The 230,686-nt window shown below is 62.0% G+C and carries 203 protein-coding genes, 3 tRNA genes, 2 other RNA genes and 1 riboswitch (2 of these 209 only partly in view); of the genes, 81 read left to right on the forward strand and 127 right to left on the reverse strand.

Going from position 1 to position 230,686, the window contains the following annotated elements; all coding sequences use genetic code 11:
- On the forward strand, positions 1-1,721 hold the 3' portion of the coding sequence (gene katG, locus KW825_RS09445; protein WP_218329041.1) for a catalase/peroxidase HPI. It extends 451 nt beyond the left edge of the window; 1,721 of the gene's 2,172 nt are visible here — the last part of the coding sequence; its start codon lies off the left edge, out of view; it ends in the stop codon at positions 1,719-1,721.
- Between the two features lie 306 nt (positions 1,722-2,027).
- Here katG and KW825_RS09450 read toward each other — a convergent pair.
- The 3 genes from KW825_RS09450 to KW825_RS09460 form a co-directional block, all read right to left on the reverse strand.
- A non-coding RNA gene (locus tag KW825_RS09450) (RtT sRNA) lies at positions 2,028-2,157 on the reverse strand.
- A gap of 54 nt (positions 2,158-2,211) precedes the next feature.
- A tRNA-Ser gene (locus KW825_RS09455) sits at positions 2,212-2,299 on the reverse strand.
- Between the two features lie 145 nt (positions 2,300-2,444).
- On the reverse strand, positions 2,445-2,900 hold the full coding sequence (locus KW825_RS09460) for a YbjN domain-containing protein (RefSeq protein WP_084228281.1): 456 nt from the start codon (positions 2,898-2,900) through the stop codon (positions 2,445-2,447).
- Positions 2,901-3,058: 158 nt separating this feature from the next.
- Here KW825_RS09460 and KW825_RS09465 point away from each other — a divergent pair, with 158 nt between their 5' ends.
- Positions 3,059-4,396 (forward strand): flavohemoglobin expression-modulating QEGLA motif protein, encoded by a 1,338-nt coding sequence (locus KW825_RS09465; RefSeq protein WP_218329042.1) that lies wholly within the window; start codon positions 3,059-3,061, stop codon positions 4,394-4,396.
- Positions 4,397-4,454: 58 nt separating this feature from the next.
- Here KW825_RS09465 and KW825_RS09470 read toward each other — a convergent pair whose 3' ends face one another.
- Both KW825_RS09470 and KW825_RS09475 read right to left on the reverse strand, forming a co-directional pair.
- Positions 4,455-5,036: a thymidine kinase gene (locus KW825_RS09470; RefSeq protein WP_042652339.1), complete on the reverse strand. Its 582-nt coding sequence runs from the start codon at positions 5,034-5,036 to the stop codon at positions 4,455-4,457.
- 87 nt (positions 5,037-5,123) lie between these two features.
- Positions 5,124-6,704 carry a Na+/H+ antiporter NhaC family protein gene (locus KW825_RS09475; protein WP_218329043.1) on the reverse strand — a complete coding sequence of 527 codons (1,581 nt, stop codon included), beginning with the start codon at positions 6,702-6,704 and terminating at the stop codon, positions 5,124-5,126.
- An 86-nt stretch (positions 6,705-6,790) separates the two neighbouring features.
- Positions 6,791-6,962: riboswitch (Lysine riboswitch) on the reverse strand.
- A gap of 321 nt (positions 6,963-7,283) precedes the next feature.
- On the opposite strand from KW825_RS09475, the gene KW825_RS09480 reads away from it, so the two are divergent.
- Complete coding sequence (locus KW825_RS09480; RefSeq protein WP_218329044.1) at positions 7,284-7,688, forward strand: H-NS family nucleoid-associated regulatory protein; 405 nt, start codon at positions 7,284-7,286, stop codon at positions 7,686-7,688.
- Positions 7,689-7,759: 71 nt separating this feature from the next.
- Here the strand turns inward: KW825_RS09480 and KW825_RS09485 are convergent, their stop codons facing one another.
- From KW825_RS09485 to KW825_RS09505, 5 genes are all read right to left on the reverse strand, one after another.
- Positions 7,760-8,323, reverse strand: coding sequence for a cob(I)yrinic acid a,c-diamide adenosyltransferase (locus tag KW825_RS09485; protein WP_218290960.1), 564 nt, complete (start codon positions 8,321-8,323; stop codon positions 7,760-7,762).
- Positions 8,320-8,550 carry a DUF3820 family protein gene (locus KW825_RS09490; RefSeq protein ID WP_042652343.1) on the reverse strand — a complete coding sequence of 77 codons (231 nt, stop codon included), beginning with the start codon at positions 8,548-8,550 and terminating at the stop codon, positions 8,320-8,322. Before KW825_RS09490 ends, KW825_RS09485 begins: the two co-directional genes overlap by 4 nt.
- A 1-nt stretch (position 8,551) precedes the next feature.
- Positions 8,552-9,223, reverse strand: coding sequence for a 7-carboxy-7-deazaguanine synthase QueE (queE, locus tag KW825_RS09495; protein ID WP_218290959.1), 672 nt, complete (start codon positions 9,221-9,223; stop codon positions 8,552-8,554).
- 61 nt (positions 9,224-9,284) lie between these two features.
- On the reverse strand, positions 9,285-9,992 hold the full coding sequence (gene queC / locus KW825_RS09500) for a 7-cyano-7-deazaguanine synthase QueC (protein ID WP_042652522.1): 708 nt from the start codon (positions 9,990-9,992) through the stop codon (positions 9,285-9,287).
- A gap of 28 nt (positions 9,993-10,020) precedes the next feature.
- Positions 10,021-10,632: a tRNA-uridine aminocarboxypropyltransferase gene (locus KW825_RS09505; RefSeq protein ID WP_371315797.1), complete on the reverse strand. Its 612-nt coding sequence runs from the start codon at positions 10,630-10,632 to the stop codon at positions 10,021-10,023.
- Here KW825_RS09505 and rrtA point away from each other — a divergent pair.
- The gene (gene rrtA, locus KW825_RS09510; RefSeq protein ID WP_256353814.1) at positions 10,631-11,209 is read left to right on the forward strand and encodes a rhombosortase; all 579 of its coding nucleotides are present in this window, start codon (positions 10,631-10,633) and stop codon (positions 11,207-11,209) included. The two genes, KW825_RS09505 and rrtA, sit on opposite strands and share 2 nt — an antisense overlap.
- Before the next feature lie 127 nt (positions 11,210-11,336).
- Here the strand turns inward: rrtA and pyrF are convergent, their stop codons facing one another.
- From pyrF to cmk, 6 genes are all read right to left on the reverse strand, one after another.
- Positions 11,337-12,035: an orotidine-5'-phosphate decarboxylase gene (gene pyrF / locus KW825_RS09515; protein WP_218329047.1), complete on the reverse strand. Its 699-nt coding sequence runs from the start codon at positions 12,033-12,035 to the stop codon at positions 11,337-11,339.
- A gap of 157 nt (positions 12,036-12,192) precedes the next feature.
- On the reverse strand, positions 12,193-13,359 hold the full coding sequence (lapB, locus tag KW825_RS09520) for a lipopolysaccharide assembly protein LapB (protein WP_218329048.1): 1,167 nt from the start codon (positions 13,357-13,359) through the stop codon (positions 12,193-12,195).
- A 9-nt stretch (positions 13,360-13,368) separates the two neighbouring features.
- Entirely contained in the window at positions 13,369-13,653 is a 285-nt protein-coding gene (locus KW825_RS09525) for a LapA family protein (RefSeq protein WP_042652349.1), read from the reverse strand.
- A 156-nt stretch (positions 13,654-13,809) separates the two neighbouring features.
- Complete coding sequence (gene ihfB, locus KW825_RS09530; protein WP_005299934.1) at positions 13,810-14,094, reverse strand: integration host factor subunit beta; 285 nt, start codon at positions 14,092-14,094, stop codon at positions 13,810-13,812.
- 92 nt (positions 14,095-14,186) lie between these two features.
- A complete protein-coding gene (gene rpsA / locus KW825_RS09535) occupies positions 14,187-15,857 on the reverse strand; it encodes a 30S ribosomal protein S1 (RefSeq protein WP_005327816.1) in 1,671 nt (556 codons plus the stop codon).
- A 93-nt stretch (positions 15,858-15,950) separates the two neighbouring features.
- A complete protein-coding gene (cmk, locus tag KW825_RS09540; RefSeq protein ID WP_218329049.1) occupies positions 15,951-16,643 on the reverse strand; it encodes a (d)CMP kinase in 693 nt (230 codons plus the stop codon).
- Between the two features lie 248 nt (positions 16,644-16,891).
- Here cmk and ribA point away from each other — a divergent pair, with 248 nt between their 5' ends.
- The gene (gene ribA, locus KW825_RS09545; RefSeq protein WP_042652352.1) at positions 16,892-17,485 is read left to right on the forward strand and encodes a GTP cyclohydrolase II; all 594 of its coding nucleotides are present in this window, start codon (positions 16,892-16,894) and stop codon (positions 17,483-17,485) included.
- An 88-nt stretch (positions 17,486-17,573) separates the two neighbouring features.
- On the opposite strand, the gene KW825_RS09550 is transcribed toward ribA, so the two are convergent.
- On the reverse strand, positions 17,574-18,449 hold the full coding sequence (locus KW825_RS09550; RefSeq protein WP_042652353.1) for a LysR family transcriptional regulator: 876 nt from the start codon (positions 18,447-18,449) through the stop codon (positions 17,574-17,576).
- Between the two features lie 92 nt (positions 18,450-18,541).
- On the opposite strand from KW825_RS09550, the gene KW825_RS09555 reads away from it, so the two are divergent.
- Entirely contained in the window at positions 18,542-19,753 is a 1,212-nt protein-coding gene (locus tag KW825_RS09555) for an MFS transporter (RefSeq protein WP_218329050.1), read from the forward strand.
- A gap of 64 nt (positions 19,754-19,817) precedes the next feature.
- Here the strand turns inward: KW825_RS09555 and KW825_RS09560 are convergent, their stop codons facing one another.
- The 5 genes from KW825_RS09560 to KW825_RS09580 all read right to left on the reverse strand — a co-directional run bounded on the left by KW825_RS09560 (position 19,818) and on the right by KW825_RS09580 (position 25,743).
- A complete protein-coding gene (locus KW825_RS09560; protein WP_218329051.1) occupies positions 19,818-20,372 on the reverse strand; it encodes a VOC family protein in 555 nt (184 codons plus the stop codon).
- Positions 20,366-21,130, reverse strand: coding sequence for a DNA repair protein (locus KW825_RS09565; RefSeq protein WP_218329052.1), 765 nt, complete (start codon positions 21,128-21,130; stop codon positions 20,366-20,368). Before KW825_RS09565 ends, KW825_RS09560 begins: the two co-directional genes overlap by 7 nt.
- Before the next feature lie 159 nt (positions 21,131-21,289).
- Positions 21,290-22,015 carry an oxygen-insensitive NADPH nitroreductase gene (nfsA, locus tag KW825_RS09570; RefSeq protein WP_218329053.1) on the reverse strand — a complete coding sequence of 242 codons (726 nt, stop codon included), beginning with the start codon at positions 22,013-22,015 and terminating at the stop codon, positions 21,290-21,292.
- Positions 22,016-22,082: 67 nt separating this feature from the next.
- A complete protein-coding gene (locus KW825_RS09575) occupies positions 22,083-23,648 on the reverse strand; it encodes an AbgT family transporter (RefSeq protein ID WP_218290949.1) in 1,566 nt (521 codons plus the stop codon).
- A 154-nt stretch (positions 23,649-23,802) separates the two neighbouring features.
- Positions 23,803-25,743 carry an EAL domain-containing protein gene (locus tag KW825_RS09580; RefSeq protein WP_218329166.1) on the reverse strand — a complete coding sequence of 647 codons (1,941 nt, stop codon included), beginning with the start codon at positions 25,741-25,743 and terminating at the stop codon, positions 23,803-23,805.
- Positions 25,744-25,912: 169 nt separating this feature from the next.
- On the opposite strand from KW825_RS09580, the gene KW825_RS09585 reads away from it, so the two are divergent.
- The 4 genes from KW825_RS09585 (at position 25,913) to KW825_RS09600 (ending at position 29,251) form a co-directional block, all read left to right on the forward strand.
- A complete protein-coding gene (locus KW825_RS09585) occupies positions 25,913-26,614 on the forward strand; it encodes a DUF2982 domain-containing protein (protein ID WP_218329167.1) in 702 nt (233 codons plus the stop codon).
- An 83-nt stretch (positions 26,615-26,697) separates the two neighbouring features.
- Positions 26,698-27,636: a LysR family transcriptional regulator gene (locus tag KW825_RS09590; RefSeq protein ID WP_218329054.1), complete on the forward strand. Its 939-nt coding sequence runs from the start codon at positions 26,698-26,700 to the stop codon at positions 27,634-27,636.
- Between the two features lie 53 nt (positions 27,637-27,689).
- Positions 27,690-28,709, forward strand: a complete 1,020-nt coding sequence (locus tag KW825_RS09595; protein WP_218329055.1) for a response regulator — start codon at positions 27,690-27,692, stop codon at positions 28,707-28,709.
- A 110-nt stretch (positions 28,710-28,819) separates the two neighbouring features.
- A complete protein-coding gene (locus tag KW825_RS09600; RefSeq protein WP_042652362.1) occupies positions 28,820-29,251 on the forward strand; it encodes a PAS domain-containing protein in 432 nt (143 codons plus the stop codon).
- 72 nt (positions 29,252-29,323) lie between these two features.
- On the opposite strand, the gene ltaE is transcribed toward KW825_RS09600, so the two are convergent.
- From ltaE to KW825_RS09615, 3 genes are all read right to left on the reverse strand, one after another.
- Positions 29,324-30,340 (reverse strand): low-specificity L-threonine aldolase, encoded by a 1,017-nt coding sequence (ltaE, locus tag KW825_RS09605; RefSeq protein ID WP_218329056.1) that lies wholly within the window; start codon positions 30,338-30,340, stop codon positions 29,324-29,326.
- An 89-nt stretch (positions 30,341-30,429) separates the two neighbouring features.
- Positions 30,430-31,146: a short-chain dehydrogenase gene (locus KW825_RS09610; protein ID WP_218329057.1), complete on the reverse strand. Its 717-nt coding sequence runs from the start codon at positions 31,144-31,146 to the stop codon at positions 30,430-30,432.
- 80 nt (positions 31,147-31,226) lie between these two features.
- The gene (locus tag KW825_RS09615) at positions 31,227-31,634 is read right to left on the reverse strand and encodes an XRE family transcriptional regulator (protein WP_218329058.1); all 408 of its coding nucleotides are present in this window, start codon (positions 31,632-31,634) and stop codon (positions 31,227-31,229) included.
- 122 nt (positions 31,635-31,756) lie between these two features.
- Here KW825_RS09615 and KW825_RS09620 point away from each other — a divergent pair, with 122 nt between their 5' ends.
- The gene (locus KW825_RS09620) at positions 31,757-32,656 is read left to right on the forward strand and encodes an aldo/keto reductase family oxidoreductase (protein ID WP_218329059.1); all 900 of its coding nucleotides are present in this window, start codon (positions 31,757-31,759) and stop codon (positions 32,654-32,656) included.
- Positions 32,657-32,727: 71 nt separating this feature from the next.
- Here the strand turns inward: KW825_RS09620 and KW825_RS09625 are convergent, their stop codons facing one another.
- Together KW825_RS09625 and KW825_RS09630 are read right to left on the reverse strand one after the other, a co-directional pair.
- A complete protein-coding gene (locus tag KW825_RS09625) occupies positions 32,728-33,006 on the reverse strand; it encodes an RNA-binding protein (protein ID WP_081965963.1) in 279 nt (92 codons plus the stop codon).
- Positions 33,007-33,223: 217 nt separating this feature from the next.
- Positions 33,224-33,766, reverse strand: coding sequence for a hypothetical protein (locus KW825_RS09630; protein ID WP_218290943.1), 543 nt, complete (start codon positions 33,764-33,766; stop codon positions 33,224-33,226).
- 178 nt (positions 33,767-33,944) lie between these two features.
- On the opposite strand from KW825_RS09630, the gene mepA reads away from it, so the two are divergent.
- The 20 genes from mepA (at position 33,945) to nuoN (ending at position 54,537) form a co-directional block, all read left to right on the forward strand.
- Positions 33,945-34,688, forward strand: coding sequence for a penicillin-insensitive murein endopeptidase (gene mepA, locus KW825_RS09635; protein WP_042652524.1), 744 nt, complete (start codon positions 33,945-33,947; stop codon positions 34,686-34,688).
- 56 nt (positions 34,689-34,744) lie between these two features.
- Positions 34,745-35,335: a LemA family protein gene (locus KW825_RS09640; RefSeq protein WP_042652368.1), complete on the forward strand. Its 591-nt coding sequence runs from the start codon at positions 34,745-34,747 to the stop codon at positions 35,333-35,335.
- Positions 35,332-36,060, forward strand: a complete 729-nt coding sequence (locus tag KW825_RS09645; RefSeq protein WP_218329060.1) for a YgcG family protein — start codon at positions 35,332-35,334, stop codon at positions 36,058-36,060. The genes KW825_RS09640 and KW825_RS09645 overlap by 4 nt, the downstream gene beginning before the upstream one ends.
- Positions 36,061-36,082: 22 nt before the next feature.
- Positions 36,083-36,700, forward strand: a complete 618-nt coding sequence (locus KW825_RS09650) for a TPM domain-containing protein (protein ID WP_042652370.1) — start codon at positions 36,083-36,085, stop codon at positions 36,698-36,700.
- 176 nt (positions 36,701-36,876) lie between these two features.
- A tRNA-Ser gene (locus KW825_RS09655) sits at positions 36,877-36,964 on the forward strand.
- A gap of 609 nt (positions 36,965-37,573) precedes the next feature.
- On the forward strand, positions 37,574-38,332 hold the full coding sequence (locus KW825_RS09660) for a flagellar motor protein (RefSeq protein ID WP_042652371.1): 759 nt from the start codon (positions 37,574-37,576) through the stop codon (positions 38,330-38,332).
- Positions 38,307-39,185 carry a flagellar motor protein MotB gene (locus tag KW825_RS09665; RefSeq protein ID WP_218290939.1) on the forward strand — a complete coding sequence of 293 codons (879 nt, stop codon included), beginning with the start codon at positions 38,307-38,309 and terminating at the stop codon, positions 39,183-39,185. Before KW825_RS09660 ends, KW825_RS09665 begins: the two co-directional genes overlap by 26 nt.
- Before the next feature lie 258 nt (positions 39,186-39,443).
- On the forward strand, positions 39,444-39,848 hold the full coding sequence (locus KW825_RS09670; RefSeq protein WP_042652373.1) for an NADH-quinone oxidoreductase subunit A: 405 nt from the start codon (positions 39,444-39,446) through the stop codon (positions 39,846-39,848).
- 29 nt (positions 39,849-39,877) lie between these two features.
- On the forward strand, positions 39,878-40,552 hold the full coding sequence (locus KW825_RS09675; RefSeq protein WP_042652374.1) for an NADH-quinone oxidoreductase subunit B family protein: 675 nt from the start codon (positions 39,878-39,880) through the stop codon (positions 40,550-40,552).
- 2 nt (positions 40,553-40,554) lie between these two features.
- The gene (nuoC, locus tag KW825_RS09680; RefSeq protein WP_218290938.1) at positions 40,555-42,360 is read left to right on the forward strand and encodes an NADH-quinone oxidoreductase subunit C/D; all 1,806 of its coding nucleotides are present in this window, start codon (positions 40,555-40,557) and stop codon (positions 42,358-42,360) included.
- 48 nt (positions 42,361-42,408) lie between these two features.
- Positions 42,409-42,951 (forward strand): NADH-quinone oxidoreductase subunit NuoE, encoded by a 543-nt coding sequence (gene nuoE, locus KW825_RS09685; RefSeq protein WP_042043686.1) that lies wholly within the window; start codon positions 42,409-42,411, stop codon positions 42,949-42,951.
- Positions 42,948-44,315 (forward strand): NADH-quinone oxidoreductase subunit NuoF, encoded by a 1,368-nt coding sequence (gene nuoF, locus KW825_RS09690; RefSeq protein ID WP_218290937.1) that lies wholly within the window; start codon positions 42,948-42,950, stop codon positions 44,313-44,315. Before nuoE ends, nuoF begins: the two co-directional genes overlap by 4 nt.
- 62 nt (positions 44,316-44,377) lie before the next feature.
- Entirely contained in the window at positions 44,378-47,107 is a 2,730-nt protein-coding gene (gene nuoG / locus KW825_RS09695) for an NADH-quinone oxidoreductase subunit NuoG (RefSeq protein ID WP_218329061.1), read from the forward strand.
- A complete protein-coding gene (nuoH, locus tag KW825_RS09700; RefSeq protein ID WP_218290935.1) occupies positions 47,104-48,072 on the forward strand; it encodes an NADH-quinone oxidoreductase subunit NuoH in 969 nt (322 codons plus the stop codon). The genes nuoG and nuoH overlap by 4 nt, the downstream gene beginning before the upstream one ends.
- Positions 48,073-48,081: 9 nt before the next feature.
- Positions 48,082-48,624 carry an NADH-quinone oxidoreductase subunit NuoI gene (gene nuoI, locus KW825_RS09705; RefSeq protein WP_042652379.1) on the forward strand — a complete coding sequence of 181 codons (543 nt, stop codon included), beginning with the start codon at positions 48,082-48,084 and terminating at the stop codon, positions 48,622-48,624.
- Between the two features lie 9 nt (positions 48,625-48,633).
- Positions 48,634-49,185: an NADH-quinone oxidoreductase subunit J gene (gene nuoJ / locus KW825_RS09710; RefSeq protein WP_042652380.1), complete on the forward strand. Its 552-nt coding sequence runs from the start codon at positions 48,634-48,636 to the stop codon at positions 49,183-49,185.
- An 85-nt stretch (positions 49,186-49,270) separates the two neighbouring features.
- Positions 49,271-49,579, forward strand: coding sequence for an NADH-quinone oxidoreductase subunit NuoK (gene nuoK, locus KW825_RS09715; RefSeq protein WP_042652381.1), 309 nt, complete (start codon positions 49,271-49,273; stop codon positions 49,577-49,579).
- The gene (gene nuoL / locus KW825_RS09720; RefSeq protein WP_218290934.1) at positions 49,576-51,423 is read left to right on the forward strand and encodes an NADH-quinone oxidoreductase subunit L; all 1,848 of its coding nucleotides are present in this window, start codon (positions 49,576-49,578) and stop codon (positions 51,421-51,423) included. Before nuoK ends, nuoL begins: the two co-directional genes overlap by 4 nt.
- A gap of 89 nt (positions 51,424-51,512) precedes the next feature.
- A complete protein-coding gene (gene nuoM, locus KW825_RS09725; RefSeq protein WP_218329062.1) occupies positions 51,513-53,030 on the forward strand; it encodes an NADH-quinone oxidoreductase subunit M in 1,518 nt (505 codons plus the stop codon).
- 43 nt (positions 53,031-53,073) lie between these two features.
- Positions 53,074-54,537 carry an NADH-quinone oxidoreductase subunit NuoN gene (gene nuoN, locus KW825_RS09730; protein ID WP_218329063.1) on the forward strand — a complete coding sequence of 488 codons (1,464 nt, stop codon included), beginning with the start codon at positions 53,074-53,076 and terminating at the stop codon, positions 54,535-54,537.
- 236 nt (positions 54,538-54,773) lie between these two features.
- Here the strand turns inward: nuoN and purL are convergent, their stop codons facing one another.
- Positions 54,774-58,667, reverse strand: a complete 3,894-nt coding sequence (gene purL / locus KW825_RS09735) for a phosphoribosylformylglycinamidine synthase (protein ID WP_218329064.1) — start codon at positions 58,665-58,667, stop codon at positions 54,774-54,776.
- A gap of 149 nt (positions 58,668-58,816) precedes the next feature.
- On the opposite strand from purL, the gene mltF reads away from it, so the two are divergent.
- Positions 58,817-60,310, forward strand: a complete 1,494-nt coding sequence (gene mltF, locus KW825_RS09740; RefSeq protein WP_218329065.1) for a membrane-bound lytic murein transglycosylase MltF — start codon at positions 58,817-58,819, stop codon at positions 60,308-60,310.
- Positions 60,311-60,651: 341 nt separating this feature from the next.
- On the opposite strand, the gene KW825_RS09745 is transcribed toward mltF, so the two are convergent.
- The 20 genes from KW825_RS09745 to trmJ all read right to left on the reverse strand — a co-directional run bounded on the left by KW825_RS09745 (position 60,652) and on the right by trmJ (position 79,611).
- Positions 60,652-60,885 (reverse strand): zinc ribbon domain-containing protein, encoded by a 234-nt coding sequence (locus KW825_RS09745; protein WP_218329066.1) that lies wholly within the window; start codon positions 60,883-60,885, stop codon positions 60,652-60,654.
- Positions 60,886-60,989: 104 nt separating this feature from the next.
- A complete protein-coding gene (der, locus tag KW825_RS09750) occupies positions 60,990-62,501 on the reverse strand; it encodes a ribosome biogenesis GTPase Der (RefSeq protein WP_218329067.1) in 1,512 nt (503 codons plus the stop codon).
- A 74-nt stretch (positions 62,502-62,575) separates the two neighbouring features.
- On the reverse strand, positions 62,576-63,760 hold the full coding sequence (bamB, locus tag KW825_RS09755; RefSeq protein ID WP_218290928.1) for an outer membrane protein assembly factor BamB: 1,185 nt from the start codon (positions 63,758-63,760) through the stop codon (positions 62,576-62,578).
- Complete coding sequence (locus KW825_RS09760; protein ID WP_218329068.1) at positions 63,753-64,403, reverse strand: tetratricopeptide repeat protein; 651 nt, start codon at positions 64,401-64,403, stop codon at positions 63,753-63,755. Before KW825_RS09760 ends, bamB begins: the two co-directional genes overlap by 8 nt.
- A gap of 3 nt (positions 64,404-64,406) precedes the next feature.
- Positions 64,407-65,684 carry a histidine--tRNA ligase gene (hisS, locus tag KW825_RS09765; protein ID WP_042652391.1) on the reverse strand — a complete coding sequence of 426 codons (1,278 nt, stop codon included), beginning with the start codon at positions 65,682-65,684 and terminating at the stop codon, positions 64,407-64,409.
- 154 nt (positions 65,685-65,838) lie between these two features.
- Positions 65,839-66,954, reverse strand: a complete 1,116-nt coding sequence (gene ispG, locus KW825_RS09770; protein ID WP_042652392.1) for a flavodoxin-dependent (E)-4-hydroxy-3-methylbut-2-enyl-diphosphate synthase — start codon at positions 66,952-66,954, stop codon at positions 65,839-65,841.
- 10 nt (positions 66,955-66,964) lie between these two features.
- Positions 66,965-67,897 carry a RodZ domain-containing protein gene (locus KW825_RS09775; protein WP_218290926.1) on the reverse strand — a complete coding sequence of 311 codons (933 nt, stop codon included), beginning with the start codon at positions 67,895-67,897 and terminating at the stop codon, positions 66,965-66,967.
- Positions 67,887-68,678: a PilW family type IVa pilus biogenesis/stability lipoprotein TapF gene (tapF, locus tag KW825_RS09780; RefSeq protein WP_126623341.1), complete on the reverse strand. Its 792-nt coding sequence runs from the start codon at positions 68,676-68,678 to the stop codon at positions 67,887-67,889. The genes KW825_RS09775 and tapF overlap by 11 nt, the downstream gene beginning before the upstream one ends.
- 12 nt (positions 68,679-68,690) lie before the next feature.
- Positions 68,691-69,794 (reverse strand): bifunctional tRNA (adenosine(37)-C2)-methyltransferase TrmG/ribosomal RNA large subunit methyltransferase RlmN, encoded by a 1,104-nt coding sequence (locus KW825_RS09785; protein WP_042652395.1) that lies wholly within the window; start codon positions 69,792-69,794, stop codon positions 68,691-68,693.
- A gap of 167 nt (positions 69,795-69,961) precedes the next feature.
- Positions 69,962-70,390: a nucleoside-diphosphate kinase gene (gene ndk / locus KW825_RS09790; protein ID WP_042652396.1), complete on the reverse strand. Its 429-nt coding sequence runs from the start codon at positions 70,388-70,390 to the stop codon at positions 69,962-69,964.
- Positions 70,391-70,669: 279 nt separating this feature from the next.
- Positions 70,670-71,953 (reverse strand): aminopeptidase PepB, encoded by a 1,284-nt coding sequence (gene pepB / locus KW825_RS09795; RefSeq protein WP_042652397.1) that lies wholly within the window; start codon positions 71,951-71,953, stop codon positions 70,670-70,672.
- A complete protein-coding gene (pepB, locus tag KW825_RS09800) occupies positions 71,950-73,239 on the reverse strand; it encodes an aminopeptidase PepB (RefSeq protein ID WP_218290925.1) in 1,290 nt (429 codons plus the stop codon). The genes pepB (KW825_RS09795) and pepB (KW825_RS09800) overlap by 4 nt, the downstream gene beginning before the upstream one ends.
- Before the next feature lie 160 nt (positions 73,240-73,399).
- On the reverse strand, positions 73,400-73,738 hold the full coding sequence (fdx, locus tag KW825_RS09805; protein ID WP_005324284.1) for an ISC system 2Fe-2S type ferredoxin: 339 nt from the start codon (positions 73,736-73,738) through the stop codon (positions 73,400-73,402).
- Between the two features lies 1 nt (position 73,739).
- A complete protein-coding gene (gene hscA / locus KW825_RS09810) occupies positions 73,740-75,587 on the reverse strand; it encodes a Fe-S protein assembly chaperone HscA (protein WP_218329069.1) in 1,848 nt (615 codons plus the stop codon).
- Between the two features lie 28 nt (positions 75,588-75,615).
- Positions 75,616-76,134 (reverse strand): co-chaperone HscB, encoded by a 519-nt coding sequence (gene hscB, locus KW825_RS09815; RefSeq protein WP_042652400.1) that lies wholly within the window; start codon positions 76,132-76,134, stop codon positions 75,616-75,618.
- A gap of 109 nt (positions 76,135-76,243) precedes the next feature.
- Positions 76,244-76,567 carry an iron-sulfur cluster assembly protein IscA gene (gene iscA, locus KW825_RS09820; RefSeq protein ID WP_218329070.1) on the reverse strand — a complete coding sequence of 108 codons (324 nt, stop codon included), beginning with the start codon at positions 76,565-76,567 and terminating at the stop codon, positions 76,244-76,246.
- Positions 76,568-76,582: 15 nt separating this feature from the next.
- Positions 76,583-76,966 (reverse strand): Fe-S cluster assembly scaffold IscU, encoded by a 384-nt coding sequence (gene iscU / locus KW825_RS09825; RefSeq protein WP_218329071.1) that lies wholly within the window; start codon positions 76,964-76,966, stop codon positions 76,583-76,585.
- A gap of 55 nt (positions 76,967-77,021) precedes the next feature.
- Positions 77,022-78,236: an IscS subfamily cysteine desulfurase gene (locus tag KW825_RS09830; RefSeq protein ID WP_218329072.1), complete on the reverse strand. Its 1,215-nt coding sequence runs from the start codon at positions 78,234-78,236 to the stop codon at positions 77,022-77,024.
- A 52-nt stretch (positions 78,237-78,288) separates the two neighbouring features.
- The gene (gene iscR, locus KW825_RS09835) at positions 78,289-78,792 is read right to left on the reverse strand and encodes a Fe-S cluster assembly transcriptional regulator IscR (protein WP_042652403.1); all 504 of its coding nucleotides are present in this window, start codon (positions 78,790-78,792) and stop codon (positions 78,289-78,291) included.
- A gap of 93 nt (positions 78,793-78,885) precedes the next feature.
- Positions 78,886-79,611, reverse strand: coding sequence for a tRNA (cytosine(32)/uridine(32)-2'-O)-methyltransferase TrmJ (gene trmJ / locus KW825_RS09840; protein ID WP_218290921.1), 726 nt, complete (start codon positions 79,609-79,611; stop codon positions 78,886-78,888).
- Between the two features lie 186 nt (positions 79,612-79,797).
- Between trmJ and KW825_RS09845 the strand changes: the two genes are divergently transcribed.
- Positions 79,798-80,214 carry a hypothetical protein gene (locus KW825_RS09845; RefSeq protein WP_218329073.1) on the forward strand — a complete coding sequence of 139 codons (417 nt, stop codon included), beginning with the start codon at positions 79,798-79,800 and terminating at the stop codon, positions 80,212-80,214.
- Here KW825_RS09845 and KW825_RS09850 read toward each other — a convergent pair.
- The gene (locus KW825_RS09850) at positions 80,179-80,694 is read right to left on the reverse strand and encodes an SCP2 sterol-binding domain-containing protein (RefSeq protein ID WP_218329074.1); all 516 of its coding nucleotides are present in this window, start codon (positions 80,692-80,694) and stop codon (positions 80,179-80,181) included. The two genes, KW825_RS09845 and KW825_RS09850, sit on opposite strands and share 36 nt — an antisense overlap.
- Positions 80,695-80,884: 190 nt before the next feature.
- Here KW825_RS09850 and KW825_RS09855 point away from each other — a divergent pair, with 190 nt between their 5' ends.
- Together KW825_RS09855 and KW825_RS09860 are read left to right on the forward strand one after the other, a co-directional pair.
- Positions 80,885-81,880 (forward strand): peptidase U32 family protein, encoded by a 996-nt coding sequence (locus tag KW825_RS09855; RefSeq protein ID WP_218329075.1) that lies wholly within the window; start codon positions 80,885-80,887, stop codon positions 81,878-81,880.
- A 77-nt stretch (positions 81,881-81,957) separates the two neighbouring features.
- Positions 81,958-82,830, forward strand: coding sequence for a U32 family peptidase (locus KW825_RS09860; RefSeq protein ID WP_218329076.1), 873 nt, complete (start codon positions 81,958-81,960; stop codon positions 82,828-82,830).
- 156 nt (positions 82,831-82,986) lie between these two features.
- Here the strand turns inward: KW825_RS09860 and nlpI are convergent, their stop codons facing one another.
- The 7 genes from nlpI to queA form a co-directional block, all read right to left on the reverse strand.
- Entirely contained in the window at positions 82,987-83,931 is a 945-nt protein-coding gene (nlpI, locus tag KW825_RS09865) for a lipoprotein NlpI (RefSeq protein WP_331854090.1), read from the reverse strand.
- 90 nt (positions 83,932-84,021) lie between these two features.
- A complete protein-coding gene (locus KW825_RS09870) occupies positions 84,022-84,390 on the reverse strand; it encodes a rhodanese-like domain-containing protein (RefSeq protein ID WP_218329077.1) in 369 nt (122 codons plus the stop codon).
- 98 nt (positions 84,391-84,488) lie between these two features.
- Positions 84,489-85,436 carry a protein translocase subunit SecF gene (gene secF, locus KW825_RS09875; RefSeq protein WP_042652411.1) on the reverse strand — a complete coding sequence of 316 codons (948 nt, stop codon included), beginning with the start codon at positions 85,434-85,436 and terminating at the stop codon, positions 84,489-84,491.
- 9 nt (positions 85,437-85,445) lie between these two features.
- Positions 85,446-87,299: a protein translocase subunit SecD gene (gene secD / locus KW825_RS09880; RefSeq protein WP_042652412.1), complete on the reverse strand. Its 1,854-nt coding sequence runs from the start codon at positions 87,297-87,299 to the stop codon at positions 85,446-85,448.
- A gap of 18 nt (positions 87,300-87,317) precedes the next feature.
- Positions 87,318-87,653, reverse strand: coding sequence for a preprotein translocase subunit YajC (gene yajC, locus KW825_RS09885; RefSeq protein WP_033129086.1), 336 nt, complete (start codon positions 87,651-87,653; stop codon positions 87,318-87,320).
- A gap of 51 nt (positions 87,654-87,704) precedes the next feature.
- Positions 87,705-88,841, reverse strand: coding sequence for a tRNA guanosine(34) transglycosylase Tgt (tgt, locus tag KW825_RS09890; protein WP_218290915.1), 1,137 nt, complete (start codon positions 88,839-88,841; stop codon positions 87,705-87,707).
- Between the two features lie 72 nt (positions 88,842-88,913).
- Complete coding sequence (queA, locus tag KW825_RS09895) at positions 88,914-89,966, reverse strand: tRNA preQ1(34) S-adenosylmethionine ribosyltransferase-isomerase QueA (RefSeq protein ID WP_218329078.1); 1,053 nt, start codon at positions 89,964-89,966, stop codon at positions 88,914-88,916.
- Between the two features lie 211 nt (positions 89,967-90,177).
- Between queA and KW825_RS09900 the strand changes: the two genes are divergently transcribed.
- From KW825_RS09900 to KW825_RS09915, 4 genes are all read left to right on the forward strand, one after another.
- Complete coding sequence (locus KW825_RS09900) at positions 90,178-90,624, forward strand: CBS domain-containing protein (protein ID WP_218329079.1); 447 nt, start codon at positions 90,178-90,180, stop codon at positions 90,622-90,624.
- Positions 90,625-91,267: 643 nt separating this feature from the next.
- A complete protein-coding gene (gene ahpC / locus KW825_RS09905) occupies positions 91,268-91,834 on the forward strand; it encodes an alkyl hydroperoxide reductase subunit C (RefSeq protein WP_042652416.1) in 567 nt (188 codons plus the stop codon).
- A 141-nt stretch (positions 91,835-91,975) separates the two neighbouring features.
- Complete coding sequence (ahpF, locus tag KW825_RS09910; protein ID WP_218329080.1) at positions 91,976-93,562, forward strand: alkyl hydroperoxide reductase subunit F; 1,587 nt, start codon at positions 91,976-91,978, stop codon at positions 93,560-93,562.
- A gap of 189 nt (positions 93,563-93,751) precedes the next feature.
- On the forward strand, positions 93,752-93,997 hold the full coding sequence (locus tag KW825_RS09915; RefSeq protein ID WP_042652418.1) for a hypothetical protein: 246 nt from the start codon (positions 93,752-93,754) through the stop codon (positions 93,995-93,997).
- A 146-nt stretch (positions 93,998-94,143) separates the two neighbouring features.
- On the opposite strand, the gene KW825_RS09920 is transcribed toward KW825_RS09915, so the two are convergent.
- Together KW825_RS09920 and KW825_RS09925 are read right to left on the reverse strand one after the other, a co-directional pair.
- On the reverse strand, positions 94,144-95,703 hold the full coding sequence (locus KW825_RS09920) for a diguanylate cyclase (RefSeq protein WP_218329081.1): 1,560 nt from the start codon (positions 95,701-95,703) through the stop codon (positions 94,144-94,146).
- Positions 95,704-96,065: 362 nt separating this feature from the next.
- Positions 96,066-96,815 (reverse strand): class I SAM-dependent methyltransferase, encoded by a 750-nt coding sequence (locus tag KW825_RS09925; protein WP_218329082.1) that lies wholly within the window; start codon positions 96,813-96,815, stop codon positions 96,066-96,068.
- A 171-nt stretch (positions 96,816-96,986) separates the two neighbouring features.
- Between KW825_RS09925 and KW825_RS09930 the strand changes: the two genes are divergently transcribed.
- The 3 genes from KW825_RS09930 to KW825_RS09940 all read left to right on the forward strand — a co-directional run bounded on the left by KW825_RS09930 (position 96,987) and on the right by KW825_RS09940 (position 98,511).
- On the forward strand, positions 96,987-97,193 hold the full coding sequence (locus KW825_RS09930; protein WP_218329083.1) for a hypothetical protein: 207 nt from the start codon (positions 96,987-96,989) through the stop codon (positions 97,191-97,193).
- 66 nt (positions 97,194-97,259) lie between these two features.
- The gene (locus KW825_RS09935) at positions 97,260-97,964 is read left to right on the forward strand and encodes a dihydrofolate reductase family protein (protein ID WP_218329084.1); all 705 of its coding nucleotides are present in this window, start codon (positions 97,260-97,262) and stop codon (positions 97,962-97,964) included.
- A 61-nt stretch (positions 97,965-98,025) separates the two neighbouring features.
- A complete protein-coding gene (locus KW825_RS09940; protein WP_218329085.1) occupies positions 98,026-98,511 on the forward strand; it encodes a VOC family protein in 486 nt (161 codons plus the stop codon).
- A 179-nt stretch (positions 98,512-98,690) separates the two neighbouring features.
- Here the strand turns inward: KW825_RS09940 and KW825_RS09945 are convergent, their stop codons facing one another.
- On the reverse strand, positions 98,691-99,143 hold the full coding sequence (locus tag KW825_RS09945; RefSeq protein WP_218329086.1) for an Lrp/AsnC family transcriptional regulator: 453 nt from the start codon (positions 99,141-99,143) through the stop codon (positions 98,691-98,693).
- Between the two features lie 327 nt (positions 99,144-99,470).
- Between KW825_RS09945 and KW825_RS09950 the strand changes: the two genes are divergently transcribed.
- From KW825_RS09950 to KW825_RS09960, 3 genes are all read left to right on the forward strand, one after another.
- Positions 99,471-100,088 carry a LysE family translocator gene (locus tag KW825_RS09950; protein ID WP_218329087.1) on the forward strand — a complete coding sequence of 206 codons (618 nt, stop codon included), beginning with the start codon at positions 99,471-99,473 and terminating at the stop codon, positions 100,086-100,088.
- A 35-nt stretch (positions 100,089-100,123) separates the two neighbouring features.
- Positions 100,124-100,966, forward strand: a complete 843-nt coding sequence (gene panB / locus KW825_RS09955) for a 3-methyl-2-oxobutanoate hydroxymethyltransferase (protein WP_218329088.1) — start codon at positions 100,124-100,126, stop codon at positions 100,964-100,966.
- 84 nt (positions 100,967-101,050) lie between these two features.
- Positions 101,051-101,296, forward strand: a complete 246-nt coding sequence (locus KW825_RS09960) for a VOC family protein (RefSeq protein ID WP_256353819.1) — start codon at positions 101,051-101,053, stop codon at positions 101,294-101,296.
- A gap of 144 nt (positions 101,297-101,440) precedes the next feature.
- On the opposite strand, the gene KW825_RS09965 is transcribed toward KW825_RS09960, so the two are convergent.
- The 8 genes from KW825_RS09965 to KW825_RS10000 form a co-directional block, all read right to left on the reverse strand.
- Positions 101,441-101,896 carry a LysR substrate-binding domain-containing protein gene (locus KW825_RS09965; RefSeq protein ID WP_218329089.1) on the reverse strand — a complete coding sequence of 152 codons (456 nt, stop codon included), beginning with the start codon at positions 101,894-101,896 and terminating at the stop codon, positions 101,441-101,443.
- The gene (locus KW825_RS09970; protein ID WP_218329090.1) at positions 101,871-103,526 is read right to left on the reverse strand and encodes an SEL1-like repeat protein; all 1,656 of its coding nucleotides are present in this window, start codon (positions 103,524-103,526) and stop codon (positions 101,871-101,873) included. The genes KW825_RS09965 and KW825_RS09970 overlap by 26 nt, the downstream gene beginning before the upstream one ends.
- A gap of 325 nt (positions 103,527-103,851) precedes the next feature.
- Positions 103,852-106,728, reverse strand: a complete 2,877-nt coding sequence (gene gcvP, locus KW825_RS09975) for an aminomethyl-transferring glycine dehydrogenase (protein WP_218329091.1) — start codon at positions 106,726-106,728, stop codon at positions 103,852-103,854.
- A gap of 264 nt (positions 106,729-106,992) precedes the next feature.
- Positions 106,993-107,382 (reverse strand): glycine cleavage system protein GcvH, encoded by a 390-nt coding sequence (gcvH, locus tag KW825_RS09980; protein WP_042652427.1) that lies wholly within the window; start codon positions 107,380-107,382, stop codon positions 106,993-106,995.
- Between the two features lie 78 nt (positions 107,383-107,460).
- A complete protein-coding gene (gene gcvT / locus KW825_RS09985; RefSeq protein ID WP_218290904.1) occupies positions 107,461-108,558 on the reverse strand; it encodes a glycine cleavage system aminomethyltransferase GcvT in 1,098 nt (365 codons plus the stop codon).
- A 452-nt stretch (positions 108,559-109,010) separates the two neighbouring features.
- Positions 109,011-110,246 carry an FAD-dependent 2-octaprenylphenol hydroxylase gene (locus KW825_RS09990; protein WP_218329092.1) on the reverse strand — a complete coding sequence of 412 codons (1,236 nt, stop codon included), beginning with the start codon at positions 110,244-110,246 and terminating at the stop codon, positions 109,011-109,013.
- Positions 110,247-110,338: 92 nt separating this feature from the next.
- Positions 110,339-111,562, reverse strand: coding sequence for a 2-octaprenyl-6-methoxyphenyl hydroxylase (ubiH, locus tag KW825_RS09995; RefSeq protein WP_218329093.1), 1,224 nt, complete (start codon positions 111,560-111,562; stop codon positions 110,339-110,341).
- Positions 111,563-111,769: 207 nt separating this feature from the next.
- Positions 111,770-112,339, reverse strand: coding sequence for a UPF0149 family protein (locus KW825_RS10000; protein WP_218329094.1), 570 nt, complete (start codon positions 112,337-112,339; stop codon positions 111,770-111,772).
- 173 nt (positions 112,340-112,512) lie between these two features.
- Here KW825_RS10000 and zapA point away from each other — a divergent pair, with 173 nt between their 5' ends.
- The 8 genes from zapA (at position 112,513) to KW825_RS10040 (ending at position 120,164) form a co-directional block, all read left to right on the forward strand.
- Positions 112,513-112,845: a cell division protein ZapA gene (gene zapA, locus KW825_RS10005; RefSeq protein ID WP_042652432.1), complete on the forward strand. Its 333-nt coding sequence runs from the start codon at positions 112,513-112,515 to the stop codon at positions 112,843-112,845.
- 16 nt (positions 112,846-112,861) lie between these two features.
- Positions 112,862-113,044, forward strand: a non-coding RNA gene (gene ssrS / locus KW825_RS10010) — 6S RNA.
- A gap of 204 nt (positions 113,045-113,248) precedes the next feature.
- A complete protein-coding gene (locus KW825_RS10015; RefSeq protein ID WP_218329095.1) occupies positions 113,249-114,265 on the forward strand; it encodes a LacI family DNA-binding transcriptional regulator in 1,017 nt (338 codons plus the stop codon).
- A gap of 51 nt (positions 114,266-114,316) precedes the next feature.
- Positions 114,317-115,804 (forward strand): sugar ABC transporter ATP-binding protein, encoded by a 1,488-nt coding sequence (locus KW825_RS10020; RefSeq protein ID WP_218329096.1) that lies wholly within the window; start codon positions 114,317-114,319, stop codon positions 115,802-115,804.
- On the forward strand, positions 115,785-116,777 hold the full coding sequence (locus KW825_RS10025; protein WP_218329097.1) for an ABC transporter permease: 993 nt from the start codon (positions 115,785-115,787) through the stop codon (positions 116,775-116,777). Before KW825_RS10020 ends, KW825_RS10025 begins: the two co-directional genes overlap by 20 nt.
- Positions 116,778-116,892: 115 nt before the next feature.
- Complete coding sequence (locus tag KW825_RS10030) at positions 116,893-117,846, forward strand: substrate-binding domain-containing protein (protein WP_218329098.1); 954 nt, start codon at positions 116,893-116,895, stop codon at positions 117,844-117,846.
- 78 nt (positions 117,847-117,924) lie between these two features.
- Positions 117,925-119,022 carry a sugar phosphate isomerase/epimerase gene (locus KW825_RS10035; protein WP_218329099.1) on the forward strand — a complete coding sequence of 366 codons (1,098 nt, stop codon included), beginning with the start codon at positions 117,925-117,927 and terminating at the stop codon, positions 119,020-119,022.
- Complete coding sequence (locus KW825_RS10040) at positions 119,019-120,164, forward strand: Gfo/Idh/MocA family protein (protein ID WP_218329100.1); 1,146 nt, start codon at positions 119,019-119,021, stop codon at positions 120,162-120,164. Before KW825_RS10035 ends, KW825_RS10040 begins: the two co-directional genes overlap by 4 nt.
- A 129-nt stretch (positions 120,165-120,293) precedes the next feature.
- Here the strand turns inward: KW825_RS10040 and emrD are convergent, their stop codons facing one another.
- The 4 genes from emrD to KW825_RS10060 form a co-directional block, all read right to left on the reverse strand.
- Positions 120,294-121,493, reverse strand: coding sequence for a multidrug efflux MFS transporter EmrD (gene emrD / locus KW825_RS10045; RefSeq protein WP_218329101.1), 1,200 nt, complete (start codon positions 121,491-121,493; stop codon positions 120,294-120,296).
- A 449-nt stretch (positions 121,494-121,942) separates the two neighbouring features.
- A complete protein-coding gene (locus KW825_RS10050; protein ID WP_218290894.1) occupies positions 121,943-122,608 on the reverse strand; it encodes a glutathione S-transferase family protein in 666 nt (221 codons plus the stop codon).
- 17 nt (positions 122,609-122,625) lie between these two features.
- Positions 122,626-123,234 (reverse strand): glutathione S-transferase family protein, encoded by a 609-nt coding sequence (locus KW825_RS10055; protein WP_218329102.1) that lies wholly within the window; start codon positions 123,232-123,234, stop codon positions 122,626-122,628.
- Positions 123,235-123,363: 129 nt separating this feature from the next.
- A complete protein-coding gene (locus tag KW825_RS10060) occupies positions 123,364-123,822 on the reverse strand; it encodes a hypothetical protein (protein ID WP_218329103.1) in 459 nt (152 codons plus the stop codon).
- 200 nt (positions 123,823-124,022) lie between these two features.
- Here KW825_RS10060 and suhB point away from each other — a divergent pair, with 200 nt between their 5' ends.
- The gene (gene suhB, locus KW825_RS10065; RefSeq protein WP_042652443.1) at positions 124,023-124,826 is read left to right on the forward strand and encodes an inositol-1-monophosphatase; all 804 of its coding nucleotides are present in this window, start codon (positions 124,023-124,025) and stop codon (positions 124,824-124,826) included.
- 165 nt (positions 124,827-124,991) lie between these two features.
- On the opposite strand, the gene KW825_RS10070 is transcribed toward suhB, so the two are convergent.
- Positions 124,992-125,867 (reverse strand): OmpA family protein, encoded by an 876-nt coding sequence (locus tag KW825_RS10070; protein ID WP_218329104.1) that lies wholly within the window; start codon positions 125,865-125,867, stop codon positions 124,992-124,994.
- Positions 125,868-126,097: 230 nt separating this feature from the next.
- Here KW825_RS10070 and rnt point away from each other — a divergent pair, with 230 nt between their 5' ends.
- Together rnt and KW825_RS10080 are read left to right on the forward strand one after the other, a co-directional pair.
- On the forward strand, positions 126,098-126,760 hold the full coding sequence (gene rnt / locus KW825_RS10075; RefSeq protein ID WP_042652445.1) for a ribonuclease T: 663 nt from the start codon (positions 126,098-126,100) through the stop codon (positions 126,758-126,760).
- Between the two features lie 271 nt (positions 126,761-127,031).
- Positions 127,032-128,354 carry a Na+/H+ antiporter family protein gene (locus tag KW825_RS10080; RefSeq protein WP_218290891.1) on the forward strand — a complete coding sequence of 441 codons (1,323 nt, stop codon included), beginning with the start codon at positions 127,032-127,034 and terminating at the stop codon, positions 128,352-128,354.
- 516 nt (positions 128,355-128,870) lie between these two features.
- Here KW825_RS10080 and KW825_RS10085 read toward each other — a convergent pair.
- The 4 genes from KW825_RS10085 to KW825_RS10100 form a co-directional block, all read right to left on the reverse strand.
- Entirely contained in the window at positions 128,871-130,775 is a 1,905-nt protein-coding gene (locus KW825_RS10085) for a DEAD/DEAH box helicase (RefSeq protein ID WP_218329105.1), read from the reverse strand.
- Positions 130,776-130,956: 181 nt separating this feature from the next.
- Positions 130,957-131,418, reverse strand: coding sequence for a hotdog fold thioesterase (locus tag KW825_RS10090; protein WP_218329106.1), 462 nt, complete (start codon positions 131,416-131,418; stop codon positions 130,957-130,959).
- Between the two features lie 110 nt (positions 131,419-131,528).
- Positions 131,529-132,017 carry a hypothetical protein gene (locus KW825_RS10095; RefSeq protein WP_218329107.1) on the reverse strand — a complete coding sequence of 163 codons (489 nt, stop codon included), beginning with the start codon at positions 132,015-132,017 and terminating at the stop codon, positions 131,529-131,531.
- On the reverse strand, positions 132,017-135,088 hold the full coding sequence (locus tag KW825_RS10100; protein ID WP_218329108.1) for an FAD-binding and (Fe-S)-binding domain-containing protein: 3,072 nt from the start codon (positions 135,086-135,088) through the stop codon (positions 132,017-132,019). Before KW825_RS10100 ends, KW825_RS10095 begins: the two co-directional genes overlap by 1 nt.
- A 166-nt stretch (positions 135,089-135,254) precedes the next feature.
- On the opposite strand from KW825_RS10100, the gene KW825_RS10105 reads away from it, so the two are divergent.
- From KW825_RS10105 to KW825_RS10115, 3 genes are all read left to right on the forward strand, one after another.
- On the forward strand, positions 135,255-136,181 hold the full coding sequence (locus KW825_RS10105) for a cation diffusion facilitator family transporter (protein ID WP_218290887.1): 927 nt from the start codon (positions 135,255-135,257) through the stop codon (positions 136,179-136,181).
- Positions 136,182-136,457: 276 nt separating this feature from the next.
- The gene (locus tag KW825_RS10110) at positions 136,458-137,999 is read left to right on the forward strand and encodes a TerC family protein (RefSeq protein ID WP_218329109.1); all 1,542 of its coding nucleotides are present in this window, start codon (positions 136,458-136,460) and stop codon (positions 137,997-137,999) included.
- A 164-nt stretch (positions 138,000-138,163) separates the two neighbouring features.
- Positions 138,164-139,285, forward strand: a complete 1,122-nt coding sequence (locus KW825_RS10115) for an alkene reductase (protein ID WP_218329110.1) — start codon at positions 138,164-138,166, stop codon at positions 139,283-139,285.
- A 91-nt stretch (positions 139,286-139,376) separates the two neighbouring features.
- Here KW825_RS10115 and KW825_RS10120 read toward each other — a convergent pair whose 3' ends face one another.
- On the reverse strand, positions 139,377-140,396 hold the full coding sequence (locus tag KW825_RS10120; protein WP_218329111.1) for an adenosine deaminase: 1,020 nt from the start codon (positions 140,394-140,396) through the stop codon (positions 139,377-139,379).
- 204 nt (positions 140,397-140,600) lie between these two features.
- Here KW825_RS10120 and KW825_RS10125 point away from each other — a divergent pair, with 204 nt between their 5' ends.
- The 4 genes from KW825_RS10125 (at position 140,601) to KW825_RS10140 (ending at position 145,335) form a co-directional block, all read left to right on the forward strand.
- Complete coding sequence (locus KW825_RS10125; RefSeq protein ID WP_042652456.1) at positions 140,601-141,350, forward strand: HAD-IIA family hydrolase; 750 nt, start codon at positions 140,601-140,603, stop codon at positions 141,348-141,350.
- A gap of 153 nt (positions 141,351-141,503) precedes the next feature.
- Complete coding sequence (locus tag KW825_RS10130; RefSeq protein ID WP_218329112.1) at positions 141,504-141,872, forward strand: cupin domain-containing protein; 369 nt, start codon at positions 141,504-141,506, stop codon at positions 141,870-141,872.
- A gap of 193 nt (positions 141,873-142,065) precedes the next feature.
- Entirely contained in the window at positions 142,066-143,730 is a 1,665-nt protein-coding gene (gene asnB, locus KW825_RS10135; protein ID WP_218329113.1) for an asparagine synthase B, read from the forward strand.
- Between the two features lie 390 nt (positions 143,731-144,120).
- Positions 144,121-145,335 (forward strand): PIN domain-containing protein, encoded by a 1,215-nt coding sequence (locus tag KW825_RS10140; protein ID WP_218329114.1) that lies wholly within the window; start codon positions 144,121-144,123, stop codon positions 145,333-145,335.
- 198 nt (positions 145,336-145,533) lie between these two features.
- Here KW825_RS10140 and maiA read toward each other — a convergent pair whose 3' ends face one another.
- From maiA to KW825_RS10170, 6 genes are all read right to left on the reverse strand, one after another.
- Entirely contained in the window at positions 145,534-146,169 is a 636-nt protein-coding gene (gene maiA / locus KW825_RS10145) for a maleylacetoacetate isomerase (protein ID WP_218329115.1), read from the reverse strand.
- A 106-nt stretch (positions 146,170-146,275) separates the two neighbouring features.
- Entirely contained in the window at positions 146,276-147,274 is a 999-nt protein-coding gene (locus KW825_RS10150; protein ID WP_218329116.1) for a fumarylacetoacetate hydrolase family protein, read from the reverse strand.
- A gap of 8 nt (positions 147,275-147,282) precedes the next feature.
- A complete protein-coding gene (locus KW825_RS10155; RefSeq protein WP_218329117.1) occupies positions 147,283-148,443 on the reverse strand; it encodes a homogentisate 1,2-dioxygenase in 1,161 nt (386 codons plus the stop codon).
- A 50-nt stretch (positions 148,444-148,493) separates the two neighbouring features.
- Entirely contained in the window at positions 148,494-149,603 is a 1,110-nt protein-coding gene (hppD, locus tag KW825_RS10160; protein WP_218329118.1) for a 4-hydroxyphenylpyruvate dioxygenase, read from the reverse strand.
- 239 nt (positions 149,604-149,842) lie between these two features.
- Positions 149,843-150,493, reverse strand: coding sequence for an HAD family hydrolase (locus KW825_RS10165; RefSeq protein ID WP_218329119.1), 651 nt, complete (start codon positions 150,491-150,493; stop codon positions 149,843-149,845).
- Positions 150,490-151,134 (reverse strand): TIGR01621 family pseudouridine synthase, encoded by a 645-nt coding sequence (locus tag KW825_RS10170; protein ID WP_218329120.1) that lies wholly within the window; start codon positions 151,132-151,134, stop codon positions 150,490-150,492. Before KW825_RS10170 ends, KW825_RS10165 begins: the two co-directional genes overlap by 4 nt.
- Positions 151,135-151,222: 88 nt before the next feature.
- On the opposite strand from KW825_RS10170, the gene KW825_RS10175 reads away from it, so the two are divergent.
- Positions 151,223-152,806 carry a GGDEF domain-containing protein gene (locus tag KW825_RS10175; RefSeq protein ID WP_218329121.1) on the forward strand — a complete coding sequence of 528 codons (1,584 nt, stop codon included), beginning with the start codon at positions 151,223-151,225 and terminating at the stop codon, positions 152,804-152,806.
- 105 nt (positions 152,807-152,911) lie between these two features.
- On the opposite strand, the gene KW825_RS10180 is transcribed toward KW825_RS10175, so the two are convergent.
- The 3 genes from KW825_RS10180 to KW825_RS10190 all read right to left on the reverse strand — a co-directional run bounded on the left by KW825_RS10180 (position 152,912) and on the right by KW825_RS10190 (position 156,908).
- Entirely contained in the window at positions 152,912-154,468 is a 1,557-nt protein-coding gene (locus tag KW825_RS10180) for a PAS domain-containing methyl-accepting chemotaxis protein (protein WP_218329122.1), read from the reverse strand.
- Positions 154,469-154,587: 119 nt separating this feature from the next.
- Positions 154,588-156,246, reverse strand: a complete 1,659-nt coding sequence (locus KW825_RS10185; RefSeq protein WP_218329123.1) for a fatty acid--CoA ligase — start codon at positions 156,244-156,246, stop codon at positions 154,588-154,590.
- Between the two features lie 95 nt (positions 156,247-156,341).
- Entirely contained in the window at positions 156,342-156,908 is a 567-nt protein-coding gene (locus tag KW825_RS10190; protein WP_218290870.1) for an alpha/beta hydrolase, read from the reverse strand.
- Positions 156,909-157,200: 292 nt separating this feature from the next.
- Between KW825_RS10190 and KW825_RS10195 the strand changes: the two genes are divergently transcribed.
- Entirely contained in the window at positions 157,201-158,253 is a 1,053-nt protein-coding gene (locus tag KW825_RS10195) for an AraC family transcriptional regulator (RefSeq protein ID WP_042652472.1), read from the forward strand.
- A gap of 354 nt (positions 158,254-158,607) precedes the next feature.
- Here KW825_RS10195 and KW825_RS10200 read toward each other — a convergent pair whose 3' ends face one another.
- The 12 genes from KW825_RS10200 to KW825_RS10255 all read right to left on the reverse strand — a co-directional run bounded on the left by KW825_RS10200 (position 158,608) and on the right by KW825_RS10255 (position 174,429).
- A complete protein-coding gene (locus tag KW825_RS10200; RefSeq protein WP_256353820.1) occupies positions 158,608-161,133 on the reverse strand; it encodes an RND family transporter in 2,526 nt (841 codons plus the stop codon).
- Positions 161,134-161,161: 28 nt separating this feature from the next.
- The gene (locus KW825_RS10205; protein ID WP_218329124.1) at positions 161,162-162,229 is read right to left on the reverse strand and encodes a YCF48-related protein; all 1,068 of its coding nucleotides are present in this window, start codon (positions 162,227-162,229) and stop codon (positions 161,162-161,164) included.
- Between the two features lie 97 nt (positions 162,230-162,326).
- A complete protein-coding gene (locus KW825_RS10210) occupies positions 162,327-163,667 on the reverse strand; it encodes a DUF1329 domain-containing protein (protein ID WP_256353821.1) in 1,341 nt (446 codons plus the stop codon).
- 52 nt (positions 163,668-163,719) lie between these two features.
- Complete coding sequence (locus KW825_RS10215) at positions 163,720-165,624, reverse strand: DUF1302 domain-containing protein (RefSeq protein WP_042652475.1); 1,905 nt, start codon at positions 165,622-165,624, stop codon at positions 163,720-163,722.
- A 464-nt stretch (positions 165,625-166,088) separates the two neighbouring features.
- Positions 166,089-166,718: a CoA transferase subunit B gene (locus KW825_RS10220; protein WP_218329125.1), complete on the reverse strand. Its 630-nt coding sequence runs from the start codon at positions 166,716-166,718 to the stop codon at positions 166,089-166,091.
- A 104-nt stretch (positions 166,719-166,822) separates the two neighbouring features.
- Positions 166,823-167,518: a CoA transferase subunit A gene (locus KW825_RS10225; RefSeq protein WP_042652477.1), complete on the reverse strand. Its 696-nt coding sequence runs from the start codon at positions 167,516-167,518 to the stop codon at positions 166,823-166,825.
- 174 nt (positions 167,519-167,692) lie between these two features.
- Complete coding sequence (locus KW825_RS10230) at positions 167,693-168,712, reverse strand: YeiH family protein (RefSeq protein WP_256353822.1); 1,020 nt, start codon at positions 168,710-168,712, stop codon at positions 167,693-167,695.
- Positions 168,700-169,689 (reverse strand): DsbA family protein, encoded by a 990-nt coding sequence (locus KW825_RS10235; protein WP_218329126.1) that lies wholly within the window; start codon positions 169,687-169,689, stop codon positions 168,700-168,702. Before KW825_RS10235 ends, KW825_RS10230 begins: the two co-directional genes overlap by 13 nt.
- Positions 169,690-169,878: 189 nt before the next feature.
- Positions 169,879-171,213, reverse strand: coding sequence for an MFS transporter (locus KW825_RS10240; protein WP_218329127.1), 1,335 nt, complete (start codon positions 171,211-171,213; stop codon positions 169,879-169,881).
- 190 nt (positions 171,214-171,403) lie between these two features.
- Complete coding sequence (locus tag KW825_RS10245) at positions 171,404-172,456, reverse strand: 3-keto-5-aminohexanoate cleavage protein (protein ID WP_218290865.1); 1,053 nt, start codon at positions 172,454-172,456, stop codon at positions 171,404-171,406.
- Positions 172,457-172,514: 58 nt separating this feature from the next.
- Entirely contained in the window at positions 172,515-173,363 is an 849-nt protein-coding gene (locus tag KW825_RS10250; protein ID WP_218329128.1) for a TauD/TfdA family dioxygenase, read from the reverse strand.
- Positions 173,364-173,448: 85 nt separating this feature from the next.
- Complete coding sequence (locus KW825_RS10255; RefSeq protein ID WP_218329129.1) at positions 173,449-174,429, reverse strand: quinone oxidoreductase; 981 nt, start codon at positions 174,427-174,429, stop codon at positions 173,449-173,451.
- A gap of 356 nt (positions 174,430-174,785) precedes the next feature.
- Here KW825_RS10255 and prpB point away from each other — a divergent pair, with 356 nt between their 5' ends.
- The 5 genes from prpB (at position 174,786) to prpF (ending at position 180,955) form a co-directional block, all read left to right on the forward strand.
- Positions 174,786-175,670, forward strand: a complete 885-nt coding sequence (gene prpB / locus KW825_RS10260; RefSeq protein ID WP_218329130.1) for a methylisocitrate lyase — start codon at positions 174,786-174,788, stop codon at positions 175,668-175,670.
- A gap of 77 nt (positions 175,671-175,747) precedes the next feature.
- Positions 175,748-176,911: a 2-methylcitrate synthase gene (gene prpC / locus KW825_RS10265; RefSeq protein WP_218329131.1), complete on the forward strand. Its 1,164-nt coding sequence runs from the start codon at positions 175,748-175,750 to the stop codon at positions 176,909-176,911.
- Positions 176,911-177,060 (forward strand): hypothetical protein, encoded by a 150-nt coding sequence (locus KW825_RS10270; protein WP_218329132.1) that lies wholly within the window; start codon positions 176,911-176,913, stop codon positions 177,058-177,060. Before prpC ends, KW825_RS10270 begins: the two co-directional genes overlap by 1 nt.
- Positions 177,060-179,678, forward strand: coding sequence for a Fe/S-dependent 2-methylisocitrate dehydratase AcnD (gene acnD / locus KW825_RS10275; protein WP_218329133.1), 2,619 nt, complete (start codon positions 177,060-177,062; stop codon positions 179,676-179,678). Before KW825_RS10270 ends, acnD begins: the two co-directional genes overlap by 1 nt.
- 74 nt (positions 179,679-179,752) lie before the next feature.
- Positions 179,753-180,955, forward strand: coding sequence for a 2-methylaconitate cis-trans isomerase PrpF (prpF, locus tag KW825_RS10280; RefSeq protein ID WP_218329134.1), 1,203 nt, complete (start codon positions 179,753-179,755; stop codon positions 180,953-180,955).
- Positions 180,956-181,093: 138 nt separating this feature from the next.
- Here prpF and KW825_RS10285 read toward each other — a convergent pair whose 3' ends face one another.
- The 12 genes from KW825_RS10285 to KW825_RS10340 all read right to left on the reverse strand — a co-directional run bounded on the left by KW825_RS10285 (position 181,094) and on the right by KW825_RS10340 (position 196,501).
- A complete protein-coding gene (locus KW825_RS10285) occupies positions 181,094-181,324 on the reverse strand; it encodes a DUF6719 family protein (protein ID WP_218329135.1) in 231 nt (76 codons plus the stop codon).
- A gap of 397 nt (positions 181,325-181,721) precedes the next feature.
- A complete protein-coding gene (locus tag KW825_RS10290) occupies positions 181,722-185,030 on the reverse strand; it encodes an Ig-like domain-containing protein (protein WP_218329136.1) in 3,309 nt (1,102 codons plus the stop codon).
- A 443-nt stretch (positions 185,031-185,473) separates the two neighbouring features.
- A complete protein-coding gene (locus KW825_RS10295) occupies positions 185,474-185,995 on the reverse strand; it encodes a fimbrial protein (RefSeq protein ID WP_218329137.1) in 522 nt (173 codons plus the stop codon).
- A gap of 10 nt (positions 185,996-186,005) precedes the next feature.
- Entirely contained in the window at positions 186,006-187,121 is a 1,116-nt protein-coding gene (locus tag KW825_RS10300) for a fimbrial protein (RefSeq protein ID WP_218329138.1), read from the reverse strand.
- A 77-nt stretch (positions 187,122-187,198) separates the two neighbouring features.
- A complete protein-coding gene (locus KW825_RS10305) occupies positions 187,199-189,751 on the reverse strand; it encodes a fimbrial biogenesis usher protein (protein ID WP_218329139.1) in 2,553 nt (850 codons plus the stop codon).
- A 15-nt stretch (positions 189,752-189,766) separates the two neighbouring features.
- Positions 189,767-190,456: a fimbria/pilus periplasmic chaperone gene (locus KW825_RS10310; RefSeq protein WP_218329140.1), complete on the reverse strand. Its 690-nt coding sequence runs from the start codon at positions 190,454-190,456 to the stop codon at positions 189,767-189,769.
- A gap of 9 nt (positions 190,457-190,465) precedes the next feature.
- Positions 190,466-190,936, reverse strand: a complete 471-nt coding sequence (locus KW825_RS10315; protein WP_218329141.1) for a hypothetical protein — start codon at positions 190,934-190,936, stop codon at positions 190,466-190,468.
- A 444-nt stretch (positions 190,937-191,380) separates the two neighbouring features.
- The gene (locus tag KW825_RS10320) at positions 191,381-191,935 is read right to left on the reverse strand and encodes a fimbrial protein (RefSeq protein WP_218329142.1); all 555 of its coding nucleotides are present in this window, start codon (positions 191,933-191,935) and stop codon (positions 191,381-191,383) included.
- 385 nt (positions 191,936-192,320) lie between these two features.
- Positions 192,321-192,626, reverse strand: coding sequence for a FaeA/PapI family transcriptional regulator (locus KW825_RS10325; RefSeq protein WP_218329143.1), 306 nt, complete (start codon positions 192,624-192,626; stop codon positions 192,321-192,323).
- Between the two features lie 108 nt (positions 192,627-192,734).
- Complete coding sequence (locus tag KW825_RS10330) at positions 192,735-193,232, reverse strand: transcription termination/antitermination NusG family protein (protein ID WP_218329144.1); 498 nt, start codon at positions 193,230-193,232, stop codon at positions 192,735-192,737.
- Between the two features lie 1,148 nt (positions 193,233-194,380).
- Entirely contained in the window at positions 194,381-195,751 is a 1,371-nt protein-coding gene (gene dcuC / locus KW825_RS10335; RefSeq protein ID WP_218329145.1) for a C4-dicarboxylate transporter DcuC, read from the reverse strand.
- A gap of 662 nt (positions 195,752-196,413) precedes the next feature.
- Positions 196,414-196,501: transfer RNA gene (locus tag KW825_RS10340), tRNA-Ser, on the reverse strand.
- A gap of 184 nt (positions 196,502-196,685) precedes the next feature.
- On the opposite strand from KW825_RS10340, the gene KW825_RS10345 reads away from it, so the two are divergent.
- The 4 genes from KW825_RS10345 to KW825_RS10360 all read left to right on the forward strand — a co-directional run bounded on the left by KW825_RS10345 (position 196,686) and on the right by KW825_RS10360 (position 200,452).
- Positions 196,686-197,342, forward strand: a complete 657-nt coding sequence (locus KW825_RS10345; protein ID WP_042652487.1) for a Bax inhibitor-1/YccA family protein — start codon at positions 196,686-196,688, stop codon at positions 197,340-197,342.
- Between the two features lie 164 nt (positions 197,343-197,506).
- Complete coding sequence (locus tag KW825_RS10350) at positions 197,507-197,761, forward strand: hypothetical protein (RefSeq protein WP_218329146.1); 255 nt, start codon at positions 197,507-197,509, stop codon at positions 197,759-197,761.
- A gap of 1 nt (position 197,762) precedes the next feature.
- Entirely contained in the window at positions 197,763-199,895 is a 2,133-nt protein-coding gene (gene yccS / locus KW825_RS10355; RefSeq protein WP_218329147.1) for a YccS family putative transporter, read from the forward strand.
- Between the two features lie 200 nt (positions 199,896-200,095).
- Complete coding sequence (locus KW825_RS10360) at positions 200,096-200,452, forward strand: TusE/DsrC/DsvC family sulfur relay protein (protein ID WP_218329148.1); 357 nt, start codon at positions 200,096-200,098, stop codon at positions 200,450-200,452.
- Between the two features lie 99 nt (positions 200,453-200,551).
- On the opposite strand, the gene dedD is transcribed toward KW825_RS10360, so the two are convergent.
- The 7 genes from dedD to KW825_RS10395 form a co-directional block, all read right to left on the reverse strand.
- Complete coding sequence (gene dedD, locus KW825_RS10365; RefSeq protein WP_218329149.1) at positions 200,552-201,319, reverse strand: cell division protein DedD; 768 nt, start codon at positions 201,317-201,319, stop codon at positions 200,552-200,554.
- Between the two features lie 240 nt (positions 201,320-201,559).
- Entirely contained in the window at positions 201,560-202,834 is a 1,275-nt protein-coding gene (gene folC / locus KW825_RS10370; protein ID WP_218329150.1) for a bifunctional tetrahydrofolate synthase/dihydrofolate synthase, read from the reverse strand.
- Between the two features lie 2 nt (positions 202,835-202,836).
- Positions 202,837-203,700 carry an acetyl-CoA carboxylase, carboxyltransferase subunit beta gene (accD, locus tag KW825_RS10375; RefSeq protein WP_042652492.1) on the reverse strand — a complete coding sequence of 288 codons (864 nt, stop codon included), beginning with the start codon at positions 203,698-203,700 and terminating at the stop codon, positions 202,837-202,839.
- Between the two features lie 119 nt (positions 203,701-203,819).
- The gene (gene truA, locus KW825_RS10380) at positions 203,820-204,629 is read right to left on the reverse strand and encodes a tRNA pseudouridine(38-40) synthase TruA (RefSeq protein ID WP_042652493.1); all 810 of its coding nucleotides are present in this window, start codon (positions 204,627-204,629) and stop codon (positions 203,820-203,822) included.
- A 161-nt stretch (positions 204,630-204,790) separates the two neighbouring features.
- On the reverse strand, positions 204,791-206,890 hold the full coding sequence (locus tag KW825_RS10385; protein ID WP_218329151.1) for a FimV/HubP family polar landmark protein: 2,100 nt from the start codon (positions 206,888-206,890) through the stop codon (positions 204,791-204,793).
- Positions 206,891-207,173: 283 nt separating this feature from the next.
- Positions 207,174-208,190: an aspartate-semialdehyde dehydrogenase gene (locus tag KW825_RS10390; protein ID WP_218329152.1), complete on the reverse strand. Its 1,017-nt coding sequence runs from the start codon at positions 208,188-208,190 to the stop codon at positions 207,174-207,176.
- A gap of 142 nt (positions 208,191-208,332) precedes the next feature.
- On the reverse strand, positions 208,333-209,490 hold the full coding sequence (locus tag KW825_RS10395; protein WP_218329153.1) for a 4-phosphoerythronate dehydrogenase: 1,158 nt from the start codon (positions 209,488-209,490) through the stop codon (positions 208,333-208,335).
- Between the two features lie 329 nt (positions 209,491-209,819).
- Between KW825_RS10395 and KW825_RS10400 the strand changes: the two genes are divergently transcribed.
- The gene (locus KW825_RS10400) at positions 209,820-210,542 is read left to right on the forward strand and encodes a phosphatase PAP2 family protein (protein WP_218329154.1); all 723 of its coding nucleotides are present in this window, start codon (positions 209,820-209,822) and stop codon (positions 210,540-210,542) included.
- A gap of 302 nt (positions 210,543-210,844) precedes the next feature.
- Here KW825_RS10400 and KW825_RS10405 read toward each other — a convergent pair whose 3' ends face one another.
- Both KW825_RS10405 and KW825_RS10410 read right to left on the reverse strand, forming a co-directional pair.
- Positions 210,845-211,672 carry a MetQ/NlpA family ABC transporter substrate-binding protein gene (locus KW825_RS10405; RefSeq protein WP_042652498.1) on the reverse strand — a complete coding sequence of 276 codons (828 nt, stop codon included), beginning with the start codon at positions 211,670-211,672 and terminating at the stop codon, positions 210,845-210,847.
- Between the two features lie 429 nt (positions 211,673-212,101).
- Positions 212,102-212,299: a hypothetical protein gene (locus KW825_RS10410; RefSeq protein WP_218329155.1), complete on the reverse strand. Its 198-nt coding sequence runs from the start codon at positions 212,297-212,299 to the stop codon at positions 212,102-212,104.
- Between the two features lie 301 nt (positions 212,300-212,600).
- On the opposite strand from KW825_RS10410, the gene KW825_RS10415 reads away from it, so the two are divergent.
- Positions 212,601-213,140: an isochorismatase family protein gene (locus KW825_RS10415; RefSeq protein WP_218329156.1), complete on the forward strand. Its 540-nt coding sequence runs from the start codon at positions 212,601-212,603 to the stop codon at positions 213,138-213,140.
- A 231-nt stretch (positions 213,141-213,371) separates the two neighbouring features.
- Here the strand turns inward: KW825_RS10415 and modF are convergent, their stop codons facing one another.
- Positions 213,372-214,835, reverse strand: a complete 1,464-nt coding sequence (gene modF, locus KW825_RS10420) for a molybdate ABC transporter ATP-binding protein ModF (RefSeq protein ID WP_218329157.1) — start codon at positions 214,833-214,835, stop codon at positions 213,372-213,374.
- 317 nt (positions 214,836-215,152) lie between these two features.
- Between modF and KW825_RS10425 the strand changes: the two genes are divergently transcribed.
- A complete protein-coding gene (locus tag KW825_RS10425; protein ID WP_218329158.1) occupies positions 215,153-217,030 on the forward strand; it encodes a S8 family serine peptidase in 1,878 nt (625 codons plus the stop codon).
- Positions 217,031-217,048: 18 nt separating this feature from the next.
- Positions 217,049-217,510, forward strand: a complete 462-nt coding sequence (locus tag KW825_RS10430; RefSeq protein ID WP_218290837.1) for a hypothetical protein — start codon at positions 217,049-217,051, stop codon at positions 217,508-217,510.
- A gap of 173 nt (positions 217,511-217,683) precedes the next feature.
- Here the strand turns inward: KW825_RS10430 and KW825_RS10435 are convergent, their stop codons facing one another.
- Together KW825_RS10435 and KW825_RS10440 are read right to left on the reverse strand one after the other, a co-directional pair.
- The gene (locus KW825_RS10435) at positions 217,684-218,379 is read right to left on the reverse strand and encodes an EAL domain-containing protein (RefSeq protein WP_218290836.1); all 696 of its coding nucleotides are present in this window, start codon (positions 218,377-218,379) and stop codon (positions 217,684-217,686) included.
- Positions 218,360-218,770, reverse strand: a complete 411-nt coding sequence (locus tag KW825_RS10440) for a winged helix-turn-helix domain-containing protein (protein ID WP_218290835.1) — start codon at positions 218,768-218,770, stop codon at positions 218,360-218,362. The genes KW825_RS10435 and KW825_RS10440 overlap by 20 nt, the downstream gene beginning before the upstream one ends.
- A gap of 939 nt (positions 218,771-219,709) precedes the next feature.
- Between KW825_RS10440 and KW825_RS10445 the strand changes: the two genes are divergently transcribed.
- The gene (locus KW825_RS10445; RefSeq protein WP_218329159.1) at positions 219,710-222,097 is read left to right on the forward strand and encodes a glycoside hydrolase family 3 protein; all 2,388 of its coding nucleotides are present in this window, start codon (positions 219,710-219,712) and stop codon (positions 222,095-222,097) included.
- Between the two features lie 83 nt (positions 222,098-222,180).
- On the opposite strand, the gene KW825_RS10450 is transcribed toward KW825_RS10445, so the two are convergent.
- Entirely contained in the window at positions 222,181-223,158 is a 978-nt protein-coding gene (locus KW825_RS10450) for an AraC family transcriptional regulator (protein WP_218329160.1), read from the reverse strand.
- A gap of 373 nt (positions 223,159-223,531) precedes the next feature.
- The gene (gene ppsA / locus KW825_RS10455) at positions 223,532-225,907 is read right to left on the reverse strand and encodes a phosphoenolpyruvate synthase (RefSeq protein WP_218329161.1); all 2,376 of its coding nucleotides are present in this window, start codon (positions 225,905-225,907) and stop codon (positions 223,532-223,534) included.
- Between the two features lie 309 nt (positions 225,908-226,216).
- On the opposite strand from ppsA, the gene KW825_RS10460 reads away from it, so the two are divergent.
- On the forward strand, positions 226,217-227,029 hold the full coding sequence (locus KW825_RS10460; RefSeq protein WP_033130900.1) for a pyruvate, water dikinase regulatory protein: 813 nt from the start codon (positions 226,217-226,219) through the stop codon (positions 227,027-227,029).
- Between the two features lie 113 nt (positions 227,030-227,142).
- On the opposite strand, the gene KW825_RS10465 is transcribed toward KW825_RS10460, so the two are convergent.
- Complete coding sequence (locus tag KW825_RS10465) at positions 227,143-227,436, reverse strand: hypothetical protein (protein WP_242379630.1); 294 nt, start codon at positions 227,434-227,436, stop codon at positions 227,143-227,145.
- Between the two features lie 356 nt (positions 227,437-227,792).
- Here KW825_RS10465 and KW825_RS10470 point away from each other — a divergent pair, with 356 nt between their 5' ends.
- A complete protein-coding gene (locus tag KW825_RS10470; protein WP_042652508.1) occupies positions 227,793-229,169 on the forward strand; it encodes an amino acid permease in 1,377 nt (458 codons plus the stop codon).
- A gap of 262 nt (positions 229,170-229,431) precedes the next feature.
- Here the strand turns inward: KW825_RS10470 and KW825_RS10475 are convergent, their stop codons facing one another.
- Both KW825_RS10475 and KW825_RS10480 read right to left on the reverse strand, forming a co-directional pair.
- A complete protein-coding gene (locus KW825_RS10475) occupies positions 229,432-230,133 on the reverse strand; it encodes an SIMPL domain-containing protein (RefSeq protein ID WP_218329162.1) in 702 nt (233 codons plus the stop codon).
- Positions 230,134-230,188: 55 nt separating this feature from the next.
- On the reverse strand, positions 230,189-230,686 hold the 3' portion of the coding sequence (locus KW825_RS10480; RefSeq protein ID WP_218290830.1) for a hypothetical protein. Its footprint extends 60 nt past the window's final position; the window shows 498 of its 558 coding nt (coding positions 61-558); its start codon lies beyond the right edge, outside the window — the gene reads right to left on this strand; the stop codon is at positions 230,189-230,191.

Here is a 230,686-nt window from a genome sequence, read left to right on the forward strand (position 1 = left end):
TCGCCGGCAACGTCGCCCTGGAGTCGATGGGCTTCAGAACCTTCGGTTTTGGCGGCGGCCGCGCGGACGTGTGGGAGCCGGATCAGGACGTCAACTGGGGCGATGAGATCGCCTGGCTCGGGGTCGACAAGCGTTTCAGCGGTGACCGCGAGCTCGATGCCCCCTTCGGCGCAACTCACATGGGGCTGATCTACGTCAACCCCGAAGGCCCCAATGCCAGCGGCGACTACATGGCCGCCGCCAAGGACATTCGCACCACCTTCGGCCGCATGGCGATGGACGACGAGGAGACAGTCGCCCTCATTGCCGGTGGCCATACCTTCGGCAAGGCCCATGGCGCCGCGCCGGAATCCCACAAGGGACCCGAGCCGGAAGGCGCGCCACTGGAGGCGCAGGGCCTGGGCTGGATGAGCAATTACGGCAGCGGCCATGGCAAGGACACCATCTCCAGCGGCATCGAGGTCACCTGGACCAAGACCCCTGCCCTGTGGAGCAACAACTTCTTCGAGAACCTGTTCAAGTACGAATGGGAGCTGACCAAGTCACCTGCAGGCGCCAAGCAGTGGGTGGCCAAGGATGCACCGGAGATCATTCCCGATGCCCATATCCCGGGCAAGTTCCACAAGCCGACCATGCTGACCACCGACCTGACCCTGCGCTTTGACCCAGAATTTGGCAAGATCTCCCGCCACTTCTACGAGGATCCCCAGGCCTTCGCCGATGCCTTTGCCCGCGCCTGGTACAAGCTGACCCACAGGGACATGGGCCCCATCGCACGCTACCTGGGGCCGGAAGTGCCCAGCGAGGAGCTGATCTGGCAAGACCCCATCCCCGCCGTCAATCATCCCCTGGTCGATGACAAGGACCTGGCCGCCCTCAAGGAGAAGATCCTCGCCTCCGCCCTGACCGTCGCCGAGCTGGCATCGACCGCCTGGGCCTCTGCCGCCACCTTCCGCGGCTCAGACAAACGCGGCGGCGCCAACGGTGCGCGCATCCGGCTCGCCCCGCAAAACCAGTGGGAAGCCAACCAGCCGGCACAGTTGGCGAAGGTGCTGAAGGTGCTCGAGGGTATCCAGGCTGACTTTAACAAGGAGGCCAAGGGCGGCAAGCGGGTATCCCTGGCCGATCTGATCGTGATCGCGGGCGGTGCCGGCGTCGAACTGGCGGCGAAGAAAGCCGGTGTCGTGGTGACGGTGCCGTTCAGGCCAGGCCGCATGGATGCCTCCCAGGCACAGACCGACGTCGAGGCGTTCGCCGTGCTGGAACCCCTCGCCGACGGTTTCCGCAACTATCTAGGCGGCGACTACGCGGAGCTCTCGGAAGCCATGCTGGTCGACAAGGCACAGCTGCTGACGCTCACCGCGCCCGAGATGACGGTGCTGGTCGGTGGCCTGCGCATGCTGGGGGCCAACGCCGGCTCCAAACACGGGATCCTGACCTCGACCCCCGGGACGCTCTCCAACGACTTCTTCGTCAACCTGCTCGACATGGGCACGGAGTGGAAGCCGGCCGGCGTCAAAGGGATCTACGAAGGGGTAGAGCGCAAGACGGGCAAGGCCAAGTGGACGGGGACGCGTGTCGATCTCGTGTTCGGCTCGAACTCCCAGCTGCGGGCACTGGCCGAGGTCTACGCCAGCGCCGATGCGAAGGAGAAATTCGTGAAGGACTTCGTGGCGGCCTGGACCAAGGTGATGAACCTGGATCGCTTCGATCTCGCCTGAGTTTGAAAGAGTAGCGACTGACGCTCCGGTTTCCGCGGATGGCACCCCAGCCATCGCGGACATCGGAGCGTTGTTTTTGATGGACTAGACAGACCCCAAAGCAAAAAGCCCGACCATGAGATCGGGCTTTGCTATTTGGCGGCGGGTCGGGATTGACTCGCACCATCCCTGGCACTCGCCCTGCGGGCAGCCTTCAGCTGTCCAAGAGGGCTATCCTGCCCGCTTGTCGAACAGGGTTCGAACCGAGCCGCCCGTCACCGGAAAAAGTAAGAGGGCCTGTCTTGCGACAGGCCCTCTTACTTTATTTGGCGGTGAGGGAGGGATGATTCGCCACTGCGTGGCTCACCCCTTCGGGGCGGCCTACGGCCGTTCATCGCAGCAAGCTGCTCTGCTCGAACCCGGGCGAGGGTTCTCACCCTCCCTCTATTGGCATCAGGGAATGTGGTGCTCCATGATGCGAAAAACCGACCCTGAGGTCGGTTTTTCAATTTGGCGGTGAGGGAGGGATTCGAACCCTCGATACGTTGCCGTATACACACTTTCCAGGCGTGCTCCTTCAGCCACTCGGACACCTCACCAAATTTTGGTCTGTTGTTTAAGGTGTTCAGCCAACACCGGTTCGTTGCGCCATTGCGCCGGAACGGGGCGTAATTTAGGGGAAAGCCCCGCCTGCGTCAACGGCTTTTTGGCTGCCACGAACCGTTCGCACATTTAACGCACAGATCAATGTACCGATTCAGGTGCGACCTGGATTTCCGGCAGGTTCAGGAAGCCCAGCCGCTCACATTCGGCCACCACTTCGTGGGTCGCCGCCGTGGTGCTCTCGACGAACAGCAGGAACTGCTCCACGCTCAGCCCCGCCTTGGTGAAGACGGTATGGCCCACGATGAGGCGCGGCAGGTTGTCGTCGATGATGTCGAGGAACACCTTGAGCGAGGGATATTGCATGTTGAGGCGACCCAGCTCGGCCATCACTGGCAGCAGCGACGAGGGGCGCACCTCCAGTTCGGATGAGAACAGCAGCCCTTCCTCTTCGACAAAGATCCGGCTCTCCTGGATACCCTCGACGGACTGCAGGGACACCATGTGGATGCCATGACACTGATCGCACACATAGTGCTCGATCCTGGCCTGTTGCAACCACCGCATTATCATTTCAGAGCTGGGGATATTCATCATTTTCACGAACACAATAAGGATCAAGGGGCGCAGTCTAAACCAATTTTCCGACAACCAAAAGTACACAGGCCGGATAAGCCGGCGTCTCGCTTCTTTTTGGCAAGCGCTATGCATATACTCAGCCATTCTCGCCTCACACTCGCCCCACAGGGGGCCCGATGACCATCCAAGAAAAATATCGCCTGCATCTGAAGTCCCTCTCGGATGAATTGCTTGCCCTGCAAAAGCCCATCCGCATCCTGGATGCCATCAAGTGGCCCCGCCACCTGCAGACCGAGTTTCTGGCCAAGGGCGGACGAGAGTTGCCGGCCATCGATGCCAACTTCTATCAGGCCCTCCCCCTCGATTTCGATCCGCGCAACAAGTATCTGGAGCTCAAGGAGCTGAGGGACAGGATCCGCCGACGACTCGGCCCCCAGGACGATTTGGGCCGAATCCTGCAAGAGACGGTCGATCAGTACATGGTGGTGATCGAGATGCTGCGCCAGCGCGGGCAGCCGGACTTCCAGCGTTACAGCCAGCTGCTGTACGGCTCGGCCAGCGACCACCTGCGCGGGGATCGCAAGACCCTCAAGGAGCTGGGAGCCCGGCTGTGCGACATCTTCTCGCTGCCCGGCGCCCGCCACCTGGTGCGCCCCTACCCCAAGGAGTTTGAGGGGGAAGCGGCGGTGGCCAAGCTGCAGGGCAAGCTGTCGAACTACTTCAGCGACGGCACAGTGCAGGTCAAGCTGAGCGATGGCATCGTCTCGGACGCCGCCGCCGGGGGGGATTACATCAAGCTGAGCACCCACGCCCGCTTCTCCGAGCTGGACCTGCAGGTGCTGGAGGTGCACGAGGGCTGGGTGCACGTGGGCACCACCCTCAACGGTCGCCAGCAATCCTATGCCACCTGGCTAGGCGCCGGTTCGCCGCGCATCACCGCCTGCCAGGAGGGGTTGGCGGTGCTCATCGAGACGCTCACCTTCAGCTCCTTCCCGGACAGGGCCAAGCGCATCTCGGATCGGGTGATGGCCATCGACATGGCGGAGCGTGGCGCCGACTTCATCGAGGTATTCCGCCATTTCGTCGAGAAGGGGGCCAGCGAGCACGATGCCTACAAGATCACCCAGCGGGTGTTTCGCGGCGGCATGGTCGAGGGGGGCGCCTGCTTCACCAAGGATCTCTCCTACGTGAAGGGCTATGTGGAGACGGTCAACTTCATCCGCAGCGCCGTGCTGGAGGGGGTGCCCGAGATCCTGCCCATGCTGTTCGTGGGCAAGGTGACCCTGGACGACATCCCGGTGCTCTACCAACACTACCTGGAGGGGCTGATCGATGCGCCCCGCTACCTGCCCCCCATGTTCCGCGATCTCACCGGCCTCTATGTCTGGTTCGGCTTCGCCTCCGGCATGTCGCTGGTGGACATAGGCCGGGTGCAGCAGCATTTTCGTCAGCTGTTCCACCGCCTGCCGGTGGCCGATCCCATCATAGCGCCGGTGGACATCGAGATAGACTGAGCCACCAGCAGATGCAAGAAGGGCGCCCTGTCGGCGCCCTTTTGCTTTGCATGCTCGGTTACTTGAAGGCCTGACCATCCAGGTAGTGCTTGCGGCAGAGCGACACATAGCGATCGTTGCCGCCGATCTCCACCTGCTCGCCGTCACGCATCACCTGCCCCGCCTCGTTGACTCTGGAGTTCATGTGCGCCTTGTTGCCGCACCAGCAGATGCTTTTCAGCTCCTCGAACTTGTCGGCCAGGCAGAGCAGATGGTAGGAGCCGGGGAACAGCTCCCCCCGAAAATCGGTCTTGAGGCCATAGGCGATGACCGGGATCTTGAGCTCATCGACGATGCGGGCGAGCTGGTACACCTGCTCGCGGGTCAGGAACTGCGCCTCGTCGACGATGAACACATCGATCTTCTTCTCGCCGTGACGAGCCTTGACCATCTCGAGCAGATCGCAGCTGTCACTGAACACCTCCACCTTCAGCTCCAGCCCCACTCTGGCGCTGATCACCCCGGCCCCGAAGCGATCGTCGATGACGGGCGTCATGGCCAGCGGAACCATGCCGCGCTCCAGGTAGTTGAAGTGGGCCTGGATGAGCTGGGTGGACTTGCCTGAGTTCATGGTGGCAAATTTGTAGTGCAGTGAAGCCATGGTGCTGTTCCGAAACTGAATTTATGGGGCGCATGCTAACCAAAGGCCCCGCCAAAACCAAGGGGCCCGTGGGCCCCTTGTTCTTTTTTATGCGATGGCCAGGTCTCGCTGGAGCCGGGCCTTGCGCAGATGGTAGCCGGAGAAGATCACGAACCAGAGCGCGCTGACCGTGAAGCCCGCCAGCACCGAGTGCATCAGCCCCATGACCAGGTAACCGAGCGCGGCACCGAAGGCGATGGCCAGCGCATAGGGCAGCTGGGTCATTACGTGATCGATGTGATGGCAGCCGGCGCCGGTGGCCGACAGTATGCTGGTACTGGAGATGGGCGAGCTGTGATCACCGAACACCGAGCCCGCCAGCACCGCGGCCAGCATCGGCAGCATCAGGCTGATGTCGCTGGCGGCCGCCATGTCACCGGCCAGCGGCAGCATGATGCCGAAGGTGCCCCAGCTGGTGCCGGTGGCAAACGCCATGGCACAGGAGAGGATGAACACCACCGCCGGCAGCACTTCGATCGGCAGGTTGCCATTGGCCATGGAGGCCAGATATTTGCCGGTCTCCACGTCACGCACCACGGCGCCTATGGTCCAGGCGAACAGCAGTATGTTGATCGCCGGTAGCATGGCCATGATCCCTTGCGGTGCGGCCTTCATCCAGTTTCTGGCCCCCAGCTTGAGGCGCATGGCCAGACCGATGGAGACCACCAGGCTGCACAGGGCGCCGTAGACCAGGGAGGAGCCGACGTTGGTGTTCTCGAACGAGCCGAGCACGCTGAACGGCAGGCCTTTGCCCTCCAGCACGGCGGCGCCGGAATGGATCATGAAGTAGACGGTCGCCAGGGTCAGGGTCAGGATCGGCAGCACCATGTCGATCATGCCGCCATTGCTCTCCTCCGGAGATTCCATGTCCAGCCCGATGGGACGGCCCTTTGACTCGTCCCACAGCTTGCCCTCCAGCGCCCACTGCTCATGTTGACGCATGGAGCCGATGTCGAGCTGGAACGCGATCACCACCAGTACCATGATCAGGGTGAACACGGCATAGAGGTTCATCGGGATCATCTCGACGAAGGCGGAGATGGGACTCTGATCGGTCAGGCCATGGGCCGCCATGATGCCCCCCACCAGGGCGATGATGTAGGCCCCCCAGGAGGAGATGGGCATCAGCACGCAGACCGGTGCGGCGGTGGAGTCGAGCAGATAGGCCAGCTTGGCGCGGGAGATCTGGAAGCGATCGGTGACCGGACGGCAGATGGCCCCCACCGACAGGCTGTGGAAGAAGTCATCGATGAAGAAGGCAAACACCATCATGCCGGTGAGCGCCTTGGCCCCCTTGCGGGTCTTGGCACGGCGCTCGGCCCACTCGGCGAAGGCCCGGGTCGCACCGGAGACGCTCATCAAGCTGATGAGGCCGCCCAGCAGCAGCATGAACAGGATCATGTTGACGTTGTCACGGTTCAGCGCACCGTCGACCCAGACGATCTTGAGCACGGTGTTCAGCATGTAATGCAGGGAATCGAGCGGGGAAAACTGGTTGAGCAGCAGGCTGCCGGCCACGATACCGACCCCCAGCGACACCAGGACGCGACGGGTGATGATCGCCAGGGCGACGGCCAATAAGGGGGGAATGACTGACCAACCGGAGTCGGCGTAATGAACGATGTCCATGATCTCTTTGCACCTAAAGACAGCAGGTGGAGATCTACCGAGAGGATCTAAAGAAACAAAACCCGGGGCGGGCATACTCCTCAGCCCCTTCAGGTAGCGCTCCATAGTGGATGACTATGGCAGTCCTGCACCTATTAGATGCAGAACCAGCAACCCGGTATGATGGCCTGGTCACTTCGGCGCCGACTCCTTTCATCGAGCATCGCAGGCATCACCCTCCGCTCGGTTACTCATAGGCAGCGCGCCTCTACTTAAAGGTATTCGGGGCACATTTTATCGGGACACCGCGTGATAGCAAGTTTTTTGATTAAAATTCAATGTTAGTGCAGGGATCTTACGCAAAATGGTAGTCAAATGGTGCGAACAATCCAATATAGACAACATTTTCATCTACTTGAATCTCATTTGGAGATGACAGCTTCAATACCTGTGCTATATCTTCCCGCTAATTATCCATCCAGCTTAATTTACATACCGAATTAATTAATTCAGTTTGCTTGACTTGATCGCAAACCACCCTTTAAATTATCGAAAAGCACATCTCATTTCCTTAATATTCCTGCGCGCGTGGTAGCCTATATGAACGAATTTCTGAAAGTCCTGCTGAATATCCGTAGCCTGCGGGCGACTTGCCGTGAATTGACTCTGGAGCAACTGGAAGAGGGTCTGGAAAAACTCACCGCCATCGTCACCGAGCGCCAGCAGGATGAATCCGCCGAGCGTCAGGCCCGTGCAGAGCACCAGCAAAAAATTACCGAATATGCCGAGATGTTGAAGGCCGCAGGCATAGATCCAGCCGAATTAGTGGGTAGTGTTGCCATCGATGCTCCCAAGGCCGGCAAGGGCAAGCGAGCGCCCCGCCCCGCCAAATATCGTTATCTGGATAACGGGGTGGAAAAAACCTGGACCGGTCAGGGTCGCATGCCCTCCGCCATTGCCAAGGCCGTGGCCGAAGGGAAATCCGTGGAAGATTTTGCCATCTGATGCATCCCGTATTGTTCAAATAAAAAAACCTCGCCTGGTGAGGTTTTTTTATTTCCGTAGATGGTGGTCACTCAGCCCCGATCGGCCGCCTTGACCCACAACACCTCGGGGGTGCCGGTGCAGGCTAGCAGGTATCTGGCCACGGTGAAGAACCAGTCACTCAGCCTGTTCAGATAAGGCAGGATGGCCGGATTCACCTGCTCTGCACGGCTCAAGCCCAGCAGCAGGCGCTCGCAGCGCCGGGTCAGGGTACGCACCACATGAGCCTGCGCCGCCGCCCGTGAGCCACTCGGCAAAATGAAATTGCGCAATACCGGCAACTGGGCGCTATAGGCATCGATCTGTTGCTCGAGTCTGGCGGTCCAGCCCTCGTTGACTTGCCACAGGGCGGCATTCTGCGCCGCACTGGAAAAAGCCAGCTCCCCGCCCAGATCAAACAACTCCTGCTGCAACTGCACCAGCTGGGCCAATAACACCGCCTCTTGCGACGGTATTTCGGCAATAAGCAGACCTATCTGGGAATTCAATTCATCCACGGCGCCATAGGTCTCGACCCGCATATCATCTTTGGCAAGCTGGGCACCGTCCGCCAGACGGGTGAGGCCCTTGTCTCCTTGTCGGGTATATATTCTCATACTGACATCCTGTTAATAATGGGAATAATCATGGTCTCCAGCCCATTGAGCTTGATCTCGTACGCCAGCGCCAATGACTGGCCCAGGCTACCGGCTGGAAAACCTGTCCGTGCCATCCACACCAGATAGGGCTCGGGAATATCGATGATGCGTCGCCCCTGATATTTACCGTATGGCATCTTCTTCGCCAGGCTGAGCAATACCCGCTCGTCAGATAATCCATCCATATTAATCAATATTCAGATATTTGTGGGTCTGGATGGAGAGCCGCCAATTACGGGCGATACAGGTCGCCATGGCCAACTCGGTCGCCCTGGCCTTCTGGCTGATGGGCTGCAGCGCTATCATCACATCGGGACGCAGGCTGGCCGTCGCCAGCAAGGCATCGAGCTCCTCGATATGGCGCTCGGTGGCCACCGGGTGCTTGATCTCGTTGGCACGCTCGAGCGCCGACACCAGCACCGGCAAGCCCCCCTTCATGCCTATCTTGGGAGAGACGGTGACCCAAGTGTCGTCGTGGGTCTGGATCTCGCTGGTACCACTGGTTTCGATCTGCACCTGATACCCCGCCGCCAGCAAGGCCGCTGATAGCTCATGCAGGTCATACAGGCAGGGCTCACCACCGGTTAACACCACGTGGCGGGCCCGGTAACCCAGCGTCTCGAAGCTGGCCAGGATCTGCGCCGTGCTCATCTTGCTCCAGCCATCGGACTCGTTGGAACGATCAAGCACCTCGCTACTGCCCACCTCACGCGCCGGATCCACCACCCAGGTATGACGGGTGTCACACCAGGGACAGCCCACCGGGCAACCCTGCAGGCGAACGAAGATGGCGGGCAGGCCGGTGAAGACGCCCTCCCCCTGGATGGTCTGGAAGATCTCGTTGATTGGGTAGTGCATGCTGATCACGGCTTGTTGCAAAAGGCGCGGATTATACCCCAAACCGGGGCAAGACGCAGGCTCAGGATCCGCTTTTCTCACCCAGCCCGGTTTTCTCACGCAGGCGGGCCATGACCCCGACCCGATCGGCCAGATAATGGTTCAAGCCACGGCTGCGCAGCTCGCAGGCGGGACAGCTGCCACAGCCATCCCCCAGGATGCCGTTGTAACAGGTGAGCGTCTGCTGACGCACCCTGTCGAGCTGACCATAATGATCCGCCAGCGCCCAGGTTTCGGCCTTGTCGAGCCACATCAGCGGCGTCTCGAAGCGGATGCCGCGATCCAGCCCAAGGGAGACCGCCTGGTTGAGCGCCTTGACGAACTCGTCGCGGCAATCCGGGTAGCCGGAGAAGTCGGTCTCGCAGACCCCGGTGATCACCGTCTCGGCGCCGACCTGATAGGCGTAGATGGAGGCCAGGGTCAGAAACAGTATGTTGCGGCCCGGCACGAAGGTGTTGGGCAGGCCGTTGTCCTGCAGCTCGCCGCTGACCGGGATCTCGTCCCGGGTCAAGGCCGAAACCGCCAGCTCCCCCAGCATGGTCACATCCATCACCTTGTGAGCAGCGATGCCAAACTCGCTGGCCAGACGGCGAGCGGTGTCGATCTCCTCCCGGTGGCGCTGGCCATAGTCGAAGGTGATGGCGTGTACTTCATCATAGCGGGCCAGGGCCTGCACCAGGCAGGTGGTACTGTCCTGACCACCACTGAATACCACGACGGCTTTTTTCACGTTCATCACTCCTGTTTGCAATTCAGATTCAAGCGCGGCGACCTTGTGCAAAGTCATGCCACTGCTGGTTCAACTGGGAAAAGAGGTTCATCAGCGGGGCGAAGCGCTCGGGCTCCCCCTCCCACTGGGATAACAGATGGTAGCCCGCCTCCAGGGTCGACAGCGCCTCGGGGAACGGCTTCTTGCGAATGGAGTATTGACCCGCCATAGCGCCGAGCTTGATCCTCGGTAGCCGCAGCAGGGCCGGGTTGCTGTGCAGCATGCGATACGCCTTGCGCCAGGTGCCATCGAGCAGGATGAAATGCACCTCTTTGGCTTGCCCGCTGCCCTCGCGCACCTGCGCCAGGGTCAGGGCCTGATCGTCTGGCCACAGCAGATAACATTGCACCCCGGGGTCGCCGAGCAGGGCATTGAGCCAGTCGGCATCGGCGAAGCTCTCCCCCACATGAATGCGGGCCTGGCTGAGGGAGGCGGCCAGCAGGGCGGCCGTGCCCTTGGGGTGAGCCACCTCGGTCGGATGCTGCAGAATGTGGAGCGGGGCAAGATGGGGCACCTGCTGAATATAATCACACAGGCAGGCTTTGAGGGCTCGGGTGCAGCGTGTACAGTAACGGCTCTCTTTGTCGTTGGGCCGTTTCATGTTGTCAGAAAAATCGGGTTTGCTCTGGGTCATCACGCTTTCGCTCGTCACTGCCTTGCTCTTCCTCACAGTACCAAATCACCTGATCTCCTTCGATCGTACCCTGATAGCCCAGGGCGAAGGGTGGCGCATCATAACAGGCAATCTGGCCCACACCAACGGATGGCACCTGCTGCTCAATCTGAGCGGCCTGGGCGTGCTCTACAGCCTGTTTCGCGAATACCTGGTGGGCTGGCGCCTGCCCGTGCTGCTCTTGCTGCTGGGAACGGCCGTCGGCCTGGGGATCTGGTGGTGGTGCCCGCAGACCCAGTGGTACATGGGGCTGTCCGGCGCCTTGCATGGGCTCTTCGTGTGGGGCGCCTTGCAGGATATCCGCCATCGCCGCCATTCGGGCTGGCTGATGTTGCTGGGGATCCTCATCAAGCTCGGGCTGGACTTCTACAGCGCCGGTGAGAGCCCGGCCTCCCTGCTGATCGGCGCCCGGGTTCACATCGAATCACATCTGATTGGCTCAGCCGCAGGCCTGTTACTCGGCCTGCTGCCATTCGGTCTGGGTACCCAGACCGTCAAGCCCTGAGCCCAGCTGATGGACAGGTAGCCAGACCGCTCAGAACCGGATCACCGCATCTTCCCACATCGCTACCGTTCAATAGACAACAGGCCGGATTGAAAATCCGGCCTGTTGTCATTCAGGGCTCGGCGCCTTATCGGCTCAGCTCGGCGTTGATGCTGGCCAGCACCGCGGCCGGATCGGCGGCCTGGGTGATGGGACGCCCTATCACCAGGTAATCGGCCCCCGCCTCCATCGCCGCCAGCGGCGTCATGACGCGGCGCTGATCCCCCGCCGCCGAGCCGGTCGGGCGAATGCCCGGCGTGACCAGCTTGAAGTCGGCCCCGAGCAAGGTTTTCAACTCATGAGCCTCCTCGGCGGAGCAGACAACCCCATCCAAGCCAGACTCCTTGGTGAGCTTGGCCAGCCGGATCACCTGCTCGGCCGGGCCGACGCTGAGGCCGAGGGGCGCCATGTCGGACTGCTCCATGCTGGTCAGCACTGTCACGCCGATCAACAGGGGCGCCTTGTCGCCATAGGGCGCGAGCGCTTCTTTGGCGGCCCGCATCATGCGCTCGCCCCCGCTGGCGTGGACGTTCACCATCCAGACGCCCAGCTCGGCACTGGCCGCCACCGCCTTGGCGACTGTGTTCGGAATGTCGTGAAACTTCAGGTCCAGAAACACATCGAATCCCTTGGCGACCAGCTGACGTACGAATTGGGGGCCAAACAGGGTGAACATCTCCTTGCCTACCTTGAGGCGGCACTGGGCCGGGGAGATCTGTTCAATGAAGGCGAAGGCATCGGCCTCGTGCTGATAGTCCAGCGCAACCAGTACTTTGGGATCTAGCATTTCACTTCCTATGGGTTGTTGTTCACCGTCCAGACCACGGCTCAGCTTGAGGCCCTGGGATCTGGTATTTCATCATTTTTCTGAGCAGCGATTCATCGTCCAGGCCAAGGGCCCGCCTAGAGCACTTGGGCGCTGACATTTCGCCTCTTACCAGCGGCTATTCACCATCCAGGCCACGGATCGGTTTGATGGAGCCCCACTGCCGGCAGGAGGGGCACTGCCAGAACAGCGAGTGGGTGGCGAAGCCGCACTGACGGCACTTGTGGGTGGATTTGATCTTGATCTGCTCGCCGACCAGCTGCTGCAGCAGCTCCAGGCTCTCCTTGGCGGGCCCCTCCTCGGCGCTGGCCAGCTGGAAGCCGACCAGCTGATAGAAGCCCTTCATGGACGGGTGGCGGCGCAGCTGGCGCAGCACCAGCGCACGGGCCTGGTTCAGGCCGTCACGCGCCTCCACCAGATTGGCCAGGGCCAGGGTCACGCTGACACCGGCATGATCCTCCACCGCCTTCTCCAGCAGCGGGATCAGCTCCTGGCTGCGGCCCATCTGCTGATAGCAGCTCAGCAGCTTGGGCATGGCTTCTGAGGCAAAGTCCATGTCCTGCTCGAACACCCGCAGCAGCTCCTTGCTGGCCTCTTCATGCTTGCCTTCCTCCATGGCCAGCTCGGCCAGCCGCAGACTGGCGCGGGCACAGGCGGGATTGACGCCGAGCGCCCGCTTCAACTTGGCGCGCCCCGCCGCCTTGTCCCCTTCACGCAGGGCACTCTCTGCCTGCTCGCAATAGAAATGGGAGATGGGGTCGGCCAGCTTCTTGCCCTGGAACTTCTGCAGACGCACCGCGACCTCGATGGCCTTGTCCCAGTCACGCAGCTGTTGATGGATGACGAGCAGTTGCGCCAGCGCCGTCTCCTCGTAATCACCGTCCTCGCACAGCTCGTTCCAGAGCGCCTCGGCCCTGTCCAGCAAGCCGGCGGCGAGGAAGTCACGGGCCAGCTCCTGCAGCGCGAGTTGACGCTGCTCCCGGGTCAGCTGGCGGGTAACGAGGTTCTGGTGGATCTTGATGGCGCGATCGACTTCGCCACGCTGGCGAAACAGATTGCCGAGAGAAAGATGGGTTTCGATGGTTTCGCTGTCCACTTCCAGCAGCTGGATGAACAGATCCACTGCCTTGTCCGACTCGTCAGACAGCAAATAGTTGAGACCCGCCACATACTGGCGGGAGAATTGGTTACTCTGTTGCTGGGTGTCCTGGCGAACACTCCTGCGTCCCATGTACCAGCCATAACCAGCGGCAATCGGCAACAGCAGGAAAAGCAGTTCAAGCATCGAGGGACATTATTCCTTGGCTGTCGACCGGGCCAGCTCCAATTCGCGGGATTGACGACGCATGGTGCGATTGAGGGTGCGGTTTTGCAGTTTGAGACGCACGAAGAGCAGACCGAATACCAGCCAGCCCAGCAGGAAACCGCCGGCGAGGAAGAATCCCAGTAGCATGGAGAGCGAGAACTCACCCTGGGCGATCAAATAATTGAACTGCACCTGTTGACCGTTTTGCGAACCGATGGCGAGGGTCAGCACAAACACCAGTACCAAGGGGATGAGGGCCAAGATACGCTTCATAGGAGCTCCCTGTCTGTGGCTAATGAGAGATTGATTATCCTTAAAATCACGGGAAGACTCTAGAGCGAATGGGAAAAGACTTCGAGAAACCGGACTATTGGCATAATCCAAGTCACAAAAATAAAAAAGGCATACCCAGGTATGCCATTTTCTGCATTATTCGATGATATTCACGCGCTCGCGCAACTCTTTGCCGGGCTTGAAGTGCGGGACATATTTCCCGGTCAGTTCAACCTTGTCCCCGGTCTTGGGGTTGCGACCCACACGGGGGGCACGATAGTGCAGTGAAAAACTTCCAAATCCTCGGATTTCAATCCGGTCGCCGTTTTGCAAGGTCGACGCCATCTGCTCAAGGATTTCCTTGATCGCGGCTTCGACATCTTTGGCCGGCATATGCATGCGGCTGGCAGCCAATTGTTCGATGAGATCTGATTTGGTCATAAGGTTAAATCTCCTTCCCCGATCACATGCAATATTCATTATGCCAAGATAAAAAAGGGCGGCGTGAAGCCGCCCTTTTCTTGCATCAAGGATTACTCACCCTTGGCGGCTTTGAACGCTTCCATCATAGCATTGCTGAACACAACTTCTTCTTGTTGGTTCAGGCTATCGATAGCAACACGCTCGTCAGCCTCGTCCTTAGCACGGACAGACAGGCTTACGGTGCGGTTCTTACGATCAACGCCCATGAACTTGGCTTCAACTTCATCACCGACAGACAGAACCAGAGTCGCGTCTTCTACACGGTCACGAGCAGCATCGGAGGCACGCAGGTAGCCTTCTACGCCGTCAGCCAGTTCGATCACGGCACCCTTGGCATCAACCTCGGTAACCTTACCCTTCACGATAGCACCTTTCTTGTTATCAGACAGGTACTTATTGAACGGGTCTTCTTCGATCTGCTTGACGCCCAGGGAGATGCGCTCGCGCTCCGGGTCCACTTGCAGAACAACGGCTTCGATCTCGTCGCCCTTCTTGAATTCACGTACTGCTTCTTCGCCCTGGTTGTTCCAGGAGATGTCAGACAGGTGAACCAGGCCGTCGATGCCGCCGTCCAGACCGATGAAGATACCAAAGTCAGTGATAGACTTGATTTTACCGGAAACACGGTCGCCCTTGGCGTGAGTTTCGGCAAACAGCTGCCACGGGTTGGATTTGCACTGCTTCAGACCCAGGGAGATACGACGACGTTCTTCGTCGATGTCCAGAACCATCACGTCAACCACGTCGCCAACGTTAACAACCTTGGACGGGTGGATGTTCTTGTTGGTCCAATCCATCTCGGATACGTGTACCAGGCCTTCAACGCCTTCTTCGATTTCAACGAAGCAGCCGTAGTCGGTCAGGTTGGTCACGCGGCCAGACAGACGGGTGGTCTCCGGGTAACGCTTGGCGATAGCAACCCAGGGATCTTCGCCCAGCTGCTTCAGACCCAGGGATACACGGGTACGCTCGCGGTCGAACTTCAGAACCTTGACTGCGATCTCGTCGCCAACGTTGACGATTTCGGAAGGATGCTTAACGCGCTTCCACGCCATGTCGGTGATGTGCAGCAGGCCGTCAACGCCACCCAGATCTACGAATGCACCGTAGTCGGTCAGGTTCTTGACGATACCCTTAACTTCTTGACCTTCTTGCAGGTTGGCCAGCAGGCTTTCGCGCTCGGAGGTGTTCTCGGTTTCGATCACGGCACGACGGGAAACGACAACGTTGTTGCGCTTCTGGTCCAGCTTGATGACCTTGAACTCGAGTTCTTTGTTTTCCAGGTGAGCGGTGTCACGGATCGGACGCACGTCAACCAGAGAACCCGGCAGGAAGGCACGGATGCCATTCAGTTCAACGGTGAAACCACCCTTGACCTTGCCGTTGATGATACCGATAACGGTAGCTTGCTCTTCGTATGCCTTCTCAAGCTGCAGCCAGGCTTCGTGGCGCTTGGCTTTTTCGCGGGACAGCTTGGTTTCGCCGAAACCATCTTCGATAGAGTCCAGAGCCACGTCAACGGTGTCGCCTACATTGATTTCCAGCTCGCCCAGGGCGTTCTTGAATTCTTCAGCAGGAATGGCAGACTCGGATTTCAGACCGGCGTCAACCAGTACAAAACCGTTCTCGATAGCAACGACGGTACCCTTGACGATGGAACCTTGACGGGTTTCAACGGCGTTCAGGGACTCTTCAAAGAGTTGAGCAAAAGATTCGATCATTGTTTGTGTCACAAATGAAACATCCACTCGCAATCCGGCACAAGCGGGGTTGTTTTAAATTATCTGCGCCATCCATGGTGCAGACGACTGACATCAGCTCGTGCTGATATCACCAAGTTGTTGCTCCGCATAGGCGAGCACCGTCACCAGCACTTCATCTATGGTCATAGACGTTGAGTCTACCACAAGAGCATCTTCTGCGGGTTTCAGGGGGGCTACGGCGCGATTTCTGTCGCGATCGTCACGTTCCCGAATCTCGGTTAAAAGACGCTCAAAGTTAACATCAAAGCCCTTATCTTGCAACTGCTTATAACGGCGCTGCGCCCGCTCTTCCGCGCTGGCGTCGAGGAAAATCTTCACCTCGGCCTCAGGGAAAACCACGGTGCCCATGTCACGGCCATCGGCGATGAGGCCAGGTGCCTGGCGGAAGGCACGTTGACGGCGCAGCAGTGCTTCGCGGACGCGGGGGAAGGCGGCGATCTTGCTGGCAGCGTTACCCGCCTCTTCGGTGCGGATGGTGCGAGAGACATCCTCTCCTTCCAGCACCACCTTGACCTGTTCGCCGTCGACCTGGAATTGCACATCCAGATTGGCGGCCAGGGGCACCAGCGCCGCTTCGGAATCGAGTTCCACATCGTGATGCAAGGCGGCCAGAGCCAGCACCCGGTAGATGGCGCCAGAATCGAGCAGGTGCCAACCCAGCTTCTCGGCCAGCAGTTGGCACAGGGTGCCTTTACCGGCACCGCTCGGGCCATCGATTGTCATCACGGGGGCCATATGAGACATAGATCTTCTCCTGCACAGGGGGTCACACATCCCTGTTGGGATGGGGAAATAGGCGCCGATTATACCCAAATGTGCTGGCTCTGGCAGTCGTCAGGCCACACAATTGCGCAGAAGTCGTCGCGATTGCCCCCTTTATGACCAATCAGGCAAAGCATTCCTCAATGCAAGGTTTTGTTCTTATGGTTGTTATGGGCAAGGCGCGCTAAACTGGCCGCCTTTTTTAAGCAGCTGTAGTCAGGAGCAACCCTATGAGCAGCATTAGCCTCGTGGCTAAATCCAAGTTGCCGACCCCCTGGGGCACCTTCACGCTGGTAGGCTTTCAGGAAACCGGTACAGGCAAGGATCACGCCGCACTGGTGATGGGCGATATCGCAAATGGTGAGCCCGTGTTGGGCCGAATTCACTCTGAGTGTCTGACCGGGGATGCCCTGTTCAGCCTGCGCTGCGACTGCGGCTTCCAGCTGCAGGCTGCCATGCAGAACATCGCCAAGGCCGGTCGTGGCGTCCTGTTGTACGTGCGACAAGAAGGCCGTGGCATCGGCCTGCTCAACAAGATCCGGGCCTACCACCTGCAGGATCAGGGCGCCGACACCGTCGAGGCCAACGTGGCGCTCGGATTTGCCGCCGACATGCGCGATTACACCATCTGCGCCGACATGCTCAAGGCGCTGGAGGTCAAGAGTCTCAAGCTGATGACCAACAATCCACGCAAGCTGAAGGCGATGGAGAGCTTCGGCATCCCGGTGGTGGAGCGGGTTCCCCTGCAGGAGGGGCGCAACCCCCACAACGAGTTCTATCTCTCCACCAAGGCGGACAAGCTGGATCACCTGTTCAAGAAGTAACGAACCGATCATCCGCAGCCTCGGCAAACGCCTCCCATCGGGAGGCGTTTTTATTTGTGCGGGGCACGGCCCAATCCGGCGTGCTGCCTTATGGCTGGGCCTGCGCCAGCAAAAAATCACGCAGCGCGCGATTAGCCATGGAGAGCGGATCCCCCCGCCGCCAGGCCACACAGAGATCGAGGAAGATCGGCGGTGCGAAGGGCACCCCGATCAGCGCCGTCTCCTCATCCAGCGCCATCCGCAGGAAGGTGGTCACGGCGAATCCCTGACGCACCACCGCCTTGAGCAGTGGAATAAGGTTGCTCTCAAAGCCGATGTTGGGCTCTATGCCCAGGCCCTGCGCCAATGCCTCCATGTGTTCGCGGTGATAGAAGCCACGACGGAACATTGCGAGCTCCTGGCTGAAGAATTGCGGCAGCGAGACGGCGCCGGCCTGGCGCAGCGGGTGCTCCTCCCCCACCACCATCAGCATCTCCTCGCGCAGCAGCTGGGCCCCCTCCAGCCCGGGCGGCAGATCGCTGGTGATGAGGATGGCGAGATCCAGGCTGCCATCCACCATGCGGCTGAGCAGCTCGCGGGTGCCGGCCTCCTCCACCCGGATCTTGAGGCCCGGGTAGCGATGCTTGAACGCCATCAGGATCGGGGGGAAGTAATAGGACCCCATCATGTAGGGGATGCCGATGCGTACCTCGCCCCGCTCCAGCCCCTTGAGCTCGGCCATCTCCGCCTCGGCCTGATGCATCTGCAGCAGCAGGCGCTCGGCATGGCGGCAGAGCACCTCCCCCTCAGGGGTGAGCCGCACGCTGCGATCCTGCCGATCGAATAGCCGCAGCTCGAGCTGCTGCTCCAGCTTGGCGATGGCCATGCTGACCGCCGGCTGCGCCACGTGCAGCCCATGGGCGGCCCGGGTGAAGGAGCCGGCGTCGCGCACCGCCAGCAGATAGGTTAGCTGTTTCAGATCCATATCAATTATCTTTATCAGATTGATAACATAAATATATTATATTTATATCAAGCGACCCACTACTCTGCACAAAAGTCGTCGGGACAACGCATATGATCGAAGCAGGTAGTCGCGAGTGGATACGCGCCACCCTGGCCCTGAGCCTGGGATCCTTCCTGGTGTTTCTCAATCTCTACCAGACCCACCCATTGTTACCCCTGCTGGCGGACGTCTTCTCCGTCAGCTCGCTGTCGGCGGGCTGGACGCTGGCGGGCTGCACCGCCGGGCTCGCGGGCTCGCTGCTGATCTGCGCCCGGCTGGCCGATCGCTTCGGGCGACGCCGGATCATGCTATGGACGCTGACCGGCGCCATCCTGCTCTCCCTGTGCATTCCCTGGGTGACTCAATTCGAGCAACTGGTGACGTTGCGCATCCTGCAAGGCGTGCTGCTGGCTGGGCTGCCCGCCACCGCCATCGCCTACATGGGGGAGGAGTTCAGCAAACGCGCCCTGCTCTCTGCGGTCGGCGTCTACATCGCCGCCAACTCCCTCGGCGGGATCGCGGGCCGGGTGGTCGGCGGCCTGCTGGCCGGCTGGTTTGGGGACTGGCAACATACCTTCCTCGGGATAGGGCTGATAAGCCTCTCCCTGCTGCCGCTGGTCATCTGGCTGCTGCCGGCCCAGACCCGTTTCGTGGCCGTGGTGGCGGCGCCCGGGCAACTGCGCGGGGCCATCAAGAGCCACCTCAGCAACCCGCTGCTGGTCGGTGCCTATCTCATCGGCGGGCTCAACTTCATGGTCTTCCTGAACCAGTACAGCTACCTCACCTTCCTGCTGGCCAAGGCCCCTTTCTCATTGCCGACCCAGTGGCTGGGGATGCTGTTCCTGACCTACCTCACCGGCACCCTGGCCTCCTCCCTGAGCGGGCGCGGCGCCCAGCGCTGGGGCGCCCAACGGCTGCTGCTGGTCGGGATAGCACTGATGGCGCTCGGCAGTCTCGCGCTGTTGCACGGCTCGCTGACCGCCATCCTCGGCGGCCTGCTCATCTCGAGTTTCGGCTTCTTCCTCGCCCACGCCTGTGCCAGCGCCTGGGTCGGCCAGCATGTGGAGCACAACCGGGCGCTCGCCTCGTCACTCTATCTGGTGGGGTACTACCTGGGGGCCAGTCTGGGGGGGCTTTACTTGCACCCCTTCTGGGAGCGGGGCGGTCTGGGGGGATTGGTGCTCGGCATCGAGCTGGTGCTCTGTGTCACCGCCGCCCTGGGCCTCTGGCTCGGCCAGCTGAAGGGGCGCAGCGTGCGTCCCCTCTCCTGTCACTCCTCCTGAGGCTCCAAGCCCAACAAGATCAGGCCCCGATATCGGGGCCTGATCTTGTTGGGTACAGACGGGTTCACAGGCCGTCGTAATAGTCCGTCGGCACCGGCACCACGGCGCAGCTGCGCAGCTCCTCGTCGATCACCTCGCTCAGGGGACGCAGGTGAAACTTGATCTGCCCGGAGGGTAGCATCAGCCCCACATCCGGGTTGCGGCCATCATCGATGTTGCCGGTCTTGAACGGCAGACCGGGATGGTTTGCCACCAATTCATGCAACGACGGCACCACCAGCTCGATGTGCTCGAGCCCCGCCTGATGGCTGCGGCCCGGCTTGGGCGCGGCCAGCTCGATGCAGGGCACGCTCAGCGCTTGCCAGCACAGGGGTTGATGCAGCCGATAGGTGGCGATGGGGCGACCCCCTATCATCCCCTCCACCAGCAGCACGCCATGGCGGGCCAGCTCGGCTTTCAGGCTCAGGTATTCGGGCAGGCTGGCGGCACGGTAGCAGAGGTGATCCACCACGGGGGTTGTGATCTCCCCCATCAGCGGCGTCAATTCGACCAGCAGTTGGCCGACAAATGGGGCCATGGGCCCCAGTGTGGTATCCAGTGGATGGGACATGATCACCATTTCTTCTTGGGTTGGAACAGGACGTCCAGCTCGTCCGCCTCTTTGTCCTTAATGGTCTGCAGCTCCTTCTCGCTGTGCTGCTGCAGATGCTCTTCCAGCTGACGCATCCCCTGACGCATGTCCTCTTCCCGCGCCAGCAGGTAGGGATCCTTGTCGGAGACATTGACCAGGGCCCCCAATCCCTTGGTGTAAAGCTGGCGGCAGGTGCCGTATTGCCCCTGGATCTGGGCATCCATGGCCCGCTTGATCAGGTTGGCGATGTTGATCTTGAGCTGCATCAGCTCGAGGCGGCGATCCTCCTGGGCGAAGCCATGGGGATCTATCTTGCCCTTGTTGTGCTCGACCCGCAGCACGGCCCGCATCTTCTTGGCCAGCTGCAACATCTGGATGGCCTGGCGATCGGATTCCGGGGTCTTGAAGTGACCCTCGTCCTGGCCGCTGTAGTTCTCCTGCACGCTCTTGATCTGGGTCTGGACGTCGGCGATGCGCTGCTTGATCTGGCCGCTCGGCATCACCTGCGCGATGGCGCGGTAGGCGTCCAGGATCCGGTGCTGCAACAGCAGCACCATCTTCTTGGAGAAGGGCACCAGGTTGACGTTCAGCAGCACTTCTTCGGTCTCGTCCGCCACGGCTTTGTGGCGGGCGATGGCCTGGCGCTTGTCCGCCTCGGCCTTCTGTTTGTATTGCTGCACCACGTTATAGGCGATAACCAGAAACAGGAGTGCGCCAATAGACAGCAATATCAAGGTCAAAATCATAGGATGTTCAAACTCCTGTCCCAAATCAATTGCGTGATCCTACAACAGCTTACCCGCATTAGGTAGCGCGGGGTTCTGCCCTGCCTCACAGAATGCAAGCCGGCGCCGCCGCGGGTCGCGACAGGCACACGCCATCACTCATATCGCCCGCGGCCCTCATTACTTGAGGCAAAAACCCTTGGATTGCAGGAATCCCAGCATGAAGGGGCGCGCCTCCTTGCCGAGGATCGCCTTGATCTGGCCGCTCCAGGTCTGCTGCTTGTTGTTGCCGCTGCGGGCCAGGTAGTAGTCGTGGATCTGCCGATCGTAATCCGCCAGCAAGGGGCGATCGAGCTCGGCCGGATAACGGTTCTCGTGCACGACAAGATCGCGGGGCAGCCTGGGCTTCTGCTCCGGCTGCTGGGCGGGGTGGCCAAGGCAGAGGCCGAACAGGGGGATCACCTGATGGGGCAGCCCCACCGCCTCGCTCACCGCCGCCGGGTTGTTGCGGATCCCGCCGATGTAGACGCCGCCGAGCCCCAGGGATTGGGCGGCCAGCAGGGCATTCTGGGCCATCAGGGCGCCGTCGATGGCCCCGATCAGCAGTTGCTCCACGAAGCCGGTATGGGCGTCCGGCACTATCTGGCTGTGGCGTTGATAGTCGGCGCAAAACAGCAGGAACTCCGCCGCCTCGGCCACATAGGTCTGGTGCCCGGCCAGCTCGGCCAGGGTGGCGCGCAGCGCCTTGTCCGTCACCCGGATGATGCTGTTGGCCTGCAGGAAGCTGGAGCTGGAGGCGGACTGGGCGGCGCTCAGGATCTGATCGAGCTGCCGGGGGGTGATGGGCTCGGGGGTAAACTGGCGAATGGAGCGATGGGCGAGAATAAGATCGATGGTCGGGTTCATGGTGCCTCCGGAAAGAAGGCCTCACTTTACCCAAAAAAAGCGAGGGGCCCAAGGCCCCTCGTCACCCTCAGGGGGCAGGATACACATAGGGCGCCTGCAACCCGAGCGGGAAGCCCATCGCCCAATACAGCAGCAGGAAGATGCTCCAGCTCACCAGGAAGGCCAGCGAATACGGCAGCATCATGGAGACCAGGGTACCGATCCCGGTGCTCTTCACATACTGCTGGCAATAGACCACCACCAGCGGGAAGAACACCATCAGCGGGGTGATGATGTTGGAGGCGGAATCCCCCACCCGGTAGGCCGCCTGGGTCAGCTCGGGGGAGATCCCGACCGCCATCAGCATGGGCACCAGGATGGGGCTGATCAGCGCCCACTTGGCCGAGGCCGACCCTACCACCAGGTTGACGCTGGCGGTCAGCAGTATGATGCCGACTATGGTGACCTCCCCCGGCAGCGCCAGGGCATGCAGCACCTCGGCACCGGACAGCGCCAGCAGGGTGCCCAGATTGGAGTCACCGAAGGCCTTGATGAAGAGTGCGCAGAAGAAGGCCATCACCATGTAGGAGCCCATCTTGTTCATGGTGGCCGACATGGCATCGATCACATCCTTGCCGCTCTTGAAGTTCCCCGCCACGAATCCGTAGACGATGCCGGGCAGGATGAACAACAGGAAGATGAGCGGCACTATGGACTTCATCACGGGCGCGGCGAAGGTGGTCAGCGAGCCATCAGCCGCCCGCATCGGCGAATCCCCCGGTGACAGGGCCAGCCCCAGCAGCACTATGGCCGCCAGCATGGCAAAACCGGCCCAGTTGAAGGCGCGGCTCTCCTGCGCGCTGTAGCGTCCCATCTCGTCGGCGCTCTCGAGCTCCTCGTTGAGGGGGATGTGCCTGAGACGCGGCTCCACCACCTTCTCGGTGATGAACCAGCCCACGCAGATGATCAGCAGGGAGGAGGCACCGGTGAAGAAGATGTTGCACAGGGTGTTGACCATGTAATCGGGGTCGAGCAGCTGGGCCGCCGACTGGGTGAAACCCTGCAACAGGGCATCACCGCCCGAGGGGAGGAAGTTGGCGGCAAAGCCACCGGAGACCCCGGCAAAGGCCGCGGCTATCCCGGCCAGCGGGTGGCGCCCGGCGGCGTGGAAGATGATGCCACCGATGGGGATGACCAGCACATAACCCGCATCGGCCGCCGTGTGACTGACGATGGCCACCAGGATCAGCATGGGCGTCAGGAAACGGGCGGGGGTGACTTTCAGCAGCTTCTTCAGGCCGGTGTTGATGAAGCCGGACTGTTCGGCCACTCCGACCCCCAGCATGGCCACCAGCACTATGCCGAGCGGGGCGAAGCTGGTGAAGGTCGTGACCATGCTGGCGAGGAACTCGGCCAGGCCAGCCCCGGTCAGCAGGTTGTTGACCACGACGGCCTCCCCGGTGCGGGGATTGACCAGATCAAAGGAGAACTGGGAGAGGATCCAGGAACCGACCCAGACGATCAGCAAGGCATAGAGGAACAGCATGGCGGGATCCGGCAGTTTGTTGCCTGCCTTCTCGACCCCGTTCAGGAAGCGGTTCAACCAGCCGTTGGGCGGGCTGGCCGGACGCTCGTTCACTGTGGCTTGACTCATTATGGTGATACTCCATTACCAAGGAATGAGCGCGCATCCTAGCGATAAACTCCAATGAATCCCATGATATAAGCCATAAATTCGATTAATTACGTTTAATTTTGCATAAAATACTCAAGAAACGGGATATACCGCACATTATCTAATACCGGATTCAATCGCCCACCAGCGGATAATGCCCTGCTTTGCCGTGGATCCCGAAGCCCGCCACCACCACCTGCTCCGCCGTCAGCGGGGTGCTGAACAGGAAACCCTGGAACACATGACAGCCCTGGGCACGCAGGGCCGCCAGTTCGTGCTCGTCCTCCACCCCCTCCGCCAGGATGCCGAGCCCGAGACTGGTGGCCATGGCGACGGTGGCCCGGATCACCGGCAGATTCAGACCGACCACGAAGGAGCGATCCAGCTTGATGGTATCGATGGGCAGGCGGTTGAGGTAGGCAAGGGAGGAGTAGCCGGTGCCAAAGTCGTCGATGGCGATCTTGATCCCCTGCTCGCTCAGGGCGTCGAGGATCTCGATGCAGCCCTTCATGTCCAGCATCAGCACGGTTTCGGTCAGCTCCAGCGTCAGCAGCCTGGCATCGACGCCAAACTCCCTCAGCTGCTCGGCCACCAGCTCCGGCAGGGAGGGGGTGAGCTGGAAGCCGGACAGATTGACCGAGACCGGCACCCTCACCTGGTATTGCTGCTGCCACGCCCCCATCTGGGCCAAGGCGGTGGAGAGCACCCAGCCCCCGATCTCGCGGATCAGCCCCATGTCCTCGGCCAGGGGAATGAACTCCGCCGGAGAGACCTGCCCCAGCACAGGGTTGTACCAGCGCAGCAGTGCCTCGTAACCGATCAGCCTGCCCTGCGCCACATCCACCAGGGGCTGATAGCAGAGGCTCAACTCCCCCCGACCTATGGCCTTGGCCAGGAACTGTTTCAGGGTCAGCTTGCGGTGCAGGCTCTGCTGCATGCTGGGGGTGAAGCGCTGCCAGCGCAGGCGGCCCATCTGCTTGGCCTGATACATGGCCATGTCGGCGCGGGTGATCAGGTTGTCGCCGTCATCGGCGTCGTCCGGATAGATGGCGATGCCGATGCTGCCGCCTATGGTGACCTCGGGCACCCCACTCAGCTGCAGTGGCTTGGTCATCTGGGAGAGCATGAGATCCGCCACCTCCTGCGCCCGCTCGCTTGACTGGTTGAGCGGCACCAGGGCCGTGAACTCGTCACCGCCGAGGCGGGCCAGTTCGACATCCCGCGGGCAGATCTGCTTGAGCCGGCCAGCCACCCGCTCCAGCAGGCGATCCCCCGCCTTGTGGCCATAGTTGTCGTTGACCAGCTTGAAGTTGTCCAGATCCATGAACACCAGGGCGAAGCGCCCCCCCAGGCCGCAATAGGCCTCGAGGGACTTCATCAGGCCATAGCGGTTAAGCAGGCCGGTGAGGGAGTCGTGCCAGGCCAGGTGGCGGTGCTCCAGCTCCTCGAGCTTGCGATCCGTGATGTCACGCATGGTGAGCAGGATCCTGGCCCCTTGCTGGATGTGGCGAAACTGGTACTGGAACCAGCGCATCCCCTTGAGGGTACGGCACTCCCCCTCGGCCACCACCTCGTCGAGATGGGACAGACGCCGGTAGAAGGCCTCATCGCTGCCGGAGAAGATCTGGGTCAACTGGGTGATGGCATTGCCGAAGCACAGATCGAAGTGATGGTTGCCGCTCTCGAGGCGTCCCTTGTTGTCGAACAGGCAGGCCAGGGTGTCGCCGGCGGCGAGCGATGACTCCTGATAGAGGGTGTCGGCATCGATCACCGCCTCCGTCATCATCATCAGGCGCCCGGCGATCTCGACCCCGGAGAGGCGCAGGTAGACCTGCTTCCTGACCCCTTTGGGGGAGATGGTCCACCACTCGTTGTAGCTGCGGCCCTGCTGGAAGTCGCCGAGATAGCGCTGCAGCAGCAGGTCGATGGCGGCGGCCATGTCGGCCGAGAAGTCGCGGGATTGCAGCTCGGTCAGCGAGCTCGCCTCCCACAGCACCAGCGCGGCGCCGTTGGCCCAATAGATGTGGTGATGCTGGATGTCATAGATCCAGATGGGGGTATGCAGCACATCAATCGCATTCAGTAAGCGTTCGTCTAGCGTATTCATGTTGGGAAGTGATTCATGATGGAGCTCATAGCAACACCAGCCACGATGACGCGCCGAGCGGGGCCCTCGTGCTGGTACAAAATCAGATCCAGCCCATAATCTGGAAAAAAGCATGCGAAAAAAGGGCCGACTTCATATGAAAACGCTACATGTGATACCCATGGTCAGAAAAAATGGACTCACACTGGTATGGCTGGGCATAGCCGTAACCATTGCTATGATTTTTATACTTTTTTTGCTCCGCGAACAACCCTTAATCCCCGCCATGATCGGTCTGCTGGCTGGCTTGATGATGACGCTTATCGGGGCTCTGAAACTAAGTGAGCCTCATTTAAGCCTCTCCCTGTGTCACGATTGCCTGCAATATCACCATAAGTACGGGGGTTGGATCCTGAAATGGAGAAATATTCAGCGGATCGATCAGCCACGTATCCATTTAGGGTGGGATCTGGTCGCCCTGCCCTACATCGGCTTGAAAATTAAGGATTACGACGATTTTTTGACGCTGATCACACCCAGGCTGGCCGTCTGCCTGCTGACCGAGCAGCGAGCCGTGCTGCTGCAGGCGATCAACAGCGAGCGACCTGAGTGCCTGAGCGGAGGCTGCGGTGCCAGCCTGCTGGGAGAGGGCTTGCTGGAAGAGAGCCGGTTCCGCTCCCCCTCCGGCCAGCGTTACGAGGGGGTCATCGCCATGCTGGGCAACCGCATGGTCCGCCTGCGCGATCTGCTGGGCTATGACCTGCTGGTACCCGACAACAGCCTGGATCGGGCACCCGCCGAATTTATCCGCCTATTGAACCAGTACAGACGCGAGTCGAATCTAATCCAGATCAATTAAACGCCGGATTGCGCTTGCCAAGCCGGGTGACTGTTTCATATGGTCACTGGCTTGTTACATTCAGAACACCCCTTATACCGCTTATGAAGTACATCGAAGAGTTCTATCTGTTCGTCAAGGTGGTGCAAGAGGGCGGTTTCTCCCACGCCGCTGCCGCGCTGGGCATGCCGACCGGCACCATCAGTCGACGTATTTCCCAGCTGGAAGAGCAACTCGGCTGCACCTTGCTGCACCGATCCACCCGCAAGCTGCGCCTCACCGACGAGGGGCTGCGTTATTATGAGCGCCTGTGCACGCCGCTGGCCGAGATAGAGCAGGCGGCCGGCGAGATCCAGGGCCAGGAAACCGACATCAGCGGCGTGATCCGCCTCGCGGCCCCCATCGCCCTCTCCAATACCATCCTGATCGACATGCTGGCCGACTTCGGCCTGCGCTACCCCAAGGTGCAGTTCGACATCAGCCAGACCAATGATCACCACCCCCTGTGCGAGCAGGACAGAGACCTGATGTTCTTCAACGGCGAGCTGCCCCAGGTGCTGCCCAACGCCCAGTGCCTCGGCCACATCGAGTATGGGCTGTTCGCCTCCCCCCTCTACCTGGAGAAGATGGGGACCCCGTCCCACCCGGCCCAGCTGGAGGAGCACGATCTCATCTATTGCTGGCCACATCAGCACTGGCAGCTGATCGGGCGGGACGAGCAGAGGGTGCAGGTCAAGCGGGCCGCCCGGCTGACCGTCCATCAGACCCAGGCCGCGGTGCGGGCCGCCCGCCGTCACCTCGGCATCGTCAACGCTCCGCTGCACTATGTGCACCCCTTCCTGCAGGACGAGCAGCTGGTGGCCGTCTTGCCGGACTGGCGCTCGGATCGGCGCCCCTTCTACATGCTGCGCTGCCAGCCCCAGTTCACCCCGTTGCGTGTTAAGATGTTCGCCGAATTTGTCGAGAAATACTCTGCCCACTACCGCAATCGCCAATGGGACGAGCAATTTTCACCTGCCACCCCCCAGCCCCATTGCATCTGACGGTTGGCGGCCCACACTTAGCGCAACTCTCGTGACACAGGTCTGCTAACACCATGAATGTATTGATATGTGATGACTCAGGGTTTGCGCGAAAGCAGCTGGCCCGGGCCCTGCCTGCGGACTGGAACATCAAGCTGCACCAGGCGGCCGACGGCCTGGCAGGGATAGAGCAGATCCTGATGGGGCACGGCGATCTGATCTTCCTGGATCTGACCATGCCGGAGATGGATGGCTACGGAGTGCTGGAGACGCTCAAGCGAGAGGGGCTGCGCAACAAGGTGATCGTGGTCTCCGGCGACATCCAGCCGGAGGCCCATCAACGCGTCATGGCACTGGGCGCCCTGGACTTCATCAAGAAGCCGGCCGCCCCCGAGACCCTGCGCGCCCTCCTCCAGCGCCACGGCCTGTGGCAGGAGGCGAGCACTGCGAGCCGCGAGCCCACAGCCCCCGTCCACCCGGTGTTGGCCGAGAGCGCCATCCCGTTCAACGCCGAGCTGCGCGACGTCTACCAGGAGCTGGCCAACGTCGCCATGGGTCAGGCCGCCGATCTGCTGGCACGCCTGCTCGACGCCTTCGTGCTGCTGCCCATCCCGAACGTCAATGTGCTGGAGGTCTCCGAACTGCACATGGCGCTCTCGGCCGCCGCCGAGTCGGATACCCTCTCCGCCGTCTGCCAGGGCTTCATCGGTGCCGGCATCGCCGGGGAGGCCCTCATCCTGTTCCACGACGCCAGCTTCCAGGATCTGGCCCGGCTGATGAAGCACCAGGGCGTGCTGGATCACGGTGCCGAGCTGGAGCTGCTGATGGACACCGCCAACGTGTTGATCGGCGCCTTCCTGCGCGGCTACGCCAGCCAGCTCGATACCCCCTTCAGCCAAGGCCATCCGGTGGTACTCGGCCAGCACAGGTCCATCCAGGATCTGATCCGCACCAACCAGAGCCGCTGGCGCCGCACCCTGGCCATCGAGATCAACTACAAGATCCGGGACTACGAAGTGCAGTGCGATCTGCTGCTGCTGTTTACCGAAGATTCCATCGCCACCATGAACAACAAGATCATGCACATGCTCTAGCGGTTTGCTCCCATCGCCAGCATCAATAACAACATCATGAACATGCTATAGCGGTTTGATCCCACCGCCAGCATCCATAACAACATCAAGCACATTCTCCAGGAGTGACCATGGAAATCCGTGAATTTCATTGGCTGATGAACATAGTACAGAACCTGGACGTGGGGCTGGTGGTGCTCGACAGGGAGTACAGAATACAGGTGTGGAACGGCTTCATGGAGAGCCACAGCAGCCGGCTCGCCGGCGAGGTGCGCGATCGGGTGCTGTTCGACCTCTTCCCCGACGTGGATCGGGCCTGGCTGGAGCGCAAGGCCAACATGGTGTTCAAGCTCAACAACCGCGCCTTCAGCACCTGGGAGCAGCGCCCCTACCTGCTGCGCTTCTCCAACTACCGCCCCATCACCGGCTCGGCGCCCCACATGTACCAGAACCTGACCCTGGTGCCGCTGGCCGACTTCGGCGGCCAGGTCACTCACATCGCCATCATGATCTACGACGCCACCGACGAGGCCATGCTGATGCTGGACAGACGGCAGGGCTGATGCTGTTACTCCGACCTCATGAAGAAGGGCGCCCCGGGGCGCCCTTCTTTGCATCTGTGACCGAAGCCACTGTTAGCGCCCCATGTACTCGGTGAAGGCGTCGATCACCTCTTCGATGTCGTCGTCATTGATCTGCAGATGGGTCACCAGCCGCAGTTCGCCGTAGCCGGAGAAGAGGATGCCCCGCTCCTTCATGAAGGCGAGCAAGGGGGCGCTCTCACCAGAGCTCAGCCGCAGGAACACCATGTTGGTCTGCACCAGGTCCGGATCCAGCTCGATGCCGGGCAAGGCCGCCAGCCCCTCGGCCAGCCGTCTGGCACGGCGGTGATCGTCCGCGAGGCGGGTCACATGCTGCTCCAGAGCGAACAGCCCGGCCTGAGCCAGGCTCCCTGCCTGGCGCATGCCACCGCCGAGCATCTTGCGCAGCCGTCTGGCCCGCGCGATCAGGTCCTGCGCCCCCACCAGCAGGGATCCCACCGGTGCGCCCAACCCCTTGGAGAGGCAGATGGAGACGCTGTCGAAGGGGGCCGCAATCTCGTGCACCCCCTGACCGCTCGCCACCACGGCATTGAACAGCCGGGCGCCGTCCAGGTGCAGCCGCAGCCCCTGGCTGTCGGCGAAGCGGCGCATCTCGTGCAGATAAGCCAGCGGCAGTACCTTGCCGTTGTGGGTGTTCTCGAGGCAGATGAGTCGGGTCTGGGCAAAATGGGCGTCATCGGGGGCGATGGCGGCGCGCACATCGGCCAGCGCCAGGGTGCCATCGGCCTGCATGGGCACCGGCTGCAGGGCCACCGAGCCCAGCACGGCCGATCCTTGCGCCTCATAGCGATAGATGTGAGCGGCATTGCCGAGCACGGCCCCTTCCCCACGCTGGCAGTGACTCATCATCGCCAGCAGATTGGACATGGTGCCCGATGGCACAAACAGCGCCGCCTCTTTGCCCAGCAGCTCGGCGCCGCGGCGCTCCAGCGCGTTGATGCTGGGGTCTTCCCCATAGACATCATCGCCCACCTCGGCGTGCAGCATGCTCTGGCGCATGGCATCCGTGGGCTGGGTGACGGTATCACTTCGTAAATCGATATAGCGCATGACATCCTCCTGATGCAGGAGGATGAAGTTAGCCAGCCAGGACTGACTTGGCAAGCAAACCGTCGCGGGAATGTGAGCCCGCTGACGGCTCACCAGGGCAGCGGCCGCCCCTGTAAGTCCACAAATGAGCCCGACTGCGCCAGCGACAGGCCCGCGATGAAATCCAGCAGTTGCGGCGCCACCAGGTTGGGATCTTGCAGGCTGCCCGGGGGCAGGTCGTGCAGGAAGGGTTGCTGCATGGGGGTGTCCATGAGTCCGGGGTGGACCGTGATGACCCCGGCCCGGGGGAAACGTTCGGCCCACTCGGCGGCCAGGATCCTGGCGCCCATGTTGAGTGCGGCCTTGCTCATCTGGTAGCTGTAGCGGCTGGTCGAATGTGGACCGCCCACCTCCTGGCTGCCCAGGCTGCCCGCCAGATCGGAGAGGGAGCAGAGCCACAGACGGGCATCCGGCGGCATCAGCCGGCTCAGGCAGGCGCCGAGGGCGAGGTGCGGCCAGGCATTGGCCTGCAGGCTCTCCCCCAGCCACTGGGGTGTGACCTCTTCCACCCGCCGCTCCGGCATGAAGTTGAGATCATAGAGCAGGCCTATGGTGTTGATCACCACGCTCGGCAGCGTCGCGGGCTCATAGAGGGTGAACAGCGCCTCGAAGGAGAGCGGGTCCACCTCCTGCAGCGGGAAATAGCGGGCCGGATCCAGCCCCTTTGGCGGCAACCTGCCCGCCAGCTGCCACTCCTCGCCACGCTTGGCCAGCTCCCGTGCCAGCGCCGTGCCCAAGCCTCCACTGCCCAGGATCAGATAGCCCATATCACTACCCTTGAATTTGCCGTTTGTTTAGAGGGTATCAGAATAATGGCCGACGGCAGTTCAGGCCGCCTCTCCCTGACTCAGGCATCGCCCAGATGGCGGCCAAATTCACGAGCCCGCGCCAGGTCCAGAAAACCGTCTGCCTGCTTGTGGCTGCGCAAAAACTGGTAATAGGCGAGCAGGGTCACCAGCTGGTGCTCGTCGGGCAAGGGGGAGTCCGGCATCCGCTCCTGCAGCAGAATGCCCGCGGCGGCCAAGGCCTCCCTGTCGACCACCTCGGCCTGACGATAGAGGTAGCCGCAGCCGGTGGCGAGCCACTCCAGCGAGCAGTTGGCCCCCATGGCGATCTGGTTGGCCTTGCCCAGACCGGGCTCGGCCCCCTTCAGATATTTGCGCAGCAGCGCCTCACTCAGCCCCACCTTGCGGGCGAAGGCGCTGACACTGCCCTCCCCGATCAGGCTCTGCAGCCTGGCGGCAAATCCTTCCATCTTTCTCTTCCCCCAGAACCAAAGTTCGAATTTGCGAGGGGCGCATTATTGCCTTGTCCAACAGAAGAGACCAAGATGCTGGCAGCATTTATTCCTCTTCATCTATCCGCCTAGGAGTCACCATGTCCGTATCCCGTCTCGCCCTGCACGCCCAGGGTCCGACCTTCTCCCGCCTCATCATGGGCTACTGGCGCCTGATGGAGTGGCAACTCTCCCCGGCCGCGCTGCTGGATCTGATGAAATACCACCTGGATCTGGGGGTGACCACCATAGATCACGCCGACATCTACGGCGGTTATCAATGCGAGGAGGCCTTCGGTCACGCCCTGCGCCTCGAGCCCTCCCTGCGCAGCCGGATGGAAATCGTCAGCAAGTGCGGCATCGCCCTCACCGCCAAGCCGGAGCATGCCCTCAACCACTACAACACCGGCAAGGCCCACATCATCGCCAGTGCCGAGGCCTCCTTGCAAAAACTCGGCACCGACCATCTGGATCTGCTGCTGATCCACCGCCCGGATCCGCTGCTGGATGCCGATGCGGTCGCCGATGCCTTCATCACCCTCAAGCAGGCGGGCAAGATCAAGCACGCCGGGGTATCCAACTTCAGCGCCCGCCAGTTCGAGCTGCTGCAATCGCGCCTCGACTTCCCGCTGGTCACCAACCAGCTGGAGATCTCGCCGCTCAACCAGGACTGCACCCTGGACGGCACCCTGGATCAGTGCCAGCAGCTGCGCATCAAGCCGATGGCCTGGTCCTGCCTCGGCGGTGGGCGGCTGTTCAACGATCCCGCCTATGGCCCGCTGCGCGCCGAGCTCGAACAGACCCGCCATGAGGTGGGTGCCGAGCACATCGAACAGCTGGTCTACGCCTGGGTGATGATGCTGCCGAGCCAGCCGCTGCCGCTCATCGGCTCAGGCAAGCGGGAGCGGATCGCCGCCGCCGTCGCCGCCGAGTCCATCCAGCTCAGCCGCCAGCAGTGGTTCCGCATCCGCAAGGCCGCGCTCGGTTACGACGTGCCCTGACCCTCGCCGGCAAACCGCACAAACAAAAACGGCATGGAGTGATCCATGCCGTTTTGCGTTATCGAGACGATTCAACGATGGCGCTGGGGGCGACCACGAGGTGCATCTGTCTTCGGTTTGGCCTGATTGACTGTGATAGTGCGGCCGCCTATTTCGGTGCCATGCAATCCGGCGATGGCCTTCTCGGCATCCCCGTTGACAGGCATTTCAATGAAGCCAAAACCCTTGGACTGACCGGTATCGCGGTCGATGATGATATCGACCTTCTCTACCTCTCCAAATTGGCTGAACACATTTGTCAGTTCGTCGGCCGTCATCCGGTACGACAGATTACCTACGTAAATCTTCATGCCATCCACTCTCGATTCAAGGTGCCTTATCTATGCATCCACCGACCTGGAAGTAAGGGCACAACCCCCACGCCGGACCTGCCATGGCATCATGCCGTGGCACTCCCCGCCCCGTAGTCCAAGTCATTGATCTCTTGGACTAACGGAGCAGGAAAGATCAATTCGAATCAGAGGCAGTATCTGAGCTTTATGGCAAATTGTCGAGAAAATAGTCAACTCATATGGGTTGCAGCACGCTCAGCACCTCGCCGAGGGCACGACGGCCGTGCCAGGCTCGCTTAAAGCCGAAACGGTAGATGCCGGGCGCCACTTCGTGGGTACCTTCCCGGCTCAGCCCCAGCAAGGCTGCGGCCTCGGCCAGGGTGTCGGCATCGAGTGCGAGATCCAGGCTGAAGTCGAGCCACTGACCATCGTGACCCACCTTGCGATCCCGCGCTATGCCGACCAGCGCCGATCTGGGCAGGGCCAGCGCCTTGTCGTCGCCGCCGTTGAGCAGATAGAGGTGGCGCTCGTCCCAGGCGAGCTCGGCCAGCCGCCAGCGCTGCCAGTTGCGCGGCAACACCATCATCAGCAGCACTATGCCGCCAAACACCAGGCCGACCCAGGGCAGCAGCCCCATCTCGGGGTAACCCAGCCCCAGCGCGGCCACGACTGTGCCCAGGCTCGCCAGCAGCAGGCCGATCATGACCCCGTAGAAGCGTCGCACTGGGGGCATCAGCCAGCGTATTCCCGCCTGCGCTGCCAATTCACTGACTCTCATCTCCAGATCCTCTCTCGATTGGAACGGTCTTGGCGTTCCTGTTTGGCGTTGGCGCGCATTGTGCGTGAGCCGGCCCGCCCGTGGCAACCCGCTTGGCGATGCGGATGACGACCGGCCGGCTCTGTTGATATGATTGAGGTTCTCTGAGCCCAGCCACGCCACCATCGTCGAGAGTCTCATGCTTGCCACCACCCTGCTGTTCATGACCAGTGCCCTCTACGCCGAGGCCATCGGCGGTTACTCGGCCGGTTGCCTGACCCATGCCATGGCCCTGCCGCTGGAGGGACCCGGCTATCAGGTGATCCGCAGCAAGCGGCTGCGCTACTACGGCCATCCCGATCTCATCCACTACCTCACCCAACTGGCCAACCAGACCCGGCTGGCGGGCATGCCGGATCTCTATATCGCCGATCTGGCCATGGCGCGGGGCGGCCCCTTCAGCTCTGGCCATCGCAGCCACCAGACCGGCCTCGACGCCGACATCTGGTTCCGGATGGCCGATCGCCCCATCAGCAAGTGGGAGCAGGATGCCCCCAAGGAGTGGGCGCTGATCGACGAGCCCAGCTACCGGCTGCTGCCGGGCCGCTTCGGGCCGCAGCAACTCACGTTGCTGCGGCTGGCCGCCAGCCAGCCCGAGGTGACCCGCATCTTCATCAACCCCGTGCTCAAGGCCGAGGTGTGCCGGCGCGCGAGTGACGAGCCCTGGGTGCACAAGCTGCGTCCCTGGGTTGGCCACTTCAGCCACTTCCACGTCAGGTTGCGCTGCCCGGCGGGCAGCCCGGATTGCCAACCCCAGGCACCGATCCCGCCAGGCAACGGTTGCGGCGCCGAGCTGGCCTCCTGGATCAAGGACAAACCCCAGCTGCCCAGGGTGTCAATGAGCTACCAGGCCCCGGTGCTACCGAGCCGTTGTGGCGGCTGACCACAAGCTGGTATGGTGTCAGCGCCGAATCATATAGATCCAATGGAGACAACAAGATGGCCACTTCTCTCTGGCGCACGACCACGCAGAGCCTGTTGATGCTGACCCTGCTGCTGGGGTTGACCGGATGCGGCATGAACAACATCCCGACCCTGGATGAACAAGTCAAGGCGAGCTGGGGCCAGGTCGAGAACCAGTACCAGCGCCGCGCCGACCTCATCCCCAACCTGGTGGCGACCGTCAAGGGCTATGCCAACCACGAGCAGGAGACCCTGAAGGCGGTGACCGATGCCCGCGCCCGGGTGGGCAGCCTGCAGCTGAGCGACCCGTCCCAGCTCAAGGCGTTTGAAGCCGCGCAGGATCAGCTCTCCAGCGCCCTCTCCCGACTGATGGTGGTGGTCGAGCGCTACCCGGATCTCAAGGCCGATCAGCAATTCCTCACCCTGCAGGCCCAGCTGGAAGGCACCGAGAACCGCATCGCGGTGGCCAGACGCGACTACATAGAGGCGGTGCGCCAGTTCAATACCGAGATCCGCACCTTCCCGGGCGTCATCTGGTCCAAGCTGCTCTACTCGGACTTGACCGCCAAACCCAGTTTCAGCGCCAAGCCGGGTGCCGATGAGGCGCCCAAGGTCAGCTTCCAATGAGCCCAGTGATCCGCTGGCTGCTGCCCTGCCTGCTGCTGTGGGCGACGGCATTGCAGGCGGCCCCCGCGTTTCCGGCCCTCAGCGGCCGGGTGGTGGACGAGGCGAGCCTGATGTCGCGCAAGCAGGCGCATCAGCTCACCCAGCAACTGGCCGCCTTCGAGAAGCGCAGCGGCATCCAGCTGGTGGTGGTGTCGGTCGACAGCCTGGATGGCAACACCATCGAAGAGTACGGCTATCAGCTGGGTCGCCACTGGGGCATCGGTCAGAAGGCGCACAACAACGGCGTGCTGCTGCTGATCGCCCAGGATGAGCGCAAGGTGCGCATCGAGGTGGGTTATGGCCTGGAGGGGGCCTTGCCCGATGCCATCGCCGCCAACATCATCCAGACCCGGATCCTGCCCGCCTTCAAACGCGGCGACATGGTGGCCGGCATAGTCGCCGGCAGCCAGGCCATCATGCAGGCCCTGGCCGGTGAGTACCAACCGGCGGACGCCGCCAAGCAGGACGACAAGCTGGGGGGCCCCTGGCTGTTCATCCTGGCGGTGATCGTGATGCTGGTGTTGCACAACCTGCGTGGCGGCGGAGGTGGCTCGGGCGGGCGTCGCCGGGCGGCCTATCTGGCCACGGGCTTCGGGGCAGGTCGTTCCGGCGGCGGTTTCGGTGGCGGCGGCTTCAGCGGTGGCGGCGGCAGTTTTGGGGGCGGTGGTGCCTCCGGTGGCTGGTAATCAGGGATAAAGAGACAACACAATGATTTCGAAACAGTTTTATCACACCTTGCAGGCCAGGGTACGGCAAGCCGAACAGGCAACGGACGCCGAGCTGGTCACGGTGCTGGCCCCGGCCAGCGACGGTTATCGCTACATCCCCACCCTGTGGGCCGCGCTGCTGGCCATGCTCACCCCCCTGCTGGTGTTCCAGCTCGGCTTCTGGCTCGGCTGGTACGAGATCCTGCTGGTGCAATGGTCGGTCTGGCTGCTGCTCAGCCTGCTGTTCCACTGGACCCCCATCAAGATGCGGCTGATCCCGAGGAAGGTGCGCCAGCACCGGGCCGCGCTGATGGCCCGCCTGCAATTTGTAGAGCAGGGGCTGCACCGCACTCGGGACAGGCTGGGGGTGCTGATCTTCGTCTCGGTGGCCGAGCACTATGTGGAAATCCTGGTGGACGATGGCATCGCCCAGCACATCGACAACGCGCAGTGGCAGCAGATCATCGATGACTTCGTGGTGCGGGTGCGCAACAAGGAGGTCGAGCAGGGTTTCCTCGAGTGTGTGGAGCGCACCAGCGCCATCCTGACCGATGCGTTCCCGGCCACCCGGGATCAGAACGAGTTGCCCGACAGCCTGATCATCCTGGACAAACCCTGATCTGGTTTAAAAAACCGGCATTCTGTTCAAGGGATAGGCATTCGATAAAGATTCTGAAAAATAAGGGGAAAAGTGTTTGACCCCGGGTCAGCTTTCCCCTAAATTACGCCCCGTTCCGGCGCAATGGCGCAACGAACCGGTGTTGGCTGAACACCTTAAACAGCAGACAAAAATTTGGTGAGGTGTCCGAGTGGCTGAAGGAGCACGCCTGGAAAGTGTGTATACGGCAACGTATCGAGGGTTCGAATCCCTCCCTCACCGCCAAATAAAGCAAAGGGCCTGTCGCAAGACAGGTCCTTTTGCTTTATCCGGTGATGGGCGGCTCGGTTCTAACCCTGGTTCGACAAGGGGGCAGGACAGCCCCCTTGGACAGCCGCAGGCTGCCCGCAGGGCGAGCGCCAGGGATGGCGCGAGTCAATCCCGACCCACCGCCAAACAGTAAAACCCGACCTCATGGTCGGTTTTTTGCTTTGAGGGCTCGTCGAAAGACGGGCCCTTTTGCTTTATCCTGTGACGGGCGGCCCGGTTCGGCCCCTGGTTCGACAATAGGGCAGGCCGCCCTCCCGGACGGCCAAAGCTGCCCATGGGGAGCGTGTGCAATCCCGATTGAACACCCCATCGTAATAACCCGCCCCCCAGCCGGGCTTTGCTGGCTGGCCCCCCCTGGTTGCCACCGCCTCTCCCCTGCTCGACTCGACTGTAAAAACCACTTTCTCCCCTTCCCCTCATGATTCTCTCCCCCCGGCCGAAAACAAGGGGGATGCCGGCGTCGGTTTGGCCTCTCAGATATTGTTCATCGATTGGATATCGTTTTGAAAAACTGATAGTTAAATGGCTACACTAGCCGCATTCAATACATAGGGACCTGGATACATGAGTCTGATCGGTTTGCTATTTGCCTTGGCAGCCATATTGGGTGGCAACATGATCGAGGGCGGGCATCCGAGCGCCCTGCTCGATCTGCCCGCCTTCCTCATCGTGATCGGGGGAACCGTGGGGGCCGCACTGACTCAGTTCCCCTTCTCCGTCGTCGGTAAAACCTTCAAACGCTTCAAGTGGCTGCTTACTCCCCTCAAGCTCGACATGCTGGAGCAGGCCCAACTGCTGGAAACCCTGGCGGGCAATGCGCGGCGCAGCGGCATGCTGGCGCTGGAGGGCATGATCGACGACATCAAGGATCCCTTCCTGCAGAAGGGGGTGCAGATGATGGTCGACGGTTACGAGAAGACCAAAATCCACGAGGTGCTGGAGAACGAGATCGAGTTCGAGCAGGAAGATCTCGAGCAGACCGTCAAATTCTACGAGGCCATGGGCGGCTACTGCCCGACCATGGGGATAGTCGGTGCCGTGTTCGGCCTGATCCATGCCATGGGGCTGCTCGATCAGCCCGACAAGCTGGGGGGCGCCATCGCGGTGGCCTTCATCGCCACCATCTACGGGGTAGGCGCCGCCAACCTGATCTTCCTGCCGTTCGGCAACCGCTACAAGGGCTTCGCCCACCAGATCCGCCACTACAAGGAGATGACCCTGACCGGCATACTCTGCATCGTCGACGGCGAATCACAACAGCGTCTGCAAGTGACCCTGGAACCCTACCTCGGAGGCCATGGTGGCGAAAAAGAAAAAGGCTGAGGCGCCGGAGAACCATGAGCGCTGGCTGGTCTCTTATGCCGACTTCATGACCCTGCTGTTCGCCCTGTTCGTGGTGCTCTACTCCTTCGCCATGGCCAAGCAGTCGGAAACCCGGGTGCTGATCCAGGGCTTCATCGAATCCCTCGGCAAGATCGGCCTCATCTCCCTGCCCGCCGGCTCCCCCGTGATGCAGGGGGGCACCGGCATCCTGGAGCCCGAGTCCAAGACCACTCCGGGGACCTCCGACAAGGAGAAGGTGCTGGAGACGGAGGCCCCCACCTCGGCCGCCGACCCCTTCAACGAGACCATAGGCGCCTCGGAGAAACCCAGTGCGACCGAAGCCTGGCCGCACAAGACCAAGGAGCAGGAGTGGGCCACCCTCACCAAGCAGAAGCTGGAGCAGCAGCTCAAGAACCAGATTGAGTCCAAGGATCTGGAGGTGGAGCAGCTCGGCAGCCAGCTGGTGATCCGCATCGGCGAGAAGAGCCTGTTCCCCGCCGACTCGGCCTTCCTGCAGCCCCAGTTCATTCCCCTGGTCAACAAGGTGTCCGATGTGCTGGCCGACATCCCCGGCATGGTGGTGGTGACCGGTCACACCGACAACTCGCTGACAGCGGTGGAGCTCTATCGCAACAACTGGGAGCTGTCGGTGCTCAGATCCGCCGCCATCGTCCATATCCTGCTGACCAACCCCAAGCTCGATGCCAGACGGATTGTGGCCCAGGGCGTGGCCGACACCCAGCCTCGCTATGCCAACGACACAGCTGCACACCGGCAAGCCAACCGGCGGGTGGAGATAGTGCTCTCCCAGGGCAAGGCGGCGGAACAAGCCCTTCCCCTCCTCGCCCCCTGATGAAAAGACCCCGCATTGCGGGGTCTTTCATTTTTCCGATTAGTTTATTTTTCAAGCGAACTTGCCATTTTCCTTACCCCGTAAAAGCGATTGAAAATGATTCTCAAACAGGAAGATTGACCTTGCTAGCAAAAAGCGATTTTCCTCCCGCTGATTAATAATTAATCCTTTGAAATGACATGTAAATCAGTATGGAACTGGCATAATACGTAGCATCCTTGTTAAGTCACATGATTAATTCGGTTAGGGAAAACTCCTATGTTTGCTGATATTGCTGTCCAGCATTGGGCCTTTGCTGTCTATGTCATTGGGGCCATCTGCATCTGCCTGACCATGATAGGCGTCGCGGCCTTGCTGGGGGGTCGAGCCTATGGCCGCGCCAAAAACCGACCCTTCGAATCCGGCATCGAATCCGTCGGCAACGCCCGTCTGCGTTTCTCCGCCAAGTTCTATCTGGTCGCCATGTTCTTCGTCATCTTCGACGTCGAGGCGCTCTATCTCTTCGCCTGGTCCGTTTCCGTACGGGAAAGTGGCTGGGTCGGTTTCATCGAAGCCACCATCTTTATCACCCTGCTGCTGGTAGGCCTCATCTACCTGTGGCGTATCGGTGCCCTCGACTGGGCCCCGAAGAAGCGCGTCCTGACTGACAAGAAGCCAGACTGATTTACCGATTATCCCTTTGAGGTTGCACCATGAAGTACACCCTGACCCGGATTGACCCGGATGCGCCCGTTGAGCGCTACCCCCAGGAACAGCGCCAGACCGTCGATGATCCGCTGGCGCAACAGGCGAGCCGCGGCATCATGATCGGGCGGCTCGAGGAGGTGTTGCAAGACACCGTCAACTGGGGCCGCAAGAACTCGCTCTGGCCATACAACTTCGGTATCTCTTGCTGCTATGTCGAGATGTGTACCGCCTTCACCTCCCCCCATGACGTGGCCCGCTTCGGCGCCGAGGTCATTCGTGCCTCGCCACGCCAGGCAGACTTCATGGTGATCGCCGGCACCCCCTTCATCAAGATGGCCCCCGTCATCCAGCGTCTGTACGAACAGCTGCTCGAGCCAAAGTGGGTCATCTCCATGGGCGCCTGCGCCAACTCGGGCGGCATGTACGACATCTACTCAGTGGTGCAGGGTGTGGACAAGTTCCTGCCGGTCGACGTCTATATTCCCGGTTGCCCGCCCCGCCCCGAGGCCTTCCTGCAGGCCCTGATGCTGTTGCAGGACTCCATCGGCAAGGAGCGTCGCCCCCTCTCCTGGGTGGTGGGCGATCAGGGGATCTATCGCCCCGAGATGCCGGCCGAGAAGGATCGCAAGCGGGAAGAGCGCATCCAAGTCACCAACCTGCGCACGCCGGATGAGATCTGACCATGAAATTGACCCGAGAGTTTCCCAATAACTACAGCATGGCCCAATGGCAGCCCTCCGATCACGCCGATGCCCAGGTGGTCGGCGAGCTGTTTGCCCATTTCGGCGCCGAGCGCTTCACCGTCCAGACCACCCGCACCGGGGTGCCTGTGCTCTGGCTATCCCGCGATCTGCTGCTGGATGTGGTCGGCTTCTTGCAAAAGCTCCCCTCCCCCTTCGTGATGCTGTTTGACTTGAGCGCCACCGACGAGCGGATGCGCAGCCATCGCCACGGCCTGCCCGAGAGCGACTTCACCGTCTTCTACCACCTCATCTCCATCGATCGTAACGCCGATGTGATGCTGAAGGTGCCGCTGATGGAGAGCGATCTGCACCTGCCGACCATCAGCCGCCACTTCCCCAACGCCAACTGGTACGAGCGGGAAGTCTGGGATCTGATGGGCATCACCTTCGATGGCCACCCCCACCTCACCCGCATCATGATGCCCAAGAGCTGGCAGGGTCACCCGCTGCGCAAGGATTACCCGGCCCGGGCCACCGAGTTCGATCCCTTCATGCTCGATGCGGTCAAACAGGATCAGGAGCAGGACAACCTGCTGTTCAAGCCGGAAGAGTGGGGCATGAGCCGCGGCAACGAGAACGAGGACTACATGTTCCTCAACCTCGGCCCCAACCACCCCTCCGCCCACGGCGCCTTCCGGCTGGTGCTGCAGCTCGATGGCGAGGAGATCCGCGACTGCGTGCCCGACATCGGCTATCACCACCGTGGTGCCGAGAAGATGGGTGAGCGCCAGTCCTGGCACAGCTACATCCCCTACACCGACCGGGTCGAGTACCTGGGCGGGGTGATGAACAACCTGCCCTATGTGCTGGCGGTCGAGAAGCTGGCGGGGATCACCGTGCCCAACCGGGTCGACATGATCCGGGTGATGATGTCGGAGCTGTTCCGCATCCAGAGCCACCTGCTGTTCCTCGGTACCTATATCCAGGACGTGGGGGCCATGACCCCGGTGTTCTTCACCTTCACCGACAGGCAGAAGATCTACCTCATCATCGAGGCCATCACCGGTGCGCGTATGCACCCGGCCTGGTTCCGCATCGGCGGCGTGGCGCACGATCTGCCGATCGGCTGGGCCCGCCTCATCCAGGACAACCTGCTGAGCTGGCTGCCCAAGCGGCTGATGGAGTATGAGAAGGCCGCCATGCGCAACAGCATCTTGCGCGGTCGCACCATAGGCGTCGCCGCCTACAACACCGCGCAGGCGCTGGCCTGGGGCACCACGGGCGGCGGTCTGCGCGCCACCGGCCTCAACTTCGACGTGCGCAAGTGGCGCCCTTACTCCGGCTACGATCAGTTCGAGTTCGAGGTGCCGGTGGGCAGCAATGGGGATGCTTACGATCGCGCCACCGTGCGCATCGAGGAGATCCGCCAGAGCATGCGCATCATAGAGCAGTGCATGAAAAACATGCCGGAGGGGCCGTTCAAGGCGGATCACCCGCTCACCACGCCGCCGCCGAAAGAGCGCACCCTGCAGGACATCGAGACCCTGATCACCCACTTCCTGCAAGTGTCCTGGGGGCCCGTGATGCCAGCCGCCGAGTCCTTCCAGATGATAGAGGCGACCAAGGGGATCAACAGCTACTACCTTACCAGCGACGGCTCCACCATGAGCTACCGGACCCGGATCCGCACCCCGAGCTTTGCCCACCTGCAGCAGATCCCCTCGGTGATCCGCGGCCAGATGGTGTCGGATCTCATCGTCTACCTGGGCAGTATCGATTTCGTTATGTCGGATGTGGATCGTTAAGTCCCCGCAGTGACGGGACAAGAAGAATAAACGACAAAAGGTTAAGTCATGAGCCAGCAATGTCAGTGCAAAAATACATCGTCCTCAGCGGGACAGAGCGCGTGTCAGGGCAAGGGCGACGGATTCGCCCTGAGCCAGGCCGAGCGCGACGCCATCTTGCATGAGACGCACCACTACGAAGATCCCCGCGCCGCCAGCATCGAAGCACTCAAGATAGTGCAGCAGGCGCGCGGCTGGGTACCGGATGGTGCCATCCATGCCATCGCCGCCGAGCTGGGCATCCCCGCCAGCGACGTGGAAGGGGTCGCCACCTTCTACAGCCAGATCTTCCGCCAGCCGGTCGGCCGCCACATCATCCGTGTCTGTGACAGCATGGTCTGTTACATCAACGGCCATGAGCAGCTGCTGGCGGGTCTGAAAGATGTGCTGGATCTGGCCCCTGGCCAGACCTCGGCCGACGGCCGCTTCACCCTGCTGCCGGTCTGTTGCCTCGGCAACTGCGACAAGGGGCCGGCGCTGATGATCGACGACGATACCTTCGGCGGGCTGGATGCGATCGGCTTGCTTAAAACTCTGGAGGCTTACCCATGAGCCTGGCATCCCTTGGCACCGCCAACCGCACCCCCCGTGCCCCCGAGACCCATCCCCTCACCTGGCGGCTGCGCGACGATGGCCAGCCGGTCTGGATCGAGGAGTACCAGGCCAAGCAGGGCTACGAGGCCGCCCGCCGCGCGCTGGGCCAAATGAGCCCGGACGAGATCGTCAGCACCGTCAAGGACGCGGGCCTCAAGGGCCGCGGTGGCGCCGGCTTCTCCACCGGGGTGAAGTGGGGCCTGATGCCCAAAGACGAGAGCATGAACATCCGTTACCTGCTCTGCAACGCCGACGAGATGGAGCCGAACACCTACAAGGATCGGCTGCTGATGGAGCAGCTGCCCCACCTGCTGATCGAGGGGATGATCATCTCCGCCAAGGCGCTCAAGGCCTACCGCGGCTACATCTTCCTGCGTGGCGAGTATGTGGATGCCGCCATCCACCTGCGCCGTGCGGTGGAAGAGGCCAAGGCCGCCGGCCTGCTCGGCAAGAACATCCTGGGCTCGGGCTTCGACTTCGAGCTGTTCGTCCACACCGGCGCCGGTCGTTACATCTGCGGCGAAGAGACGGCGCTGATCAACTCCCTGGAAGGGCGCCGCGCCAACCCGCGCGCCAAGCCCCCCTTCCCCGCAGTCTCCGGCGTCTGGGGCAAGCCCACCTGCGTCAACAACGTCGAGACCCTGTGCAACGTACCCGCCATCATCGGCAACGGCGTGGCCTGGTATCAGGGGCTGGCGCTGCCGGGCTCGGAGGATCACGGCACCAAGCTGATGGGCTTCTCCGGCAAGGTCAATAATCCTGGCTTGTGGGAGCTGCCGTTCGGCATCACCGCCCGCGAGCTGTTTGAGAACTACGCCGGTGGCATGAAGGCCGGTTATCGCCTCAAGGCCTGGCAACCGGGCGGCGCCGGCACCGGCTTCCTGCTGCCCGAACACCTGGACGCCCAGATGTATGCGGGCGGCATCGGCAAGGTCGGCACCCGCATGGGCACCGGCCTCGCCATGGCGGTAGATGACAGCGTCAACATGGTCTCCTTGCTGCGCAACATGGAAGAGTTCTTCGCCCGTGAATCCTGCGGCTGGTGCACCCCCTGCCGCGACGGCCTGCCCTGGAGCGTCAAGCTGCTGCGGGCACTGGAGCGCGGCGAGGGCCAACCCGAGGATCTCGCCACCCTGGAGCAGCTGTGCAGTTTCCTCGGCCCGGGCAAGACCTTCTGCGCCCATGCCCCCGGCGCCGTCGAGCCCCTTGGCAGTGCGATGAAGTACTTCAGGTCCGAGTTCGAGGCCGGGGTCAAGGCCCCCCATGACAATCACAAGCTGTTCAAGGGTATCCAGCCCAATCTGCTGGGCGAACGCTGGTAACACGAGGCGTCATGCCTGCTGCGAGCCATGGATTTTATCTAATTTGATGTCAGGGAAGTTGTATGGCCACCATTTATGTAGACGGTAAAGAGTTCGAGGTAGACGGCGCAGACAACCTGCTGCAAGCCTGTCTGTCGCTGGGTCTGGACGTCCCCTATTTTTGCTGGCACCCGGCGCTCGGTAGCGTCGGTGCCTGCCGCCAGTGTGCGGTCAAACAGTATCAGAATGCCGATGACAAGCGCGGCCGCCTGGTCATGTCCTGCATGACCCCGTCCACCGATGGCACCTATATCTCCATCGAGGACGAAGAGGCGAAAGAGTTTCGCAAGACGGTGGTGGAGTGGCAGATGACCAACCACCCCCACGACTGCCCGGTGTGTGAAGAGGGTGGCGCCTGCCACCTGCAAGACATGACGGTGATGACCGGCCACAACAGCCGTCGCTACCGCTTCACCAAGCGCACCCACCAGAATCAGGATCTCGGCCCCTTCATCAACCACGAGATGAACCGCTGCATCGCCTGCTATCGCTGCGTGCGCTACTACAAGGATTACGCCGGTGGCGAGGATCTGGGCGTCTATGGTGCCCACGACAACGTCTACTTCGGCCGGGTCGAGGATGGCACCCTGGAGAGCGAGTTCTCCGGTAACCTGGTGGAGGTCTGCCCCACCGGCGTCTTCACCGACAAGACCCACTCCGAGCGTTATAACCGCAAATGGGACATGCAGTTCGCCCCCAGCATCTGCCAACAGTGCTCGGTCGGCTGCAACATCAGCCCGGGTGAGCGCTACGGCGAGCTGCGCCGCATCGAGAACCGTTACCACGGCGCGCTGAACCACTACTTCCTGTGCGACCGCGGCCGCTTCGGCTACGGCTATGTCAACCTGGCCGACCGCCCCCGCCAGCCCCTGCTCCATGATGGCAACGACAGACTCGCCATCACGGTCGACGGCGCCCTCAACCGCGCCGCCGATGCCCTGCGCACCGCCGCCGGCGTCATCGGCATCGGCTCGCCGCGCGCCTCGCTGGAGAGCAACTTCGCCCTGCGCGAGCTGGTAGGTGCCGACAACTTCTATTGCGGCGTCGAGCAGAGTGAATGGGAGTGCCTGCAGAAGATGCTGCATATACTGCAGCACGGCGGCGTGCGTACCCCCAGCCTGCGCGATATGGAGGAGGCCGACGCCATCCTGGTGCTGGGTGAAGATGTCACCATGAGCGCCGCCCGCATCGCCCTGGCCCTGCGCCAGGCGGTCAAGGGCAAGGGCCGCGAGATAGCCCGCAAGCTGAAGGTGGACCTGTGGCAGGTCGCCGCGGTGCAGACCCTGGCGCAGAACGATCGCTATCCGCTGCTCATCACCAGCCTGGATCAGACCCGCCTCGACGATGTGGCCAGCGGCACACTGCATGCGCCCCACGCCGATCAGGCCCGGCTCGGCTTCGCCATCGCCCACCTGCTCGATGGCTCGGCCCCGACCCCGCACGACTTGAGTGCCGATCAGCAGGCCCTGGCCACGCGCTGGGCCGAGCTGCTCGGCAATGCCAAGAAGCCGCTCATCATCGCCGGCTCCGGCGCCCGCTCCCAGGCCCTGCTCGAGGCGGCCAGCAACATAGCGCGCGCCCTCAAGGGCCGTGCCCAGGAGGTGAGCCTGGCGCTGGTGGCACAGGAAGCCAACAGCCTGGGGCTGGCCATGCTGGCCGCATCGGATGCGCCGCTGGAAGCCGCCCTGAGCCGTATCGAAGGGGAGGAGAAGCTGGCGCTGATCACCCTGGAGAACGATCTCTATCGCCGCGCCCCGCGCAACCGGGTCGATGCCGCCATCAAGCGCCTGCAGCATCTGCTGGTGGTCGATCATCAGGACACCCAGACCGCCCAGCAGGCGAACCTGGTGCTGCCTGCCGCCAGCTTCGCCGAGGCCGACGGTACCCTGGTGAACATGGAAGGTCGCGCCCAGCGCTTCTTCCAGGTCTATGCCGCCGCCTTCTACGACGCCGACATCCAGGTGCGCGAGAGCTGGCGCTGGCTGGCCGCGCTGCAGGGGGCGCTGGATCACACGCCGCTGCGCTGGGCCACCTTCGACGAGGTGAGTGCCGCCTGCGCCGCCTCAGTGCCGCTGCTGGCCGCCATGCTGGAGGCCGCGCCCAACGCCGGCCTGCGCATCCGTGGCATGAAGCTCGCCCGTGAGCCGCACCGCTACAGCGGCCGCACCTCCATGCTGGCGGATCAGAACGTGAGCGAGCCCAGGGTGGCTCAGGATCCTGACTCCCCCTTCAGCTTCTCCATGGAAGGCTACGCCGGTGCCCGCCAGCCGATGCAACAGGTGCCGTTCGCCTGGGCGCCGGGCTGGAACTCCCCCTCTGCCTGGAACAAGTTCCAGAGCGAGGTGGGTGGCAACCTGCGAGCCGGCGATCCCGGTCGCCGTCTGCTGGAGCCGGGTGAAGACAGCCTCGGCTGGTTCGAGACCATCCCCGCCCCCTTCGGCGCCCAGGCGGCGCTGCAGGTGGTGAGCTACGAGCAACTCTTTGGCGGGGAAGAGCTCTCCGCGCGCAGCCCCGTCATCCAGGCGCGCATGGCCGCCCCCGAGCTGGTGCTTAACCCGAGCGACGCCGCCCGCTTCGCTCTCCATGCCGGCAACCTGGTGGCCTTCTCCTGGGGCGGCCACCACTGGCGGCTGACCCTGCGGGTCAGCGAGCGGCTGGCACAGGGGCTACTCGGTCTGCCGCTGGGCGCCCATGGCCTGCCGACCGCGCTGCACCAGGCCTATGTGACTGATCTGCAGGAGGCCATAGCATGAGCGATGGAATGATCGACCTGTTGCTGGAAGTCGGCAAGGCGCTGATCGTGCTGGTGGGGATAGTGGGGGCCGGTGCCTTCATGAGCTTCATCGAGCGCCGTCTGCTGGCGCTGTGGCAGGACCGTTACGGCCCCAACCGGGTAGGCCCCTTCGGCTTGCTGCAGCTGGCGGCCGACATGGTCAAGATGTTCTTCAAGGAGGACTGGATCCCGCCGTTCGCCGATCGCCGGATCTTCGTGCTGGCCCCCATCATCGCCTTTACCTCCTTTATTCTGGCGTTTGCGGTGGTGCCCATCACGCCGACCTGGGGGGTGGCGGATCTCAACGTGGGTCTGCTCTACATCCTGGCCATCGCGGGGCTGGCGGTCTACGCCGTGCTGTTCGCCGGCTGGTCTAGCAACAACAAGTACTCCCTGCTCGGCAGCCTGCGCGCCTCGGCCCAGACCCTCTCCTACGAGGTGTTCCTCGGCCTCTCCCTGATGGGGATAGTGATCCAGACCGGCAGCTTCAACCTGAGAGAGATCGTCGAGGCGCAGGCCGGCCTGTGGAACGTGGTGCCCCAGATCCTGGGCTTTGTCACCTTCCTGTTTGCCGGCGTCGCCGTCACCCACCGTCACCCGTTCGACCAGCCGGAGGCCGAGCAGGAGCTCGCCGACGGCTATCACATCGAATACGCGGGCATGAAGTGGGGTCTGTTCTTCGTGGGCGAGTACATCGGCATAGTGCTGGTCTCCTCCCTCATCGTGACCCTGTTCTTCGGTGGCTGGCACGGCCCCTGGTTGCCGCCCTTCATCTGGTTTGCGCTGAAGACCGCCTGCTTCATGGTGTTCTTCATTCTGCTGCGGGCTTCCCTGCCCCGCCCGCGCTTCGACCAGGTGATGTCCTTTGGCTGGAAAGTCTGCTTACCGCTTACCTTGCTCAACATGCTGGTAACCGGCGCCGTAGTGCTGATAAATGTGCAGTGAGGCACGACTATGAAAATTACTAGCATTATCAAGGGTGTTGGCACCCAGTTACGCAGCCTGGGGATGGTGTTCTCCCATGCCTGGCGGCCCCGTGAGACCCTCAGCTATCCGGAGCAGGCGGTCTATGCTGCCCCTCGTTTCCGCGGTCGCATCGTGCTGACCCGGGATCCGGACGGTGACGAGCGCTGCGTGGCGTGCAACCTGTGCGCCGTGGCCTGCCCGGTCGGCTGCATCTCGCTGCAAAAGGCGGAGCGGGACGATGGCCGCTGGTACCCGGAGTTCTTCCGCATCAACTTCTCCCGCTGCATCTTCTGCGGCCTGTGCGAAGAGGCCTGCCCCACCACCGCCATCCAGCTCACGCCGGATTTCGAGATGGGTGAGTACCGCCGTCAGGATCTGGTGTACGAGAAGGAAGACTTGCTGATCAGCGGGCCCGGCAAATACCCGGACTACAACTTCTACCGCATGAGCGGGATGGCGATCGACGGCAAGCCCAAAGGGGAAGCCGAGAACGAAGCCAAGCCCATCGATGTCAAGAGCCTGCTGCCCTAGGAGTCAATCATGGAACTGGCATTTTATGCCGCGGCCCTGGTCGCCGTTTACAGTACGCTGCGGGTGATCAGCACCAGCAATCCGATGCATGCGCTACTCAATCTCATCATCTCCCTCATCGCCGTGGCCATGATCTTCTTCTGCCTGGGGGCCTCCTTCGCAGGCGCCCTGCAGGTGATCGTCTACGCCGGCGCCATCATGGTGCTGTTCGTGTTCGTGGTGATGATGCTGAACCTGGGGTCATCCCAGGATCAGGAGCGCAACTGGCTCACCCCCATGACCTGGGGTGGACCCGCCCTGCTCTCCCTCGTCCTGCTCGGCTTTCTGGCCTATGGCATCCTCGGGGTCACCGGTGGCGAGCTCGGCCTGACCGACGTCAGCGCCAAGGAAGTCGGCATCGCCCTGTTCGGCCCCTATGTGCTGGCGGTGGAGCTGGCCTCCATCCTGCTGCTGGCGGGTCTGGTCACCGCCTATCACCTCGGTCGTGAAGACAAGAGCGGGGAAGTGCTCTCCGTCCCCAAACCCACCGCTCGCCCGTCCCAGGAAGGAGGTCAGTCATGAACGGAATCCCAATGGTGATGCATGACCTCTTGCTGGCAGCTGGCCCCCTCTCCCTTTCTATCCAGCAAGCGCAAGGAGAATGGCTATGAACGGAATCCCAATGGAATACGGCCTCTTGCTGGCCGCCATCCTGTTCTGCATCGGCCTATGCGGCCTGCTAATTCGTCGTAACTTGCTGTTTATCCTCATGAGTATCGAAATCATGATGAATGCGTCCGCGCTGGCGTTCGTGGTGGCTGGCAGCCGCTGGGCCCAGGCCGACGGCCAGATCATGTACATACTGGTGATTTCTCTGGCGGCAGCGGAGGCCAGCATAGGCCTGGCCCTGTTACTGCTGCTCTATCGTCGTTACCACACCCTGAACGTGGACACTGTGAGCGAGATGCGCGGATGAGCCTCTTATACCTGACTTTCCTCTTTCCCCTGTTGGGATGGCTGGTGCTGGCCTTCTCCATCGGCCGCTTCGGTGAGCGCAGCTCGGCACTGATCGGCGTCGGCAGCATCGGCCTGTCGGCCCTCACCACCCTCTGGGTCGGTCTCGACTTCATGACCAAGATGCCGGTGGGCGGTGTCTACACCCAGACCCTGTGGCAGTGGATGTCGGTGGGGGAATTCACCCCCACCTTCCGCCTGGCACTGGATGGCCTGTCGCTGACCATGCTGGGGGTGGTGACCGGGGTGGGTTTCTTCATCCACCTGTTCGCCTCCTGGTACATGCGCGGTGAAGAGGGCTATTCGCGCTTCTTCACCTACACCAACCTGTTCATCGCCAGCATGGTGTTCCTGGTGCTGGCCGACGATCTGCTGTTCGTCTACCTGGGCTGGGAAGGGGTGGGGCTGTGCAGCTACCTGCTGATCGGCTTCTACTACCGCAATCCGGCCAACGGCGCCGCTGCCCTCAAGGCGTTCGTGGTGACTCGGGTCGGTGACGTCTTCCTCGCCATCGGGCTGTTCATCCTCTACCGCGAGCTCGGCACCCTCAACATCCATGAGCTGCTGGTGCGCGCCCCCGTGGTGTTTGCCGAAGGCTCCCCTGCCCTGTCGCTGGCCTGCCTGATGCTCTTGGGCGGCGCGGTCGGCAAGTCTGCCCAGCTGCCGCTGCAGACCTGGCTGGCGGATGCCATGGCGGGTCCGACCCCGGTCTCGGCGCTGATCCACGCGGCCACCATGGTGACCGCCGGCGTCTACCTGATTGCCCGGACCCACGGTCTGTTCCTGCTGGCCCCCGAGATCCTGCATCTGGTGGCGCTGGTGGGTGCCATCACCCTGGTGCTGGCAGGCTTTGCGGCCCTGGTGCAGACCGACATCAAGCGGATTTTGGCTTACTCCACCATGAGCCAGATCGGCTACATGTTCCTGGCCCTCGGGGTCGGTGCCTGGGAGGGGGCCATCTTCCACCTGATGACCCACGCCTTCTTCAAGGCGCTGCTGTTCCTCTCCGCCGGCGCCGTCATAGTCGCGACCCACCACGAGCAGAACATCTTCAAGATGGGGGGCCTGCGCAAGAGCCTGCCGCTGGTCTATGCCTGCTTCCTGGTGGGGGGCTCGGCACTGGCCGCGCTGCCGCTGGTCACCGCCGGCTTCTACAGCAAGGACGCCATCCTGTGGCAGGTGCAGGCCAGTGGCCAGAGCGCCCTGCTGTGGGCCGGTCTGGTGGGGGCCTTCCTGACCTCCCTCTACACCTTCCGTCTGATCTTCATCGCCTTCCATGGCAAGCCCCAGACCGAGGCCCACGCCGGTCACGGCCTGGCCCACAAGCTGCCGCTGCTGGTGCTGCTGGTGCTCTCCACCGCCGTCGGCTCCATGATAGTGCCGCCGCTGGCCGGGGTACTGCCGGCCGGCCCGGGTGACAGCATCGAGGAGGGACGCCACAGCCTTGAGATCCTCTCCGGGATCATCGCCGTGGCAGGCATCGCGCTGGCCGCCTTCCTGTTCCTCGGCGAGCGTCGCCTGGCGAAGGGGATCGCCGAGAGCGCTCCTGGTCGTCTGCTCAGTACCCTCTGGTTCAATGCCTGGGGCTTCGACTGGCTGTATGACTGGATCTGGGTCAAGCCCTACCTGCTGGTGACCCGACTGCTCGGCAAGGACCCGCTGGATCGGATGATGAACCTGCCCGCCGTGCTGGCCCAGAGTGGCCACCAGCTACTGGCCTGGACTGTGTCCGGCAAGTTGCGCTGGTACGCAGCCTCCATGGGGATGGGCGCCGCCCTGATCCTGGCCCTGCTGTTGCTCGGCTGACCCCGATGCGGTCCCTGAACTCACGGCAGGCCCGCTGGGCCTGCACTGCAGCTAGCAGCATGACTAGCAAATAGACGAGAGCTGATATCGTGACCTTACTCTGGATCTTGTTAATTCCTTTTATCGGCGGCTTGCTCTGCTGGCAGATGGAGCGGCTCGGTGGGCAATTCGTTCGCTGGGTGGCGCTGCTGTCGATGAGCGCCTGCCTGTTGCTCTCCGGTGCCATCTGGCTCAGCGGTGACTTCTCCCTCGCCAATCCGGGCCTCCCGGTCTGGGCGGCCGAGTGGCAACAGCCCTGGATCCCCCGCTTCGGCATCTCCCTGCACCTGGCGGTGGATGGCCTCTCCCTGCTGATGGTGATGCTCACCAGCTTCATCGGCGTGCTGGCCATCCTCTGTTCCTGGAAGGAGATAGTGCAGCGCATCGGCTTCTTCCACCTGAACCTGCTCTGGATCCTGGGCGGCGTGCTCGGCGTCTTCATGGCAGTGGATCTGTTCCTGTTCTTCTTCTTCTGGGAGATGATGCTGGTGCCGATGTACTTCCTGATCGCGCTCTGGGGCCACTCGGTCACCGACGGCAAATCCCGGATCAACGCCGCCACCAAGTTCTTCATCTACACCCAGGCCAGCGGCCTGGTCATGCTGGTCGCCATCCTCGGGCTGGTGCTGACCCACCACGCCGCCACCGGTGTCTTCACCTTCAACTACCTCGACCTGCTCAACACTCCGATGAGCATGGGCGTGCAGTGGCTGCTGATGCTGGGCTTCTTCGTCGCCTTCGCGGTCAAGATGCCGCTGGTGCCGCTGCACGGCTGGTTGCCGGACGCTCACAGCCAGGCGCCGACCGCGGGCTCGGTGGATCTGGCGGGCATCTTGCTGAAGACCGCCGCCTACGGCTTGCTGCGCTTCACCCTGCCGCTGTTCCCCGAGGCTTCGGCCGAGTTCGCCCCCTACGCCATGCTCCTTGGCCTGTTCGGCATCGTCTACGGCGCCCTGCTGGCGTTCGCCCAGACCGACATCAAGCGGCTGGTGGCCTACACCAGCATCTCCCACATGGGCTTCGTGATGATCGCCATCTACTCGGGCAGCGAGCTTGCGCTGCAAGGGGCCGTGGTGCAGATGATCGCCCACGGTCTCTCCGCCGCCGGCCTGTTCATCCTGTGCGGCCAGCTCTACGAGCGGCTGCACACCCGGGACCTGCGCCTGATGGGCGGCCTCTGGGGCCGGCTGCGCTACCTGCCAGGGGTGATGTTGTTCTTCTCGGTGGCCTCCCTCGGCATGCCGGGCACCGGCAACTTCATCGGCGAGTTCCTGATCCTCATCGGCAGCTTCCAGGTGGCCCCGGTCATCACCGTCATCGCCACCTTTGGTCTGGTGCTGGCCTCGGTCTACTCCCTCATCATGCTGCAACGGGCCTGCTTCGGTGCGCCCAAGGATGAGAAGCCGCTCAAGGGGCTGGATGGCCGGGAACTGGCCATGATGCTCACCATCGCCGGCCTGCTGGTGCTGCTCGGCCTCTATCCCCAGCCCGTGCTCGACACCGCCAGCAGCAGCCTGCTGAGCGTGCTGCACTGGTATGCGCTGCCAAGCACAGGAGCGCTGCAATGATGCTTTCTCTTTCGCCTTCTTCGTCCACGTCAGGAGCACTGTCATGACGTTCACCGCTTCTCAACTGCTGGCCCTGCTGCCCCTGCTGCTGACCACCGGGGCCATGGTGGCCCTGATGCTGGCCATCGCCTGGAAACGCTGCGATGACACCGCCTTCGCGGTGACCATCACCGGCCTGAACCTGGCACTCTTCTCCCTGCCCATAGTGATGGCCCAGGGGGATCAGGGTGTCACCCCGCTGCTGCAAGTGGACAGCTATGCGGTCTTCTACATGGGGCTGGTGCTCATCGGCGCCCTGGCCACCTGTACCTTCGGCCGCTCCTGGCTCAAGGGCTATCCGGACAACCGGGAAGAGTTCTACCTGCTGCTGCTGATCGCCACCGCCGGCGGCCTGGTGCTGGCGGGCTCCCGCCACCTCGCCTCCCTGTTCATCGGGATCGAGATGCTGACCCTGCCCATGTTCGGTCTGGTGGGCTACGCCTACCGCGAGCGTCATTCGCTGGAGGCCAGCATCAAGTACATGGTGCTCTCCGCCGCCGCCACCGCCTTCCTGCTGTTTGGCATGGCGCTGCTCTACGCCCAGGCGGGCAGCCTGACCTTCAGCGATCTCGGCCTGACCCTGGCCCAGAGCCCGGCTCACCATCCGCTGCTGATGGGCGGCCTGGGGCTGATGCTGGTGGGCTTCGCCTTCAAGCTCTCCCTCGCCCCCTTCCACCTCTGGACCCCGGATGTGTACGAAGGCGCCCCCGCGCCGGTGGCCACCTTCCTCGCCACCGTCAGCAAGATCGCCGTGTTCTGCGTGCTGCTGCGCTTCTACCTGGCGGTGCCGGCCACCTCGGATCCCATGATCCACTGGCTGCTGGCGGCCATGGCGGTCATCTCCATCGTCATCGGCAACCTGCTGGCGCTGATCCAGACCAACATCAAGCGGATGATGGGTTACTCCTCCATCTCCCACTTCGGCTACCTGCTGGCGGTGGTGGTGGCGAGCCGCCTCGGCCAGATGCCGGTGGAAGCGGCCGGGGTCTACCTGTTGATGTACCTGTTCACCAGCCTGGGGGCCTTCGGCGTCATCAGCATGATGTCCAGCCCCTATCGCGGCAAGGATGCGGACTCCCTGCACAGCTACCGCGGCCTGTTCTGGCACAGACCCTACCTGACCGCCGTGATGACAGTGATGATGCTCTCCCTGGCGGGCATCCCCATGACGCTCGGCTTCATCGGCAAGTTCTACCTCATCGGGGTGACGGTCGATGCCCAGCTGTGGTGGCTCTCCGGCGCCATAGTGCTCGGCAGCGCCCTGGGGCTCTACTACTACCTGCGGGTCATGGTCACCCTCTATCTGCGGGAACCCGGCATGCAGCTGCGCGATGCCAAGGCCGACTGGGCCTTCTCCTCCGGCGGACTGGTGGTGCTGCTCTCCGCCATCCTGGTGGTGGCGCTGGGGATCTACCCCCAGCCGGTCATCAGCCTGGTACAGGGCTTCCAGAACGTGGTGCTGCGCTAGCATCACGCTCAGTCCCAACAAAAAACCGGCCCCCGTGGCCGGTTTTTTTTATCTCGCCAACTTGCCGAGCCACGCGGTGAATAAGCCCTGCTCGCCGGCCAACCCCTCCCCCTTCAGCCCGCTCTGCCATCTGCCATCTGCTATCGACTCACAGAACCGGATGACAGACGCATGAGCCAATAAAAAAACCGGCCACGGGGGCCGGTTTTTGATTTTCTGCGCAGTACGGGGCGGGATTAACCCAGGCGTACCCGTGCGTTGCGGAACATTCGCATCCAGGCGCCATCCTCGCCCCAGTTGTCCGGGTGCCAGGAGTTCGCCACGGTGCGGAACACCCGCTCCGGGTGCGGCATCATGATGGTGGCGCGACCGTCAACAGTGGTGACTGCGGTGATACCATCCGGTGCGCCGTTCGGGTTGGCCGGGTACTGCTCGGTCACCTGACCGCGGTTGTCGACGAAGCGCAGCCCCACCAGACCGCTGGATTGCAGCGCGGCGAGGTGAGCGGCATCGCGCACCTCCACCCGCCCTTCACCGTGGGAGACGGCGATGGGCATCACCGAGCCCTGCATGCCCGCGAAGAAGGCGGAGGGAGAGTCCTGCACCTGCACCAGGCTGAAGCGGGCCTCGAAACGCTCGGAGCGGTTGCGCACGAAGCGCGGCCACAAGTCGGCCCCGGGGATCAGGGTGCGCAGGTTGGACATCATCTGGCAGCCGTTGCACACGCCCAAGGAGAGGGTATCGCCGCGCTCGAAGAAGCGCTGGAACTGCTCGCGGGCGCCGTCGTTGAACAGGATGGACTTGGCCCAGCCTTCCCCCGCCCCCAGCACGTCGCCGTAGGAGAAACCGCCGCAGGCCACCAGGGTCTGGAACTGCTCCAGCTTGATGCGGCCGGACAGGATGTCGCTCATGTGCACATCCACCGCGGTGAAGCCGGCACGATCGAACGCCGCGGCCATCTCCACGTGGGAGTTGACCCCCTGCTCGCGCAGCACCGCCAGTCGGGGCGACACCCCACGGGCGATGTAGGGCGCGGCCACGTCTTCACTCGGGTTGAAGCTCAAGCTGGCGTGCAGACCCGGATCCGCGGCGTCCTGACGGGCGGCGTGTTCCTGATCGGCGCACTCCGGGTTGTCGCGCAGGCGCTGCATCTGCCAGCTGGTCTCGCCCCAGGCGGTACGCAGGGCGGTGCGGCTGGCGCGATAGATCTCATGACCCTCCCGCTTCAGCGAGATGATATCGCCCTCACAGGCGGTGCCCAGCACGTGGGAGCAGGCCGCCAGACCGTGACCGGCCAGCAGGGTCAGCACCGCTTCCTTGTCGTCGCGGCGCACCTGGATGACGGCGCCCAGCTCCTCGTTAAACAGCGCCGGCAGCAAGTCGCCACCGATGCGATCGAGCTGGATGTCGAGGCCGCAATGACCGGCGAAGGCCATCTCGGTCAGGGTGACGAACAGGCCGCCATCGGATCTGTCGTGGTAGGCGATGAGCTTGCGATCCGCCACCAGCGCCTGGATGGCGTTGAAGAAGCCCTTGAGCTGGACCGGATTGTCGAGATCCGGTGCGCTGTCGCCGAGCTGGCGATAGACCTGGGCCAGGGCCGAGGCGCCGAGGCGCTGCTTGCCGTTGCCCAGATCGATCAGGATGAGATCCGTCTCGCCGAGATCGGTGCGCAGCTGCGGGGTGACGGTGTTGCGCACGTCCTCCACCCGGGCGAAGGCGGTGATGAGCAGGGAGAGCGGCGAGGTGACGCTGCGCTCCTCGTCATCCTGCTGCCAGCGGGTCTTCATGGACATGGAGTCCTTGCCGACCGGGATGGTGATGCCGAGCGCCGGGCAGAGCTCCTCGCCCACCGCCTTGACCGCCTCGTACAGGCCGGCATCTTCCCCCGGGTGGCCGGCGGCGGCCATCCAGTTGGCGGAGAGCTTGACCCGCTTCAAGGAACCGATGTGGGCCGGCGCCAGGTTGGTCAGCGCCTCGGCCACCGCCATGCGGGCGGAGGCAGCGTGGGAGAGCAGCGCCACCGGGGTGCGCTCGCCCATGGACATGGCTTCGCCGTGATAGCTGTCGTAGGTGGCGGCGGTGACCGCGCAATCGGCCACCGGGATCTGCCAGGGGCCGACCATCTGATCGCGGTTGACCAGGCCGGTCACGCTGCGATCGCCGATGGTGATGAGGAAGGATTTCTCCGCCACGGTCGGCAGGCGCAGCACCCGCTCGGCCGCCTCGCTCAGGGTGATGCCGTCCAGCTGCAAGGCCTTGCCACGGGCCGGCAGGCTGGCCACGTCGCGGTGCATCTTGGGGGCCTTGCCGAGCAGCACGTCCAGCGGCAGATCGATGGGCTGGTTGTCAAAGTGGCTGTCGGAGAGGGTGAGATGCTTCTCTTCGGTGGCGGTGCCGATCACGGCATAGGGGGCGCGTTCGCGCTCGCACAGGGCCTTGAACAGCGGCAGCTTGTCCTGGGCCACGGCCAGCACGTAACGCTCCTGGGATTCGTTGCACCAGATCTCCAGCGGGCTCATGCCAGGCTCGTCGCTCTGGATGGCGCGCAGGTCGAAGCGACCACCGCGCTCGCCGTCGTTGACCAGCTCCGGCATGGCGTTGGAGAGGCCACCGGCCCCCACGTCGTGGATGAAGACGATGGGGTTGTCATCGCCCAGCTGCCAGCAGCGGTCGATCACTTCCTGGCAGCGGCGCTCCATCTCGGGGTTGTCACGCTGCACAGAGGCAAAGTCCAGATCCTCGGCGGACTGGCCGGAGGCCATGGAGGAGGCCGCGCCGCCCCCGAGGCCGATGTTCATGGCCGGGCCACCCAGCACGATCAGGGCGGCCCCGACCGGGATCTCCCCCTTCTGCACGTGCTCGGTGCGGATGTTGCCGATGCCGCCCGCCAGCATGATGGGCTTATGGTAGCCCCGCACCTCGACGCCGTTGTGGCTCGGCACCTTCTCCTCGAAGGTACGGAAATAACCGAGGATGGCCGGACGACCGAACTCGTTGTTGAAGGCGGCGCCGCCGAGCGGCCCCTCCTGCATGATGTCAAAGGCGCTGACGATGCGGCTCGGTTTGCCGAAATCCTGCTCCCAGGGCTGCTCGAAGCCGGGGATGCGCAGGTTGGAAACGGAGAAGCCCACCAGACCCGCTTTGGGCTTGGCGCCACGGCCTGTCGCACCCTCGTCGCGGATCTCGCCGCCGGAGCCGGTGGCCGCCCCCGGGAAGGGGGAGATGGCGGTCGGGTGGTTGTGAGTCTCCACCTTCATCAGGATGTCGACCCGCTCCTGGTGATATTGGTACTCACCGCTGGCGGGGCTCGGGAAGAAGCGGCCACCCTCGCTGCCTTCCATCACGGCGGCGTTGTCTTTATAGGCAGACAGGACATGATCCGGCGTCTGCGCGAAGGTGTTCTTGATCATCTTGAACAGCGACTTGGGTTGCAGCTGTCCGTCTATGGTCCAGTCGGCGTTGAAGATCTTGTGACGACAGTGCTCCGAGTTCGCCTGGGCAAACATGTAGAGCTCGATGTCGTTGGGGTTGCGGCCAAGCCGGGTGAAGTTCTCCACCAGGTAATCGATCTCGTCATCGGCCAGGGCCAGGCCCAGTGCCACGTTGGCCTCAGCCAGCGCGGTGCGGCCACCGGCCAGCACATCCACCTGGGTGAAGGGGCGCGGCTCCTGGTGGGCAAACAGGGCGCTCGCTTGGCTCAGCTCGTCGAACACCGTCTCCATCATGCGATCGTGCAGCAGGGCCGCCAGCTCGCCGCGCTGGGCGGCGGTCAGGGCCTGCTTGGGCTGCAGATAATAAGCAATGCCGCGCTCCAGCCGCTTGACCTGGTTCAGGCCGCAGTTGTGGGCGATGTCGGTTGCTTTGGAAGACCAGGGGGAGATAGTGCCGGGACGGGGGGTAACGAGAAACAGCTGGCCGCTGGGGGTGTGTTCTGGGATGGTCGGGCCGTAGCGCAGGAGCTGGCCCAAGGTCGCTCGCTCGGGCGGCGACAGGGGGGATGACAGCTCGGCAAAGTGCACATATTCGGCATAGACGCTCTCTATCTCTACTCCTCTCTGCACGCAGCTTTGCAGCAGCTTGTGGACACGAAACTCAGACAGTGCTGGGGCACCACGCAAGATTTCCATATACCTTTCTCACCAAGTTTTAGAGTGTGGGGGGATTTGAGACGCGCGTATTATAGGGATCAGGCCCACAAGGGACAAACGTTTTTCTCACTTAGACCGATGTGACTCGCTCCACACACTCTGGTATAAAGGAGCCTCTTTTTTGACAAATGCCGATTTTTTCAACAAGGGTATTCAACTACTTGCGCTGCATTTTTCGACTGTGTATCGGGATGTTGCTGACGCTGGCCCTGGCCGGCTGCGACTTCTATTCCCCCTCCAGCCAGCTGGAGCAGATCCGTCAACGGGGCGAGATCCGGGTTGGCACCCTCTATGGCCCCACTTCCTATTACCAGCGTGACGACATCGCCCAGGGCTTCGATTACGAGCTGGCGCAGAACTATGCCGACTGGCTGGGAGTCAAGCTGACCATCATCCCGGCCTACAGCACCGCCGGGCTGGTCGAGCTGCTGGAGCAGGGCAAGCTGGACCTCGCCGCCGCCGCCATCGTGGTGACGCCGGAGCGGCGCAAGCTGTTTCGCTTCGGCCCCGGCTTCTACCAGGTCTCCCCCAAGCTGGTCTATCGCAATGGCTCCCCCAAGCCGAAGGATCTCGGCGACATCAAGGGCACCATAGTGGTACCCGCCGGCTCCACCGGGGAGGATCTGATGAAGATACTCGCCAAGCAGTACCCCAACCTGGACTGGAGCACCAACCGGGATGCGGATGTGGAGGAGCTGCTCAAGCAGGTCGCCGACGGCAAGCTCGACTACACCGTGGTGCAGGATACGGTGCTGGCCCGTGCCCAGCGCTACTACCCCGAGCTCACCGAGGGGCTGACTCTCGACAAGAAGCAGGCCGTGGCCTGGGCCATGACCAAGCTGCCCGATGACAGCCTTTATGCCAGCATCATCGACTTCTTCGGCCAGCGCTTCATGGACGGCTCCATCGCCAAGCTGGACGAGAAGTACTTCGGCCATGTGCAGAACTTCGACTTCGTCGACACCCGTACCTTCCTGCAGCGGGCCAAGAGCCGGCTGCCCAAGTACCAGGAGCTGTTCCAGACCCACGCCAAGGAGATCGACTGGCGCCTGCTGGCGGCCATCAGCTATCAGGAGTCCCACTGGGATCCGGAGGCGCGCTCCTATACCGGGGTGCGCGGCATGATGATGCTGACCGAGCCCACCGCCAAGGCGATGGGGGTCAGCAACCGGCTGCACCCGGAGGAGAGCATCAAGGGCGGTGCCCGCTACCTGCAGGAGATGATGGAGAAGGTGCCGGACTCGGTGCCGGACGACGAGAAGGTGTGGTTCGCCCTCACCGCCTACAACATCGGCTACGGCCACATGATGGATGCGCGCCGCCTGACCAGGGAGCTCGGCAAGAATCCCGACGCCTGGAGCGATGTGAAGGAGGTACTGCCGCTGTTGCAGCAGGCCCGCTGGCATCGCAAGGTGCGCTACGGCTATGCCCGGGGTGGCGAGGCGCGCAACTACGTCAACAACGTGCGCCAGTACTACCAGAGCCTGCTCTGGCTCGACAACGAGCAGCAGAAGGCCCACCGCCGCGAGGAGCTGGACGAGGATGACAACAGCGAGCCGGCAGCGAGCGATGAGCACCCCACCATCATCGCCGAGGTGGTCAAGCAGATCATCGCCCCTTGACCCGGGTGTGTTATCCGGTTGAGTTCTCTGTTAACATCGTTCCAGGCCTGAGCCTGTCTGACAGGTGCTTATCGCAACATATTCATCAAGTTGCGATACTGATAACAGAATGCACCGACGGGCCTCAACATCAGTGCCAGGATGACCAGGGAGGAGAACAAGATGCGAACTCGCAGAAGAGCCACGTTGACCAGGAAGACCAAGTGTTCCTGGAGCCCAAGACGCAAGCTCAAACTCAATGACATGAAACGCAAGATATGGCGCCGAAACCGCTCCTACACCTTGCTGATCGCAGAGCACACAGAATAAAAAACCCGGCAAATGCCGGGTTTTTTAATGCCTCATGCCGACTCGACCGGACTCGCCGCAAGGAGCACCGCCCGCTTCGAGACCAGGCTGTTGCAGTGATTGCAGAAGTAATCCACCGCCCCGCAGGCCCTCAGCCGCTCCAGCGCCTGCTGGCAGCTCGGGCAGCGGGCCAGGATCCGGTAGCGGGTCTGACATTGGCCACAGGCGGTCTCGCCGCTGCGGCTGTCCAGCTCGGCGTTGCAGGCCGGGCACGTCAGGATGCTCATCGATGACTCCTCATGAAGTGAATGAGCGCTGGGTGGGCCCAGGGCTCATTAACCTTCGCGCTTAAGGCTAAAAAAACGGCTGCCGCGAGGGCAGCCGTCTCGGCTTATTTCTTGCTCTTGGTCCGCGCCTTGAGCAGGCGATCCCGTTGCCGCTCCTGGCTCAGGGTCAGGGTATTCTTCCTGCCCTCGAACGGGTTGACCGACTCCTGGAATTCGACCCGGATCGGGGTGCCCATGATCTTCAGGGACTTGCGGAAGTAGTTGATCAGATACCGCTTGTAGGAGTCCGGCAGATCGTTCAACTGGTTGCCGTGGATGACGATGCGCGGCGGGTTGTAACCACCGGCATGGGCATACTTCAGCTTGACCCGGCGACCGTTCACCATGGGCGGCTGGTGATCTTCCTGCGCCATCTGCATGATGCGGGTCAGCATGGCGGTGCTGGTACGGCGGGTGGCGGACTGGTACGCCTCCTGGATGGACTCGAACAGGTGGCCGACACCGCTGCCGTGCAGGGCGGAGATGAAGTGCACCCGGGCGAAGTCGATGAAGCCGAGGCGACGATCCAGCTCGTTCTTGACGTCCTCTTTCACCTTCTGATCCAGGCCATCCCACTTGTTCACCACCAGTACCACGGAGCGGCCGGAGTGGAGCACGAAGCCGAGGATGCTGAGATCCTGATCGGTGATGGTCTCACGCGCGTCGATCACCAGCAGGCAGACGTTCGCATCCTCAATCGCCTTGAGGGTCTTGATGACGGAGAACTTCTCCACCGTCTCGTGCACCTTGCCACGACGACGCACCCCGGCGGTGTCGATGATCACGTACTTCTGATCGTCACGCTCCATCGGGATATAGACGGAGTCGCGGGTGGTGCCCGGCATGTCATAGACGATGACGCGGTCTTCACCCAGCATGCGGTTGGTCAGGGTCGACTTGCCGACGTTGGGACGACCGACGATGGCGAACTTGATGGGCAGGTCGGCGAACGGGGTCTCCTTGGTGTCTTCCCTGGTGTCCAGATCACCGGCGGCAACCATGCGCAGCAGGGCTTCTTCATCGAAGTCCTCTTCCAGTTCCTCTTGCGCATCCTCCTCGCTGCCAGCGGCGGCCTCGACCAGCTCTTCCAGGTGGGGGGCCAGCGCCAGTTCCAACAGGCTCAGCACGCCACGACCGTGGGCGGCGGCGATCTGGTAGACCTCCCCCAGCGCCAGCGCGTAGAACTCGGACACGGCGGAATCACCGTCGATGCCGTCGGTCTTGTTGGCGACCAGGAACACCTTCTTGTGGGTCTTGCGCAGGTGCTCGGCGATGGCCTGATCGGCGGCGGTGAGACCGGCCCGCGCGTCCACCATAAACAGCACCACATCGGCTTCTTCGATGGCCAGCAGGGACTGCTCGGCCATCTTCAGCTCGATCCCCTCCTCGGTGCCATCGATACCACCGGTATCGACCACGATAAATTCCAGCTCGCCCAACTTCGCCTGGCCGTATTTACGGTCCCGGGTCAGGCCGGGAAAATCGGCAACCAGGGCATCCCGGGTACGGGTCAGGCGGTTAAACAGGGTGGATTTCCCCACGTTGGGGCGGCCCACCAGGGCTACTACAGGAGTCATAAAAGCCTCATTCTCAAGACGACAAAGGCTCCGGGTCCGAAGACCAGGAGCCGGATATTCAGATTGAAGGGTGATCAGGGACGCTGCAAGGCGTACAACTTGCCACCACGGCTCTGCACATACAGGGTGTCACCGTCCACCAGGGGGGCGGCATAGAGACCACTGCTGTCGAGCTGCTGCATCGCCTTGATGGTACCGTCGGTACGATCCAGCCAATACAGGTAACCTTCCACATCGCCGACCACCACGTAGTCACCGAAGATGACGGGGGCGGTGACGCTGCGATTTTCCAGCTGGGTGTTGGACCACAGTTCCAGTCCGTTGCGACGATCGACCGCGAACAGGTGGCTGCGGCTGTCGGTCAGCACTATGGCGTTGCCGGTCACCGCCAGGTCACGATAGCCGGAATACTTGCGCTTCCACACCTCGTCACCCGTCATCAGCTTGCGCGCCATCAACTGACCATTGTAGGCGATGGCATAGAGCTCATCACCGGCGATGAGCGGGGTCGCATCCACGTCCACCATGCGATCCAGTTCGGTCGCACCGCGGGGATCCGCCACCTTGGACTGGCGCACCGGCTGGCCATTGCTGAGCAGGGCGATGCCGACCTTGCCATCGGCACGGCCATAGAGCACGGCGCCGTTGGTGATGACCGGGGCACTGGCACTGCGCAGGGTCAGCGGTGGCTGCTCCTCGGACAGGGTCCACTGCTGCTTGCCTTCGTCGGTGTCCAGGGCAATCAGGCGGCCAGAGGTGGTCAACACCACCACCCGACCATCCTCGACCGCCGGGCTTGCCACCACTTCACCCGGCACTGTGGTCTGCCACAGCACTGCCCCGTCCGCCTCGTTCAGGGCGTAGACCACCCCGTTCTCGGAGCCGAGGAACAGCTTGCCGTAGCGAGAGACCAGACCGCCGGAGAGACGGGCGCTGCGCTTGTCGACATTGGCCGGTAGTTCCGCCAGATCCACGCTCCACAGCACCTGACCGCTCTTGCGATCGAAGGCGGTGACATCACCATCCCGGGCGGCGGCATAGATATGATCCTCTTCCACCGCAGGTTTCAACTGGGAATAGAAGTCACCTATGCCATCCCCGACGGAGGAGGACCACTGGGTATCGGCGGTGAACGCCGACTCCACCACCGGCAGCGCGGCCATCGGGGTCAGATCTTCTTCCGAGCTGAACAAGGAGCAGCCCTGCAAGGCCAGGGAGACCGCAGCCCCCAGCATCATTCGTTTGTACAGATTACGCATCCGGTGCCCCACCCGCAGTCACGGCTGGCAGCGCCAGATCGTCCATCTTCAGCTTGAGCTCGGCGCTCGCCTGCAGGCCGCCGGCATCCGCCGCCGCCTGGTAGGCTTCGCGCGCCTCCTCCGGCTTGCCCTGCTTGAGCAGCACATCGCCACGGGCCTCGGCAACCTGGGCCTTGAAGGCGTCGTTGTTGATCTTGGCGAGCTGGGCCAGGGCCTCGTCGGCCTTGCCCTGATCGTTCAGGACCCGGGCCAGACGCAGGGCGGCGATGGGCTTGAGGCTCTCGTCCCCACCCGTCGCGACCAGGGTCAGCTGCTCGACCGCCAGATCCAGCTTGTTGGCCTTGACGGCAGCCGCCGCCAGTTGCAGGGCCGCCAGCTCGGCGTAAGCATCGCCCTTGTGCGCCGTGATGAAGCTCTTCGCCTGCTCAAGGGCGGCATCGTCGCCCTTGGCCAGCTGGGCGGTCATCTCGTTGTAAGCCTGGGAGGCGGCCTCCTGGCTGGTCAGCTGATGCTCGTTGTAATAGCGCCAGCCAAAGAGGCCGATCAGGCCGATCACAGTCCCTGCAAGTACCGAGGTCCCGTTCTCTTTCCACCAGCTCTTGATGACTTCGACCTGTTGTTCTTCGGTGGTATAAACTTCCACAGCTTATTCTCCTTTAGCTGCCAGCAGGGCGATGGCGGCATCGACCGTAACGGTCTGTTGCTCGGCCTGGCCACGCAGATACTTGATGGTGATCTCCCCGCTTTGCACCTCGGTCTCGCCGAGGATCAGGGCAATGGCCGCGCCGCTCTTGTCGGCACGCTTGAGTTGTTTCTTGAAGTTGCCGCCACCGCAATGGCTCATCAGCCGCAAGTCCGGCAGCGCATCACGCAGCCGCTCGGCCAACTGGAAGCCGGCTTGCTCTGTGCCCTCGCCCACCATGGCGAGATAGACATCCACCGCCGGGCGGATGTCGGCGTTGAGCTCGAGGGTCTCCAGCATCAGCACCAGTCGCTCCATGCCCATGGCAAAGCCGACCGCCGGGGTCGCTTGACCACCGAGCTGCTCCACCAGACCGTCATAGCGGCCACCGGCCAGGACTGTGCCCTGGGCACCCAAGCTGGTAGTGACCCACTCGAATACGGTGAGGTTGTAATAATCGAGACCGCGCACCAACCGCTCGTTCACCTCATAGCGAATACCGGCCGACTCGAGCAGGCGCTTGAGCCCCTCGAAGTGGGCCAGGCTCGCCTCGCCAAGGTGATCGAACAGGCGGGGGGCGTCCGCCAGTATGGCCTGCACCTTCTCATCCTTGGAGTCGAGCACCCGCAGCGGGTTGCTGTACATGCGGCGCTGGCTCTCTTCGTCCAGCTGATCCTTGTATTGCTCCAGATAGGCCACCAGCGCATCGCGGTAAGCGGCACGCTCCTCAGTCTGGCCCAGGGTGTTGAGCTGCAGGGTGACGTGATCGCTGATGCCGAACAGGCGCCACAGACGATGGGTCAGCATGATGAGCTCGGCGTCAATGTCCGGCCCGTTGATGCCAAACAGCTCGACCCCGAACTGATGGAACTGGCGATAACGACCCTTCTGGGGACGCTCGTGACGGAACATGGGGCCCATGTACCACATCCGGCGTTCCTGGTTATACAGCAGGCCGTGCTCGATGCCGGCACGCACGCAGCTGGCGGTCCCTTCCGGACGCAGGCTCAGGCTGTCGCCGTTGCGATCCTCGAAGCTGTACATCTCTTTTTCGACCACATCGGTCACTTCGCCGATGGCGCGTTTGAACAGATGAGTCTGCTCGACGATGGGCATGCGCACTTCGCTGTAGCCATAGCTGGCCACGACCTGGCGCAGGATCTGTTCCACTTTCTGCCATACCGGGCTCTGCTCCGGCAGGCAATCATTCATACCGCGAATCGCTTGGATCTGTTTTGCCACGTTGATACTCGAGAAAAAGACGTGAAATTTGGCCGCATTATAGGGATTTTCGACCCCGAGGTAAAATCAGGGTGCCCAGATGCGGGATTTAAAATCAACTACCTAAAGCCGGGGCCACCCCAGGTGGCCCCGCTCTGGTTGAACCTTTACCGGTTCAACCCTTGTCTATCTGGATCTGGTTGGCCGGATCCAGCATGGCCGCCCGGGCACGGATGCGCCGCTCCAGGGTCGGAATGAGATCCTTGTTGTCGAGCCGGTCGACCCGCTGCCCACCTTCGTAGAAGGCACTCTTGTTGGCGGCGCCCGCCAGCCCCAGATCCGAGACCAGCGCCTCGCCCGGGCCGTTGACCACACAGCCGATGATGGAGACATCCATCGGGGTGATGATGTCTTCCAGCCGCTCTTCCAAGGCGTTCACCGTGCTTATCACGTCAAACTCCTGACGCGAACAGGAGGGGCAGGCGATGAAGTTGATGCCACGGGAGCGGATGCGCAGGGACTTGAGGATGTCAAAGCCCACCTTCACCTCTTCCACCGGATCGGCGGCCAGCGAGATGCGGATGGTGTCACCGATGCCATCGACCAGCAGCATGCCGAGCCCGATGGCTGACTTCACCGCGCCGGCGCGGAAACCGCCCGCCTCGGTGATGCCGAGGTGCAGCGGCTGCTCGATCTGCTTGGCCAGCAGGCGGTAGGCACCCACGGCCAGGAAGACGTCGGACGCCTTGACGCTCACCTTGAAGTTGTCGAAGTTGAGGCGATCCAGGTAATCCACGTGGCGCATGGCCGACTCGAGCAAGGCTTCGGGGGTCGGCTCGCCGTATTTCTCCTGAATATCCCGCTCCAGGGAGCCACCGTTGACCCCGATGCGGATCGGGATGTTGTAGTGGCGCGCACAATCGACCACGGCGCGCACCCGCTCCTCGTTGCCGATGTTGCCCGGGTTGATGCGCAGGCAGTCTGCGCCGTATTCGGCCACTTTCAGGGCGATACGGTAGTCGAAGTGGATGTCGGCGACGATGGGAATGCGGGTCTGCTGCTTGATGAGCTTGAAGGCTTCAGCCGCCTCCATGGTGGGCACCGAGACCCGGACTATGTCCGCCCCCACCCGCTCGATCCGCTGGATCTGCTCGACGGTGGCGGCCACGTCCGTGGTCTTGGTGTTGGTCATGGTCTGCACAGTGATGGGGGCATCGCCCCCAACCGGCACGTTGCCGACCATGATCTGCTTGGATTTGCGACGAATGATGGGGGATTCGTGAGCGGACATGGCGGACAGATTACTCCTGCGGCAGTGAGAAGCGAGCAGTCCGGCCGTTGTTGTAACGGCTCATGTCGAAGGACTTGCCCTGATATTCGAGATTGACCGCCATGGGCGCGCCAACGATGAATTTGAGTGGCTCGGGTCCTTCCAGCACGAGTACGTCATTTGCCTTCTTCAGACCGCTGAACAGGGTCTTGCCGTTGGCATCCTTGACATCCAGCCAGCAGTCGGCGGTGAAGCTCATCTTGAGCTGGGGCAGCTTGCCCGGCTCGGTGCTGGCTTCATCGGCCGGAGCCACAGTCGCCACCGCGGCAGACGCCTCGGTCGTCACAGCGGCGCTGACCTCGACGACGGCCGGCTCGAGGGCAACGGCATCGCTCACCACGGGATCGACGGCAATGGCCACCGCCTCGGAGGCGACGGGCAGCACGGGATCGGCCACGTCTATGGCGGTCACCGAGTTGGCACTCGGCATGTTGCCGGTCGTCCCCATCTCGGTCGCCGCCAGGGCGTCATCACCGGCGGAGCGACGAGCCGTGCTCTGCCACCACCAGGCGATGGAGAGCGCGATCAGCACCAGGATCACCAACCAGGTCACCACCTTGAGCCGACTGTCGTTGGCTTGCTGGCGGGAGCGGCGGGAGAAGCTCTGCATGTCGATGTTATCGGGTGGCGTCAGCCCCAGCTTGTCGTAAGCCGCCAGTATGGTTTCCTCGGGGATGCCGACCAGCTTGGCATAGGCACGCAGATAGCCGCGGATAAAGGTATGAGAAGTGTGCTTGTCATAGCTATCCGCTTCGATCTCGGAAATCAGGGTCAGACGAAGGTGAATGCGGGACGCAACTTGCTCTCGTGTCCAGCCGAGCTGCTCACGGGCGTTGCGCAGCAGTTGGCCTGGGCCTACTGCCTGGGAGTCGTCTTGAAAATCGTGTGGCTGTTCAGTAGTCATTGGCTAAGTAACGCTTGGCTTGTTGCGAAGTGGGATATTGCTTTACCAGCTCAGTCCCGAATTGGTGAAGTAATGCCGGCTTGTCCATGGCTTGCGCCAGCCGTAGCCTCAACCAGAGGCTGTCCTCGTTTTCGTCTGCCACCTCGGCAAAACGAACGAGGTAAGACTGCACGTCAGGCAGCTTGCCATCTTTCATGGAAAGCTCGGCCATGTCCAGCAATAACCTTGGATTGCGAGGATTATACCCCAAGGCCAGACGATAGTATTCGCCAGCCTTATCATTTCTATTATTTTGCAGGGCGCAGAGCGCCGCATTCTCGTAGGTATCGGCGATCTTGACATAATCCGGCTGGCTGACCGCCTGCATGAAGGCCTTCTCGGCTTCGTCGAAACGCCCCCGGTTACAGAGGAAGGCACCGTAGTTGTTCATCGCGTCAGCATTGGTCGGATCTATGTCGAGGGCCTTGCGATAGTTGGTCTCGGCCGCCTTGAAGTCTTCGACCTGCTGGTAGAAATAGGCGAAGCCGATATAGACCTGAGGGTTGCTGGGGTCGTACTGCAGGGCGCGATCAAGATTGAACTTGGCCTGTTCGGCATTGCCCTGGCGCAGATATTGAATGCCCAGATCGAGACGCGTCTGGGCAGCCGCCTTGAAGTCGGGTCCCACTTCACGCTGGGTCGAATTCTGGCCAGCGTAAGTGGTCTCGGTGACACAGCCTGGCAGCGCGCAGAGCGCCGCCACTACGATCAATGTACGGATATCCATTTCCTGTCTATACAATGGCTTAGCGGTTCAAACCATTTTGACGGAAATCCCATCCCGTTGCATCCGATTTTTCATGGTGCGTTTGGTACGGTCGATCACCTCCCCCACCAGCTGGCCACAGGCCGCGTCTATGTCTTCTCCCCGGGTCTTGCGCACTATGACGGTGAAGCCATATTCCATCAACACCTTGGAGAAACGGTCGATGCGACTGTTGCTCGGCTTGCCAAAGGGGTTGCCCGGGAAGGGGTTGAACGGGATCAGGTTGATCTTGCAGGGGGTGTCTTTGAGCACCTTGGCCAACTCGTGGGCCTGCTGCATGTCGTCATTGATATGATCGAGCAGCACATACTCCACGGTCACCCGGCCACCGTTGGCATTGGACTTGGCCAGATAGCGGCGTACCCCGGCGAGGAAGTTCTCGATGTTGTACTTGTCGTTGATCGGCATGATCTCGGAGCGCAGCTCGTCGTTCGGCGCGTGCAGGGAGATGGCCAGTGCCACGTCAATCTGGTCACCCAGCATGTCAAGGGCAGGCACCACCCCTGAGGTCGAGAGGGTGACGCGACGCTTGGAGATGCTGAAACCGAAGTCATCCATCATCAGCTTCATGGCCGGTACCACGTTGGCCAGGTTGAGCAGCGGCTCACCCATGCCCATCATCACCACGTTGGTGATGGGACGCTTGCCACCGACGACCTTGGCGGCGCGCCACACCTGACCGATGATCTCGGACACCTTCAGGTTACGGTTGAAGCCTTGTTGGGCGGTGGAGCAGAAGGTGCACGCCAGCGCGCAGCCGACCTGGGAGGAGACGCACAGGGTGGCCCTGTCCCCTTCCGGGATATAGACGGTCTCGACTTCCTGATCGCCGACCTGCAACGCCCACTTGATGGTGCCGTCGGAGGAGCGCTGTTCGCGGCTGATCTCAGGTGCACGGATCTCGGCGATGGTCTTGAGACGCTCACGCAGCGCCTTGTTGACGTTGTTCATCTGATCGAAATCATCACAACCAAAGTGATAGATCCACTTCATTATCTGATCTGCCCGGAATGGCTTCTCGCCCAGCTCGACGAAGAAGGCACGCATGGCATCCCGATCGAGATCCAGCAGGTTGGTTTTTGTTTCGCTCATCAATGGCCTCAGCTCACACACTTCATAAATTATTGGCTGACTTACGTCAGGGGGCGGCATTGTACAAATAATGGGTCTGGCTTTCCACCTGGAGAATAAGAGGAGTTGGCCCAAAAGACCAAAAAACAAAAGGGAGCCGAGGCTCCCTTGGTCATCAACGGGTGAAATCAGCCGCGCGGGCAGATCTCGTCGTCGGAGAAGAAGTAGGCGATTTCACGGGCGGCAGAGGCCGGGGCATCGGAGCCGTGTACGGCGTTGCGATCGATACTCTCGGCGTAGCAGGCACGCAGGGTACCGGCCAAGGCCTCTTTCGGGTTGGTGGCACCCATGATCTCGCGATGGCGACGGATGGCCTCTTCCCCTTCCAGCACCTGCACCATGACGGGACCGGAGGTCATGAAACCGACCAGCGCATCATAGAAAGGCTTGCCCTGATGCTCGGCGTAGAAACCGGCGGCCTGCTCGCTGCTCAGGTGCAGCATCTTGGCGGCGATAACCTTCAGGCCAGCGCTCTCGAAACGGTTGTAGATGGCACCGATCAAGTTCTTGCTGACAGCATCCGGCTTGACGATAGAAAAGGTACGTTCGATAGCCATTGAGATCTTTCCTTAACTACAGAGTTTTATTGTAAGAATCCATGTTCGGCGGCGATTATACGTAAACAAAAACCGAAATAACACACAAAAAAGCAACTTTTTATTAAACAAACACATCGCTAAAACAACATCACCACTCATCTTGTCCCAGTGCGTCGGGAAAAAATGTGCGCTTGTGCACGATCACCGTGTTAACCCGCTAAAACTGTATCTATTGCTCAAGAAAACAGCACCATCGAAAAGGGCACCCTGGGGTGCCCTCGTTCTTCGTCATGCCGCTCAGCGCGTCTCCGCCAGCAGGGCTTGCGCTATGGTGCGCATCCCCAGGGTATTGGCGCCCGGTGACCACAGGTTGTCACCGTTCTCGCTGAAGCAGGCGGCGAGATCGACGTGCAGCCAGCCCTGCCCTTCGTTGGCCACGAAGCGGGAGAGGAAGCCCGCCGCGTTGGAGGCACCGCCCGGGCCACCGCCCGGCACGGGGCGGCTGTTGGCCGTGTCGGCATAATGGGACGGGCACTGCTGCCGGTGCCAGGGCTCCAGCGGCAGCGGCCAGGCCGGCTCCTGCTCGGCATCCGCATAGGCCATGGCACGGCTCACCAGCCCCTTGTCCAGCCCGAACAGCGCGTTGTAGCGTCCCCCCAGCGCCATCACAGCCGCCCCGGTCAGGGTCGCGGCATCGATGACCAGCGGCGCCCCCGACTCGGCGGCGAGCTGCAGGCCATCGGCCAGCACCAGTCGCCCCTCGGCATCGGTGTTGACGATCTCCACCGTGGTGCCGTTCTTGTAGGTGAGGATGTCCCCCAGCTTGTAGGCATGGCCGGAGACCAGGTTCTCGGCACAGCAGAGGATGAGCTTCACCCGCTTGTCGAGCCCGCGCAGTATGGCCAGCGCCAGCGCCCCTGTCACTATGGCGGCGCCTCCCATGTCATGCTTCATGGTCAGCATGCCCTGGGAAGTTTTCATGGAGTAGCCACCGGAGTCGAAGGTGATGCCCTTGCCCACCAGGGCGGCGGCCACCGGGGCCTTGGGATCCCGGCTTGGATTGAAGTCCAGCTCCAGCATCACCGGCTCGCGATCGCTGCCACGACCGACCTGATAGAGCCCGACCCAGCCCGCCTGCTGCAGCGCCTCCCCCTTGAGGATGCGATGGCTGATGCGATCCGGCGCCAGCTCGGTGATGAAGGCGGCCGCCTCCACCGCCAGATCCAGCGGCCCCAGCTGTTCCGGGGTGGCATTGGTCATCTCGCGCACCCAGCGGCCGCACAACCAGCGCGCCTCCAGCTCCTCCCTGTCCTCTTCGGAGGAGGTCGCCCACTGCAGCTCGACCTCGGCCTTGGGGGTCTGCAGGCCCTGGGCAAAGGCCCACTGCTGCTCGCGTTCCCAATGACCGCAGAGCGCGGCCTTCTGGATCCCCTGACCACAGAGGCGGCGGGCCGCCTGCTGAATGTCCAGCAATGGGGTAGCGGTCACCAGATGGATCACCATGCCATCGGTGCGGTGCGAGAGCAGCGCCCCCTCGCCCCACTCGGGGGCGGCAAATTCGCGACTCAGCCAGACGTTCATGCACACACCTCCTGCAACCAGCGGGCGATAGTGCGCAGGCCGTGGCCCTTGGCGCCGGTCGCCCACAGCTCGTTGCCCGATTTTTGATAGGAGGCCGCCAGATCCAGGTGCACCCAGCCCTTGCCCTCATCGCGCACGAAGCGGGAGAGGAAGGCGGCCGCGGTGGTGGCACCGGCGGTGCCTTCGGCGGAGGCCACGTTGCCCAGCTCGGCGAAGGCCGAGGTGAGCTGGCCCGCATGCCAGGACTCGAGCGGCAGGGGCCAGGCCTTCTCGTGTTCAAGCTTGGCAGCGACCAAGGCGCGCTGTTGCTCGGTTTCATCCAACGCAAACACAGCGTTGTAGTCGCGGCCGAGCGCGGTCTTGGCTGCGCCGGTCAGGGTGGCGGCATCGAGGATATGGGCGGCGCCACTGTCGCTCGCGGCCAGCAGGCCATCGGCCAGCACCAGGCGCCCTTCCGCGTCTGTGTTCTGGATCTCGACCGAGATGCCGTTCTTGTAGGTGAGGATGTCACCGAGCTTGAAGGCGTGGCCGGAGACCAGGTTCTCGGCGCAGCAGAGGATCAGCTTGACCCGCTTGTTCAGCCCGCGGCTGATGGCGAGCGCCAGGGCGCCGGTCACCATGGCGGCACCGCCCATGTCGGACTTCATCGGCAGCATGTTGTCAGAGGACTTCATGGAGTAGCCACCGGAGTCGAAGGTGATGCCCTTGCCCACCAGGGCGGCCACCACGGGGGCGTGGCGATCCCCGGTCGGGTTGTAGTCCAGCTCCAGCAGCACCGGCTCGCGCTCGCTGCCACGGCCCACCGACCAGATCCCGATATGTCCGGCCTCACGCAGCGCCTCACCGGCGGTGATGCGGGCGGTCACCTGATCGCCACCCAGGCCGCGGATCAGCAGCAGGGCCGATTCCGCCAGGCTCATGGGATAGATCTCTTCCGGGCAACCGTTGGTCACCTCGCGCACCCAGCGGGTCGCGCGGATCAACGCATCCAGCTCGCTGGCCTCGGTGGCACTCTGCTCGCCGAAGTGCACCTCACGCTGCCCCTTGGCGGCATAGAAGCCCTGGGCGAAGGCGTAACGGCGCTCCAGATCCCAACCCTCGCCGGCCAGGCTTACCCGCTTGATGCCGGTCGATTCGAGTCGGCGGGCCGCGCGCTGGATAGTGCGCAACGCATCCTTGTCCAGATGGATCAGGGTCTCGTCACCGCTGAAACTGAGCAGGGCGCCTTCGCCCCAGACGGCGGCGGCAGCCTGGGCGGATAACCGTACGTTCATCATGTCAGCCATCTTCTCTTGCTTCCTTTTTTATGGGCAACTTTACATTAACGAATAGGGGAATAACGAATACAAAAAAGGCCGTACCCCCGAGGGTTACGGCCTTCACCATATCATCACTGCGCCATGAGATGCTGCACGTGCAATTCACTCATGTGTAATTAACGTCGCATCAATGGCGTTCGGAGGCGAGGTTGATGGTGTACTTGGGCAGTTCCACCACCAGATCCTCGTCCGCCAGACGGGCCTGGCAACTCAGGCGGGATTCCGGCTCCAGCCCCCATGCCTTGTCCAGCATGTCGTCTTCCAGCTCATCGCTCGGCTCGAGGGAGTCGAACCCCTCCCGCACCACGCAGTGGCAGGTGGTACAGGCGCAGGACTTCTCGCAGGCATGCTCGATCTCGATGCCGTTGCGCAGGGCGATGTCCAGTATGGTCTCACCGGTCGCACCCTCGAGGGCAGCGCCGTCCGGACAGAGTTCGGGGTGAGGCAGAATGATCAGTTTTGGCATATTACACCTTGTTGACGTTTTGGCCGGTCAGCACCTTGCGAATGGAGGCATCCATGCGACGGGCCGCAAACTCGCCACTGACGGCATCCGCCGCCTCGATGGCATCTTTGATTTGGTTGGTTGTGCCTGTGGCACGCATGGCCAGCAGATGATTGATCGCGGCATCGATCTCGGCGCGCTCGGCCGTGCTCAACAGCGCCTCACCATCGGCGGCCAGCGCCGCATTGAGGCTCTCCACCACCCGATCGGCTTCGACCTGCTGCTCCGCCAGCATGCGGGCATCCATGTCCTGCTGGGCATTGGCGATGGAGGCGCTCAGCATGCCGAGGATGTCCTCCTCCGCCAAGCCATAGGAGGGCTTGACCTGGATCTCCGCCTGCACGCCGGAGGATTTTTCCATGGCGCTGACCGACAGCAGCCCGTCCGCATCCACCTGGAAGATGACGCGAATGTGGGCGGCGCCAGCCGCCATGGGCGGAATGCCGGTCAGGGTGAAGCGGGCGAGGGAGCGGCAATCCGCTACCAGCTCGCGTTCTCCCTGCACCACATGAATGGCCATGGCAGTCTGGCCATCCTTGAAGGTGGTAAACTCCTGGGCGCGGGCCACCGGAATGGTGGTGTTGCGCGGGATCACCTTCTCGGCGAGCCCCCCCATGGTCTCGAGACCGAGGGAGAGCGGGATGACGTCCAGCAGCAGCATCTCGGCATCGGGCTTGTTGCCCACCAGGATGTCGGCCTGGATGGCGGCGCCGATGGCCACCACCTTGTCCGGATCGATGCTGGTGAGCGGCGGGCGCTGGAAGAATTCCCCCACCCGCTCGCGCACCAACGGCACCCGGGTGGAGCCCCCGACCATCACCACCTCCAGCACTTCCACCTGCTCCAGACCCGCATCGCGCAGGGAGCGGCGACAGGCCAGCAGGGTGCGCTTGACCAGCGGCAGGATGAGCGCATCGAACTGGGCGCGGCTCAGCTCCCCTTGCCAGCCGGCGAAGCTGCAGGGCACGCTGTCGGCATCGGTCAGGCCGTGCTTGACGGCGGCCGCCACATCCAGCAACTCGCGCTGGGTACGGGCCTCGAGCTGGCCGCTCAGGCCGGCCTGCGCCTTGATCCAGTCCGCCAGCAGGTGATCGAAGTCATCGCCACCGAGGGCGGAGTCGCCACCGGTCGCCATCACCTCGAACACGCCGCGATGCAGGCGCAGGATGGAGATGTCGAAGGTACCGCCGCCGAGATCATAGACGGCGATCACCCCTTCCTGACCGGAGTCGAGACCGTAGGCGATGGCGGCCGCGGTCGGCTCGTTGAGCAGGCGCAGCACGTGCAGACCGGCCAGCCGGGCCGCATCCTTGGTGCCCTGACGCTGGGCGTCATCGAAATAGGCAGGCACCGTGATGACCACGCCGTCGAGGGCGCCACCGAGCGAGGCGACGCCACGTTCGGCCAGCGTCTTCAGGATCTCGGCCGAGACCTGCACCGGGTTGACCAGCCCTTGACGGGTCTGCAACTGGGGCATGCCGTTATCGGCGGCGACGAACTGATAGGGCAGCTGGCGGGTATCCATGTCGGCCAGCGCCTTGCCCATCATCCGCTTGACGGAGACGATGGTGTTGTGGGGATCGAGGGCGGCTTCGCGCTTGGCGTCGAAGCCAACCCGGATGGCGTCGGCCTGATAGTGCACCACCGAGGGCAACAGATCGCGCCCCAGCTCGTCACACAGGGTATCGGCGTGGCCGCTGCGCACGGCGGCGACCAGGGAGTTGGTGGTGCCGAGATCGATGCCAACGGCACGTTTATGCTGATGAGGTGCGGCGCTCTGGCCGGGCTCGGCGATTTGCAGTAATGCCATGGGTAATCAAAATTCCAGCGTTAGAGGTTCAAGACTCGAACAGCGAGTCTTCGAATCGTTCCAGCTCCTCGAGGAGCTTGTCGACAAACTTGAGTTTGCGCACGCAATCGGCGGCGGTCTGATCCTCACCCGCGGTGAGACAGTCGGTCAGCCGTTGCATCAGCGACTGGTGATCATGCCTGATCTCGCGGCGAAAATCTTCGATGGCGCGCTCAGGACTGGATTCCCCCTTCAACTCGGCGAGACGCTCGCGCCACTCCAGCTGTTGCATCAGGAAGGCGGTATCTTGCAGGGTCTGTTGCTCGCCACGGATGTCGGTGCCACGCAGGGAAAGCAGATACTCGGCTCGGCGCAGGGGCGCCTTGAGGGTGGTGAAGGCATCGTTGATCTGGGCGGCACGCTGCACCGCGGCCAACTGCTCCCGTTCCGGGGCTGTGGCAAAACGATCGGGATGGAACTTGGTCTGCAACTGGCGGTAGGTCTCTGCCAGTTGGCGGGTATCGAGCTCGAAGCCCTGTGCCAGCCCGAACAGCTCGAAATGATTCATCTTGGATCCTCAGACAAGGAAGCTTGCGCCGCAATCACACTCGTCTTGAGAGTTGGAACGGCCGGATGGGAAGTCACCTTCCCGTCCAGCCGTATTGATTACCAACGCCTCAGACACTGAAGCTTTCGCCACAACCACACTCGCCCTTGGCGTTGGGGTTGTTGAACTGGAAGCCCTCGTTGAGGCCCTCCTTGACGAAGTCCAGCTCGGTGCCATCCAGATGGATCAGACTCTTGGCATCGACGATGATCTTGACACCGTTCTGCTCGAACACCTGATCCTCAGCGGCCAGCTCATCCACAAACTCGAGCACATAGGCGAGGCCAGAGCAGCCGGTGGTCTTGACGCCGAGGCGCAGGCCGATGCCCTTGCCCCGGTTGGTCATAAAAGAGGAAACCCGCTCCGCTGCGGCATCTGTCATGGTAATGGCCATACTGCTCTCCGGACCTTAGAGACCTTTCTTCTGCTTGTAATCGGCGATGGCGGCCTTGATGGCATCCTCCGCCAGAATGGAGCAGTGGATCTTCACCGGTGGCAGGGCCAGCTCTTCGGCGATGTCGGTGTTCTTGATGCCGGCAGCCTCGGCCAGGGTCTTGCCCTTGACCCATTCGGTCACCAGGGAGCTGGAGGCGATGGCGGAGCCGCAGCCGTAGGTCTTGAACTTGGCGTCTTCGATGATGCCGTCGTCGCTGATCTTCAGTTGCAGTTTCATCACGTCGCCACAGGCCGGGGCGCCGACCATGCCGGTCGCGATGCTGGGGTCGTTCTTGTCGAAGCCACCTACGTTACGGGGGTTCTCGTAGTGGTCGATTACTTTTTCACTGTAAGCCATATCTAACTCCTGCTAATTCCGTTGTTCACCAAACCCTTGCCTCTCTGGCAAGCGATCAGTGATGAGCCCATTCGACCGTGTTCAGATCGACACCGTCCTTGAACATCTCCCACAGGGGAGACATCTCGCGCAGACGACCGATGGAGTCGCAGATGAGCTTGATTGCGTAATCAATCTCTTCTTCCGTGGTGAAGCGACCGATGCTGAACCGGATGGAGCTGTGTGCCAGCTCATCGTTCATCCCCAGGGCGCGCAGCACGTAGGAAGGCTCCAGGCTGGCAGAGGTACAGGCTGAACCGGAAGAGACCGCCAGATCCTTCAACGCCATGATGAGGGATTCACCTTCCACGTAGGCGAAGCTGACGTTCAGGTTGCCCGGGACGCGATGCTCCAGATCACCGTTGATATAGACTTCTTCGATATTTTTGATGCCATTCCACAGACGCTGGCGCAGGGCCATGATGTGCTGGCTCTCGCTCGCCATCTCTTCCTTGGCGATGCGGAAAGCTTCGCCCATGCCGACGATCTGGTGGGTCGGCAGGGTGCCGGAGCGCATGCCGCGCTCATGACCACCACCGTGCATCTGGGCTTCCAGGCGCACCCGCGGCTTGCGGCGCACGTACAGGGCACCGATCCCTTTCGGGCCGTATACCTTGTGGGCGGACATGGAGAGCAGGTCGACCTTGAGCGCTTCCACGTCAACCGGGATCTTGCCGACGCTCTGGACCGCGTCCACGTGCAGCAGGATCTTGCGGGAGCGGCACAGCTCGCCGATGGCGGCGATGTCTTGGATCACGCCGATCTCGTTGTTGACATGCATGATGCTCACCAGGACGGTGTCATCGCGCAGGGCGCCTTCAATCTGCGCCAGACTGAACAGGCCGTTGGGCATCGGCTCGAGGTAGGTCACCTCGTAGCCTTCGCGCTCCAGCTGGCGGCAGGTGTCGAGCACCGCCTTGTGTTCGGTCTTGGAGGTGATGATGTGTTTGCCCTTGCCAGCATAGAAGTGGGCAATGCCCTTGATGGCCAGGTTGTTCGATTCGGTCGCGCCGGAGGTGAAGACGATCTCGCGAGGGTCTGCACCGATCAGCTCTGCCACTTGATTACGGGCCTGATCCACCGCTTCTTCGGCCTGCCAGCCGAAACGGTGAGAACGGGAGGCAGGATTGCCAAACAGGCCATCCATGGTGAGGCACTGCATCATTTTTTCTGCGACACGCGGGTCCACCGGACAGGTTGCCGAATAATCAAGGTAAATAGGCAGTTTCATGTTTTTCTCCGTTACGACGGGGTCACACAGCGACCCGTCGTGGAAAGCACGTTTATAGTTGGACTTTCAAGCTCACATCACCGCGTTCAGCCCGTTCAACCAGGGACAACACGGTCTTCATTTGTTCATCTTGCTTGCCAGCGATGCGTCGCACGTCGGCTTGACCCACCAGCTCCGCCAGGGTGATGTCCCCCAGGAAACTGGAGATGCGCTCGCTGAGATCGCGCCACAGGGAGTGGGTCAGACACTGGGTACCGCCATGACAGCCCCCCTTGCCGAGACACTTGGTCGCATCGACCGACTCATCGACCGCGGTGATCACCTGACCCACCGAGATCTCGCCAGGGGCCAGTCCGAGACGATAACCGCCACCCGGACCACGCACGCTGCTCACCAGCCCATGTTTGCGCAGACGGGCAAACAGTTGCTCCAGATAGGACAAGGAGATGCCCTGGCGCTCTGAAATATCAGCCAGGGGCACGGGCCCCTGCTCTGCATGCAACGCCACGTCGAGCATGGCTGTCACAGCGTAACGTCCTTTTGAGGTCAGTCTCATATGCCTTACCGTCTTGCGAACAAATCAATATGGGCACATGGTCACATACCCGACTAAAACAGTCAAGTATATGGTTGAGTAAATCAGTCGGGATTAATCCTGCGGCCGGGCTTTCTGCACCGAGGTGAGAATACCGCGCAATATATTCAATTCAACCACTTCCGGTCGGGCACGATTGAACAGACGACGCAGCTTGCTCATCACATGACCGGGGTGCTCCTCGGTGATGAAGCCGGTCTTCTGCAGAGTCTGCTCCAGGTGCAGATAGAACCCTTCCAGCTGCTGCGCACTGGGATAATCGACCCGCTCCTCGTCGGATTCGGGCAACTGATCCTGCAGCCAGCGCATCCGCACCTCGTAGCAGAGGGTCTGCACCGCCATGGCCAGGTTGAGGGAGCTGTACTCGGGATTGGCCGGGATGGCCACGTGGTAGTGGCACTTCTGCAGCTCGTCATTGGTGAGGCCGGTGCGTTCACGGCCAAACACCAGAGCGACCGGGTGCTTCACTCTCTCCGTCACCAGCTTCTCGCCCGCCTCGCGGGGATCCAGCATGGGCCAGCTCAGGGTGCGGGAGCGGGCACTGGTGCCGATGACCAGACCACAGTCGGCGATGGCGTCATCCAGCGTCGGGACGATGCGGGCGTTGACCAGCACATCGCTGGCCCCCGCCGCCAAGGCGATGGCATTGTCATCTGGCAAGGCTTGCGGATCCACCAACACCAGCTGAGTCAGCCCCATGGTCTTCATGGCGCGTGCCGCGGAGCCCATGTTGCCGGTGTGAGAGGTGTTTACCAAAACGATACGAATCTGATCCAACATGCCCAGTCAATCTTCAGTCAAAAAATGGCGCGTAATTGTAACATAACCAATCGCTATTTTGGCACCGGTTCTGACGCCACATTTCAGCACAAAAGTGGCCATTCGTATAACCAACCAGCATGAGCGCCGAAAAAGCGCGAGCTAACCTTAGAGGGTGCACGGTGCATCACCCGGAGTCGCCATCCCATGCTGCCCGCCTGGCTCTACGAGCAGTTACCCAACCTCTACCTGCTGCTGTCGGCGGGGCTGCTGCTCGTTGCCCAGACCCCGCTGCTCTGGCTGGCGGCGGCCCTGCTGTTTGTGGCGGGCGCCCTGGTCTGGATGATGCGCTCCAACTACAGGCGCACCGATCTCGTCATCTTCCCGGCCAAACACTGGTTTCAACCCGAGTGGTACTACGAGGCCCTGCCCTTCGCATGGCTGGCGCTGGGGCTCTTGCTGCTGCGCCTGCCCGACACCACGGCGCTGCTCGCCCTGCTACCCTGCCTGTGGGGCTGTCGTTGTCTGTGGGCCCGGCGCCATCGCCGCCACCATGCCGAGGGCATAGCACGGCACCTGAGGCGCAGCTCAGCCCACCGGCGCGGGCACTGGCTCCTGCGCTGAGCGGGTACGCTCGACCAGGGTCGCCAGATCCATCAGGGGGTACTTCATCAGGCTGGGCAATGCCTCCAGATCCAGGCTGTCCAGCAGGTTCTTCAGCTCCAGCCCCAGTTCGGTGTCCCCTTCGATCTTCAGCCGGCGCTGGAAGAAGAGGGAGTCCGGATCTTCCTTGCGACCGGCGATCAGGATGAGATCGTGGCTGCAGCCACTGAAGCAGACATCGGCCGCCTCGCAGTCAGGGGCCATCACCAGCCTGCCCTCCTGCGCGCTGATGAACCAGCTGAGTTCGAGATCGGAGACCTCGACCTTGAGCCACTTGCCCGCCAGGAAATCGAAGTCCCCGTCCAGGATGGCCTCCTTGAACACCTGCGCCAGCAGGCGCTCCATCAGACTCTGTTGCAGGGTGAAGGGCACCAGCTTGAGCGGGCGGCGCAAGAGACGGGGTGCCTGTTCGACCAGGCGACGTTGCAGTTGTTGGAACACGATAAACTCCCAGTTTTTTGCGCATTCAAGCACAGGGGCCGTGGCAGGATCCTGTTGAAAATCAAACTTGTGCCGACTTACCTCAAGAAGGGTAAAGCCACCTAAAGCTGCCTCAGGTCAAAAAGTGGGGACGCGTCGATGCATACAATCGAGCCACTTTTGCATTTTTTGCCCTCTCGGAGCGTACCCGATGGAATTACTCTGTCCGGCAGGCAGCCTGCCGGCGCTGAAAACGGCCGTGGATAACGGGGCCGATGCGGTCTATATCGGCTTCAAGGACGACACCAATGCCCGCCACTTTGCCGGTCTCAACTTCACCGACAGCAAGCTGGAAAGGGCGGTGGATTACGTACACCAGCACGGCCGCAAGCTGCACATCGCCATCAACACCTTCGCCCACCCGGGATCTGACGCCAGGTGGAAGCAGGCGGTGGATCGCGGGGTGGCACTCGGAGCCGATGCCCTGATCATCGCCGATCTCGCCGTGCTCGATTATGCCAGCCGTCACCACCCCGACATGGAGCTGCACGTCTCGGTGCAGGCCAGCGCCACCAACGCCGCCGCCATCCGCTTCTACCAGCAGCACTTCAACGTCGGCCGGGTGGTGCTGCCGCGGGTGCTCTCCATGCATCAGGTCCGGCAACTGGCCCGCGAGACCGACGTCGGCCTAGAGGTGTTCGCCTTCGGCAGCCTCTGCATCATGGCGGAGGGACGCTGCTACCTCTCCTCCTACATGACCGGGGAGAGCCCCAACACGGTGGGGGCCTGCTCGCCGGCCAAGTTCGTGCGCTGGGAGGAGACCCCGACCGGCCTCGAATCCCGGCTCAACGAGGTGCTGATCGACCGTTACGGTCCCGGGGAAAACGCCGGCTACCCGACCCTGTGCAAGGGGCGCTTCGAGGTGGATGGCCAGACCTATCACGCCCTGGAGGAGCCGACCAGCCTCAACACCCTGGGCCTCCTGCCCGAGCTGTTCCAGACCGGGATCCAGTCGGTCAAGATCGAGGGCCGCCAGCGCAGCCCCGCCTATGTGGAGCAGGTGACCCGGGTCTGGCGCGCCGCCATCGACAGCTACCAGGCCAATCCGCAAGCCTATAGTGTCAAGGCCGAGTGGGATGCCCAGCTCGCCCGCGTCTCAGAGGGGAGTCAAACCACCCTGGGCGCCTATCATCGCCAGTGGCAATAAGGAGACCCCATGCCATTCCTGTTCGGGCCAGCCGGCTCTGCCGCCAGCCTCTTCCGTCAGCGCGAGGACCTCATCTGATGCAATTCTCTCTCGGGCCCCTGCTCTTCTACTGGCCCAAGGCCGACGCCCAGGCCTTCTACGACGCCGCGGCCCAGAGCCAGGCCGACATCATCTATCTGGGGGAGACGGTCTGCAGCAAGCGCCGTGAACTCAAGGTGGACGACTGGATTAGCCTGGCGCGCCAGGTGGCCGGCTCGGGCAAACAGGCCGTGCTCTCCACCCTGGCGTTGATCTCGGCCCCCTCCGAGCTCAAGGAGGTCAAGCGGCTGGTCGACAACGGCAACCTGCTGATCGAGGCCAACGATCTCGGCGCCGTCCAGCTCGCCCGGGAGGCCGGCCTGCCCTTCGTCTGCGGGCCGGCCATCAATGCCTACAACGCCGACGTGCTGCGCATGCTACTTAAAAATGGGATGACGCGCTGGGTGATGCCGGTGGAGCTCTCCCGCGACTGGCTGGTGCAGCTCAGTCAGGATCTGGGCCCGGCCCGCCAGCAGTTCGAGGTGGAGGTGTTCGCCTACGGCCATCTGCCGCTCGCCTACTCGGCGCGCTGCTTCACCGCCCGCTCCCTCGACAAGCCCAAGGATGGCTGCGAGCTCGCCTGCATCCACTACCCCACCGGGCGGCTGGCCAGCAGCCGCGAAGGGCAGAAGGTGTTCAATCTCAACGGCATCCAGACCCAATCCGGCTACTGCTACAACCTTGGCAACGAGATCAAAGGCATGGAGGGCTTGGTGGACGTGGTGCGCCTCTCCCCCGAGGGGATGGAGACCCTGGACATGCTGGCCCGCTTCAAAGCCAATCAACAGGGTCAGGCCCCCCTGCCCCTGCAGCAGGAGCGGGACTGCAACGGCTACTGGCGCCAGATCCCCGGCATGAGCCTGGTGGAATGATCCGGGAACCCCAGACAGCAAAAGGTCTCGGCGCGTCGACCGCCACGGCTACTGAGACCAGAAATCCCCGGCGTGAGCCTGGTGGAATGATCCGGGAACCGCAGACAGCAAAAAGGCCTCGTTGAGAGGCCTTTTTTACATCGCTCGCATCCAGTATCAGGAGGCTTGCTTGCTGCTCTTGCCCTGTGCACTGGCACCCGGCGGCAGTGGCTTGCGCGCCATCAACTCCAGTTCGAGCAGGGCATAGCGGTGCTCGATGAAGTCATACACGTTGTTGGCGAGCGCCAGCTTGAAGTAGCTGATGGCTTCCTTGCGGTTGCCCTTGGCCAGCTCAAACTTGCCGAGGTAGAAATAGGTTTCACACAGGCGCTCTGCCAGCTCCCGGTTATCCTTCACCCCTTTCACCACGTTGCCCATCAGCTGGGTGGCGTTGATCTCGCCGGTATAGAGGCGCACCAGATCCCAGTTCCAGGCGTCGTCGTCGTACTTGCCCAGCCGCTCGCGCATCCGGCTCATGGCCGCCGAGGCATTGAGCTTCTGTTCGGCCAGATAGAGCCAGAGCACCCGGTAGGGATCTTCCGGCTGCGCCTCGTAGAACCGCTTCATGTCGGCGGCAGCCAGCTCGGGACGATTACCGTAGTAGAGCGCTATGCCGCGGTTGAGGTAGGCGTAGTCGTAATCCGGGGCCAGCTCGAGGGCGGAGTCGAATGCCTCGTAGGCCTCGTCATAGTTCTGTTGCTGAACCAGATAGACACCGATGAAGTTGTAAGCCTCGGCAAAATCGGGTTTTTCCCGCAAGGCGCGGTTGAAATCCAATCTGGCAAGGGAACGCAACCCGACGCGGTCAAACACCACGGCACGCTCATAAAACAGTTCGGCCCGCTGCTCTGTCGTCAATTCCATTTCACTGAGCATCTGCCCGAGTCGCGCCAGCGCCAACTCGCTCTGGTAAGAGACCTGCAGAGGGGTCGCCAATACCAGTGAAGCGGGTTGCGGCTTGGGAACTTGAGGAGCTTCAACCTGACTGCTACTGCTGCATCCCCACATGGGGAGCAACAACAGGATACCCGTGAGGTATCCAATCCCTTTCCTGACGTTCAATGAACACTCCGACGCTTACGCTTGACCCGCCATATGGTAAAGGTCCACCGACAGTTTGTCATGTGGCGGAACCCCTATCCTTCAAATAAATCAGGATTCGACAGGGTATCCGGCATCACTCCAACCACGAAAGCCCCCATCGACACTGACCACTCGGGTATAACCCATCTTCTGCAGGTTGGCGGTGGCCAGGATGGAGCGAAAACCCCCACCACAGTAAAGGTAAAGCTCGGTGGCTGGATCCGGATAACGGGTCTCGATGTCCCGCTCTATCACCCCGCGACCCAGATGCTCGGCCCCCGGCAGGCGACCTTTCGCCCATTCGTTATCTTCCCGCACGTCGATCAGATGAAAGGCCCTGCCCTCCTCCTGCCAGCGTTTGATCTGATGCACGTCAGTCTCTTGCACCTGGGGGCGAACGGCCTCTACCAGCGCCAGAAAACGGGGATTGTGATGCATGGCTTGCTCCTTGTTCTCGCACATTTTACCCAATGATGGGGAGCATAATGACTCACCCTGACCCTAAGAGAAAGGGCGCCTTGTGGCGCCCTTGTCGATTACGGCAGGATCTCTTGTTGATCCGCACCCTCTTTTTCCACCTGGGTCGGCAGCATGTGCTCCCGCTTGACCCCGAAGAACATGGCAGAGGCACTCGCCACATAGATGGAGGAGTAGGTCCCGAAGGCCACCCCGATCACCATGGCGATGGCAAAACCGTGGATCAGCGGACCGCCCTTGAGCAGCAGCGCCACCACCACCACGAAGGTCAACCCCGAGGTGATGATGGTCCGGCTCAGGGTCTCGGTCATGGAAAGATCCATGATCTCGGCGGTATCCCCCTTGCGCACCTTGCGGAAGTTCTCCCGCAGGCGGTCGAACACCACTATGGTGTCGTTCAGGGAGTAGCCCACCAGCGTCATCAGCGCCGCCAGCACGGTCAAGTCGAACTCGTACTGGAAGTAGGCGAAGATGCCGAGGGTGATGATGACGTCGTGCGCCAGGGAGAGGATGCCCCCCATGGCCAGACGCCATTCGAAGCGCACCGCCACGTAAGCCAGGATACAGAGGATGGAGGCCAGCATGGCCAAGGCACCGTCTGTCGCCAGCTCGTCACCCACCGAGGGGCCGACGAACTCGACGCGCTTGAGCACGGCGCCCTCATCGATCAGCTTGGCAGCCGCCAGCACCTCGTTGCCCTGCTGTTCCACCTTGACCCCCTCTTTCGGGGTCATGCGCACCAGCACGTCGCGGCTGGAGCCGAAGAATTGCAGGGTAGCCCCTTCAATCTTCTGCTGATCCAGTGCCTCGTGCATCTTGTCCAGGCTCACCGACTGCTGGAACCCCACCTCTATGGTGGTACCGCCGGTGAAGTCCAGCCCCCAGTTCAGACCGCGATCGAACAGGCAGAACAGGGCGAACATCGTCAGCAGGGCAGAGAACACCATTCCCGACTTGGCGAAGCGCATGAAGGGGATCGGCTTTTCAAAATGTAGAATCTGAAACATGTCTCTTCCTTAGATCGGCAGCTTGTCGATGCGCCGTCCACCCCAGGCCAGATTGATAATGGCGCGGGATACCGTGATGGCCGTAAACATGGAGGCGGTCAGACCGATGCCCAGCGTCAGGGCGAAGCCCTTGATGGCGCCGGTGCCGATACCGAACAGGATCACACAGGTGATGAGCGAGGTGACGTTGGAGTCGGCGATGGTCGAGAAGGCACGGTCGAAGCCCATGTGAATGGCTTGCTGCACCCCGCGGCCGTTGCGGATCTCTTCACGAATACGCTCGTAGATCAGCACGTTGGCATCCACCGCCATACCCAGCGTCAACACGATACCGGCGATACCCGGCAGGGTCATGGTGGCACCCGGGATCATCGACATGATGCCGACGATCAGCACCAGGTTCATGCTGAGGGCCAGGTTGGCCACCCAACCGAAGGCACGGTAGTAGATCCCCATGAACAACACGATCACCAGCATGGCCCAGCCGATGGCTTCCATCCCGCTGTCGATGTTCTGCTGACCCAGGCTCGGGCCTATGGTGCGCTCTTCCACGATCTGGATGGGCGCGATCAGGGCACCGGCACGCAGCAGCAGCGCCAGGTTGTGGGCTTCGTTGGCATTGTCGATCCCGGTGATGCGGAACTGGCTACCCAGTCGTGACTGTATGGTCGCGACGTTGATCACCTCTTCCTGCTTGCGGAACTTGCGCTTGCCATCCGGGCCAGGCTGACCCACCGGCTTGTACTCGATGAACACGGTCGCCATACCCTTACCAACGTTGTCCTTGGTAAAGTTGGCCATCTTGTTGCCACCCTGGCCATCGAGCTTGATGTTGACCTGGGGACGGCTGTATTCGTCGAAACCGGACTGGGCACCCACTATGTGGTCACCGGTCAGGATGATGCGCTTTTGCAGCACCACGGGACGGCCGTTGCGATCGTTGTACACCTTGGAGCTCGGCGGCACCCGGCCATCGGCGGCAGCCTGGATATCGGCGCTCTCATCGACCATGTGGAATTCCAGGGTCGCGGTCGCGCCCAGGATCTCCTTGGCACGGGCGGTGTCCTGGATACCGGGCAGCTCGACCACGATGCGCTCGGCACCCTGTTGCTGCACCAGCGGCTCGGCCACACCCAGCTCATTCACCCGGTTACGGATGATGGTGATGTTCTGCTCGAGGGCGTACTTCTTCACTTCCTTGATCTTGGCGTCACTCAAGCCGGCCAGCAGGATGAAGTCGTCACCCTTCTGCTCGGTGGTGAAGGTGAGATCCGGATTCTGGCGGCGCAGGAAAGAGGCGGCCTTGGCCTGATCTTCTTCCTCGCGGAACACCACCTGCACCTGATCGCCCACCCGGCGCACGCCGGAGTAACGGATCTTCTGGGTACGCAGCTCGGTGCGGAAATCCTGCACCATCTGCTCTTGCTGCTTGGTCAGCGCCTCGGCCATGTCCACTTCCATCAGGAAGTGCACACCACCGCGCAGGTCCAGACCCAGCTTGAGCGGCGCCGCACCTATGGCTTCGAGCCAGGCCGGCGTGGACGGAGCCAGGTTCAGGGCCGTGATAAAGTTGTCGCCCAGCTTGCCGGCGACGACATCGCGCGCCTTGAGCTGATCTTCGGTGTTGTTAAAACGGACCAGGATGAAGCCGTGTTCGAACGCCGCATGCTTGACCGGGATCTGAGCCGCCTCGAGCGTCTCCTTCACCAGATCCAGCGTCTCTAGTTTGACTTCGGCACCGCGGCTGGCAGATACCTGCAGGGCCGGGTCTTCGCCGTAAAGATTGGGGGCTGCATATAGAAAACCGATGGCGATCACGAAGACCACCATCAGGTATTTCCACAGCGGATAGCGATTTAACACGCTGTGCTCCTCGGGAGATTAAAGGGACTGGATAGAACCCTTGGGCAGAACGGCAGAGACGAAATCACGTTTGATGGTGACTTGAGTCTGATCGTTCAGGGCCAGCACCAGGTATTCGCTATCGGCGGAAACCTTGGCGATCTTGCCAACCAGACCGCCGGAGGTGAGCACTTCGTCACCCTTGGCCAGGGAGCTCATCAGATCACGATGAGTCTTGGCACGCTTGGCCTGGGGACGATAGATCATGAAGTAGAAGATAAGGCCGAACACGGCCAGCATGATGATCATTTCCATGCCACCACCCTGTGCACCCGGAACCGCGCCTTCTGCATATGCCTTGGAGATAATGCTCATTTAACAACCTCTTGTTTGATGTAGATTTGATAACTAGATTATAAATCGTTGTTATTTCACGTCATTTTCAGCTATCGGAGGCACAGGCTTCCCTTGCCGACGGTAAAACTCAGTTACAAAGTCGTCTAATTTACCCTGCTCGATCGCGTCCCGCAAACCCTGCATCACCCGCTGGTAATAACGCAGGTTATGGATGGTATTCAGACGAGCGCCGAGGATCTCGTTGCACTTGTCCAGATGGTACAGATAGCTGCGGGTGTAGTTCTTGCAGGTGTAGCAATCGCAGTCCGCGTCCAGGGTGCTGGTGTCTTCGCGATACTTGGCGTTGCGGATCTTGACCACCCCATCGGTGGTGAACAGATGGCCGTTGCGGGCATTGCGGGTCGGCATCACGCAGTCGAACATGTCGACGCCGCGGCGCACCCCTTCCACCAGATCCTCCGGCTTGCCCACGCCCATCAGATAGCGTGGCTTGTCGGCCGGGATCTTCGGGCAGACGTGCTCGAGGATCCGATGCATGTCTTCCTTGGGCTCACCCACGGCGAGGCCACCGACCGCGTAGCCATCGAAGCCGATCTCCAGCAGCCCGTTCAGCGACACATCCCGCAACTCTTCATACACGGAACCCTGGATGATGCCGAACAGGGCGTTCTTGTTGCCCAAAGCATCAAACTTGTCGCGGGAGCGCTTGCCCCAGCGCAGGGACATCTCCATGGACTTGCGCGCCTCTTCGTAGGTCGCCGGATAGGGAGTGCACTCGTCGAAGATCATCACGATGTCGGAGCCCAGATCGTACTGGATCTCCATGGATTTCTCGGGGTCGAGGAAGATCTTCTCACCGTTGATAGGGTGACGGAAATGCACGCCAGCCTCGGTGATCTTGCGGATGTGACCCAGGCTGAACACCTGGAAACCACCGGAGTCGGTCAGGATCGGGCCCTGCCAGTTCATGAAGTCATGCAGATCACCGTGGGCGCGCATCACCGCCTGCCCCGGCCGCAGCCAGAGGTGGAAGGTGTTGCCGAGCAGGATCTGGGCGCCGGTCTCGCGCACCTCTTCCGGGGTCATCCCCTTGACGGTGCCGTAGGTGCCGACCGGCATGAAGGCCGGGGTCTGCACCACGCCGCGTTCGAATACCAGCTGACCGCGACGGGCGCGGCCGTCGGTGGTTTTCAGTTCAAATTTCATTGCTACCTCGATTCAGTCAGAGAAACAGTCTGACAGCAGAGGACCCGATGGGCCCGGTATAAAGGGCGAGGCTTATGCCTGCGCCCGGCGACGGGTGACGAACATGGCGTCCCCGTAGCTGAAGAAACGGTACTGCTCGGCCACGGCCGCCTGATAGGCCGCCATCACATGGTCATAGCCGGCGAAGGCGCTGACCAGCATGATCAGGGTCGACTCCGGCAGGTGGAAGTTGGTGACCATGGCATCGACGATCTGGAACTCATAGCCCGGGAAGATGAAGATGTCGGTGTCGCTGAAGAAGGGCGCCAGCGGCTTGCCCTGGGCCAGGCTCACCTTGGCCGCGCTCTCCAGAGAGCGCACCGAGGTGGTGCCCACCGCAATCACGCGGCCACCACGAGCCCGGGTCGCGTTGATGGCATCCACCACCTCCTGTGGCACTTCGGCATACTCCGAGTGCATGTGGTGATCTTCGATCCTGTCCACCCGCACCGGCTGGAAGGTCCCCGCCCCTACATGCAGGGTGACGAAGGCCGTCTCAACCCCCTTGGCGCGGATCTTTGCCAGCAGGGGTTCATCGAAGTGCAGCCCCGCGGTCGGCGCCGCCACGGCGCCCGGCTTCTGGTTGTAGACGGTCTGGTAGCGCTCCTTGTCGGCATCCTCGTCGGGCCTGTCGATATAGGGCGGCAGCGGCATGTGGCCGATGGCCTCCAGGATCTCCAGCACCGGACGCGGGTCCAGGAAGTGGATCTCGAACAGGGCGTCGTGGCGGGCGCGCATCTCGGCCTCGACCCCACCATCAAGAATGAGGCGGGTGCCGGGCTTGGGCGACTTGGAGGAACGCACGTGAGCCAGCACGCTGTGCTCGTCCAGGATGCGCTCCACCAGCACCTCCAGCTTGCCGCCGCTGGCCTTCTGGCCAAACATGCGCGCCGGGATGACCCTGGTGTTGTTGAACACCAGCAGATCGCCGGGGTTGAGCCGGTCCAGCACATCCACAAATTGACCATGGCGCAGGGCGCCGCTTTGACCATCGAGCTGCAACAGACGACTGGCGGTACGTTCCGTCATGGGATAGCGGGCAATCAGCTCGTCTGGCAGATCAAAATGAAAATCGGATACTTGCATCTTTCACCTCGGGGGAATCGGCGGCTAGTCTAGTTATCCCCTTCCAGCAAGGCAACCCAAAAGACCAAAAACCCAAGAGAGACAAGGGATAGCGCTCGTTTTTGTGACACCTTGCCGGTTAATGATTCTTTAATGATCTGTATTGACCCTGATCATGTTTTGGCGCCAGCGGCTGGACTATGGTGAAACCAGAGACACAAGGAGGCCCACCATGATGACCCTGTCCGAAATCATGACCGAACATCCCTTCACCCTGGGGCCACAGAACAGCGTCAAACAGGCGATGGATCTGATGCAGCAGGAGCGGATCCGCCACATCCCCATCGTCGACGAACACCATCACCTGCTGGGCCTGGTCACCCTCTCCGACATCCTGGCCACTCGCGAATCCAAGCTGCTGCTGATCAACCCGGAGCGGGAAGCCGAGTTCACCGACAGCGTCCAGCTCGACGAGATCATGACCCGTCAGGTGGCGAGCGTGGATCCCCACGCCGGCATCAAGGAGGCCGCTCTCTACCTGCAGCGCCACAAATATGGCTGCCTGCCGGTCATCCGGGGCAACAAACTGGTGGGCATAGTCACCGAATCGGATTTCATCGCCGTCGCCATCAACCTGCTGGAGCTGATGGAGGAGCAGGAGCCACCTGTGGACTTCTGATCGCCCAATCCTGTAATTAAATTACAATAAAAGCGTTTTCAGCGGAAAAAATCAGCCATTAATCTGAAAGTCTTTCATTTTGATTGAAAAATTACACCACAAACTTGATTTGTGATCGCCGTCACACTATGATGCCCGTCATGCAATTATTGCCGAAGGGGAGATAAGGGATTGTGCACCCGGGTCTTCTCTTCATATGTCTGCAAGTTTGCACACCCCGTAGTAAGTCTTTGCTGTAAAGCATTTGTTATATCGCCATTCCTTGTTTGATGACCCGGCCCTATCCTCGCGATAGCGCCGGGATTTTTTTGTCCGCCTCTCCCTGCCCCTCTTTCGCGCCACAGGCCGATTGCCGCCCTAGCTTCCTCACATTTCATAAAACAAGATCCCATCCGGGCCTTGAAAATGTGAGCTACAGGACAGAAATTGAACTTCGCCAATGAGTTATCTTCGAAGGCCTGAGATATTCATGTTAGGTACAGTTGCGATGGGCTATCTAATAAGTAGATTTAAGTGATTCAAAATTGTGGCTTTAACCGATTAGCGAAAGGCCCTATGATGACCCCATCGAAAGTTAAGCGCCTCGTCTGGCAAGACTCTTCACTACCGGACGGGCATATGTACATCACCAAGGAGCAAATACATGTCTACCTATATCAACACTGAAATCAAGCCGTTCAACGCTACCGCCTACCACAATGGCAAATTCGTTCAGGTGTCTGACGCAGACCTGAAAGGCAAGTGGTCCGTGGTGTTCTTCTACCCGGCTGACTTCACCTTCGTTTGCCCGACCGAGCTGGGCGACCTGGCAGACAACTACGCCGCATTCAAGAAGCTGGGCGTCGAGATCTACGCCGTCTCTACCGACACCCACTTCACTCACAAGGCCTGGCACGACACTTCTGACACCATCAAGAAGATCCAGTATCCGATGATCGGTGACCCGACCGGCGCCATCACCCGCAACTTCGGCGTGATGATCGAAGAGGCTGGCCTGGCTGACCGTGGTACCTTCGTGATCGACCCGCAGGGCGTTATCCAGATCGTTGAAATCAACGCCGGCGGTATCGGCCGTGACGCTCTGGAACTGCTGCGCAAGGTCAAAGCTGCCCAGTACGTTGCCGCTCACCCGGGTGAAGTGTGCCCGGCCAAGTGGCAAGAAGGCGATGCCACCCTGGCCCCGTCCCTGGATCTGGTAGGCAAAATCTAAGCCTCCTGCTCTCCAAGACCGGCCCATCCAAGGGCCGGTCTGCTTTCTGGCTCAGTGCTTTCTGTATTCACTGTTTTTTGCATCCAGTGCTTCTGTATCCAGTAATAGTGCCGACCCGCCATAACAAGAAGGAATTCGAAGATGTTAGATACCAACCTCAAACAGCAGCTCAACGGTTACTTGCAGTACATCGTCAATCCCATCGAGATCAGCGTGTCCGGCAATGACAGCGACAAGTCCGCGGAGCTGCTGGCCCTGGCCACAGAAATCAGCGACATGTCCCCCAAGATTTCCATGACCGATGGCACTGCCGCTCGCAAGCCTTCCATGAGCATCGCACCGAAGGGCCAGGCCCCGCGTGTTCATTTTGCCGGCATCCCCATGGGTCATGAATTCACCTCCCTGGTGCTCGCCCTGCTGCAAAGCGGCGGCCACCCCTCCAAGGCCGATCCGGCCGTGCTGGAGCAGGTCAAGAACCTAAAGGGTGAGTTCCACTTCGAGACCTATATCTCCCTCTCCTGCCACAACTGCCCGGACGTGGTGCAGGCCCTGAACCTGATGGCCACCCTGAACCCCGGCATCACCCACACCATGATCGACGGTGCCCTGTTCCAGGATGAGGTGAATGAGCGTCAGATCATGGCGGTGCCGAACGTCTACCTGAACGGTCAGCCGTTCAGCCAGGGCCGCATCTCGCTGGAAGAGATCGTCGCCAAGCTCGACACCGGCGCAAGCGAACGCAAAGCCGCCGAGCTGAGCGAGAAAGCCCCCTACGACGTACTGGTCGTCGGGGGTGGCCCGGCTGGTGCCGCTGCCGCCATTTATGCCGCCCGTAAAGGGATCCGTACCGCCATCGTCGCCGAGCGTTTCGGTGGTCAGGTGATGGACACTGTCGGCATCGAGAACTTCATCTCCGTGCCCTACACCGAAGGCCCCAAGCTGGCCGCCAGCCTGGAGCAGCACGTCAAGCAGTACGGCGTGGAAGTGATCACCGAGCAGCGCGCCGCCGCCATCAGCAAGGATGGCTACGTGAACGTGGCGCTCGCCTCCGGTGCCACCCTCAAGAGCCGCGCCGTGATCCTGGCCACCGGTGCCCGCTGGCGCGACCTTAACGTGCCGGGCGAAGTTGAATACCGCACCAAGGGCGTGGCCTACTGCCCGCACTGCGACGGTCCCTTCTTCAAGGGCAAGCGGGTGGCGGTGATCGGTGGTGGTAACTCCGGCATCGAGGCCGCCATCGACTTGGCCGGCATCGTCGAGCACGTCACCGTCGTGGAATTCGCCGACACCCTGCGCGCCGACGAGGTACTGCAGAAGAAGGCGCGCTCCATGGGCAACATCGACATCATCATGAGCGCCCGCACCACCGAAGTGATAGGTGACGGCAGCAAGGTGGTCGGCATGGATTACGAAGACCGCACCACGGGTGAGATCAAGCACCTGGCGGTAGCCGGTATCTTCGTGCAGATCGGCCTGGTGCCGAACACCGAGTTCCTCAAGGGGGGCGAAGTAGCACTGACCCGCTTCGGCGAGATCGAGATCGACACCAAGGGCGCGACCTCACTGCCCGGTGTCTACGCCGCCGGTGACGCCACTACGGTGCCGTTCAAGCAGATCATCATCTCCATGGGTGCCGGTGCCACCGCCGCGCTGGGGGCGTTCGATTACCTCATCCGTAATGCGGCGCCGGAAGCCGCCGCCGTCAAGGCCGATGCCGTGACCGCATGATAGGCGCATCGCCAATAAAAAAGCCGACTCCCTGGAGTCGGCTTTTTTTATCTCCCTTGCAGGCCCGGCATGAGAGAGATAGTGCCTCCCTGACCAGACGGCTTGCTAGCCCTGGCCTCCCCGCCCCAATCGATAACCCCAGCATAGACGGGCTATCCTTAATGGGGTCCCATCACGGAGGTAGTCAAAATGAGGCTCATGTTGTTGTTGGCAGGCCTGCTCTTCGCCGGCACTGCCTTCGCGTTTCACTGTCCCATGGACATGAAGAGGATTGACGATGCCCTGGCCGCGGGCCCTCCCATCAGTGCCGAGCGGCTGGCCGAGGTGAAGCAGCTGAGGGCCGAGGGCGAGACCCTGCACAAGGAGGGCAAGCATCAGGAGTCCATCGATACCCTGGCCAAGGCCATGACCCTGCTTGGCATCGACAAGACCTGATCCCGCCTGCACGTCCTGGCGACGAGAGGCATCATCCGGCCGGTGATGCCCAACGCAGAGGCGATACAAACAACAAGGCCCTCGCCATGGCGAGGGCCTTGTCATGCGGGAGCCGTGTCACGCTCATCGAGCGAACGCTATGCCGCTTACTCTCCCTCGATGCGATAGATGCGGTTCTTGCCGGCCCGTTTGGCCTGATACATGGCATTGTCGACCATGGCCAGCAGCTCCTCGGGGGTGCGGCCATTACTGCTGCCGATGCCGGCACTGAAGGTGACCAGCATCCCCTTCTCCCGCCACTTCAGCTCGCTGACACGGCAACGCCACTGCTCCATCAGCGCCTCGGCCTCCGCCAGCGTGCCGTGTTCGAAGAGGGCGACCAGCTCCTCGCCGCCGTAACGGCACAGGGAGGCACTCTCACCCAGCAGCTCCTGACCCAGCTCGACGCTGCGACAAAGCGCCGCATCTCCGCCGGTATGGCCATAGACATCGTTGATCTGTTTGAAGTTATCCAGATCGACCAGGGCCAGCACGAAGGGGCTTCCCTCCTCATGCAGCTGACGAAGGCGCCCATCCAGGAAGCGTCGATTGTAGATGCCGGTCAGGGCGTCCCTGTGTGCCATGTCAAACGACTCTTGCAGGTGATCAGACACCTGATTCAGCGCCTGATCCAGCAGCGCCATCTCCGGAAACACCGGCAGGACGCTCGATGAGGGGCCCCCCATAGCGCCGGCACCGAGTTGGCGGATCCGGTTGACCAGGCTGTCGATGAGCACCAGCAACCGCAGGCGGAAGAAGGCCGACATGGTGATGAAGAGCGCGCAGGCGACGACCAGCAGCCCCAGGGCGAGGCTGCCCCCCAGCACGGCCACCGAGTCTCGCCTTGGCTGGACGGTGATGGCCAGCCAATGTTCACGCTTGGGTAGCGTCCCATAGGCCACATACTCGTTGCTCTGCTCCGAGTAGAAGGAGCCGGATTGCGAGGTCAGGCGCGCCAGCCAGGGGGCCTGCAATATCTGGCCGTTGTAGGCCGACTGCGAGCTCACCAGGATCTGGTTGGTGCGGCGATCGATCACCATGTGGCTCAAGGCGTTGTCCCCGTACAGCATGTCTCTGAGCATCTGTGACCATTCCGCGACGTTCACATCGGTGCCGATGACACGGGCCCCCTCCTGCTGGCCATCCGTCAGCCGATGGGCGAGGGTCAGGATATAGTCGCCGGTTAAGATGTCCTGATAGGCCGGCGTCCAGTAAAACGTCCGGGCCGCCAGCGCCCCCTTGAACCAGGCGCGGGAGTTCACATTGACCCTGGCGTTCACCCAGGCCTGATCCGCCTCCTCGCTGCCGGAGAAGAAGCGTCCGGTCGAGTCGGCATAGAAGATCAGCGTGATCAGGGAGTCGAGGGCGGCCTTGTTACCCCAGAGTTCGCGGTATTCCTGCCGGGCCCGGGTCGACGAGATCACCGGGTTCAGTTTGTCCGCGGTAACCTCGACGGCCATCAGCTGCTCGATGTGATCGAGCATTCTCGCCTCGGCGACCACGGCCATGCTGTTGAGACTGACCAGCTTCTGCTCAACGACCACCCCATGGTTGTAGACCGAGAGGGCAAACATGCCACCGATCCCGAGCAGCATCGGCAAGGCCAACAGCCAGAGATAGCCCGTGATAAAGGCAAAATTTTTCTTCGTGCGTTTGAAAATCAACATACCTGGGGTCCTGCTCATCACCTCGTGGTGCAACCTGCATGCGGCATGGCCCCATCGGAGGGCGCACAGTATGCCGCCATCACTTTAGGGGTAGTGAATCATTTTCCCGACCTCATTCAACTGTGATTCAGGCAACTTTTTCATCAAAATGGGGTTTCGTTAAGTGGAACAGAGAGATAGGAGATATTTTCTGGGCAAAAAAAAACCAGTGGGCAAGCCCGCCGGTTTCGCCCGCCGCGAGGAGGGCTCCTGGAACAAGGGGACAAACGGGGCACTTCGTCGGCAGACAGCGCCATCGGCAGGGGGCTTTCGTGAACATCACCCTGCCCGTGTCTCCCCCTGGTGTCCCCCATCGCCCGGGGCTAGACCCGGCCGCTGTAGACCAGGGTGCAATAGTTGAAGGCTATCTGGCCATCGACGGCGCAGCGGGCAAACTCGCGGCGGATCAGCGCCGTCAGCCCCTCATAGGCCGGCGTGCCCATGGCGGGCGCATAGGAGGAGGAGTTGAGCCGCCCCAGTACCCCATCGAGGTCGAACAGCTGGCGGTTCTCGAAGCGATCGAGCCGATAGTCCCCCTCGAAGAAGGCGCGAAAATCGGCCTCGCCGAGATTGCGATGGTTCACCTCCTCATAATCCCCGGAATAGGTGCGCAGCCCCGCCTCATAGGCCTCGAGGAAGGGGGTATTGGTCAGCCTGTCGTTCCAGATCAGCGCAACCCGGCCACCGGGCCTGAGCAGCCGACGGCATTCGGCCTTGAAGGCGGCGCGGTCGAACCAGTGGAAGGCCTGGGCGACGGTGACGAGATCCACGGCGCCCGCTGGCAAGCCGGTCGCCTCCGCACTGCCACTGTGCCAGCTGAGGTTGCCGGCCCCCGCCAACAGCCGCTCGGCGGCGCTGCGCATCTCGGCATTGGGCTCCACCGCCCACAGCTGACCCACCCTGGGCGCCAGCAGCGCCGTCAGTATGCCGGTGCCCGCCCCTATGTCTGCGACCACAGCCGCGGGCCCCATGCCGAGCTCCTGCGCCAGAAAATCCAGCATGGCCGCCGGGTAGCCGGGGCGATACTTCACATAGGCCTCGACCCGGGCCGAGAATCGCTGGGTACTGTCCATTGCTCACTCCTCTCTGGTTATCTCTGCGCCAACCCTGCACCACGCCGCCCACTGGCAATGATTCGGGTATGGGCGCGCGTCGCCCTCCCCTGGTGGCCAGATTCACTATGCCACTACACTCAACACAGCACGAGCACATCAGGTCGGCTATCCAGCACCGCAGGAGTCCCAATGTCGAGATCCCGCTATCTACGCCCCCTCATCGCGGCCCTGCTGAGCGGATGCGGCGCCGAGGTGGTTGGCACCGCCGTGATCAACGGCAAACTGCAGGCAGAGCAGGCGGAACAAGCCAAGGCGCAGGCGGAGCAGCTCAAACTGCAGCTCGATGAGGCCATGCGAGCCACCCAGGCTGCCGCTTCCGCGGCCAACGCCCAGTAAACGCACCGCCCCGTACCGGCCTAGCTCACCCCTTTACCCGACTCGCATCACCACAGGAGGATTGCCATGAGAAGAGTCATCGTCTCTGCCTTTGTGTCCCTCGACGGCATCATGCAAGCCCCCGGCGGACCAGAAGAGGACCCCACCGGCGGCTTTGCCCTTGGCGGCTGGATGTTCAACTATGCGGACGACAGCATGGACATCTCGGCAGCGGGTTTCGACGGCAAGGATCGCGAGCTGCTGCTCGGGCGCAGGACCTATCAGATCTTCGAGGCCTACTGGCCTTATCAGCCCCATGATCACCCCATCGCCAAGACGCTCAACGCCGCGAAGAAACACGTCGCCTCGCGCACCCTGACGCGGCTCCAGTGGCACAACTCGAGCCTGCTTGAGGGCGATGTCGTCGCGGCCGTCATCGCCCTCAAGGGCCAGCCTGGCCCCGATCTGCAGGTGATTGGCAGCGGCAACCTGATCCAGACGCTCCAGGCCGCGACCCTGGACCCGTCACTGGGTGCGCCGCTGGGTATGCCACTAATAGACGAGTACCACCTCTGGACCTTTCCGGTGGTGCTTGGCCGGGGCAAGCGCCTGTTCGGCGAGGCGGCCAGGCCATCGGCGCTGCGGCTAGTGCGCTCCCGGGTGTCGGACTCAGGCGTGCTGATGAGCACCTATGTGCCGGACGGCGATATCCAGCCCGGCACCTTCCCCGGCAGCGCACCGAGCGAGCTGGAGTTGGCCAGGCGCCAACGGATGGCCAATGATAAATGGTGACGAAAAAGGACCCGCCTCCCTTGTGGCGGCGCAGGACGGCCTATCAGGATGGAGAAATGACATGAATACCCCCGCAAAGAACACCATTTGCCTCTGGTATGACGGCGACGCAGAGGAGGCGGCGCAGTTCTACGCCAGCACCTTTCCCGACTCCTCCGTCGGTGCCGTCTACCATGCGCCTTGCGACTTTCCGTCTGGCAAGCAAGGGGATGTGCTGACGGTCGAGTTCAGGGTGATGGGGATCCCCTGCCTCGGGCTCAATGGCGGACCCGGGGTCAGGCACAACTGGGCGTTCTCGTTTCAGGTCGCCACCCAGACCCAAGCCGAAACGGATCGCTACTGGCACGGGATCATCGATAACGGTGGCCAGGAGAGCGAGTGCGGCTGGTGTCAGGACAAGTGGGGCATCTCCTGGCAGATCACCCCGGTCGCCCTGCTGCAGGCGATCACCGATCCCGATCCCGCCGCCGCCAGACGCGCGTTCGAGGCGATGATGCAGATGAGAAAGATCGATATCGCGACCATAGAGGCGGCGCGCCGCGGCTGAGACGGCCATCCTCCTCGACGCCCCGCCCGTTGCCCGGGAGCGAACACCACACAATCTTGCAATGCAGAGCCCCCGCCAACTGACGGGGGCTTGTTACTGGTGCTCGTCCGGGCGATAGACCCTGCATAAGCTCGCACCTAGGCGCATCACCGTCATGGCCCCTATGACGACCCTTCCCTTCATAACGGCAGCGACCTGTCTTGTACCACGCTCTTCATGACGAGGGTCGAGGTGAGGCGCTGGACACTGGGCAACGCCGACAACCCTTCATCATACAAGTGCTGGAAGGCGGGAAGATCCCGGGTAATGACATGCAGGAGGTAATCGGGATCACCGAACAGCCGCTGCGCCTGGATGACCTGAGGGATCTCCATGAGCGCCTGCTCGAACGCGGCAACGGCCTGACGATCCCCCTCTCGCAGAGTCACAAACACGATGGCGGAGAAATTCAGGCCGAGGTTGGCGGGATCGAGCTGCGCGCGATAGCCCCTGATCACGCCCGCCTCTTCGAGCGCACGCACCCGCCGGTGACAGGGCGAGACGCTGAGCCCGATCCGTTCGGCCAGCTCGGTGACGGAGAGACACCCGTCTGATTGGAGCTCGGCAAGGATCCTGCGATCAACATCGTCCATGTGGAAGATATTCCCTATATATCAATTTTTGACGCAAATATTAGGCAGCACATTCTAATCATCCAAGGATATTCTTTTCAATCTTCAGGTGAGGATGGCAGTTTTGACCTAACCCACATGACCGACGTAGGAGAAGCAGAAGATGAAAAGAAAGCGACTCGGCGGCGCCGCTATTGCCATGACGGGGATGCGGCGCTCATGTCTACCCAGGCGGACCATGCAAGACCAGGCCGGCAGTCCACCGACTGAGCCGACCATGGCCAACGGCCTCCTAATGGGCGACGGCCACCGGGCACCGGCGTCCGCTTTAGCGGGGAGGAGCTCCTCATGACGCTGGCGCTCGTTGCCGCCTTCTGGGCTGTTTCCATCCTGTTTGTGATCACGCCCGGGGTAGATTGGGCCTATGCGATCTCGGCCGGCATGCGCGGCCGGGTCGTGCTCCCCGCCGTGGCAGGATTGCTGCTCGGGCACCTGATGGCCATCCTGATCGTGGCCGCCGGGGTGGGCGCCCTGGTGGCAGGCCACCCGGTCGCACTCACCCTGCTCACCCTCATAGGGGCGGCCTACCTGCTCTGGCTTGGCATCCAGCTGCTCATGCATCCCGCCACACCGGATGCCGGCAAGGAGCTGGGCCCGGGGGCATGGCACCACTGGACCCTCAAGGGCATCTGCGTGAGTGGCCTCAACCCCAAGGTCTTCCTGCTGTTTCTGGCCCTGCTGCCCCAGTTCACCGATCCAACCGCCCCCTGGTCGGTGCAGACGCAGATCATCGCGCTGGGGCTGGTGCATGTCGTCAGCTGCGGCCTCGTCTACCTGCTGGTGGGCTATGGCGCCCAGACCATACTGACGACCCGTCCCCGCGCGGCCCGCAGGGTGAGCCAGCTCTCCGGTGCGGCTATGATCGCCATTGCCGCGCTCCTGTTCGTCGATCAGGTCATCGCCTGAATGTCCTTCCAACCCAGTGAGAACCCGCATCATGAATGAACAAGCCTCCCCATACGGTCAAGACACCCCCACCCGCCATGGCCGTCTCCCGCATCCGGATCCCGCATCTTCAGCAGATGAAGGTGCAGGGCCAGAAGTGGGCCATGCTGACCGCCTACGACATGTATACCGCCGCCATTTTTGAGGAGGCGGGGATCCCGGTGTTGCTGGTGGGGGACTCCGCCTCCAACAACGTCTACGGCAATGAGACCTCGCTCCCGGTCACGGTGGACGAGCTGATCCCGCTGGTGCGGGCCGTGACCCGCTCAACCCGTCGACCCCTGGTGATCGCGGATCTGCCCTTTGGCTCCTATCAGGGCTCGGCCGAGCAGTGCTTTCACACGGCGGTGCGCTTCATGAAGGAGGCCGGCGCCCATGCCGTGAAGCTCGAAGGCGACAAGCAGATGCTGCCCCAGGTGGAAAAACTGGTGAGCGCAGGGATCCCCGTCATGGCCCACATCGGCTTCACCCCGCAAGCTGAGCATCAGCTCGGTGGCTACCGGGTCCAGGGACGAGGCGAGGATGCCCAGCGACTGATAGATACCGCCCTCGCCTTCGAAGCCGCCGGTGCCTTTGCCCTGCTCATCGAGATGGTGCCGGCCGAGGTTGCCGAGAAAATCACGGCAGCGGTCGCCATCCCCACGGTGGGCATAGGCGCCGGTGTCCACTGCGATGCCCAGGTGCTGGTCTGGCAAGACATGGCGGGATTGCGAACCGGACGCCTGCCACGCTTCGTCAAGCAGTACGCCGACATGCGCACCCTGCTGCACCGGGCGGCATGTGACTACGCCGCCGATGTCGAAACCGGCTCCTTCCCTGGCCCCGAACACAGCTTCTGACGCAAAAAACCGGCTGAAAACCACTTGTCACCGAGACCTGATCCAAACCGAGCTCTAAAAAATGGAGGCTTTTACACAGGGCTTATGGCTTATTCACCCTTCCAGGCCGAGACGAGTCGCTACTGGCACACCATCATCGACCACGGTGGCCAGGAGAGCGAGTGCGGCTGGTGTCAGGACAAGTGGGGCATCTCCTGGCAGATCACCCCGGTCGCCCTGCTGCAGGCGATCACCGATCCCGATCCCGCCGCCGCCAGGCGCGCGTTCGAGGCGATGATGCAGATGAGAAAGATCGACATCGCGACCATAGAGGCGGCGCGTCGCGGCTGAGATTGCTATCGCCTCAGGATGCATCTCGTATAAAAACAAAGCCCTCGCCAACTGGCGGGGGCTTTTACTGGGGATAAAACGGCTGGTTCAAGTGGGAAACTGATTGCCTATCAAATGCCATATCAGGCACCGTACCACAAACCTTTAGTCAGACAACATCACCTCGATAAAGGCCTTGGCCGCCGTGGTCAGGGTTTTATGGGGGGCATAGATCAGCGAAAAAACGCGCAGGCGCCCGCGCAGTTCCGGCATGATTTCCACCAGAGTGCCGCGCGCAATCCGCTCGGCGACGATGAAATCATAAGCCTGACAAATACCCAGCCCGCTCTCTGCCAGCGACACGACACCGAGGGGATCATCGGTGACTTCCAGCGCGGCCTCCGGCATCCAATCCACATCCACGCCCCCCTCGCACAATTGCCAGGGGAGCGCGCGGCCGGTGCTGGGGATCAAAAACAGAATACAGCGATGGGTTTTTAATTCCGCCAACGAAGAAGGCATGCCCATGCGCTCGATATAGTCGGGCGCCGCGAATAGCCCCAGGGTTGCCTCTTCCAGCTTGCGCGCCAGCTCGTTACGGCTTGGATGGATACTGCTCAAAGTAGCGGCCGGCCAGTGCCTGCGCCGCTGCCAGTGCGGCGGGGGGCAATTCCTTGGCCACAGCGTCGCGCCACTCAGCCGCCTTGCCACTGCCGTTGGCCGCGGCAACCGAGAACCAGGCATATGCCTGTTTGACATCCTTCGGCACCCCTTGGCCGCTGGCATACATCATCCCCAGGCTGGTTTGCGCCCCGGCATACCCCTGTTCGGCGGCCTTGCGGTACCAGGCCGCGGCCTGCTTGAAGTCCTTTGGCACCCCATCGCCGCGGTAATACATCACCCCCAGGCTGGTTTGCGCCCCGGCATACCCCTGCTCGGCGGCCTTGCGGTACCAGGCGACCGCCTGCTGGTCATCTTTTGGTACCCCCTGCCCGTGTTCATACATCACCCCCAGACTGGTTTGCGCATTGACCTCACCCTGCTCGGCGGCCTTGCGATACCAGGCGAGCGCCTGCTTGAAGTCCTGTGGTACCCCATCGCCGTGGTAATACATCAGGCCCACGTTGTTTTGCGCATCGGCATCCCCCTGCTCGGCGGCCTTACGGTACCAGACGAGCGCCTGCCGGTCGTCCTGTGGCACCCCTTCACCCCGTTCATACATCACGCCCAGATTGAACTGCGCTTTGGCATATCCCTGCTCGGCGGCTTTGCGATACCAGGCTAACGCCTGCAGGAAGTCCTGTGGCACCCTTTGGCCGCGGTAATTCATCACCCCCAGGTTGTTCTGTGCCATGGCATACCCCTGCTCGGCGGCTTTGCTGATCCAGGCGAGCGCCTGCTTGAAGTCCTGTGGCACCCCTTCGCCGTTGTAATACATTACCCCCAGGTTAAATTGCGCATGGGTATCCCCTTGCTCGGCTGCCTTGCGATACCAGGCAGCGGCCTGCTTGAAGTCCTGTGCTACCCCCTGGCCGCGGTAATACATCAGTCCCAGGTTGTATTGCGCCCCGGCATCCCCCTGCTCGGCGGCTTTGCGGTACCAGGCGAGCGCCTGCTGGTCGTCCTGTGGCACCCCTTTGCCGTGGTCATACATCACGCCCAGGTTGAATTGCGCATTGGCCTCCCCCTGCTCGGCGGCTTTGCGATACCAGGCGAACGCCTGCTTGTCGTCCTGAGACACCCCTTGGCCGGTGGCATACATCAGGCCCAGGCTGCTTTGCGCCTTGGCATCCCCCTGCTCGGCGGCTTTACTGCTCCAGGTGAACGCCTGCTTGAAATCCTCTGGCACCCCTTGGCCGGTAGCATGCATCAGGCCCAGGTTAAATTGCGCCTGGACATTCCCTTGTTCGGCGGCCTTGCGATACCAGGCCGCGGCCTGCTTGTAGTCCTGTGGCCCCCCTTGGCCTCGGTAATACATCAGGCCGAGGTTGTATTGCGCCCCGGCATCCCCCTGCTCAGCGGCCTTGCGGTACCAGGCAAGCGCCTGCTTGAAGTCCTGCGGCACCTCTTCGCCGGTGGCATACATCAGGCCCAGGTTAAATTGCGCCTTGGCATCACCCTGCTGAGCCAGAGCGACAACATCGCCTGCCGGGGCCTTCACGCTGGCTTTCTCTTGCTTGTCTGTTGTCGGCTCCGCTTGCCGATCGGGGCAACCGGTTACCAGCAACACCGCCAACAACGGTGCCAACATCGTTTTTTTCATCCCTGGATACCGCCCTGCTGATGTTTGTTCCCCTTTCGCATTGTAGTGCAGCCGGTTATTGAGTCTCCAACCACCACGGGATGGATGGCGCTGCCAGAACTCAGTGGCCTGGTGCAACCACAGAGCGCAGCCTCGATGGATGTCCGGCTGGGTGGATTGAGAGTCCTCAGGGGAGTTGTATTGCGAGCGATGAACATGCCGCGGCCTTGTTGATCAAGGCCGAGACCGGGCCAACACCAAGTACAGTCAGAAGACGAATAAAAAAGACCCTGCCAATGCAGGGTCCTTGAGTTTCCAACTTAAATGGCCGTGATTACTTGGCGTAATCCTCGGTCGGGATGCAGGAGCAGAACAGGTTGCGATCGCCATAGACGTCGTCGATGCGGTTGACCGAGGGCCACAGCTTGGCGGCGCGCACGGCGTCGGAGGGGAAGACCGCCTCGGCGCGGCTGTAACCGCGCGCCCACTGCTCGTCCATCACGTCATCCTGGGTGTGGGGCGCGTTGACCAACGGGTTGTCGGTCAGGCTCCAGTGGCCGTCCTGCACCTTGCCGATCTCGGCGCGGATGCGGGTCATGGCCTCGACGAAGCGATCCAGCTCGCGCTTGGATTCGGATTCGGTCGGCTCGACCATCAGGGTGCCCGCCACCGGGAAGCTCATGGTCGGCGCGTGGAAGCCGTAGTCCATCAGCCGCTTGGCCACGTCCATCTCGCTGATGCCGGAGGCTTCCTTGAGCGGACGGATGTCCAGGATGCACTCGTGGGCCACGCGGTTGTTGCGACCGGTGTAGAGCACGGGGAAGGATTCCCCCAGCTTCTTGGCCAGGTAGTTGGCGTTGAGGATGGCGACCTGGGTGGATTTCTTCAGCCCCTCGTCCCCCAGCATGGCGATGTACATCCAGCTGATGGGCAAAATGCTGGCCGAACCGAACGGGGCTGCCGAGACGGCGCCGTTGTTGCGGCTCTCCTTGTCGGTCTTGACCACCGCATGACCGGCCACGAACGGCGCCAGGTGCTGCTTCACGCCGATGGGGCCCATGCCCGGGCCGCCACCGCCATGGGGAATGGCGAAGGTCTTGTGCAGATTCAGGTGCGACACGTCCGCGCCGATAAAGCCTGGCGCCGTCAAACCTACTTGCGCGTTCATATTGGCGCCGTCCAGGTACACCTGACCGCCATATTGGTGAACGATGTCGCACACCTCCTTGATGGTCTCCTCGTACACCCCGTGGGTGGAGGGGTAGGTCACCATCAGGCAGGAGAGCTGATCCCCCACCTCGGCGGCCTTGGTGCGCAGATCGTCGAGATCCACGTTACCGAACTTGTCGCAGGCGGTGACTATGACCTTGAGGCCCGCCATCTGGGCGGAGGCCGGGTTGGTACCGTGGGCCGATGCCGGGATGAGACAGACATCGCGATGCCCCTCGCCGCGGGACTCGTGATACTTCTTGATGGCCAAGAGGCCCGCGTACTCGCCCTGGGCGCCGGAGTTCGGCTGCATGCAGACGGCGTCGTAACCTGTCACCTTCACCAGCCAGTCTTCGAGATCTGCCAGCAGCAGCTGGTAGCCCTTGGTCTGGGCCAGCGGGGCGAAGGGGTGCAGCTTGCCAAACTCGGGCCAGGTCACCGGGATCATCTCGGCGGTGGCGTTGAGCTTCATGGTGCAGGAGCCGAGCGAAATCATGGCGTAGTTGAGGGCCAGATCTTTGGCCTCGAGACGGTGGATGTAGCGCAACATCTCGGTCTCGGAGTGGTACTTGTTGAACACCTCGTGGGTCAGCACCGCATCGCTGCGCAGCAGATCCTGCGGGATGGCCTGATGAGCCTGAGCCTTGGCATCCAGTGCCTCGACATCCAGCCCGTGCCCTTGGCCCAGGAAGAGGTCAAACAGCTCGGCTACGTCGCCGCGGGTGCTGGTCTCGGACAGGGATACCCCGACGGCGCCATCCAGATCGGCCCGCAGGTTGATGTGCAGGGCCTCGGCCTTGGCGATCAGGGCTGCCTTGTCGGCGGTCAGCACAGTGATGGTATCGAACCAGCTGTCGTGCTTGAGGCTCAGCCCCTTGGCCTTGAGCCCCAGCGCCAGGATGCTGGTCAGGCGGTGCACGCGGGAGGCGATAGTTTTCAGCCCCACCGGGCCGTGGTAGACGGCGTAGAAGCTCGCCATGTTGGCCAGCAGCACCTGAGCGGTACAGATGTTGGAGTTCGCCTTCTCGCGGCGGATATGCTGTTCACGGGTCTGCATCGCCATGCGCAGTGCAGATTTGCCACGGGCATCCTTGGAGACACCGATGATGCGGCCCGGCATGGAGCGCTTGTAGGCGTCGCGGGTGGCGAAGAAGGCGGCGTGCGGGCCACCGTAGCCCATGGGCACGCCGAAGCGCTGGGCGGAGCCGAACACCACGTCGGCGCCCAGCTCACCCGGGGATTTGAGCAGCAGCAGGGAGAGCATGTCGGCGCCGACGCAGGCCAGCCCCTTCTGGGCCTGGACCGCGGCAATCAGCGCCCGCAGATCGGTCACATTCCCGGTGGTACCCGGGAACTGGAACATGGCACCGAACACCGCCTCGCTCACCGCCTGGGCAGCCGGACCGACGCTCACGTCGAAGCCGAAGTGCACCGCGCGCTCCTTGACCACGTCGATCACCTGGGGGTGCACGTCGTCGGCCACGAAGAAGAGGTTGGATTTGGACTTGGCCATGCGCTTGGCGAGCGCCATGGCTTCGGCGGCGGCGGTGGCCTCATCCAGCAGGGAGGCGCTGGCCAGATCCATGCCGGTCAGATCCAGGGTGAGCTGCTGGAAGTTGAGCAGCGCCTCGAGACGGCCCTGGGCCAGCTCCGGCTGATAAGGGGTATAGGCGGTGTACCAGCCCGGGTTTTCCAGCACGTTGCGCAATATGACGTGGGGCACGTGGGTGTCGTGATAACCCATGCCGATGTAGCTCTTGGCGATCTGGTTCTGGGCGGCGTAGCCCTTGAGCTTGGCCAGCGCCTCGACCTCGGTCATGGGGGCACCGATGCCGAGCGGGCCCAGGCGGCGGATGGCGGCGGGGACCGTCTGTTCGATCAGATCGTCCAGGCTCTCGGCGCCCACTTCGGCCAGCAGGGCGCGCAGTTCTTCCTCACCCGGGCCGATGTGACGGCGGATGAAATCGGTTTTTTGCTCGAGTTCAAACAGTGACTGGGTCATTTCCCTATTCCTGATAGATGTTCCTGATAGCCGGCACGGGCCGACTCCACTCATGTTCTGGGCACCGCGGGCACTCTTCTGGCGCGGGCGGCACCGGATGCTGCGGGAGCATCGGCGGGGGGTCGCGATGCTGGCGCCGGCTCACCCCCAAGTGCGGGCGGCAAGCGGATTGGCGCGGGCGACTTCACCCCGTCCACCTAGCGACGGACGCCGGTGGGCTGTCATACAAAAAAGCCCTGCAAATCATTGCAGGGCCCGACAGTCTTACTCTTCGTCTACCACGTTCTGGTAGCCTTCGGCATCCAGCAGGTTGGCCAGCTCAGCGGCGTCATCCAGCTTGATGCGGAACAGCCAGCCAGCGCCGTAGGGGTCGGAGTTGACCAGCTCGGGGCTGCCTTCCAGCTCTTCGTTGATGGCGATAATCTCGCCGCTCACCGGGCTGTAGATGTCGGAGGCGGCTTTCACCGACTCGGCCACGGCGCAGTCTTCACCGGCGCCAATTTGCTTGCCCACTTCCGGCAGATCGACAAACACCATGTCTCCCAGCAAGTCCTGGGCGTGTTCGGTGATACCGACCACGGCCTCACCGTTGGCTTCAACACGGACCCACTCGTGGGAGGTGGCATATTTCAGTTCGCTCGGGATATGGCTCATTTGTGCTTCCTTTATGCTCTTGGATCGCTTCAACAAAAATGGTTCGGCGAAGGGGCACCCCTTCGCCGCGATGGATGATTACACCAGGGGCTGGCCGTTACGGACGAAGGCCGGCTTGGTGACTTTGACGGTGACCAGCTTCTTGCGGATCTCCACCTGGGCCTCGGCGCCGATGTCACGGGGCACCCGCGCCAGGGCAATACTGTAGCCCAGGGTGGGGGAGAAAGAGCCGGAGGTGATCACACCTTCGCGAGACTCACCGCTGGCGCTGGTGAAGGTGATCGGCATGCCGGCACGCAGCACCCCTTTCTCTTCCATCACCAGGCCCACCAGCTTGGGCTGGGTACCGGCGGCCTTCTGGGCCTCCAGCGCGGCGCGGCCGATGAACTGGCGGTCACCAGGTTCAAAAGCCAGGGTCCAGGCCATGTTGGCGGCGAGCGGGCTGATGCTCTCGTCCATGTCCTGGCCGTAGAGGTTCATGCCGGCTTCCAGACGCAGGGTGTCACGGGCACCCAGGCCGCAGGGGGCCACGCCGTTATCCAGCAGCGCCTGCCACAGGGCACAGGCCTGCGGCTCGGGCACCACGATCTCGTAGCCATCTTCCCCGGTGTAGCCGGTGGTGGCGATGAACAGATCCCCCGCCTGCACGCCGAAGAAGGGCTTCATGCCGGCGACGGCCGCGTTTTGCTCGGCGTTGAACACCTTGGCCGCCTTGGCCTTGGCGTTGGGGCCCTGCACCGCGATCATGGCGAGCTCGGGGCGCTCGGTCACGCTCACGGCGAAGTCGATGGCGTGGTGGCGGATCCAGGCCAGATCCTTGTCGCGGGTGGCGGAGTTCACCACCAGGCGGTAGAAGGTATCGGTCAGGTAGTAGGTGATGAGGTCATCGATGACGCCACCGTCCGGATTGAGCATGCCGCTGTAGAGGGCCTTGCCGGGGACGGTGAGCTTGGCCACGTCGTTGGCCAGCAGGTGTTGCAGGAAGGCTTTGACCCGCTCGCCGGTCAGGTCGACGATGGTCATGTGGGAGACATCGAACATGCCCGCATCGGTGCGCACCGCGTGGTGCTCTTCCAGCTGGGAGCCGTAGTTGATGGGCATTTCCCAACCGTGGAAGTCCACCATCTTGGCGCCAGCTTCCAGGTGTTTGGGATGCAGTACAGTAGTCTGGATCATCGCTGTGTTTCCTTAAGCGTTAGCGACAACACTCGCAATCCGTCCCATCTCGCTTGAACATCAGGAAGGGAGACAGGATCACAAGGTCTGTGCTCGTTCCCGCCCTTGCGGGCAAGAGTGATTCCTTGAACGGAGCGGATTATATGACAAGAGCGCTAGGGCGCCGCTCAAAAAAAACTAATCCGCTCACGGCAAACTGACACCAGACACTAAGGTAAAAACAGTGATAAAAACAGTACATGACCGACATTTGCGAGATTTAATGTTGATTTTTACCGTTCCGTCACAATTTGCAGAAAAACGTTTCGCCTGGCGCCAACATTAAAGGCTGACACCCCGCAGGGGCAATCAGCCTCGTCAGATTAGTTTTGTTGTTAAAAACCCCGAGTAATATTAGATTTTTTCACCCTTGGCTAGCGCCGGCGGCTCGCCGTCCGGCCCGGATCACCCTCTTACTTCAGCCGGGTCGGCAAATTTTTCCCCTTGGCCAAGGCGGGTAACTCACCGTCCAGCCCCATGGCGGCCCGGATCACCCCTTGCTTGAGCGGCGTCAGCCCATCGACCGCCCGCAGCCCCACCCCGCGCATCAGCTTCTTGAGCGGATGATTGCCGCTGAACAGCCGCTTGAGCCCCTCCATCGCCGCCAGCATGCGGGCGGCCTCGCTCTTGCGCCAGCGCTCGTAGCCGCGCAGGTTGGCCAGCAGGCCGATGTCCACCCCCGCGCTGTGGCTGCGCAGCAGTTGCTCGGCCAGGGCCGCCGCATCCAGCAGGCCCAGGTTGACCCCCTGCCCCGCCAGCGGATGTATGGTGTGGGCCGCATCCCCCACCAGCACCAGCCGTTCGCGGGCAAAATCGCGGGCATAGCGGGCGGTGAGCGGGATGGCGCTGCGGGCCCCCTCCACCTTGCACAGTCCCAGCCGGCCGTCGAATGCCGTGGTGAGCTGGCGGTTGAACTTTTCGTCATCGCAGGCGCACAGCGCCTCGGCGCGGGCGGCGGGCACCGACCAGACGATGGAGCAGAGATCTGGCTGCCACAGGGGCAGGAAGGCGAGCGGGCCGTCCGGGGTGAAGATCTGGCGCGCCACCGCCTCATGGGGCTCCTGGGTGCGCACCGTCGCCACCAGGGCGTGGTGGCCGTAATCCCAGCTGGTGAGCGGGATGTCGGCCTGGCGGCGCACCCAGGAGTGGGCGCCATCGGCCGCCACCACCAGTTTGGCCGAGAGGGCGCGGCCGTCGTCCAGCAGCAGCACTGAACCCGCCGCACTGCTCTGCAGGCTGGCGGCCCGGGCCGGGGTGAGCAGGCTGATGTTGCTCGCCCCCGCAATGGCATCCAGCAGCGCCAGCTGGATGACCCTGTTCTCGACGATGTGGCCGAGTGCCGGTTGGCGCAGACTGGCGGCATCAAAATCGATATGGCCGAAGCTGTCTTGCTCCCACACCTGCATCCTGTCGTACGGCTGCAGGCGCCGCGCCGCGATCCCGGCCCAGACACCCACCCCTTGCAGTATCTGCTGACTGGCGAGGCTCAGGGCGCTGACCCTGTTGTCCGGCGCGTCCCCGAGCGCGGGATCGGGCAGTTGCCCCTCCACCACCACCACCTTGAGCTCACTCTCCCTGAGCGCGGCGGCGAGCCCAAGGCCCACCATGCCACCACCCACGATCACCACATCCACCGTCTGCATTTGCATCATCTATTTCCTTTCATACCCGGCCGCACCGGGCCACCGGGAACATAAACCGGGGCAGGTCTGGCCTGCCGGTCGGACGCTCGACGCATCCCTCACCTTGTCGCCGTCTGGCTGACGAACCCCAGCGTCTGGGCCGCCAGCGGTGCCTTGAGGCAGGGCAGCCGTCCCATCAGGGAGAGCGCCAGGTTGCGGCCCGCCACCAGGGGTGCGTGGCCATTGGAGAAGAGCTGGGCCAGGGACGAGGTCAGCCAGATGGTGTGGGCCTGATCCTCCTGGCGCCGCCGCCAGTAGCGGCTCAGCACCCCGAAGCTGCCGATCTCTTCCCCGGCCGCCAGCGCCTGGGCCACCGCCTGGGTGAGCAAGTCCAGATCGCGCATGCCGAGGTTGAAGCCCTGGCCGGCGATGGGGTGCAGCAGATGGGCGGCATTGCCCACCAGCACGGTGCGCTGGGCCAGCGGGTAGTCGGCGGCGGTCAACACCAGCGGATAGAGGTGGCGCTGGCCGCTGCGCTCGAAGCGCCCGAGCCGCCAGCCAAAGGCCTGCTGCAGGCGGGTCAGGAAGGCGGCGTCATCCAGCGCCATCAGTGCGTCCGCCTCGGCTCGGGCGACGCTCCACACCAGGGAGGAGAGCCCGTCCTGCATCGGCAGCAGCGCCAGCGGCCCCCCCTCGGTGAAGCGCTCGAACGCCCGACCGGCCGGATCTTGCGCCGTACTGACGGTGGCGATGATGGCGCTCTGCTCGTAGTCGTGGCGGGTCACCGCCAGCTTGAAGTGCTGGCGTACGAAGGAGTTGCCCCCATCGGCCGCCACCAGCAGCCGGCTCTGGTAGCGCTCACCGCTCGCCAGGGTCAGGACTACCCCATCCTCGAGCGGCTCAATGGCCGAGAGCTGGGCCGGGCAGCACATCCGGATATGGGGGCAGGCGGCGATCCCCCGCTGCAGCTCGATGCCCGCCGCCGACAACTCGATCACCTGACCGAGCGCGGGCAGTCCGTACTCCGCCGCCGACAGCCTGGCCTGGCCGGGATGACCCCTGTCCGAGACGTGGATGTCGGTGATAGGGGCGCAGTGAGGGGCGAAGCGGGACCAGAGACCGTGGCGCTCAAGCGCCTCGCAGGTACCGGCCGAGAGGGCGATGGCACGGGCATCGAAGCCGGGATGGGCATTGAGTTCGGGGGCGCTCGCCTCCAGCAGCAGGATCTGCAGGGGCGCACCGGTCGGCCCGCGCAGGGCCGCGAGGGAGAGCGCCAGCACGGCGCCACTCATACCACCGCCGACGATAGCCACATCGACGTGAACCAGAGAGGATTGAGACATGAGATGAGGGGAAGCAGCTAAAACATGGGCTCATGCTATCACAAAGCCGGGGGGCGGGATGCGAAGCCACGGGCAAAAACCGATTCTGGGCCATCGCTTAGCCGGGCAATCCGCTGCCAGACTTGGTCCTCCCCAATACAACGCTCCCATACACAAAGAGCGCCCTTCGGCGCTCTTTTCATGCAATGACGGGCACAGTCACGGGGATCAGTGCAGGGTCGGCGGCGTGTTCGGGGTATCGGGGCGCTTGCCGAACTCTTCGAAGGTCATCATGACCCCGAGGCGCACATGCTCGTAGAGCACCAGGAAGGAGGCTTCGTTCTCGTCATCCTCCTGATCGAACTCGGCAGAGACCTGGGTGATGCTGGCGATGTCCTGGATCATCTCCTGCAGCTCTTCCGAGGCCTTGGACAGCTCCTGCTGCACCACGCCGAAACCGGCAAGGAAGGCCTGGGACCAGTCCACCAGGGCGTCGATACGCTCATCGAGCGGCTCCTCGTCGCTTGGCAACAGCAGCTCGACCCCTTTCTGGGCCATCAGGCTCTCGATCACCTCGTGATAGAGATCGGTCATCAGCTGGCGCACCGGTGCCGGCAGACCGAAACCGTCGTTGACCAGATCGTTGAAGGGGGGCAACCAGCTCTTGTCATCCAGTGCCACGCCACCGCAGACCAGGCCACAGATCACGCCATGGGCCTCGACAGCCGTAGCCATCAGCTCGTGCTGTTCCATCAGGTCGGCCACGACCGCGTATTTCGGGGGGTTCGTTTTGCTCATCGAAGATCCGCTCAAAGTTCAGGCAAATATGCAAAATTTATGGCAAGGATCCTAGCATTCTCCCCCTTCCAGGGCCAGCAAGGCCTTGAAACTTCTGTATCTGCGCTATATAGTCCCGCCCAGTTGTCCACGTGGATAAAGGCGGAAATCAGCCCCGCCGTATTGAGGAAGGCATGAGCATAGAGGCCGTAGAAATCGTCATCTTGGGACGTCCCTACAAGGTATCCTGTCCCCTGGGACAGCAGGATGCCCTGCGCCAGGCCGCCGACCAGCTGAGTGACAAGCTTATCGAGCTGCGTCAACGCTCCAAGGTCTCCAGCAATGAACAGCTTGCCATCATGGCGGCGCTCAACTTCTGTCATGAGCTCTGCCTTGAAAAAGACAAGAACCACCAATATTCTGAGACCATGGACAAGCGGATCAAGATGCTGCAGCGCACCATCGAAGCTGCCTTGATCGAGCACGGACAATATGGTGATTCCAGCGAGCAGGGCCTGCAGCCCTAAACGCGACCCGTTTTAAAATTCCCTGGGATGTGCGTCAGCCGGTTCAAGTCCCCGAGCCGATAATCATACCCAACAGGAGTTCTATCTTCTGACTATTGTGCATGCTCGGCCCGACCGAGAAGCCTGCGGCCAGTTTAGATCTCCGCCTTGAACTCACGGTTCAAGGGCCCAAACCGGCAACGGCATCTCCGGGGTACCTACAGTAAAAAGCCCGTCATCATGATGACGGGCTTTTTTTATCCACGGCCCGCGCCCAGCCCCTATCACAGCAAAATCGCTATTAAAAATACGCATAATATCAATGCGATATCTATTTGTTATTTTTTTGTTACTTCACCCTTGCGAACTCTCCCGGTCTCACCTAAAAATGTAATCGATTACATTTTAAACACAGGAAGCTGGAATGAGCCGCACCCCCGCCCCCGTCAACCCCGTCTCCATGGCCGCCGTGGCGGCGCGGGCCGGGGTGTCGGTCGCCACCGTCTCCAGGGTGCTGAACCATCAGGAGGGGGTCGCCGGCAAGACCAAGGCCAAGGTCAACCTCGCCGTCGAGGAACTCGGCTATAGAGTCAATCAGCTGGCCAACAGCCTGCGCACCGCCAGAAGCTGGCTGCTGCTCATCATGGTGCCCGACCTCACCAACCCCTTCTACATCGAGATAGTGCGCGGCATAGACAGAGTGGCCCGCCAGCACGGCTACTTCGTGCTGCTGTGCGACACCGGCGCCGATCCGGGCCGGGAGTGCTCGGCCTTCGAGCTGCTGCGCACCCACAGAGCCGACGGCGCCATCTGTCTGGATCCCGACTCCATCCAGCAGGGGCTGAGCCAGGAGATCAACGCGCTGCCCTGGGTCGCCTGCTGTGAGTTTGACCCTGCCATGCCGGTTCCCTACGTGGGCATAGATAACCAGGGGGCGGCAGCGGAGGCGATCCGCTATCTGCTGAGCCGGGGCCACAGCCGCATCGCGCTGATAGGCGCGGATCCCGCCTACCTCTACGCCCGCCAGCGCGAGGCCGGGGTCCGCCAGGCCCTGGCAGAGGCCGGACTGACCCTGGCGAAGGAGTGGAACATCCGGGTCACCAGCTTCAGCTTCCTGGCCGGGGCCGAGGCGGCGCAGCACTTGCTCCGTTGCCCGCACCGTCCGACTGCGGTCTTCGCCGTCGCCGATGCGCTGGCCATCGGCCTGATGCACAGCCTGCAAGAGGCGGGGCTGCGCATCCCGGACGACATCGCCATCATGGGCTTCGATGACATCGCCATGAGCGCCCAGCTCAATCCGCCGCTCACCACCATGGCGCAACCCATGGACGAGCTCGGTGCCGAGGCCGCCCGCCTGCTGCTGCAGCGCTTGAACGCCCCCGACACCCCGCTGATCGGCCGCCTGCTCCCCCATCGGCTCGTCAGCAGAGGGAGCGCCTGATGCAAGCCCCCACAAGCAGGCCATTCTGGCTGATCACAACAGGAGAAACTGATGAGCCTCAGTGTCGAATTTAGCGGCGTCTGCAAGGACTTTGGCCCCATCCGGGTGCTGCACGGGGTCGACTTCAGCCTGGCGCCGGGGCGGGTCTACGGCCTGCTGGGGGAGAATGGCGCCGGTAAGTCCACCCTGATGAAGATCCTCGCCGGTTACGAGCCGATCAGCGCCGGGCTGATCCGCATCGATGGCGAGGAGCGCGGCTGGCACTCCTCCCGGGAGGCGGAGCAGGCGGGCATAGTGCTGATCCACCAGGAACTCAACCTGGCCGAGCACCTCACCCTGACCCAGAACCTGTTCCTCGGCCATGAGCTGACCCGGGGCGGCCTGCTGGACGAGCACACCATGGCGACCCAGGCGCAGCACTACCTGGAGCTGGTCGGGCTGCAACGCGCCCCCGCCTCCAGGGTGCGCCAGCTCATAGTGGCGGAGAAGCAGCTGGTGGAGATCGCCAAGGCGCTGTCGCGCCAGGCCCGCCTGCTGATCATGGATGAACCGACCGCCACCCTGACCCCGGGGGAGACGGCGCGGCTGTTCGCCCTCATCGCCAGGCTCAAGGCACAGGGCACCACCATCATCTACATCTCCCACAAGCTGGACGAGGTCCAGCGCATCACCGACGAGGTGGTGGTCATGCGCGACGGCCGTTTCGTCAGCCGGGGCGAGACGGCGTCGTTCAGCCGTCAGCAGATGGCCAACCTCATGGTGGGGCGCGAGATGTCGGACATGTTCCCGCCCAGGCTGCTGCCGCCGGAGGGCACGGAGATCGCCCTCGCGGTGAGCGGGCTCTGCGTCCCCGGCTGGGTGGAGGATCTCGATTTCGAGGTGCGCAGCGGCGAGATCTATGGCTTCGCCGGGCTGGTGGGGGCCGGTCGCACCGAGGCCTTCGAGGCCATCCTGGGCCTGCGCGAGCGCCAGGCGGGCAGGATCCAGCTGGCTGGCAAGGAGGTGCGCATCGACAGCCCGCGCGCCGCCGTGCGCCAGGGGCTCACCTATCTGCCGGAGGATCGCAAGGGCAAGGGGCTGCACCTGCAACTCGGGCTGGCCGAGAACCTCACCCTGATGACGCTGGCACGCTATGCCCACCCCTGGCTGGACAAGGGGGCGGAGCGGGCGGCCCTCAGCAAGGCTATCAATGATTTCGGCATCAAGGCCGGCTCCCACTCGGCCCGGGCCCGCATGATGTCGGGGGGCAATCAGCAAAAATTGGCCCTCGCCAAGTTTCTGCACCCGGACCCCAGGGTCATCGTCCTCGACGAGCCCACCCGGGGGGTGGATGTCGGTGCCAAACGTGACATCTATTTCCTGATCCAGCGACTGGCCGCCGAGGGGCGCGCCGTCATCGTCATCTCGAGCGAGCTGATCGAGCTGATCGGCCTGTGCCACAGAGTCGCCGTGCTGCGGGCCGGCCGCCTCCAGGCGGTGCTGCCCGCCCATCATCTGACCGAAGAGGAGTTGATCGCCTATGCAACAGGTACCCACTGAAAGCCGCAAAGAGCGGTTACTCTCCCTGCTATCGGGCACGGGCCCGCTGCTGGGGCTGATCCTGCTGTGCCTGCTCGGGACCCTGCTCAACCCCGATTTCGCCACCCTGGACAACCTGCTCAACGTGCTGACCCGCACCGCCTTCATCGGCATCATAGCGGTGGGCATGACCTTCGTGATCATGTCCGGCGGCATCGATCTCTCGGTCGGCGCCATGGCCGCCCTGATCGCCGGCGCCATGATCCTCGTCATGAACCGGCTCGGCGCCGGGGCGCTGGCGGATGCCCCCCTGCTGGTGGTGATCCTCGGCATAGGGCTGGCCCTGCTGCTCGGCCTGTTGTTTGGCGCCGGTCACGGCCTGCTCATTACCAGGGGCAAGATTGAGCCCTTCATCGTCACCCTCGGCACCCTCGGCATCTTTCGGGCCGTCCTGACCTATCTGGCCGATGGCGGCGCCCTGACCCTGGACGATGCCCTCAGCGATAGCTACAGCCCCGTCTATTACGGCAGCCTGCTGGGCGTTCCCATCCCGGTCTGGGTCCTGCTGCTGGTGGCGCTGGCGGGGGGGCTGCTGCTCAACCGCACCGCCTTCGGCCGCCATGTGCAGGCCATCGGCTCCAACGAACAGGTGGCGCGCTATGCTGCCATCCGGGTCGATCTGGTCAAGCTGCTCACCTATGCGCTGCTCGGGCTCTGCGTCGGCATCGCCACCCTGCTCTATGTGCCGCGTCTCGGCTCCGCCACCCCCACCACCGGGCTGCTGTGGGAGCTGGAGGCCATCGCCGCCGTGGTGGTGGGGGGCACCTCCCTCAAGGGGGGCGAGGGGCGCATCTTCGGCACCCTGGTGGGTGCCATACTGCTGTCGGTCATCAGCAATATCCTCAATCTGACCAGCATCATCAGTGTTTACCTCAATGCCGCCGTGCAGGGCATCGTGATCATCATGGTCGCCTTCATGCAACACAGGCGTTGAGACTGTTGTGGACAGGAAGACGAAGGCGAAGAAACGGCAGTGAAACGAGCGGCGGGGTCTCCCCTCGCCAGCGACAAGGAACGGGCACAAGCCCAACAGTCAAGAGGCTATCAAGATGAACAAGATGCTACACACCCTGGGCGCCTGCGCCCTCATGATCGCTGCCGGCAGCGCCTCGGCGGCCGAGAAGATGACCCTGGGGGTCTCCATCCCGACCGCGACCCACAGCTTCACCGCCGGCATCGTCTGGTGGGCCAACAAGGCCAAGGAGGATCTGGAGAAGGCCAATCCCGATCTCAAGGTGATCGTCAAGACCGCCGCCAATGCCCCCGAACAGGCCAACCAGCTGCAGGATCTGCTGACGGTCAACAAGATAGACACGCTAGTCATCTTCCCGTTTGAGTCAGCCTCCCTGACCAAGCCGGTCGCCCAGCTCAAGCAGAAGGGGGTCTATGTCACCGTGGTCGATCGGGGGCTGACCGACGTCAGCGCCCAGGATGCCTACGTGGCCGGGGATAACACCGCCTTCGGCAAGCTGCCGGCCGAGTTCATGGCCAAGACCCTGAATGGCAAGGGAGACATAGTCGCCCTGCGCGGCATTCCGACCACCCTGGACAACGAGCGCTTCGAGGCCTTCAGCGGGGTGATGAAGCAGCATGGCGGCATCAAGATCCTCGACGCCAAATATGGCAACTGGAACCGGGATGATGCCTTCAAGGTGATGCAGGACTTCCTGACCCGCTTCAAGCACATCGACGCCGTCTGGGCCGCCGATGACGACATGGCGGTGGGGGTGCTCAAGGCCATCGATCAGGCCAAGCGCACTGACATCAAGCTGGTGTTCGGTGGCGCCGGGGCCAAGGGGGCGATCAAGACCCTGATGGACGGCAGCGATCCCCGCATCCAGGCCAACGTCTCCTACTCCCCCAAGTTCATGTATGACGCCATCATGCTCACCGCAGAGGCCCGCCTCAAGGGCGAGCGCCTGCCGGCCAACACCATCATCCCCTCGGTGCTGATCACCCCGCAAACGGCCAAGGAGTTCTACTTCCCCGACTCCCCGTTCTAAGGGATGGCTGGCGACCGGAGGCTCCGGTCGCCAGCCTGTCGTCCTGAGACTCATCCCTCTTCTTATTCAGGAGTGCCCATGAAGACCATCAAGGGACCGGCCATCTTCCTCGCCCAGTTCATGGGGGAGCAGCCGCCATTCGATACGCTCACCGGCCTGGCGGACTGGGCCGCCGGCCTCGGCTTTCGCGGCCTGCAGCTGCCGACGGACCCGCGCCTGTTCGATCTGGGCCTGGCGGCTGGCAGCCAGGATTATTGCGACGAGATAAGCGGCCTGCTGGCCGAGCGGGGGCTGGTCATCACCGAGCTCTCCACCCATCTGCAGGGCCAGCTGCTGGCCGTCCACCCCGCCTATGACAGCCTGTTCGATGGCTTCGCCCCGGCGGCAGTGCGCGGCAAGCCCGCCGCCCGCACCCAATGGGCCGCCGACCAGCTCAAGGCGGCCGCCCTCGCCTCCCGCCGGCTCGGGCTCAGCGCCCACGTCACCTTCTCCGGCGCCCTCGCCTGGCCCTATCTCTATCCCTGGCCCCAGCGGCCCGCCGGGCTCATCGAGGAGGCCTTCGCCGAGCTGGCCCGGCGCTGGCTCCCCCTGCTGCAGGCCTTTGACGAGGCCGGGGTGGACGTCTGCTACGAGCTGCATCCGGGGGAGGACCTGTTCGATGGCACCACGCTGGAGCGCTTCCTCGAGGCAACCGGCGAACATCCTCGCGTCAACGTACTCTACGACCCCAGTCATATGCTGTTGCAGCAGCTCGATTACCTCGCCTTCCTCGACCTCTATCACGAGCGGGTGCGCGCCTTTCACGTGAAGGATGCCGAATTCAGGCCGTCGGGGCGGCAAGGGGTCTACGGGGGCTACGCCCCCTGGCTGGCGCGGGCGGGGCGCTTTCGCTCCCTGGGGGATGGCCAGATCGACTTTGGCGCCATCTTCAGCAAGCTCGCCCAGTACGACTACCCCGGCTGGGCCGTGCTGGAGTGGGAGTGCGCCCTCAAGCACCCGGAGGATGGCGCCGCCGAGGGGGCCGACTTCATCCGCCGCCACCTGATCCGGGTCGCCGAGCGCCCCTTCGATGACTTCGCCGGCAGCGGTCTGACGCGGGAGGCAGTCAGAAGCCTGCTCGGCCTCGGCGATAGCTTGAGCGGTAATTCGGGCGGCAAGATGGGAGAGAAAAAATGACGAGACGACTGCGTCTGGGCATGGTGGGCGGTGGCCAGGGGGCCTTCATCGGCGCCGTGCATCGGCTGGCGGCCCGTATGGACGATCACTATGAGCTGCTCGCCGCGGCCCTCTCCGCCGATCCCGCCAACGCCCGGGCGAGCGCCCTCGCCCTCGGGCTGGATCCGGCCCGCGCCTACGAGGATTACGCCAAGATGGCTCAGGCGGAGGCGGCCCGGCCCGACGGCATCGAGGTGGTGGCCATCACCACCCCCAACCACCTGCACGCCCCGGTGGCGCGCGCCTTTCTCAAAGCCGGTATCCACGTGATCTGCGACAAGCCGCTGGCGCTGACCCTGGCCGAGGGGGAGGAGCTCGCCCGGCTCGCCCGCCAGCAGCGGCGGCTGTTTGCCCTCACCCACACCTACTCCGGCTACCCCATGGTGCGCCACGCCCGCGAGCTGGTCGCCGCCAGTGAGCTCGGCGAGCTGCGCTACGTGCAGGTCGAGTACCTGCAGGACTGGCTCGCCAACCCCATCCCCCCCGGTCAGAACAAACAGGCGGACTGGCGGGCCGATCCGGCCCGCGCCGGGCGGGCGGGTTGCCTCGGCGACATAGGCACCCACGCCTACCAGCTGGCGGCCTTCATCACCAGGCAGCTGCCGAGCGAGCTCGCCGCCGAGTTGCACAGCTTCGTGCCGGGGCGGCTGGTGGACGATCATCTGCAGGTCTGGCTGCGCTACCCCAACGGGATGCGCGGGTCGCTTAACGCGAGCCAGGTCGCCAGCGGCGAGGAGAACCGGCTGCAGATCCGCCTCTATGGCGACAAGGCCAGCCTGATCTTTCGGCAGGAGGAGCCCAATGCGCTCTGGCTGACCCCCATTGGCGGGGCCAGCCAGCGGCTGACCCGGGGCCGGGTGGAGAGCGCGGCGGCGCGCCACGCCAGCCGGGTGCCCGCCGGTCATCCCGAGGGCTATCTGGAGGCCTTCGCCCAGCTCTACACGGACGCGGCCTTGCAGATCCACGCCCTGGCGGCCGGGCTGGCGCCGCCCCCCGAGAGCCTGGCCCTCACCACGGTGGAGGACGGGGTGGCGGGGATGCGCTTCATCGAGGCCAGCCTGGCCAGTCACGCCGCCGCCGGACGCTGGCTCCCGCTCTCCTGACGCCTGAACGACAGAAGGAGGAGCCCCCACCGCAAACAGGCGGACGGCGGCCCTCTCCTTCCTGCTGCCAACCCAGCGCAATAAAAAGCCCGCCGACGAGGGCGGGCTCTTCACCTATCTTCGATGCACTCAGACGGCCATCTGCTCGTGGGGCGAGCCATGGTGGCGCAGCCAGGTGAAGCTCAGCACCACCAGCAACACCATCAGCGTCATGATGGCGCCCAGGGTTACCTGCCCCTCCATCGGGAAGCAGGCGGCCAGCAGGGTGACTATACCCGCCCCCAGGTTCTGCATCCCCCCCAGGATGGCGCCGGCGGTCCCCGCCTGCCCCGGGAAGGGCTCGATGGCGCAGGAGGTGGCGGTCGGGTAGAGGATGCCGCTGCCGATGAAGTAGACAGCCGCGCCGCCCACCAGGGAGGCCGCGCTCACCAGCCCGAACAGGCCAGGCACCAGGATGATGAGCGAGCCCAGCGCCAGGAAGGCGATGCCAAGGCGCATCAGCTTGCCCTGGCTCAGGCGGAAGCTCAGCTTGGCGGAGAGCCAGGCGCCGAACAGGTAGCCGGGCAGCGGCAGCACGAACAGCACGCTCACGGTACGCGCGCTCAGTTTCAGTACGTCGCCGAGCAGCACGCCCGCCGCCGCCTCAAACACCGCCAGGCCGGCGAAGGTCGCCATCAGACAGAGCAGGTTGCCCTGGAAGCGCGGGTTGCCGAGCACGTGGCGATAGGCGGCACCGACCCGCAGTGGCTGCTGACGTGCGGTCACCGGCAGGGTCTCGCCAAACCAGGCCAGCAGGGCCAGGGTGGTCAGGGCGCCGAAGCCGAACAGGAACCAGTAACCGGCGCGCCAGTTGAACAGCTCGGTCAACCAGCCACCCAGCACGGGCGCCAGCAGCGGGGAGAAGATCACCCCCATGCTCACCAGGCTGTTGGCCCGGTTCAGCTCGGCGCCGCTGTAGCGATCGCGCATTACGGTGCGGCTCATGGCACCACCGGCACCTGTGCCCAGCCCCTGAATGAAGCTGCCGATCAGCAGCGCCATGAAGCTCGGGATCAGCTGGATGGTCAGGGTACCCACCAGAAACACCATCATGCCGATGAGCAACACCGGACGACGGCCGATGCGATCCGACAGCGGGCCATAGACAAACTGGGAGAGCCCGTACGGGATGAGGTAACAAGCCATCACCGCCTGCAGCTGGCCGGAGGCCACATCGAAGTCCCCCGCCATCATGGGAATGGAGGGCACATACAGGGTCTGGGTCATCTGACCCACCGCGACCATCAGAATGGTCAGAAGAAACAGGGGGTAAAAACTGTGCCGATACATATCTCAGTCCCGCAAATCATCAAAAAGCTGCCGCACCCCTGGCAGATAGCTGCGGAGGGGATCCAAACAAGGGTCAATCAAGGGTAAAAAAACAAGGCGGAGAACCCGCACCGGCCGGGAGCAGGACGCTCCCTTGGCTTGCGTGAATCTTAGTGATTCAGCTCACAAAAAACGAACGAATCTTTATAATCAGCTTTCCCTAGTTTTTCTAATATAACTATCTCTATGCCCCTTTCCGGCTCGCCAAATCAAGGCGTTATCTGCTCGGCGACCTGGCCTGTTCATGGCGGGCCTGATGACTACGAGAGCCGCACGCGGCCATGGGCAGAGAGGCCGTGGATCATGGGTCCGGGGCATCGGGGACGGGAGTTGTTCAGGCAAAATCGGATGACGGGCGGAATAGAAAGAACAGATAAAAGAGATGGCCCCATGACGGGGCCATCTTGACCTCAGCGGGTCATCATCTGCTGCACCCGCTTGGCCGCCTCTTCAGGCGTCTCTTCCTTGCGGGGCGGAATGTTGACCCCCTTCTGACACGCGGGCTTGGCGGCCATCCGCTCCATCCAGGCCTGCAGATGAGGCAGGCCGTCGATGGAAATCCCGCTCCAGTCATGGATCCGCACCCAAGGCCAGGTGGCGATGTCGGCGATGCTGTACTCGTCGGCCAGGTACTCGTGATGGGCCAGATGGACGTCCAGCACCTCAAACAGGCGGCGCCCCTCCTTCTGATAGCGTTCGATGGCCGCCGGGATCTTCTCCGGGAAGTAACGGTAGAAGACGTTGGCCTGCCCCATCATGGGGCCGACCCCGCCCATCTGGAACATCAGCCACTGGATGGCCTGGGAGCGGCGCTTGGGGTCCTGCGGCAACAGCTTGCCCGCCTTCTCCGCCAGATAGAGCAGGATGGCGCCGGACTCAAACACGGCGAAGTCACCGTTGTCCCGATCGACGATGGCCGGGATGCGGCCATTGGGGTTGATCGCCAGAAAGTCGGGCTGCTTCTGATCCAGCGCCGACAGGTCGAGCGGGATCACTCGGTAGGGAAGGCCCAGCTCTTCGAGGGCAATGCTGACCTTGAAGCCATTGGGGGTTGCTGCGGTATAGAGATCGATCATCGTGGGCTCCTTGTGATTCAAGCCTGGGCACTTGGACGGGCGCTGACCCGCTCATGCCAGTCCTGCAAATGCAATTGGTTGGGGGCGATACGCAGTCCGACCACCTTGCCAAAATCTATGGTACAGAGGGTCAGGATATCGGCGATGGTGAAGCGCTCTCCCGCCACATAGGGGACCTCGGCCAGCCGCTCGTCCAGCTTGCCAAACCAGGCCAGCGCGTTCAGCTTGCACTCCTCCCCCCATTCAGGAAAGGTAGTCTCGCGATCCTTGTAGAACCCGGTGATGTGGCGAAACGCCATGCCGGTGGGCAGCCAGAGGTTGAACTCGATGAAACGGCTCCACATCTCTATGGTCGCGCGCTCCAGTGGCGTGGTACCGAACAGGTTAGGGTCGGGATAGAGCTCCTCGAAGTAGCGGCAGATGGCCAGGGTCTCGCTGATATGGGTGCCGTCATCGAGTTCCAGCACCGGGATGCGTCCGGCCGGGTTCTTGGCCAGAAACGCCGGGCTCAGGTTCTCCCCTGCCCCCAGGTCCACTTGCTGATAGGTCATCTCGACCCCCTTCTCCGCCAGAAACATCCTGACCCGGCGGGCGTTGGGGGCGCGCTTGAGCTCATACACCTTCATCTCATTCTCCGTTGATCGCCATCCTGTTCGCCGTGTCCGTCGACCCTGAGAGTGACACAGAGCAGCGGCGCAATACCGGTCAGTTATGACAAATATTGCGCCGCTTGAACAGTCCATCAGTGGAGATAACTAGCTGAGCAGCCCCGCGGATTGGCGCTGGCGCAGCAGGGTGAGACGGGCCAGCAGGGGGAAATAGGACTCCAGCTTGCTCTGCAGCACACGGCTGCAGGCGGGATCCGCCAGCTCGGCCTCATCCAGCACAATGCCGTTGGAGACGAAATAGAAACGCGGATCCCGCACATCCGGCCCCTGGGTGGGCAGGTTGTCGGCCTGACGGCTCACTCGCAGCGGCAGGACGGGCAGACCCAGAGGTGCATTGCCGGGCGGCCAGGCAAACTCGGGCCAGGCAACATCATCCTCTTCCTGCAACAGGATGGCGGCCTCCCCCGGCTCCGGCCGCCATTGTGCCGGTTGAACGACGCGCACCTCGTCGACGCAATGACCCTCACCACTGACGGCTTGCAACGCGATCAGCACTCCCTGTGCCGTCGCAGCCGATGGTTTTTGACTGATTAATGACAGATTCATGGTTCATATCCCTATGCTCACCACAGCCTGTTATTCAGCTGCCGCGATAAGACTAGACCAAAAAGAGCCTTTATTGGAGCCGTCAGATCTGGCAATCGTCAACGCGCAGGAACCCATGTATAACGGTTGCCATTCCTGAATATCCTGATAAGATACCGCGTCCTTTTGTCCCCCGTTCTTTAACATCCAGTGGTGAACCTATGCATCCGATGCTGAATATCGCCGTGCGCGCTGCGCGCAACGCCGGTCAAGTTGTAGTAAAAGCCTTCTCCCAGCCTGAGAATATCGAGGCTATCCAGAAAGGCAGCCATGACTTCGTGACCAACGTTGACCGTGAAGCCGAAGCGGCCATCATTCACACCATCAAAAAATCTTACCCGGAACACAGCATCATCGCTGAAGAGTCTGGTGAGATTGCCGGTACCAATCCGGACTACCAATGGATCATTGACCCACTGGATGGCACGACCAACCTGGTCAAAGGCATTCCGCACTTTGCCGTCTCCATCGCCCTGCGCGTCAAGGGCAAGACCGAACAAGCCGTCGTTTACGATCCTATCCGTGACGAGCTGTTTACCTCGACTCGTGGTAACGGCGCCCAGCTGAACGGCTACCGCATCCGTGTCGGCAAGGCCAAAGAGATGGCTGGCACCGTACTGGCGACCGGTTTCCCGTTCAAGCAGAAGCACCACATCGAACCCTATCTGAAGATGTTCCAGAGCATGTTCATCGAGTGTGCCGATATCCGTCGCGCCGGCTCCCCCGCGCTGGATCTGGCCTATGTGGCCGCCGGCCGCATCGACGGCTACTGGGAAATCGGCCTCAAGCCTTGGGAAACTGCCGCCGGTGAGCTGCTGGCCAAGGAAGCCGGTGCCATCGTCACCGACTTCGTCGGTGGTCACAACTACGAAAACTCCGGCAACATTGTGGTTGCCAACCCGCGCGTCCTGAAAGAGATGCTCGGCAAGATCCGCGAGAACCTGCCGGACTCCCTGGCCAAATAAGCCGGCGTTTTCCAATAAAAAGCCAGTCAGCTCAGCTGACTGGCTTTTTTTATGGCCGTCGTACGGGAAGAACATGCCTTCGAAGGCAACGAGGCACAAGCGGCGACAAGCGGCGACATGAGACAGCCTGGGATAGGCAGAGAGGATAAGAGGCGGCGCCGTCACTCAGATGGTGCCGTTGCGCCCCATGTTGATCACCACGCGCCGGTTCTTGGCACGGCCACCTTCGGTTTCGTTGGATGCCACGTGTTGCTTCTCACCGTGCCCCTCCACCGAGATCTTGCCCTCCTCGACGCCAAGATCCATAAACACCTGCTTGATGGCGTCGGCCCGCTTCTCGGAGAGCTTCTGATTGGGCCAGCGCCCGCCATAGCTGTCGCTGTAGGCGTCGATCACCACCACGTCTATGCTCTTGTCCGCCTTCAGATACTCGCCGATCATCGCCAGCCGCCGCTTGGAGGCGGGCGACAACTCGTCGCTGTTCTTGTCATAGGAGAGCACGCTGAACGCGATGTCGTTGAAGTTGTAAGGCAGCAGGCCGCTCAGGCAGTCCATGAAGGCCTGGTATTTAACTCTGAAGTTGACCGAGGAGAGCGACACCCGCACCGGCCTGTCCTGGCGATACCAGTCGCGATACTGGAAGGTGGGCATGCGCCCCCCCTCCAGCTCATCCAGCATGGTCCAGGCGGTCTGGCCGGCCACCAGGCCGTCAAACTGCTGGTAGAACTGCAGCTGGCTGATCTCGCGGCCAGCCACGCCAGGTCGCCAGATGGGGGGCATGATGCCGAGGCTCACTCGCTGGGTTCGCGCCTGGGGCCGTTGCCCCTTCAGCTCGAAATCCAGGTTGATCTTGCGACCGGCACGGCTGACGAAGGCCCCCGTGCCCCAGCGGGGAATGGGGTGCTCGAGGCGACACTCCACCTGGGTGTCCGAGGTCAAACGCCAGACGGATTGATCCAGGCCGGCACCAAATTCGGTGACCCCCGCCTGCAACTGCATACTCACTGATATGCTGACCAACCCTAACACCCAAGCATTCAACGGCTTGCCCTCCATACGATCTCGGATTAGGTATCGGCAGGGGCTGGGCAAGCTTTAGCAACAAACCAATGTGGCCTGAGGAGAAAAGCCGAGCGAGTGGCCTCAGACTGGCAAGCGGCAGTGCATCGGCCAAAAATCGCGGGCCAGGCCGCCGCTGACCGGTCGTCCGGGGGGACAAGGGCGCGCTTTTTTGCCATAATGCCGCCTTCTTTCACGCCGACCGAGATACCATGACCGACGCCGTTCACACCCTCAAGGGCCGCTTTCGTGGCTTCTACCCCGTCGTCATCGATGTTGAAACCGCCGGGTTCAATGCCAGCACCGACGCCCTGCTGGAGATCGCCGCCTATACCCTCAAGATGGATGAGCAGGGCTGGCTCCTGCCCGATCAGGTCTTTCATTTTCATGTCGAGCCATTCGAAGGCGCCAACCTGGAGAAGGCGGCGCTGGAGTTTACCGGCATCGATCCCTTCAATCCGCTGCGCGGTGCCGTCAGCGAGAGAGAAGCGCTGACCGAGATCTTCAAGGGCATTCGCAAGGGAATGAAGGAGCACGACTGCGGCCGCGCCATCATAGTGGCCCACAACGCCACCTTCGATCACGGCTTCGTGATGGCCGCCGCCGAGCGGGCCGGCCTCAAGCGCAATCCGTTCCACCCCTTCGCCACCTTCGATACCGCCGCCCTCTCCGGCCTGGCCCTGGGCCAGACGGTGCTGGCCAAGGCGTGTCAGAGCGCCCGCATCCCGTTTGACAACAAAGAGGCGCACTCCGCCCTGTATGACACCGAGCGCACCACCGAGCTGTTCTGTCATATCGTCAACCGCTGGAAGAGTCTGGGCGGCTGGCCACCGGTCAACCCGGATGAAGTTCCCGCCGACGACAGCCCCCAGTAGTCGCGCCGGAGCATGAGAAAGAGGCTGCCATGGCAGCCTCTTTCCATGAGGCCGCTGGGCACCGTCTCATGCCATCTGGTTCGACCAGAACGGCATAAACAGGGCCATCCAGCACCGTTTTTAGCATTCCATCCCGGCCATTCCGGATTAGCTCGGCAGGAATGCCGTGAAGAGGCTATTTTGCCGATTTTTTTCTCGACATTTGTCACGTTTTTCGCAAACTAGCTGACTTTCACACGACAGACAGCAACACAATCTATAAGGAAATCAAATGAATCCTGTTGTTATCGCGGTTGCGCTGATGCTGGTGCTCAGCCTGCTGCGGATCAATGTGGTGGTCTCTCTCGCCATCGGCGCCATCGTGGGCGGCCTGGTCGGCGGACTCTCACTGGAGACGACGCTCAGCACCTTCAGTGGTGGCCTGGGTGGCGGCGCCGAGATCGCCCTCTCCTATGCCATGCTGGGGGCCTTCGCGGTTGCCATCTCCCGCTCCGGGATCACCGACTTGCTGGCCCGCAAGGTGATCAGTCAGCTGGGCAAGGATGCCAGTACCTCTCGCATCCTCTGGGTCAAGACCCTGCTGCTCTCCTCCGTGCTGGGGGTCTCCATCTCCTCCCAGAACCTGATCCCGGTACACATCGCCTTCATTCCCATCCTGATCCCGCCGCTGTTGCACGTCATGGCCCAGATGCAGATCGATCGCCGCCAGGTGGCCTGCGTCATCACCTTCGGCCTGACCGCGACCTACATGCTGTTGCCGGTGGGCTTTGGTGGCATCTTCCTCAACAACATCCTGGCCAAGAACCTGATCGATAACGGCGTGCCGGTCGAGCATGGCCAGCTGCCGCTGGCGATGGCCATTCCGGTGCTGGGCATGTTTATCGGCCTGCTGATCGCGGTCTTCATCACCTACCGCAAGCCACGCCAGTATGATCTGGAGAAGATCCTGGCCGCCGAGCCGGAGACGGTCGAGCTCAACCTCAACCACATCTGGGTCGCCCTGCTGGCCATCGCCGTCGCCCTGGGGCTGCAGCTGATGACCAACAGCATCGTACTCGGTGCCCTGGCCGGCTTCGTCATCTTCACCTGTGGCGGCGTCATCAAGTTCCGCGAGAGCCAGGATGCCTTCACCCAGGGCGTGCGCATGATGTCCCTCATCGGTTTCATCATGATCTCCGCCGCCGGCTTTGCCGCCGTGATGAAAGAGACCCATGGGGTGGAGAGCCTGGTGCAATCCGTCTCTGCGGTGATCGGGGATCAGAAAGGGCTCGCCGCCTTCCTGATGCTGCTGGTTGGCCTGCTGATCACCATGGGGATAGGTTCCTCCTTCTCCACCGTGCCCATCATCGCCACCATCTATGTGCCGCTGTGCATCCACCTCGGCTTCTCCCCCATGGCCACCATCGCCCTGGTGGGGGCCGCCGGTGCGCTGGGGGATGCGGGCTCTCCCGCCTCCGACTCGACCCTGGGCCCGACCTCGGGCCTCAACGCCGATGGTCAGCACGATCACATCTGGGACAGCGTGGTGCCCACCTTCATCCACTACAACATCCCGCTCATCATCTTCGGCTGGATTGCCGCCATGGTGCTCTGAGTCAGCAATAAGATAGCTGCATACGAAAAGGCGACCACAGGGTCGCCTTTTTTGTCTCTACAGGGAGGCACCTCGGCCTAATGAGATGGCCGAGCGGACTCCCTCCTGCTCACCCAGAGAGGTGCCTGGATTAGCCAACAACCCCCTTGCTCCCTACTGCTGCTACCTTGATCCCTACTGCCCTACTGCCCTACTGCCCTACTGCCCTACTGCCCTACTGCCAACCTAGCACAGCCCCTCAGAGGACCATTCCAGCTATAAATAGGGAGCGAGCAGGCCCCTCGCCGCCTCCCTCTGGCCATAGCTGAGTGGCTCATGGGCGATCAGGGCACAATCCCCTCAAACCCAGCAAAACGCCCCTGCTCCTCTTCTGCCATCGCCGCTCACGGGATACGAGATGAAGAGAGCCCCCGTTGGCGTAGAGAAGATAAGAGCGGCTCAGCCTTCCCACCACCCTGGCCAATGTCCATAAAAAAGGCCGCTCGATGAGCGGCCTTTTATCAGTGCGATCTGGACTTAGCTGTCGCGGCGCTTGGGGCCACCGAACTTGCGATCCTTGTTGAAGCCACCTTCACGGCGCTCCCCGCTCTTGTTGAACGGACGGTCACCGCTGGGACGACGATCCTTGTTGAAAGGGCGGTCCTTGTTGAAGGCGGGACGATCGCTGGACGGACGGGGAGCAGTGTTGCTACCGGCCGGCACTTCGGTGTAGTGGCTGATCTGCAGCGGACGCTGACAGACACGGGCCTTCTTGATCACTTCCAGCACATCAGCGGTCATGCCCTTGGGCAGATCGACGGTGGAGAAGTCATCGGCGATATCGATGTTACCGATGAAACGGCTCTCGATGTTCGCTTCGTTGGCGATGGCGCCAACGATCTGGCCCGGCTTGACACCGTGGTTAGCACCCACGTCTACGCGGTAACGCTCCATCTCTACGTCAGGATTGTCTTTGAGCGGACGCGGCTCCAGGGACGGCATGCGACGGGCAGGACGATCACCACGGTCGGCGAAATCACGGGGAGCACGATCACCGAAGTCACGGCGCTCGAACTCACGGCCAGCACGATCGCTTGCCGGTTCAGTGATGGAGTCATCCAGCAGCAGCGGTTGGTCACCCTGCACCAGCTTGGCCAGGGCGGCAGCCAGCTCCAGCGGATCGGCAGAATCTTCTTCGATCAGCTCGTTCACCAGGTTCACGTAGATCTCAAGCTCTTCGCCCATCATGGTTTCCCGGATGCGCTCCTTGAACTTGGTCATGCGGTGCTGGTTGATGTCCTCGGTGCTCGGCATCTTCATCGGCTCGATGGCCTGACGAGTAGCGTGCTCGATGGCGCGCAGCATGCGGCGCTCGCGGGGAGCCACGAACAGGATGGCCTCACCCTTACGACCGGCACGGCCGGTACGGCCGATACGGTGAACGTAGGATTCGGTATCGTACGGAATGTCGTAGTTCACCACGTGAGTGATGCGCTCGACGTCCAGACCACGGGCGACGACGTCGGTGGCGATCAGGATGTCCAGCTGGCCTTGACGCAGCTTGTCGACGGTACGCTCACGCAGCTTCTGCGGAATGTCACCGTGCAGGGCTTCACAGGCGTGACCACGGGCGGCCAGCTTGCCGGCCAGCTCTTCGGCCGCGTTCTTGGTGCGCACGAAGACCAGCACAGCCTCGTACGGTTCCACTTCCAGCAGACGGGTCATGGCGTCCAGCTTGTGCAGACCGGTTACCTGCCAGTAGCGCTGGCGGATGGTCGGTGCAGTGGACGTCTTGGTGATGATCTTGATCTCTTTGGGCTGCTTCAGGTGCTTCTGGGCAACACGACGGATCTGGTCCGGCATGGTGGCAGAGAACAGGGCAACCTGACGGGTGGCCGGGCACTGTTCCATGATCCAGTCCACGTCGTCGATGAAGCCCATACGCAGCATTTCATCGGCTTCGTCCAGAACCAGGGCTTTCAGGCCGGAGAGGTCCAGGTTCTTGCGACGGATCAGATCCATCACACGGCCCGGGGTACCGACGACAACCTGAGCACCACGACGCAGCGCGCGGGTCTGGGTTTCGTAAGAGGAACCACCGTAGATAGGCAGAACATGGAAGTCAGGCATGTGCTTGGCGTAACGTTGGCACGCCTCGGCAACCTGCAGCGCCAGTTCACGAGTCGGTGCCAGCACCAAAACCTGGGTATTGCGGTTACCAGCTTCCAGACGGGAGAGCAGAGGCAAGGCAAAAGCAGCGGTCTTCCCTGTACCGGTTTGCGCCTGCCCCAGCAGATCGTGTCCCGCCATCAGGTGGGGGATTGCTGCGGCCTGGATCGGTGACGGGCGCTCATAGCCCACGTCTTGCAGCGCTTTCAATACAGGCGCGGCCAGTCCAAGCTCACTAAAAAGGGGCATTTGTTCGGTATGGGTATCAGACATAGATTCTTCCAGAGTAAGGCAGGCGGCTAAGCACCGCGGAATAGCAAAAAGGCGGCGATTATAGCGCCACTTTGTTCTGCTGTCTTGAAAAATGTGATAAGCCTCTCAAGACGTTGGCAATTATAGAGGGATCTTGCGACTATGGCTTGCTTATTTTTCACTACTGATGCGTTATTGCAGATCACTCCTCGCTGGAGTCCTTGCCCCGCTTGTGTTTGAGCACCGCCATGGTCAGTCGACTGGTGCACAATAAACGCGCCCTTTCATCCCGAATTTCAATCTGCCAGACCTGGGTCGTGGCCCCCAGATGCAGGGGCGAACAGCGCCCTGTCACCACCCCTTCCCGCTTGGCCCGCAGATGGTTGGCGTTGACCTCCAGCCCCACACAGTAGCTATCCGGCCCGACCGCCATATTGGCCGCCAAGGATCCGAGGGTTTCCGCCAGCACCACGGAGGCGCCGCCGTGCAGCATGCCGAGCGGCTGATGGGTGCGGTGATCCACCGGCATGGTGGCCTCCAGCCAGTCGGGACCAAAGGCCGTGTAGCGGATGTCGAGATGGGCCATCAGGGTATTGCGGGAGCTGGCATTGAGCCCGTCGAGGCTCATGGGCTTGCGCCAGATGGGGGCGATATCTTGGTTCATGACGAGATGACTCCTTGTATGATCAATGGGTTGAAACATGCTGCGTCAGAGAGAACGCACAAGAAGAGATGCCCCGCAGTGCAGGGCATCCGGCAAAAATGATAACCGACTCACCAGGGGTAGGTCACCCCTGGCCACTCGGCCCAGGGCAGCTCCCGCCCCGGCAGACGCGGGGCTGACCAGCGCCACGTCTTGCCAAGCCAGGCGCGCAACTCGCGCTCCAGCTCGCCATCGCTGAGCGGTGCCTCGGCCACCTTCCAGAAGAACAGCTCCACCTCCACCTCCGGCAACACCGAGGGGTAGAGATAGACGCCTCCCCAGAACTGGGGCTCCCGCTCCGGACTCCAGAGGCCATAGGCGAAGGAGCGCTTGGCCAGAAACTCGGAGCGCTGCCACTCCAGGTCGGCCTCGTGCTGGCCCAGGCTGAAGTGGGCGGAGGGCCAGACATCGTCTGGCCGAAACAGCTGTTGCAGCTGCTGCCGCTCCCGCAACATGGCGACGAACTCCACCACCGCCTGCTCCGGGCTGGTCGGCAGCAGCAGGAAGTGCGGGTGCCGAAAGGCGGGCGGCACCCGGAACCGTTTGGGCAGGCTCAGCATCAGAGCAGTTCCAGCAAGGCCTGCAGCGGGTGCTTGAGTTTCTCCCCTTCCATGCGTTTGACCTGGCTGCGGCAGGAATAGCCGGTGGCGAGGCAGCGGGTTTTCGGCAAGCGGGCCAACGGCTCGGCCCAGCTTAAGGAGTAGATCCCCTTGGAGTTGTCCACCTGCTTGGCGTCGTGACCATAGGTGCCTGCCATGCCGCAGCAACCGACCGAGACCGGCTGCAATTTGGCGCCGAAGCGGCCGAACAGCGTGCTCCAGTCGCCGTGGGTCGAGGGCTTGGCGGTCTTCTCGGTGCAGTGGGCAAACAAATACCAGGGTTCGGCCTGCTCGCCATCCACAACTTTGGCTTCAGGGGCGGGCAAGGTGTCTGTCGGAAGAGAGAGCAGCCACTCCTGGGGCAACAGCACCTGGAAGTCGCCACGGGCGGCGCCCAGCGCCTTCACATACTCATCCCGGTAGCAGAGCACCAGGGAGGGATCCACCCCCACCATGGGGATGCCAAGGGCCGCGATCTTGTTGAGGAACTGGGCACTGTTGGCCGCGGTGCGGGCGAAGGCACGCAGGAATCCCTTCACGTGTTGCGGCTTGCCGTTGGGCTTGAACGGCAGCAGATAGGGTTGATAGCCCAGCTTGCTGGCGAGTCTCACCAGGTCGCGCACCACGGGGGCATCGTAATAGCTGGTGAAGGGATCCTGCACTATGAGCACCACTTTGGCACGCTGCTCTGCCGTCATGGCCTCGAGGCCCGGCAGATCGAAGTAGCGGGCGCGGTGATCGCGCAGGGCGTCGGCCAGGGTCGGCACCGAGAGCAGCGGCACATCCACCATGCCGATGCTCTTCTCGGTCGCCTTCTGGGCCCACTCCTTCTCCAGGAAGAAGTTGACCAGTTTCGGCGCCTTGGCCAGCAGCGGCGCATAACTCTCGACGGTGCCGACGAAGTAATCCTTGGGACCGCGCAGATAGCGGCTGTGATAGAGCTGCATGAAGCGGGCGCGGAAATTGGGCACATCCACCTTGATGGGGCACTGGCTGGTGCACGCCTTGCACGCGAGACACCCCTCCATCGCCTCCATCACCTCGTGGGAGAAGTCATACTGGCCACGGGCGCGGGCCACCGTATTGCGGAACTTGTCGACGATGGCCTTGATGCGCAGTCCGCCGCTTTGCAGCGCCACCTCTTCCGCGAGGGGATCGAAGCCCTGCTCCGCCAGCTGGCGCAGCCATTCGCGCATCAGGCCCGCCCGGCCTTTCGGCGAGTGGCGTCTGTCCTTGCTGATCTTGACCGAGGGGCACATGGGGGAGTCGGTCTCGAAGGTGAAGCAGAGGCCGTTGCCGTTGCAGTCCATGGCGCGGGTGTAGCTTGTCCGCACCGCAATCGGGATCTGGCGGTCGAACTTGCCGCGCTTGGGCCCATCCACCGACACCAGCTCGGCACCGCTGCCATAAGGTATACAAATTTTGCCGGGGTTGATGCGGTTGTCGGGGTCGAAGGCCCCTTTCACCCGCTGCAACTCCTCCCACAGCTCGCCGAAGAAGGCGGGGCTGTACTCGGAGCGAAAGCCCTTGCCGTGCTCGCCCCACATCAGGCCACCATATTTGGCGGTGAGCGCGACCACCTGATCCGAGATGCGGCGCAGCAGCACCTCCTGCTCGGGATCGCACAAGTCCAGCGCCGGCCGCACGTGCAGCACGCCGGCATCGACGTGGCCGAACATGCCGTAGTCGAGGCCATGGCCGTCGAGCAGGGCGCGAAACTCCATGATGAAGTCGGCGAGGGATTCCGGCGGCACTGCGGTATCTTCGGTGAAGGCCACCGGCTTCTTGCGCCCCTCGGCGTTGCCGAGCAGCCCCACCGATTTCTTGCGCATGCCGTAGATGGTCTCGATGCTCGGCAGGTGGCTGCACACCTGATAGCCGATGATGCCGGCCTCGCCGCGCGCCAACAGCCCATCGATGCGCCGGCACAGCTCGGCCACCTTGGTCTGGTGCTCGGTTTCATCGGTGTCGGCAAACTCGACGATGTTGAGCCCCTGCAGATCCTTGCCGGGCACGTCCTCAATGAACGCCTTGACCGAGTGCCAGATGATGTCGGCGCGGGCCAGCCCCAGCACCCGGGAGTCCACCGTCTCCACCGACAGGGCGTGGGCCTGCACCATAAAGGGGGCGTTGCGCAGGGCGGACGGGAAGCTGTCGTACTTGACGTTGACCAGGGTGCGATAGCGCGGAATGGCCGTGATATTGAGTCTGGCCTCGGTGATGAAGCCGAGCGAGCCTTCAGAGCCGCACAACACCCGACTCACATCCAGGGTGTCGCTGTCGGGCTGATAGAGATGCTTGAGATCGTAACCGGTCAGGAAGCGGTTGAGCTTGGGGAAGATCGCCTCTATGTCGGCGCGGCGCTCCTTACCGATGCGGTACAGGGTGCGGTAGATCTCCCCTTCCCGATTCTCGAGGGCCAGCTTGTCGGCAAGACGCGAGCCGGTGACAGGCTCCGTGGTCATGAGATCGCCGTTCTCCAGCACGGCTTTCAAGCCCAGCACGTGATCCGAGGTCTTGCCGTACACCAGGGAGCCCTGCCCCGAGGCATCGGTATTGACCATGCCCCCTAAAGTGGCTCGGTTGGAGGTGGAGAGATCCGGCGAGAAGAAGTAGCCGTGGGGTTTCAAATAGGCGTTGAGCTGATCCTTGATCACCCCGGCCTGGGCCCGTACCCAGCCCTCCTCCAGATTAATTTCCAGGATCTGGTTCATATGGCGCGAGAGATCGACGATAATGCCGCCGCCCAGGGACTGGCCATTGGTGCCGGTGCCGCCGCCGCGAGGGAAAAAACTCAAGGCGGCATAGGCGCTCTCCTGAGCCAACCTGAGCATGACCGCAATGTCATCCGCGCTGCGCGGATAGAGAACCGCCTGAGGTACGACCTGATAGACGCTGTTATCCGTCGCCATCGCCAACCGGCTTGCATAAGACTTTTCGATATCACCACGAAATGCGCTGCGTCCTAGCAACTCAAGAAACTGCAGGGTTGTGGGTGACAAACTGTCCTGGTAATCGAGTCTCGGGATCATGAATCCTTGTTCCCATCCTTTGCTTGATGCCGGAACTCCGGCGACAACGACCGCCAGGCCCGCCTCTATCGGGCTGCCTTGGCCGATCCGCTCACTGAGCGGGCAGTATATCAGCTAGAAAACCGCTTGCGCTCTGCAATCTTCACCATTTGAAAGGAGGACTTTTATGGCTCACCACAGCCATGTTATCAGTACGTTTGTCAGCACCGAGAAACAGGCTCTGACCCTGTCACTGTTCGGCTGCATCAGCTTCGCCATCTTCGGGATCGGCTACGGCCTGTTCGTCGGTTCCAACGCCATCATGCTCGATGGCATCTTCACCCTGTTTAGCATGGGCATGACGGGTTTAGGGTTAATCACCGCCTACCTGGTGACCCGCCCCTCCGACGATCGCTTCCAGTACGGCTACGCCCACTTCGAACCCATCACCAACGTCATCAACGGCACCGTCATCCTGCTGCTCTGCCTCGGCGCCTTCTATAGCGGCATCACCTCCTTGCTGGAGGGCGGACGGGAGATCGATCTCGGCCACGCCCTCATCTACGCCGCCGTCTGCACCTTCTTCTGCGCCATCATCTACCGGATCGAGGCCGGCGTCGCCGAGCGGCTCGACTCCGAACTGGTGCGGGTCGACTCCAAGGAGTGGCTGGTCGACACCCTGCTCAGCGCCACCCTGCTCATCGGCTTCGTGGTCGCCATCGGCCTCGAGGCCATCGGTTACGGCCACTACAACCGCTACATAGACCCCGTGCTGGTCACCCTGCTCGCCCTGTGCGCCACAATGATCCCCATCAAGGTGCTGAGCCGCAACCTGCGGGAGGTGCTGAAAGTGGCGCCCAAGGGGGATGTGCCCCAGCGGGTCGAGCACGAGATCGAGGCCCTGCGTCAGCGCCATGGCATCGAGTGCTACAGCCATCTGGCCAAGAGCGGGCGCCGCTTCGATCTCGAACTCAACATCCTGGTCGCCCCGGATCAGGAGTGGCCCGTCGAGCGCCAGGACGCCCTGCGCCAGGAGCTCTGGTCCCGCCTCGGTGACACCCTGGGCGATGCCTGGCTCTCGGTCTGCTTCACTCGCGAGAAGCGCTGGCTCTGATCTGCCCCGTGGCGAAGGCCCTTGCCGGCCTTCGCCCATCGACCGGCAATCGCATCATCCCCCTTGCCAACGCCGCCATTCCCGTTATCATCGGGACTCATTTTCGCTAAAAGGTACAGTTGCCCATCATGGACAACCCTCGAAGTTGCTCATTTATTCCCCCCGTCAAAACCTATCTCTATCTGCTCAACCAACGCCTCTGAATCGCGCCGTCGCTATCGCTTTCTAGTTCGGCACCCTTGCCGCCATCTGCGTCTGTTCAATTGAGGTCATGTCATGGAATTTTTACTGGACCCTGCCATCTGGGTCGGTCTGTTCACCCTGATCATCCTGGAGATAGTGCTCGGGATCGACAACCTGGTGTTCATCGCCATCCTGGTGAAGAAGCTGCCCCCCGCCCAGCGGGACAAGGCGAGGCTCATCGGCCTGTCGCTGGCCCTGCTGATGCGCCTCGGGCTGCTCAGCATCATGTCCTGGCTGGTCACGCTCACCCAGCCCCTGCTGCAACTCGGTGAGTTCGCCTTCTCCGGCCGGGATCTGATCCTGATGGGCGGTGGCCTGTTCCTGCTGTTCAAGGCCACCACAGAGCTGCACGAGCGGCTGGAGGCCAAGCCGGAGGAACAAGGCCCGGCCGGCGTCTATGCCGGCTTTGGGGTGGTGATCGCCCAGATCCTGGTGCTGGATGCGGTCTTCTCGCTGGACTCCATCATCACCGCGGTCGGCATGGTGGATCACCTCGGCGTCATGATGGCCGCCGTGACCATCGCCATGGTGGTGATGGTGCTCGCCTCCAAGCCGCTGACCCGCTTCGTCAACGCCCACCCGACCGTGGTGGTGCTCTGCCTGAGCTTCCTGCTGATGATCGGCTTCAGCCTGGTGGCCGAAGGCTTCGGCTTCCACATCCCCAAGGGCTATCTCTACGCCGCCATCGGCTTCTCGGTGCTGATCGAGTTCTTCAACCAGCTCGCCCAGCGCAGTACCCAGCGCCATGAGTCCAGGCAGCCCCTGCGCGAGCGCACCACGGCCGCCATCTTCAAGCTGATGGGCGGCAGCCGGGCCAGCCAGCTCCAGCAGCAGGATGAGGAAGAGGATCAGGGTGCCCCCCGCCCCATCAGCTTCGGGGACGAAGAGCGTTACATGGTGACCGGGGTGCTCTCCCTGGCGGAGCGGTCCATTCGTACCATCATGACCCCTCGCGCCGAGATGGAGTGGATCGACCTCAACGACTCCATCGACGAGATCCGCGCCCTGCTGCAACGGGCACCCCACAGCCTGTTCCCGGTCTGCGACGGGGAGCTGGACGAGATCATCGGCGTGGTCAAGGCCCGGGATCTGCTGTTTGCCCTGAACGAGGGCCAGTCCCTCGCCCAGCTCGCCAAGCAGAACGACCCCATCATAGTGCCGCAGACCATCAACGTGATCCGGCTGCTGGCGGAGCTGCGCCAGGCCAAGGGCAGCCTCATCCTGGTGGCGGACGAGTTCGGCGTCATCCAGGGGCTGGTCACCACCCACGATCTGCTGGAGGCCATCGTCGGCGAACTGCCGGACGAGGACGAGACCCCGGACATAGTGCCCGACGGCGAGGGCTGGCTCATCAACGGCAGCACCAACATCCACCATGTGGAGCAGGTGCTGGAGTGCGATGGCCTGGTGAGCGACAGCGACGAGTATGTAACCCTGGCGGGCATGCTGCTCTCCCACTTCGGCGTCCTGCCCGACGTGGGCCAGCAACTGCGCCTCGGCCAGCTCTGCTTCGAGGTGCTGGCGGTGAGCGAGCGGCGCATCGAGCGGGTGCGGGTGACCCCGCTGAACGGCTGATAGTTCTGCCATGCCTGAATATGAAGAGAGGGCCTGTTGGCCCTCTTTCTCATGGTGCTAGGCAAATTGCTGCGTGAGCGACAATTCTCTTCTGCAATTACCCCTCTTTTTCACAATGACACCGGGGGGTAGAGTCGCCTCAATCCCACCATGAGGAACTCAACATGCCACACGATGCCCTGTTCTGCCCCCTGCGCCTCGGCCAGCTGCACCTTAACAACCGAATCGTCATGCCGCCCATGACCCGCTCCCGCGCCAGCCAGCCCGGCGATGTGGCCAACGCCATGATGGCCACCTATTACGCCCAGCGCGCCGAAGCCGGCCTCATCGTCAGCGAAGGCACCCAGATCGATCCCCTTGGCAAGGGCTACGCCTGGACACCTGGCATCCATAGCGCCGAGCAGATCGCGGGCTGGAGACTGGTCACCGAGGCCGTGCACGCCAAGGGTGGCACCATCTTCGCCCAGCTCTGGCACGTGGGTAGGGTCACCCATCCGGACAACATCGGCGGCGCCCAGCCCATCTCGGCCTCGGCCATCCCGGCCGCCGGCGTCAGGGTGTTCGTCGACAACGGCAGCGACGCCCCCGGCTTCGTCGAGACCGCCACCCCGCGCGCCATGAGCCAGCAAGACATCGACGCCGTGGTCGGCCAGTTCCGCCAGGCCGCCCGCAACGCCATGTTGGCCGGCTTCGATGGCATAGAACTGCACGCCGCCAACGGCTACCTCATCAACCAGTTCCTCGACTCCGAGTCCAATGCCCGCACCGACGGCTACGGCGGCTCGCTGGCAAACCGGCTGCGCTTCCTGAGAGAAGTGACACAAGCGGTCAGCGGCGAGATCGGGGCGGATAGGGTCGGCGTGCGGCTCGCCCCGCTCACCACCCTCAACGGCACCGTAGATGCGAATCCACAGGAGACCTATCTGGCCGCTGCCAGGCTGCTGGGAGAGCTCGACGTGACCTATCTGCACATCGCCGAGGCGGACTGGGACGACGCCCCGCTGATGCCGGAGGACTTCAAGCAGGGGCTGCGGGCTGCCTTCCCCAACACCCTCATCTATGCGGGCAAGTATGACGGCGCCCGGGCACGGGCCGCGTTACAGGCGGGTTGGGCCGACATGATTGGCTTCGGTCGCCCCTTCGTGGCCAACCCGGATCTGCCGAACCGGCTGCGCCACGGCTACCCCTGGGCCCCGCACGATCCGGCCACCCTGTTTGGCGGCGCCGAGCAGGGGCTGACCGACTACCCCCTCTATCAAGAGAGCCGCGAGCCGCAATCCGCCTGAGTAGAGTCGGCGAGCCAACAAGCCATAAAAACCAACGCGCCCCTGAGGGCGCGTTGTGCTTTGTCGCGGCGGCAGCCGTTCACCGCGGCCCCTAGTTGAGGGTGACCCCATGACAGGCGGCGTAGCATAGGATCTCCCGGGTCAACCGCGCCTTGTCCGCCAGATCGAGCCAGCTCGCCTCCACCCCGTTGAGGGACAGCCGGCAGAGCTGCTCCCGGCTGGCGCCGAGCTCCGCCACCAGCGCCTGGAAGTTGGCGGCCATGTAGCCGCCGAAGTAGGCGGGATCATCGGAATTGATAGTGACGCACAGCCCCTGTTCCAGCAGCTGGAGCACGTTGTGATCGGCCATCTGCGCGAACACCTTGAGCCGGGTGTTGGAGAGCGGGCAGACGGTGAGCGGCAAGCGGGTGTCCGACAGGTAGCGCAGCAGTTCGGGGTCGTCGACACAGCGCACCCCGTGATCGATGCGCCTCACCTGCAGCTCGTTGATGGCCTGCCAGATGTAAGACACCGGCCCCTCCTCCCCGGCATGGGCCACCACCGGCAACCCCAGCGCCCTGGCTTGGGCGAAGACCCCGGCAAACTTGGTGGGTGGGTTGCCCAGCTCCCCCGAATCGAGCCCGATGCCGTGGATCCGCTCCAGGAAGGGCTCGGCCTCGCGCAGGGTGACGAAGGCCTCTTCCTCGCTCAAGTGGCGCAGGAAGCTCATGATCAGCCGCCAGCTGATGCCAAAGGCCAGCTCCCCTGCCTGCAGCGCCCGCTCTATGCCGCCGAGCACTGTGGCCAAGGGGATGCCGCGGGCACTGTGAGCCTGGGGATCGAAGAAGATCTCCACGTGCACCACCTGCTCGGCGGCGCAGCGCTCTAGGTAGGCCCAGGTGAGATCGAAGAAATCCTGCTCGGTGATGAGCACGCTGGCGCCGCGGTAGTAGAGGTCGAGGAAGGATTGCAGGCAGTCGAACTCATAGGCGGCCCGCAGGCTCTCGACATCGGGCCAGGGCAGGGCCACCCCGTTGCGGCTGGCCATGGCAAACATCAGCTCAGGCTCGAGCGTGCCTTCGATATGCAGATGCAGTTCCAGCTTGGGCAAGCCGGCAATAAAGTTATCCATGATGACGGCTCCATCGTCAGACCCAGTACGGGCGCCCCCTTGAGGCGCCCTCCCTCTGCCCCCATTGTGCACCTATCTGGCGCGGCGGGGGAGACTTGTCATCAAAGCGCCTTATAATGGCGACACAAAAAATCATAACCGATTGAAGACATTCAAAGTCGGCGCCCGCCTCGCGTCCGCTCTTGCGCCCTACAAGGAGTTCTTATGAAGAAAAACGTCATCTGTGATATCGACGGCGTCATACTGCACAACAACGATCTGGTGCCCGGCGCCGACCGTTTCGTCCATCGCCTGCTGGAGCAGGGCAGCAAGCTGCTGTTTCTCACCAACTACCCGGCCCAGACCCAGAAAGATCTGCAGAACCGCTTCCGCTCCGCCGGCATCGAGGTACCCGAAGAGTGCTTCTATACCTCCGCCATGGGCACCGCCGACTTCCTCAAGCGCCAGGATGGCAAGAAGGCCTATGTGATCGGCGAAGGAGCCCTGACCCACGAGCTCTACAAGGCCGGCTTCACCATCACCGACATCGATCCCGACTTCGTGGTGGTGGGCGAGACCCGCAACTACAACTGGACCATGATGCAGCTGGGCGCCAAGTTCGTGGATCAGGGGGCGCGCTTCATCGCCACCAACCCCGATACCCACGGCCCCATGATGTACCCCGCCTGCGGCGCCTTGTGTGCCCCCATCGAGCGGATGACCGGCAAGAAGCCCTTCTACGTGGGCAAGCCGAGTGCCTGGATCATCCGGGCGGCGCTCAACCGGATGGAGGCGCACTCCGATGACACCATCATCATCGGCGACAACCTGCGCACCGACATACTGGCGGGCTTCCAGGCCGGCCTCGAAACCGTGCTGGTGCTGTCCGGCGTGAGCAAGGTGGCCGACATCGACCGCATGCCGTTCCGCCCGAACCACATCTTCGACTCCGTGGTCGACATCGATATCGTCTGAGCCCGCACTCGGGGCATCCTCATGCCCCGGCAGGGCGCCCCCTTGGCAAGGGGAGGCAGATCGTTTAACTTAACTGCAACATTGTTAAGAAAAGTAAACGAAAACGGGATCGGGACGATCCCGTTGCCCTCTCCGCCATCGCAAGGAAGCCCCATGAAGAACCTGAATGACTGGATCCTGCTGGACCAGCACCCCGTCTCCCCCACCCCGCTGACCCCTCCGAGCGATCGCATCAGGGAGGGCAATCCGAGCCAGACCCTGTGGAATCACTACTCGGATCCGAGTCAGCAGTTTCACGTGGGCTTCTGGGCCTGCGAGCCGGGCCGCTGGGCCGTCCACTACACAGAGCACGAATATTGCCAGCTGCTGGAGGGTGAGGCGCGGATCCACGACGGCCAGGGCGGCCAGCTGCACCTCAAGGCGGGGGATCAGTTCGTCATCCCGGCGGGCTTCGTCGGCGAATGGGAGACCCTCATCCCTTGCCGCAAACTCTATGTGATCTTCGAACCCGCCGCGGCCTGACGCGCACGTCAAGCACCCGCCCTTTTCCTGCCGCTTGTCCATGCCGCCAGCTTGACGCTTGCGGCATGATTTTGTGCGGTTTTCCCGCTTGCAAAAGGGTTTTACGCTAGGCATTGTGATTGGCGAGGAATGTAAATGGAATTTCGAGCCCAAACGTGGGGGGCTCACATAAAAATCAAGAGGATTACCGCCAATGTGTTCTATTTTCGGCATTCTGGACATCAAATCCGATGCAGCAGCCCTGCGCAAATCGGCCCTGGAGATGTCCAAGCGACTGCGTCACCGCGGCCCCGACTGGTCCGGCGTCTACAGCTCCGACAAGGCCATACTGGTGCACGAGCGCCTGGCCATCGTCGATCCGGGCAATGGCGCACAGCCGCTCTACAACCCCGAGCGCACCCACGTATTGGCCGTCAACGGCGAGATCTACAACCACAAAGAACTCGAGAAGAGCCTCAAGGTCGACTTCCAGTTCCAGACCCACTCCGACTGCGAGGTGCTGCTGGCACTCTACAAGGAGAAGGGCCCGGCCTTCTTGGACGATCTCAACGGCATCTTCGCCTTCATCCTCTATGACGCGGAGCAGGATGCCTATCTCATCGGCCGCGATCACATGGGGATAATCCCGCTTTATACCGGCCGCGACGAGCACGGCAACTTCTATGTCGCCTCCGAGATGAAGGCCCTGGTGCCGGTGTGCAAGAGCGTCGAAACCTTCCCGCCCGGACATTACCTCTGGAGCAAGGATGGCGAGCTCAAGCAGTGGTACCAGCGCGACTGGATGGAATACGACGCGGTCGAACAGAACGTCAGCGACAAGGCCGAGCTCAAAGCCGCGCTGGAAGCGGCGGTCAAGCGTCAGCTGATGTGTGACGTGCCCTATGGCGTGCTGCTCTCCGGCGGTCTCGATTCCTCCGTCATCTCCGCCATCACCAAGCTCTACGCCGCCCGCCGGGTGGAAGACGATGGCAAGAGCGAAGCCTGGTGGCCGCAGCTGCACTCCTTCGCGGTCGGGCTGGAAGGCTCGCCGGATCTCGCCGCCGCCCGCAAGGTGGCCGACCATCTGAACACCATCCATCACCAGATCCACTTCACGGTGCAGGAAGGGCTGGATGCGCTGACGGATGTCATCTATCACCTCGAGACCTATGACGTCACCACCATCCGCGCCTCCACGCCGATGTATCTGATGGCCCGCTACATCAAGGCGATGGGTATCAAGATGGTGCTCTCGGGTGAGGGCTCGGACGAGCTGTTCGGTGGTTACCTCTATTTCCACAAGGCGCCGAACGCCCGGGAATTCCACGAAGAGAACGTGCGCAAGCTCGCCTCCCTGCACCTCTATGACTGCCTGCGCGCCAACAAGTCGATGGCCGCCTGGGGCGTGGAAGGCCGCGTGCCCTTCCTCGACAAGGAGTTCATGGATGTGGCGATGCGCCTGCAGCCCGCCGACAAGATGTGCGGCAACGGCAAGATCGAGAAGCACATCCTGCGCGAAGCCTTCGAGGAGCTGCTGCCCCACGAGGTGGCCTGGCGTCAGAAGGAGCAGTTCTCCGACGGCGTGGGTTACTCCTGGATCGACAGCCTGAAAGCCATGGTCGAGGTCGAGGTGACGGATCAGATGTTCGAGGCGGCGGCGTTCCGCTTCCCCATCAACACCCCGCTCACCAAGGAGGCCTACTACTATCGCGCCATCTTCGACGAGCACTTCCCGCTGGAAGCGGCCGCCCGCACAGTGCCTTATGGCAAGTCGGTCGCCTGCTCCACCCCCACGGCTCTTGAGTGGGATGCCAAGTTCAAGGAGATGGCCGACCCGTCCGGTCGCGCCGTGATGGATGTGCACCAGCAAGGGTATTAATCTTGGGCTGAACTTACCGGTCCGACCTACGAGATGCTAATAACAGCAGAGCCCCTCCCAAGGGGCTTTTTTTGGTAATCTTTTCGTAGATCATCGCTATAAATGGAATCAAGATGTGTGCAAGCGCAAAAAACACCGTTTTTCTGAGCCTTATCTCATGAAATTGATGGACCGGTGCCCCCTGACTCCGTAAAATAATCTCAGAGCTAATTAATCATAATGGCATGCAGGCTTGATTAGAGTAATCATTATCAGACGTTAAAAAACTTCGGAGAAGCACTGTCACATCAATGGTAATAACACGTTATCTTTAACCCATCTATCTAGATAGATAAGATCAACGCTCTTTATTTAAGATATAAGAAACATTATTTTTTACTGGGGGGGATAATGAAAAACACTTTTTCTTGGTACTTCAAGCCTGATACTGAAGAGACTGATAAAATATGGAAGGATGGAGTACTAACTGTTGATGCCAACGTATTATTGGACTTATATCGTTACCATGACAGTACAAGAAGCAGTCTACTGGAAAGCATAGAGAATTTTGAAGGAGAACTTTGGCTATCTAGACAAGCTGCTGAAGAATTCTTCCGAAACAGAAATAAAGTTATTGTTTCATCCAATAAAACCTTTAAAGAAGCTAAAGACGAAATAGAAAAATTACGCAATTCTATTGAGGCTACAGTTAATCAACTTAAAGGGAATAGAATAATTCCTGCCAATGTTGCAGAGCAAATGCTTGAAGAAATTACACCTAGCATTAATAAAGCTCAGAAAACTGTAGATGAGGCAAAAACCAATCATCCGAACTTTCTTAAAGAAGATGCCGTTTTAGAAAAAGTCGCATCACTTTTTGCGGGCGCTATTGGCAATCCATTTCCTGATGATCAACTTTCTTCCATTTCTGCCGAGGCTGAAGAAAGAAAAAACAAAAAAATCCCTCCTGGTTATCTAGATGATGATAAGGATGGTGATAGACCCTATGGCGATTATTTTCTCTGGAAGCAAATCCTTAATTACTCGAAGGAGAAATCAAAGCCAATCTTATTTGTCACGTCTGAACGAAAAGAAGATTGGTGGGAAAAGTTATCAGGGAAAACTACTGGCCCTAGGATTGAATTACTTAGAGAAGCAACAGAATATACTGGTCAACGTATAGTAATCTATCAAACAGACAGATTTTTAGAGTTTTCATCACAGCGTAAAGGGCAAGATGTAAATACTAATGCCGTTGAGGAAATCAGAGCTATAGACAACTTAAGGGCAGAAAGAGAACATGCTGTAGAAGTTGTGTCACAGGAAAGTACGAAATGCTCTGGTGATTATAGCTCTGGAAGTATTGTTATCCGACTAAAGCGGCCAGTGAGAAATTTCACCGGAAGCGGTCATTTTGATCCTGTAATGGATAGCTCGCCAAATGTCAGCGTACAACTAACTTCCTCACCTATCGGACTACCTCCTTGCGCTATTAGTGCTGGCACAGGAACAATCTACGATTTTAATATTCACGTTAAATCTGACAACAAGAATGATCTGCTTCCAGTTGGTGAATATACTTTTGAATATATTGCTAGATTAACTCCAGAAGAGTTCTTAGAATAGTTTGTAGGTTGGGCTGAGCTTGCGAAGCCCAACATTCGCGTTCTCTGGATATTAAAAGACAAGGTTTGTTTCACGAACGTCCGATTAGGCTTTGCTGATCGAAGCTACCTGAATAATGTTATGACTGCCAACCGTAGCCACTCATTTCCAGCTATTTGTTGGGCTTCGCAGCGCTCAGCCCAACCTAAAACGGCAAACTCAAACAGCATCCGACTGATTGGCGGGGGCGGCCTTGATAAAAGCCTGCAACTGCTCGCAGTTGGCGACGATGCGGGCAATGGTGGGATAGTCATCCAGCGTCATGTTGTAACGGCGGGCGTTATAGACCTGAGGCACCAGCATGCAGTCGGCCAGGGTCACCTCGTTGCCGACGCAATAGACACCGGCAGTGGTCATCAGCAGCGGCTCCAGGGCCTTGAAGGTCTCGTCAATCCAGTGGCGATACCAGGCATCACGCGCCGTCTTGCTCTGTCCCAGCTCCTGCTCCAGATAGTTGAGCACCCGCAGATTGTCCAAAGGGTGAACGTCGCAGGCGATCATGTTGACGATCTGGCGCACCCTTGCTCGCTCCTGGGCGGCCGAGGGCATCAGCGGATGGGCGGGATAGGTTTCGTCGAGGTATTCCATGATGGCGACCGACTGGCCGACCTGCACCTCGCTGTCGATGAGAAAGGGCACCAGCCCCTGCGGATTGATCCGGCGGTAAGCCTTCTCCTTCTGCTCGCCCTTGCCCAGATGCACCGGGTGCTGCTCATAACTCAGTCCCTTGAGTTGCAGCACCAGGCGCACCCTGAAACTCGCCGATGAACGCCAATATCCAAACAACTGCAGCATAACTCTGTCCCTCTTACGCTGGCGGACGGCGAGTGGCGAACGAAAATCGGCAGGTGGCCACCACCTGCCGTCTCCCCCGCCGACTCCCCCGTCGGCCACGGCTTCCTTAGCTCGTCTGGCTGGCGCCTCCTTGCGTGACGCGCTGCAAAATGGTGCCAAACAGACTCATTCCATTGCGATCCAGCATCGCGATGGACACTGTATCACCAAAGCGCAGGAAGGGTGTAGTGGCCTGACCTGACTCGATTATTTCCAGCATGCGCAGCTCGGCGAGGCAGGAAGATCCGGCGCTGCGGTCATAGTTGGAGACGGTGCCTGAGCCTATGATGCAGCCCGCCCCGAGCGGCCGGGTCTTGGCGGCGTGGGCGACAAGTTCATGGAAGTTGAAGGTCATGTCCACCCCCGCGTTGGGGGCCCCGAACAGGCCACCGTTGAGGTGGGTCATGAGCGGCAAGTGCACCTTGCCCTCCTGCCAGTCGCTGCCCAGCTCGTCCGGGGTGATGGCCACCGGCGAGAAGGCGCTGGAGGGTTTGGACTGGAAGAAGCCAAAGCCCTTGGCAAGCTCACCCGGGATGAGGTTGCGCAGGCTGACGTCGTTGACCAGCATCAGCAGCTTGACGTGGGTGGCTGCGGCCTCCGGGCTCGCCCCCATGGGCACGTCGTCGGTGATGATGGCCACCTCAGACTCGAAGTCGATGCCCCACTCCTCGGATCCCATGACGATGGGGCCACGGGGGGCCAGGAAACTGTCGGAGCCGCCCTGGTATATCAGGGGATCGTGCCAGAAGCTGTCCGGCATCTCGGCGCCGCGGGCCTTGCGCACCAGCTCCACGTGATTGACGTAGGCGCTGCCATCGGCCCACTGGTAGGCGCGGGGCAGCGGGGAGAGGCAGGCCGCCTCATCGAACGGGAAGGCCTCGGGGCAGGCACCGGCGTTCAGCGCCTCATAGACGGCGGCAAGCCGCGGGGCCGTCTCGGCCCACTCATCCAGCGCCCCTTGCAGGGTGGGGGCGATCGCGGTGACCCGCACCGCCCGACTCAGATCACGGCTCACGACCAGCAAGGCGCCATCGCGCTTGCCATTGTTCAGGGTTGCCAGTTTCATAAAAGTCCTTATTTGCCGCTGTGATCGGGGGTGAGTGCCGGGCGCAGCCAGCTGTTGACGTAGCGCGGGTTCTCCACCCCCTCGCACAGGCTGCCGACGCTCAAGGCGTCGCGGGTGTCGAGCATCACAGCCACCTCGTCGGTGAAGGTCTTGGCATGGGCGCGGCCGGCCGCGAACGCCTTGGGATGCGGGCCGTGGGTGAAGCCGGCGGGGTGGAAGGTGACCATGCCCCGCTCTATGTTGTCCCGGCTGAAGAAGTCGCCGGCGTGGTAGAACAGCACCTCGTCGAAGTCGTCGTTGCTGTGGTAGAAGGGCACCCGCAGGGCGCCGGGATCGCTCTCGATGGGGCGCGGCACGAAGGTGCAGACCACGAAGCGGCTCGCCACGAAGGTGGAGTGAGCCGAGGGCGGCAGGTGATAACGGTGGCTCATCAGCGGGCGGATGTCGCGCCAGTTGAGGCGCACCACGCAGAGATCCCCGTGCCAGCCCTGGGCATCGAGCGGGTTGAACGGCCAGCTGATGACCGACACCTGATCGTGACGCTTGACCTGCAGCGACCAGGGATCCTCATCCTGCTGGGCCAGGAAGGCGTCGTCGATGGCGGGCACGTCCAGCGCCGCCGGATCGAAGATGGCGTGCTGACCCACCAGCCCCTTGTCCGGCAGCTGATAGCTGTCCCCCGTCGCCTCTATCATCAGGATGAACAGCGGCGCGGTCGGCTCGATGCGCCACATGGTGCCGCGGGGGATCACCACATAGTCCCCGTCCCTCAGGGTCAGATGGCCGTAATCGCAGTAGAACTCCCCGCTCCCCTCGTGGATGAACAGCAGCTCGTCGCCGTCGGCGTTGCGCACCAGGAACGGCATAGGCTCGTGCAGGCGCCAGATCCGGTAGCGGCAGTGGGCATTGTGCAGTATGTCCGGCATCACCCAGGGGGAGAGGGAGCTCACCTCCTCCTGCAAGCCGTTGAGATCGAACGCCCGCGGCCGCAGCGGCCCCTCCCAGTTGATCCAGTCGGTGGGGGCGTGCTTGTGGTGCATGTGCGTGGCGGGGCCGAAGAAACCGGCCCGCCCCAGTTCGCGCTCATAGATGGCCTGCTCGGGCAGGTCGGCATGAGCCTGGCGGGAGTGGGTCCCCTCCCGGTGGGGGAAACTGATCCAGTTACGCATGGCTGAGTACCTCGTATGAAATGAATACCGCTCGACGGTCTCGCATCCCGTCACGCATCGCTGGGCTCGCCGCTCAGCACACCACGGCGGATCTGGTCCAGCTCAATGGATTCGAACAGCGCCTGGAAGTTGCCCTCGCCGAAGCCTTCGTTGCCCTTGCGCTGGATGATCTCGAAGAACACCGGGCCGATGACGGTGTCGGTGAAGATCTGCAGCAGGATGCCATCCTTGGTCGGCGAACCGTCGATCAGGATGCGCAGCGCCTTGAGCGCCTCCAGATCCTCCTGATGCCCCTCCACCCGGCTGTTGACCTTCTCGTAGTAAGTCTCCGGGGTCGGCATAAAGCCGGTGCCACGGCCACGCAGGGTGCGGATGGTCTGATAGATGTCGCCGGAGGCCAGGGCTATGTGCTGGATCCCCTCCCCCTTGTACTGGCGCAGGTACTCCTCGATCTGGGACTTGTCGTCGGAGGATTCGTTGATGGGGATGCGGATCTTGCCGCAGGGGGCCGTCATGGCGCGGGAATGCAGGCCGGTCAGCTTGCCCTCGATGTCGAAGTAGCGGATCTCGCGGAAGTTGCCGATCCGCTCATAGAAGTTCGACCAGAGATCCATGTTGCCGCGCTGGACGTTGTGGGTCAGGTGATCGATCTCAAGGAGCCCCGCATCCACCTCGGCCATGCGCGCCTGCCAGTCGGAGTAAAACACGAAGTCCACCTCGTAGATGGAGCCCTTGTCGCCGTAGCGGTCGACAAATGACAGGGTGCTCTCGCCGATGCCGTAGATGGCGGGGATGTTGAGCTCCATGGGCCCTATCTTGCCGACGAAGGGCTTGGCCCCCTTGCCGATGGCATGTTGCTGGGCCTTGCCCGCATCCGCCACCCGAAACGCCATGCCGCACACGCTAGGCCCGTGCAGGCTGGCGAACTGCTCGGCCTGGGAGTGGGGCTCGGCGTTGACCACGAAGTTGATGTCCCCCTGGCGGTAGAGCCAGCACTGCTTGTGCTTGTGCTGCGCCACCTCGGCGAACCCCAGCGAGACGAACAACGCCTTGAGGGCGGCGATGCCCTTGGGATCCGGCGCCGTGTATTCGACGAATTCGAAGCCATCCGTGCCGAGCGGATTGATGGTGTGGGAACGGGAAGAGGAAGTGGTCGTCATGATGCGCTCCTTGCGGCGCTGCCCTGTGGCAGCTGCCATGGCCAAACCGATGCAGATCCGCGCTGGGGGATCTGGTGTTAACAACTTGTTTCATTAGAGGCAGGGGGCGCGCAGAAGAGAAGAGGCAGGATGACGATAGTTTTTCCGGTTACCCCGTCAAAGATGTAAATGAATTGTGACATTGAAGGCGCAGCCTTGCGGGGCAACCCATGGCGACCCGCAGGGCTGTCAGCCCTGGCTTACAGCCGCCACTGTCTGGGTTCGATATGGGGCAGTCGCTCCCGCACCCGTTGCAGGCGAGCGGGGCTGGGATTGATGAGCCAGGCCTCTGCCCCCAACGCCAGCAAGGGCAGATCGTGCGGGCTGTCGCTCAGGGCCAGGGCGACCTCGAGATCCAGGATCCGCGGCAGTATCTTGTGTTGGCCATGACAGTAAAAACGCGGCATCAGGCCACCGAAGCGGTAGTGCATCCGCGAGCCGATGATCCGGTGCGGCATGCCTGGCAACTGCCGATGAAGCTGGCCACGCACCAGGGCGCGGGGGCTGGCGGAGAGCACCCAGCAGCGCTTGCCCTCGGCCACCAGCAAGGCGCGCGCCTCCTTGAACAGGCCAGGGCGGGTGCGGCAATAGTCCCGCACCAGGGCGCGCCAGCCGAGGGGCGAAAGCCCCAGGGTGATGGCCCACCAGATGAGCGAGATCCCCCGCCGCCGCTGGTTCGGCAATAGATAGACAAGCCCGCCCAGCGCGATCACCGGCAGCAGCAACAGCGGCCAGCGACGACGGCGCAATATATGGCGCAGCAGGCCGGCGTGGCTGTCGCCTGGGGCCAGGGTGTCGTCAAAGTCCGCCAGGATCCAGCCCGTGGGCAAGGCCCCCAGCTCGTGGCTCATTCGCTCAGCCCGGCGATGGCGGCATGCAGTTCGGGGGTGAGAAACTCGGCCCCCTCCTCCGGCGGGCAGATGAAATCGAAAGGCACGCCATCCAGGCTGAAACTCAGCCGCCAGGCATGGAGGTAGCCGCGATCCGCCGGGGTGCCGCCGTAGCGCTCGTCCCCCAGGATAGGCGCCCCTATGCTTTTCAGGGCGACCCGGATCTGGTGGGTCTTGCCGGTCTGGGGCTTGATGCGATAGAGCCGCAAGCCTTCCCGCACCGGGCAGGAGTCAAACCAGCTGATGGCGGGATTGTCCAGGCTGCGTGCCAGCATCCAGCTGCCGCCTCGCCCTTTCTGCATGTCGCCCTTGACCCAGCCCTGCTTCTTCTTCGGCTTGCGATCCGAGAGCGCCAGGTACTGCTTGCTCACCCGCCGCTCGGCAAACGCCATGCTGAGCGCCCGGTTCGCCGCCGGGGTGCGGGCCAGCAGCAACAGCCCCGAGGTCATCTTGTCGAGTCGATGCACGGGGTAGAGCTCCAGCCCGGTCTCGGCACGCATCAGATTGATCAGGCCGGGCTCGCCCGCCTCATCATGCATACCAAGGCCTGGCCCCTTGTTGATCACCATAAAATCTTTCTGCTGCGACAGTATCCGGTACATCTAGAACCCTTTAGAATGACATTTATTAATAAGTTGTGATCGGGCGACTGGCCACACCCCATGGACCTTCAGCACAAGAATCGCACGGATGAAGAGATGCTTGCTTTGGCTGCTATTGCTCGTTGCCAGTTCCCCCCTCCAGGCCGGTGAGCGCTCGCTCGACTCTCCCGATCGGGTAGTCCTGCAGCTGCGCTGGCTGCACCAGCCCCAATTCGTGGGCTACCACATGGCCAAGGCCAAGGGCTTCTATGCCAATGTCGGCCTGGATGTCGAGATCCGGCCTGGTGGCAAGGGAATAAGCCCGGTACAGGAGGTGCTGGCCGGGCGCGCCGATTTTGGCGTCGGCAACACCGAGGTGCTGACCAGCTATGCCCATGGCGAGCCCTTGCTGGCCCTCGCCAGTGTCTACCAGCACTCCCCCTCGGTGTTCCTGGCCCGTCGTGACAGCGGCATTCTCACCGTTGCGGACATGAGGGGCAAACGGATCATGATGTTTCCCGGCCATCAGGATGCCGAGCTGCTCGCCACCCTCTACTATCAAGGGCTGCACGAGCGTCAGCTCACCCCCATTCCGACCTCGGTCAATATCGACGACCTGATCGAGGGCAAGGTCGATATCTTCAACGCCTATATCAGCAACGAGCCCTTCTACCTGGAGGAGCGGGGCATCGCGGTCTCCATCATCAACCCCCGCAACTACGGCATCGACTTTTACAGCGACATCCTGTTCACCACCCAGGCGCAAGAGCGGATCGACCCGGCGCGGGTGGAGCGCTTTCGCGCCGCCAGCCTGAAGGGGTGGCGCTACGCGCTGTCCCATCCGGCGGAGGCCATTGCCCTGCTGCGCAAGGAGTATGGCGTCAACCGCAGCCAGGCCCACATGGAGTACGAGCTGCAGATGAGCAAGGAGATGATACAGCCGCTCTATGTGGAGATCGGGTATATGAATCCGGATCGCTTCGGCCACATCATGGAGCAGCTGACGGAGATAGGCCTCATCCCGCGGCCCCTGCCGCTGGCAGACTTCCTCTATCAGGCCCCCTCGGAGCAGTGGGCATTCTGGCGCCCCTGGTTCTTGCTGAGCCTGGCCGTGGGCGCCCTCATCCTGCTGCTGAGCATCTACCTGCTCATCAACAACGAGCGACTCAACCGGGAAGTTGCCCTGCGCAAGCTGCGAGAGCAAGAAATATTGCAGCTGGCGCGCCAGGATCCGCTCACCGGACTGCCCAATCGCCTTAGCCTGATGGAGCAACTGGAGCTGCAGATCCAACACCCCGATCCCGGCTGCCTGCTGTTCTGCGATCTCGACAGCTTCAAGCAGGTCAACGACAGCTACGGCCACAGCTGTGGCGATGCCCTGCTCTGCCAGCTGGCGGAGCGGATCAATCACAGCCTCGGCCACCGACGTTTCTTCGCCAGGCTGGCGGGGGATGAGTTCGTGCTGTTGCTGCCCGACCACGACAGCTGGCAGGCCGAAGAGGTGGCCGAGGTGATCCGGCTGGCCATGATCCCGCCCTTCGAGGTCAATGGCCACTCCCTGTCGGTCGGGATCAGCGTGGGGGTCAGTCCCTACCAGGCCGGCTGGAGCGCGGAGCAGTGGCTGATCAACGCCGATCAGGCCATGTATGGCGACAAGGGCATAGTGCTGGAGAAACAGCGGACCCTGGGTTGAGTCGCCCCTCCCGGGCTTTCTCGTCACCAATCCATGCAGTCCTCATGCAACAAGGCCACCCTGGGGTGGCCTTGTTGCATTTTCTGCATTGAGACGGTCCCCGAGTCAGCCGAAGGTCTGCCCCAGAGACTTGAGTTGCCGTGCCTTGGTGAGCAGGATATCGCTCGATTCGTTCACCACCTGCATCTTGCTGCTGTTGGTGTGGGAATGCTGGGAGATGACGTTGACGTTCTGACTGATGTCCTCGACCACCACCTGCTGCTGCACCGCCGCGGCCGAGATCTGGGTCGAGAGCGCCACCACCTGCTCTATCTCCGTCAGCACCTGCTGCAGGCTGTCCGATCCCTGCCGGGTCAGGGCCACGCAGGACTGGGTCTGCTGCAGGTTTTTCTGCATCATCCCCTTCCAGTCGTTCAGGGTGCGCTGGATCTGCCCTATGCTGCCCTGGATCTGCTCGGTCGCCTTGTGGGTGCGGGTCGACAGGGTGCGCACCTCATCGGCCACCACCGCGAAGCCGCGCCCCTGTTCCCCCGCCCGCGCCGCCTCAATGGCCGCGTTGAGGGCCAGCAGGTTGGTCTGATCCGCTATCCCCTGGATCTCGTTCATCAGCACCCCGATGCGCTCCGACTCGTCGGCCAGCGCCACCGCCGCACTGAAGGCGTGCTCGGCCTGGGTGGCCAGCTCGGTGATGCCCTGCTGGGTGTCCCCCAGCTGCCGATCGGTGTGCAGGCAGTGCACCTTGGCCTGGGCTATCTGGCTATCCGTCTCCTCGATGTTGCGGGCTATCTCATGGGCCGTTGCCGCCATCTCGGTGATGGCCGCCGCCACCTGCTGGGTCTGGATATCCTGCTCGGCGATGTCGGCACTCGCCTCACTGGAGGCCGTCTTGAGGTGCACGGCCAGATCCTGCAGGGAGAGGGTCGCATCCTCCACTCGCCCCAGCACGGTCCGGATCCTGGCCTGCAGCAGCTTGATGTGGAAGTCCGCGATAGCCTTGGGCTCATTGCCCGAGTAGATGAGCTGGGTCAGGCTGTCGTACTCGCTGGCCAGCTGGCGCAGGTAACGGGGGGTGCCGATCAGCTCGTGGCGATAGAGCAGGACAAGCCAGGCCAGCGGCAGCAGTATAAACAGCGGCCCCCAGGCGCCCAGCAGATGGAGGCTCCCCCCCAGCATCGCCAGCAGCCCGAGCAAGGCCACCCCATGGCGCACCCAGCGGCCCAGGGCGACACCGGCGCGGCGCTCCCCGCGCTCACTCGCCTTCAGCCTGGTGTAGGTGCGGGTGGCAATGGCCTTCAGCTCGGGTTCGGCGCGGCTGCGCACCGACTGGTAGCCACTGATCCTGCCCTGCTCGAAGATGGGGGTGACATAGGCATCCACCCAGTAGTAACGGCCATCCTTGCAGCGATTCTTGACCATGCCGCGCCAGGGCTTGCCCTGTTTCAGCTTGCCCCAGAGATCGGCAAAGGCCACCTTTGGCATGTCCGGATGGCGCACCATGTTGTGATGCTGACCTATCATCTCCGCCTGGCTGTAGCCCGCCACCCGGCAGAAATTTTCATTCGCGTAGGTGATGACACCCCGCATATCCGTGGTGGAGACCAACTGCTCATGGGCGGAAAAATCTACTTCTTCATCAACGAGATGACTCTGCGTCTTACTCATGGCACACGCCTTTTGTGTTAAAACTCAATTAGCGTAGTCAAGGCGATTGACCCCGACAATAAAGGCCCTCATTCCGTAGGGAAACTGAGGGCCTTTCTGTTCATTTCATGACGCTGCGCTCAATTTTCCCTGGTCGCGCTCAGCTCCTGCTCCCGGATCAGCTTCTTGTTGACCTTGCCGACACTGGTCTTGGGGATCTCCTGCACGACCCGGATCTGGCGCGGGATGGCCCAGCGGTTGATGCGGCCGCTATCGACGAAGTGCTGCAGGTGGGTCGCGATGGCTTGTTGATCCAGGTGGTTCCCCTCCTTGCACACCACCAGCGCCAGCGGGCGCTCGCCCCACTGCTCGTCCGGGATCCCCACCACGGCCACCGCGTGAACGGCGGCATGGGCGCTGATGAGATTCTCCAGCGCCAGCGAGCTTATCCACTCACCGCCGGTCTTGATCACATCCTTGATGCGATCCTTGATCTCCACTGTGCCGTGGGGATCGATGGAGGCCATGTCCCCGGTGTGCAGCCAGCCGCCCTGCCAGAGCTCGGCACCTTTTTCCGGCTCCTTCAGATAGCCCTGCGCCAGCCAGGGGGCGCGTACCACTATCTCCCCCATGGCCTGGCCATCGTGCGCCACCTCCCGGCCCTGCTCATCGATGATGCGCAGATCTACCAGCGGGATCGGGGTGCCGGTACGGATCCGCAGGGGGAGCTGCTCCGCCATGGGTAGCGCCAGCTCCTCTTCGCTCAGATGGACCACGCACAGCAGTGGGCAGGTCTCCGACATGCCATAGCCGGCGTGGATCAGGATCCCCTTGTGGTGTGCCTGGGTGGCCAGCCCCAGCGGCAGGGCACTGCCCCCCAGCAGCATCTTCCAGCCCTCAAACGAGGTCTGTCTGGCCTCCTCGCAGTCGAGGATCATCTGCAAGATGGTCGGCACGCAGTGGGAGAAGGTCACCCCCTCCTCACGATAGAGGCGCACCAGCTTGTTGGGCTCATAGCGGCCCGGATAGACCTGCTTCACCCCGAGCATGGTCGCCACATAGGGCACTCCCCAGGCGTGGACGTGGAACATGGGGGTGATCGGCATGTAGACATCGTCGGATTGCAGCAGCGACTGGCCCGCGTGGGCCGCCAGGGTGCCGAGTTCGTTGAGAGTGTGCAGCACCAGCTGGCGGTGGCTGAAATAGACCCCCTTGGGATCCCCCGTGGTGCCCGTGGTGTAGAACAGGGTGGCCACCGATTGCTCATCAAAATCGGGGAAGTCGAAGTGGCAATCCGAGTCGGTCAGCAGCGTCTCGTACTCGCCCAGACTGGGCAGGCTGGTGGCCTGGGCCTCGCCATCGGTGAGCTGGATGTAGCCGCGCACCGTGGGGAGCGCACTCTGGATAGATTCGAGGATCGGCAGGAAGTCATCGTGCACCAGCACCAGGTGATCCTCGGCGTGGTTCATGGTGTAGGCGATCTGCTCCGGTGAGAAGCGCACGTTGACCGTGTGCAGCACGGCGCCAATCATGGGCACCGCGAAGAAGCACTCGAGGGAGCGGTGGCTGTCCCAGTCCAGCAGGGCGACGGTGTCACCGGGCCCGACCCCGGCCGCGGTCAGCATGTTGGCCAGGCGCTGGATACGCTGGTTGAGGGTGCGATAGTCGTAGCGCAACCTGTCTGCGTAGACGATCTGCTGATCGGGGTGGTAGCGCACTCCCGACAACAACAGACTCTTGATCAGCAACGGATAAGCATGGGCTCCCTGCGCTGGCGGTATGATCCTGGTCTTCACCATATTCACTCCTTGCGATTCATATGCTCAATGCGATGACTGACGAAGGGGGCATCCCTCCCCCTGTGAACTAACCTTGCCTGCGCCGCGCCTGCTGCTCAGGCATCGAGACTCAACAACAGGGCCTCCGCCTGGGGCCAGGGGCCGAAGCCGCTGGCCGGGTTGAGGTGACCCACCTCCCCGATGTCGACCAGCTCGCTCCCCCAGTCGTGGGCCAGGGCGCGCACCGCATCCTGGCTGGCCAGGGGATCGTTGCGGCTCATGGCCACCAGACTGGGAAAGGGCAGGCGCGTGCGGGGTAGCGGGCGCCAGCCACCGTCCGCCATGGCTTGCGGGCTGGGGTAATGGGCCGGCCAGCTGGCGTCCAGATCCGGTGGCGTGACCAGCAGCGCCCCCTTGATCGCACCTTGATGGCGCGCGGCCCAGTGCGCCGTCATCAGCACCCCGGCGCTGTGCGCCACCAGGATCACCGGCCCCTCTATGGTCGCCAGCGCCTGCTCGATGGCGTCGACCCTGGCCTGGCAGCTGAGCTTGTCCGAGGTCAAAGGCGGCACCGTATGCACCTTGGCCAGACGGGCCGCGAGCAAGGTTTGCCAATGATCCGATACATGGTCACGCAGGCCGGGCACGATCAATACCGTGGCCCTGGTGTGCAATTTATTCATCTCACTCCCTCATGCTGGCTCGGCGCGGGCCAAGCGATTGAGAGACACAGTAAGGCGCCCCGCCGCCGGCTGCTTTACCTTGGGTGCCATGGGCTTGTCATTTTGTGACAGGGGGAACGAGGCGGTGGCGACCGCTTGGCCAGCGAAAAACGCGGCCCCCAGAATGGTGATCAGATGAAACACAGGACTAATTGACTAGTGACAAGTCGCTTCTCATTTTGTAAATGAAATGATAAAAGTAGGTTAATAACAAGCAAGTCAGCATGTGAGCCGTTGTCATTGGAGCTGTAATATGACCCTCTTCGCCAGAGCCGCTACCCTTACCAATTATCTCGACGTCGCCCGCCAATTGGGATTGAACACCCCCAGCCTGCTGGCACAAGCCGGACTCAGCGCCTCTGTGCTGGATGTCCCCAACCAACGGGTTCCCGTCTCGGCCATCGTCAAGTTGCTCGAGCTGTCGGCCCGAGTCGGTGCTTGCAGCAGCCTGGGTTTGCGCATGGCGGAACACCGCCAGCTGTCGGACTTTGGCGAGGTCAGCCTGCTGCTCAGCTACCAGCCCAATCTGCGTGAAGCCCTGCAGGTGATGGTGCAATACATCCAGCTGTTCAACAATTCGCTGGCGATCTTCATCGAGGAGGCGGGCAAGACGGTCATCATCCGCGAGGAGATCATCACAGATGCCCCCATGCCGTCACGCCAGGTCACCGAGCTGGCGGTGGGCGTCATGTATCGCTTCTGCGCCGCCCAGGTCGGCGTCGGCAGCAACTGGCACCCCATTAGCGTCAACTTCACCCATGATGCGCCGGCGGATCTCAGCCTCCACAAGCGCCTGTTTGGCTGCAAGCTGGAGTTTGGCAGCGAGTTCAACGGCATCGTATGCCAGTCCGTCGACCTGGACGTTCCCAACCCCCTCGCCAATCAGGCCATGGCCCGCCACGCGCGCCAGTACCTCGACACCCTGCTGGTGGAGACCCAGCAATCCGTGCTGGTGGAGGTGCGCAAGGCCATCTACCTGCTGCTCCCCATGGGGCGCGCCACCATAGAGCAGATCGCCAGCACCCTGGGGATGAACGTGCGCACCCTGCAGCGTCATCTGGAAGAGAGCGGCGCCACCTTCAGCGAGCTGGTCAACGAGGTGCGGCGGGATCTGGTGATCCGCTACCTGAAGAACGCGGGCTACTCCCTCGGTCACATCGCCGACATGCTCGGCTACTCCATGCCCAGCTCCTTCACCCGCTGGTTCAGCGCCCAGTTCGGCATGCCCCCCGCCACCTGGCGCTCCCGCCACAAGATAGTGCCCAAGGCGGTCCAAAGTGCCCGCACCAGCCTGGCCTATGGCTGAGTGAACCCTGCGGGAGGCGACCCTCCCGATGCCATGAGATAACAAAACAGAGAGGGGAGGCAGATGCCTCCCCTCTCTGTTACTGCTTCTCCTCGCTTACTATTGCCTCCCCCTCTCTGGTTGCCTCTCCCTTTGTCAGACCTGCCGACAACCCCTCACTGATATCGACAGGCAGCTAACTCACGCAGCCTTGGTTACGTCTGATGAGGAGGGTTCGACGTGGGTGGCAAAGCGGTGCGCCCTGAGGGTCGCGGCATGCCGACCGACAGACGTAAGAGAGGGAGGCATCATGCCTCCCTCTTCTTCTATTGCTTTTTGGGTTCTCAGCCTGGCGTGCTCGTCCGCCCTCTCCTCTTAACCGACGTCGACACTGGCGGCCATCTGGTTAGGCGTTACCTTGGCGGCGTCTGGCGAAGAGGGCTCCTCCTTTGCCTGGGGGGACGCAGCCGCCAGCCCCTTGGGGCCGGACAGCAGGAAGTAGGACAGCGCCGGGATCCCGATCAGCGCCCCCAGCATGTTCCACAGGAACATGAAGGTGAGCAGTATGCCCATGTCGGCCTGGAACTTGATGGGGGACCAGGCCCAACCCACCACGCCGGCCGCCAGGGTGATGCCGACCAGGCCGACCACCCGGCCGGTAAAGGCCACGGCGTGGCGATACGCCTCGGTCAGTGACATGCCCTGGCGCTGGTAGTGCAGTTGCACGCTCAGCAGATAGAGCGCGTAGTCCACCCCGATGCCGACCCCGAGCGCAATCACCGGCAGGGTCGCCACCTTGACGCCTATGCCCATGGCCACCATCAGCGCCTCGCACAGCACCGAGGTGAGCATCAGCGGCACCAGGGCCACCAGGGTCGCCCGCCAGCTGCGGAAGGTGATGAGGCAGAACAGGGTCACCGCCAGATAGACGTAGAGCAGCATGGTGCGGTTGGCGTCGTGCACCACCATGTTGGTGGCGGCCTCGATGCCGGCGCTGCCCGCGGCGAGCAGGAACTGGCGATCCGCCGTGCTGTTCTCGCGGGCGAACTTGTCGGCGATGGCCACCACCGCATTGAGCGTCTCGGCCTTGTGATCCTTGAGGTAGGCGATCACCGGCATCACGGAGCAGTCGGTGTTGAACAGCTCGGGGGCGTTGACCGAGGCCTGCTGGGCGGCATAGTTCAGCACGTTCTGGTTGCGCTGGATGCTGGCGAGCTTGGGGTTGCCCTCGTAGGTGCCGGCGGTGATCTGGCGTACCGCATTGACCAGCGACGAGGTGGCCTGTACCCCCGGGTACTGCTGCAGATCCCAGGCCAGGCGGTCGGCCAGGATCAGGGTCTTGTAGTCCAGGCAGCCTTCCGGCGCCGTCTTGATCATCACCGCGAACAGATCGCTGGAGAGCGCGTAGTGACGGGTGATGTAACCGTTGTCCAGGTTGTAGCGCGAGTCGGCCCGCAGCTCGGGCGCCCCGCTGTCGAGATCGCCGATCTTCAGCTGCTGGCTGACCAGGAAGCCCCCAATCCCCATCGCCAGACCCGCCAGCACTATGCCGGTGGCCCAGTTGCGGGTGGTGAAGCGATCGAGCAGGTCCCACAGCTTGCCGAAGCCCCGGTGCGCCTCGGCGCGGTTATCGATCCGCAGCGCCCGCTCGGCCGCCTTGCGACCGACCCCGACGAAGGAGAGCGCCACCGGCATCAGCAGCAGGGAGGTGAAGATGAGCACCGCCACCCCTATGCTGGCGGTGATGGCGAGATCCTGGATCACCGGGATGTCGATCAGCATCAGCACCGCGAAGCCGACCGCGTCGGCGAGCAGCGCCGTGACCCCGGCAAGGAACAGCCGGCGGAAGGTGTAGCGGGCGGCGATCAGGCGATGGGTGCCGCGGGCTATGTCCTGCATGATGCCGTTCATCTTCTGCGCCGCGTGGGAGACGCCGATGGCAAAGATCAGGAAGGGCACCAGCACCGAATAGGGGTCTATGGCGTAGCCGAGCCAGGCGACTATGCCCAGCTGCCACACCACGGCGATGAGGGAGCAGCCCACCACGAGCAAGGTGCTGCGCACGCAGCGGGTATAGAGGAAGATGATGCCGAGCGACGTCAGCACCGCCAGGCCGAAGAACATGATCACCTGAATGAGGCCGTCGATCAGGTCCCCCACCAGCTTGGCGAAGCCGATCACCCGGATCTTGTACTTGCCCTGCCCCTCCTCGCCCGCCTGATGGGGCGCCCCGGCGAACTCGATCTTGTCGCGCAGCTGCTCGATGCGCTGGGAGAACTGGTGGTAGTTGAGCGGCTTGCCGGTGGCCGAGGCCTTGTCCAGCAGCGGCACTATCAGCATGGTCGACTTGAAGTCGTTGGCCACCAGGCTGCCGACGATGCCGGCCCGGTTGATGTTCTGGCGCAGTTGATCGATGTCGGCGGGGGTGCCCTTGTAGGAGTCGGGCATGACGGGGCCGCCCTGGAAGCCCTCCTCCGTCACCTCGGTCCAGCGCACCGCCGGGCTCCACAGGGACTTCATCCAGGCGCGGTCCACGCCGTCGCCGAGGAACAGCTCGTCGTTGACCTGCTTGAGCACGGCCAGGTAGTCGGGATCGAAGATGTCACCCTGGCTGTTCTCCACCACCACCCGCACCGAGTTGCCAAGGCCCCGCAGCGAGTTGCGGTTCTCCAGGAAGTTTTTGATGTAGGGCTGGCTCTGGGGGATCATCTTCTCGAAGCTGGGGGACAGGGTCAGCCGGGTCATCGCCATGTAGCCGAACACCAGGGTGGCCAGCGTCATGAAGAGCATGAATAGCGGCCTGTGGTTGAACACCATCCGCTCCAGCAGATTGCCGCTGCGCTTGTCAAACTCCGCCAGGTCGCGGATCACCGGCATGGTCTCTTGCTTCACATTGCTCATGTCTGCGTTCTCGCTCTCGTTATTCTCGTTATTCGGCGGCCAGGGTGCGCACACCACGGCTGCCGACCAGCGCCAGCGTCCCGCTCGCGGTCAGCGCCGCGCCGGCCACCGGTGACGGCTCGGCCTGGGGCAGTCGCTGCAGAGGGCCGTTGCCATCCTGCACCCGCAGCATCTGGCCGGCCTGGGTGAACAGGCGATAGTGGCCATCGCTGCCTTGCACCGCCGCGCTGATGCTGATGGGCAGGCCACTGTCGAGCTGGGCCCAGTTGTTGCCCCCGTCGGTGCTGCGGAACACATGACCGCGCAGGCCATAGACGATCAGCTCGCCGGCCCTGCCGATCACGCCAAAGTAGCTGCCTTCATAGGGGGTGGGAACGTCGAGGAAGCGCTGCCGGGTCTCGTCCCACTTGCGCAGCAGGCCCTGCTCACCGACCAGATAGAGTCCGTCGCCGGTGGAATTGATGGCATTGAGGTGAAACCCCTGCGGGTTGTCGGTGCGATCCTGCAGCGGCGTCCAGCTCTGGCCGCCATCCTCGGTGCGCAGGATCAGGTTGAAGACGCCGACCACGTAGCCGAGCCGGTCGTTGGCGAACCAGACGTCGAGCAGCGGCTTGTCGGCCCCCTCCTCCACCAGCCGCTGGCCCTCTTCGGTCAGGGCGGCCCACTGCTCGTTGTCCGGCTCGGCCTTGGCCAGGGCCGAGTAATGGCGCAAGACCAGCTCACCTATCTGGCGGCCGTCCAGCTGTTTTTGCCAGCTGGCGCCGGCATCCTGGCTGTGCAGCACCAACCCATCGCCGCCCACCGCCCAGCCCTGTTCGGGGGTCGGGAAATAGACCGCATTGAGATCGGCGCTCACCGGCACAGTCGCTTGCTGCCACTGCTTGCCGGCATCGTCGGAGTAGAGAATATGGCCGCGCTGCCCCACCGCCACCAGCCGCTGGCCGGCCGTAGCCAGGTCTAGCAAGGGGCTGCGCTGGGCCAGCGCGCTCGGTTTGGCTGGCAAGTCCAGCACGTCAACATAGTCGGACGCCTGCGCCGCGCTCGGTGTCAGCAGGGCGCAGAACAACCACGGTGCCAACTTCTTGAATGAACCCATACCACGTCCTTTTGTCAGGGTGCGCCGGGGGACTCTGCCCCCCGGCGCCAACATCAAGAGGTCCGGCCCCTTCCCGGGAGCCGGACCTCTGTGACGACTAGCGGATCCCGGCCCCGGCCAGGGATTCGGGCGACCACTTGGCCTTCGACAGGGAGGCGCCATACTTGATGCCGCCGTAGGGACCCACCACACCGTTGATGTTGTAAGAGCCCGCCACCAGGTCATAGATCATGAACGGCGTGGCATCCGGGGTCTGCTTGTCGTAGCTCTGGCTCAGGAAGGCGAAGGAGCCGCGATAGAGCTGACCACGGGCGTCGTACTGGTCGGAGGCCAGCGCCATCCAGCTGTCCTCGTCGATGTAGAAGCGACGCTTGGCATAGATGTGGCGCTCACCGGCCTTCAGCGAACCTTCCACCACCCAGACCCGGTGTTTCTCCCAGCGCACGAAGTCCGGCGACAGGGTGTTGGGGGTGGTCAGCGCCCTGGCATCGGGCTCATAGGTCAGCTTGTAGGTGTTGTAGGGCACGATCATCTCTTGCTTGCCCACCAGCTTCCAGTCGAAGCGATCCAGCGCGCCGTTGAAGACGAAGACGTCGTCATAGGTGCCGGCGCCCGAGGTGCCCGGGTTCGGGGTGTCATAGGCCAGGTTCGGCGCCAGCTTGACCCGGCGCTGCCCCGGCAGGTACTGCCAGGCTTTGCGCGGTTGCTCCAGGGGGTTGGCGGCATCGCGCAGCATGATGGCCTCACCGGCACGGCGGGCGGGCCCGGTGTAGTACAGCTTCATCTGGTAGTAGGTGTCCCTGGCCGAGATGGGCTTGGCCATGTCCTCGTAGATGGCGTAGTTGATGAAGGCCTGACCTGTGGTGGAGAGCGCCGCCACACCGGACGAGTCGACGTTCCAGGAGTCGTACTTGGTGGCGATGTTCACCCCCTGATAGCGCAGCAGGAAGTTCCACATCACCTCGGCCCCCGACTGGGGGATCGGGAAGGGAATGCCCGGCAGCACGTTGTCCACCGCCAGCCCGCCTTCCAGGGTCTTGGCGCTGAGCGCGTTCTTCTTGGTGTTGTCCAGCACCGCCTGCGGCAGGGCCACGCTGCGGTGCGTCGGGTAGACATCGACCCTGAAGTCCGGGAAGCGGGTCAGCAGCTCGGCGGTGGTCGCGGTCAGCTGGCCCTTGTACTTGGCCAGGTTCTTGCCGTCGATCACCAGCAGCGGCTTGTCGCTGGCATAGGGATCGGGGCGCATGCTGTCGCCGGCCTTGAAGTTGGCGGGCGGGGTGGTCAGGCCCCCGGTGTAGGCCGGGATGCTGCCATCGCTGTTGGCCGCCACTTCGGCGCCGACCTGCGTCAGGCTGCTGCCCAGTTTGCCCGCCTCGGTGGCGGTGACGGCCGCCTCGGCCTGACCGATGAGGGCCAGGGTGAGGGATACGGCCAACATTGTCCGTTCACATTTCATCATGTTGTGCTCCTGCTCGGTGACTCACCGAGGATCAGTAAGAGGTCTTCAGGGTCAGGTAGATGGCGCCTCTGTCTTCCGTGGTGGCGCCGCCACCGGAGAAGGAGGAGTAGCCGCCTGCGTAGCAAGTGTTGCGTTGGGTCGCGTCCAGCGCATTCGGGGTAGAGCCATCGGTGCCGCCGTCGTTGCAGTCGGCCGACTTGCCGAAGGAGTCCACGTATTTCAGGTCGACGAAGTACTGGTTGTAGATGGTCGCGCCCAGCCCTACGGCGTAGTTGCCGGTGTCTTTCGCCCCGCCGGCCTGCACCGGGGAGATGCCCGCCAGGCCCCAGTTGACCGACAGCGGCATGCTCATGTCGACACCCGGGAGCACCTGATACCAGATAGGCGTGAAGTTGACCGCCAGCCCCCAGTTGTCCGTGGTCGGCTTGTCGATGCCGGTGTAGCTGTCCTCGCCCTTGTAGAGCGCCTTGTTGTGGTCGTTCAGATCCAGCAGGTTGCTGTAGTAGAGCTCGCCGAGCAGGGCGGCCGCATCGAACAGCGGGGTGTCGGCTATGGTCATCAGGCCGTTGAGGGTCCAGTGCAGGGTCTCGCCGGTGGCGCTGTAGCCATCGCTGTCATCGGTGATCACCCCGGTGCTGTCGTGGCGCGGAGGCAGGGCCCCCAGGCCGGCGGCCAGTCCACCCGGGCCCGAGGCACTGAGCAGCGCCGGGATGCTGGAGAGCGGCATGTTGTGGCGATAGTTCAGGTCGCTGCCGACGCTGACCCCGGCCACGTCCTTGGAGAGGCTGAGGCCGAAGATGTCGATGTCTTCGCCATAGGCCAGGGAGTAGCTGGTGGTCGAGATGGAGTTGCGCAGGTTGAGGATCGGGTTGGCGGTGGCGCCGCGGACACTCAGGCCACGGGCATCCAGCACCGCCTGGGGCAGGATGTCGGCGGTACGGCGGTAGAAGGCGCCCAGGGTGCCGTCCAGTGCCTCCGGTGACCACTTGGCCATGATGCCCCAGTCGCCGTGCTTGCCCGGCTCTATGTCTTCACCGCGGCGAATGTTGCTCAGGGTGCCGCTCGGCCCGGCCAGGCCAGGGCCCCCGGTGTGACCCAGCAGGAAGGACTGGGCGCCGAAGCCCACCAGATCCGAGCTGCCGTAATAGGTGCCCGCCTCCGGCAGACGCGCGGCATCCCACTCGAGGAAGTACTGGGCGGCGAAGGTCAACTCCGGGTTGAGGGTGAAGGAGGCCGAGATCTGGTTGCGCGGCACGAACAGCTCCTTGGCCTCGGTGCCCGGGGAGGCCGCCAGCTTGGCGAGATCCAGGCCGGACTGGCCATAGCTCATCGAGTGCACCGGGTTGAGCAGGGTCTCGCCCCAGTAGAGGTTGTGCTGGCCGACCTTGACGCTGACCAGGGATTCGTCGCCCACCTCGGAGCTGAAGAACACGAAGGCGTCGAGCAGCTCGCCGGAGGGACCGTGATAGTAGCGATCGGCGTAGTCGCTCAGGTGACGGTTGCCTGCCACCGGGGGCAGCCCGACGATGCCGGAGCTCGCGCTGTTGCCGTTGATGAAGGGGTTGTCATCGGCGCCGACGTCGTTGTAGGCGTAGTCATACCAGCTGGCGGCGCTGATGCGAAAACCCTTGTTGCCCTGATTGACCACGTCCAGCTCGGTCAGCAGGTCGAAGCGGGTGGCAACGGTGTCGCCGGAATCCTTGAAGTTGTAGTCGCCATCGTTGTTGTTCGGGGTGGCGAGCATGCGGTCGTCGGCACTCTCGGTACGCATGCCGTAGTTGAACTTACCGGTGTTGTCGAAGCGGACAGACCAATCCTCGCTGTCCGTGTCGATCTCGACGGCCTGGGCGGCTGGCATGAGGGCGGCCATGATGGTGGTGGCCAGCAGGCTGAGGCGAAGGGCGCCGCAGCCATGACTCGATTGCTTGTAATCCATTACAGTCTCTCCGAGTGTTGTCGTCGTTTTGTTATTTTTGTTGCCGTTTCCGTTGGCTTTTTTATGGCGCTGGCCGGGGCGTTTCGCCGGGTTTGGCAAGCTGGCCGTTGGCCGGTTGCCTCCCCTGGGTATCGCTTGTCCGAGTGCGCTCTGTGTTCTTAGTGCCGACTGTAAGGCCTCGCTCAGGGGGCGCGCTTGCCATTGAACGTCAGTCACTTTTCATTTGGTGACAGCGGCTGCATCCCGCGGCTGGCGTGGGATTCGCTCGTCGTCGACCGGCCCCATACAGCCCCTGTTCAGCTGAAAACAGTGATCTGGGCGACAGAAAAGGTGCGAAGGAAACCGGGGAGGAAAACCAGCGGGAAGCGACGGGTCGGTGCAGGATAGCCAAGGGAAAGAGGCGGGCATGGCGGGCAAAAAACAACGGGGAGTGCGCGAGCGCCCTCCCCGTGGATGGCTAACCGTCAGCGCAGTATGGTGCAGCCGGTGGCGGCTTGCAGCGCCTCGAACTCGATGCCGGGGGCCATCTCCACCAGGCGCAGGCCGGCGGGGGTGACATCCAGCACCGCCAGATCGCTGATGATGCGATCCACCACCCCGACCCCGGTCAGCGGCAGGTTGCACCACGGAAGTATCTTGTGCGCGCCGCCCTTGGCGCAGTGCTCCATCAGCACTACCACCCGCTTGACCCCCGCCACCAGATCCATGGCGCCGCCCATGCCCTTGACCATCTTGCCCGGGATCATCCAGTTCGCCAGATCGCCGCGCTCGGACACCTGCATGGCGCCCAATAAGGCCAGGTTGATGTGACCGCCGCGGATCATGGCGAAGCTCTCGGCGCTGTCGAAGAAGCTGCTGCCGGGCAAGGTGGTGATGGTCTGCTTGCCGGCGTTGATGAGATCCGGATCCAGCTCCTCCTCCCCCGGGAAGGGACCTATGCCGAGCAGGCCGTTCTCGCTCTGCAGCCAGACCTCCATGCCGCTCGGGATGTAGTTCGCGACCAGGGTCGGCAGGCCGATCCCCAGGTTGACGTAGAAGCCGTCTTGCAGCTCCAGGGCGGCGCGTTGCGCCATCTCTTCACGGGTCCAGGCCATGTGATAAATCCTTTCTCACTGTGCGCAGCTCGCTGCGCTGTTCAAAATGGGGGGAATCGAGTGCCCGTCGCGACACCTCAATACCGGCATGATCGCTCGCTCGGTCAGCTCCTCAGGGTGCGTACCTCGATGCGCTTCTCGGGATGGGGGTTGAGCACCAGCCGCTGCACGTAGATGCCGGGCAGGTGGATCTCGTCGGGGGCCAGCTCGCCCACCTCGACTATCTCCTCCACCTCGGCCACGCAGACGCGCCCCGCCTTGGCACAGAGCGGGTTGAAGTTGCGCGCCGTCTTGTTGAACATCAGGTTGCCCGCCTTGTCGGCCCTGGCGCCCTTGATCAGCGCCAGATCGGCGGTCAGGGCGCGCTCCATGACGAACCACTCACCGTCGAACTGGCGGGTCTCCTTGCCCTCGGCGATAAGCGTCCCGTAACCGGTGCGGGTGAAGAAGGCCGGGATGCCGGCGCCGCCGGCTCGCAGCTTCTCTGCCAGGGTGCCCTGGGGGGTGAACTCCAGCTCCAGCTCGCCCGCCAGGTACTGGCGCTCGAACTCCTTGTTGCCCCCGACGTAGGAGGAGATCATCTTCTTGATCTGGCGGCTGTAGAGCAGCGGCCCCAGCCCGAACTCATCCACCCCGCAGTTGTTGCTGATGATGGTGAAGTCGCGCTTGCCGCTCTCGCCCAGCGCCTCGATGAGCCGCTCGGGGATGCCGCACAGGCCGAAGCCACCCGATGCGATGGTGATGCCGTCCTGCACCAGACCGCTAAGAGCGGCCTGGGCGCTGGGATAAATCTTGTTCATAAATACCTCTCTGGCTAATCCGTTGGCCACGGGGGCGCTGTCGTGTTTACTGCATTTTCTTGATTTGAGGTGATGTCGCGAGCGTCCGATTACGCCGCTACGCGGCTAATCGAACCTACATAGGCAATTGAATTTTGCAGGTTCGAATAGGGTCGCGTAATCGGACGTTTGTTATCAAGGCTTCATGCCCCAGTGCATCAGCAGCAGGACCAGGGCGGCGAGGAAGGCGGTCTCCCCCACCATCAGCAGGATCGGCTTGATGCCCACCCTGGCCAGCTCCTTGAGCTGCGTCTTCATGCCGATGGCGCTGATGGCGATGACCAGGCACCAGCGCGACAGATCATTGGTCCCCCCCTGCACTACGGCGGGCACCCAGCCGGTGCTGTTGATGCAGGCCAGCACCAGGAAGCCGACGGCGAACAGGGGCAGCAGCGGCGGACGCTTGCCGGAGGCGGGATCCGCCCCCTGCATGCGGGTGATCATGGCGGCCACCACAATCACCGGCAGCAGCATGGCGACCCGCATCAGCTTGACCACGGTCGCCACGTCCCCGGTCTCGGTGGACATGCTGTAGCCAGCCCCCACCACCTGGGCAACGTCGTGGATGGTGGCGCCGAGGAAGACCCCGGACTCCACCGGCGTCAGCTCGAAGAAGCGGGCGATCATCGGGTAGAGGATCATCGCCAGGGTCGAGAGCACCGAGACCCCGATCACGGTGAACAGGGTGGCCCGCTCCTTCTGTGGATGGTTGGGCAGGGACGCGGCCAGGGCCAGGGCGGCGGAGGCGCCGCAGATGGCGGTGGCCCCCCCGGTCAGCATGCCGAACAGGCGCTGGAACCCCATCAGCTTGGCCGCCACCACCGAGAGTCCTATGGTGACCACCACCAGGGTGACCACCAGCAGCACCGGCATCCAGCCCAGCTCGGCTATCTGGCCGAGGGTGATGCGCATGCCGAGCAGGGCGACCCCGATGCGCAGCACGCTGCGCGCCGTGAACTCGATGCCCGCCTTGCAGGTCCCTTCGGCGGAGAGGAAGTTGAGCCCCATGCCGAGCAGCAGGGCAAACAGCAGCACGGGGGCGCCGTAGTGTTCGGACAGGAAGGTCGCGGCGGCCGCGACCGTGATGCTGACCGCCACGCCGGGCACCAGTTCGCGCACCCGCTGATAGCGATCTGTCATGGTCAGGGTGTGCATGGGATAGACTCCTGCGGTTCGATGACGATAAACAGGCTCTCACCCTCCTGCTCGACCGGATAACGGCCGACCCTGAGCTGATCCGAGTTGAGCAGATAGCCGGTGTGCAGGTTGAAGCGCAGGCCGTGGGCGCAGCACTGGATCACCGCTCCCTCCAGCCGGCCCCCGCACAGGGAGGCGCCCTGGTGGGGACAGCTGTCATCGATGGCGTGGAACTGGCCGTCGATGTTGAACAGCGCCAGGCTCTTGCCTTGCGCCTCGATCAGCGCCCGCTTGCCCGGCGCGGGCACCCGCTCGGCCGGCACGGCGATGCGCCGCCCGCAGGCCGGCGCTTGCCGCGCCAGCGCCTGGTGCAGCGCGGCCAGCAGTTGCTCGGCGGGCTGCGCCCCGGACAGGGTCAGGGCCTCGTCGATGACGAAGCTCGGCACCCCCTGGCTGGCCGCCCCGGCGACGTCGCACAGGAAGGGAGCCCCATCCCCCTGCAGGCTGCTCACCAGCGCGGCGGATGAGAAACCGGCCGCCTCGGCCAGGCCCAACAGGGTGGCGCCATCCCCCAGATCGGCGCCCCGCTGGAAGTGGGCCACAAAGAGTTGCTCCAGCAGCGCCTCCTGCTGCGCCGCCGTGCCCAGCTGGCTGGCACGCTGCCACAGCCGATGGGCGTCGGCCGTGTTCGGCATGCGGGGGATGTTGCCAAAGTCCAGGCTGAGCCCGACGCTGGCCGCGGCCTGCTGCACCTGGGCCTGGCGCAGCCGCACCGCCTGCGCAGAGCCGAGGCGATGCTGATAGAAGCTGTTGAAGTCATCCCCCTGCACCGGCAGATAGGGCAGCAACTGCACCCCGCGCCAGCTCACGGCGACTTGCACCTCGGGCCGCTCGACCCGCAGCCGGGCCAGGGCCTGCTCCAGCTGGCGCTTGCCGATGAGGCACCAGGGACAGATAAAATCGAAATAGACTGCAATGTTCAGGGTACGACTCATGCCCTTTCCTCCGGGTTCTCGGTCCCTGTCCGGCGGCCAGCCGCAGGACAGTTCAAATAAATCAAATCGAAATAGACCCCTGTGTTCGGGGCACTGCTCATGCCCTTTCCTCCGGGTGCTCTGTCCCTGTCCGGCGGCCTGCCGCAGGACAGGGAAAATCACCATGGTTCCCTGTTGTCAGGGTACGACTCAGGCTCTTGCCTCTGTGGTATGGGCGGCGCCGGTGACGGAGGTGCAGGCAACGGGTGGCTCGGAATCCCCTTCCAGCCTGGCGACATCCTTGTGATAGTGGCGCTTGCCGTAGAAGAAGACGGCCGCCGCCGCGATGCTGATGAGCGGCACCAGCTGGAAGGCGTTGTCCAGGCCGATATGGTCGGAGACGCGGCCGGTGATGAAGGGGCCGGGGGCCAGCCCGAGCAGGTTGTTGGCCAGGGTCAGGGTGGCGAAGGCGGTGCCGTGCACGCTGTAGTGGGTGAGGTTGGCCACCATGGCGCCCGCCGGGCCCGAGGTGCCGGTGGCGATGAACATGCCAAGGCAGATGAGGGCCAGCTGGGGCAACCCGAATGGCAGGGCGAAGGCCAGCGACAGCAGGGCGCAGCTCCCGAGGCAATAGCCGATGGCCAGGCTGATCTTGCGATCCGGTCGATCCCGGCACAGCTTGTCACTGAGCATGCCGCACAGGATCATGCCGGCGCCGCTGCACAGCACTATGATGGCAGCTACCACCCCCGCCCTGTCCGTGTCCATCCCGTAGAAACGGTTCAGGTAGCTCGGCATCCAGACGATCACGGTGCCGCCGACGAACAGCTGCAAGCCGCTGCCGACGTAGGCCGAGAGCACGGAGCGCGTGGAGTAGAGGGTGCGCAGCGGCTTGCCGTGCGCCTTGCCCGCCGCCCGGGCTCCCGCCGGGGCGATCCGCTTCTCCTTGACGATGAGTGGGTAGATGGCCGCCAGCAGCAGGCCGAACAGCGCCATGCCGGCGAAGGCCCAGCGCCAGCCCAGCAGATGGGCCAGCACGCCGCCGGTGGCCATGCCCAGCACCGAGCCGAACATGCCGCCCGAGATGAAGGCGCCGGACAGGGTGGCCCGCATCTCCCGCGGGAACACCGACACCACCACGGCGATGCCGACGCTGCCATAGGCGGCCTCCCCCACGCCCACCAGGAAGCGGGCGATGAACATCTGCTCGTAACTCTGGGCCAGGGCGCAGCCCAGGGTCGCCAGGCTCCACAGCATGGCCATGATGGCCAGGCTCTTCACCCGACCGAAACGGTCCGCCAGCAGGGAGAGCGGGAAGGTCAGCAGCCCGACCATCAGCGCCACTATGCCGCTGAGCAGGCCAAGCTGGGTATCGGAGAGGGTCCACTCCCCCTTGAGCATGGGGAAGACGGCGTTGAGCACCTGGCGCGACATGTAGTCGGAGATGAGCAGACCAAAGGTCAGCGCAAACACAATCCAGGCATAGCGACGCGGTACGGCAGCCTTGCCAGCGTCGACATCGTCATTGATATGATAGGTAGCCATACAGTCCCTCGTGCTACGACAAATTGGGTGGGGTACTCAAGTAGCGAGCCTGCGAGTCACCCACCGCCTTCCTTTGGTGATAGATGACTCAATTGCCCGCCCCCCCGCATGTTGCAAGGGCAAACGTCATTTGGCAAACAGAGTTATAGGGGTCGCAGCCTCTCTTTAGTCGAGCTGCGACCCATCTGGCTCAGACGCCCCGTGGCACGCCTTTCTCCCCGGCACGGCGATTGGGCGCCATGCCGTTGGCCTGCAGCGTCTCTTCGATGCTGTCGTACTGGACACCGATGCGATAGATGGCGCGGGCCTCCTTGCCGTTGGCCACCTCACGCCCCAGCTCGTGGGCGACCCGCACGCACTGGCGAATCTGCTCGACCGAACTCATGCGCTGACCGTGCTGGCCTATGATGGTGTCCTCGATGCCGCAGCGCGGGTGCAGCCCAATGGACATGGCCATCATGTTGAAGGGCAACACGTTCTTGAGCAGGGATTCGGCGGTCAGGGTGCAGCCATCCGGCGCGCGGTGGACGAAGTTCATGAAGTTGAACGGGTTCGGGCCGTCGAAGCCGCCGCCGATGCCGATCCAGGTCAGGTTGAGCGGCCCCATGTAGACGCCCCTGCGCACCAGCCGCTCCAGGGTCTCCATGGCGTGCATGCCGGTCAGCTGGAAGTGGGGCTGGATGCCGTTGGCCATCAGTCGCTTGAGGTGCTCGGCCACCCATGCCGGACCGGCCGGGACCGTCATCTCGCTGTAGGCCGCCTTCAGGGCCGGGTGCTCCAGGGAGGTGCCCGCCAGGTATTCCGGGTAGAGCAGCTCCATGATGTTCATCTGGGTGGTGTTGATGGCGACCGTGACCTGATCCGGCTTCGGCGTCAGCTCGGCCAGCATGTGGCGGGTGTCGTCCGACAGCCACTTGGCCGCCTCCCCCTCGCCTTCCGGCGCGAAGGAGATGGAGCCGCCGACCTGGATGATCATGTCAGGCACCGCCTTGCGCACCCCGGCGATCAGCTCGTTGAACTTGGACAGGCGCTTGGAGCCGGAGCCATCCAGCTCGCGCACATGCAGGTGCAGCACGGTAGCGCCCGCCTCGTAGCAGTCGACCGCCTTCTGGATTTGCTCCTCCATGGTCACCGGGATGTCTTCCGGGAAGTCACCAGGCGCCCACTCGGGACCGTACGGGGCCACGGTGATCACCACTTTTTCCATGTTTTCCGGGTGCAGGGAATCGTCAAAGAATTGCATCTGTTCTCTCCTTGAATGAAGACTGGCTGTGTGCCGGGCAACCCTGCCCGGCGTGATATCAGAAGGGTTGGTCGCCCATGATCCCGGCCCGCTCCATCTTGCGGTGGCAGGGCGGATAGTCCATGGCGGCATAATGCTGGGTGCTGCGGTTGTCCCAGATGGCGATGCTGTTGGGCTGCCAGCGCCAGCGCACCTGATACTCGGGGACATAGGCCTGGCTTATCAGATAGCGCAGCAGATCGCTGCCGCCCATGCTGTAGTCCTGCCCGTAGCGCACGTGCTCCGGGGTGTGGTAGTTGGTGAAGTGGGTGGCGAAGGCGTTGACGAACAGGATCTTCTCGTCGGTGTCCGGATGGGTGCGCACCACGGGGTGCTCGGCATCCGGGAACTGGGCCTTGAGCGCCAGCCGCTTCTCGATGGGCATGGCCGCCCCGAAGCTCGCCTCTATGCTGTGGCGGGCGCGCAGGCCAGCGATCTTCTGCTTGATCTCCTCCGGCAGCTTCTCATAGGCCACCACCATGTTGGCCCAGAGGGTGTCGCCCCCCACCGGCGGGCACTCCACGCAGCGCAGCACGCAGCCGAAGGGCGGCTTGTCGCGCCAGGTGGCGTCGGTGTGCCAGGCGTTCTCGTAGCGATCGTTCGGCACCTCCGGCGACTTGTAGATGCGCACCAGCCCGGGATGCTCGGGATCGCTGCCCGCCACCGGGTGATCCTCCAGCTCGCCGAAGCGGCGGGCGAAGGCCACGTGATCGCTGCGGCTGATATCCTGCTGCCGCAAGAACAGTACCCTGTGCTTGAGCAGCAGGGAGCGGATCTCGGCGAACAGCCCTTCATCATGAACGGCATCCGCCAGGTTGACGCCACTCAGTTCCGCTCCGATATGGCAGGTCAGTTGTTCTACACGCATGTCATGCACTCCCTCGATGACAAGTCTGTTGCGCCATGCGCCTCGCAGGCCGGCCCCTCCCATGAGAGGCCGCCTCGCGCGCTTGCTAGATAACGAAAACCGATGAGCCCGTGGTCTTGCGCGACTCGAGATCGCGGTGGGCCTGCACCGCATCCTGCAGTGCGTACTTCTGGTTGATCTCGATCTTGAGCCGGCCGCTGCCCACGTGGTCGAACAGCTCGTTCGCCAGGGCCGTCTTCTCGGCCGGGTCGGCGATGTAGTCGGCCAGGGCCGGACGGGTCAGATAGAGGGAGCCCTTCATCGCCAGCAGCTGCGGGTTGAACCCCTCGATCGGGCCTGAGGCGGTGCCGACGCAGACCATGAGGCCGCGGCGTTTGAGGGAATCGAGCGAGCCCAGGAAGGTGCTCTTGCCGACGCTGTCGAACACCACGTCGACGCCGGTGCCCTCGGTCAGCTCGCGCACCCGCTTGGCCACGTCTTCATGGCTGTAGTCGATGGTGAAGTCACAGCCGTGGGCCCTGGCCACCTCGGCCTTGGCCTCGCTGGAGACGGTGCCAATCACGGTCAGGCCGAGCAGCTTGGCCCACTGGGCGACGATCAGCCCCACCCCGCCCGCGGCGGCGTGCAGCAAGATGCTGTCACCGGGTTTGAAGTCGTGGATGCGGCGCATCAGGTAGGCGGACGTCAGGCCCCGCATGGTCATGGCGGCCGCCGTCTCGAACGCTATGTTGTCCGGCAGCTTGATGAGCGGGGCGGCGGGGATCAGGCGCTCGGTCGAGTAAGCGCCGAGGGTGTTGAGGAAACCGGTGTAGGTGACGCGATCGCCCACCGCCACATGGGTGACGCCCTCGCCGATGGCCTCCACCACGCCGGCCCCCTCGACGCCCATGCCGTTGGGCATGGGGATGGGGTAGGTGCCGTTGCGAAAATAGGTGTCGGCATAGTTCAGGCCGACCGCGGCATGGCGCAGGCGGACCTGGCCCGGACCGGGTTCACCGACCGCCACCTCTTCGTAGCGCAGCACTTCCGGGCCCCCGGTTTCATAAAAGCGTATGGCGTTGGCCATCTCAGTTCTCCAATCCGTTCGTGAGTGAAACTCTTCGTCCGGATTGAATCTAGGGGGTTACGTAAACGGCCGCTTTTCATCGGGCGACAGCCACTTTTCATCTCATGACAACCCCGCTCGAATTCGTTGCCCCCCCTCGGGGAAGGCGCCAGAATCGGCCCTGACCCACCATGACGGCGCCGCGACGGCGACCGCCCATGTTGTTGGCAATGAGAGATACTTGATTGAATTAAATGGAATTATCCAAGAGGCAGCCGCCTGGGCTCGCCGATTGGCGGGCCTTTGACTTAAGCATAATTGACGTTAACGTCAACGTAGTGTGAGATGGGTATATCCGCAGCATGAAAGGAGTCACTATGTCTAACTTATCCCATTCGGCCGGGGCGCGTTTTCGCACCGCGCTGGCCAACGAGAAACCCCTGCAAATCGTCGGCACCATCAACGCCTACATGGCGCTGATGGCCGAGCGTAGCGGCTTCAAGGCGCTCTATCTGTCCGGTGCCGGGGTGGCCAACGCCTCCTTCGGCCTGCCGGATCTGGGCATGACCTCCATGAACGACGTGCTGATCGATGCCGAGCGGATCACCGCCGCCACCCAGGTGCCGTTGCTGGTGGATATCGACACCGGCTGGGGCGGCGCCTTCAACATAGCCCGCACCATCCGCGCCTTCGAGCGGGGCGGTGTCGCCGCCGTCCACATGGAAGATCAGGTCGCCCAGAAGCGCTGCGGCCACAGACCCAACAAGGCGGTGGTGAGCTTGGCCGAGATGGTGGATCGCATCAAGGCGGCGGTGGATGCCCGCACCGACGAGAACTTCGTCATCATGGCCCGCACCGACGCCCTGGCAGTGGAAGGCATTGAATCCGCGCTGGAGCGCGCCGCCGCCTACGTGGCCGCCGGGGCCGACATGATCTTCGCCGAGGCGGTGACCAAACTCGACCAGTACGACCGCTTCAAGCAGGCGGCCGGGGTCCCCATCCTCGCCAACATGACCGAATTCGGCCAGACCGAGCTGTTTGACAAGGGCCACCTCGCCGATCACGGCGTCGACATGGTGCTCTACCCCCTGAGCGCCGCCCGCGCCGCCAACCAGGCCGCCCTCAACGTCTATCAGCAACTGCGCCAGGATGGCCACCAGCGCGCCGTGGTCGACAGCATGCAGACCCGGGAAGCGCTCTACGACTTCCTCGGCTACCACCACTACGAGCAGACACTGGATCGCCTGTTCACCAAGGAATGACAGACCCGCCGGCCGCCCCCTGTCTGTGACAGGTAGCTGGCGGCCGGCAGGCTCAAATGTATAAGGAGAGACAAGCAATGAGCGCAATCACCGAGACCACCACCCCCGTCTTCAAGGCCAAGAAATCCGTGGCCCTCTCCGGCACCGCCGCCGGCAACACCGCCCTCTGCACCGTGGGCCTCAGCGGCAACGACCTGCACTACCGTGGCTATGATATTCTCGATGTCGCCACCAGCTGTGAATTCGAGGAGATCGCCCACCTGCTGGTGCATGGCCATCTGCCCAATGTCGCCGAGCTGGCCGCCTACAAGGCCAAACTCAAGGCCCTGCGCGGCCTGCCCTCCGGCGTCAAGACCGCACTGGAGCAACTGCCCCCCTCCGCCCATCCGATGGACGTGATGCGCAGCGCCGTCTCGGTGCTGGGCTGCGTGTCGCCGGAGAAGGACGACCACAACCACCCGGGCGCCCGCGACATCGCCGACAAGCTGATGGCCTGCCTCGGCTCCGTGCTGCTCTACTGGTACCACTTCAGCCACAACGGCAAGCGCATCGAGGTAGAGACCGACGATGACTCCATCGGCGGCCACTTCCTGCACCTGCTGCACGGTGAGAAGCCGCGTGATTCCTGGGTGCGCGCCATGCACACCTCGCTGATCCTCTACGCCGAGCACGAGTTCAACGCCTCCACCTTCACCGGTCGGGTGATTGCCGGCACCGGCTCCGACATGTTCTCCTGCATCACAGGTGCCATCGGCGCCCTGCGCGGGCCCAAGCACGGCGGCGCCAACGAGGTGGCCTTCGAGATCCAGAAGCGTTACGACAATCCCGACGAGGCGGAGGCCGACATCCGTGCCCGCATCGAGAAGAAGGAAGTGGTCATCGGCTTCGGCCACCCTGTCTACACCGTCTCGGATCCGCGCAACAAGGTGATCAAGGAGGTGGCCCGCGAGCTCAGCAAGGAGCAGCACAACTCCAAGATGTTCGACATCGCCGAGCGGCTGGAGTCGACCATGTGGGACGCCAAGAAGATGTTCCCGAACCTCGACTGGTTCAGCGCCGTCAGCTACCACATGATGGGCGTGCCCACCGCCATGTTCACCCCGCTGTTCGTGATCGCCCGCACCTCAGGCTGGTCGGCGCACGTCATCGAGCAGCGCATCGACGGCAAGATCATCCGACCGAGTGCCAACTACGTGGGCCCGGAGGATCTGGTGTTCGTCCCGCTCAAGGATCGCAAGTGATGAACAGCCACTATCGCAAGCCCCTGCCCGGCACGGCGCTGGACTACTTCGACGCCCGTGCGGCGGTCGAAGCCATCCAGCCCGGCGCCTGGGACAAACTCTCTTACACCGCTCGCGTCCATGCCGAGAAGAATCAGGAGCGCAAGTGATGACCAACGCACAATACCGCAAGCCCCTGCCCGGCACGGTGCTGGACTACTTCGACGCCCGTGCGGCGGTCGAAGCCATCCAGCCCGGCGCCTGGGACAAACTCTCTTACACCGCTCGCGTTCATGCCGAGAACCTGGTGCGCAAGTGCGACCCGGCCATCCTCGGCGAGTGCCTCGGCCAGATCGCCTTGAACAAACGCGATCGCGACTTCCCCTGGTTCCCGGCCCGGGTGGTGTGCCACGACATCCTGGGCCAGACCGCGCTGGTGGACTTGGCCGGTCTGCGCGATGCCATCGCCGATCAGGGCGGCGACCCCGCCCAGGTCAACCCCGTGGTGCCGGTGCAGCTGATCGTCGATCACTCGCTCGCCGTTGAGTGTGGCGGCTTCGATCCCGATGCGTTCGCCAAGAACCGCGTCATCGAGGATCGCCGCAACGAGGATCGCTTCCACTTCATCAACTGGACCAAGCAGGCGTTTCGCAACATCGAGGTGATCCAGCCGGGCAACGGCATCATGCACCAGATCAACCTGGAGAAGATGTCGCCGGTCATTCACAACGACAGGGGCATCGCCTACCCGGACACCTGTGTCGGCACCGACAGCCACACCCCGCACGTGGATGCCCTCGGGGTGATCGCGGTGGGCGTGGGCGGCCTGGAAGCCGAGAACGTGATGCTGGGGCGTGCCTCCTGGATGCGCCTGCCGGAGATCGTCGGCGTCGAGCTCAGTGGCAAGCCGCAACCCGGCATCACCGCCACCGACGTGGTGCTCTCCCTGACCGAGTTCCTGCGCAAGGAGAAAGTGGTCGGCGCCTATCTGGAGTTCCGTGGTGAGGGCGCAGGCGCCCTGACCCTGGGGGATCGCGCCACCATCTCCAACATGGCACCGGAATACGGCGCCACCGCGGCCATGTTCTTCATCGACAGCCAAACCATCGACTACCTGCGGCTCACCGGCCGTGACAGCGAGCAGGTCAAGCTGGTGGAGACCTATGCCAAGGAGGCGGGCCTCTGGGCCGACTGCCTGGCGAGCGCCCAGTACGAGCGCGTGCTGCACTTCGATCTGTCCAGCGTGGTGCGCACCCTGGCGGGCCCCTCCAACCCGCACCGCCGCCTGCCGGTTTCCGACCTGGCCGCCCGCGGCATAGCCGTGGATCTGGACAAGGCCCGCGCCCAGGAGGCCGACGGCCTGCTGCCGGACGGCGCCGTGATCATCGCCGCCATCACCAGTTGCACCAACACCAGCAACCCGCGCAACGTGATTGCCGCCGGCCTGCTGGCGCGCAATGCCAACCAGCTCGGCCTGACTCGCAAACCCTGGGTCAAGTCGTCCCTGGCGCCGGGCTCCAAGACGGTGGCACTCTATCTGAAGGAAGCGGGCCTTGACCACGAGCTGGAGCAGCTCGGGTTCGGCATAGTGGCCTTCGCCTGCACCACCTGCAACGGCATGTCCGGCGCACTGGATCCGGCCATCCAGCAGGAGATCATCGATCGCGATCTCTATGCCACCGCCGTGCTGTCGGGCAACCGCAACTTCGATGGTCGCATCCACCCCTACGCCAAGCAGGCCTTCCTCGCCTCGCCGCCGCTGGTGGTGGCCTATGCCATCGCGGGCACCATCCGCTTCGACATCGAGAAGGATGTGCTGGGGGTGGTGGACGGGCGCGAGATCCGCCTGAAAGACATCTGGCCGTCGGATGAAGAGATCGATGCGGTGGTCAGGGCGTCGGTGAAGCCGGAGCAGTTCCGCCAGGTCTATATCCCCATGTTCACCATAGAGGAAGACCATGGCCCCAAGGTCGCCCCGCTCTATGAGTGGCGCGAGATGAGCACCTATATCCGTCGCCCGCCCTATTGGGAAGGGGCGCTGGCGGGTGAACGTACCATGAAGGGCATGAGGCCGCTGGCGGTGTTGCCGGACAACATCACCACCGATCACCTCTCCCCGTCCAACGCCATCATGATGAACAGCGCGGCCGGTGAATACCTGCACAAGATGGGCCTGCCGGAGGAGGACTTTAACTCCTACGCCACCCACCGCGGCGATCACCTGACCGCCCAGCGCGCCACCTTCGCCAACCCTCAGCTGGTGAACGAGATGGCGGTGGTCGATGGCCAGGTGAAGAAAGGCTCCTTGGCCCGCATCGAGCCGGAAGGCAAGGTGACGCGGATGTGGGAAGCCATCGAAACCTACATGGCCCGCAAGCAGCCGCTGATCATAGTGGCGGGCGCCGACTACGGCCAGGGCTCGTCCCGTGACTGGGCGGCCAAAGGCGTACGGCTGGCGGGGGTGGAGGTGATAGCGGCGGAAGGCTTCGAGCGCATTCACCGCACCAACCTGATCGGCATGGGGGTGCTGCCGCTGGAGTTCAAGCCGGGCACCACCCGCCTGACTCTGGGGCTGGACGGCACCGAGACCTATGACGTCAAGGGTGCACGCACCCCGCGCACCGATCTCGTGCTGGTCATTCACAGGCGCAACGGCGAGACGCTCGAGGTGCCCATGACCTGCCGCCTCGACACCGCCGAGGAGGTCTCGGTCTACGAGGCCGGCGGCGTGCTGCAGCGCTTCGCCCAGGACTTCCTGGAAGCGACCACCCACAAGGCAGCCAGTTGATATATGGCATTCCCCCTCCCCTTGCGGGGCGGGGGAATCGACCCTTCTAACCCGATTCATTCAGGACGATCCTTATGGCCCATCCATCTGTGGCTCACCCAGGCCAAGTGAAAATCCCGGCCACCTATATTCGCGGCGGCACCAGCAAGGGGGTGTTCTTCCGCTTAGGTGATCTGCCCGAGCACTGCCAGGTGCCGGGCCCGGCCCGCGATGCGCTGTTCATGCGCGTGATCGGCAGCCCTGACCCCTACTCTGCCCACATGGACGGCATGGGCGGCGCCACCTCCTCCACCTCCAAGTGCGTGATCCTGGCCAAGAGCCGCCAGCCGGATCACGACGTGGACTACCTCTACGGCCAGATCGCCATCGACAAGCCCTTTGTCGACTGGAGCGGCAACTGTGGCAACCTCTCCACCGCGGCCGGCACCTTCGCCATCCACGCCGGGCTGGTGGATCCGGCCCGCATTCCCCACGACGGCACCTGCGTGGTGCGGATCTGGCAGGCCAACATCCACAAGACCATCATCGCCCACGTGCCGATCAGCAACGGTCAGGTGCAGGAAATCGGTGACTTCGAGCTGGACGGGGTCACCTTCCCCGCCGCCGAAGTGGTGCTGGAGTTTCTCGACCCGTCCGACGATGGTGAAGATGGCGGCGCCCTCTTCCCCACCGGTAATCTGATCGATGACCTGGAAGTTCCGGGCATCGGCACCCTCAAGGCGACCATGATCAGCGCCGGTATTCCCACCGTGTTCGTCAATGCGGAGGATATCGGCTATAGCGGCACCGAGCTGCGCGAGGCGATCAACGGCGACCCCGAGGCGCTGGCCCGCTTCGAGGCCATTCGCATCGCCGGCGCCTTGCGCATGGGCCTGATCAAGAGCCCCGCCGAGGCGGCCACCCGCCAGCACACCCCCAAGGTCGCCTTCGTCGCGCCGGCCAGGGATTACCGCACCGCCAGTGGCAAACAGGTGCAGTCTGGCGAGATCGACCTGCTGGTGCGCGCGCTCTCCATGGGCAAACTGCACCACGCCATGATGGGCACCTGCGCCGTGGCCATCGGCACAGCGGCGGCCATTCCCGGCACCCTGGTGAACCTGGCCGCCGGTGGCGGCGAGCGCGAAGCCGTGCGCTTCGGCCACCCCTCCGGCACCCTGAAGGTCGGCGCCCAGGCGCTGCGGGTGAATGGGGAGTGGACGGTGACCAAGGCCATCATGTCGCGCTCCGCCCGCATCCTGATGGAAGGCTGGGTGCGCGTGCCGGGGGATGCCTTCTAGCCCCCAGCAAGTTGCCTGCCACCGAAATGAAAAGGCCCAAGCAACTGCTTGGGCCTTTTCCATGGTAATGACCGTACCCGGGTTATGCCGATGCCTGATGGCAAGGGCCACTCGACTCATCCGTTGCAAGCCCGATGGCTACTGTGGACGCGGCACGCACTCCACGTGGCGAGGGATATTCTTGCTCGCATCGCCGCCGATCAGCCGCTTCACCTGGCCATCCGGACATTGGCCGTCGTCGACATAGACGACCCTCCCATAGGGGAGGTTGCCTGGAGGGGGATCCTGGCTCAGATACTCGATGTGGGTCTGGGCGAAGTTGGCACAACCCGACACCAGCCCCACCAGCAACAGCCCCCCTGACAACACAACTCTCTTCCATATGACAACCATCGGCCATTCCCTCTGTGTGATCCTGCTACTGCGCCAATCTGCGCACATGCCCTCCGTCCTTTCAACCCAGCCAGTGTAGTCACCGATCACCGCCGACCGATAGCCTCCCCCGGCGGCGCACCGACGGATCCAGACACAACAAAAAAGCCCAAGTGACAGGGTCACTTGGGCTTTTTACTCCATTACGCCATAAAGGCAGACAAGCAGGATGCTACCTGTCACATCCTGTCAGGATCTTCGGCTGACACCGTCATGGCACCGGGGCGGACAGCCCATATACCCCGGCTGTCCGCACGCCGGCTGCCGCCAGACTCGCTATCCCTCCTCGCCATGCGCCCTGCGCTTGAGGGTGAGCGTTGGTCACCAGCACAAATCACTCTGCTGCCTGCCGGCACGACGCATAATAGTAGTGAGCGTCGGGAATCGAACTATAGCCGCCATACAGAGTGTTGAACCCATAGTGACTGCTGCCACCGCTATAATCGCCCGTCCAGTGATAGGAGCTACTCGGCCAACCGGCAGCTATCGACAAGTTACCGAACTCCGCAAAGAGTCCCTCGTACTCAGCCACGGTTGGCAGGCGAAAACCTTGCCCCAGCAGGTTAGTGCAATAGTTGTTTCCGTTAGGCCATGTCATACTGACGAAGTTTTTTCCATCTATCGTAGTTACTCTGTCATATGGGATCTCCGCGGCATCCGCCTCGCTTTGCAGCAGCGGACAAGTCCATTTGGCGCCAAGACTATCGACCAATATGCCTATATCACAGCCAAGATCATAATTTGGCATGGGGAGTACTGTCAGTTGCACCGTGAAGCTGAGCGAGGAACCATCCTGCATAGTCGCGGTAATAACCGTGTTCCCTTCTGCTATCCCCGTGGCCAGGCCACTGCTATTGACGGTGGTAACAGCGGTATCGCTACTGCTCCAACCGACACTAGAACTCACATCCTGAGTCCCGCCATCAGATAGAGTCGCGGTGGCGGTATACTGCTGAGTCGCTCCTTCTATCACCGAACTAGCAGCCGGAGTCACGGTCAACGCGACCGCAGTAATCGGTGGAACCCGAACACAGGTAACATATAGGCCCATCGACAAGTCTTGCATCAAGCCTCCGTCCATACCGTCAGACAGACGAAGTTTCCAGTGAGAACCCGCATAAGTCCCCATCGTCGATGACCACGAGAACTCGGCGGCTGGCCAGGCTGCATAGGCGGTCATGTTCCCAAACTCGTTATAGAGCGCCTGCAGCTCAGCTTGACTTGGCAAATAGTAACCATTGCCAAGTGCGCGGCAGTACTCATCGGCCTGTGGCCACTGCATCGTCACATACCAATTACCGACCTCATTCCTGGTACTGATATAGTCGGACTCAGGGTCGTATTCTGAATCTGGCGTGCCATTGTCTGCCCGGGTTCCTTGTGTCATGCCATTCGCTATCGCCTCACATTCGAGTAATGGCCGAGTCCAAATCTTGCCGTCTGCCGTGGTGACCACATCCAGTGTTGCCCCCGTATCACAGGCAATCACCTCCAGCTGTGCCGTATCACTCAGCCCGGAGCCATCTTGTGTCATCGCCGTGATGGTACTGGTGCCCGGCGCTACCCCGGTCGCCAGACCAGTGCTACTGCCGATGGAAGCGATGGCAAGGTCACCACTGCTCCAGCTGACCGAGCTGGTCATATCTTGGCTACTGCCATCGGACAGCGTCGCCGTGGCATCGAACTGTTGGTTCTGCCCCACTCCGACCGAAGCGGTCTCCGGGGTCACGTTCAGACCAGTCATGACGGCGCTGGTCACGGTCAAGGCCGCGCTGCCGGACTGACCGCTGGCGCTATCGGTGGCCGTGATATTGGCGCCACCCACGCTCACCCCGGTCGCCAGACCGCCGATGATGGTGGCTACCCCGGTGGCATCGCTGCCCCAGCTGGCCGTACTGGTGATGTCCTGAGTACTGTTGTCGGACAGCTGGGCGGTGGCGGTCAGCTGTATGCTGAGCCCGACCGGTACCGTGGCCGGATCCGGCGTGACCTCCACCCCGGTCACGGCAGCGTCGCCCACCGCCAACGAGGCGCTGTCGCTCAAAAACTGGCCATTGATGCTGCCCGCCGCGCTGATATAGGTCGAACCCTGCGCCACCCCGGTCGCCACCCCGCTGCTGCCATCGACGGTGGCGACGCCGATGTCGTCGCTGCTCCAGCTGATATGACTGTTCCCGGTCACCTCCTGACTGGTGCCATCCGACATCCAGGCACGTACCGTGAACGGCTTGCTCAGGCCTGCCGCTACCACCTCGATGCCCGGGCTCACCTCCAGGCTGGTCACCTCGGCGCCGGTCACCGTCAGGGGCGCCTGGTTGCTGACCTGCACGCCATTGACGACGGCGGTGGCATTGATGTCGGTGCTGCCCACCCCCACCCCGCTGGCCAGCCCTTTATCCACGGTGGCAACGAGCGGGTCGCTCACCCAACTGGCACTCTCGGTCATCGGCAAACTGGTGCCGTCCGACATCAGCGCGGTGGCGTCGTATTGCTGGGCCAGGCCGATGGGGACCGAGCCCCTGGCAGGAGTCACCTGCAAGGCGGTCACGGTCGCGTCTGTCACTGTCAGTTGCGCGCTGCCGCTGAAGGGCTGGCCGTTGACGCTGGTGCTGGCGTTGAGGGTGGCGGTGCCGGCATGGGCCCCCGTGGCCAGGCCGGCGGCACTGATGGTGGCCATACCTGGCTCGCTGCTGTGCCAGCTGGCATCCAGCACCGGCTGGCTGCTGCCATCGGACAGCATGGCGGTCGCGCTGTACTGTTGCGGCAAGCCGACCGGCGCCCTGAGCCGGGGCGGGGTCAGCTGCAGGCCGGTCACTGTGGCGCTGCTCACCTTCAGCTGCGCCGTGCCGGAGAGATCCTGACCATTGAAATGACCCGAGGCCATGATGGCCACGCTGCCAACACTTAGCCCCCTGGCCTGCCCCCATCTGTCCTGCTCATTGCCGACGGTCGCGATGGCGGTGTCGGCGCTGCTCCAGCTGACGAACTCAGTGACCAGCTGACTGGTCCCATCGGACAGCACCGCGGTCGCGGCAAAGGGCTGCGCCAGCCCGATTGCCGTCGTGGTCATGGCGGGGGTCACCTGCAAGGCGGTGACGGTGGCATCGCTCACGGTGAGCTCTGCCGCGCCGCTGACCGTTTTGCCCTGGAAGAGGCCGCTCGCGCTCAAGCTGGCCATGCCCGCCCCTACCCCGGTCGCCAACCCTTGCGCGACGGTGGCGGTGCCCGCATCATCGCTGCTCCAGTTCAGGTCACGGGTCACGTCCAGGGTGGTGCCATCGGATAGCTGCAAGATGGCGGTGAACTGCTTGTTCAAGCCGGCGGCCACCCTGGCCGCAGCGGGCGTAATCTGCAGCCCGGTGGCCAGGGCATTGCTGATCTCCAACTGCGCCTTCGCCTCGATGGGGGCACCATTGGCCCCTACCCCCGACGCCGTGATGGTGACGCGGCCCGGTGCGACCCCGGTCGCCAGGCCCGCGCTCGTGATGGTCGCGATGGCGCTGTCACTGCTGCGCCACTGGACGTCGCCGAGGGCCGTCACATCCTGCACCTTGCCGTCGCTCAGCACCGCCTGCGCCACATACTGCTGCGTCAGCGTCACCGGGATACGCCCCTGGGGCGGGGTGATCTGCAAGGAGACCATGGTAGTCGCACCGCTCCCGGAGTCCGTAGATGACGAATCGTCGCCATCACTGCCACCGCATGCGGCCAACAACAAGATCGCCATGGACGCGCAGATCCACATGAATATTTGTTTCATCGTATGTCCTAATAAGCTGTTCATCTTGTGCTTCTGGCTATCCTTGCCCGGTCGTCTGCGCGACAGAGCAGGTGGCAAGCCCCCATTCCGACACAACAGATGCCAGTCAGGCGCACCGGGGTGCGCCTGGTCGTCATGGCCAGTCCCGATCGCCGGGATCACGCCATCACAGGGGGCAAATGAAAACGAGAGAACCGGATTCACCGGGATATCGAGCAGGGTGAGCTGTGGGCGCCAGAGCAGGCATGGGGTCAAGCAGATGCCGCTAGAGGGCGCGGCATGACCAGAGTCATTCTCTGGCCGGATCGAGGCAGCCACCGAGCGGCTTATGGGTATTCCACATTCAGGACGGCCTGGGCGGTGAAAGTGCCAGGCTCTGGCAACTGTCCGGTGCCGATGGGTGCCGCATAGAAGAGCACTGTTCCATATCCGTCCTGCAAGGGCACCGACAAGGTGCCGGTATTGGGCACGATCCAGTAGGCACTGTCGGCCACATCACTCTGGGTCGAGAGCGCCACCCCCAGGCCAGGCTTGCCGGTCTCGATGAGCAAAGGGTTATCCGCCGAGGCCACCGCGTTCACCCGCAGCGTCACCGGCGTGCCCATGTCCACACAGGCGATGGGCATAGAGACCGTCTGGATCAATCCGGGCTGGGAGGGGGGGGCGCCCAGCCGGATGCTGTTGGACGGGAAGGTCCCGAAGTCAACGATTTCTGCCGCATTGTTGTTGATGACGCAGCCGGGTTGAACCAGGGTGGCACGCACCTCCACCGTGACGTCTGCCGCCCCTGCGAAGAAGGCGGCACCGCAAAGGACGAGACCGATAGTCGTGGTTATTCTGCTTTTCATCATCCCCGCCTCACTGATAGGACATAGTGACACCCACGAGGGCAGTCGCTGTACCGGCCGTCATCTCCCCGGTCCGGACAAACCGAAAACCGAGGGGGAAGTTGAATGCGCCACCATTGGCGCCACTCAAGCCCAATAAAACTTGATTGATACCATGATTGCTGGCGTCATCGGGCCCCAACCAATAAGACTTGCCTGCCCCTGGGTTCACGACTTGAACGCCCAGCCCACGGGCCGTACTGGCAGCAGTCAAACCGACTATATCGGTTCTATTGCTCGGGTCGGTCTGATCCGAGAGGGTGACGTTAATCTCGACATTGGGATCACACTGCAAGTTGATCATGCTGGAAATGGTACTGGTGGTGCTGCCCACCGCCGAAAAATCGCTGGTACTCAACTCGCCGAAGTCGATATAGGTATTCGCAGGAGAAGTCACATCACAACCCCGAGCGGTGACATTGACCGTGAAGGCCCTCTGCCCGACGCGATCTTGATATGTCTTCCCTTCACTATCTCGGCAATCAACGCCCAAAAACGCCTCCATTTGCGGAATCATATGACTGCCTGCGGGCAGCTCGCCAGGCATGGCATAGAGCACATAGCGAAATCTTGCATCAATGGCATCTGTGCCTGGTTCGCGCGTGGAGTTGGGAGTCGGATACCAGGTCGTCGGCGCCCAGGCCAGGGGCACGGCATCACTATCTGGCGCTGAGGTATCCCTGGTCGGGACTATGACCCCAAAATAGGGATTACCAGTTGACATGAGCGTATGCACTTTTCCATTAAATACGACGGTATGAGCCGTGGCTGCGGTATAGCTGAAAAAACTACCCTCTCTATCTTTGACTGTGGGAGCACTTGGGTGGCAGACATTGGAGGCTGTCAATCCCGCATTCGCCACCAAATAGGGTTCATTGTTTCCTTCCGGTACAGAGATATTTATCTGGCTGCTGGGCGGCCCTAAATAAGTCTTGGCCACAATATCTGACGAATGAAACACGCTCAAAACAAGAGAGCACCATAAACTGCCAGTGATTGCCACCCGAATTACTCTAGTGAAAGCATACTTACCATCAATATCAATTAGAATATTTCGGTCGGCTGAAAAATAAAGCACAGCATTCATCACCCACACCTTTGCATTTAAAAGACAGGAACAGATAACCAGCAACTAAATGAATTGCTGATAATAATATATTTATCCTAACGGCACTCGATGGCTAAGCGGGTGATGGGCTCCTGCGTCGCTGGCTCTGGCAGTTGGTAATTGGCCGCACAACGCTGATCCTGGCCGTCACCCCACTGGATAGCCAACGCGCCTTCATTGGCCAGTCCGGACAGGTAGACGAGGCCATCCTCGCTCACAATGCCCGATACGCCCTCATTTTCACTGACCACACTGGCCCCAAAGGGAACAAATTTGCCATTGAATGTCAGCGTGAACAGCCCTCTCCCCCCCGTCTTGGTTTCGAGTTCGGCGCGCACTAGCGCACCATTGGTCGGCACCACGAGCGCTACAGCCTCATCCACATCCACATCTGCTTGCAATGAATTCACATCCAGCGCGACACGGTTCAAACGGTAGCTGGTCGCATAAGGGATGACGGCATAGCCATCAGAGTCGGTGAGCGTGCCTATGGTGTTTTCAATCTCGGCACCCTCGGCTCCTGGGGCTGCCACCAGAATATTGGTGTTACCCAAGGGTTGGCTGAACGTCACGCCGTCCGCGTGCACCACCAAACCTCCCGCCCCTCCATAGGTAATCTGTTGATTATCTTCACTATAGTTATAGCCGAGCTCAATATTGCCCTTGGAGCCTTGGTACTGAATATTCGCAGTGCCATTGGCACCCACACCCTGGTTGGTGTACCCCTGCTGCACACTGTAATTCAGATTCTTATTTTCCAACGCAGTCCCGCTCAGCCCCACCCTATTCGTGACCTGACCATTGGCATCGTAACTGACACCGTAGTCCGCATAGGCAGAGGAGTAATCATCAGCCGTCGCCAACCATCTCCCTATGGGGAAGGAGAGGTTCAGCGAGATGACCTTGTCCTCCTCCACCTCAAAGGCACTCTGGTTATGGCTGTATGCGATCGAATATGTGACGTCACTCCAGACACCGGAGTAGCCAAGTTGCAGATATTTATCCGCTTCATCGGTTTCCCAATAGTTCTGCACTCGCGCGCTCAGATAGAGCGATTCAGCATCACCAATTTGCTGGGATATGCTGCCTTCCACTCTGCCACGCTTGGCATAATGAAGGTCATAGCGGCCTGCCGCCTCATCATCAAGGTCAGAACCATCCGAGCCGTTGTCGTCTTCTTCAAGAGAGCCAGACATGGATTTATAGGTACTATCAGCGAAGGTGTAATATCCCTGTGTCGAATAGTGGGCACCCAATAACTGCAGGTCTGTGCCAAAATTTACCAATGACTTTGCATAGAGCAGGCTAACTGATTGCCCGTCTGTCTCACTGTCATCCGGCAATACAGTTTTTGCATAAGATAACTCGGCCGAGATAGCGCCGAAGTCTCCCATGTTTTTACCAATACCCACCGCAAAGGATTGATAGTCTGAAGACAGTTGTGTGCCACCAAAGAGCGTTACCGTTTCCTGGACCCCCATGGCAAGCGAACCCTGAATGAATTCAGGCTCTTCCTGCGCATCGCTGCCAGAACGGAATTTCCCTACGGTAACATCATATTTCACCCGGCCTTCGCGGAGTAAATTCGGGATGGATGCAAAAGGCACTACATAATGGCTGGTGCTGCCATCGTTCTCCTTTACTTCAACATCAAGGTCACCGTTGGTCGAGGTAGCAAACAGATCCTCAATAAGAAATGGACCCGGTGGGACATGGGTCTGATAAATGACAAAACCATTTTGCTTGACGGTCACGCTGGCATTGCTCTTGGCAATACCGCGCACCGTTGGTGCATAGCCCTGCAAGCTGCTGGGGTACATTTGTTCATCGGAGGCCAACTGGACACCACGAAAAGCAACACTGTCAAATATATCTGAGTTGGTGCTGCTGTCACCAATCACAAGATCACTTTTCAATGGAATAATAGCCCGAGCGAGATAATTGCTCACACTCTGCAACTCGTTGGTCTCATCCCCCTTGTTCCAGGTAGAATAATTCCTGAAGCGCCATGCCCCCATATTGAGACCGGTATTAAGCGAGATGAAATAATCATCGCCGATATCCTCCTTACCGATACTGTTACTACCACTGAACATATAGTTCAACATCAGCGCGTTGATACCCTCATCCCAAAGATCTTCTGAGACCTCGCCCTGCACGCGCCGCGTCATGGCAGCCTGTGGAATACTCAGATCGAGCCGCAAACGCTCGAAGTAGAATACAAAATCGGCCCCCGGGATCAGGGTCCGAATATCGACGGGCTCGGCAGAGCCATCTGCCATGACTGGCTGAGATTCAGCCAGCGCCTGTGCATCGACCCCCAGGGCAATCAGTTCAGCGACAGAGAGCATGGGGCTCAAGCCATCACCATCCTTCTCCGATGTACTGGCAACGAAGACCACGTCCCTGGTATCAACAAACTGGCCGTTCAAAAATATATCGATCCGATAGCTCCCCGGTAACTGATCATTATTTTCAAATGCTGCAAGATCCGCCACAGAGGATGGATCGCCGGATAAAAATGCGGGGTTAAACTGGACGTCAGCCTGAACATCAGATATTACGCCCCACCCCACCAACAATACGGCCAGTGACTTCGAATACGACATGAGTTCCATCCATCGTTATTTATGGCAAATGGACGGTTTGGTTTGAGCACCGTAATCATTGATTGATTGAAACACCACATTACCAGTCAGGTTACCGACATTGACGCTCTTCATTTCTTGTGGTGGCACCATCATGTTCGCTACTTTGCTCTCGCCTATCTTCAAATTAACCATGGTGACAAAATAGGGCGACAGATTGCGAACCTTTAGCATGCCACCTTCAATGTTGCACCGCAGGGCCGTGGGTGCTTCTGCCGCAGACATTGATAATCCCTGAGGGCGCATGAATAATTTGATGACACTCTGAGTAGCAATCTGCAGGGTGTTGCTGCTTTGAGCCTCTTCAGGCACAGATGGAATGGCTTTGGTGTTGAGGTAATACACTCTTTCACGATCATGTGGCAGAGCATCAGTCCCCACATAAATAATTCTGAGGGTATTCTCTTTCTTTGGCATCAATTTGAAAAGAGGTGGCGTTATCACAAAATCATTGATTTTCTTCCCCTCACTATCCGCGACCCAGGATTGGATCAAAAAGATGGCCTTCTCATCGGTGTTGGTCACCGCCAGTGACACCTGTTTATTACCCTGAGGATAAATCACGCGCGTGGCACCCAGCACTACCCCGCCCGCATGCACGGTTGTAGTAATAAAGAAAAGGGCAGCCCCTACAAATAGTGAATAGATGCTTTTGTGCGCTATCATAAATACCTCTCAGGGATAGGCGACTAAAAAATAAATAGGAACACTGATGGGTGACTCACTGGACATGGGCACCAAAAACTTGAATTTGGATTGGAAGCGGAAGACGGGGCCATTCACTGAATGAAAGAGTGTCGGTGCATTGGCAACCCGGATGACCACACGACCATCGGACCAATCCCAGGCTTCGTCTTCGTCCTCGCTCGGGCTGACAACGAAACGCGAACCCTCATTCTCCTCGACGCTAATAAAACTGGCCGTCACATGCTGACTGACCGAGGAGATACATTCACTCAGCCGAATATCAAACAGCTTCGCATCCGTCCACTCTGCTGACATGGCTCGCCCCTCCTGCCACGATATCGGTTGGGCAACTTCAGGGGCACCAACGGCGCAGGATGAATAAACGACGCGACCTTCAAGGTTGATATCACCGGCAGTACGTACTTTCCTGCCCTCATCTGCTGCGGCACCGAGCGACATCGTCACTCCAAGAATGGACGACAACGTCCCCTGCAATACTCTTCGCACCGACTGACCTCTTCGCAATGACCGATAACAGGATGATGTCCCTATGAGGTATTGGACCCAGACCATCAAAAGGGATTTTTGCCTCGCTCACGCGAGTCCCCGGTACCGGCTCACCTTGTGCTCACTCCACTGTGGGTGGCAATGATCTTTCACGTTGCATTTGCAGCAAGGCTGTACCATCTCAGACAGGCGCATCTGGTCAGACTGCACCGCTGGGGCGTGCCCTGACTGACGAGAAATATCGAGGTTGGAGGCGGAAGTGATAACGGGGAATAAAATTCATACACTGCTGACACGGGACATCAGGGCCCCATACCATATAAATTTGGAACATTGTCATAAAGGGTGACTCGCTTGGCGAGTCACCCTTTCACTCTAAGTTACCTGCCGCTCTATTTATTCGTAATGCACGTTGAAGTTGGCCACGCTGCTGACGGGACCCGGCGTCACCACTGTACTGGTGGAGATATAATCGACCGTCAAGGGGATGATGGTAGTGCCATCCATGACCGACACGCTGCTTGATGGGAGCCCGGTGTTGAGCTCCAGTACTGCACCATCCGGTCCCATCAGCATCAAGCCCACACCCTGGGCAGCGCCTGCGCCCGCTGTGTTGGCCAGCACCGAGGTCTTGCTGCCCACGGTCGTACCGCTGAACGACACCGCGGCAGTGGCCTGCACGGTAGAATCACAGTCAACCAGTTTGATCTCGAAGCTTTCCGGTTGGTTCGCAGGTGCATCCGAGGTTGAGTTGAACGCTGCAGTACGTACCTGATCCAGATAGACGGTTTGATCCATGGAATCAGAGCTCACCGCACATGCCGCATTCACGACTTCACCGTTGAAATAAACGGTGCCACCGGTAACAACAGTCGGCGCTTCGATAGCGAACGCATTCAGACTGATACCAGAGGACAGAACAACGGCTACGGCTAACAGGGACTTTTTCATAAAAACTTTTAAACCTCAAATGAATGTGTAAACAATAAATATATAACTTATCTACTCCAGGGTTTCTGAACGAACTTTGCGTTCTGAACCTTAATGTATGACAAGAAAATAAAGGTTATTTCAAATAAACAAGTGCACATTAGAATGCATGCATTGCCAATGTATAATCTCGATATTAAATAATCCTGACACGAGCTGCCCTGATAGTTCACGTCCCTGATGGTTTACATTATTATAATAAAATAACTAAAGCTAATGAATGTTAATGCTATTTAATTTAATTACAAGTCTACTCATTAATATATTTTGTAAATTGCTAGCGACGCCCAGCGTTTTACCGATGCAAGGTAGACATACTAATATTAAAGACTAATGGATTTATAACTCAACCTGCCGTTATCGATAGCCCATACTTGTCAATGTCGGTGGGTATGATTGCTCCATGAACCTCACGCAGGCGTGGATACCAGCGCAGGGAGTTGTTAACATTTTGATACGAGCAAAAAATTCTGCCTTCATCTGCAAGTGCCAATAAGTACAAGCGTGCAGAATAAATGGTCTTGTCGCATGCGTCTGCAATTTCTCGTGTCTTGGGCCAGTCATTATAATCTGGTAGACTCCCCGCCATCGTCGGACAGAGTGATAATAATGCTTGGTATACTCGCTCTTTTTTTATGTCAGACTTCTTCATGACACACCCCACACCTTATTTTACCCTTCATTTATTACAGCTTTATTAATTAAAGCTTAAACAGTCATAATAGAAGGCATCAAAAATAGGCAACAAGCAAGTTTGAAATTAGCTTTGAATTGCCTCTGCCAATGCATAGAGCAGGGCACTGCGTGCCATCCCATCCTTTTCCTCAACGACCCGCTGTATTTGCTGACGCTGTGATTCGGTGAGAAGAAGATTTTGTTTAACCTGATTCTCACGGCTCATTTCAGTACTCGCTGGCAGGGCACCATTAGGATTTACAGTCAGCATCAGTTGCATTATTTCATCGACCACTACTTCATGCAGAGGGCTTACCATTCCGCCAAACCTAACAAGGTGGCTCATGCCAGGACAAGCAGCAATTTTTGAAGTGTGGTGCACTTCAGGATCAAAATGAACAAATAGATAGCCTGGAAACAATGGCTCCAAAACCGATCTGAAATGGCCAGGACGATCCGATCTTGGCTGACGACAACAGATCTGGGGGATAAATACTTCCACATTCAGACGAGTCAGGAACATCTGAACTTTGAATGCATTGTGTTTTCCTGTCTTGTGACAGGCAAGGTACCATCGCCCCATATTGATTGATTCCCATGTAGATTGCAGACGCACACTGGAAACGGATAATTATCGAGTAGGCTCCGCCAAAATTGAACCCGAGGGCACAACTTAAAATATTCGCCGATAGAAACTTGGTTACCATCAATTAAGGAACAATATGGTTCTACTCAATTGAAGCAAAGCTACATCAACCGGAACTCACATAGGAGCGAATTCCTGTTGAACATAATAATAGCAGAACAAAAACTATTAAACATGACTTCTACCCATATCAATGACTGCCACATCCTAAAAAATAGGATTTTTTCCTGCTATGGCAACCTACGACAGTGGAATATTCATTTATGGGAACGATCCCTCGACAGATTCGATCGTGACTAGAGAGTATAAAAATTTTTTCCGCTCGGTCATTGCTCGTTTTTTATAGGGAAAACTGAATACCACCTTAATGCCGCCGAAATTAAGATGTTCAAATGCCACCCTATAATTATAATGGCCAGTTTTTTGATTAATTCATGCTAAAGGCGCAGCTTAATTCACGAAATATCTCACCAAAAACACCGGTAACATTTGAGACTTTAGTATGAAGAAAAATAAAGAAATGCCCTTTGTTAGACGGGCCGAAATCTCACTTGCCCTTGTTGCCATACCGGTTTTTTTCATGCCATCAGCGCCTCGGCCAACAGCCAACAGCCAACAGCCAACAGCTTGTCGAGGAGCTACCTCGTATACCAGATGGGTCGATACCCCATGGTTCATGTTCAAGCAGTAACAGGAGATGCCATTACCGGAAGGCATGACACTGTCGAAAGGCGCGACTGCGTGGCCGAGCTGGGACCTCGAGCTGTGGGGTGAGATAAGGGGCACTAGTCCACCTAAAGAGGGCGATCACCTATCTTTATGCTTCCCTAGACGGTTTATGAAATGATGATACCTGTCCGAAGGGAGAAATCCGATTAGCACACACCTCTACAGAGGGGGCCGATGAGAGATACTGTGTGGTGATACAGGCAGGAGGTCGTCTCATGGTGGCCGTTTGTAACGAGCGTCTTAGATATGATGGAGAGCAACTGACCTACGCCAAGTCTGGCCTTTTAACATGTAATTCGGACTGTCCCTGAAAAACGCCTGCTAAAAAGCAGGCGCACGCGTATTTATTTTATCAATCAGATATAGCGGATCGCTGTCAGCACCATCACCACAGCCATGCTCGCCATCATGGGCACGAAGGTGCGTTTCACCACATCCACCGGGCTCAGGTTGGCGATGCCGGCGACGGTAATGATCACCCCGGCAACCGGCGAGATGGTCCGGCCAATCCCAGCGGCAAATAGGATGGGCACCAGCAGCAGCAGCGGGTTGATGTCGAACTGGCCCGATACCAGCGGCACTATGGGAATAAACGCCATCACGGGGGCATTGCCCGAGCCGGTGATGAAAGCGGTCAACAGGATGAAGAGGGAGAATACCAGCGACAGCCCGAGGGGGTTGAGGTCGAAGGACTTGGCCAGATCGATCAGCTGGGTGATGGCGCCGATATTGGTGAGACCGGCAGAGAAGAACTCGGCCGCCAGCATCAGGGTCAAGACGCTGCCGAATATCATGCCGGTACCGGTCAGCCAGGCTTCAAAGTTGGCAAACGCCTTGTTCAGAGAGCGGTAACGCAGCGCCTCAATGATGATGCAGAGGGTCATGGTCGACATCATGGCCACCGGGATGGTCATCTTGATGGCGCTGACAAACAGCTCGGAGAAGCCGAACAGAAACACGAAAGGGATCACTGGCAGCAGGGCGTAGTAGCCAGGTGTGTTCTCGTGTTTTGCCTCCAGCTCGTGCAGGTACTTGCCCCGCTCGGCGGCAGCATCGTGCCCCTCTTTGCGGTCACAGTGACGCTGCCACATGATGTTGACGAACGGTATGGTCACCAGCAGCGCAATCTGGAACAGCAACTGGTGATCCACCACAAATGGCATCACCTCGATATGGATCGCCTTGGCACCGATCACCGCATTGATCTGGCCGGGGCCAAACTCCCAGGCGGTGGGAATGACGATGGTTGCCACCGCCGTCTTGGCGCTGATCCCGGCGTTACGCAGCAATGGATAGAGGGTGCCCATCAACAGCAGGGAGAGCGACGTCGCCCCCGTGATGAAGACATAGAGGATGGAGACCAGTAGCAGGATTATGGCCAGCAACACATAGGGGTTCTTGAGTGCCATGATCGGCTTGGACGTGGCCTTGACCAGGGCGGCAGAGGCACCAATCTGATTGAGGTAAGTTGCCACACCGGCGATCGCCACCAAGGTCAGACCGGTGGAGGCCAGACGGGAGTTGGTCACCATGGCAAACTTCTCCCACAGATCGAAGAACCAGAATCCCTGGCTGTTCTCGGCAGGCAGAATATTGCTGATCCCCGCCCACTGGGCATAGGCCAGCAGCACCAGCCCCGCCGTCAGCAAAGTTGCCTGCGGGTTGAATCGCTTGAGCATGGCGTAGGCAACCAGCCCCACCACCACCAGGATCAATATTGTCGACATATAAAACACCCCTTTTACAGCACGGATTACGGCCCAATCACACCAGATCGTTATTTCTTTAAATTGGGGTATGGAGGTTATCAGTGGTCTCTGTAAAATAGAATTGGCGGGTGTGACAGGCACCTCAATAATAAATATTTCTCAATATTCAGATACCTGAAAAATATCTCGCTATCACATTCACTATTTCCATAACGTGGGGATGCTCTCATTTATTATCACACAGCTGTACGACCCATCATGAAATGTACATGTCGGAGGTGGCCGTTATTTTTTACGGCCCCCTCCCCTCAGCCGGATTGAGCCGGGGCCATATAGTCTCACCATCATCAATTAACCATATTGAGTGCAGCATAGAACGGCCTGGCGATGGCAGACTCATGGATCTGTTGGCTGTCCACAGGAGAAGGGGAAATAGAGAATAACTGACGCTTTGTTGGAATAATATGCACCGGGCTGGCTGATCGAGACTGACTATCGCGTGGTGTATGGCGATGACGTGCTCCCCGATTTGGATAACCAATGGCAGGATAGCCTTAGTCCAAAGCTGTGCTGCAGGGTAGTCTGCCAGCCAACACCAACTGGCATACATCAGTGGCATGCCAAGCATGCATATACACAAAAAATCCCAAGCGACGAATCGCTTGGGATTTCTCTGAAGATGGCGGAGGAGGTGGGATTTGAACCCACGGATGGTCGCCCATCGCCGGTTTTCAAGACCGGTGCATTCAGCCGCTCTGCCACCCCTCCGAACGGCGTGCATACTACGTCAGGCCCTCGTTCATATGCAATACATATTTACTCTGGGATAGTAGGGCGCAACAGGCTGGGGGGCCGCTTGAAATCAGCGCTCGTCATCCACACATTCAGTGCATACAATGCGTTAACGAAGCGGAATCTGCCGCCTCAACCCGGAAATCAAGAGGACACCAAGATGGATACCCGTTCTATCTACACTGGCACCCAGAGTGCCGCGCGTGACACCAACAAGGTGCTGCGCAACACCTATATGCTGCTCTCCCTCACTCTTGGCTTCTCTGCCGTGGTGGCCGGGGTTGCCACCGTGATGAACATGCCGCCCCTGCACTGGGCCGTGTTCCTGATCGGTGTCTATGGTCTGATGTTCCTGACCCAGAAGAACCGCGAAAACGGCATGGGGCTGGTGTTCACCTTCGCCCTGACCGGCCTGCTCGGCTATAGCCTGGGCCCCATCATCAACATGTATATGAATAATGGTGGTGGCGAGATAGTGATGACCGCACTCGGCGGCACCGCGCTGACCTTCTTCGGGCTGTCGGCCTATGCCCTGACCACCAAGCGTGACCTCTCCTTCATCGGCGGCATGCTGTTCGTCGGTTTCTGGGTGCTGCTGGTGGCCATGGTCGCCAACATCTTCCTGCAGATGAGCGCCCTGAGCCTGGCCCTGTCCGCCATGTTCATGCTGTTCTCCTCTGGCGCCATCCTGCTGACCACCCAGCAGATCATCCGCGGCGGCGAGACCAACTACATCTCCGCCACAGTGACGCTCTATGTGTCCATCTACAACATCTTCCTGAGCCTGCTGAGCCTGCTCGGCGGCAACCGCAACTGATGAACAACCCCGCTTCGGCGGGGTTTTTATTGGCACCTGTTTTTGTCAGGATAAGTTGTAAATCAAGGATATGAAGCTAAGTGGCCCTGATCCAAATCAGGGCCACTTCGTTGCCGACGGGTTATGCTTTCGCTTTCGTTTCGCTCAAGGGTTGCGTCTATCCCATGCCCATGGATTTCTCCGGCCTGCTGCGCCGTTTACTAGCCGACAGCCACATCGATTTCACTTCGCTCAAGGGTGAGCCTGGCATGCCCATGGACTTCTCCAGCCTTTTATTGCAACGCCTGCTGACCGACAGCCACATCGATTTCACTTCGCTCGAGGGTGAGCCTGGCATGCCCATGGACTTCTCCAGTTTGTTGCGCCGTCTGCTGACCGACAGCCACATCGATTTCACTTCGCTCAAGGGTGGTGCCTAGCATGCCCATGGACTTCTCCAGTTTGTTGCGCCGTCTGCTGACCGACAGCCACATCTACTTCGCCCTCAAGGTGCTGCTGGCCATAGTGGGTCTGCTCGCCTTCGCGCTGATCAGTGGCGACATCTCGCTGACAGTGCTGCTCTCCCTCGGGGTGGTGGCGGGGGCCATCGCCGAAACAGATGACAGTCTGTGGGGCCGGGTCAAGAACCTCGCCATGACGCTGGTCTGCTTCCTGTTTGCCTCCCTCTGCGTGCAGTACCTCTTCCCTACCCCCTGGCTGTTCGCCCTTGGGCTCGCGGGCTCGACCTTCATCTTCGTGATGGTGGGGGCGCTGGGCCAGCGTTACGCCACCATCAGCTTCGGCTCCCTGCTCATCGCCATCTACACCATGCTGGGGGCCGCCAAGGCGCCGGATCTCTTCTACCAACCGCTGGCGCTCGGCGCCGGCGCGCTCTGGTACGGGCTGGTCTCCCTCGTCTGGCTCTGGCTGCTGCCCTACAAGACGCTGCACGAGCAGCTCGCCCAGAGCTACTTCGCTCTCGGCCGCTACCTGCTGGAGAAGTCCCGCTTCTTCCCGGCCGACGAGCACGGCGCCCAGGCCATTCGCCACAACCTTGCCCAGCTCAACATAAACCTGGTCAATGCCCTCAACCTGACCAAGACCGCGCTCAACGCCCGCCTCAGCACCCGCCATCAGGCGGCGCCCGAGCTCGCGAGCCTGCTGCGGCTCTATCTGCTGGCGCTGGAGATCCAGGAGCGCGCCACCTCCAGCCACTACCCCTACAGCAAGCTGGAGGCCGAGCTCAAGCAAGGCATCGTACTTGACGGCTTCCAGGAGGTGTTCCTGCAGCTCTCCGAGGCCTGCCAGCGGCTCGGCTACGCCATCCTGGTGCACAAACCCTATGCCCACCACAAGCGCATCCACTGGACCCTGGAGGCGCTCGGCGATCAGCTGGAGTTCACCCACCTCAAGCAGCACTATCCCAAGACCCTGCTGACGCCGATGAAGTTCCTGCGCCGCAACCTGGCCAGTATCAACCAGCTGCTGGCCAGCGCCGAGGAGCTGCAGAACCCGGCGTTGCCCTTAGCCAACCTGCCCACCCTGGCAAGGCCGACGCCGCTGCCGCTGCTGACTCTGCTCAAGCAGCACCTCACCCCGAACTCCATGGTGTTTCGCCACGCCCTGCGCCTCTCCCTCGGGCTGGTGATAGGCTACGGCATACTGCAGGCATTCAGCCTGGACAAGGGTTACTGGATCCTGCTGACCGTGCTGTTCGTCTGCCAGCCCAGCTACAGCGCCACCCGTCGCCGGTTGGTGCAACGCATGCTCGGCACCTTCGCCGGCCTGCTGATCGGCGTGCCCGTGCTCTGGCTCTTCCCCCAACTGCACCTGCAACTGGGGATCATGGGGCTGGCCGCCTTCCTGTTCTTCACCCAGGTGCGCAGCAACTACAGCGCCGCGGTCTGCTTCATCACCCTCTATGTGCTGATGGCGTTCAACCTGCTCGATGGCATCGGCTTCGCCATCCTGGGCCCGCGCCTGCTCGATACCTTCCTCGGCTGCCTGCTCTCCTACGCGCTGGTGGCCTGGCTGTGGCCGGACTGGCAATACAAGCGGCTGCCGACGCTGATCGCCAACTCCCTCTCGGCCAACGCCCGCTATCTCTCGGCGGTGCTCGCCAGCCTGCACCGCCAGCGGGATGAGTCCCTCGACTACCGGGTGGCCCGCAAGTGCGCCCACCTCGCCGACAGCGAGCTGGCCATGGCCTGGCAGAGCATGCTGGTGGAGCCGAGCAAGCGCCGCCGCTTCCTCGAACTCTGTTTCACCCTCACCTGGCGCAACCACGCCCTGCTCTCCTACATCTCGGCGCTGGGGGCCCATCGCGACAAGCTAGAGCCCATCCCCGAGCTCGACGAGATCAGCCGCCACATCAGCCATACCCTGGAGCGGGCCGCTGGTCATCTGGCCGGCGAGGTGCCGGCCCAGCTCGAGGGACAGTGCCCGCTCATCGCCCCGGACAGCAGCGAGGAGCAGCTGATGCTGACCCAGCAGCTCAATCACATCAGCCAGCTGGCGGATGAGCTGCTGATGCTGGCCAACGATGGCCAGCTGCTCACCCAGCAAGGACAATGACCTAGTCAGCGTCACGACAGTGCCGGCGGATAAGAGGCTGATCCTGGTCCATATGGATGGCCAACTGCGCACCCGGCAGGGACAATGACCTGATCAGCACCAAGACAGCGCCGGCGGCTGAATAACCGCCGCCGGTTGCTCAGTTGGGATCAAGGCGCTACCATGCCCGCCCAATCCTGATAGCCCCCGAGGAGCCCCTTATGTCTGAGCAGCCGCCCGAAACGCACGTGCTGGAATTCAATGGCCACATCATAGAGACCGATGCCAAGGGCTATCTGCGTCATATCGAGGACTGGAGCGAGGCGCTGGCGCTGGTGCTGGCCGAGCAGGAAGGCATAGTGCTGGAGGAGCCGCACTGGGAAGTGGTGCGCTTCGTGCGGGCGTTTTATCTGGAGTTCAACACCTCCCCCGCCATCCGCGCCCTGGTCAAGGCGATGGAGAAGCAGTACGGCCCCGAGAAGGGTAACAGCCGCTACCTCTACAAGCTGTTCCCGGAGGGGCCCGCCAAGCAGGCCACCAAGATAGCGGGCCTGCCCAAGCCGGTGAAATGCATCTAAAAACCGGCCCAACCTCCCGCTGTGAGACCATGAACAGGTTCTAAAAAAATACCGCGCCGAGGCGCGGTATTTTTTTGTTCGGCGTTCGTCAGACCCGCATCAGGGGTTGTACGCCACCACAGAGCCGCTGAGCCCGGTCATCTGACCTATCTTGCTTTGCATGCCCTGCAGCTTGGCCTTGGAGACGTCCGGCCCGATGAAGACCCGGTTGAGCTGCCCCTGCACCGGCGTTCTCGGCGAGGTGTGGGCCGAATAGCCCGCCGCCCGCAGCTTGCTCACCAGCGCATTGACGCTGTCCACGTTCTTGAAGGCGCCGAGTTGCAGGATCCAGCTGCCCTGGGCAGGCGCGGCCGCGGCGGGCGCCGGGGTCGTGGGCTGCTGCACCATCTTGCTCGCGATGAGATCATCCATCGACTTGATCTGGCCGACCTGCGACTTGGTCTCCACCGGCTTCTTCACCTCGACCGGCTTGGGCGGTACCGGCTTGGGCTTGGGCGGCTCGACCGGTTTCTTGGCGATCACCTCGGGTTTGGGCTGCGGCTTGGGCTGAGTCACCGGCTGCTGCGCCTGGGCGGCTGACGGCTGATTGGCGGCCAGGGTTACAGCCCCCCCGATCTCCTCCACCTGCCACTGCTCGGCCGCGGCGGCCTGCTGCTGGCTGGCCACGTGCTCGGCCGGCAGGGTAGTGGCCGCCGAGACCTGCAGCGCCGGCTTGGCCGGCTCCAGTTCCGGGCGCAGCGGGATCTTGGCAAACGCCTCGTCCTTCTGCTCCAGCTTGTGGCCGTCCATCAGATCCGGCAGAAAAATGACAACCAGGGCGACCAGGATGACGGTCCCCACTAATCTGTTTTGAAACTTCGAAGCCAAGTTAACTCCTACCCATATTGCTTAGCCATTATTGCCGGGTCGATGGCGCCGAGCAGGGACATCGCCCGCGGTCGGGGCGGCATCGGCGTCGCGCAGGCCGTCGTACCCGCCGGAATGTCGGCGACAGTGTAAAGCGAACAACACACAATGACCATATCAGCAGGACTCGATACGGCCAGACCAGGAGTCGGGCTGGCAAGCCCCAGCGGTGCAACCCTGGTCTGACCGATTCCTGCCGGCCTAGGCCTGAGCCGTCGACTCTGCCAGCACGGCTGCGACAGTGTAAAACGAGCCGAACACGATGACCATGTCCTCCGGCTCCGAGGCAGCCAGTGCGGCGTTATAGGCCGTGCTGACCGATTCGAAGGTCGCCGCCGGGCCCTGCTCCCCGAGCGCCGTCGCCAGCTGGGCCGCCGAGGCGGCGCGGGAGCCGTCGAGGCTGGCCAGGAACCACTCGTCGACGAGGCCCTTGAGCTCGGCCAGCGACCCCGTCATGTCCTTGTCCTTGAGCATGCCGACCACGGCGCGGCGCCGCCCCTGACAGGGGATCTGCCGCAGCTGGCTGGCGAGGTAGGCCGCCGAGTGGGGATTGTGGGCCACATCGACGATCACCAGCGGGCTGGTCTGCAGTCGCTGCATTCGGCCCGCCAGCCGGGCCTCTGCCAGCCCCTGCCGGATGGCCGTCTCCGGCAATGGCAGCCCGAGGGACTCCAGCGCCGCCAGCACTGTCACCGCGTTCATCAGCGGCAGCGCGGGCTTGGGGAGATCGAGCCAGTGTTGCAGGCCGTGATAATCCCAGCGCTCGTCATGCTCGGTGGCATGCTCTTTATAAAAGAAATCCACCCCGACCTGACGCAGGCAGGCGCCGAGACGCTGTGCCTCGCTGGCGATGGTGGCAGGCGGGTTGGGCTCGCCGCTGATGGCAGGCTTGCCGGCCCGATAGACGCCGGCCTTCTCCACCGCCACCGCCTCGCGGGTATCCCCGAGCCAGTCGCAGTGATCCAGCGCGATGGAGGTGATCAGGGCGACATCGGATTCCACCACATTGGTGGCATCGAGCCGTCCCCCCAGCCCCACTTCCAGCAGCAACACGTCCGGCGCGGCGCGGCAGAACAGCCAGAGCCCGGCGAGGGTCGCGAACTCGAAGAAGGTGAGCGCTATCTCGGCGCGGGCGGCTTCCACCGCGGCGAAGGCGGCGCAGTGCTCGCTATCGGCCAGCTCGGCGCCGTCGATGCGCACTCGCTCGGTGAAACGCAGCAGATGGGGCGAGGAGTAGACCCCGACCCGGTAGCCGGCGGCCATCAGTATGCTGGCGGCCATGGCGCAGGAGGAACCCTTGCCGTTGGTACCCGCCACCGTGATCACCTTGAACGGCAACCGGGTGAGACCCATGCGACGGGCGACGGCCCCGACCCTGTCCAGCCCCATGTCGATGTTGACCGGGTGGATCTGCTCCAAATAAGAAAGCCAGTCGACCAGCGACCGGCTTTGGGATTGTTGCATGTGCGAACTCATGTTCAGTCTTCGATGACTTGCTGGTTCATCAGCTTGGCCAGCAGGCTGGCCAGGCGATTGCGCATCTCGCGGCGATCGATGATGAGATCGATGGCGCCCTTCTCCAGCAGGAACTCGGAGCGCTGGAAGCCTTCCGGCAACTTCTCGCGCACCGTCTGCTCGATGACGCGCGGGCCGGCAAAGCCGATCAGCGCCTTGGGCTCGCCCACGTTGATGTCACCCAGCATGGCCAGGCTGGCGGAGACGCCACCCATGGTGGGGTCGGTCAGCACCGAGATGAAGGGCAGACCCGCCTTGGTGAGGCGATCCAGCGCCGCACTGGTCTTGGCCATCTGCATCAGGGAGAACAGCGCCTCCTGCATCCGCGCCCCACCGGAGGTGGAGAAGCAGACCAGGCCGCGGCCTTCCTTCATGCACTCCTCGACGGCGCGCACGAAGCGGGCACCGACCACGGAGGACATGGAGCCCCCGATGAAGGAGAACTCGAATGAACAGGCGACGACCGGCACCCCCTTGAGGGTCCCCTTCAACACCACCAGCGCATCTTTCTCTCCCGTCTCTTTCTGAGCGGCAGACAAACGATCCTTGTAGCGCTTGGAATCCTTGAATTTCAAGATATCTTGCGGTTCCAGCTCGGCACCGATCTCGGTGCGGCCCGGCTCGTCGAGGAAGCTCTCGAGGCGGGCGCGGGCGCTGATCCGCATATGATGATCACACTTGGGGCACACTTCGAGGTTGCGCTCCAGTTCTGCCCGGTAGAGCACCTGTTCGCAAGCACTGCACTTGGTCCAGACCCCTTCCGGGATGTTGTGACGACGCGGTGTAGTGATCTTGCTCTTGGGAAGGATCTTCTCAAGCCAGCTCATGGAATTCCTTAATGCTTTTGTGCCTGACAAAACGCATCGGGCCTAGATTGTTCAATGACTTAACGGCTCGATGGCAATAAATAACGGGTCATTAAACCACAAATTTTCGGGCCCAGTTACTAAAAACTGGTCGTACCCGGTGCCGAGTCAGGCAGCCAGAGCGGGCCGAGCGGCAACTGCGGCAGGGCAAACTCCGCCGGGTAATCCACGTCCACCAGATAGAGGCCCCCCGCCTTGGCGGTCGGGCCGGCCAGATTGCGATCCCTGGCGGCCAGCACCTCGGCGATCCATTCCACCGGTTTGAGCCCCTGCCCCACCAGCAGCAGGGAGCCGGTGATGTTGCGCACCATGTGGTGCAAGAAGGCGTTGGCGCGGATATCCAGCACTATATAGGGCCCCTCCCGGCTGACGCAGAGGTGGGTCACGTTGCGCCAGGGGGTGTTGGACTGGCAGGCGATGGCCCTGAAGGTACTGAAATCGTGCTCCCCCAGCAGGCTCTGACCCGCCTGGTGCATCAGCGCCGCGTCTATGGTCTCGTGGTAGTGACTGACGCCGCTGCCGAGGATGGCGGGGCGATAGTTGTGGTTGTAGATGACATAACGGTAGCGACGGGCGGTGGCGCTGAAGCGGGCGTGGAACTCCTCTCCCACCTCCTTGACCCAGCGCACGGCGATGTCCGGCGGCAGGTTGGAGTTGAGGCCCAGGGTCCAGGCGGACTCCGCGCGCACCGCGTGGGTATCGAAGTGGATCACCTGGCCGGTGGCATGCACTCCGGCATCGGTGCGACCGGCGCACTGGATGGCCACCGGATGGTTGGCGATGCGGCTGATGGCCTTTTCCAGCTCGGCCTGCACGCTGATCACTTCGCGCTGACGCTGCCAACCGAAATACCGGCTGCCGTCATATTCAATACCTAGGGCAATTCGCATGGATAACTTTTGTCTTATAAGGAAACGATGAAAGAAACGGGGCGGATTATACGCGCTAAGGGCCAAAAGTCCCAAACCACAGCTCGGCCGGCATGGCGAGAGCCATCAACAGCAAGGGCAGCCCGCGGGCTGCCCTTGTCATCATCGGGATAGGCTTGGCGTTACCCCAACCGTCTGAGCAGCTTCTCGGCCTCGGCACGCTGGTGTTCGCTACCCTGCGCCGCCGCCTCGCTCAGCAGCTCGCGGGCGCTCTCCTTGTCGTCGATCTCGAGGTAGGCACGGGCCAGATCCAGCTTGGCCCCCACCCCGCCATCGTCGGCATCCACATCGAAACCGGTGGACTGGGGCAACACCTCGGGGAAGCCATCCAGCCCCACGTCCAGGGAGAAGCCCTGATAGGGTTCCTGCTCGGCACTGCTGGCATTGGCCTCGGCCAGCAGCTTGTCGATCTCGACATAGTCGTTCGCCTGCGCCTGCGCCCTCGGCTTCAGATCGCTCGGATGGGAATCCACCTCGGTGAAGGCATCCTCGAAATCGGCAAGCGCCAGCTCGTTGGGATCCCAGGCCGGCGCCGCGGTTGCCGCCTTGGCCTGGGTGGGCTCGAGCCCCAGCTCCGCCAGCATGTCGTCGATGTCGTCCTTGCCATAACCGCTGGCATCGCTGCGCGCCGCCTGATCGGCCGCCGGCTCGTCGAAGCCGGATTCGAAATCGCTCAGGTCGAAGTCGGCGAGCTCCTCGTCGCGGCGGGAGCGAGTCACCTGCTGATCGTGATCCCGCGCCAGATCGGCATCCAGCTCGGCAAACAGCGCCGCCTGCAGCTCCTCCTCGCTCATGATCTCGTCGCGGGAGCGGGCGGAGGGGTTGAACTCCCCTGCCAGGTCGAGATCCGGCTCGGAGGGCAGCTCGAAGGCGTCCTCGTGGGCCAGATCGAGCTCGGGCACCAGATCCGGATCCCGGCCGGGATGCAGTGCGGCGGGTTCTTCGTCGAACGCCGACAGGGCCAGATCGCCGTCATCGCTGAAGATGACATCGGTCGAGTCTTTCGGCTCGGCCACCGCCACATAACCGTCCGGCCCATTGAGATCCGGCATGGGGTGCATCGGCTCGTCGTCGGCGATGCCGACCGTCATCAGCTGATCGAACTCGCTGCTCTCTTCACCCATCACCATGGAGGTCGATTCGGAGAGGCTCTTCTCCTGCTCTTCCAGCTCACGACGGGCGCGGGCCCGCAGCCAGAGCGTCACCAGCGCCAGCACCAGCAGCACGGGCAGCAGTATGATCATGGCGAGGTTGAGCGGCGAGGCGAGCAGCTCCATCAGCCAGTTCTGCTTGGGCGCAGGGGCCACCACCGGCGGCACCGGCTGGGCCTTGAGCTCGGCCACCTCTTTTTGCAGCGCGGTCTGATCCTGCAATTGGGCCTTGAGGGTCTCCACCTCTTCGGTCAGTGCCTGCAGGCGCAGCTTGAGCCTGTGGTTCATCTCGGTGACCTGACCGAGCTGGGCATTGGCGTCTTCCAGCGCCAGCGCCATCTCGGTGGAGGGCTTGCCGACCGGGGTACCCAGATCCGCCGGCAAGGGGGCTGGGGCGCTCGCCAAGGCGGCGCTGGCCGTTGCCGCCTTGGCGACGGCCACCTCGGTGGCGGCTTGCGGCGGGCTCACCTTGGGCGCTGCCGCCGGGATGGGCGCCGCCTTGGCAACCGGGGCCTTGGCCGGCACGGCGGTCACCTTGGTCTCAGCCGGGCTGGCGGACTGGGCCTGCTTGCTGGCCAGGTATTTGGGGCTCAGCCCCTTCCAGCTGGCGTTGTCGCTGTTGAAGCGCTGACGCGCCTGCGCATCGGTGATGCGGCTCGCCTCGGCGGCCGTCGGCAGCAGAATGCGGGAGCCCACCAGGATGTGGTTGATGTTGCCATCGGCAAAACTGCGGGGATTCTTGTCGTAGATCGCCACCATGGTCTGGTAGACGCTCAGCCGACTGGAGGGGCGATGCTTGCTCGCCAGGCTCCACAGGGTATCGGTGGGACGGACCGGACCATAGCTGCCCGCCTGGGTGCTGGCGGTCTGACGCACTATGGGCTGCGCCTTGGGCAGGCTGGGTTGTGCCACCGGCTGGGCCTGTGGCTGAGGTTGAACCAGCGGCGGCGCGGCGTCATCCGGCCCCTTCAGCTCAACAAAGAAAGGTTCTTTCCCCGACTCATCGGCCTGAACCGTGCCCAGAAGACCCAATGCGAGTAGCGTTGCCAGCGTTATGCGGGAATGTCCCATATTCGTTCCTTCGTATGACGGCCCTATCACATTGAAAAATCTGGATAGTTACCCCAAAACAATCGGCTCAATATAAATCAGGCTAGCGTCTCAAGCCAGCAATCCGACACATTTAGCACCCCACTCCTGCCAGAATGCTGGCAAGAGTGTAGGAAAAAACTTAATCGACTGATATCACGCAAAATTTTTAAAACCGGAGAGTGCGGTGCCGGTCACATCCGGGCACCGCCACCAGCACCGGTCAAGGGGCGGGGTTCCCTTCCCGCCAGGGCCGGTGTCAGCCTCAGAGGTAGTCACGCACCAGCAGTTCGGCGATCTGCACGCTGTTGGTCGCCGCGCCCTTACGAACGTTATCGGCCACGATCCACATATTGATACCGCTCGGGTGAGAAATATCCTGGCGCACCCGGCCGACCAGCACCTCGTCCTTGCCGGTGGCGTCGCGCACCGGGGTCGGGTAGTCGGCGTCGTCATCGAACAGGGTGACGCCCGGGGCGTTGCGCAGCAGCTCCTTGACCTGATCCGCGTCCAGCGGCTGGTGCAGCTCGACGTGGACCGCCTCGGCGTGACCGTAGAACACCGGCACCCGCACGCAGGTCGGGTTCACGGCGATGTTGGCATCCCCCAGGATCTTCTGGGTTTCCCACACCATCTTCATCTCCTCACGGGTGTAACCGTTGTCGGTGAAGGCGTCGATCTGCGGGATCAGGTTGAAGGCGATCTGCTGCGGGTAGAGGGTCGGCTCCACCGGACGGCCATTGAGCAGGTGCGCGGTCTGGCCGGCCAGCTCGCTCACCCCTTCCTTGCCGGAGCCGGAGACGGACTGGTAGGTCGCCACGTTGATGCGGGCGATGCCCACCTCGTCGTGCAGGGGCTTGAGCGCCACCAGCATCTGGATGGTGGAGCAGTTCGGGTTGGCGATGATGTTGCGGTTGCGAAAATCCGCCAGCGCGTCCGGGTTCACTTCCGGGATCACCAGGGGGATGTCTTCGTCGTAACGGAAGCAGGAGGTGTTGTCGATGACGATGCAGCCATGCTCGGCGGCGATCGGTGCCCACTTGGCAGAGATCTCGGCCCCGGCGGAGAAGAGCGCGATCTGCACCTGGCTCCAGTCAAACTCCTCCACGTCCAGGATCTCGCGGTTCTTGCCACCAAAGCGCACGGTATCACCGGCGCTGCGGCTGGAGGCCAGCGGATAGAGGGTGGCGACCGGGAAGGCACGCTCCTCCAGGATCTCGATCATGGCCTGACCCACGGCGCCGCTCGCGCCCAATACCGCTACGTTGAATTGCTGACTCACTGATGTTCTCTCCTTTATGGATGCCGATGACGCCCTAGGGCATCACCGCTGGCAGGCGAACCTGCCTGATAGCGGGTTTGGCGGTGCCAAACCACACAGGGGGCGGACCTGAGTCCGCCCCCTCGTTGATATTGAACCCGATTCAGATCGGGCGGATGACAAAGCCCAGTCGGGCCAGCATATCGCTGGCGAAGGGGCCACTGACCTGCAAGGAGGAGAGCTCCCGCCGCTCCGGGTAGTGCTTGCGCTGCTCGTCGAAACTGCCTGGCAGATCGATGCGATTGCGAAAACGGGCATCGTCCCGGCGCACATCATAGATAAGGTGGACCAGCTGCTTTATCAACGCCTGATCCGTGGCCTGGCCCGGCGTCAGCTCGCGCACCTCGGGGGCTGGCAAGAGCGCTTGCAGATCCTGGCGCGGGGCGCGCCCCTGCTGCTGGCAGAGCGCCTGATAGAGCATCCAGGTGCCACGCGCCTTGCCCTCCAGGCTGTAGCCGGCGATGTGCGGGGTCGCCAGCTCGGTATGGGGCACCAGGGCGCGCAGGGGTTCCGGCTCCCCTTCCCACACGTCCATCACCAGCCGCAATGGCTCGCCACCCAACTGGCGGGCGAGCAGGGCCTGGTTGTCCCACACCTCGCCACGGGAGGCATTGATGAGGAACTGCCCCTGTGGCCTTGCCGCTATCTCGCGCTCCCCCAGCAGATGGAAGGTGGTATCGACGCCTTCGCGGGTGAGGGGCACGTGGAAGCTGACGATATCGGCCGAGAGCGCCGTCTGGTAATCGACGAAGCCCGCGGCCCCCTCGGCACCCTTGTTTGCACTCGTGATGGCATTCGCCTCGCGGCGGGCCCGCGGCGGATCGCAGCGCAGCACCCGCATGCCGAGCGCCTCGGCCTTGCCCGCCACACATTCGCCGGTGTTGCCGGCGCCGATGACGGCGAGGCTCATCTCGCTCAGGTTGAGCTCGTGGCGCTCCGCCAGCACCAGCAGGGCGGAGAGCACATAGTCCCCCACCGAATATTTGTTACAACCGGGGGCGCTGAAGAAGGGGATGCCCCGCTCGGCCAAGAGCGCCTTGTCGATGTGATCCGTGCCTATGGTGGCGGTGCCCACGAAGGCCAGACGCGGACAGTTGGCGAGCAGTCTGGCATCGACCCGGGTCACCGAGCGCACCAGCAGCACCTCGGCATCCTGCAGATCCGCCGCCGCTATCTGCCGCCCCGGCAGGGGTACCACCTCGCCAAACTCGGCAAACAACTCGCAGGCGTGGGGCATGTTTTCATCAACGACGATCTTCATCGGGCTCTCTTCTTGGTAACTGAATGCGCGCAACCGGCCACAGGCGCGCCATTCTAGCCCATATGGCGCAAGTTTTCAGAGGCATCTTCTCGGGCCGGTAGTTGCCACCGGCGCCCCCCCTCCTAGCCCAGACGACGGGCGTTTCCAGCCGCCACGGCTCGTGGCCGCCCTCCATGCCCAGGCAATAGAGCCCTATGCCTATCGAGCCCAGGGGCGGATATGTAACAAGCTGTTGCCCCCCGGCCCCGCGGCTTGACCGGCGAGCCTGGGCTGGCACAATGGCGCCTCCTCCATCACCGCCACCGAACCGCCCCGTGACCAGCCCTGTTATGTCGATTCATGCCTCTTCCTTGCCGCGCCGCCAGGTGCTGGGTTTCAGCGCCGCCCTGATCCTGCCGTTGCTGCTGCTGACCTGCCTGCCCTGGCAACCCTTCCTGACGAGCGCCCTGCAATCGGGCTGGTTGTGGGGGCCCTACGCCCTCACCCGCATGGTGGACTTGCCCGGCCTCGCCGTCACCATCGCCGCCCTGTTGCTGCTGACCCGACACAAGCTGACGCTTAAGCCTCCCGCCCTGCTGGCCCTCGGTGGCGCCCTGTTGGCCGTGCTGGCGGGGGACTGGGCCATCAAGAGCCTCATCAAGCAGCTGACCCAGGAGCCGCGTCCCTATCTGCTCTGGCTGGAGAGCCAGAATCTGATCCCCGCCATCCCGCAGTTCTACGCCGCCGGCGTGGCAGAACGCAGCGAGCAGGTGCATGCGGCCAGCCAGTTGCTGGCGCTGCCCCAGTGGCTCGGCAACCACTGGCAGGCGGAGGTGAACTACGCCTTCCCCTCCGGCCACAGCATCGCCGCCATGAGCCTCGCCCAGTTCTTCGGCCTGATCTGGCTGGCCCGCGCCCCCCGCGGCGTCTGGCTGCTGCCGCTGTGGGCCATCGGCATCGCCCTGTCACGCACCCTGCTCGGCATGCACTGGCCGCTGGATGTGCTGGCGAGCGCCCTGCTCGGCAGTCTGACCGCCCTGTTCGCCGCCCGCTGGTGGCTGCACCGCTACTGACTTGTCAGCAAGATACGCGGCGCATGCCCTGTCACAGACCTCACCCTGCATGGGTTGACGAGCACTCTGCTCGGCAGCCTGATCGCGCTGTTTGCCGCACCGTCTGCGGGTGGCTGCACCACTACAGCTTCCTCTCCAGATACTGCACCAGGGCGCGGCGCATGCCCTGCTCAGCAGCCTGATCGTGCTGTTTTCCGCACCGTCTGCGGGTGGCTGCACCACTACTGATCCGGCACCAGGACGCGACAAGCCAATAAAAACGGGCACCTTGGTGCCCGTTTTTCGGCTCATGATGAGGTGACTCAGCCCTTGCTCTGCCCCTGCCAGCCCTGCGGGTACTTGTAGCCAGCGAAGCGCTTGGCGGCATAGGCCTTGAACTCGGGGGAGTTGTAGGCGGCAATCACATCCTTGGCGAACGGCTTGTCGGCATCGGCGCTCTTCACCACCACCCAGTTGATGAAGTCGTAGCTGCGCTCGAGGAAGAGCCCCTCGCTGAACGGGATGCCGCTGGAGGCGGCGAAGTTGCCATTGATGACCGAGAAGTCCACATCCTCCCTTGAGCGCGGCAGTTGCGCCGCCTCCAGCAGCACCAGCTTGATGTCGTGCGGATTCTTCACCACATCGAACTCGCTCGCCTTGAGCGGGTTGATGCCCTCCTTCAGGGTCAGCCAGCCCAGATCCTGCAGCATCAGCAGCGCCCGCGCCTGGTTGGTGGGATCATTGGGGATGGCCACCGTGCTCCCCTCTTTCAGCGCCTTCAGATCGCTCAGCTTGCCCGAATAGAGTCCCATGGGGCCGGTCGGCACCTGGGTGATGGGGGCCAGCGACAGCCCTCTATCCTTGGCGAAACTCTCCAGATAGGGCTTGTGCTGGAAGCAGTTCACATCGAGCGAGCCATCGGCCAGGGCGATATTGGGGGTCACATAGTCGGTGAACTCCACCAGCTTCACCTGGTAGCCCTTGGCCTCCAGCTGCGGCTTGATGGAGTCGGTCACCATGTCGGCAAAATCCCCCACTGTGGTGCCGATCACTATCTCTTTCTTCGCCTCATCAATGGCAAAGGCTGACAATGGCAGGCTGCTGGCGAGCAGAGCGAGGGCGGAGAGCTTGAAGAGGGAACGGCGCTGCATGGGGACTCCTTGTCAAAATGATCGTCGAAACGGTGGCCGGGTTGCGACTCCTGCCCTGCGAGCAGAACCACCACAACCATCTAGCCATCCAAATGGCTAATTAAGCTCACCATAACAGAGCCACCGCCCTTCGCCAAGCGACAAAATCGGCTGAGCTTGCGCAAAGATGGCGAGCACCAGTGCCGATGCCGAGGCGCGGCCCGTCACCGCTCCTCGCGCGAAAATCTTTGATAAGCCACACAATAATGATGAGCAGGATCTCGCCATCCCGGCCTCATCCGGCATAGGATGGTCATTTGGTACCCTTCCGTCTGGGCGACGAGTAGCACAGTCCGACCGTGCGGGCGCCATGCCCTCCATAGCAAAAAGCCCCGGCGTCATCGACACCAGGGCTTTGGGAATACACCGACGGATTAAACCGACAACGCCTTACTTGACCGCCTTGCTGGCGTTCTCCATCGCCTGCTTCTCGGCGGCGCCGAGGATGACAGTCTGGCGATTTTGCTCTGCCAGGTAGCAGGTATCCTTGCTGATCCCCTGCGCCTGGCAATCCGCCATGCGCTGGGCAGGGCTGGAACAACCGGCCATCAGACCAGCGACGGACATAAGCAGAATGATTTTCTTCATGGTGATTCCCATCGTTAAGTTAATCGCGGCGCACTCTTGAACAAGGGCTGGAACTGCTTTAATAACAAGATCTTCCCACTCGTTCGGCCGGACTCGTTGCCAAGTTTGGCGACACTGGTCTTAGCACTGTCAGGTGCTTTTTCATGGCCCGACTCTAGCGCCGTCCGCCCGGTGCGTCACTGGCGCTCTGGTAACAATTTGTTTCTCTCTATATAAAAAGGGGTATCGCGCCGAGCCTGCTCGCCGCTCCCCATGCCGTTCGCGGGCCGCCTAGCACGCGATCCCTTGCTAAGGAGTCACCATGTTGATCACCTCCACCACAGGCCTGCTGGTCGTCGATATTCAGGGCAAGCTGGCCCGCCTCGTCGAGGAGAGCGAGCCCCTCATCGCCAATACTGCCCGGCTGGTGCAAGGCGCCCGGGCGCTGGGCTTGCCGGTGATCTGGCTGGAGCAAAATCCGGACAAGCTCGGGGCCACGGTGCCCGAGCTGCAGCCGCTGCAAGCCGGGGCAAAGGTGCTGCCCAAGTTCAGCTTCGGCGCCCTGGGGGAGCCGCAGGTGGCGGCGGCGATCCGGCAGAGCGGTGTCAGCCACTGGCTGGTATGCGGCATCGAGGCCCATATCTGTGTCTATCAGACGGTGCAGGGGCTGCTGGACGGGGGCGCCCAGGTGTCATTGGTGGTGGATGCGGTGTCATCGCGCACCGCCGCCAACAAGACGGTGGCCGTCGATCAATTGGTGGCATTGGGGGCACGGCTCAGCTCGGTGGAGATGTGCCTCTATGAGCTGCTGGGGGATTGCCGCCATCCGGCATTTCGCCAGATCCTGGCCCTGGTGAGATAAGCGCCATGATGGATAACATGGCGCCCTTTATGTTTGGTCTGGTCACTTTCCAAGTCGCACTTGCAGTGACCATGATCGGCATGGCGGCAACCCGTCTCTATCTGGGTTGGCTCTGGATGGGTGCCATGCTCTTTTACGCACTCTGGTGGCTGCTCCTGGGCTACCCCCCACTCCTTCCCGAGGGGTGGCCAACGCCGTCCCAATAATAAAGAGCACCGAGGCCCGGGCCAATCACAATGACTCACCCTCCCCCAGAGTCTCCTGCAGATAGCGATAACCACCGGCGCCATCGGGCACGAAGCTCAGCCGGTGGGTCAGGCCGGGGGGCGCATCCTCGGGGTGGTGGGAGACGAACAGCAGCTGGGTGCCTTGGCCTATGAGGCGCACCACCATCTCCCGCACCAGGTGGCGGTTGAGGGGATCCAGCCCCTGCAGCGGTTCGTCCAGGATCAGCAGCGGTGGATGCTTGACCAGCGCCCTGGCGATCAGCACCAGCCGTTGCTGGCCGAAGGAGAGGGAGTGAAATGGCAAGGCCCCCTGAGAGGCGAGCCCGAGCAGGGCCAGCCACTGGTTGGCCAGCGCCAGCTGGCGATCGCCGGGGCGGCTGTAGAGGCCGATGGAGTCATAAAACCCGGACAGGATCACCGTCAGCACAGAGCCATTGACTCTGTAGTCAAGGTGCAGCGCCGGGCTGACCAGACCGATGTGACGCTTGATCTCCCAGATGCTCTCGCCGCTGCCACGGCGTACCCCGAACAGCACGAGATCGTTGCTGTAGCCTTGCGGATGATCGCCGGTGATGAGGGCGAGCAGGGTCGACTTGCCGGCACCGTTCGGGCCAACCAGCTGCCAGTGCTCCCCCTCCCCAATGGTCCAGTCGAGCCCGTCGATCACCAGCTGCTCGCCATAGGCGACCCGCAGGTTGCGCATCTGCACCCGGGGGCCGGCGGGCAAGGGGGTGGGCGCCGTGAGCGGCGGCGGCAGCCGCGGACTCTGCCCCTCGACCCGCGCCAGCTGGGCCACCTCCGGGCTCCCCAGCACGGCGTCGCGCTGTCCCGCCAGCAGCAGACACAGCTCCCCGAGCAGGCCGAGGTGGCTGGCGAAGGGGGGGATCTCGTCGAATCGATTGACGATGATCACCAGGCGCAGCCCCTGTGTCACCAGATCAGCCAGCAGCGCCATCAGCTCGAGGCGCGAGCCCTGATCCAGGCCATCGAACGGCTCGTCCAGCACCAGCAGCTCGGGCCTCACCAGCAGGGCGCGGGCCAGCAGCAGCTTGCGTCCCTCACCGCTCGAGAGATGACGGTAGGGACGATCCCACAGCCCCGCTATGCCAAAGCGCGCCAGCAGCGCCTGTGCCTGCGGCGCCTCCCCCACCTCCAACATCAGGGTCGATACCTTATACCCCGCCTCCTCTTCTTCCCCCAGCATGTCGGTGTTGCGCCGCTGCCAGTCCTGCTCCCCCAGCTGCTGCTGCGACTCGAAGGAGAGGCGCACGGCATTCAGCTGGCCCAGGGCCTGCCCCGAGCACAGGCTCAGCTCGCCGCACAGGGCCGAGGCCAGCGCCGTCTTGCCGCTACCGTTGCTGCCGACGAAGGCCCAGCACTCTCCCTGGGCAAGCGTGAGATCGGGAATAAAGAGGGTACGGTCACCGCGAAGGGCCAGCCTGGCCGAGTGCCACTGCAATAGGGTCATGGATCCATCCTGATTGTCTGTTTGCCGTTACCTTAACAGGGTTCACATCAGACCACAGCCATGGCGATTCCCCCCTGCGGGCGAGCAGGGGCGCACCTAACAACAGAATGATCTATAGACAAAAAGATCACTAATGACAGATGCGAATAGCTCTCAATAAAACACGATCGTCGTCACATTGATACCCCCATATGGGCTCAAATGGGGTTTATATGAACCCCTTCACAACTCTGAATTGAGAGTCTTTTGAATCGTATTTTCTCATGTATAGATGCCAGCGCACCTCGGACGGTGCGCCCTTAAGATGGAGTTTATCAATGAGAAAGACATCGTTAGCGTTGGCAATCACGGCCCTGCTCTCGGCCCTGCCTGCCGTCTCGGTTCAGGCCAATGAGAGTTGTACCCCCCTCACCGGCAGAGAGGCCGGCATGGATACCGGTCGCGGCAGCGCAGCGCGTTGCCTGCCCGGCATCAACCCCCTGCAGGATCAGCAGTGGCACCTGCTCAACAGTGGCCAGGATGCCTTCAGCCCCCGCGCCGGCGTGGCAGGCAATGACCTCAACCTCTGGTGGGCCCACCGCACCGAGGTGCTCGGTCAGGGCATCAACGTGGCCGTGGTGGACGATGGCCTGGCCATCGCCCACCCGGATCTGGTCGACAACGTCCGCCCCGGCTCACGCAACGTGGTGACCGGCGGCGACGACCCGACGCCAACCGATCCGGACAGTGCCCACGGCACCTCGGTGTCCGGCATCATAGCCGCGGTGGATAACGCCATCGGCACCAGAGGCGTGGCGCCCCGCGCCCAGCTGCAGGGATTCAACCTGCTCGACAACGACAGCCAGCAGTTGCAGCAGGATTGGCTCTATGCCCTCGGCGACAGCCCGGCCAGCGGCGATAACCGGGTCTTCAATCAGAGCTACGGCATGAGCCTGGTCGATCCGCAAAGGGCCGACGGGCTGGACCAGCTACAGCTGGATCGCCTGTTCGAGCGGATGACCCAGCAGGCGCAAGGGGCGGCCTACATCAAGGCGGCGGGCAACGGCTTCAGCCGGATTGCCGCCGGCAACTATGCGCTCAACCGCAGCGGCGGCGACCTCAGGTTGCCGTTTGAAAACAGCAACATAGATCCCTCCAACAGCAACTTCTGGAACCTGGTGGTCAGCGCCAGCAACGCGAGCGGGGTGCGATCGTCCTACTCCAGCGTCGGCAGCAACGTATTCCTGACGGCCCCCGGCGGGGAATACGGCACGGACGCGCCGGCCATGGTGACCACGGATCTGCCCGGCTGCGACATGGGTTACAACCGGCTGGACGATCCCAGCACCAACCGGCTGCACGGCAACCCGCAACTGGATGCCAGCTGCGACTACAACGGCGTGATGAACGGCACCTCCTCGGCCACCCCCAATACCGCCGGGGCCATGGCGCTGCTGATGTCCGCCTATCCGGACCTGTCGGTGCGGGATCTGCGCGATCTGCTGGCCCGCAGCGCCACCCGCCTCGATGCCGATCAGGCGCCGGTGCAGCTGAGCTACACCGCCGCCGATGGCCAGCGCCGTCAGGTGACGGGGCTGGAAGGCTGGGAGCGCAACGCCGCCGGCATCTGGTACAGCCCGACCTATGGTTTCGGGTTGGTGGATGTGAACCGGGCTCTGATCAATGCCGCCACCCATGAGCCCCTGCCGCCGCTGGTGCAGCTGCCGTGGCAGCAGGTGACGGTGCGCGATCGCGCCGCCGGGGCCATCCCGGATCTGGGCAGCGCCCCGACCCGCTCCGGCGCCCGGGTCGATCAACCCCTGACCGTGGAGGCGGTGCAGGTGCTGGTGAGCCTGGATCACCAGCGCCTGCCCGATCTGCTGATCGAGCTGGTCTCCCCCTCCGGCACCCGCAGCGTGCTGCTCAACCCCAACAACAGCCTGGTGGGCCAATCCCTCGACCGGCAGCAGCTGGGTTATGTGCGCACCCGGGGACTGCGCGACATGCGCATGCTCTCCCACAAGTTCTACGGCGAGCAGGCTCAGGGCGAGTGGCGACTGGAGGTGACCGACGTCGCCAGCGGCAACCGCCAGGTTGCACTGCGCAACCTCAGCACCAACGCCCGCAGCACCCTGACCGAGCGCAACAACAGCCAGCCTGGCCAGTTGCTCAACTGGTCCCTGCGGGTGCTCGGCCATGACGCCGCCCCTCTCTAATTGCACAGGAGTCACAACATGAAACACAGCTTACTCAGCCTTGCCCTGGCAGGCCTGCTGGCCTCGCTCTCCACTCAGGCCATGGCCGGGGAATCGGTGCTGATCGACGGCAAGCAGTACAGCACCATAGAGGTGAACGGCCAGACCTACCTGACGCCGGACAACGGCAGCAAGAAGCGGGTTGCCCGCAGCCTGGACGGCCAGGCAACCCAACCCAGCCTGCGCAGCGGCGACATCCTGCTGCAAGGAGCGGCCAGCCCCGAGCTCACCGTCAGCGGCACCCTGCTGGTGGAGGCCGACGACAATCAGGCCAGGGCACTAGCCACGCGCCACGGCCTGCGCTTCAAGCAGAGCAGCGGCGGCATCGCCCTGCTGGAGGCCCAGTCCGGCACCGATCTGAACGCCGTCGCCACCCGGCTCAAGCAGGAAGGAGTGAAGGTGCAGGTCGAACTGGCCGGCGCCGAGCAGCAACCCAGGTGATCTGCTCCCCGAGCCGAACACCTCATGCCATCAAGGGGGCCATTGGCCCCCTTGTCTTCAGCCGTATTGGCTAAATTAGATGACCCCCACCTTCAACCAGCTCGATCCTTGATAGGTGCCTATCGCAAAGGTGAGGGAGCTTGATGTCGGGTAGCCAGGATCCGCTCATGCTATTAATGCCAGGTCGTATGTCGTGCCGCTCTCGCTCGCCAATGAAACCCCTGCCCTTGGACGAGACCCTGTGCCGTCACAAAAGAGAGATGATGTCTGTTTTCAACTCCCTCGACGAGGACTCGCTCACTTCCCCATATTGCAGATGTATTTTCGATGAAGCTGGCATCATTTCTGTTAAAACATTGCCAAAAGAAGTGCTTGTTTATCTTGATACCATCAAAAGCCTGCAGCAACTCATCTGCAATAGTATGGACGGCTTCATCGGCATTGTTTATCCAGAATTTCACACCGAGTTTTCTAAGCTGAAGAATATTTTTCAGTGTTGCATCAGAGATGCCATCAAGAACACTTGAATTATCAAACTCGATGTTGATCCCAAACTGGAATACGAAAGGCAGGAAATCTTCCCAAGAGACCATCTTGCTAAAGATGATGGGATTGATATTGATGAACACAGTGTGGTAAAGATGTTCATCATGCCTGTTCAGCTTCTGAAAAAACTCCAGTTGCCGCATAAAAAGAGAGACCAGGGTATGCTGTCTTACATCGCCTGGATAATGTTCACTCAATACCGTCTTGTTGGCACTCAGTGAAACCACTTCAAATGACACTATATTTCCAGTGTTGAGCTCAACAATAGGCTCCAGCGTATGCTTGATATATTTAGAATTTTTGTCATATGTCTTGATCGTCATGGCTATTCTCGATAGTCAATCCTGAACGATAAGGATAAAAAATGTATCCGGCGCGAGCTACTGTAACCAGACAGCGGCAATCTTGATCAACCCTCCTTAGCAGTTTCCTGATATTGGACAATGCGACTGACACTGTGTTTTCACAGACAACTCGACCACTCCAAACGCTATTAAGAATTTCATCTTTAGACACCAGATAGCCACTATTGCGGACCAAATATCTTAAAACACTGGCCTCCCTTGTCCCCATCTTTATAACTTGCAACTGTTCAGTGCCAGCAAAATTAAGGAATGTAAATGTGCCATGAGTTAAATCAATAACAACGCTACCATCCTTATTGACAAGATACGTTATCATTGTGTGCCTTCTTATTACTTCCAGTTCAAGCATGACCAGCCTCCGTGTTAACCAGTAACTGACGACTCTGCATCTTCGATGAGTTCCGTCATTACCAACCCAATTACCATTTTCAGGCTGAACAACGTTATTCTCACAGAATTAACAGGTGAATTAATGATAATAAAATAATTTATTCACAATAAATAAAAAATGATTAATAACAACTACATAGGTAGCATCAATCACCAACAAGGACCCCATTGAGTCGGAGTAAATCACCAGCCAATCATATCATTGCGATATTAAAACCTAAAATTATTACCTTTGTTAAATGAAATGGTAGAGCTTTGACTCGATAAAATAACAAAACAATGACGGCCATAGCGGCGGCCAGACCGATGAAATACTTGATAGTCGGGAAGCCATTGGATTAAGCAATGGCTTTATCAGTGAGGATAGTTTGACGATCGGGTGTGAACGCGCATACAGAGCATCCATTGGCATGTTGATGACTGCGCAAATAACGCTCGTCCGTTGTGTGCTTTACATAGCGTCACCGAACTCTAATATCGCCGCCCGGCTCAAGCAGGAAGGGGGGAAGGTGCAGATCGAGCTGGCCGGCGCCGAGCAACAACCCAGGTGATCTGCTCCCCGAGCTGAACACCTCATGCCACCGAGGGTGCCATAGGCCCCCTTTCTCCGCTCACACCTCCCCCGATGGAGACAAACCGGCCCGCCCACCCAGGCCCCGATGCGACCGCGGTCACAACTTCACACCCTTGCCCCCAACTGCACATTTCGCGCCCCGCCGAGGCAAGGCGGGCCGACGCCGACTTGCTAACCTGCCTGCGGCCCGGGCTCATGGCCACGCACGGCCCACCCGACGCCTTCATCGATATCCATGGCAAGCCGCCAGCAGAGCGGCCCGGTCAGCTCCCGGAGTCGGTATCACACTTACCTTTTTATTCAGACAGTTACGAGGAGGCATCCATGCCTATCACCACCACAAGAATGAAAGCGGTTTCACTTTCCGTCAGCCTGGCCCTGGCCGGGATCCTGGTGGGTTGCAACCAGAACGACTCCGACGCCCCCATCGTCAAGGATGACGCCTATTACCGTGCTCAGGCCGAAACCATGGTGGCCAGGCTGACCCTGGCCGAGAAGCTGGATCTGCTCTCCGGCCCCGGTTATGGCAGCGCCAACGGCGCCGTCAACGTCAAGCAGGATGTCGCCGGGGTGGCGGGTTACATCAACGGGGTGAGCCGCAGCGCCGACGGCATCGACATCCCGGCCCTGAAGCTGGCCGACGGCCCGGCGGGCCTTAGGATCAGCGCCAACCGCGACGACGACAGCGCCACCTACCATGCCACCGCCTGGCCCATCGGCTCGCTGCTGGCCTCCAGCTGGGACGTCGAGCTGGTCGAGTCCGTGGGGGAAGCCATGGGGGATGAGGTCAGGCAGTACGGGGTGGACATCCTGCTGGCGCCGGGCATGAACATTCAGCGCAACCCGCTCAATGGCCGCAACTTCGAGTACTACTCGGAAGATCCGCTGCTGACCGGCAAGATGGGCGCCGCCATGGTGAACGGGGTGGAGAGCAACGGAGTGGGCACCACCATCAAGCACTTCTTTGGCAACAACTCCGAGACCAACCGCAACCAGATCAACGACATCGGCGAGCCGAGAACCTTCCGCGAGATCTATCTGCGCGGCTTCCAGATCGCCGTGGACGAGGCCCAGCCCTGGGCAATCATGACCTCCTACAACAAGGTCAACGGCACCTATGTGAACGAGCGCAGGGATGCGGTGACCGAGGTGCTGCGCGACGAGTGGCAGTTTGACGGCCTGGTGATGTCCGACTGGTTCGCCGGCGACGTGGCCAACAACGCCTACAAGCAGGTGCTGGCGGGGCAAGATCTGATCGAGCCTGGCAACGTCAAGGAGCAGCTGCAGCAATCCATCGACCACGGCGATCTCAGCGAGGCCAAGGTGACCGAGGCCGCCGTCCATATCCTGACCCAGGTGATGAAGAGCCCCTCCTACAGCCAGCTGGCCGTCAGCAACAGCCCGGATCTGGCCGCCCATGCCAAACTGGCTCGCCAGGCCGGCGCCGAGAGCATGGTGCTGCTGCGCAACGAAGCCGCCGCCCTGCCGATTGCCGCGACCAGCAAGGTCGCCAGCTTTGGCATCAACCAGATCAACACCTACAAGGGTGGCACCGGCAGCGGGGACGTGAACGCAACCGGCACCACCACCATAGCCCAGGGGCTGGCCAGCCGTTTCCCGGTCAACGGGGCGCTGCAGAGTTACTACGGCGATTTTTATGAGGCCAACAAGGTCTATCACGAGGGCCAATTCGGCTCCAAGGGGTTCTATAGCTGCGCAGAGGCCGCCGTCGGCCCCGAGCTGACCGGCTTGATCGCCACGGCCGCCAGCGAGCAGGACGTGGCGGTGATCAGCCTGGGCCGTCAGGCCGGTGAGGGGGCGGATCGCAGCAACAGCAAGGGCGACTACCTGCTCGGCGATGACGAGACCGCCCTCATCGAGGCGGTGAGCAACGCCTTCCACGCCCAGAGTAAAAAGGTGGTGGTGGTGCTCAACGTCAACGGGGTGATAGATACCGCAGAGTGGAGTCACAAGGTGGACGGCATCCTGCTGGCCTACATGGCGGGTCAGGAGACCGGCCACGCGGTGGCGGATGTGCTCTCAGGCGCGGTCAACCCGAGCGGCAAGCTGGCCCAGAGCTTCCCGCAAAGCTACGCCAGCGTCCCCTCCTCGACCAGCTTCCCCGGTGAGGACACCGACGGCGACGGCGAGCCGGACGATCTCTATTACAACGAGGGGATCTACGTCGGCTATCGCTACTACAGCACCTTCGACAAGGCCGTCTCCTACCCCTTCGGCTTTGGCCTCTCCTACACCAGCTTCGGCTACACCAGCCCGGCCATCGCCAGCAATACCCTGGCCGATGGCGCGGCCGGCAGCATAGTGCTGACGGCGACCATCACCAACACCGGCGGTGTGGCGGGCAAGGAGGCGGCCCAGGTCTACATCACCGCCCCCGAGGTCAAACTGAAAAAACCGACCATAGAGCTCAAGGCCTTCGCCAAGACCAAACAGCTGGCCCCTGGCGCCACCGAGCAGCTGAGCTTCACCATTCCGGCCAGCATACTCGCCAGCTTCGATGAGGCCAGCAACCAGTGGATCCTGGAGCCGGGCAGCTACAGCGCCTACATCAGCCCCTCATCGGACGTCTCCGCCACCACCCCTGTCACCTTCAAGCTGAGCAAGGAGATAGTGGTGAGCAACACCACGGCGGGCGCCCTGGCCCTGCCAAGCGGTGTGGATGCCGCCACCGTCACCACGGTGACAAAATAAGAGGACGGGAGCGGCGCCCCGGCGCGCGCTCCCATGAGGATCCGAGCACGTTGACGGGACCAGGCCTGCGCCTGGTCCCGTTCTTATTGGCGGGTATTGCGGTAGGCCAGCGGGGTCATATTGGCGTTGGCCTTGAAGAAGCGATTGAACGCACTCTGGGAGGAGAAGCCCACCAGATCGCTGATATTTTGCAGCGGCTGCTCCCTCTCCCCCAATAACCGGCAGGCCTCCATCATCTTGACCCGCTTCAGGATGGCGGAAAAACTGCTGCCCTCCCCCTGCAATTTGCGGTTCAGGGTCCAGCGGCTGATATTCATGGCCGAGCAGACGTCCTTGAGGAGATGGTCATCGCTGTCCATGACACCGCCGCGGATCCGGTGACGGATAAGATCCGCCACCAGATTGGCAAAGGGCACCCGCTCATCGATGTCGGCGCAGATGCTATCCAGCTGACTTGTCTGCAAGCGGCACAGCAAGCCGTTGTAGCTATCGATGCGGGTATCCAGCAGGGCATTGGCGATGAGCAGGGTGTTGCCCGGCTGCTCCCAGCGGCAGTGGGTACCGAAGAAGTGATCCAGCTGGCGGTGATGGGCAGGCGGCCTGCCGACGAACCCCACCGACACGGCGAGGGCGGGCACATAGGCCCGCAGGATCCGGAAGAGGATGACAAAATTGGGGATGGCCTGGCTCGCCCCCAGGGCGGCAGGTCCTTGATTGATGTACTCATATTGGGTATGCAGCGCCCCCAACCTCACCTGATAATCGTCGCAGTTGCCGATGACGGTGCGATAGCGCAGCAGGGCCTCGATGGCGGCGCGAGGGGACGGCTGGTTCAGGCAGAGGCTGATGAGCACCGGATAGTGCTCATAGAGCTGAGCGATCTCATAGGACAAGATGCCCTCGTGAAATCCGCTCAGATAGCCCTGCATCAGACTCAGCAGGCGGTAATGGCTCTGGGCCAGGATCCGGCCATGCTCACGGTTGATATCGAATGGGGTCAAACCGGCGGCCAGCAGCAGGGCGTCCGGATCTCCTCCCTGTTGCTGACAGGCCGTCAGCATTCTCCTGAGAACTTGATTTGCTACGCTCTGTGCCATCTGCCTACCCTGGCCTCATAAAACACCAACAACTGATTGATGGGCGAGCGCAGGCGGAACCTCTTTCTCCAACCCGGCTCGCATGACGCAAAAATGCGGATCCGCCAGCCTGTCCATGACGTGGCAGGCTCATTATGGGGGGATGAGGAGGGCCGCCGATGTAACGGAGTGTAAGACCACGATCTGGCACGCTATTTTGGCGCAGTAGGAGGCAGTCATCGGACAAAAAACAAAATAGAAATGCACCGTATTCCGACATAAAAACGGCGCCCTCTCGGGCGCCGTTTTCATTTATCGCGGTGCGGCACTATCGCCGTATGGCATCCGCAAGCGCGGCTCAGCTGGCCTGGTGCTGCTCGGCCAGATAGAGCCAGGTGTCGACCACGGTATCCGGGTTGAGCGATACAGAGTCGATGCCCTGCTCGACCAGCCAGGCGGCGAAGTCCGGGTGATCGGACGGGCCCTGGCCGCAGATGCCGACATACTTGCCCGCCTTGCGCGCGGCCTTGATGGCCATCGCCAGCAACGCCTTGACCGCCTCGTTGCGCTCATCGAACAGGTGGGCGATGAGGCCCGAATCCCGGTCCAGTCCGAGCGTGAGCTGGGTCATGTCGTTGGAGCCGATGGAGAAGCCATCGAAGTGTTGCAGGAACTGATCCGCCAGCAGGGCGTTGGAGGGCAGTTCGCACATCATGATGACTTTCAGTCCCCGCTCACCGCGGCGCAGGCCGTTCTCGGCCAGGATCTCCACCACCTGCTCCGCCTCGCCCACGGTGCGCACGAAGGGGATCATCACCTCGACGTTGGTCAGACCCATGACGTCGCGCACCCGCTTCATCGCCTCGCACTCCAGCGCGAAGCAGGGACGGAAGCTGTCGGCAATGTAACGGGAGGCGCCGCGGAAGCCGATCATGGGGTTCTCTTCGTGGGGCTCGTAGCCACGACCGCCCACCAGGTTGGCGTATTCGTTGGACTTGAAGTCCGACATCCGCACTATCACCCGCTCCGGCCAGAAGGCTGCAGCCAGGGTGGCGATGCCTTCGGTCAGCTTGGCGACGTAGTATTCACGGGGGCTATCGTAGCCGGCGATCATCTTGGCTATGGTGGCCTGCAGCTCGGGGCTCTGCTGATCGAACTCCAGCAGGGCCTTGGGATGCACGCCTATCATGCGGTTGATGATGAACTCCAGGCGCGCCAGGCCCACGCCGGCGTTTGGCAGCTGGGCGAAGTCGAAGGCCCGATCCGGGTTGCCGACGTTCATCATGATCTTGATGGGCAGGCGCGGCATGTTGCCCACCTCGGTCACCGCCACCTCGAAGTCGAGTTCGCCGTCGTAGATGAAGCCGGTGTCCCCTTCCGCGCAGGAGACGGTGATGAGCTGACCCGCCTCGATGCGAGCGGTGGCATCGCCACAACCCACCACGGCCGGGATGCCGAGCTCACGGGCGATGATGGCGGCGTGGCAGGTGCGGCCGCCGCGGTTGGTGACGATGGCCGAGGCCCGCTTCATGATGGGCTCCCAATCCGGATCCGTCATGTCGGTGACCAGCACGTCGCCGGGCTGTACCTCGTCCATCTGGCTGATGGAGGAGATGACCCGCGCCGGGCCAGAGCCAATCTTGTGGCCGATGGCACGCCCCTCGATCAGCACCTTGCCGCCGGACTGCTTGAGCGCGAAACGCTCCAGGGTGTTTGCCTCCTGACGGCTGCGCACCGTCTCGGGACGGGCCTGGACTATGTAGAGCTGGCCGTCCTGACCATCCTTGGCCCACTCGATGTCCATCGGGCGGCCGTAATGTTGTTCGATGATGAGCGCCTGTTTCGCCAGCGCCATCACCTCGTCGTCGCTGATGCAGAAGCGGTTGCGCTCGGCATCCTGGGTGTCGACGATCTTCACCTGACGACCGTGACCGGCGTCCTCGGAGTAGGTCATCTTGATGAGCTTGGAGCCCAGCGTCTTACGCACCACGGCGGGGCGGCCGGCCTTGAGGGTTGGCTTGTGCACATAGAACTCGTCCGGGTTGACGGCCCCCTGCACCACCATCTCGCCGAGGCCCTGGCTACCAGTGATGAAGACCACGTCGTTGAAGCCGGATTCGGTATCCAGGGTGAACATGACGCCGGAGGAGGCCAAGTCCGAGCGCACCATGCGCTGCACCCCGGCCGAGAGCGCCACGCCCTTGTGGTCATAGCCCTGATGCACCCGGTAGGAGATGGCGCGATCGTTGAACAACGAGGCAAACACATGCTTGATGGCGGTCATGACGGCGTCGATGCCGCGCACGTTGAGGAAGGTCTCCTGCTGACCGGCGAAGGAGGCGTCCGGCATGTCCTCGGCGGTGGCGGAGGAGCGCACCGCGAAGGAGGCTTCGAGCCCGGCACTCAGCTTGTCATAGGCGGCACGCACGGCCTGCTCCAGCGCTGGCTGGAACGGCGCGTCCACCACCCAGTCACGGATCTGCTGGCCGGCCCGGTTGAGGGCGGCGATGTCGTCCACGTTCAGGCTGTCGAGCAGGTCGTGGATCTTGCCGTTGAGACCGCTTAACTCCAGAAACTCGTTAAACGCAAAGGCAGTGGTCGCAAACCCGCCAGGGACGGATACACCGGCACCGGAGAGGTTGCTGATCATCTCGCCAAGGGATGCATTCTTGCCGCCGACTCGTTCTACATCCTGCATTCCGAGCTGTTCGTACCAGAGTACGTACTGTTGCATTTGCATGTCTCCAGATTGGTGGGCCAGGGTGCCAACGCACCTGCTGTGCCAAATTATGTGTTTTTGTTGGTGTGCTGTTGCCAACGACCATGAAAACGTTTTCTACTTATTGTCAAAAAAATCCCCGTGCAAGATTTGGGGATGGTCGTCTGACACAGACATTCTACAATGCCGATACAAAAAGGTAACGACTCAGGTTTGCAAGCGAGTTCACAACTTGGAAACAGCAGACCGGTTGACAAAAGTGATATGGTTTCGAGAGATACTTCCTGCTCGCAACCCCGCCAGCCCGCATCACAGGAGCGCATCGTGCACACCGTATTCTATGTATCCGATGGCACCGCCATCACCGCCGAGGTGTTCGGCCATGCCGTGTTGAGCCAGTTTCCGCTGGTGTTCGAACAAGTCACCATTCCCTTCGTGGAAACCCTGGAGAAGGCGCGTCAGGTAAGGGCCAGGATCGATGAACAGTTTCGCCAGACCGGGATCCGCCCCATCCTGTTCCACACCATAGTCGACGCCCTGGTGCGGGAAGAGGTGCTCAAGGCCCAGGCCAGCAGCCACGATTTTCTCAACACCTTCGTCAGCCCGCTGGAGCAGGAGCTGGGGATCAAGGCCGAGCCCAGACTGCATCGCACCCACGGCATGGAGAACCGCAAGCTGTATGACGATCGCATCGAGGCGGTCAACTTCGCGCTCACCAACGACGACGGCATCACCACCAGGGAGTACGACGAGGCGGACATCATCCTGATCGGCGTCTCCCGCTGCGGCAAGACGCCGACCAGCCTCTATCTGGCGCTGCAGTTTGGCATCCGCGCCGCCAACTATCCCTTCATCGAGCAGGACATGGGCACGCTCGAGCTGCCAACGCCCCTCAAGGCCAATCGCCACAAGCTGTTCGGCCTCACCATAGCGCCCCAGCGGCTGCACGAGATCCGCAACCAGCGCCGCGCCAACAGTCGCTACTCCTCGCTGGTGCAGTGCGAGCAGGAGCTGGCAAGCGTGGAGCGGCTGTTTCGCCAGGAGGCGATCCGCTTCCTCGATACCAGCTCTCATTCGGTGGAGGAGATCAGCGCAAAAATTCTGGAGGCTACCGGGCTGCGTCGCCAGCTCTGCTGATAGAGCGAGCAGACGCGGCGGCCCCATCGAGGAATAGGCCGCTGGCAAGCTGGCAATACGGATGAGGGGCAGTAAAAACGGAGCCAACAGTGAACCTGTGGCTCCGTTTCACATCAGGAACGGGGAGGCATGGGCGGGTTGTTGAGCTCTCTGTTGTTCATCAGCATGGCATGAAAGTTCAGCAGGCCATGGCGTCTTCGTATCCGCTCGCTCAACCAGCAGGCGGGCAGCAAGCCCACACCGGCGGCCACCGCCAGCACCATGGTGACATGCGCCACCAGATAGTCGCCTCCCTGCCATCCCCAGACCAGCCCGCAGGCCGCCGCCATGGTCAGCAACATGGGGGAGAGCCAGAGCGCCAGCCAGAGGGCGGCGGTCAGCAGGGCACCCACAATACGCTCGATCATATGAGTCCTTTTTTGGCAAAGAGTCATAAGCCCACAACCCGAGCGAAGAATCAATAACCACAAAACCGTTCGAACACAAAACCAGCAGTCGCTTCGCAACCCCCTTCCAAGATCATGAAAAACCTGATTAGAGCCGAAAAAACCACCCGAACATGAGGAAATCAGGTGCATTGGCGGTCGATTATCACTATTCTGCTCGGGTTGGTAGCTGCCACAAAAAACAACAAGTGGCACACCGTAACGAAATTAATACGGATTTCGTCACGTTTTCAGCACGGAGTGCCGACCGGCTCACAGGATGTGGGGCGGCAGACGAGACGACAGACGAGTGACTTCAGCGACGTAAGGAAGGAAGAATGGATCTTCAACAAAACGGCGAAGAGTTGAAACGCGGCCTGAAAAACCGCCATATCCAGCTCATCGCATTGGGCGGTGCCATAGGTACCGGCCTGTTTCTCGGCATTGCCCAGACCATCAAGATGGCGGGCCCCTCGGTGCTGCTCGGCTATGCCATCGGTGGCTTCATCGCCTTCCTCATCATGCGCCAGCTCGGCGAGATGGTGGTGGAAGAGCCGGTCGCCGGCTCCTTCAGCCACTTCGCCTACAAGTACTGGGGTGACTTCGCCGGCTTCGCCTCCGGCTGGAACTACTGGGTGCTCTACGTGCTGGTCAGCATGGCTGAACTCACCGCGGTTGGCATCTATGTCCAGTACTGGTGGCCCGAGATCCCGACCTGGATGTCGGCCGCCTTCTTCTTCGTGCTGATCAACGCCATCAACCTCTCCAACGTCAAGGCGTTTGGCGAGATGGAGTTCTGGTTCGCCATCATCAAAGTGGTGGCCATCGTTGGCATGATTGGCTTTGGCGGCTATCTGCTGTTCTCCGGCGGCGCCGGTCCGGAAGCCAGCGTGACCAACCTGTGGGCTCAGGGCGGCTTCTTCCCCAACGGCATCAGCGGACTGGTGATGGCGATGGCGGTGATCATGTTCTCCTTCGGCGGGCTGGAGCTGGTCGGTATCACGGCGGCAGAAGCCGATGATCCCGAGAAGAGCATTCCCAAGGCCACCAACCAGGTGATCTACCGCATCCTGATCTTCTATATCGGCGCCCTGGCCGTGCTGATGTCCCTCTACCCCTGGGTCAAGGTGGTGGAAGGTGGCAGCCCGTTCGTGATGATCTTCCACGCGCTGGACAGCAACCTGGTGGCCACGGTGCTCAACATAGTGGTGCTGACCGCCGCGCTCTCCGTCTACAACAGCTGTGTCTACTGCAACAGCCGTATGCTGTTTGGCCTGGCCAAGCAGGGTAACGGCCCGCGCAGCCTGCTCAAGACCAACAAGAGCGGTGTGCCACTGGTCGCCCTCTCGGTGTCTGCCGCCGCGACCCTGCTATGCGTGCTGATCAACTACCTGATGCCGGGCAAGGCCTTTGGTCTGCTGATGGCGCTGGTGGTCTCCGCCCTGGTCATCAACTGGGCCATGATCAGCCTCGCCCACCTCAAGTTCCGCAAGGCCAAGCAGACCGAAGGGGTAGAGCCCAAGTTCAAGGCATTCTGGTACCCGTTCGGCAATTATCTCTGCCTAGCCTTCATGGCCGCCATCCTGGTCATCATGTACCTGACCCCGGGCATGGAGATCTCGGTGATGCTGATCCCGGTCTGGCTGGTGGTGCTGGCGATCGGCTATCAGTTCAAGCCCAAACGTCAAGGACGGGTTGCCGCCGAAATCGGCTGACCTGCCCCTCCCTGATTTGATTCAAATGCCGGTCTCTGACCGGCATTTTCATATCCGGGCCCTGCAGCCATAACGACAGCAGAAGCCCGACAGGCCCCCTCCCCTATCCCGACGCATGCCTGACGGGTCATATGCCAGCACCCCATGCCCCTCGAGCCGTCGCTATCTTGCCGACCCGCGGTGCGCCGCTGGCACTGACAACAAAAAGCCCGAGGCAATCGCCTCGGGCTTTTTTCACACTAGCGGTCAACGGGCCGCGGCATCACTCCAGCAGGAAGACGGCTTCCACGTTGTCCGTGATGCTGATCTGCTGCTGTTGATAGCTGTTCTCCATCATGTCTGTGGCAGGTGCGGCGGCGGCCTTGAGGGCCCGGCTATAGACCGGCATGGGGGCGCTGTTGCGATACTCGACGCTATAGACCTTGCCGAGCTTCATGCCGAAGGCCTTGGCCAGGGATTCCGCCTTGCCCGTGGCGTCAGCCACCGCGCCAAGACGGGCCTGTTCCTTGATGGTCTGGGGCGACTTGAGGCCGTATTCAATCTGGGAGACGGACTCCAGACCCGCTTCGAGCGCGGTATCCATCAGCTGGCTCAGCTTGTCGAGCTGATAGAGTTTGACCGCCAGCTGGCGCTGGGCACGATAACCCACCATCTCGGGTTTCTTGTTTTGCGGATACTGATACTCGGGGGAGACCACCAGATTGCCAGCCTCCACATCGGTACGCTTGATGCCCAGCCCTTCCAGCTTGCCAAAGAAGGCGGCCACCTTGGTGTCGACCTGCTGCTTGGCCTTGATACCCTGCTTCTCCAGCGCGGTCACGGAGACGTTGAGGGTCAACATGTCGGGCTCGGCCTTCTGCTCGGCGTAGCCACTGACCACCAGATGCGGTGCCTGGGGCACCTCGATGGCCAACAAAGGGGCACTGACAACCAGGGCAGACAGGGTAAGAAGGGAACGCCACATAGAAAAAACCTCAATCGATTAGAGTGAGGTCATTATGCCCGTCGTCGAATGAGATTCATATGTCGTGCAGGGGGGGGATATGGTCCAGCACCTGGTTGGTCATATCGATGTTGATGCTGATCTCGCTGCCAAGCAGACTGCCATGACTCGCCATCAGGGGGGCTGACTCGCGCGCACCGAGCAGGCTCTCTTCTTCGAAATGGAAGGAGTCCCACGACAGAACATGTCCCTGGGAGGGCAATACCGGCTCCGGCGCCGTGATAACCGCCAGCGAACTCCAGTCAAAATCGTCCCCATGGCTGAGCAGATCCTGCAAGGAGCTGTCACTCAGGCTCTGCAGTGAGTACTCCTGTTGTCCCAGCTCGTGGCCAACCAGCACCACCATGTGGGGCAAGAGTGCATCCTCTGCCGGTGTGAAGCTGATGCTGGATGCGGCGAAGTCCACATTGAGCGACCCCGCGACCTCACCATCCTCGTTCTCCAGATCCAGGGCACTGATCTTGTCACCCGTCATCGTGGCCTGATAGCCAAAGCGGCCGGTGCAGAGGATGCT

The sequence above is a fragment of the Aeromonas sp. sif2433 genome, assembly GCF_019218705.1.
Lineage (GTDB): Bacteria > Pseudomonadota > Gammaproteobacteria > Enterobacterales > Aeromonadaceae > Aeromonas > Aeromonas encheleia.

What these genes read in the sequence shown, in the direction of transcription:
- KW825_RS09460 (WP_084228281.1), bottom strand. Translation starts at nt 2,900, where the DNA reads ATGATGAATATCCCCAGCTCTGAAATGATAATGCGGTGGTTGCAACAG.
- KW825_RS09465 (WP_218329042.1), top strand. Translation starts at nt 3,059, where the DNA reads ATGACCATCCAAGAAAAATATCGCCTGCATCTGAAGTCCCTCTCGGAT.
- KW825_RS09470 (WP_042652339.1), bottom strand. Translation starts at nt 5,036, where the DNA reads ATGGCTTCACTGCACTACAAATTTGCCACCATGAACTCAGGCAAGTCC.
- KW825_RS09475 (WP_218329043.1), bottom strand. Translation starts at nt 6,704, where the DNA reads ATGGACATCGTTCATTACGCCGACTCCGGTTGGTCAGTCATTCCCCCC.
- KW825_RS09480 (WP_218329044.1), top strand. Translation starts at nt 7,284, where the DNA reads ATGAACGAATTTCTGAAAGTCCTGCTGAATATCCGTAGCCTGCGGGCG.
- KW825_RS09485 (WP_218290960.1), bottom strand. Translation starts at nt 8,323, where the DNA reads ATGAGAATATATACCCGACAAGGAGACAAGGGCCTCACCCGTCTGGCG.
- KW825_RS09490 (WP_042652343.1), bottom strand. Translation starts at nt 8,550, where the DNA reads ATGGATGGATTATCTGACGAGCGGGTATTGCTCAGCCTGGCGAAGAAG.
- queE (WP_218290959.1), bottom strand. Translation starts at nt 9,223, where the DNA reads ATGCACTACCCAATCAACGAGATCTTCCAGACCATCCAGGGGGAGGGC.
- rrtA (WP_256353814.1), top strand. Translation starts at nt 10,631, where the DNA reads ATGTTGTCAGAAAAATCGGGTTTGCTCTGGGTCATCACGCTTTCGCTC.
- KW825_RS09505 (WP_371315797.1), bottom strand. Translation starts at nt 10,632, where the DNA reads ATGAAACGGCCCAACGACAAAGAGAGCCGTTACTGTACACGCTGCACC.
- pyrF (WP_218329047.1), bottom strand. Translation starts at nt 12,035, where the DNA reads ATGCTAGATCCCAAAGTACTGGTTGCGCTGGACTATCAGCACGAGGCC.
- lapB (WP_218329048.1), bottom strand. Translation starts at nt 13,359, where the DNA reads ATGCTTGAACTGCTTTTCCTGCTGTTGCCGATTGCCGCTGGTTATGGC.
- KW825_RS09525 (WP_042652349.1), bottom strand. Translation starts at nt 13,653, where the DNA reads ATGAAGCGTATCTTGGCCCTCATCCCCTTGGTACTGGTGTTTGTGCTG.
- ihfB (WP_005299934.1), bottom strand. Translation starts at nt 14,094, where the DNA reads ATGACCAAATCAGATCTCATCGAACAATTGGCTGCCAGCCGCATGCAT.
- rpsA (WP_005327816.1), bottom strand. Translation starts at nt 15,857, where the DNA reads ATGATCGAATCTTTTGCTCAACTCTTTGAAGAGTCCCTGAACGCCGTT.
- cmk (WP_218329049.1), bottom strand. Translation starts at nt 16,643, where the DNA reads ATGTCTCATATGGCCCCCGTGATGACAATCGATGGCCCGAGCGGTGCC.
- ribA (WP_042652352.1), top strand. Translation starts at nt 16,892, where the DNA reads ATGAGCAGCATTAGCCTCGTGGCTAAATCCAAGTTGCCGACCCCCTGG.
- KW825_RS09550 (WP_042652353.1), bottom strand. Translation starts at nt 18,449, where the DNA reads ATGGATCTGAAACAGCTAACCTATCTGCTGGCGGTGCGCGACGCCGGC.
- KW825_RS09555 (WP_218329050.1), top strand. Translation starts at nt 18,542, where the DNA reads ATGATCGAAGCAGGTAGTCGCGAGTGGATACGCGCCACCCTGGCCCTG.
- KW825_RS09560 (WP_218329051.1), bottom strand. Translation starts at nt 20,372, where the DNA reads ATGGTGATCATGTCCCATCCACTGGATACCACACTGGGGCCCATGGCC.
- KW825_RS09565 (WP_218329052.1), bottom strand. Translation starts at nt 21,130, where the DNA reads ATGATTTTGACCTTGATATTGCTGTCTATTGGCGCACTCCTGTTTCTG.
- nfsA (WP_218329053.1), bottom strand. Translation starts at nt 22,015, where the DNA reads ATGAACCCGACCATCGATCTTATTCTCGCCCATCGCTCCATTCGCCAG.
- KW825_RS09575 (WP_218290949.1), bottom strand. Translation starts at nt 23,648, where the DNA reads ATGAGTCAAGCCACAGTGAACGAGCGTCCGGCCAGCCCGCCCAACGGC.
- KW825_RS09585 (WP_218329167.1), top strand. Translation starts at nt 25,913, where the DNA reads ATGAAAACGCTACATGTGATACCCATGGTCAGAAAAAATGGACTCACA.
- KW825_RS09590 (WP_218329054.1), top strand. Translation starts at nt 26,698, where the DNA reads ATGAAGTACATCGAAGAGTTCTATCTGTTCGTCAAGGTGGTGCAAGAG.
- KW825_RS09595 (WP_218329055.1), top strand. Translation starts at nt 27,690, where the DNA reads ATGAATGTATTGATATGTGATGACTCAGGGTTTGCGCGAAAGCAGCTG.
- KW825_RS09600 (WP_042652362.1), top strand. Translation starts at nt 28,820, where the DNA reads ATGGAAATCCGTGAATTTCATTGGCTGATGAACATAGTACAGAACCTG.
- ltaE (WP_218329056.1), bottom strand. Translation starts at nt 30,340, where the DNA reads ATGCGCTATATCGATTTACGAAGTGATACCGTCACCCAGCCCACGGAT.
- KW825_RS09610 (WP_218329057.1), bottom strand. Translation starts at nt 31,146, where the DNA reads ATGGGCTATCTGATCCTGGGCAGTGGAGGCTTGGGCACGGCGCTGGCA.
- KW825_RS09615 (WP_218329058.1), bottom strand. Translation starts at nt 31,634, where the DNA reads ATGGAAGGATTTGCCGCCAGGCTGCAGAGCCTGATCGGGGAGGGCAGT.
- KW825_RS09620 (WP_218329059.1), top strand. Translation starts at nt 31,757, where the DNA reads ATGTCCGTATCCCGTCTCGCCCTGCACGCCCAGGGTCCGACCTTCTCC.
- KW825_RS09625 (WP_081965963.1), bottom strand. Translation starts at nt 33,006, where the DNA reads ATGAAGATTTACGTAGGTAATCTGTCGTACCGGATGACGGCCGACGAA.
- KW825_RS09630 (WP_218290943.1), bottom strand. Translation starts at nt 33,766, where the DNA reads ATGAGAGTCAGTGAATTGGCAGCGCAGGCGGGAATACGCTGGCTGATG.
- mepA (WP_042652524.1), top strand. Translation starts at nt 33,945, where the DNA reads ATGCTTGCCACCACCCTGCTGTTCATGACCAGTGCCCTCTACGCCGAG.
- KW825_RS09640 (WP_042652368.1), top strand. Translation starts at nt 34,745, where the DNA reads ATGGCCACTTCTCTCTGGCGCACGACCACGCAGAGCCTGTTGATGCTG.
- KW825_RS09645 (WP_218329060.1), top strand. Translation starts at nt 35,332, where the DNA reads ATGAGCCCAGTGATCCGCTGGCTGCTGCCCTGCCTGCTGCTGTGGGCG.
- KW825_RS09650 (WP_042652370.1), top strand. Translation starts at nt 36,083, where the DNA reads ATGATTTCGAAACAGTTTTATCACACCTTGCAGGCCAGGGTACGGCAA.
- KW825_RS09660 (WP_042652371.1), top strand. Translation starts at nt 37,574, where the DNA reads ATGAGTCTGATCGGTTTGCTATTTGCCTTGGCAGCCATATTGGGTGGC.
- KW825_RS09665 (WP_218290939.1), top strand. Translation starts at nt 38,307, where the DNA reads ATGGTGGCGAAAAAGAAAAAGGCTGAGGCGCCGGAGAACCATGAGCGC.
- KW825_RS09670 (WP_042652373.1), top strand. Translation starts at nt 39,444, where the DNA reads ATGTTTGCTGATATTGCTGTCCAGCATTGGGCCTTTGCTGTCTATGTC.
- KW825_RS09675 (WP_042652374.1), top strand. Translation starts at nt 39,878, where the DNA reads ATGAAGTACACCCTGACCCGGATTGACCCGGATGCGCCCGTTGAGCGC.
- nuoC (WP_218290938.1), top strand. Translation starts at nt 40,555, where the DNA reads ATGAAATTGACCCGAGAGTTTCCCAATAACTACAGCATGGCCCAATGG.
- nuoE (WP_042043686.1), top strand. Translation starts at nt 42,409, where the DNA reads ATGAGCCAGCAATGTCAGTGCAAAAATACATCGTCCTCAGCGGGACAG.
- nuoF (WP_218290937.1), top strand. Translation starts at nt 42,948, where the DNA reads ATGAGCCTGGCATCCCTTGGCACCGCCAACCGCACCCCCCGTGCCCCC.
- nuoG (WP_218329061.1), top strand. Translation starts at nt 44,378, where the DNA reads ATGGCCACCATTTATGTAGACGGTAAAGAGTTCGAGGTAGACGGCGCA.
- nuoH (WP_218290935.1), top strand. Translation starts at nt 47,104, where the DNA reads ATGAGCGATGGAATGATCGACCTGTTGCTGGAAGTCGGCAAGGCGCTG.
- nuoI (WP_042652379.1), top strand. Translation starts at nt 48,082, where the DNA reads ATGAAAATTACTAGCATTATCAAGGGTGTTGGCACCCAGTTACGCAGC.
- nuoJ (WP_042652380.1), top strand. Translation starts at nt 48,634, where the DNA reads ATGGAACTGGCATTTTATGCCGCGGCCCTGGTCGCCGTTTACAGTACG.
- nuoK (WP_042652381.1), top strand. Translation starts at nt 49,271, where the DNA reads ATGAACGGAATCCCAATGGAATACGGCCTCTTGCTGGCCGCCATCCTG.
- nuoL (WP_218290934.1), top strand. Translation starts at nt 49,576, where the DNA reads ATGAGCCTCTTATACCTGACTTTCCTCTTTCCCCTGTTGGGATGGCTG.
- nuoN (WP_218329063.1), top strand. Translation starts at nt 53,074, where the DNA reads ATGACGTTCACCGCTTCTCAACTGCTGGCCCTGCTGCCCCTGCTGCTG.
- purL (WP_218329064.1), bottom strand. Translation starts at nt 58,667, where the DNA reads ATGGAAATCTTGCGTGGTGCCCCAGCACTGTCTGAGTTTCGTGTCCAC.
- mltF (WP_218329065.1), top strand. Translation starts at nt 58,817, where the DNA reads ATGCCGATTTTTTCAACAAGGGTATTCAACTACTTGCGCTGCATTTTT.
- KW825_RS09745 (WP_218329066.1), bottom strand. Translation starts at nt 60,885, where the DNA reads ATGAGCATCCTGACGTGCCCGGCCTGCAACGCCGAGCTGGACAGCCGC.
- der (WP_218329067.1), bottom strand. Translation starts at nt 62,501, where the DNA reads ATGACTCCTGTAGTAGCCCTGGTGGGCCGCCCCAACGTGGGGAAATCC.
- bamB (WP_218290928.1), bottom strand. Translation starts at nt 63,760, where the DNA reads ATGCGTAATCTGTACAAACGAATGATGCTGGGGGCTGCGGTCTCCCTG.
- ispG (WP_042652392.1), bottom strand. Translation starts at nt 66,954, where the DNA reads ATGTCCGCTCACGAATCCCCCATCATTCGTCGCAAATCCAAGCAGATC.
- KW825_RS09775 (WP_218290926.1), bottom strand. Translation starts at nt 67,897, where the DNA reads ATGACTACTGAACAGCCACACGATTTTCAAGACGACTCCCAGGCAGTA.
- KW825_RS09785 (WP_042652395.1), bottom strand. Translation starts at nt 69,794, where the DNA reads ATGAGCGAAACAAAAACCAACCTGCTGGATCTCGATCGGGATGCCATG.
- ndk (WP_042652396.1), bottom strand. Translation starts at nt 70,390, where the DNA reads ATGGCTATCGAACGTACCTTTTCTATCGTCAAGCCGGATGCTGTCAGC.
- pepB (WP_042652397.1), bottom strand. Translation starts at nt 71,953, where the DNA reads ATGAACGTCTGGCTGAGTCGCGAATTTGCCGCCCCCGAGTGGGGCGAG.
- pepB (WP_218290925.1), bottom strand. Translation starts at nt 73,239, where the DNA reads ATGGCTGACATGATGAACGTACGGTTATCCGCCCAGGCTGCCGCCGCC.
- fdx (WP_005324284.1), bottom strand. Translation starts at nt 73,738, where the DNA reads ATGCCAAAACTGATCATTCTGCCTCACCCCGAACTCTGTCCGGACGGC.
- hscA (WP_218329069.1), bottom strand. Translation starts at nt 75,587, where the DNA reads ATGGCATTACTGCAAATCGCCGAGCCCGGCCAGAGCGCCGCACCTCAT.
- hscB (WP_042652400.1), bottom strand. Translation starts at nt 76,134, where the DNA reads ATGAATCATTTCGAGCTGTTCGGGCTGGCACAGGGCTTCGAGCTCGAT.
- iscA (WP_218329070.1), bottom strand. Translation starts at nt 76,567, where the DNA reads ATGGCCATTACCATGACAGATGCCGCAGCGGAGCGGGTTTCCTCTTTT.
- iscU (WP_218329071.1), bottom strand. Translation starts at nt 76,966, where the DNA reads ATGGCTTACAGTGAAAAAGTAATCGACCACTACGAGAACCCCCGTAAC.
- KW825_RS09830 (WP_218329072.1), bottom strand. Translation starts at nt 78,236, where the DNA reads ATGAAACTGCCTATTTACCTTGATTATTCGGCAACCTGTCCGGTGGAC.
- iscR (WP_042652403.1), bottom strand. Translation starts at nt 78,792, where the DNA reads ATGAGACTGACCTCAAAAGGACGTTACGCTGTGACAGCCATGCTCGAC.
- trmJ (WP_218290921.1), bottom strand. Translation starts at nt 79,611, where the DNA reads ATGTTGGATCAGATTCGTATCGTTTTGGTAAACACCTCTCACACCGGC.
- KW825_RS09845 (WP_218329073.1), top strand. Translation starts at nt 79,798, where the DNA reads ATGCTGCCCGCCTGGCTCTACGAGCAGTTACCCAACCTCTACCTGCTG.
- KW825_RS09855 (WP_218329075.1), top strand. Translation starts at nt 80,885, where the DNA reads ATGGAATTACTCTGTCCGGCAGGCAGCCTGCCGGCGCTGAAAACGGCC.
- KW825_RS09860 (WP_218329076.1), top strand. Translation starts at nt 81,958, where the DNA reads ATGCAATTCTCTCTCGGGCCCCTGCTCTTCTACTGGCCCAAGGCCGAC.
- KW825_RS09870 (WP_218329077.1), bottom strand. Translation starts at nt 84,390, where the DNA reads ATGCATCACAATCCCCGTTTTCTGGCGCTGGTAGAGGCCGTTCGCCCC.
- secF (WP_042652411.1), bottom strand. Translation starts at nt 85,436, where the DNA reads ATGTTTCAGATTCTACATTTTGAAAAGCCGATCCCCTTCATGCGCTTC.
- yajC (WP_033129086.1), bottom strand. Translation starts at nt 87,653, where the DNA reads ATGAGCATTATCTCCAAGGCATATGCAGAAGGCGCGGTTCCGGGTGCA.
- tgt (WP_218290915.1), bottom strand. Translation starts at nt 88,841, where the DNA reads ATGAAATTTGAACTGAAAACCACCGACGGCCGCGCCCGTCGCGGTCAG.
- queA (WP_218329078.1), bottom strand. Translation starts at nt 89,966, where the DNA reads ATGCAAGTATCCGATTTTCATTTTGATCTGCCAGACGAGCTGATTGCC.
- KW825_RS09900 (WP_218329079.1), top strand. Translation starts at nt 90,178, where the DNA reads ATGATGACCCTGTCCGAAATCATGACCGAACATCCCTTCACCCTGGGG.
- ahpC (WP_042652416.1), top strand. Translation starts at nt 91,268, where the DNA reads ATGTCTACCTATATCAACACTGAAATCAAGCCGTTCAACGCTACCGCC.
- ahpF (WP_218329080.1), top strand. Translation starts at nt 91,976, where the DNA reads ATGTTAGATACCAACCTCAAACAGCAGCTCAACGGTTACTTGCAGTAC.
- KW825_RS09915 (WP_042652418.1), top strand. Translation starts at nt 93,752, where the DNA reads ATGAGGCTCATGTTGTTGTTGGCAGGCCTGCTCTTCGCCGGCACTGCC.
- KW825_RS09920 (WP_218329081.1), bottom strand. Translation starts at nt 95,703, where the DNA reads ATGTTGATTTTCAAACGCACGAAGAAAAATTTTGCCTTTATCACGGGC.
- KW825_RS09925 (WP_218329082.1), bottom strand. Translation starts at nt 96,815, where the DNA reads ATGGACAGTACCCAGCGATTCTCGGCCCGGGTCGAGGCCTATGTGAAG.
- KW825_RS09930 (WP_218329083.1), top strand. Translation starts at nt 96,987, where the DNA reads ATGTCGAGATCCCGCTATCTACGCCCCCTCATCGCGGCCCTGCTGAGC.
- KW825_RS09935 (WP_218329084.1), top strand. Translation starts at nt 97,260, where the DNA reads ATGAGAAGAGTCATCGTCTCTGCCTTTGTGTCCCTCGACGGCATCATG.
- KW825_RS09940 (WP_218329085.1), top strand. Translation starts at nt 98,026, where the DNA reads ATGAATACCCCCGCAAAGAACACCATTTGCCTCTGGTATGACGGCGAC.
- KW825_RS09945 (WP_218329086.1), bottom strand. Translation starts at nt 99,143, where the DNA reads ATGGACGATGTTGATCGCAGGATCCTTGCCGAGCTCCAATCAGACGGG.
- KW825_RS09950 (WP_218329087.1), top strand. Translation starts at nt 99,471, where the DNA reads ATGACGCTGGCGCTCGTTGCCGCCTTCTGGGCTGTTTCCATCCTGTTT.
- panB (WP_218329088.1), top strand. Translation starts at nt 100,124, where the DNA reads ATGAACAAGCCTCCCCATACGGTCAAGACACCCCCACCCGCCATGGCC.
- KW825_RS09960 (WP_256353819.1), top strand. Translation starts at nt 101,051, where the DNA reads ATGGCTTATTCACCCTTCCAGGCCGAGACGAGTCGCTACTGGCACACC.
- KW825_RS09970 (WP_218329090.1), bottom strand. Translation starts at nt 103,526, where the DNA reads ATGTTGGCACCGTTGTTGGCGGTGTTGCTGGTAACCGGTTGCCCCGAT.
- gcvP (WP_218329091.1), bottom strand. Translation starts at nt 106,728, where the DNA reads ATGACCCAGTCACTGTTTGAACTCGAGCAAAAAACCGATTTCATCCGC.
- gcvH (WP_042652427.1), bottom strand. Translation starts at nt 107,382, where the DNA reads ATGAGCCATATCCCGAGCGAACTGAAATATGCCACCTCCCACGAGTGG.
- gcvT (WP_218290904.1), bottom strand. Translation starts at nt 108,558, where the DNA reads ATGATCCAGACTACTGTACTGCATCCCAAACACCTGGAAGCTGGCGCC.
- KW825_RS09990 (WP_218329092.1), bottom strand. Translation starts at nt 110,246, where the DNA reads ATGCAAATGCAGACGGTGGATGTGGTGATCGTGGGTGGTGGCATGGTG.
- ubiH (WP_218329093.1), bottom strand. Translation starts at nt 111,562, where the DNA reads ATGTCTCAATCCTCTCTGGTTCACGTCGATGTGGCTATCGTCGGCGGT.
- KW825_RS10000 (WP_218329094.1), bottom strand. Translation starts at nt 112,339, where the DNA reads ATGAGCAAAACGAACCCCCCGAAATACGCGGTCGTGGCCGACCTGATG.
- zapA (WP_042652432.1), top strand. Translation starts at nt 112,513, where the DNA reads ATGAGCATAGAGGCCGTAGAAATCGTCATCTTGGGACGTCCCTACAAG.
- KW825_RS10015 (WP_218329095.1), top strand. Translation starts at nt 113,249, where the DNA reads ATGAGCCGCACCCCCGCCCCCGTCAACCCCGTCTCCATGGCCGCCGTG.
- KW825_RS10020 (WP_218329096.1), top strand. Translation starts at nt 114,317, where the DNA reads ATGAGCCTCAGTGTCGAATTTAGCGGCGTCTGCAAGGACTTTGGCCCC.
- KW825_RS10025 (WP_218329097.1), top strand. Translation starts at nt 115,785, where the DNA reads ATGCAACAGGTACCCACTGAAAGCCGCAAAGAGCGGTTACTCTCCCTG.
- KW825_RS10030 (WP_218329098.1), top strand. Translation starts at nt 116,893, where the DNA reads ATGAACAAGATGCTACACACCCTGGGCGCCTGCGCCCTCATGATCGCT.
- KW825_RS10035 (WP_218329099.1), top strand. Translation starts at nt 117,925, where the DNA reads ATGAAGACCATCAAGGGACCGGCCATCTTCCTCGCCCAGTTCATGGGG.
- KW825_RS10040 (WP_218329100.1), top strand. Translation starts at nt 119,019, where the DNA reads ATGACGAGACGACTGCGTCTGGGCATGGTGGGCGGTGGCCAGGGGGCC.
- emrD (WP_218329101.1), bottom strand. Translation starts at nt 121,493, where the DNA reads ATGTATCGGCACAGTTTTTACCCCCTGTTTCTTCTGACCATTCTGATG.
- KW825_RS10050 (WP_218290894.1), bottom strand. Translation starts at nt 122,608, where the DNA reads ATGATCGATCTCTATACCGCAGCAACCCCCAATGGCTTCAAGGTCAGC.
- KW825_RS10055 (WP_218329102.1), bottom strand. Translation starts at nt 123,234, where the DNA reads ATGAAGGTGTATGAGCTCAAGCGCGCCCCCAACGCCCGCCGGGTCAGG.
- KW825_RS10060 (WP_218329103.1), bottom strand. Translation starts at nt 123,822, where the DNA reads ATGAATCTGTCATTAATCAGTCAAAAACCATCGGCTGCGACGGCACAG.
- suhB (WP_042652443.1), top strand. Translation starts at nt 124,023, where the DNA reads ATGCATCCGATGCTGAATATCGCCGTGCGCGCTGCGCGCAACGCCGGT.
- rnt (WP_042652445.1), top strand. Translation starts at nt 126,098, where the DNA reads ATGACCGACGCCGTTCACACCCTCAAGGGCCGCTTTCGTGGCTTCTAC.
- KW825_RS10080 (WP_218290891.1), top strand. Translation starts at nt 127,032, where the DNA reads ATGAATCCTGTTGTTATCGCGGTTGCGCTGATGCTGGTGCTCAGCCTG.
- KW825_RS10085 (WP_218329105.1), bottom strand. Translation starts at nt 130,775, where the DNA reads ATGTCTGATACCCATACCGAACAAATGCCCCTTTTTAGTGAGCTTGGA.
- KW825_RS10090 (WP_218329106.1), bottom strand. Translation starts at nt 131,418, where the DNA reads ATGAACCAAGATATCGCCCCCATCTGGCGCAAGCCCATGAGCCTCGAC.
- KW825_RS10095 (WP_218329107.1), bottom strand. Translation starts at nt 132,017, where the DNA reads ATGCTGAGCCTGCCCAAACGGTTCCGGGTGCCGCCCGCCTTTCGGCAC.
- KW825_RS10100 (WP_218329108.1), bottom strand. Translation starts at nt 135,088, where the DNA reads ATGATCCCGAGACTCGATTACCAGGACAGTTTGTCACCCACAACCCTG.
- KW825_RS10105 (WP_218290887.1), top strand. Translation starts at nt 135,255, where the DNA reads ATGGCTCACCACAGCCATGTTATCAGTACGTTTGTCAGCACCGAGAAA.
- KW825_RS10110 (WP_218329109.1), top strand. Translation starts at nt 136,458, where the DNA reads ATGGAATTTTTACTGGACCCTGCCATCTGGGTCGGTCTGTTCACCCTG.
- KW825_RS10115 (WP_218329110.1), top strand. Translation starts at nt 138,164, where the DNA reads ATGCCACACGATGCCCTGTTCTGCCCCCTGCGCCTCGGCCAGCTGCAC.
- KW825_RS10120 (WP_218329111.1), bottom strand. Translation starts at nt 140,396, where the DNA reads ATGGATAACTTTATTGCCGGCTTGCCCAAGCTGGAACTGCATCTGCAT.
- KW825_RS10125 (WP_042652456.1), top strand. Translation starts at nt 140,601, where the DNA reads ATGAAGAAAAACGTCATCTGTGATATCGACGGCGTCATACTGCACAAC.
- KW825_RS10130 (WP_218329112.1), top strand. Translation starts at nt 141,504, where the DNA reads ATGAAGAACCTGAATGACTGGATCCTGCTGGACCAGCACCCCGTCTCC.
- asnB (WP_218329113.1), top strand. Translation starts at nt 142,066, where the DNA reads ATGTGTTCTATTTTCGGCATTCTGGACATCAAATCCGATGCAGCAGCC.
- KW825_RS10140 (WP_218329114.1), top strand. Translation starts at nt 144,121, where the DNA reads ATGAAAAACACTTTTTCTTGGTACTTCAAGCCTGATACTGAAGAGACT.
- maiA (WP_218329115.1), bottom strand. Translation starts at nt 146,169, where the DNA reads ATGCTGCAGTTGTTTGGATATTGGCGTTCATCGGCGAGTTTCAGGGTG.
- KW825_RS10150 (WP_218329116.1), bottom strand. Translation starts at nt 147,274, where the DNA reads ATGAAACTGGCAACCCTGAACAATGGCAAGCGCGATGGCGCCTTGCTG.
- KW825_RS10155 (WP_218329117.1), bottom strand. Translation starts at nt 148,443, where the DNA reads ATGCGTAACTGGATCAGTTTCCCCCACCGGGAGGGGACCCACTCCCGC.
- hppD (WP_218329118.1), bottom strand. Translation starts at nt 149,603, where the DNA reads ATGACGACCACTTCCTCTTCCCGTTCCCACACCATCAATCCGCTCGGC.
- KW825_RS10165 (WP_218329119.1), bottom strand. Translation starts at nt 150,493, where the DNA reads ATGAGCCACGAGCTGGGGGCCTTGCCCACGGGCTGGATCCTGGCGGAC.
- KW825_RS10170 (WP_218329120.1), bottom strand. Translation starts at nt 151,134, where the DNA reads ATGTACCGGATACTGTCGCAGCAGAAAGATTTTATGGTGATCAACAAG.
- KW825_RS10175 (WP_218329121.1), top strand. Translation starts at nt 151,223, where the DNA reads ATGAAGAGATGCTTGCTTTGGCTGCTATTGCTCGTTGCCAGTTCCCCC.
- KW825_RS10180 (WP_218329122.1), bottom strand. Translation starts at nt 154,468, where the DNA reads ATGAGTAAGACGCAGAGTCATCTCGTTGATGAAGAAGTAGATTTTTCC.
- KW825_RS10185 (WP_218329123.1), bottom strand. Translation starts at nt 156,246, where the DNA reads ATGGTGAAGACCAGGATCATACCGCCAGCGCAGGGAGCCCATGCTTAT.
- KW825_RS10190 (WP_218290870.1), bottom strand. Translation starts at nt 156,908, where the DNA reads ATGAATAAATTGCACACCAGGGCCACGGTATTGATCGTGCCCGGCCTG.
- KW825_RS10195 (WP_042652472.1), top strand. Translation starts at nt 157,201, where the DNA reads ATGACCCTCTTCGCCAGAGCCGCTACCCTTACCAATTATCTCGACGTC.
- KW825_RS10200 (WP_256353820.1), bottom strand. Translation starts at nt 161,133, where the DNA reads ATGAGCAATGTGAAGCAAGAGACCATGCCGGTGATCCGCGACCTGGCG.
- KW825_RS10205 (WP_218329124.1), bottom strand. Translation starts at nt 162,229, where the DNA reads ATGGGTTCATTCAAGAAGTTGGCACCGTGGTTGTTCTGCGCCCTGCTG.
- KW825_RS10210 (WP_256353821.1), bottom strand. Translation starts at nt 163,667, where the DNA reads ATGTTGGCCGTATCCCTCACCCTGGCCCTCATCGGTCAGGCCGAGGCG.
- KW825_RS10215 (WP_042652475.1), bottom strand. Translation starts at nt 165,624, where the DNA reads ATGGATTACAAGCAATCGAGTCATGGCTGCGGCGCCCTTCGCCTCAGC.
- KW825_RS10220 (WP_218329125.1), bottom strand. Translation starts at nt 166,718, where the DNA reads ATGGCCTGGACCCGTGAAGAGATGGCGCAACGCGCCGCCCTGGAGCTG.
- KW825_RS10225 (WP_042652477.1), bottom strand. Translation starts at nt 167,518, where the DNA reads ATGAACAAGATTTATCCCAGCGCCCAGGCCGCTCTTAGCGGTCTGGTG.
- KW825_RS10230 (WP_256353822.1), bottom strand. Translation starts at nt 168,712, where the DNA reads ATGCACACCCTGACCATGACAGATCGCTATCAGCGGGTGCGCGAACTG.
- KW825_RS10235 (WP_218329126.1), bottom strand. Translation starts at nt 169,689, where the DNA reads ATGAGTCGTACCCTGAACATTGCAGTCTATTTCGATTTTATCTGTCCC.
- KW825_RS10240 (WP_218329127.1), bottom strand. Translation starts at nt 171,213, where the DNA reads ATGGCTACCTATCATATCAATGACGATGTCGACGCTGGCAAGGCTGCC.
- KW825_RS10245 (WP_218290865.1), bottom strand. Translation starts at nt 172,456, where the DNA reads ATGCAATTCTTTGACGATTCCCTGCACCCGGAAAACATGGAAAAAGTG.
- KW825_RS10250 (WP_218329128.1), bottom strand. Translation starts at nt 173,363, where the DNA reads ATGCGTGTAGAACAACTGACCTGCCATATCGGAGCGGAACTGAGTGGC.
- KW825_RS10255 (WP_218329129.1), bottom strand. Translation starts at nt 174,429, where the DNA reads ATGGCCAACGCCATACGCTTTTATGAAACCGGGGGCCCGGAAGTGCTG.
- prpB (WP_218329130.1), top strand. Translation starts at nt 174,786, where the DNA reads ATGTCTAACTTATCCCATTCGGCCGGGGCGCGTTTTCGCACCGCGCTG.
- prpC (WP_218329131.1), top strand. Translation starts at nt 175,748, where the DNA reads ATGAGCGCAATCACCGAGACCACCACCCCCGTCTTCAAGGCCAAGAAA.
- KW825_RS10270 (WP_218329132.1), top strand. Translation starts at nt 176,911, where the DNA reads ATGAACAGCCACTATCGCAAGCCCCTGCCCGGCACGGCGCTGGACTAC.
- acnD (WP_218329133.1), top strand. Translation starts at nt 177,060, where the DNA reads ATGACCAACGCACAATACCGCAAGCCCCTGCCCGGCACGGTGCTGGAC.
- prpF (WP_218329134.1), top strand. Translation starts at nt 179,753, where the DNA reads ATGGCCCATCCATCTGTGGCTCACCCAGGCCAAGTGAAAATCCCGGCC.
- KW825_RS10290 (WP_218329136.1), bottom strand. Translation starts at nt 185,030, where the DNA reads ATGGTCTCCTTGCAGATCACCCCGCCCCAGGGGCGTATCCCGGTGACG.
- KW825_RS10295 (WP_218329137.1), bottom strand. Translation starts at nt 185,995, where the DNA reads ATGAAAAGCAGAATAACCACGACTATCGGTCTCGTCCTTTGCGGTGCC.
- KW825_RS10300 (WP_218329138.1), bottom strand. Translation starts at nt 187,121, where the DNA reads ATGAATGCTGTGCTTTATTTTTCAGCCGACCGAAATATTCTAATTGAT.
- KW825_RS10305 (WP_218329139.1), bottom strand. Translation starts at nt 189,751, where the DNA reads ATGTCGTATTCGAAGTCACTGGCCGTATTGTTGGTGGGGTGGGGCGTA.
- KW825_RS10310 (WP_218329140.1), bottom strand. Translation starts at nt 190,456, where the DNA reads ATGATAGCGCACAAAAGCATCTATTCACTATTTGTAGGGGCTGCCCTT.
- KW825_RS10315 (WP_218329141.1), bottom strand. Translation starts at nt 190,936, where the DNA reads ATGTCGCTCGGTGCCGCAGCAGATGAGGGCAGGAAAGTACGTACTGCC.
- KW825_RS10320 (WP_218329142.1), bottom strand. Translation starts at nt 191,935, where the DNA reads ATGAAAAAGTCCCTGTTAGCCGTAGCCGTTGTTCTGTCCTCTGGTATC.
- KW825_RS10325 (WP_218329143.1), bottom strand. Translation starts at nt 192,626, where the DNA reads ATGAAGAAGTCTGACATAAAAAAAGAGCGAGTATACCAAGCATTATTA.
- KW825_RS10330 (WP_218329144.1), bottom strand. Translation starts at nt 193,232, where the DNA reads ATGGGGCGATGGTACCTTGCCTGTCACAAGACAGGAAAACACAATGCA.
- dcuC (WP_218329145.1), bottom strand. Translation starts at nt 195,751, where the DNA reads ATGTCGACAATATTGATCCTGGTGGTGGTGGGGCTGGTTGCCTACGCC.
- KW825_RS10345 (WP_042652487.1), top strand. Translation starts at nt 196,686, where the DNA reads ATGGATACCCGTTCTATCTACACTGGCACCCAGAGTGCCGCGCGTGAC.
- KW825_RS10350 (WP_218329146.1), top strand. Translation starts at nt 197,507, where the DNA reads ATGCCCATGGATTTCTCCGGCCTGCTGCGCCGTTTACTAGCCGACAGC.
- yccS (WP_218329147.1), top strand. Translation starts at nt 197,763, where the DNA reads ATGCCCATGGACTTCTCCAGTTTGTTGCGCCGTCTGCTGACCGACAGC.
- KW825_RS10360 (WP_218329148.1), top strand. Translation starts at nt 200,096, where the DNA reads ATGTCTGAGCAGCCGCCCGAAACGCACGTGCTGGAATTCAATGGCCAC.
- folC (WP_218329150.1), bottom strand. Translation starts at nt 202,834, where the DNA reads ATGAGTTCGCACATGCAACAATCCCAAAGCCGGTCGCTGGTCGACTGG.
- accD (WP_042652492.1), bottom strand. Translation starts at nt 203,700, where the DNA reads ATGAGCTGGCTTGAGAAGATCCTTCCCAAGAGCAAGATCACTACACCG.
- truA (WP_042652493.1), bottom strand. Translation starts at nt 204,629, where the DNA reads ATGCGAATTGCCCTAGGTATTGAATATGACGGCAGCCGGTATTTCGGT.
- KW825_RS10385 (WP_218329151.1), bottom strand. Translation starts at nt 206,890, where the DNA reads ATGGGACATTCCCGCATAACGCTGGCAACGCTACTCGCATTGGGTCTT.
- KW825_RS10395 (WP_218329153.1), bottom strand. Translation starts at nt 209,490, where the DNA reads ATGAAGATCGTCGTTGATGAAAACATGCCCCACGCCTGCGAGTTGTTT.
- KW825_RS10400 (WP_218329154.1), top strand. Translation starts at nt 209,820, where the DNA reads ATGTCGATTCATGCCTCTTCCTTGCCGCGCCGCCAGGTGCTGGGTTTC.
- KW825_RS10405 (WP_042652498.1), bottom strand. Translation starts at nt 211,672, where the DNA reads ATGCAGCGCCGTTCCCTCTTCAAGCTCTCCGCCCTCGCTCTGCTCGCC.
- KW825_RS10410 (WP_218329155.1), bottom strand. Translation starts at nt 212,299, where the DNA reads ATGAAGAAAATCATTCTGCTTATGTCCGTCGCTGGTCTGATGGCCGGT.
- KW825_RS10415 (WP_218329156.1), top strand. Translation starts at nt 212,601, where the DNA reads ATGTTGATCACCTCCACCACAGGCCTGCTGGTCGTCGATATTCAGGGC.
- modF (WP_218329157.1), bottom strand. Translation starts at nt 214,835, where the DNA reads ATGACCCTATTGCAGTGGCACTCGGCCAGGCTGGCCCTTCGCGGTGAC.
- KW825_RS10425 (WP_218329158.1), top strand. Translation starts at nt 215,153, where the DNA reads ATGAGAAAGACATCGTTAGCGTTGGCAATCACGGCCCTGCTCTCGGCC.
- KW825_RS10430 (WP_218290837.1), top strand. Translation starts at nt 217,049, where the DNA reads ATGAAACACAGCTTACTCAGCCTTGCCCTGGCAGGCCTGCTGGCCTCG.
- KW825_RS10435 (WP_218290836.1), bottom strand. Translation starts at nt 218,379, where the DNA reads ATGACGATCAAGACATATGACAAAAATTCTAAATATATCAAGCATACG.
- KW825_RS10440 (WP_218290835.1), bottom strand. Translation starts at nt 218,770, where the DNA reads ATGCTTGAACTGGAAGTAATAAGAAGGCACACAATGATAACGTATCTT.
- KW825_RS10445 (WP_218329159.1), top strand. Translation starts at nt 219,710, where the DNA reads ATGCCTATCACCACCACAAGAATGAAAGCGGTTTCACTTTCCGTCAGC.
- KW825_RS10450 (WP_218329160.1), bottom strand. Translation starts at nt 223,158, where the DNA reads ATGCTGACGGCCTGTCAGCAACAGGGAGGAGATCCGGACGCCCTGCTG.
- ppsA (WP_218329161.1), bottom strand. Translation starts at nt 225,907, where the DNA reads ATGCAACAGTACGTACTCTGGTACGAACAGCTCGGAATGCAGGATGTA.
- KW825_RS10465 (WP_242379630.1), bottom strand. Translation starts at nt 227,436, where the DNA reads ATGATCGAGCGTATTGTGGGTGCCCTGCTGACCGCCGCCCTCTGGCTG.
- KW825_RS10470 (WP_042652508.1), top strand. Translation starts at nt 227,793, where the DNA reads ATGGATCTTCAACAAAACGGCGAAGAGTTGAAACGCGGCCTGAAAAAC.
- KW825_RS10475 (WP_218329162.1), bottom strand. Translation starts at nt 230,133, where the DNA reads ATGTGGCGTTCCCTTCTTACCCTGTCTGCCCTGGTTGTCAGTGCCCCT.